Origin of the sequence: Pseudomonas sp. CCNWLW23 (genome assembly GCF_037095675.1) — a bacterium.
Lineage (GTDB): Bacteria > Pseudomonadota > Gammaproteobacteria > Pseudomonadales > Pseudomonadaceae > Aquipseudomonas > Aquipseudomonas atacamensis.
This window is the reverse complement of sequence record NZ_JBAWKM010000014.1, coordinates 1-174,987: the sequence shown is the minus strand read 5'-3', so window position 1 is coordinate 174,987 and position 174,987 is coordinate 1. Positions and strand designations below refer to the sequence as shown.

The window sequence follows — 174,987 nt, the reverse complement described above, 5'->3', positions numbered from 1 at the left end:
GACGCTGGCTGGAAACTGTTGCCGGGGATACAGCCTTTCGGCGGTGACCTGATCGTACCGGGCAGTGGTGTCAGCCTTGCCGAAGGGACGCTCTTTCCGGTTGGCGCCACCTTGAATTACGACCTGCCGATTCAAGCCGCCACACTGGCTGCGGGCACGGTGTTGCCGGTTCAGAGCACTTTGGCCGCACCTTACGTGTTACAGGGTGGAACGGTACTTGCCGGCGATGTGCATGATGCGGCGGGTAACCTGATGTATGCCGCCGGTACGTTGCTCGACAACGCTGTGACCCTGCCGACCGGCAGTCGTTTGGGTGCAGGTATCCGCTTGAACAACGCCACCGCACTGCAGGCCCTGCTCTGGCCCAAAGGCGTGCCGCTGCCGGGTGCGGTTGATGCCGACAATAAAACGGTGGGTGTTGTGTTGAACGGAACGTTGGCGCTGTTGCGGGGTTCGCTGATCCCCTCCATGACCAACGTGAAGCTCGCCGATGGCACGGTATTCCTCGACCTGCGTCCTGCCAATGGAAACCAGCAAGGTCGTAACTGGGCGATCGCCAGCATGCTGCCGGCGGGCAGTGCGTCGTGGTCGATGCGCATGGTGGCAGGGGCCGATCTGACCGCGGCCGACAGCCGTAGCGTGAAACCTCAGGCCAGCGTTGGCAACTTGCAGATGGCCGACACTCACTATGGTGTGAGCATGATCGAGGTGGCCGGCAAACTGGTCTGGGCGGTGGATAACGAGTATGGCTTTACACCGTACGAACCGGTTCCCGAGGAATACCTTGTGCTCTGTGATATCGCTCCCGGTTCTTGCGCGCCCATGGCGCGCAGTGTGTGGGCGCCTGGCAACTGGATGGGCATGCCGGATTACACACCGATGAACGATGACGAATTGTTCTGGTGCTCCATCGACCCGGCACTGTGTATTGAAAACAATCCAAGCAAGAGCGCCCAGGCCCACACGCAGATGTTCAGCGTTTTGCGTACTGGCACCGGCGACCTGGACTTGATGGCGGCCGGTAACCTGAGCATGGCTTCACCTTTCGGCGTCTACACCGCCGGCACCCAATCGGCAGACGTCGATGCGCGTTATAACCAGCCCCGCGGAAGGCTGTCGGCTGATGGCTCGGTATTGGGCAGCGCTGGCAGCGATTACGAAAAATGGGTCGATGGCGGCAGTGCCAGCCTCTATCAGGCCTGGTATCCGCAGATGGGCGGTAACCTGACGCTCAATGCCGGCGGGTCTGTGTCGGGTGACGTGCTTGGCCGTCGCTCGGTCGCCACGGGCGACGGTACGCGGGAGCAGGTGCCGAGTGTGGCGGTGGGCAATTGGCTCTGGCGCCAGGGCACCGGCAACAACGATGTACCGACTGCCTGGTGGATCAATTTCGGCAGCTACGCTGCGCAGCCATTGCCAGCGCTGGGCGAGGAAACCAGACCTTATCTGGTGGGCTTTACCGGGTTCGGTACGCTGGGCGGCGGCAACATCAGTCTGAGCGCCGGCGGGGATGCTGGCATGCTCAAGGCCATGGGCGACGACAGGTATGCGTCGTACCCTCGCAGTCAGGGGTTGATCGTGGCTGTCGGCAGTACGGGCCGCGTGGACAGTGACGGGAACCTGCAACTGACCGGTGGCGGAGACCTGGATATTCGTCTGGGCGGTGTCCTTAATCCGTCTCTGCAGGCACGTGCCGGCCTGGCGGGTACCGGCACGCCGACGCACGACTTGCAGGGCGCGCTCATCAACCTGCGCGGTGCGGCGCAACTGACGGGCGCCGCGTTGGGCGGTGTCAATCTGCAGTACGGCGCCTCGGCGCTGTTTCATGACCCACGGGAAACGCGCGCCTTCGACCCGTTCAACTCGACGGCCAGTAATGCCAGTGGTGGGCTGGTGCTGATTCCCGGTGACTCCGGCATGCGCCTCAACACCCGCGGCGATCTGGTGTTGGGTGGCGCCGCCGATCCGGGCCGCGTGAGGTTGCAGAACTCCACACCGTTTACCACGGCGGATGGCATTTACCATGCCGGTGGCGGTTTGAGTGGTTTCTCGCTGTGGACCGATCACACGGCCATCGATTTGTTCTCGGCCGGCGGCAACCTGACGCCCAGCACCCAGTTGATGGAAACCACCGGGCAGGACCCCGTCGCCGGGCTTAACGGGTCACCGACCGATGACCGCTTCGTCTTTCCTTCGATATTGCGTGCCGTGGCCGGGCAGGGCTCGATTTATGCGGGACCATCAGCGGCCTACGGCATAGGCAACCCGGCGCCGGCTCTGGCCTGGTCATTGCTGTTGGCACCTTCCAGCGCGGGGCAGCTTGAACTGATCGCTGGGGATTCGATCTATGCCGGCGGCTACGCCATCAACCAGTCAGGGGCCAGCCCAGCGGCGCTCTCCACACCGTTTGCACCCGCGTTCAATGGCTACGGCAACAACCAGTCCGCTCGGCCGATCACGACCAACGCCGGCAGCGATGGTGTGCTGGCGCAAACCAATTCGCGCTATCCACTGTTTGCCTTTGGTCCCGATAGCTACTCGGGGTTGAGCAGTGTTCAGGGGCCGGCGCGCTTCTATGCACTGACCGGTGACCTGGTAGGAATTCGCACGGGCGAAACGCTGGCGTTCGCGACCACGAAGCGCACCTGGTATGAATCGGCAGGCCCGGTGTGGATGGTGGCGGGGCGTGACATCGTGGCGTCCGGTACCAATTTGGGGCAACCCACGTTTGCGCCCGTTGGGGGCATGAGTCGCAATAACGAACAGATCGCGTCTACCGGCAATCTGTTCGTGCATAACGATGCGCGCGACATTTCGCGGGTTTCGGCCGGGCGAGACATTCTCTACAGCAGCTTCGACATTGCCGGCCCGGGTGTTCTGGACGTCAATGCCGGGCGCAATATCCTGATGGAAGATCGCGCCAGCATCACCAGCCTCGGCCCTGTCGTGGCAGGTGATCAGCGCCCCGGTGCGAGCATCGTGATGCAAGCGGGTGCGGGCGCGCAGGGGCCGGATTACTCACAGTTCATTGCGCGTTATCTGAACCCGCGAAACGTAGCGGATTCAGCGGTGGCCCTCAGCGCGCAGCCGGGCAAAGTGGTCAAGACCTACGTCGAAGAACTGCGGAGTTGGCTGGGCTTGGGTTATGGCTTCAAGGGTAGCGACGAACAGGCGCAAGCCTTCTTCGCCGCACTGCCGAGTATCGAGCAGGCGATCTTCGCCCGCCAGGTGTACTTCGCCGAACTGCGTGCCGGCGGCCTGGAATACACCGATGCCGACGGCCCGCGCACTGGCAGTTACCTGCGCGGTCGCAACGCCATTGCGGCACTGTTCCCGACCACTGATGTCGCCGGCAATCCGATCCGTTACGACGGCGATATCACGATGTACGGTGGCGCCGGGGTCAAGACGCTGTTTGGCGGCGATATCCAGATGCTCACACCGGGCGGTGGTCAGGTGTTCGGCATCGAAGGCGCGGCGCCGCCGTCGACGGCGGGGATCATCACTCAGGGTTCGGGCGACATCCAGCTGTACTCGCAAGGCAGCATTCTGCTCGGCCAGAGCCGGATCATGACCACCTTCGGCGGCTCGATTCTCGGCTGGTCCGCCGAGGGCGATATCAACGCCGGTCGCGGCTCGAAAACCACCGTGGTCTACACGCCGCCAAAACGTGTCTACGACAACTGGGGCAACGTCACGCTGTCGCCATCGGTGCCGAGTACCGGCGCCGGTATCGCCACGCTCAACCCGATCGCCGAAGTGGCGCCGGGCAACATCGACCTGATTGCGCCACTGGGCACCATCGATGCCGGCGAGGCGGGGATTCGCGTGTCGGGCAACGTCAACATCGCCGCGCTGACGGTGGTCAACGCCGCGAACATTTCGGTGCAGGGCAAAGCAACCGGCGTGCCGGTGGTGTCGGCGGTGAATACCGGCGCAATCACCTCGGCCAGTTCGGCGGCATCCTCCGCGACCCAAGCGGCGGAAGACGTCGCCCGGCAGCAACAGGCAGCGGCGCGGCAGAACCAGGCCTCGGTGTTCACCGTGCAGGTACTCAGCTTCGGCAACGAGCAACTGGCACCGTCGCGCGATGGTGCCAGTCGCACGCCGGCGACCGGTTACAACCCGGACAGCCCGGTGCAGGTGCTCGGCGCCGGGGCATTGGATGAACAGGCGAAGCAACAGCTGACCGAGGAGGAGCGTGGGCAGCTGACGTTGTAAAAGACTCTCGTGCAGTACGTTTGGGCGGCCGGTTGGCCGCCTTTGTTTAGAGTGAAGGGGTTAGGGGATATTTTTGTCGAGCGTGAAGCACCCTGAGTATGTCGATCTCCCCATTCACCCGATAAACCAGCAGATAGTTCGGATGAATCACCATTTCGCGAGTGCCAGACACCCGACCGGATCGATAGCCATGGGGTATGGAAGAAAGTTTCTGCGCTGCGGCAACGGCTTTACGTTGAAAGGAAACCGAAGCAACGGAGTTGTGCTGATCGATGTAATCAATGATGTCAGCCAGTTGACGAATAGCCTTGTAGCTCCATTTAACCCGCAGCGCGGCGCTTCCTGCGGTTTTCTTCATTCATCTGATCGAGCAACACCATTGCTTCGGCATGGGGAATGCCAGGGTGCGGATCATCAAGTGCTTCCTGGACCTGCGCACGAAACCAAAGGTCGTATTCCGCAGCCTCTTCTTCGGTTTCGAAGTCTGAAACGATAAGTGAAAGTTCAGCGCTCATCATGACCTCCATGATCAATGTGAAGCAGTCTAAGGGGGATGTGGCTCGTTGTCGTCACTGGCGGGACGAGGAAGACATCATCCGCAAACAGACGATGCAAATCTGTCAGACGCTTCGCTTGTGATGCACGTGAAGTCGATCAGCTGTGTAGTTCAATTCTGTAGGAAATCAGCTTTTGGTCATCGGGCTGACAGCCGCCGCTCAAAGCCGCGGCCACAGCCACGCTGCACTCAGTTACCGTCTGCAACCTTACGCTCGATCTCATCGACTTTGCGCTGTAGCTCTTCAGCTTCCTGCTCTTTGACCCGAGTGGAAGACGGCGTGATGACTTTGTCTACGCCCTCGGTGGTGTTGTCGCGGTCTTGCAGGTCGCGCTCGACCACGTTCACCGGTTTGCCGCTGGCATCGGTGGGCGGGGCGTTGGGGGTTTTGTCGTCGTTGGGGTTCATGGCGCTGGCCTCCTTTGGGTGTACACATTGGAGACAGCGCGGCGGCAGACGTTCGAATTTTTTCAGCGCCAGCGCCCTCTCCCGCAGGAGAGGGCGCAGCGGTTGTTTCAGTCCTTGAGAATGTCGCGATCCTTGGTTTCCGGCAGGAAGAACGTGCCGAGTATCGCCGTCGCCACTGCAATCACGATCGGGTACCAGAGCCCGTAGTAGATGTCACCGGTGGCGGCGACCATGGCGAACGCCACGGTCGGCAGGAAGCCGCCGAACCAACCGTTACCGATGTGGTAGGGCAGCGACATCGAGGTGTAGCGGATCCGCGTCGGGAACAGTTCGACCAGCCACGCGGCGATCGGGCCATAAACCATGGTCACGTAGATCACCAGCACGGTCAGCAGGAGCAGCATCATTGGGTAATTGATTTTCGCCGGATCGGCTTTTTCTGGGTAACCGGCGTCCTTCAACGCCGCGCCGAGGTTGGCGGTGAAGGCGTCGTTGCGGGCCTTGAAGTCGGCGGCGGTGAGGGCGCTGCCTTCGAAGCTCTCGACAACGCGGTCACCGATGCGCACCTGCGCGACGGTGTTCGGTTCGGCGGCAACGTTCTCATAAGGGATCGCGCGTTTCGCCAGCAACGTTTTCGCCAAGTCACAGGAACTGGTGAATCTGGCCTTGCCCACCGGATCGAACTGGAACGAGCACTGATCAGGATTGGCGATCACCTTGACCGGATTTTTTTCCTGGGCGACGAACACGTCCGGATTGCCGTACTGGGTCAGCGCAGTAAAGATCGGGAAGTAGGTCAGCGCCGCTAGGATGCAGCCGGCCATGATGATCGGCTTGCGCCCGATGCGATCGGACAGGCTGCCGAAAATCACGAAGAACGGTGTGCCGATCAGTAGCGATCCGGCGATCAGCAGGTTGGCGGTCTGCGCGTCGATCTTCAGTGTTTGCAACAGGAAGAACAGCGCATAGAACTGCCCGGTGTACCAGACCACTGCTTGCCCGGCGGTGCCGCCGAGCAGCGACATGATCACCACTTTGAGATTGTCCCAGCGCGCAAAGGATTCAGTCAGCGGCGCTTTCGAGGCCTTGCCTTCGTCCTTCATTTTCTGAAATACCGGCGACTCGCTCAGTTGCAGGCGAATGTACACCGACACGGCCAGCAGAATGATCGACAGCAGAAACGGAATCCGCCAGCCCCACGCTTCGAACGCCTCGTTACCCAGCGCCGTGCGACAGGCGAGAATCACCAGCAACGACATGAACAGACCGAGGGTGGCGGTGGTTTGAATCCACGAAGTGAAAAAGCCACGCCGGTTGCGTGGTGCGTGCTCCGCTACGTAGGTTGCCGCGCCGCCGTATTCACCACCCAGCGCCAGACCTTGGAGCAGACGCAGGGTGATCAGAATCACCGGGGCAGCGACGCCGATAGTGGCGTAGCCCGGCAGCAAACCGACGATTGCCGTCGACACGCCCATGATCACGATGGTGATCAGAAACGTGTGCTTGCGCCCGATCATGTCACCCAGGCGCCCGAAGACGATGGCGCCGAACGGCCGCACCGCAAACCCGGCGGCAAAGGCCAGCAGGGCAAAGATGAACGCGGTGGTTTCGTTGACGCCGGCGAAGAAGTGCTTGGCGATGATCGCCGCCAGTGAGCCGTAGAGGTAAAAGTCGTACCACTCGAAAACCGTGCCCAGCGAGGAGGCGAAGATGACCTTGCGCTCCTCCTTGGTGATGCCGCCGCTGCGCGGTGGCGTGCCGGTGGATGCTGTGTCGATTGTGGCCATGGGTGTTCTCCGTCGTGCTTATTGTTGTAGGCCGGAGTCCCCCGTTACTGCCTGTCGCACTCTGGCCCGTCGGCATCTGTCGCCATCGCTGTCGCGTGAAGCTTGCACAGTCTGACCGCCTCGCAGGGCTGCAAGGTTTCCTGAAGCATAATCAGCTTTTGCCAGATATCCACTTGGCCTACGCTTTGACCCAACGCTGCCGGCTCCAGGCGCTCAACCAATCGACCAGAAACACCAGCAACAGCATCGCCAGAATCACCGTACTGGCCTGGGCTTCCTGGAACAGGCTGAGGCTGACATACAGCATCTGGCCCAGGCCGCCGGCGCCGACGAAACCGAGCACGCTGGCCATGCGGATGTTGTTTTCCCAGCGATACAGGCAGTAGGCGAGCAGTTGCGGGGCGAGGTTAGGCAGGGTGCCGTAGCAAAAAGCGAGGATCGGATTGCCGCCCTGCAAGCGAATCGCTTCGGCGGGTTGCGGCGGGGTGTTTTCCAGCGCTTCGGCGAACAGCCGACCGAGTACGCCGGTGGTGTGCAGAGCGAGGGCGAGGGTGCCGGCGTTCGGTCCGAGACCGGCGGCAAGCACCATCAGCGCCGCCCAGACCAGCTCTGGAATCGCCCGCAAGCCGTTGAGCAGCAGGCGCGCCGCACTTTGCAGCGGCCAGCCGAAACGCCCGGCGGCGGGCAGCGCGAGAACAATGCCGAACAGCGCCGCGAGCAGGGTGCCGAGGCCTGACATAGCGAGAGTTTCCAGCGAACCGTGAGCGATAGCTTTCAGATACCCGGCGCTCAAGTCGGGACTGAGAAAACGCTGCACATAACTGCCCATCTGCTTGAGGCTGTTGGCGCTGCCGAGTTCGGCAAGATCCAGTTCCAGATAGGCAAAAGAGGCGACCACCGCGACCGCAATGGCGGCGAGCAGCAGCAGGTTGATCAAGCGCCTCATGTCAGCCTCCAGCGCAGCAAGCGGCTGAGTTGATCGGCGCACAGCACCAGCAGCAGGAACGTCAGCAACATGCTGGCGACTTCACCGCCGGCGAACATGCGGATCGACAGGTCGATCTGTTGCCCCAGACCACCGGCACCGACAAAGCCCATCACCACCGAGGCACGGATCGCGCACTCCCAGCGGTAGACGGTGTAGGAGAGCAATTCGGCGGCGACATTCGGCAGCGTGCCGTAAGCAAACGCCGCCAGTCGACCGCTGCCGGCCTGCAACAATGCGTGCGCCGGGCGCTGGTCGGTGGATTCGAAAATTTCTGCGTAGACTTTGCCGAGCATGCCGCTGTAGGTGATGGCGATGGCCAGCACGCCCGCCGCCGGCCCGAGGCCGACCGCGCGCACGAACAACAGCGCCCAGACGATTTCCGGCACGCTGCGCAAAAAGATCAGCAATCCGCGTACCGGCCAGCGCAGCAAGCGCCCGGGCAGGCTCGGCACGCCGCCCCGCGAAGCGGCAGAAAGCGACAGCGCGCGACTGGCGATCAGGCTTGCCGGCACCGCCAGCAGCAAGGCCAGGGCCATACCCGCTGTGGCAATCGCCAAGGTTTGCAGGGTGGCTTTGAGCAGCAGTTGCAGGAACGCCTGATCGTGCGCCGGTGGCCAGAATGCCGAAACAAAACGGCCCATTTCGTTCTGGCTATCGGCCTGAAACAGCACGCCCAGGTCCAGTTCGCTGAGCTGAATGCCCGGCCACAGCAGGGCCAGCGCCAGCAATGTCAGCAACAGTCGCGGCCACGCCGCCGGGTCCCGTGAATCGGCCTTCAGCATCGCGGAATCTGCACAATCAAAGGTGCGACCGCTGGCGCTGGCGATTGCAGTTGTTCATTGGCGTACAGCGCATCGAGCTTGTCGCGACTGACTTGATCGGATGGGCAATCGAAAAGAATCTGCCCGTCGCGCAGGCCGATGATCCGTGGAAAGTGCGCCAGCGCCAGATCCACCGCGTGCAGGCTCGCCACCAGCGTGACGTTGTGCTCGCGAGCATGGCGCGACAGGATCGACAGCGTGTGGCCGGCAAGCACCGGGTCCATGGCCGATACAGGTTCGTCGGCAAGCAATATTTCCGGCGCCTGATACAGCACTCGCGCAATGCCGACGCGTTGCAATTGCCCGCCGGACAATTGCTGGCAATGGGCGAACAGTTTGTCGCCCAAGTCCAGCCGCGCCAACGCCGCGCGAGCGCCCGCCACATCCAGTGGATGCAGCAGGTTCAGCAGACTTTTGCCCAGACTCCACTGACCGAGCTTGCCGGCCAGCACCGCCGTAATCACCCGCTGACGCGGCGGAATCGGCGGCGCTTGATGCACCAGGCCGATGCGCGCACGCAGGCGCTGACGCTGGTGAGCCGACAAGTGCCAGGCGCGTTCGCCGAGCACTTCGATGTCGCCACTGCTGAGCTTGAGCGCGGTGGCCAGCAGATTGAGCAGGCTCGACTTGCCCGCGCCGGACGGGCCGATGATCGCGACCTGTTCGCCGGCACCAATCTGCACGTCGATGTTACGAAGGGCATCGACGCCATTGGCATGGCGCAGGCTGCCCTGGGTGAGGCGTAGGGTCATTTCAGCAGTTCGGCGGCGCGGGCGGCTTCCTCGATGCCCTTGTAGTTCTCGGGCTTGGTCTCGATGAAGCGACTGGCGGCCTGCAGATCGAGGATCTTCTTCTGCTCAGGATTGGCCGGGTCGAGGTCGAGGAAGGCTTTCTTGATTTTCGCGGCCAGCTTAGGATCAAGGGTGCCGCGCACGGTCCAGTTGTAATCGAAGTAGGTCGGCGTGGTGGCAAAGACCTTGACCTTGCTGGTGTCGACCTTGCCGGCGTCGACCAGTTTCTGCCAGACGCTGGCGTTCAATACACCAGCGTCGACCTTGCCGGCCTGCACCCAGGCAACGGTGGCGTCATGCGCGCCGGAGTAGGCGACGCGGCTGAAGAAGCCCTCAGGTTTGATGCCGTCGTTTTTCAGCATGAAGTAACGCGGCATCAGGCTGCCCGAGGTGGACGACACCGAACCGAAGGCGAAGGTTTTGCCCTTGAGGTCGGCGAGGCTTTTCACGTTCGGGTCGGCGGTGATGAATTTGCTGGTGAACTGCGCGTCCTGCTCGCGCTGCACCAGCGGGATCACTGGCGTGGTGGCGTCGGTCTTCAAACGTGCCTGCACAAAAGTGAAACCGCCGAGCCAAGCCATGTCGAGGCGATCGGTGGCCAGCGCTTCAACCACGGCCGGGTAGTCAGCGACAGGCACAAACTGCACCTTCATGCCCAACTGCTGCTCAAGATAGGCGCCCAGCGGTTCGAACTTGCGCAGCAGCTCGGTCGGGGCTTCGTCGGGAATCGCGCTGACGCGCAACACATCAGCGGCTTGCGTCATCAGGGCAGAAAAGGACAGCGCCAGACCGGCGGTGAGGGCGAGGGTACGCTTGAACATAGAATTCTCCGTTTCGTAAGCGTCAACATTCGAAGGGCCACCGGTAGTCAACGGCGCGCCACGTCAGGGTAGACGAAACGGCGAGGTTATACGCATTCGCGAGGAGATTGGCCAGCCTCCGTGCCGGCGCGGTGTGTCTGTTTGTGTACGGTTGTAATCAAGCCGCCTCGGGCAGTTTGGCAATCACCTTGATCTCGAAATCGAAACCTGCCAGCCAAGTCACGCCGACAGCGGTGATGGTCGGAAACGGCGCTTCGCCCCAAAACTCCGGTACCACAGTCCAGATCGTTTCGAACGTCGAGTGCGGATCGACCATGAACACGGTGACATCCACCGCATCATCGAAGCTGCAACCGGCCGCAGCGAGGATCGCGTTGAGGTTGTGGAAGGCGGTGCGCACCTGATCGCGCAGATCGGCCTCGGGCGAGCCATCCTCACGGCTGCCGACTTGTCCGGAGACAAACAGGAAACCGTTGGAGCGAATCGCCGGAGAGTAACGGTGACGCTCATACAAGGCATGGCGGGCGGGTGGGAAAACTACATCGCGCTTGGACATGGGGCTGACTCCATCAGTGGGTTGATGGAAACGACTTTAAGTATTTGCAGTGCGCGGATAAACGCGCAAGCTTGGCGTTCACTGTTTGCAAATCCCAAACAATCGAGGGGCGCGGATGGACCGGTTCGATGCGATGCAGGCCTTTGCCCGGGTGGTCGAGGCGGGCAGTTTCACCAAGGCTGCCGAAACCCTGCACATGAGCAAGACCACGGTGACGCAACTGGTGCAGCAATTGGAGGCGCGGTTGCGGGTCAAGTTGCTCAACCGCACCACACGCAAAGTCAACGTTACCGCCGACGGTGCGGCGTATTACGAGCGGGTGATCAAGCTGTTGGCCGACATGGACGACGCCGAAACCAGCCTGCCCGGTGCCGCCGCACGGCCGCGCGGGCGTTTGCGCATCGACGTGCCCAGCCCGTTCGCGCGGCACATTCTGGTGCCAGCCTTGCCGGATTTTCACGCGCGCTACCCGGACATCCAGATCGACATGGGCGTCAGCGATCGCATCGTCGACATCATCGATGAGAACGTCGATTGCGTGGTGCGCGGCGGCGAGCTGCTCGATCAATCGCTGAGGGCGCGCAAGCTCGCCGATCTGCCCTTGGGTGTTTTCGCCGCGCCGGCTTATCTGGCCCGAGAAGGGACGCCCGAGCACCCGTTGGAACTGCAAGACTCCCATCACCGCGTCGTCGCTTTTCTCTGGGCTCGCACTGGTAAACCTCTTCCTTACACCTTGCACAACGGTTCCGAGCGCCTGCAGATCAAGGGCCAGCATGTGCTAGCGGTGGATGACGGCAATGCTTATCTAGCGGCGGGGCTGGCGGGCATGGGGGTGCTGTGGTTGCCGACGTATATGGCCGATGCGCATGTCGCGCGCGGAGAGCTCGTGCCGTTGTTTGAGGGCTGGCGCCTGGAAAGCATGCCGCTTTACGTTGCGTATCCGCCGAACCGGCATGTCAGCTTGAAATTGCGGGTGTTTATCGACTGGATTGTGGCGTTAATGGCGTAGGGCTCTGGTGCGCTTATTGCTTTACGTGAAGGCGGGTCGTCAGAAAAACAACCAACCCGGCGACCCGAACGTGCTCGTGATGAGAGGTGCACGTTCGACCCAAGGAGCTATGCGCGTAATGAATATGTACATCGATATCGTCGGCGCCTGCAATCTGAGCTGCCCGTCATGCCCGATGGGTAATTCGGAAAATGCCAATTTCAAGAAAGCCATGCAGCTCGAGATGTTCACGCAGATTGTCGATAAGGCACGGCGTGAAGGGGTCAAGGCGATCTTTTTGTACAACTGGACCGAGCCGTTGATTCACCCGCGCATCGGTGAGTTCGTCGAAATCATTAACGCTGCAGGTCTGCAAAGCGGCATCAGCTCCAACTTGAACTTGGCCAAGAACATTGAAAGCGCGATGCTCGCCAATCCCTGGTTCTTCCGTGTCTCCCTGTCCGGGTTCCACCAGGACACCTACCGCCAAGGCCATGTCGGCGGCGACATCGAAGTGGTCAAGCAGAACATGATCAAGCTGCATGACCTCAAGCAGCGTCACGGCCTGAATACCCTTATCGAGGTCTATTACCACCGCTATCTGGATAACCTCGAAGAAGAGGGGCTGATGCGCGGGTTCAGCGAGCGCCTGGGTTTCAATTTCTCCACCGGCTACTCAGTGATGATGCCGCTGGAAAAAACCTTCGCCATCGTCGAAGACGATGCCTCGGTCACCGACACGGACCGGGAAACCCTCAAGCGCCTGGCGTTGCCACCGTATGCAGACCTGGTCAATCTGGTCAAGCAATACCCCAAACAGGCGTGCACTCTGAAAGATGATTGGCTGGTACTCGATTGCAATGGCAATACCGTGCTGTGCTGCACGATTTTCAATCAGTCTGAATACAGCGTCGGCAAGTATCTGGACATGCCGGTGCAGGAATTGATGAGTCGCAAATCCACGCAAAAGAACTGCGTGGACTTGTGCAACCGCTGCGCGAAGAACGGTCTGCACATCTACTCCGCATCGCCCAACAAGGGGCCGCTGGAAAGTCACGCGGTCAATCGCATCATCGACTTTCAACGACGCACGATTCTCGAACAGCCGATTGATAGCGAACTTCTGGGCCGTACAGGTGAAGTCAGCGCCGAGCATTTCGATGAGGCTCAATATCTGCGACTCAACGCCGACGTAAAGACGGCAATCGCCACAGGCGCCTTCTCCAGTGGCTATCAACACTACGTCCTGTTTGGGCGCCTCGAAGGGCGGCTCGGGGCGGGGTTGAACACGGTCGTTTGACAGATCCGGGGCGACGGCCATGGGTTGTTTGGTGGTGTGGCCCGATGACGTGATTGACTCTTTACCGGTTCCGGCCAACTATCGGCGCACAACAATGTGACCGATGGATTGAAACTTGACCGAACGACGCCAATTCAGCGGAGGCATGAAGGGGAAAAACCTCCGCTATCTGAATGAGCAAAGCGATAACGCGCAGTTGACGCGCACCGGTTTTCTGCTGCTCGAACACTTTTCGCTACCGGCCTTTACGCAGACGCTGGACGCCGTGGTGACCACTAATCTGTTGCGCCCGGGGCTGTTTACCTCGCGCACCTTCGGTCTGGGTGAGGGCGAGGTCATCAGCGACCTGGGGTTGGTGATCCGCCCCGATGCGCGCCTGGACTCAGCAGCGCTCGAGGAATTGGATCTGCTGGTGGTCTGCGGCGGTTATCGCACCGAGTTGCGAGCGAGCGATGGGTTTGTGCATTTGCTCAAACTGGCGGCGGAGCGGGGCGTCAGTCTGGCCGGGTTGTGGAACGGTTCGTGGTTTCTCGGCCGCGCCGGGTTGCTCGACGGCTACCGTTGCGCGATTCACCCGGAACATCGCCCGGCACTGACCGAAATCGCCAAGAGCACCCACGTCAGTAGCGAACCCTTTGTGATCGACCGCGACCGGCTCACCGCGTCGAGCCCGTCGGGGGCTTTCCACATGGCGCTGGACTGGATCAAAAGCCTGCACGGCAAGGCGCTGGTCGAGGGTGTCGAGGACATTCTGGCGTTCGAGGAATCGCGCTACAGGCGCATCAAACCGGATGAAAACATCTGCGTCAGCGCGCCGTTGCGGGAAGTGATCAAGCTGATGGACGCCAACCTCGAAGAACCGCTGGAGCTGGAACAACTGGCGGTCTACGCCGGCCGCTCACGGCGCCAGCTCGAGCGCTTGTTCAAGGAACAACTGGGCACCACGCCGCAGCGCTATTACCTGGAACTGCGCATCACCGAAGCACGGCGCCTGCTGCAACACACCGAGCTGTCGCAGGTGGAAGTGCTGGTGGCTTGCGGTTTTGTCTCGCCGAGCCATTTCAGCAAGTGCTACAGCTCGTACTTCGGTTATCGGCCTTCGAAGGAAAAACGGCTGGTTAAATAGATCGACCGGTGCAATCCCCAAAAACCCTCACCCCAGCCCTCTCCCAGAGGGAGAGGGAGCCGACCGAGGTATCTTGCGCTGTACATCGACCTGAAAGATGGACGTCGACTTTGGATTCAATACAGCGCTTTCAGGTCGGCGTAAATCTCGAATATCCCCCAATCAGTTCCCTCTCCCTCCGGGAGAGGGCTAGGGTGAGGGGTATTGAGGGCGGGTCTGTCAGAGACGATCAGCATCGATTACAGCTTGCGCAAACGCCGCCGGGCTTTCCTGCGGCAAATTGTGCCCAATCCCACCCTCAATCAATCTGAATTGATATTTGCCGGTAAAACGCTTGGCATAGTCCTCAGGCTTGGGATGTGGCGCTCCATTGGCATCGCCTTCCAGGGTAATCGTCGGCACGCTGATCGACGGGGCAGTCGCAAGCTTCTCTTCCAGCGCGGCATATTTCGCCTCGCCCTGCACCAGGCCCAGCCGCCAGCGGTAGTTGAACACGGTGATCTCGACGTGATCGGGGTTCTGCAACGCTTGGGCGCTGCGCTCGAAAGTGGCTTCGTCGAACTTCCACTGCGGCGAAGCCAGCTGCCAGATCAGTTTGGCGAAGTCGTGGGTGTTCTTTTCATAGCCGGCGCGGCCGCGTTCGGTGGCGAAGTAGAACTGGTACCACCACTGCAATTCGGCTTTCGGCGGCAGTGGATTCTGCCCGGCGGCCTGGTTGCCGATCAGATAGCCGCTGACCGCCACCAGCGCCTTGACGCGCTCTTGCCACAGCGCTGCGACGATGCCCGCTGAACGCGCGCCCCAGTCGTAGCCGCCAAGCACTGCTTGCTTGATCTTTAGCGCATCCATGAAGTCGATGATGTCGCTGGCCAATGCCGCCGGTTGGCCGTTGCGTAGAGTGGCTTTGGACAGGAACTGCGTATCGCCATAACCCCGTGCATAGGGCATCAGCACGCGGTAACCCTTGGCCGCGAGCAGTGGTGCGACTTCGTCATAGCTGTGAATGTCGTAGGGCCAGCCGTGCAGCAGGATCACCACCGGGCCATCGGCAGGACCGGTTTCGGCGTAGGCCACATCGAGCAAGCCTGCCTTGATGTGCTTCAGCGGGCCGAAAGGAGAGGGCGCTGAATAGCTGACGGCGGCCAGTTCAGTGGTTTGCGCCTGAGCGCTGCCGACGGCGCCGAGCAGTGACAGCGCCAAGACCGACAAACCGAGTGCGGCTTTGATTTTAGAGGTATGCAGAGCCTGTTTCATGCTGACGTCTCCTTTGCGAGCCTGTGGCCAAGGGGCTGGATGAACCCTTGAAACCCTGGGTGCATTGAAGCGTGGCGAGGTATCTGCTCTGTGCCGCCAGAGAGCGTTTTTGCATTGGGTTGTGTAGCAGCGGGGCGCGTAAACAGTGTGATACATGGCGATGAAACGGTGAGTTTTCGCGCGAAAATAATAAGTGGCTGTTTTAAAACAAAAAATATTTCATCTCGGGCTTCCCAAACGAAATGAATGTTGTTAAATTGCGCCCCGTTCTCACAGCGATCCTCACGGAGCCGCTGACCAGAGCTACAGGGGCGTCGCCAAGCGGTAAGGCAGCAGGTTTTGATCCTGCCATGCGTTGGTTCGAATCCAGCCGCCCCTGCCATCTACGAAAAAACGCCAACTTCGCAAGAAGTTGGCGTTTTTTTATGCCTGCGATTTACCGCGCTTGAGCCAAGCAGGCGTGCGCGTTGCCGAAGCACCGCGCACGCCGGTCACTCAGTGCGGTGCGCGCGGGATGGTTTTCATCAGGTCTTCAGGGCTGATGTGGCCGACCACGCTGCCCGGCTGCGGCAGGTTGAGGATGTGGCCTTTCATCTTGCCGATGATGTGCATCTCGCACGGCTTGCAATCGAACTTCAGCGTCAGCACTTCATCGCCGTGGATCAACTGCATCGGCGCGACCTTGGTACGCACACCGGTAACGCCTTTGGCCTGTTTCGGGCACAGGTTGAAGGAGAACCGCAGGCAGTGCTTGGTGATCATCACCGGCACTTCGCCCGGCTCTTCGTGAGCTTCGTACGCCGCGTCGATCAGCTTGACGCCGTGACGGTGGTAGAAGTCGCGCGCCTTCTGGTTGTAGACGTTGGCGAGGAAGGTCAGGTGCGAATCCGGGTACACCGGCGGCGGCGTGGTTTCGGCCTTGCGGCTGCCACGCGGATGCGCGGCGACACGTGCCGCAGTCAGCGCTTCGATGACTTCACGACGCAGGGACTTGAGCTGCGAGTTGGGAATGAAGAACGCTTGCGGCGCATCCAGCTTGATGTCGGTGGCGTGATACTGCGTGGTGCCGAGCTGGCCGAGCAGGTCGCGCAATTGCTCCAGCGCTTGCTCAGGCTTGTTGGCAACACCAAACGGCCCGTTGAGGGTAACGCTGGCGCTGATGCCTTCTTCGCTGGTCGCGGTCACTTCCAGCTGTTCTTCGCGCAGACGAGCGAACCAGCTCAGGGCCACACGACGTTCCGAAGAGGTCTTCTGCAACGCCTGCTGCCAGTTGTGATCGAGGTTGCGATTCAACGGGTGGCTCGGACGCAGCTTGAACAGGCCTTCAGGCATTTCGTTCGGCTCGACGCGGTAGCGGTAGCGCTTCTCGCCGTCTTCTTCGAACTCGCCTTTGGCCTCGGCGATGTTGGCGCGGAAACCGACCACTTCGCGTTTGACCAGTACGTTCAGACCGTCACCGTTGGACAGCGGCTCATGGGTGACGACCTGCATGTCACGCTTGCCGACTTTTTCCACCGTACCGACCGGCAGGCCGGTGAAGGTTGGCGAATCGAAGGCGCCGATGTCGATCTTGCGATCAGTGACGAAATAATCGGTGCTGCCACGGTGGAAGGTCTTTTCCGGATCGGGCAGGAAAAAATGCACAGTACGGCCGCTGGAAGCGCGTGCCAGGTCCGGGCGGTCTTCAAGCACGTCGTCGAGGCGCTGGCGGTAATAGGCAGTGATGTTTTTCACATAGCCCATGTCCTTGTAGCGACCTTCGATCTTGAACGAACGCACGCCGGCCTCGACCAGTGCGCGGATGTTGGCGCTCTGGTTGTTGTCTTTCATCGACAGCAGGTGTTTTTCGTAGGCGATCACGCCACCCTTTTCATCCTTGAGGGTGTAGGGCAAGCGGCACGCCTGGGAGCAGTCGCCACGGTTGGCGCTGCGGCCGGTTTGCGCGTGAGAGATGTTGCACTGGCCGGAGAAGGCCACGCACAGCGCGCCGTGGATGAAGAACTCGATGGCGGCATCGGTTTCATCGGCGATGGCGCGGATTTCTTTCAGGTTCAGCTCACGGGCCAACACCAACTGGGAGAAACCGGCCTGATCGAGGAACTTCGCTCGCTCGAGGGTGCGGATGTCGGTCTGGGTCGAGGCGTGCAGCTCGATCGGCGGAATGTCCAGCTCCATCACGCCCAGATCCTGGACGATCAGCGCATCGACGCCAGCGTCATACAACTGATGGATCAGCTTGCGCGCCGGCTCCAGTTCGTTGTCGTGCAGGATGGTATTGATGGTGGTGAAGATACGCGCGTGGTAACGGCGGGCAAATTCGACCAGTCCGGCGATTTCGCTGACTTCGTTGCAGGCGTTGTGGCGTGCGCCGAAGCTCGGGCCGCCGATGTACACGGCGTCAGCGCCATGCAGGATGGCCTCGCGGGCAATGGCGACATCGCGGGCAGGGCTGAGCAATTCCAGGTGATGCTTGGGCAAGGACATAGTTTTTTTAGTCAGGCGGTCACGGGCAAGGGGCGCATTGTACCTGTGAAACACCAAGGCGGCACCAGCGTGCCGATATCAGGTACGAAGGACCTAGCACAATACGAGGCAATGCATAACTGTAAAGTCTGTCAGTTGTCCGCCCGCGTCCAAAGCGTGAACATCAGGTGGGAGCGGGAAAGTCGCTCTGGCCTATATCACGCAAGACATTGGAGATTAATATCATGAAAGGTAATAACGCCTTCGCGACGATTGGTATCTCGGATTTCGCGTCGTTTAAATCTCGTCCTCGGAAGACGGCCGAGGTGTATTACAAAGCGGTCGTTTCACCCAATCATCCGGGCATTGGCAAGCCAATATTCTCCGCTACTCGGCATCTTTATTTCGGCACAAAGGAAACGTTCAGCGTTATTGGTCAATATTTTACGGACGAGGTGGGTGAGATCATTTCATTTGTGATAGATCGCTCCCTTACGGACGGTACGCATGAAGTTGGCGGGTTCGGAAGTCCCGTGGCGGGAGTGATGACTATGTCGCATGAAATTTTATATGCGAAAACAGGAACGATAGAGTTTGCGCGCAAACACGAAGAAGGTACCGATTCGATTACGGCAACATTCAATTTTGAAGTCGAGCACCGCGGGCAAACATACCGGGTATCAGAAGGTAAACTGTTTGTTGTAGCTAGCGGTCCACTTTGAGTTTTGTGAATAGACCGTTGACGCTAATTCGCTCAACGGGCGAGCCAGCGCTTGCCAAACGGCCCCATCCTGGTGGCTGCTGTGTTTGGCGCGCGCCCTTGAGTATTTCACTGCGTATGTCACACCTCTGAATCGTGGAGGCAGCCTACGCAGTATTTCCGTAAATCAGCCTTTCGCCGCCATCGCCGTCACTTCCACACGCATCCCCTCAACCGCCAGCGAGGCCACGCCTACCGCCGCCCGCACCGGCCAAGGCTTGGCGAAATAGCGTTTGTACACTTCATTGAAAGCCCCGCGATCGCCCATGTCGGTGAGGTAAATGGTCAGGTGCAGCACCCGGTCCATCGAACTGCCGGCACGTTCCAGTGCGACTTTCAGTGCTTGCAGGGTGCACTCGCTCTGCTCGGTGATGCCGCCGAGTTCCAGGCTGCCATCGGCGCGGGTTGGAATCTGCGTGGAAATCATGATGCCGCCGAAGGTGGCAACGTCGGAAGAAATCGAATCGGTGTCGGGATCCGGCGTGAAAATGATGTCTTGATTGGCCATGGGCATCTCTTGTGTGAGTGAATGAAGATTGCGGCAGTTTACAGATTCCCTCCGGCCATGGCCCGGTCAGGTACCGCAACACGTTTGTATAAGCATGTATCAACCCCCAGCCGATACACATGGCAACACCAAACTGCGCCTTCGAGACACATCCGCCCTACATGCCGAGCCCAAAGTAGCCCTCACACCAACACTACGCTCAAGAGGGCATCACCATGTACCGTCCACTGTTTCTGGCTTCTGCCGTTGTCTTCGCCTCCCTGACCGGCTTCGCCCATGCGGCGGATGCGCCGGCAACGAGCTGGCAGAAAGGTCTGAGCCGCACCGATCTGGTTCGTCAGGATCTCGGCGCTGACAATCGCGAAGTGATTCAGGCGCGTATCGATTTCGACGCTGGCGTCACTTCACCTCGGCATGCTCATCCCGGCGTGGAAGTCGCCTATGTCATCAGCGGCACGTTCGAGTATCAGCTCGAAGGGCGGGCGCCGGTGATACTCAAGGCCGGCGATTCGTTGTTCATTCCGGCGGGCGTTGCGCATGTGGCCAAAAACGTTGGCAACGAGAAAGGCGTCGAACTGGCCACTTACGTCGTCCCGAAAGGCGAGCCCCTGCTGATCCTCAAGCCATGAGGCGCCAGTCCGCTATTTCGAGCGCGGCTTGCTCATCGCGCGCTTGATGCGCATCCAGTCCTGATAGGCCGCCGTTCGTTTGGCGTCGGCCATAGCCTTGGCTTCGCTGAAACGGGCCCAGGCTTCAGGATTGTCCGTGTCGTTCTCGATGATTCTGTAAGCCGCTTCTTCGAGCAGATCGGCCTCGCGGAACATCGAGGCATTCTCCGCCATCTCGTCATCCCACGAGCGGCCGAAACCGAATTTCAATGTGCGTTCTGTCATTTCACGTGATCCTCCTCCCAGACCAGAGGTACTGATTCTCGCCATTGCACCTCGGTCACGCCAAAGCGTTCCGCCATCGGTTTGGAAAAACGTTTCAACGGAGGTCGGCCGGGGCGGGGGATGGGCGCGATACCCGCGTCACAACTTGCCCACTGCCACGCTTCGGCATTGTTCATGGTTTTTGTGCGAATGACGAATGACCTGGGCTTCCCGTGAAGCAGGTAATCAATCACGTACAAATCCTCTCCGCTCATACATTTCCTCCGGCTGTTAAGAAGAGGGATATCTGGCGAAATGAATAATTCAGAGAAATTGAAACGGGCGTGATGACCGGCTGGTTGGGCGCTTTGCAGGCCTGTACGGCAGATCGATTCTGTACAAGTTCGTCTGGAATTTTTGGCTGAATTGACGCCTGTTAAGACAGGAACGCGCCCGCTACGACGCGTTATCAAGTGGGACGATCAGGAGTAGATGCAGGAGCAGACAAAGTCCGCGTGAACCTCGGTGTTTTCAATCGCCGTGATAAGGCCTGAATGCATGGCTTCTTCAGGATTGATGATGCGCGGCGCTGCTGTCAGATATTTCTCTGTCTCCAGCGCATTTTTTCCGTTGCTCGTACGCTCGGCGACAATCTGGGCGTAGAGGTGCAAGTCGTAATCCAGGCTCATGGCGTATTCCGACATGCGCGAATGATCGACCGAACCTTGCAGGTGCCAATGAAATGGGTGAAACAGAAATTTGCTGTGGGTACAGGCGGTGCGGCGCTGGCCGGCCAGAAAGACAATGTTGCCCATCGATTCGACTGTTCCCAAATTGTGGGTGTGCACCGGAATAGGTAGGGCCAGCAGGAAGTTATACATGGTGAAACCGTAACTGCATTCGCCGCCCATGGTGGCGATGTTGACGATCAGTCGCGGTGCATCTTCCTTTACGGCGAGCGAGGCTTTATCGATCAATTGGCCGCACGTCGAGGCATTGATCGGGCCGGTGAAGTTGATGACATGAACAGGCATGGCGATTCCCTCGGCTGGTCAGGACTCCTAAGCAATAGCTGTAATTTCGCTTGAATGAAAGTGGGCAGGGGAGCCGCGCTCCCCTGCACCCGACGCATCAACTGTTGCGCCCGCCACCATGGCTGTTTTGACCACCTTTGTGTCCAGCTTCAGAGGCTTTTTCCCGATCGTTGGCAAAGTTGCCGCCGCTGCTCTGGCCGCCCTTGCTGCCAGCTTCGGACGCTCTGTCCCGATCATTGGCAAAATTGCCACCGCTGTTCTGGCCACCTTTGCTCCCGGCTTCGGAGGCGCGCTCAGGATCATTCTTGAAGTTGCCGCCACTGTTCTGGCCGCCTTTACTGCCGATTTCCTGATAGAACTCTTTATCGTGCGAAGCCGAAGTGGCATCACCACCTTTCTTGCCTGCTTCGTTAACCGACATGCTGCCTTGTTGTTTATCTTGTGCCATTTCAAACTTCCTCATTTTCTCTATATAGGCACTCGGCGAATCAAGGATGCACAAACTACGTGCCGTCGTTGTTCGCGAAATGCTCATAAAGTTTACTGATGTCGTTTGCTTTAGTTGGTCTGGCTTGTCTTGTGACTACAAGTTAGACCTTTGTGCTAAGAGGAGCGCTCATAAGTCGGCGTTGTATCCGGTGTCCGGGAGTTTTCAGAATTTACTGCAAGTTCCCGGCGTTCATAACATTCCTGCTGAACACTTTCCCGGTGCCTTGGACTGATTTGCTGTCGTTCGACACAAGGTGACACCGACGCACTGTCCGACCTGGTCACGTGCGAACTGCGCGCTGCTTCGGGATACACTTCCGCTCCCTTGTTTCGTTGCACTTCGCCTCGTGCAAAAGCCGATACCGTTCTCATGATTACGCTCCATCAGCTGATTTCAAAGGGCAGCGAGGCTGCCCTTGTACCGCTTGCTCAGGACTTGCGACCGCCGCCGTGGCTGTTCTGCCCGCCTTTGCGGCCAGCCTCGGATGCTTTTTCACGATCATTGGCAAAGTTGCCGCCCGACGACTGACCGCCTTTCTTGCCGGCTTCAGATGCCTTTTCACGATCGTTTGCGAAGTTACCTGGATTTTTATTTCCTGTGGTCATGATAGCTCTCCGATATCAATTAACGTTTCGCTAGTTATGTCCGTTGTCGCACCGGACATCTACTCCGATTACGAGCCGGCGAAAAATGTTTTGAAAATTTTTCCTCAGGCCGATGAACGGTAACTTTGTGATGAAACTTATACAGCCTGCTGTTTTCTGCGCCGCTTCGTATAACTTTTCAAGTTGCTGGTTGATGTGCAAGAGAGGTTGGAGTTTGTTACCGCTTCGCTTCGGATTTCTGACCATTTGTCGGTGCGAAGTTGAACTGTAATCGGCTGAAACTAGAGTCTGTTAAGTGTATGTATATAACTATTCTGAGGACATTGAGATGACCAATCATCACAAGGATCAACCGTTCGCTGAAGACCCACAGAAAATCAAGGAAGCCGGCAAGAAAGGCGAGAGTTCAGTCAACGTGAAAGTTGATCGGGCCGAGAAGGCACGCGTCGGCGGGCAGCACAGCCATGGAGGCGGCCGTACCGGCAAGGGCGACTGAGTCGGTCGGAAAAGTACCAATCGGCGTCCTCTCTGCGCCGATGCAGAGAGGACCTCTACGCTGAGGCCTATCTGAACCGTGGCAACGGCCGGTCGATCGGTTTGAGCGTCGAGAGCGTATCGCGAATCAGCGGCGCATCTTTTTCGATGTCGTGCAGCCGGTCGCGAATGCGCAACGCTGTCGGATGCCCGCCCTGATGATCAACCCAGTCGGCAATTTCTTTACAGGCGGCTGCGAGGCGCGCCTGGCGGGCGTCGAGCAGGGTGAGGAGGGTGGTGATGGACTCTTTTTCGGACATGAAACACCTCCGTTCGCTGAAACGGCTGAGTTGCAACAAAAAGTCCGCGTGGCGCGAACCTTCAGATCAACTATAGAAGACCTGTGTGATCGTGCAAAAAATACCCAGTTCAACTCGTCGGCGAAACGTTTGTAGGAGCGAGCGTTACGCTGGAGATCAAGACGCCTCGCTTACCTCACACATCCGTTCGAGAAACATCGCCAAGGCTACTTCCCCGGCGCGCAGGCCTTTGCGCACTCGCGGGCGGGGCAGTTCGGCAAGGGCGCCGAGCATGAAATGTTCGAGCACGGCAGGGTGGATGTAGCACTTGCGGCATACCGCCGGCGTGTTGCCCAGCTGTTTGGCGACGTTCTTCACCGCTTCGACCACATGGCGCTTGGCTTCGGTTTCCGACTCATGCTGCAACTCGCGCAGCACCGACAACGCCAGGGCGCTGCCCGCCCAGGTGCGATAGTCCTTGGCGGTGAACGCCGCGCCGGTGAGCTTTTGCAGATAGGCATTGACGTCGGAGGAGGTGACGGTGTGCCGTTCGCCATTTTCATCAAGATACTGAAACAGGTTTTGCCCGGGAATTTCCAGGCAGCGCTTGATGATTCGCGCCAGGCGGCGGTCCTTAACGGTGATCTGATGCTCAATGCCGCTCTTGCCACGGAACTGGAACAGGATCGCGCTGCCGTTGACCTCGACATGCCGACTGCGCAACGTGGTCAAACCGTAAGAGCGATTGTCCCGTGCGTATTGGGTATTGCCGACGCGGATCAGCGTGGCGTCGAGCAAGGTAATCACCGTGGCCATGACCTTGTCGCGGCTGAAGCCCGGCTCATCAAGCAGCGCCTCGAGCTTGCGCCGCAGTTTGGGCAGGGCCATGCCGAAGTCGCGCAGGCGCGAGTATTTGTCGGCGTCGCGCACTTCGCGCCAGCGCGCGTGGTAACGGTATTGCTTGCGCCCGCGCGCATCGCGGCCGGTGGCTTGCAGATGGCCGCACGGATCAGCGCAGATCCACACATCGGTGTAGGCCGGTGGTACCGCGAGGGCGTTGATGCGTTTGATTTCGTCCGGGTCGGTGATGCGCTGGCCCGATGGTTCGAAATAGACGAACTTGCCGCGCAGTTTTTTCCGGGTGATACCAGGCTGAGTGTCATCGACATAATGCAGATCGGCGGGCAGAGCATCTGTCAGCACGGTATCGGGCATGGCGGTTTCCTTCGGTCATACGGCAGTCTGTAACTGATTGACCGCAGGCGCCGGCCGTCGTGCCGAATGATTTACGCGAGCACCGCCACCGCCTTGATCTGCGCCCACAGCCGCTGGCCCGGATGCACGCCCAGTTGATCACGCGAGAAGCGGGTGATCCGCGCCAGCAGCGGCGTGCCGCCGGCATCGAGGCGGATCAGCACATGGGCACTGTTGTCAGCGGCCTGTTCGCTGACGACCGTAACGGGCAGACGATTGAGAATGCTGCTGGCTGCATCATTGTTCAGCGCCAGGCTGATGTCGCGCGCGTGCACTTTGCAGCGCAGAGCCTGGCCCACGGCCATCGGCGCATGGGTGACGCGAATGTTCATTGCAGTGGCCGGCAGTTGCAGGCTGAGCAATTGATAGGTGGCGTCGTAGGCGCTGACCTGGCCTTCGATGATTACCCCGGCGTCATCGCCCATTGCCAAGGGCAGATCCAGGCGTGCGAGGGTCTCGCCGATCGGGCCGCTGGCGAGGGCTTTGCCATCACGGAGCAATACCAAATGATCGGCCAGACGCGCGACTTCATCCTGCGCATGGCTGACGTACAGCAGCGGAATATCCAGTTCGTCATGCAGGCGTTGCAGGTACGGCAAGATTTCGCTTTTGCGCCGACTGTCGAGAGCCGCCAGCGGTTCGTCCATCAGCAACAGTTTCGGGCTGGTCAGCAGGGCGCGGGCGATGCCGACGCGCTGTCGTTCGCCGCCGGACAGATGCTGTGGATGACGCTCGAGCAAATGGCTGATACCGAGCAGTTCTGTGGCCTGGTTCATATCGACCCGGCGTTGCGACTTGGCGATGCGTTTGAGACCAAACTCCAGATTGGCCAGCACCGACAGATGCGGGAACAGGCTGGCTTCCTGAAACACATAGCCAAGCGCACGTTTATGCGGCGGGACGAAAATGCCCTTGGCACTGTCCTGCCAGATCTCGTCGTTGATCTGCACAAAACCCTGCTCGGCGCGCTCCAGCCCGGCGATGCAGCGCAGACAGGTGGTTTTGCCCGAGCCGGAATCACCAAACAGCGCCGTGACGCCCCGGCCCGGCACTTGCAGATCGACATCCAGTTCAAACCCCGGATAAGTGCGTTTCAGGCGTACATCAATCATCGATCAGCTCCAGCCTGCGCGGGTCTTGCGGCTGGAGTACAGCGCCAGCAACACCAGAAACGAAAACACCAGCATCGCCGCAGACAGCCAGTGCGCCTGGGCATACTCCAGCGCTTCGACATGGTCGTAAATCTGCACCGAAACCACGCGGGTCTTGTCGGGAATGTTGCCGCCGATCATCAGCACCACGCCGAATTCACCCACGGTGTGGGCGAAGCCGAGGATCGCTGCGGTGATGAAGCCGGGGCGCGCCAGCGGCAGGATCACGCTGAAGAACGTGTCCCAGGGATTGGCGCGCAAGGTCGCCGCGACTTCGAGCGGGCGGGTGCCAATCGCCGAGAAAGCGTTTTGCAGCGGTTGCACCACGAACGGCATGGAGTAGATCACCGAACCGATGACCAGCCCGGTGAAACTGAACGTCAGCGTGCCCAGCCCCAACCATTGAGTGAACTGGCCGAGAAAACCGTGCGGCCCCAGCGCCAGCAACAGATAAAAGCCGATCACCGTCGGCGGCAGCACCAGCGGCAGGGCGACGATGGCGCCGATCGGCCCGCGCAACCACGACGAGGTGCGCGATAGCCACAGCGCGATCGGCGTGCCGATCAGCAGCAGGATCGCAGTGGTCAGTGACGCCAGTTTCAGGGTCAGCCAGATCGCGGCGAAGTCGGCACTGGTCAGTGACATTTACAGTTCATATCCGAAGGATTTGATCACCGCAGCGGCTTTCGGCCCCTTGAGGTAATCGACCAGGGCCTTGGCAGCGGCGCTGTCCTTGCCTTTGTTCAAGATCACCGCGTCTTGTTTGATCGAATCATGCAGGGTGGCCGGAACAATCCATGCTGAGCCGCTGCTCACCTTGCCGTCCTTGTAGATTTGCGACAGGGCGACGAAGCCCAGTTCGGCGTTGCCGGTGGAGACAAACTGGTAGGCCTGCGTGATGTTCTGGCCTTCAACGATTTTGCTTTTCGTGGCTTCGCTCAACTGGAGTTTTTCCAGCACCTGGGTGGCGGCGAGACCGTATGGCGCTGCTTTTGGATTGGCGATCGCAAGGTGTTGGTATTGGTTGGTTTTCAACACTTCGCCCTGCGCATCTACGTAGCCTTCTTTCGCTGACCACAGCGCTAGCGTGCCGATGGCGTAGGTGAAGCGCGAACCTTTGACGGTTTCGCCTTCCTGCTCAAGCTTTGCCGGGGTCGCGTCGTCAGCTGCGAGAAACACTTGGAACGGTGCGCCATTCTTGATCTGGGTGTAGAACTGGCCGGTTGCACCATAGGCGGCGACCAGTTTGTGGCCGGTGTCTTTTTCGAAGTCGGCAGCGATGGCCTGGATTGGCGCGGTGAAGTTGGCGGCGACCGCCACTTGCACTTCGTCAGCCTGCGCGGTGCCCATGCTGAACATTGCAAGGAGTGAAGCGAAGCAGGCAGGGGCGAGGCGTGTGGCAGCAAGTGTCATGTAAAGGCTCCGTGATCCGCGGTAAATGCTTTGCTTTGGATAACGCCGATACACGGGCGCAATCGCTGTATACGGAAATATATAGCGATACGTCGCCAAGTGGCGAGGGAATAAATCCGCTCGCCGCGTAAATTCAATGACGGTTGAGTTTCGCCAAGGCGCCTTCGGCGAGTTGCCGGGTCAGTTCAGCGCTGCCGATATCCTTGCCGAGCGTCAGCGCCTGTCCGGCCCAGAGGTTGGCAAAATCGGCGTCATCCTTGGCCCGCAGCGGCATCAGCGCACCGCCAGCCAAGGGGAAGGCCGGCGCCTGCGCTGACATCGGGCCGAGTTCACGCATCGCCCGATTGACAATGCCCCGCGCCGGACGTCCGGTAAAAATGTTGGTGATGGCGGTCTGGCTTTCCTTGGCGGTGCGCAGGGCCTTGTGGTGTGAGGCGCTGACTTTGGCTTCCGGCGTGAACAGGTACGCCGTGCCGACTTGCACCGCCGATGCGCCGAGCATGAAAGCTGCGGCAACGCCTCGCGCATCGCTGATCGCGCCCGCCGCGATCACCGGCACTTTCACCGCGTCGACCACCTGCGGCACCAGGGCGAAGGTGCCGACCTGGGTGCTCAGATCATCGCTGAGAAACATCCCGCGATGGCCACCGGCCTCATAACCCATGGCGATAATCGCATCGCAGCCGTGTTGCTCCAGCCAGATCGCTTCTTCGACCGTAGTCGCAGACGAAAGGATTTTCGCCCCGGTCGCCTTGACCCGATCGAGCAGATTTTTCTCCGGCAGCCCGAAATGAAAACTCACCACTTCGGGACGGAATTCTTCGAGCACGGCACACGCGGCCTCGTCAAACGGTGCGCGATTGGACACCGGCGTCGGCGCCTCGAAATCGGCACCGAGTTCGCGGTAGTAAGGTTCGAGCAGATTTTTCCAGTCCCGGGCTCTCTGTTCATCTGGCGCCGGTGGCTGGTGGCAGAAGAAATTGACGTTGAACGGCTTGGTGGTGTGCTGGCGAATCGTCTTCAGTTCTTCGCGCAGTTGCTCGCTGCTCAGCATCGCTGCCGGCATTGAACCGAGGCCGCCAGCATTGCACACGGCAATCACCATCGAAGAGTTGGTCGCCCCGGCCATCGGGCCCTGGATGATCGGCAGTTCGATCCCGAGAAGATCAAGGATGCGGGTGTCTGGCCACTGGCTCATATAGCAAATCTCCGAACGATGAAACGGGCAGGGACGGCACGCGTTTTTTAACAGCAAACCCGGATGCGGGGCCAGTCTGAAATTCTGAACATCACGTGCAGTTTTTCAGCGTCGGTGCGGGTGGCTTGGCGAAAGTCGAGTGTGGCAATGTGTTGCGATGTGCTATTTCAACGCATGCTTGTTTCAAATCATTTTCGAGAGGCCGTCATGTTCAATGCCATTCTGATCGACAAAGACGACAGCGGTTATCGCGCCAATCTGCAGCAAATCGATGAGCAGCAACTGCCCGAAGGCAACGTCAGCGTGAACGTGGCTTACAGCACCCTGAATTTCAAGGACGGCCTGGCGATTACCGGCAGCAGTCCGGTGGTACGCAAGTTTCCCATGGTGCCGGGGATCGATCTGGCGGGGACTGTCGAGTCCAGTTCCCATGCGGATTTCAAGGCGGGCGATCGGGTGCTGCTCAACGGTTGGGGCGTCGGTGAAAGCCACTGGGGCGGACTGGCGCAAAAGGCCCGGCTCAACGGTGACTGGCTGATTCCACTGCCCGAAGCTTTCACCCCGGCGCAAGCCATGGCCATCGGCACCGCCGGCTACACGGCGATGCTGTGCATTCTGGCGCTGGAGCGCCATGGCGTGACGCCGGATCACGGTGAAGTGTTGGTCACCGGCGCCAACGGCGGGGTCGGCAGCTTTGCCATTGCCTTGCTCAGCAAGTTGGGATACCGCGTGGTGGCATCCACCGGCCGCGTGTCCGAGCATGAATATCTGGAGCAATTGGGCGCTGCCGAAATCATCGATCGCGCCACCTTGTCCGAACCGGGCAAGCCATTGGCGAAGGAGCGTTGGGCGGCGGTGGTCGATTCGGTCGGCAGCCATACATTGGCCAACGCTTGCGCCAGCACGCGTTCGGAAGGCGTGGTTGCGGCATGCGGGTTGGCGCAAGGCATGGATTTCCCGGCCTCGGTAGCGCCGTTCATTCTGCGCGGCGTGACGCTGGCTGGAGTCAACAGCGTGACCCAGCCCAAAGCACGCCGTATCGAGGCCTGGGAACGACTGGCCAGGGATCTGGATTTCTCTTTATTGCAGCTGATCAGTCAGGAAATCAGCCTGAGCGAAGCCCTTGAGGCTGCGCCCAAACTGCTTGCCGGGCAACTGCGGGGCAGGGTGGTGGTCGACGTCAATCGTTGAGTTCGCGCTCAAGCAGTTGGCGTTTGCGCTCGACGCCCCAGCGGTAGCCGGAAAGGTTGCCATCGCTGCGTACCACGCGGTGGCAGGGAATCGCCACCGCCAGGCGGTTGGCCCCGCAAGCCTGGGCCACCGCACGCATCGAAGTCGGCGCGCCGATACGTTGCGCGATTTCGGCATAACTGGCGGTGCGGCCTGCGGGAATCTCCCGCAGCGCCTGCCAGACGCGCTCCTGAAACGCGGTGCCGCGTATATCCAGCGGCAAGTTCAGGCCTTTCGCCGGTGCTTCGACAAAGCCGACGACGCTGGCAATCAACTGTTCAAATTCGCGGTCGGCGCCGATCAGGTTGGCCTTGCGAAACTGATCCTGCAGGTTGCAGACCAGTTGATGCGGATCGTCGCCGAGCAGAATCGCGCAGATCCCACGTTCGCTTTGCGCCACCAGAATCGCCCCAAGCGAGCATTGGCCAACGGCAAAGCGAATGTCGTTGTTCTGCCCGGCGGCGCGGTAATCGGTGGGCTTCATGCCCAGCAGTTGATCGGCTGATTCGTAAAAACGGCTGTTGGAATTGAATCCGGCGTCATACAGCGCGTCGGTCACCGAGCCGCCGTCCGCCAGGCGCGCACGCAGCTTGCGTGAACGATTCGCCATGGCGTAAGCCTTGGGCGTCAGGCCTGTCGCAGCTTTGAATACTCGATGGAAATGAAAAGGGCTGAGGCCGGCGCTCGCCGCGAGGCTGTCGAGCGCGGGCAATGTCTCGCACGCTTCGATTTGCCGGCAGGCCGCTGCGATGATCGCCGCGTGCTGCGCGTCATTCTGGTCCTTGCTGGCGCGTTTGCTTGCCCGGTATCCCGCTGCTTCGGCCATTTCGGCGGTGTCGAAAAACTCGACATTCTGCGGTTTGGGCAGGCGCGCAAGGCTGCTCGGTCGGCAATAAACGCCGGTGGTTTTTACTGCGTAGACAAACTGCCCGTCCGCACGCGGATCGCGCGCAACCACGGCAGCCCAGCGTGGATCGTCTTCAGTTCTGATCGTCTTCGAAAGCGTGTCCATGAGAGGGAATCCGTTGACCTGTTTGAGTCAGGTTAACCAGCATCGTAACCCGCGACACTCCGCGCCTTGCGGTCAAACTTTTACTGATCGCCAGCAACGCGGAAGGTGATGTTGATGCGCCGTTCGCCCAAGAGCGGGTGATGGCCGGGTTTGATTGGCAGCACGCCGTGATAGCGCAGACGGTCCACGCCGCCCCAGACCACCATGTCGCCATGCAGCAGCGGGATGCGCCGGGTTTTATCGCTGCGTTCAAAACCGCCAAACAGAAACATCGCCGGCAACCCCAGCGACAACGAAACGATGGGCGCGGCATAACCCTTTTCGTCCTTGTCCTGATGCAGCGACATCTTGGCGCCGGGGACGTATTGGTTGATCAGGCAGGAGTCGGCCTGAAAACCCGGGAAGCCGGCGCGTTCCGCCGCCTCGTGGGCCAAATCGGCAAACACCGCCGGCATCGATGGCCACGGAAAGCCGCTGAGTGGATCTACGCTGGAATAGCGGTAACCGCTGCGATCAGTGATCCAGCCCAACTGCCCGCAACTGCTGGTGCCGACCGACATGCTGAAACCGCCGGGCGTGACCATGTGGCGTAGCGGGGCGGCGACAAGAATGGCTTCGAGCTCGGTCAGCAGTTGCTCGACCCGTGACAAGGCAAAACCGCGCAGCACCCACGATTGCTCGCCGATCTGCTCGGCGCGTGGTTGCTGCACGGGTTCGTTGTCGGCGAACAGGTCGAACGTGGTTGGGTGCATGGTGTTGGTTACAGCGCTTTGCTGACTTTGATCTCACTGAGTTCTTCGTCAGCGTGCATTTTCTTCAGCGCCGCTTTCGCTTCCTCGTCAGTGCCGGTTTCCAGTTCGGCGAACTCGAAACGCTGTTCACCGTCCAGTTTGTACTTGATCACGTATTTGGTTTTTTGCGCCACGGTCATGTTTCCCTTTCAGAATAGGCTGTGCGTCTCAGCTCAGTTTGGTGCTGGAGCGACGGATGATCTTGATCGAGTGGGTCAGCGTCGGCTTGCGCGTGACGCTGATTGCGCGGCGGTTGACGGTGTCGATGGTGATGTTCCAGAAGCCGGTGCTCGGTGCGGTGATGCGTGCCGGAAACGTGTCGAACGCGCCGCCGTGGTAGGTGTGACGGCCGCCGTTTTTGAAGCTGCGGAAGTTGGCGTCGTTCATCAAACGGATGTTGCACATCTGCGAGCATTGAATGACGACGATGTCGTCTTCGTTGAGGTGCTCGCGCTGGTGAATGAATTTCATGGCGCCTCCAGAAGGGCTTTTTCTACTAAATCAAAACGATAGCTTGTCGATGGGCGCAGTTTATCAGCCCGCACGGGTTATTATCTGGCCGTCGGGCGTTGCTTTGACAAATTTTGAACAGAACTTCGCCACGGCAGGCGGGTTAAATGCACAAGGCCCCGGAGAAAAGCGGCATTTGTGCTGTCGGACGGTCTTTAACGGAGGATTTATATGAAGTGGGGTGTGGTGTGTGTGCCGTTGATTCTGGCGATGGCCGGTTGTGCAAATGTTTCCGAAATCAATGAAACACTGCCAACCATGAGCGTGATCTCCGGCAAAAAACCCCAGGAGTATGCGCAGTGTCTGACCGACAAGCTCGCTGACAGTCGTGGTGCGTTGCAAGTCCAGCCGCAGAAGGACGGTGTACGAGTCATCGTTCCCGGCAAACTTTCGTCAGGCCCGGCAGCCGTGTTTGATATCGAGGATCGCGCCGGCGGCAGCAGCATCAAGCTGCATGAGCGCATGTCCAACGTGCCGGTTCGCCCTCGCGATGTACAGAAAGCCGCGAACGCCTGTATTTCCGGCTGATAGACTAGCGAACATCAGCACCCGATGCCGTCACAGTCCTGCTGTGGCGGCATTGTCATTTATGGAGTCGCGATGAAGCGAGAGCATGTGCGGGAGCGCCACGCAGAGGGCCTTATCTCTGCCACCCATGTCATCCAGAACCCGGCGAATCCCGGTGAATGGATCGTGTTTTTCAAGAAGAGTGCAGGTCGCAGCTATTTTTTGGTGGATGACAATGACGAAGTCGAGTCCTTCAATCGCCTCGACGATCTGATCGAGGTCGTCCGTGGCCTCGGGATCAAGTTCGCCGAAATCCACATGTAAGGCTTACTTGCAGACGACCACGACGTTGCGGGTCTTGTAATTGCCAACGTCAACGCCCAGGGTTTTGTCATCTTCCTTGGGCGCCGGCGTGCCATCGGTCCCGACGATGCGATAACCGGTGCCAGCGCAGGAGGCATCGGCCTTTTCGTAGCACATGGCCCAGGAGTTGGCTTCGCCGGAACAGTCGATGCTCAGACCCTGTTCGCCATTGTTCAGATAGGTGGGCTGCGAAGTGGCACAGCCGCTCAATACCAATACCGCGAGAAGCGGCTGCAGTTTGTTCAGGTTCATGGTTGCGTGATCTTCAAGTGGGGGACTGGTTGCTCTGACAGCGCCGCGATGAAAAGGTTATAGCGATTGGCCACTTGTTTGCCAACAAGGCACAAAAAAGCCCTGCGTTCTGGCAGGGCTTGGCGCAAGTGCTGGCAGGATCAGTCTTGATCTTTACCACGGCGCTTGGAAGAAGCAGGTGTATCGGTGAACACCGAGGCTACATCCGTCGCCATCTGCTCGCTGTCGAAAGGCCCGGCGATATGTTCGCCGTTGGTGGTGGTCAGCGTCCACTTGCCGTCTTTCTTGTCGATCACATACCCGTTGATGATTTTTACCGCAGCCATCTGGTCATTCTCGTTCGCTGGTTCAAAGACGCCATGATAGCGGCAAATGCTCGCATTGGGGGCTGATAAGCGTATGGTGATCCTGTTTGCCCGAATCTTGAGCTACGCTGATTCCGCCGCTGAAATACCCGGATGGAACTATCCGCGCGAATATTTCTCTATGTTGGCATCGGTTAGCCAGCGCGGGGCATTGTAAGGCGCACGCCGCCTGATTAGACTGCCTCGAAACTCGTACACACAGCCTTTTCAAGGACTTATATGATCAAGAAATGCTTGTTTCCAGCAGCCGGTTACGGCACTCGCTTCCTCCCAGCGACCAAAGCCATGCCTAAAGAAATGCTGCCGGTGGTAAACAAGCCACTGATCCAGTACGGCGTTGAAGAAGCACTGGACGCGGGCCTGACTGAGATTTCCATCGTCACTGGCCGTGGCAAGCGTGCTCTGGAAGACCACTTCGACATCAGTTACGAGCTGGAAAACCAGATCAAGGGCACCGACAAGGAAAAGTACCTGGTTGGCATCCGCAAGCTGTTGGACGAGTGCTCGTTCTCCTACACCCGTCAGACCGAAATGAAAGGTCTGGGCCACGCGATCCTGACTGGCCGCCCGCTGATCGGTGACGAACCGTTCGCCGTGGTCCTGGCGGACGACCTGTGCGTCAACATCGATGGCGACGGCGTGCTGACCCAGATGGTCAAGCTGTACAAGCAGTTCCGCTGCTCGATCGTCGCTATCCAGGAAGTCGATCCGCAGGAAACCAACAAGTACGGCGTAATCGCTGGCGAAATGATCCGCGATGACATCTACCGCGTACACAGCATGGTCGAGAAGCCTAAGCCGGAAGACGCGCCGTCGAACCTGGCGATCATCGGTCGCTACATCCTGACCCCGGACATCTTCGACCTGATCGAACAGACCGAGCCAGGCAAGGGCGGTGAAATCCAGATCACCGACGCCCTGATGAAGCAGGCCCAGAACGGCTGCGTGATGGCCTACAAGTTCAAGGGCAAGCGTTTCGACTGCGGTGGCGCTGAAGGCTACATCGACGCGACCAACTTTTGCTTCGAAAACTTCTACAAGACTGGCAAAGCTTACTGATAGCGTTTGCCTCGTCTGCAAAAGAAAGCCACCTCCGGGTGGCTTTTTCATTTTCCGCCCTTATATGGATGGCAGTGCTTGCCCAATGGATGACTGCGGGTATGCTGATGGCCTGCCGAGGAGATAGAAATGGCCTACGATTTTGACCTTTATGTGATTGGTGCCGGTTCCGGCGGTGTGCGAGCTGCGCGGTTTGCCGCAGGCTTCGGGGCGAAAGTGGCGGTGGCCGAGAGCCGTTACCTGGGTGGCACCTGTGTCAACGTCGGTTGCGTGCCGAAAAAGCTGCTGGTCTACGGCGCGCACTTTGCCGAGGACTTCGAGCAGGCGTCCGGTTTCGGCTGGAACCTGGGCGAGGCCAACTTCGACTGGGCTACGCTGATCGCCAACAAGGATCGCGAGATCAATCGCCTTAACGGCATTTATCGCAATCTGCTGGTCAACAGCGGCGTGACCCTGCACGAGGCGCACGCGAAAATCGTCGGGCCGCACGAGGTCGAAGTCAATGGCGAGCGCTACACGGCAAAGAACATTCTGATCGCCACCGGCGGCTGGCCGCAGATTCCCGAAATTCCGGGGCACGAGCACGCGATCGGTTCGAACGAGGCGTTCTTCCTCAAAGAGCTGCCCAAGCGTGTGCTGGTGGTTGGCGGCGGTTATATCGCGGTCGAGTTCGCCGGGATTTTCCATGGCCTCGGCGCCAACACCACGCTGCTGTATCGCGGCGATTTGTTCCTGCGTGGTTTCGATGGGTCGGTGCGCAAGCACCTGCAAGAAGAATTGACCAAGCGCGGCCTCGACCTGCAATTCAATGCTGACATCGCACGCATCGACAAGCAGGCCGACGGCAGCTTGAAGGCGACGCTCAAGGATGGTCGCGTACTCGAAGCCGATTGCGTGTTCTATGCCACCGGTCGGCGTCCGATGCTGGACAATCTGGGCTTGGAAAATACCGATGTGCAACTGGACGACAAGGGCTTCATCAAAGTCGACGAAGAGTATCAAACCACCGAGCCGTCGATTCTGGCGCTGGGCGACGTCATTGGTCGCGTGCAATTGACACCGGTCGCGCTAGCCGAAGGCATGGCTGTGGCGCGGCGTCTGTTCAAGCCGGAGCAATACCGCCCGGTGGACTACAAGATGATCCCGACCGCCGTGTTCAGCCTGCCGAACATCGGCACAGTCGGTTTGAGCGAAGAAGAGGCGCGCGAATGTGGCCACGAAGTGGTGATCTTCGAAAGCCGCTTCCGCCCGATGAAGCTGACCCTGACTGACTGTCAGGAGAAAACCCTGATGAAGCTGGTAGTCGATGCCAAGACCGACAAGGTGCTTGGCTGCCACATGGTCGGCCCGGACGCTGGCGAGATTGTGCAAGGTCTGGCGATCGCCTTGAAAGCCGGCGCGACCAAGCGCGACTTCGACGACACCATCGGGGTGCACCCGACGGCTGCCGAAGAGTTTGTGACCATGCGCACGCCGGTCGGCGCTTAAGCGTCCTCCGCTTTGGCTGAGTCTGGCGCTGCCGCAACGGTAGCCGCCAGACGCTGGCTCTCTTCCAGGCTCGCCTGAGCCTTGAGCAACTCCTTTTCCAATGACTGATTGAGCTGCGTCTGTTCGTCGACGCTCTGCTTGAGCGCCTGGCTTTCCAGCGTCGCGACGCGCAGACGTTCCTGGAGGAGGGTGCGCTCGCTATCCGTGCGCGTCGCCTGCTCGAGCAATTGATCCTGCCGCTGATTGCTCTGCTTGAGCTGATCCTGCAACAAGTTCAGCTCGCGCTGGGTGCCACGGTTCTCGGTGAGCAGGCGTTCGTTGTCGCGGTGCAACTGTGTGATCTCATCCTGACGCACCAGCGCGCTCTGCTGGGCTTGGCGTAGCTCGGCCTGGATCTGCTGGATTTGCCCTTCGTGGCGGGCCTGTTCCTGCTCGCGCTGTTCCTTGGTGGCGTTACGGTAATGCTCCAGCGCATCGCGAGCGTGCAAGTGTTTTTCTTCCAGTGAGCGGATCTGCTCGTCCTTGTCCTGCAAGCGCAATTCAAAATCGGCCAGTGCCTGGTTGAGACCGGCGTTGCGCGTCTGTTCGGTTTGCAGCATCGAGCGGGTGTTGCTCAGCGCTTCAGATTCGCGTTGCAGTGCGGCGCCTTGAATGTCGTGATCGTGCTCGAGTTTTTCCAGCGCCTGGCGAACCTGTTTCAGCTCGGTTTCCAGTGCTTCGCGTTGCTCTTCGAACTGTTCGCGGGCTTGCTCGATGGGCTCCTGCGCCTGTTCTTTCAGGCGCTGGGCGAGGCGAGAGACGAGGGCGGTCAGCTCATCATCGATCGGTTCGGCTGACGCTTCTGCTGGTTGTGCGCCGTCATCCAGTTCTTTCAGGTAACGATGGATCGTGGTTTTCGAGCCGGTGTTGCCCATTTCAATGCGTACTGCATCGATGCTTGGGTGTTCGCCGCGAGCCAGGATCGCTGTGCGCGCGATTTGCACCAGTGCTTTGGTAATGCCGCCACGGGCCATGTGAACTCCTACGGTTACGTACTGTGGTACATGCCACTAAAGTACGCAGTGTACCATGCTGAAAATATAGGTAAATATTTGAATTAAAACACGCGGGATATACTGGTATTACCCAATGTCAGGCGGCAAAATGCGCACCTGCATGAGTGAACCCGTACACAAGCGAGAAAACTGCCCATGAGTGACATCGATCGATATCTGCAAGCCGCCACCCGGGACAACACTCGCCGCAGCTATCGCATGGCTATTGAGCATTTCGAGGTGACGTGGGGCGGATTTCTCCCGGCTACTGCCGACAGCGTTGCGCGCTATCTGGTGGAGCACGCCGGGGTTCTGTCGATCAACACCCTCAAATTGCGCCTGTCGGCGCTGGCGCAGTGGCACAACAGTCAGGGCTTTGCCGATCCGACGAAGGCGCCAGTGGTGCGCAAGGTGTTCAAGGGCATTCGCGCATTGCATCCGGCGCAGGAAAAACAGGCTGAGCCGTTGCAACTGCAGGATTTGCAACGAGTGATCGATTGCTTGGAGCAGGAGGCGCAAACCGCCCGCCAGGATCAGGATCGCCCGACTTTGCTCAAGGCTTATCGGGATCGCGCGCTGATTTTGCTGGGCTTCTGGCGCGGCTTTCGCAGCGATGAGTTGTGCCGCCTGCAGATCGAGCATGTGCAGGCGAGTGCTGGCAAGGGCATCACTTTGTATCTGCCGCGCAGCAAGGGCGACCGGGAAAACCTCGGGCAGACCTACCAGGCCCCGGCGCTGCTCAAGCTGTGTCCGGTGCAGGCTTACATCGACTGGATTACCGAGGCCGCGCTGGTACGCGGCGCGGTTTTCCGCAGCATTGATCGGTGGGGCAATCTGAGCGAGGAGGGCTTGCACGCCAACAGCATCATTCCCTTGTTGCGCAAGGCCTTGCAGCGCGCCGGGATTGCCGCCGCCAACTACACCAGCCATTCACTGCGGCGTGGCTTTGCCACATGGGCGCATCAAAGCGGCTGGGACCTGAAATCGCTGATGAGCTACGTCGGCTGGAAGGACATGAAATCCGCCATGCGCTATGTTGAGGTCAGCCCATTCCAGGGAATGGCTCGGATTATGGATAAGCCGGATCAAGCGTAGAGATCGTTTTCTTCTATTAATACAGTCAGCTAATAGCGAAAACAAATCAGCAGTATCAGGTTTGCCAATGAGCCTTCCGTCGAGTGAGTGGGTAGGATTCACCCATCAACTTCATAACCCCTGACGGAGAGTCATCGATGCCTATCATCAACAGCCAAGTAAAACCGTTCAAAGCTACCGCGTTCAAAAACGGCGACTTCGTTCAAGTCTCGGATGCTGACTTGAAAGGCAAGTGGTCCGTAGTGTTCTTCTACCCAGCCGACTTCACTTTCGTTTGCCCAACCGAGCTGGAAGACCTGGCCGACAACTACGCTGAGTTCAAGAAGCTGGGCGTGGAAATCTACAGCGTTTCGACCGACACCCACTTTGCTCACGCTGCCTGGCACAACACTTCGCCAGCCATCGGCAAAATCGAATACACCATGATCGGCGACCCGACCCACGTCATCTCGCGCAACTTCGACGTGCTGATCGAAGAAGCTGGTCTGGCTGACCGTGGTACCTTCGTGATCAACCCTGAAGGCCAGATCAAAATCGTTGAACTGAACGATGGCGGCGTTGGCCGTGACGCTTCCGAGCTGCTGCGCAAGATCAAGGCTGCTCAGTACGTCGCTGCACACCCAGGCGAAGTTTGCCCGGCCAAGTGGAAAGAAGGCGAGGCCACTCTGGCTCCGTCGCTGGACCTGGTCGGCAAGATCTAAGTCTGTGACATGCAACGCAGGACGGCACGCCGCACCTTCTTAAGTTAGCTGCACCGCCCAATAAAAATGCCCGGGCGAGATTCGCTCGGGCTTTTTTTCGCCTCAAATAAAGGAAATCGCCCGTATGTTGGACGCCAATCTTAAAGCCCAGTTGAAATCGTACCTGGAACGGGTCACCCAACCGATCGAGATCGTTGCATCCCTCGACGACGGTGCGAAATCCCGTGAAATGCTGGACCTGCTGAAAGACGTTGCCAGTCTTTCGAGTCAAATTACTCTGATCGACAGCGGTGACGATGCCCGCAAGCCATCGTTCTCGATCAATCGCCCTGGAGCCGACATCAGCCTGCGTTTCGCCGGCATTCCAATGGGCCACGAATTCACCTCGCTGGTGCTGGCCCTGCTGCAAGTCGGTGGCCACCCGTCGAAGGCCAGCGTTGAAGTCATCGAGCAGATTCGCTCGCTCAAAGGCGAGTTCAGCTTCGAGACTTACTTCTCGCTGTCTTGCCAGAATTGCCCGGACGTCGTCCAGGCGCTGAACCTGATGGCCGTGCTCAACCCGAACATCCGCCATGTCGCCATCGACGGCGCGCTGTTCCAGGACGAAGTCAACGATCGCAAGATCATGGCCGTGCCGAGCATTTACCTCAACGGCGAGAACTTCGGCCAGGGCCGTATGGGCCTTGAGGAAATCCTCGCCAAGCTCGACACCGGCGCCATCGTCCGTCAGGCTGAGAAGATCAGCGCCAAAGAAGCCTTTGACGTGCTGGTCGTCGGTGGGGGCCCTGCTGGTGCTTCGGCGGCTATTTATGCCGCACGTAAAGGCATCCGCACCGGTGTCGCGGCTGAGCGTTTCGGCGGTCAGGTGCTCGATACCATGGCCATCGAGAACTTCATTTCCGTGCAGGAAACCGAAGGGCCGAAACTGGCCACGGCGCTGGAAGAACACGTCAAGCAGTACGACGTCGACATCATGAACCTGCAACGCGCCGACAAGCTGATCCCGGGCAAGAACGGTGAGCTGCATGAAGTCCACTTCGCCAGCGGTGCAACTTTGAAAGCCAAGAGCGTGATCCTCGCCACCGGCGCACGCTGGCGCGAAATGAACGTTCCGGGCGAGCAGGAATACCGCAACAAGGGCGTGGCGTACTGCCCGCACTGCGACGGCCCGTTGTTCAAAGGCAAGCGCGTGGCGGTGATCGGCGGCGGTAACTCCGGCGTTGAAGCGGCCATCGATCTGGCCGGTATCGTGTCGCACGTAACGTTGCTGGAATTCGACGTGCAACTGCGTGCCGATGCCGTGCTGCAACGCAAGCTGCACAGCCTGCCGAACGTCACCGTGATCACCAGTGCGCAAACCACTGAAGTCACCGGCAATGGCGAGAAGGTCAACGGCCTGCGTTACAAGGATCGCACCACAGATGAGCTGCGTACGGTTGAGCTGGAAGGCATCTTCGTACAGATCGGTCTGCTGCCGAACACCGATTGGCTGAAGGGCACCATCGAGCTGTCGCCGCGTGGCGAGATCATTGTCGATAACCGTGGCGAGACTTCGATCTCGGGGATCTTTGCAGCGGGCGACGTGACGACTGTGCCGTACAAGCAGATCGTGATCGCAGTGGGCGAGGGCGCCAAGGCTTCGTTGAGTGCGTTCGATCACTTGATCCGGACTTCGGCCCCGGCGTAACTGCCAGGTCGAAAATGAAAAAACCCATGAGCGATCATGGGTTTTTTATTGCGCGTGGAAAGCCACCCCTCACCCCAGCCCTCTCCCGAGGGAGAGGGAGCCGACCGAGGTGTCTGAAGTCATCCATCGACCTGAGAGAGCCGGTCGATTATGGATTCACCGCCAATCGTTCAAGTCGGCGTAATTCTCCAACATCCCGCAATCAGTCCCCTCTCCCTCTGGGAGAGGGCTAGGGTGAGGGGCTTTCAGCTTTTACAGCGGCGCAGGCTGAATGATTTCAACCCAGTAACCATCCGGATCCTTGATAAATGCCAGGCTCTTCATCCGGCCATCGGTCAGACGCTTCTGGAAATCGCAACCCAGCTCTTCAAAGCGTGCACACGCTGCGACGATGTCCGGCACCGAAATGCAGATGTGGCCAAAGCCACGCGGATCGGTGTTGCCGTCGTGATAGGCGAAGTCGGCATCGTTTTCGGTGCCGTGGTTGTGGGTCAGTTCGAGAATGCCCGGGATCGATTTCATCCATTCGGTACGCGCAGCGTCGTCGGCCGGGATCTGTGATTTATCGACCAGCGCGAGGAAGTACAGGCTGAACTCGGCTTCCGGGAAATCACGCTTCTCGACCAGCGAGAAACCCAGTACGCGGGTGTAGAAATCCAGCGACTTGGTGATGTCCTTCACGCGCAGCATGGTGTGGTTGAACACGAAGTTGCGGGTTGCGCTGTCTGGCGTGGCAGTCACGCCGGGGAAAGTGTTCAGTTCGTTGAGGCTCATGGGCCCTCCAATAACAATGGGCGAGTGAATGGGCGCAATGATACGCATGCCGGCCGGCATCGCCAAATGCAAGGCGGGCTTGCCCTGCGCGAAGGCGGAGCTCAGACTTTGCTTTCTATCCATGAGTGCGTCCGGCAATGATCCGACTGTTGAAATCCGTGTTTGTTTTTTTTGCTTTGTCGTCGGCTGTGGTTTTACCCGTAATGGCCGAACCAAGTATCACTTGGCCGACGGGCTGGGAGGTTGAAGCATTGCCGGAAACCGCGCCGCCAGTCTCGCGGCAACGGGCGGTGAAGCTCGATGCTGATGGCAATCAGGTGATGGTGATGGAGTTGACCATGACGCAAGTGGAGGCGGGGCATCAGGTCAATTTGCAAGGCGTGCTGCTGGAAATGCGCAAATCGATCCAGAAGGATTTTTTCCGCAGTGGTTATCAGAGCGTCTGCAACAGAATTCATCCGGCTGCGCTCGGCTCATTGTCCGGGCTGGAGACGACCTGCACGGTCACCGAGAACGGTCGACACGTATTATCACAAACGTTGGTGGCAGCTGTGGAAACAGACAAGGCTTACGTACTTTCATATGCCGGTCAGGCCGACGTTTATAAGGCGAGCGCCGACGATATAGAAGCGGCGCGCAACAGCCTGAAATTATAAACGTTCGTACTAACTCGCAGCAGTTCGCTTGCCGGAAAGGATTAAGCACATAGTTTGATCATGCGCTCGAGGTAACATCGCGCAGCAAAATGTTTAGCCTGATGATTCAGAAGCGTTACACAAATTTCCAACTTGTTCGATGAAAATCATTTCATTTGTTAGATATTGTCAATAAAAAAGCCCTGCATCAGGCAGGGCTTTTTGTTGGCGTCAGATTAACCGCGCAACCATGAATCCACAGTGGCTGCACCGTACTGCTCTTTCCAGGCTTTCAGACCGCGATGGTTGCCGCCCTTGGTTTCGATCAGCTCGCCAGTGTGCGGGTTCTGATAAACCTTGACCACGCGGGCGCGGCGGGTCTTGGGCGCTGCGGACTGCTGCAGACCGGACTTTGCCGGGTTTGGATCAAGGATGGCGATGATGTCTTTCAGGCCTTTGCCATAGGTTTTCATCAGTCCCTGGAGCTTTTCTTCGAATTCGATTTCTTTCTTCAGCCCGGCATCGTTCTTCAGCGATTCCAGCTGTTTGAGCTGTTCCTGAAGGGCCTTTTCAGCTGCGCGAAATTCAGCGAGTCTGGACAATATCTTTACTCCAATAGTGTGTTTGGCTGATACCAACCGCAAACAAAGCTATAAGCCAAGAGCCTGGAAGCGACTCGGTGATAATTGGCTCACCTGCCAGTCTGGCTCAGGTTGAAAAAATTGTAGTAGTTAATGCGACAAGAGTAAATCCTGATGTTGTCGCCATGTAACAACAATGACTTTTTGTATCAATTTGGTGCGGTTGTTCGGCGGGCAGTGTCGGCGATTTAATGATGAGTTAATGCTTCGAGGAAATCAGCGCCAGGCATCGGTCTACCGTACAAATAGCCCTGCAAAAAGTTAACGTTATGCTCGGTCAGGTAATCAGCCTGGGCCTGAGTTTCGACACCTTCGGCAACAATGCCCAAGTCCAGTTTGGCCGACAGTTCAATGATGGAGTCGAGAATATGCCTCGATAACGCGTCTACACCGATCATGGCCACGAAGCTCTGATCGATCTTTAGAAAGTCGACGTTGAAGGTGCGCAGATAACCAAGGCTCGAGTGCCCGGTACCAAAGTCGTCGATCGCGATTTTTACTCCCAGTGCATGCAATTGCTCAAACAGCTTAAGCGTGATGTCGCTCGGCTCGATCAGTTCGCGCTCCGTCAATTCCAGCACCAGTTCGACGCTGCCGGGCGCAAACGCCGCCAAGAGGTCACGACAATCCTCGACCAGCTCCAGATCCTGGCAGTGGCTGGCGCTGATGTTGATGCCGATATGGAAAGGCTTGGCGAAGTTCACAGAGTGCGGTCCCAGCAGGGCCGCAGTCTGTTGCATCAGCGCGCGGGTCATCGGCACGATCAGACCTGAGTGCTCGGCAAATGGAATGAACAGATCCGGGCGTACCAGCCCCTCTTTCGGGTGATTCCAGCGCATCAGCACTTCGGCACCCGACCATCGCTTGCTGTCGCCGTGAACCACGGGCTGGAAGTACGGAATGAATTCCCCGGCCTCGAGTGCGCGCATCATTTCGTGGCTGGGCGAGGTCGATCGCTTCTGAACGAAGTGGCCAATGGCACCGGAGATTGCACCGAAGAAAATCAACAGACTGAACAGCGGAGGATATTCAGCCGCCATGTAACGCCGGACTTCGCCCTGGGGGAAACCCGCCGACACTTTGAAACCGTAACGCTTGGATTCCAGCAGGCTGTGCGCGACCGGCGGGGCAGGCAGTGATCCCTGATGAACTTTGCCGTCGGCGGACAGCCAGTTATCGCCCACTTGCAACGTCAGTAATGTCTGGCGGCCGATCAGGCGCAGGATGTTGCTCAAGTGATAGCCATCCAGTGTGGTCAGCGCGCCACCACGACCGTCGCTGAGACGGTAGATCAACAATGCCGTATCGGGCGTCACCGGATTGCCGTTCATCAACCACAGTTTGCCTTGATGATAGTCCCCGGCATTGACGGCTTCCTGGAACGCCCCGAAGAGTGAGCTGCAGTAGAGATTGTTGTCCCAGACCAGATTGGTCGAGCGCACGAAGGGGCGGCGGGTCACTTGTTCGCGCAGGGCCAGTTTCACCTCTTCGCAATTTTTCCCGGCAAGCGGCAGCAGGACCCGAGCGGCTTCTGCCGTGTTATCGAGCATCAAATCGAACTGTCGCAGCGCTTGTTCGGCCGTTTCCCCGGCACTTTGCTGCAGTGTGCGTTCTGCCTGCATATAAAGAATCCCACTGCCCAGTACGATCGGCAGCAGACCGCTGAGCACAGTCACGACGATGCGGGTCCTGCGTTTGCGGCGGGGTCTGCGGGTCAGCGGCATGGACACATCCTGTGGCGTCGAAGTCCGGCCCGATAGACAATTGAGCCAGAGGGGAGAATAGATCGCAGATGGCTCTTGCGCCGTACGAAAAAAAGCGGATTTTATACAGAGGGCAGACATGTCCCGTTACGCTGTGTAGAATCGATTTACGCATACAATAATAATCGTCTTCTGGCAGCAGAAGCCTCGCCCGCAAGAGCCTTGGGTCGACAATGAAGATATTCGGGTTCCAACTGATCTACGGAGACTTCCTCGCGCGCAGCGTGCGTGGCATCTCCTGTGCGCCTCCCTCTACATCACTTTCCTGACAAATAACCCTGGTTAATTGATAAGAAATGATGAGGCGTCACCATGGCAGATTTATACGAAAACCCAATGGGCCTGATGGGCTTTGAGTTCATCGAGTTCGCAGCGCCGACTCCCGGCACGCTGGAGCCGATCTTCGAGATCATGGGCTTCACCAAAGTCGCGACCCACCGTTCCAAGAACGTGCACCTCTATCGTCAGGGCGCGATCAATCTGATTCTCAACAACGAACCCAACAGCGTCGCCTCTTACTTCGCCGCCGAACACGGCCCGTCCGTTTGCGGCATGGCGTTTCGCGTGAAGGATTCGCAGAAGGCCTATTCCCGCGCACTCGAACTCGGCGCTCAGCCGATCCACATCGAAACCGGTCCGATGGAGCTTAACCTGCCGGCGATCAAAGGCATCGGCGGCGCGCCGCTGTATCTGATCGACCGTTTCGGCGAAGGCAGCTCGATCTACGACATCGACTTCGTGTTCATCGAAGGCGTTGATCGCAATCCGGTCGGTGCCGGCCTGAAGATCATCGATCACCTGACCCACAACGTTTATCGCGGTCGCATGGCCTACTGGGCGAACTTCTACGAGAAGCTGTTCAACTTCCGTGAAATCCGTTACTTCGACATCAAAGGCGAGTACACCGGTCTGACTTCGAAAGCCATGACCGCACCGGATGGCATGATCCGCATCCCGCTCAACGAAGAGTCGTCCAAGGGCGCCGGGCAGATCGAAGAGTTCCTGATGCAGTTCAATGGTGAGGGTATCCAGCACGTCGCGTTCCTCACCGACGACCTGATCAAGACTTGGGATCAGCTGAAGAAAATCGGCATGCGCTTCATGACCGCGCCGCCGGACACCTACTACGAAATGCTTGAAGGTCGCCTGCCGAACCACGGCGAGCCGGTCGATCAGCTGCAATCACGCGGCATCCTGCTCGACGGTGCCTCGGAGCAGGGCGACAAGCGTCTGCTGCTGCAGATCTTCTCGGAAACCCTGATGGGGCCGGTGTTCTTCGAATTCATCCAGCGCAAGGGTGACGACGGTTTCGGCGAGGGCAACTTCAAGGCTCTGTTCGAATCGATCGAGCGTGACCAGGTGCGTCGTGGTGTGCTGACCACCGAGTAATCTCAAATGAAAAAATCCCGGCCTGCAGAAATGCAGGGCCGGGATTTTTTTAAGATCAAAAGATCGCAGCCTTCGGCAGCTCCTACATTTGGAATGCATTTTTCCTGTAGGAGCTGCCGAAGGCTGCGATCTTTGCTTTTAAGAGCGGCGTTGGCGCGTCAAGTGTTTGAAGCCCTCGAACACCAGCACCACAACCGCCAGCCAGATCGGGATGTAAGTCAGCCACTCGCCCGACTTGATGCTTTCCCCCAACAATAACGCCACCGCAAGCAACAACACCGGTTCAACATAGCTCAACAAACCAAACAGACTGAACGGCAGCAAGCGGCTGGCGATGATGTACACCACCAGCGCGGAAGCGCTAATCAAGCCGAGCAGCGGAATCAGCCACATCAGTCCCGGATATTGATCGAACACGGCCAGGCCCTGTTCGCCGCCCTGCACAAACCAGTAGGCGACCGGCAGCATCAGGGTCATGTCGACCCACAGGCCACCGAGGTTGTCGGTTTTCAGGTATTTGCGCAGTACGAAGTACAGCGGATAACCGACCACGACCACCAGTGTCGCCCAGGAAAAACCACCCACCTGATACAACTCGTTCAACACGCCGAGGCTGGCGAAAAATACCGCGATTTTCTGCAGGTAAGACAGGCTCTCGCCATAGGCAATCCGCCCGGTCAGCACCATCGCCAGTGGCAAGAGGAAATAACCCAGCGATACATCCAGGCTGTAGTCATTGAGTGGTGCCCACATGAACAGCCACAGCTGAACGCCGAGGAGGGCGGAAGAGACCAGCAGCCCGGCGATCAGCTTCGGCCTGGCTGCCATCAATCGGAACAGCTCCAGCACCCGCCGCCATTCCCCGGAAACCAGCATGAACACGGTCATGCACGGCACGGTCAGGAGCATGCGCCAGCCGAAGATTTCCACACCGCTCAGAGGTGTCAGCAGCGACGTGTAGTAATACATGACGGCAAACAGCACCGAGGCTGAAACCGATAGAGCGATACCTTTAGACAAACTGTTCTCGCGACGTGATGGTTGAACGGGGCGCGCAGGATACGTGGTTTTTGTGTTGAATATTGAGCGGATGCTCATTATTTCCCACATCCAGGAGCCACAAATCCTGTGGGAGCGAGCCTGGGCGCGAAGCGGCCGGCAGAGTCAGCATAGATGTTGCGTCGACTGGCGCTATGCATAATTGCACCGCTTAAACGCAAAAGATCGCAACCTTCGGCAGTTCCTACAGGGAACGCATTCCACAGTAGCTGCCGAAGGCTGCGATCTTTTGATCTGCGCTTCTGATTAAGCCCGCAACGTCCGCGTCATCCGCAACGCCAGCAGACTCCCGCCAACGATCACCGCCGCCAGCACATACAACGCCGCATCCGTCGAGCCAGTGCTGTCCTTGACCCAACCCACCAGATACGGGCTGAGGAACCCGGCCATCTGCCCCATCGAGTTGATCAGCGCCAGACCGCCAGCCGCCGCGCCCGCGCTCAGCAAGGCGGTCGGCACCGGCCAGAACATCGGCAGACCAGTCAGTGCGCCCATGGTCGCGATGGTCAGGCCGAGAATCGCAATCGCCGGATTCGCTGCGAAGTTCACTGCGATCACCAGACCGACAGCGCCCATCAGCATCGGCACCACCAAGTGCCAGCGGCGCTCCTTGCGCAAGTCCGCCGAGCGGCCGACGACCAGCATGAACACCGCCGCGAGCAGGTACGGAATCGCACTCAGCCAGCCGATCACCAGGTTGTCGCTGAAGCCGAGGTTCTTGATGATCGACGGCAGCCAGAAGTTGATCGCGTACACGCCGCTCTGGATGCAGAAATAGATCAGGCCGAAGGCCCAGATCGCAGGATTCTTGAACACCGCAAGCAGCGAGTCGGTGGCGGTTTTCGGTTTGTTGGCGAGGTCTTCGGCGTGGTCGGCTTCGAGCACCGAACGTTCGTGGGCGGTCAGCCATTTGGCGTTGGCAAAGCTGTCGCTCAACAGGAAATACGCCAGTGCGCCGAGGATCACCGTCGGAATGCCTTGCAGCAGGAACATCCACTGCCAACCGGCCAGGCCGCCTTGGCCGGCGGCGAAGTGGTTGAGGATCCAGCCGGAAAACGGGCTGCCAAGCAGACCGGAGACCGGAATTGCCGACATGAACAACGCCATGATCCGGCCACGGCGGAAGGTCGGGAACCACTGCGAGAGATACAGCACGACGCCCGGGAAGAAACCCGCCTCAGCCGCACCGGTGAAAAAGCGCAGGGTGTAGAACTCGGTCGGAGTGGTGACGAACAACAGGCAGGTCGACAGCGTGCCCCAGGTGATCATCATCAAGGCAATCCAGCGCCGAGGACCGAAGCGGGTAAGTGCGAGGTTGCTCGGCACGCCGCACAGCACGTAACCGATGAAGAAGATGCCGGCGCCGAGGCCATATACGGTTTCGCTGAATTTCAGTGCGTCGAGCATCTGCAATTTGGCGAAGCCGACGTTGACCCGGTCGAGGTAGTTGAACAGGTAGCAGATGAAAATGAAGGGAATCAAACGCAGGGTGATGCGTTTGTAGACGGCGTTTTTACCGTCGTCGATGGTCTGGGTAGCTGCGGCGCTCTGCGACATAGCGGCTCTCTCTTTATTATGATTTTTTGCGATGCAAAGGGTAACGTTGATCGCCCTGAGAGTCTCGGCCACCTTTGGCCGGATTGTCTTTGTGCCTGAGCACAGGGTTTGCCGCCAGACCCTGTGCGGCTGAACAACCGTCCGTGCCTGAAATGAAGGATTGCCGCCGCTATGTTCGAACTCGATCACGACCTTGCCCAGGACATCGTCGACCGGGCCATGGCCATTTTGCCGTACAACGTCAATGTCATGGACAGTCAGGGCCTGATCCTCGGCAGCGGTGAACCGGAGCGCATCAACACCCGGCATGAAGGCGCGCAACTGGTGCTGGCCAACGGGCGCGTGGTGGAAATCGATGCGCAGACGGCGGTGCACCTCAAAGGCGTGCAACCGGGCATCAACCTGCCGCTGTTGCTCGATCAGCGCTTGATCGGCGTGCTTGGCATCACTGGCGAGCCGGAGCAATTGCGCACCTACGCCGAGCTGGTGCGCATGACCGCCGAAATGCTGGTCGGCCAGCGCAACCAGCAGGCCGAGCAGCAGTGGCGACGGCAGCGCTGCGATGATCTGCTGGCGTTGCTGTTGAGCGAGTCGGGGGACTCGCCGCGTCTGGTCGATGAGGCGCAACAGTTGGGACTCAAGCCGCAACTGACGCGGGTGCCATATCTGTTTGAACTGGGGCTTGAGCACGGCCCGGGGCAAACCGTCGAGGCCCTGAGTGCGTGGCTGACCTCGCGTTATCCCGACAGTTGGTGTGTGAGTTCGGCGAAGTCTTCGCTGTTGTGGTGTCGCCCGGCGAGCCAGAACGTCGAGCACGATCGCCTGCTGGAAAAACTCGATGGCCTCGGCTGGAAGATTCTGCGCATCGCCGTCGGCGGGCAGGCGGATGGCCTGGCCGGGTTGCGCCGCTGTTATCGACGGGTCGGCGACTTGCTGGCGTATGGTCGTGACGTGCTGCCGAATTCGAGACTGCTGACGCTCAATCGTTATCGCTTGCCGGTCATGCTGTGGCGGCATCGCAACGATGATGCGCTGGACGAGTTGCTCAAACCGCTGCGCAAGGTCATCGCCAAGGACAGCAACGGCCAGTTGCTGGCGACCCTGCGCAGTTGGTGCGAGCACGACGGGCAGAGCCAGGCCTGTGCCGAAGCGCTGGGTATCCATCGCAACAGCCTGCGCTATCGCATGGAACGGATTGCCGAGTTGAGCGGGATTGATCCGTTGAAGCTGGACGGGATGCTGGCGTTGTATCTGGGGGTGCAGCTGTTGCCGCAGACTGATTCGAATTGATCGGTGTATTTCGGGGCCCCTTCGCGAGCAGGCTCGCTCCCACAGTGGCATGGATTTCAAATGTGGGAGCGAGCCTGCTCGCGATGAGGCCGGAACATCCAACGCAAGTCTTTTGTGGAAATGAACAATAAACGTCGACGCCACTTGTGCACCCGACCGGCGTCAAGGCGCATGCCGACTGGCAGCATGAATGCCACTGCAACCGGAGAATTCCCATGAAGATCGTCATCGCCCCCGACTCGTTCAAGGACAGCCTGAGTGTCCAAGGCGTTGCCGAAGCCATTGCCCTCGGACTGGCGCAGGTCTGGCCGCAGGCGACGCTGATCAAATGCCCGATGGCCGATGGCGGCGAAGGCACGGTCGAGTCGATTCTCGCAGCCTGCGAAGGTGAATTGCGCCGCACCCGCGTGCGCGGCCCGTTGGGCGCACCGGTCGATGCTGCTTGGGGTTGGCTGCCGCACAACCACACCGCGATCATCGAAATGGCCGAGGCCAGCGGTCTGCAACTGGTCCCGCCGGGACAGCGCGATGCCTGCATCAGCAGCACGTTTGGCACGGGTGAATTGATTCGTGCAGCGCTGGATGCTGGCGCGCAACGAGTGATCCTGGCGATCGGCGGCAGCGCGACCAATGATGGCGGTGCGGGTGCGATGCAGGCATTGGGTGTGAAGTTGCTGGATGCGCAGAATCAATCGTTGGTGCCCGGCGGCCTGGCCTTGGCGCAACTGGCGCGATTGGACCTGAGTGGACTTGATCCGCGCCTGGCCGAGGTGCGTTTCGACATCGCCGCCGACGTCAATAATCCGCTCTGCGGCCCCCATGGCGCCTCGGCCATTTTCGGCCCGCAGAAGGGCGCTTCGCCCGCGCAGGTTGAGCAACTCGATCAGGCGCTGGGGCACTTTGCCAAACTCTGCGCGCAAGCACTGGGCAAGGACGTGCGCGATGAACCGGGCAGCGGCGCGGCGGGTGGTCTGGGGTTTGCCGCCAAGGCTTTTCTCGGCGCGCAGTTTCAGGCGGGCGTCGAGGTGGTGGCGGAACTGGTCGGGCTCGCTGAGGCGGTCAAAGATGCGGATCTGGTCATCACCGGAGAGGGCCGCTTCGATGCGCAGACCCTGCGTGGCAAAACACCGTTCGGGGTGGCGCGAATTGCCAAACAATACGCCGTGCCGGTGATCGTGATTGCCGGGACCTTGGGCGAGGGCTATCAGGAGCTCTATCAACACGGCATCGACGCCGCGTTTGCTGTTACCAGCGGGCCGATGACTCTGGAACAAGCCTGCGCCGAAGCCCCGCGCCTGCTGCGTGAACGCGCCACCGACATCGCCCGGGTCTGGCAACTCGCCTCAGCCTGAAAAATATTTACCGCCGACCCGAAACCTTCCTCAAGCCTGGCCGATACAACGGTCAGGCGCACACAAAACCACAACTCAGTGCTGCCGGACTGTCGCCCGCTATGGGCCAGTGCTCACGGCATGGACGCTCGCAGTTTCTTTCTTTCGAGAGTCCGACCATGTCCCTGCGTAACCTGAATATCGCGCCCCGTGCTTTCCTCGGTTTTGCCTTTATCGCCTTGCTGGTGATTGTCCTCGGCGTGTTCGCCGTCAGCCGCATGACGGTCATTCGTCAGGCTTCGATCGACATGGACACCAACCAGTTGCCAAGCGTGACCCACCTCAGCGTGGTCACGGAAAACGTCCTGCGTATGCGCATCCTCTCGTTCCGTGTGCTGGTCAATCGCGAACCGGCCAGCCTGCAAGAGGCAGAAACCCGCATCGCGGTGCTGGTCGACAAGGTGCGCAAAGCGCAGGCCAGCTACGCTGCGTTGCCGGCAGGTCCTGAAGAGCGCGCGGTCTTCCAGACGTTTTCGACGACGCTCGATAATTACCTGCAAGCGCAGAATCAGATGATTGAGCTATCGCGCAAGGGCGATCTGGAAGCGATGCGTGCGTTGATCAACACGCGCATCAAGGAAGGCACCGATCAGATGGGCGAGCAGCTCAACAAGCTGATCGGCATGAATACCGCCGGGGCCAGAGCGGCGGCCACCAAGGCCGGTGAAAACTATGACAGCGCCATCACCGGGATCATCATCGTCGCCGTGATTGCGGCGCTGGCCACCGTGTTGCTCGCCTGGTTGCTGACCCGCAGCATCGTCACGCCGCTCAACCGCGCCGTGCTCGCTGCGCAAACCATTGCCGACGGTGACCTCAGCAAAGCCATCGAAGTCGACGGCAAGGACGAACCGGCGCGCCTGCTCGAAGCCCTGGCGGCGATGCAGACCAACCTGCGCAAAACCATCGAGCAGATCGCCGGTTCCGCCACGCAACTGGGCGCCGCTGCCGAAGAACTCAGCGCCGTCACCGAAGAAGCGTCGCGCGGCCTGCAGCAGCAGAACAACGAAATCGAGCAGGCCGCCACCGCCGTCAACGAGATGACCGCTGCGGTGGAAGAAGTGGCGCGCAACGCCGTTTCGACTTCCGAGGCTTCGAATCAGTCGACCCACGCCGCCCGCGAAGGTCGCGATCAAGTGGTGAAAACCGTCGACGCGATCCAGACCATGACTCACGACGTGCAGAACACCGCGCAGATGATTGAAGGCCTCGCCGCGCAAGGTCGTGACATCGGCAAGGTGCTGGACGTGATTCGGGCCATCGCCGAGCAGACCAACCTCTTGGCGCTCAACGCTGCAATTGAAGCGGCGCGTGCCGGCGAGGCTGGCCGTGGTTTTGCCGTGGTGGCTGACGAAGTGCGCGCCTTGGCCCATCGCACCGCACAATCGACTCAGGAAATCGAAAAAATGGTTGCCGGCATCCAGAACGGCACCGGTGAAGCGGTTTCGTCGATGCAGCAAAGCAATCAGCGCACTCAGTCCACGCTGGAAATGGCCCGCGCTGCCGGTGTGGCGCTGGAGCAGATCACCCAATCTATTCACCAGATCAACGAACGCAACCTGGTTATCGCCAGCGCTTCGGAAGAGCAGGCGCAAGTCTCCCGCGAAGTCGATCGCAACCTGGTCAATATTCGCGACCTCGCCACGCAATCGGCCGCCGGTGCCAATCAGACCAGTGCCGCGACCCACGAACTGTCGCGACTGGCAGTGGATTTGAACGCCATGGTGGCGCGTTTCGTGATTTGAGATACGGTGAAGGCTGGAAACCGCGCTAACAGGAGACGTACATGCGCTATTCAGCCTTGACCCAACGAATCGCCGGGGAGGGTGCCGCTGCCTGGCAGATTCACGACCGAGCGCTGGAACTGCGCGCCGAGGGCGTCGACGTTTTGTTGTTGAGCGTCGGCGATCCGGATTTCGATACGCCGTTGCCGATCGTCCATGGTGCGATCGACAGCCTGTTGGCCGGCGACACCCATTACGCCGACGTGCGTGGACGGTTCGAGCTGCGCAGGCTGATTGCCGAGCGTCATCGCCAGCGCAGTGGTCAACGGGTCGATCCTGATCAGGTGATTGTCCTGCCCGGCGCGCAATGCGCGGTGTATTCGGTGGCGCAGTGTCTGCTTGATCCGGGTGATGAGGTGATCGTCGCCGAGCCCATGTACGTTACCTACGAAGGAGTGTTTGGCGCTTGCGGTGCCAAGGTAATTGCGGTGCCGGTGCGCCCGGAAAACGGTTTTCGTGTCGACCCGGCCGATGTCGCCGCGCGCATCACCCCGCGAACTCGCGCCATGCTGCTCAACAGCCCGAACAATCCCAGCGGCGCCAGTTTGTCGCTGCTGATCTGGCAGGAGCTGGCAGCGCTGTGCATTCGCCATGACCTGTGGCTGATCAGCGATGAGGTGTACAGCGAGCTTTTATACGAAGGCGAGCACATCAGCCCGGCGAGCCTGCCGGGCATGGCCGAGCGCACCGCGACGATCAACAGTCTGTCGAAATCCCATGCGATGACCGGTTGGCGCATCGGCTGGATGATCGGCCCGAAACCCTTGGCCGAGCATTTGGTGAATCTGTCGCTGAGCATGCTCTTCGGTCTGCCGGATTTCGTACAGAAGGCCGCGCAAGTGGCGCTGCAAAGCGATCTGCCGGAAGTCTCTCAGATGCGCGAGGAGTATCGCTTGCGCCGCGATCTGGTTTGCGAACGTTTGTACGGTTGCCCTGGGTTGCAGCCGATTCGCCCGGATGGCGGCATGTTCGTGATGGTCGATGTGCGCCAGACTGGCCTTGGCGCTCAGGCGTTTGCCGAGCGCTTGCTGGAAGGTTATGGCGTGTCTGTGCTGGCCGGCGAAGCGTTCGGGCCGAGCGCGGCGGGGCATATTCGCATCGGTCTGGTGGTAGATCGGGTCAAACTGGCGGATGCCTGCGCGCGGATTGCGTTGTGTGCGGTGCAGCTGTTGCAGGCGCGCAGTGCCTGAGGGTCTTGCATTGCCTGCCCCGGCGCCTTGCTGATCGTTCCCACGCTCCGCGTGGGAATGCCTCTAGGGACGCTCCGCGTTCCAGCTTTCGGAAGGGACGCGGAGCGTCCCGGGCTGCATTCCCACGCTGAGCGTGGGAACGATCAGTACGCAGAGCGTGGGAACGATCAGTTTAGAGGATTCACCAGATTCGCCGGCCGCTGTCCGTTCAACGCCGCCAGCAGATTCTCCACCGCACACCGCGCCATTGCTTCCCGCGTCTCATGGGTCGCCGAGCCCATGTGCGGCGTGGCCACAACATTGCTCAACTGCAACAATGGCGAATCATGATTCAACGGCTCGCGCTCGAACACATCCAGCCCCGCCGCGCGAATGCGCTTGCTGCGCAACGCCTCGATCATCGCCACCTCATCGACCACTTTGCCCCGCGAGATATTGATGAAAATGCTTTCCGGCCGCATCAGCGCAAATTGTTCCGCGCCGATCAAACGTTCGGTCTGCGCCGTCAGAGGCAAAGTCAGGCAAATGAAATCGGCCTGCTGGAGCAACTCTTCGAGGCTGCGATATTGCGCAGCGAACCGCTCCTCGACCGCCGGCTTGCGCGACTGACTGTGGTAGATCACCGGCATGCCGAAACCAAAATGCCCACGCTGGGCCAAGGCTTCGCCGATGCGGCCCATGCCGATGATGCCCAGCGTCTTGCCATGCACATCGGTGCCGAAATGCGCCGGGCCGATATTGCGGCTCCACTGCCCGCCACGGACCATATTCGCCAGTTCAACCACACGCCGCGCGGCAGCGAGGATCAGGGCGAAACCGGTGTCGGCGGTGGTTTCGGTGAGCACGTCGGGAGTGTTGGTCAGCAGAATCTTGCGCCGATTCAGATACTCGATGTCGTAGTTGTCGACACCCACCGAGACGCTGGCAATCGCCTCCAGTTGCGGCGCCAGATCCAGCAACGCCGCATCCAGTTTCAGGCTGGCGCCGAGCAAACCGTGGGCGCGGGGCAGGGCATCGCGCAACTGCATGAGGCCATCGGCGTCGAGGCTTTCGATCAGCGTTACGTCAAACTGCTCTTGCAGGCGCGCCATTAGCGCGGGCGAAAGTTTCTTGTACAGCACGACCTGTTTTTTCATGGCAAAAGTCCTTTCAGGAATGCGCCGGCACACGCGGTGTGGCGGCGGCTTTGGCGACGACGCAATCACTGGCGCCGGGCTTGAGGAAAATCGTCAGCACCACCGACAACAGCAACGCGCCGCTCATCAACAGGTAGGAGGCGCCGGGCGAGCCGGTGGAGCTGTTCAGGTAGCCGACCAGATACGAACCGCCGAACGAGCCGAGCGCGCCCATGCTGTTGATCAGCGCCATGGCGCCACCGGCAACGTTGGCCGGCAGGATCTCCGGAACGATGGCGAAAAACGGCCCATACGGCGCGTACATGCAGGCGCCGGCAATCACCAGCAGCGTGTACGACCACCAGAAATGTTCGGCGCCCAAGGCGTAAGAGCCATAAAACGCAATCGAAGCGATCAGCAGCGGCGGCCAGACGAAGCGTTTGCGCTTCTGCAATTTGTCCGAGCCCCACGACACCGCGAGCATGCCCAGCACCGCCGCCAGATAGGGCAGCGACGAGAGCCAGCCAGCCTCGATCATGTCCATTTGCGCGCCTGCCTTGAGGATCGATGGCAGCCACAAAACGAATCCGTAGACGCCGATGCTCCAGCAGAAAAACTGCAGCGCCAGGATGATCACCTTCGGCGAACGGAAAGCCTCGGCGTAGTTCTTCACGGCTTTGATGCCGACCTGCTCTGCGGCGAGGGCGCTTTCCAGATCGTGTTTTTCCTGCTCATTGAGCCACTTGGCCTGGGCCGGACGATCATCGGCCAGACGCCACCAGATAAACGCCCACAACACTGCCGGCAGACCTTCGATGATGAACATCCAGCGCCAGCTGAAATGCTGCACCAGATAGCCCGACACCACCGACATCCACAGCATGGTTACCGGGTTGCCGAGGATCAGAAAGGTGTTGGCCCGCGAACGTTCTGCACGGGTGAACCAATGGCACAGATACACCAGCATCGCCGGCATTACCGCCGCTTCGACCACGCCGAGCATGAAGCGAATGACGATCAGCCAATAGGCGTTGGATACCACGCCAGTCAGCGTGGCGAGCCCGCCCCAGAGAATCAGGCTGACGAAAATCAGCTTCTTCACGCTGTGCTTTTGCGCGTAGATCGCGCCGGGCACCTGGAAGAAAAAGTAGCCGAGAAAGAACAGCGCGCCGAGCAGCGAGGACAGGCCCGGTGTGATCATCAGGTCTTCGGCCATGCCCGACGCGGCGGCAAAACCGTAGTTGGCGCGATCGAGATAGGCCAGGCTATATGTGATGAACACAATCGGCATGATGTACCACCAGCGGCGGGTGGCGAGGGTAGCGGTTTTCATCGGTGTGACTCCTGAGCTTGTTGTTTTTGTCGCAGCAGGTTCATTGATTTGCGGTGATCAGGCGGGCCTCTTCGCGAGCAGGCTCGCTCCCACAGGCGATTGCATGCCAAATGTGGGAGCGAGCCTGCTCGCGAAGGCGGATTCAAATTCAGTCGATAACTCTTGGCGGGTCGGCAACCCCTCCATGTCGCCACGACTCTGCACCGCGCGACTGCCAATCCAGTTCGCTCGCTGCACGGCCTCGGCAAAACTCTGATGCTCGAGCAGGGCGCTGATCATCCCCACCGCAAAACCATCCCCGGCGCCCACGGTATCGACCACGTTGCTTACCGGCACGCCAGCGACAAAACCCTGATCCAGCTGCGTGCGGTAATAAGCGCCTTCAGGCCCGAGCTTGATCGCCACCGCCTCCGCACCTTGATCCAGATAGAACGCAGCAATGTCCGCCGGGTCGTCGAAACCGCTGAGCAAGCGGCCCTCGCTTAACCCCGGCAGCACCCAGTGGGCGAGGGCGGCGAGGCGGTTGATCTCGCGGATCATCTCGCACTCGCTGGCCCACAGGCTTGGGCGCAGATTCGGGTCGAATGAAACGCTGCGTCCGGCGGCGCGCATGCGGGTCATCAGCTCGAGGGACATTTCCCGCGCCGAGGCGGAGAGCGCCGGTGGGATACCGGTGGCGTGCAAATGGCGGGCGCTCAGCAGGTTGTCGTTGATGGCGTGCGGCGACAAATGACTGGCCGCCGAACCGCGCCGGAAATATTCCACCTGCGGGTCGCTGCCGTCGTCGTTGCGCGATTTGAACTGGAATCCGGTCGGATGGTTTTTATCGACTTCGACGTGGCTGCAATCCAGACCTTCCTTGACCAGCGTCTCGACCACAAAGCGTCCGAGTGAATCGTTGCCGACCCGGCTCAACCACGCGACGTTGAAACCCAGACGCGACAAGCCGATCGCGACGTTGCTGTCGGCCCCGGCAATCCGTTTGTGAAACTGCTCGACCTTGGCAAGATCGCCGGTCTGCTCGGCGACCAGCATCGCCATGGTTTCTCCGAAAGAAAGGATATCGATCTCAGACATGAGCAGGCTCCAGGCGCGATTGACCGAGGCGGGCGAGGGCGGCGACGTGTTCACGGGTCAGTTGCACCAGGTCATCGCCTTGCAGCGGGTATTCGGCGGCGCGCATAACGCCTTGGTCCATGTGCCGCAGCAGTTGTTCCCAAAGATGCAGGTCGCTGATGGCCGGCGGTACGGCGACCAGTTTGCCGTCGGCGCGGCGCGCAACGGCTTTGCAATGCACATAACCGACGTGACGGCCGAGCGCGCGTGCGGCGCTGGCGGCGGACTGATCCTGCCAGTGCCAGTTACCGATGTCGAAAGTCATCTTGATCGGCAGGTTGTGCTGCTCGACGGCGGCGAAGAAACGCTGGAACGGCTCGATGCGCCCGCCGTGCAGGGTTTGGTCGTTTTCCACCAGCAACTGAACCGGGCTTTGCTTGAGTCGCTCGGCCAGTGCCTGCAAATCAGAGTTGTCGGTGAAATAACCGAGGGACACTTTCAGCCATTTCGAGCCGAATGCCTGGGCCTGTTGCAGCGCGGTAATCAGTTCGGGATTTGGCTGCGCTTGCCCTGCGAGCCAGAGTTCGGTGGGTGAGGAATAAATACTTTGCAGGCCCTGCGCCTGGGTAGCCTGAGCCAGTTGCGCGGGATCTTCACGGGTCAGTAGCTCTTCGCGCCACTCGATGCGATTGGCGCCGGAGGCCGCGAGGATCTCGATAAAAGAATCCTGCCCACGCTGGCGCACAAGCTCGGCACCGTAGCTGGACAGACTGATGGAAACGGCTGGTTTATTCATTGCTATTGACCTCTGAAACCGGTTTCATTTTTGTTCAAAAAAAATTTCAAGTAGTTCTGCAGTGTTCTTCTGCAGGCCTTCGCGAGCAGGCTCGCTCCCACACCTGGAACGCGGTCACCTGTGGGAGCGAGCCTGCTCGCGAAAGCGCCAGATCAGACGCCGTCAATCCCTCGGGTCGAACCCCGCTCAATCAGCACAGGGGCAAAATCCACCACCCGCGCCATCTCATCATCCCCGCGCAAGCGCTTGAGCAGACACTCAAACGCCCGCGCGCCAATCTCTTGCGTCGGCTGTGCCAGCGCGGTAATTCCGCTGCCCACCAGCGGATACCAGTCCAGATCATCCAGGGCAATCAACCCGACATCTTCAAATAGACGCACGCCCAGCGCGCGCAGCGCATGCGTTGCCGCCAACGCCGCCACGCCATTGGCGCAAAACAGCGCTTTCGGGCCATCACCGGGTGTGTTTAAAAAGCTTTGAAGTTGCGGGTTCAGATCATCACCGGTTTCCAGCACCGCCCCAGTCAGGGTCGAGCGCTGAGCAATCTGCGCCTGAAAACTGCTGACCCGCTCGATCCGCGAGCTGGTGCCGTCATACGGTTCGGTGACCAGCAAAAGATCCCGATATCCGCGTTGCTCGAGATGCGCGAGCGCCATCTCTACTGCTTGCGAGTTGTTCAACCCGACCATGTCGCTGTCGAGCCCGTCGACCTTGCGATCCACCAGCACCAAGGGCATCTCGCGGCGCAACTCGTGCAACTCGTCTCGATGATGGCCCAGTGTGTTCACGATCAGCCCTTCGATGTTGTACGAGCGCAACAGCGCCAGATGCTGGCGCTCCTGCTCGTCATCGCGGTCGGTGTTGCAAACCACCAGGCTGTAGCCGTGCGCCCGGCAGGCGGTTTCCACCCCGTGCATCACGGCAATTGAATAAGGGTTACGGATATCGGCGACAAGCATGCCGATCAGGCGCGTACGCCCGCGTTTCAGGCCGCGGGCCATTTGGTTGGGGCGGTAGCCGAGTTCATCAATCGCCTGCTCGATGCGCCGGGCTATCGCATCGGAGAGCAGGGCGCGGTCATCGCCGATGAAACGCGAGACGCTGGCCTTGGATACGCCGGCATGTTCGGCAACGTCGAGCATGGTCACGCGGCTTCGTTGTGCGGCGGAGAAATCGTTCACGGGCGTATAGACCTTATTTTTATATTGCGGGGATAAGCTCTGAAACCGGTTTCAGTGTTCTCCGAAAAACGAAATATCGTCAAGTGCTCTCTTATTCGCTTGCAGTGATCCATCCTGTTATTCCGACAGACGGTCATTTGACCTGTCAGATATGACAGTAGGCAAAAGGGAGAATCCGGCGCTTAATCGAAACAACACACAGAGTTCATTGACGCGCACACAGCAGATTATCGCAGAGAGTAGATAACATGGAGCAGAGTAATCAGCTCACCGCGGAGCCTTTTACATTAGATGGAATTAGTTCATCAGACCCGGACGGCCACGTGCCGCCGGATGTTTTGATTAACGGGACGAAAGGGAGAATACCGCGCTGGGCAAATTTTCCACAAAAGCCGCTTCCAGGTGAAGATGAAGATTACACGAAGCTTTATGTTTATTGGGAGCAAAACAAAGAAACGAACGTGATTTTCTGCGAGAGATATACCTATCTCGACGATAAACCAGAGTTCGAATTCGATCTCACAGCAGAACATATGAAAGAGGACGGCCTTGCCGACATTTATTATCTGCTTGTGGGGCGTAATGGTAATGATGATGAATCGCCCCGGCGTAGACTAACAATAGTACACGCTCTCAAGCCCACGCTTCGTAAACCAGCATTTCCGGATGCGGATCTTTGGGGCTATATAAATTGCAAAACCGTTCCTTGGGTTGGGGAAAAAATACAGGTCGAGATAGTGCCTGAGGCTGCGGATATATTCCAGCATGAGGATGTGTGTGTACTCGTCTGGCAGGGGTTTGCGACATTAAATGGATCTCCCCCTGTACTCACTCCGCAGCATACGTTCAGGGAAATAATTGATGGTGATAAACCTGTTAAGGGGTTTGTTATAGATATTCCGTTTGATCCTTTTATAAGGCCTATGTTTGACAAGCATTCTGCTATCGCCCGATACACCATTCTCCGTCGGGGGGTACCGATTTATGCCTCACATCCTGGTCTGGTCAAAATAGACCGCGTCGAGTCGGGTTGTCCAGAGCCCTGCGGCGGCGGTCCTTTGAAGTAAATGTTGTAACACAGCCGTAATCAAAGCGGTCTTTGGCCTCTACGTCATGCATGTCGCTCATGTTGGCGACAGAAAGTTGCTTGGGTGCGGCTTGGGTTTTTAATTACTACGAGGAAATGAAGGTGAATACTTCGATTTTTAACGATAAGCCGCAATCTGCTGTTGCTCTTGGTAAAAGTAGTCGCCTTGCGCTGCGTACTTCTAACGTTAACGTAGGGGTGCGCTTGGCTGATCCCGAGTTCGTTGGCTTGCTACCGGGTAGGCTGTTGCCGAAGGCAATCATTGATTCAGGTACCGCCCAGGTAAAATTCCTGACTTCAACAATCCTGACGCCCGAAGATAACGATTTATATGAGTTGTACCAGCGCAAGGGCCCGGGCGGTCCAGAAGACATGATTACAGACGACAATTTGGGGGCAGTCGCCGGCCGCCCGGCGGAAGTGCTTATCGACGTGCCGACCGCGGCGCTGGTGGATGATGATGTGAATAAAGCTTCAACAACGTGGCAGTTTCAGTTACGCGTACAAAACGGAAAAAACGGCAATTGGGACGACTCGAATTGGCTCACTGTAGAAATCGATAAAAATCCACCAGAGGTGGACAAGGTAACGGGTACGAAATTTCCGCCGGAAAGAGCTGTTTACATGAATTTGCCCGATAAAACCGTCGACGACGCATGGCTGGAGAATAATGAGTTCTTACAAATAAGTATCAATCGAAACTACGAGTTTTATAGTGCAACCGACACTATTCATGTGTATTCAGGCTCCACATATGGAACTGGAAAGTTGCTCCATACTCAGCGGTTAACAGCGGACACAGTTGACGTGCCAAGTGCTGAATTGCCAAAAATAGACGCGCGGGAATATCTTTGGTACACGCTGACGGACGCGACGGGCAACATCAGCGAGCAAGCGGTTGCCAATGATTATCAAATTTCTCGAACCCCACCTCCAGTCTTTCACGATTGTGAGTTTCCTCAGGGTATCTTGCCGGACCCAATCGACCTCAACGATCTGCAGGGTACGGTGTATTTGAATGTCAAACGCCCGGACAATGCGCAAGACACCGACCGCATTGCTGCAACTGTCACCAATGGAACGCTTCCAGTCAGTTTGGGGACTCGCCCCTTGGGTGCCGCCACTGTGCTGCAGTTCCCTATCACAACCAGCAGATTGCTGGCGCTCTGGAATAATGCGACCGCGGCAGTGCCGATTACTGGATCTTATAAGTTTTTTCGTGGAACTGAACCTGAAGTTGCTCCGCCAGGTACCGACTCCCAAATCAATTTACTTGCCCCCGGCCCAAGTAATCCGGGCTTTCCGGACATCAAAAACCCGAACATGGTAGAAGTTACCGTGGAGGGTGCGTCGGGAACCAAGAACCACATCACCGCTTCCGACCGTTTGGCGGATATCACATTCAGCACACCGATGATAAAAACCGGCGACACGTGGGTGCCTGTAACTGGCGACATTGCCAGATTCTGGATAAACGGCGAGGAAGTTGCTGACTTTACGCTGACTGCGGGTAATACGGACCCATTGACTCATACCATGACGCCTGATGAGTTTGATGCAGTGATCGGGGCACCAGGTCCAAAGCAGGCATATTGGACGATCGAAAATAGCGCTACCAGTCCAGCCGTCATAGAGTCACTTAACACTGAAGTCCAGGTGGATCTCGCCAAGGTCGACTTAGTGGCGCCAACAGTTAGGCTGTTCAATGGACTAGTATCATGCGCGTATCTGACCCGGCCTGATCGAGAGTTGCCGGTGACCGTGACGATAGATGCAACGCATATGCCGAAAGACACAGTTGTTACCGTTTATTCGGAAGGCTATGAGGACGCGCTTGGAACCAAAAAAATCGGTGGAACAGAGTTTTTGGACACTTATACCATACTTGGCACCGAAAGCTCGGCGGAATTCGTTCTTAATATCAAGCCTTATTTGACCAAGATCAAGCCTATTCAACCACCCTTCAGTTCCGGGTTGCCAAATGGCTATATCAAAATCTGGTATTCGATACTCATCTCGGGTGCTCCAAATCCTTCTGAAGAGTTTTTTAACGAGGTGTCGCTACTAAATTCAAGTAACAATTATTGCGAAGGTACTCCGACAATTTAGGTTTGTCAGCATTGCTGCCGGGACAGGTTGTCCCGGCAGTTGGCAACGATTGGAAAAAAACAATTGTGCAATATCGGACATGTCCTACATACCAATGCGTAACGGATCGGTAGTTTGGCGCCGCCTTGGGTGAAGGATCTACTCGATCTATCACCATCGACGTATATTTGGAGGATTGGATTTGAGTACTTCATCTCTTTGCAAAACCACACATTTTCGCTCTCGTGCCAAGACCGTTATCTGGCTTGGAACCTCTTCGTTCTGCTTCTCATTGCTGAATTGCGAGTCTGCTTTCGCCGCCGGACTGGTGGGAACGGCTCATACAGTCACCAAAGGCGATAACGTGGAGTCCTGGCAGCTTTCACAGCAGGCGACATTGAATATCGATCAGGCTGAGACTCTGGGCATCGTCGCTCGGCAATCTCAAGTCAATGCGGTAGGGGCAACCACTCAGCAGATCTTTGCCTCCGCTGGATCAGTGGTAAACCTGGCGGGAACCACTGTGACAGGTGGCAATGCGCGTTCCGGGGTTGAACTGACTAACAGTACCGCGACGATTTCTGGCAATAGCACTATCTCCAGTGATCGCCTTGGGCTCCAGGCCGGACGCAACATCAACGTCGATTCCGGCTCGAAGGTGACGGTCAGTGACAGTACGATCCGCGGGGCAACAGGCGGAGCACGTGCAACGGCCTTCAGTACATTAGAGTTTTCGGGCTCTACTATCGAAGGGACCGGTGCAGGCAGTTATGGTGTAACGTTGCTGAGCGGTTCGGCTTCCGCTACGGAAGGCAGCCAGATACTTGGTGGTCAGAATGGCGTAAGGCTTGGACTCGAGGGTGCAGGGCTGCCTGGAAGCCATTTGCTGTTGCGAGGTTCAGGTGTTGAGGGCAAAGGCGGGTCGGCAATTGTCGTGGATTACCAGGGGACCAGCGCAGCCGCCTCCCGGATCGACGTCCTCGACGGCTCGGCGCTGACGGGTGGCTCCGGGACCATTATTGAAGTCAAGGGGCTGGGCAATGCGGACGTCAATGTGGAGCGCAGCGACCTGATGGGCAACGTGCAGATTGCGGATACCAGTACGGCAGCGCTTGGTTTCAACCAGGCATCGTTGACCGGAGATGTGACAGCCGATACTGGAGCAACTGCTTCTGTAGCACTGCAGCAGGATTCGCAATTGACCGGTGTCATGACCAATGTCTCCAGCGCCACTATCGATTCGACGTCACGCTGGAACATGACGGGCAACAGTCAGGTGGGCGATTTGGCGCTCAATGGCGGTACGGTAAGGATCGGTGCCGATACCGTTTTCAATCAACTGGACGTGCGCAACCTTTCTGGTAGTGGCTTGTTTGAAATGAATGTCAATTTCACAACAGATCAATCCGACGTGCTGAATATCACAGGAACAGCGACTGGAGATCATCGTTTGTTGGTCGCCTCAACTGGGACAGAGCTGCCGAGCGGTCAACCCGTGGATCTTGTGCATGTCGCCGGCGGTGACGCCAAATTCTCATTGGCCAACGTCAATGGCGAGGTCGATCTAGGTGCGTTTTCTTATGGCTTGAAACAGAGTGAAAGCGGCAACGACTGGTTTCTCGATCCGACTGCTCGGACGGTCAGTCCGTCTACTCGCGCTGTCACAGCGCTTTTCAATACTGCCATCACTGTGCTTGATGGAGAGGCTATGTCTTTACGCAGCCGTATGGGTGAAGTGCGTTTCAATCGCTCTAAATCCGGCGCGTGGGGGAGGGCGTATGGCAGTAAGTACAATGTTTCGGACGCGTTTGGTGATGGTTATCGACAAGATCAGCATGGTTTCACGCTTGGCGCAGATGCTCCGCTGCCTATAGGCGGTGGACAGTGGCTGTTGGGCGTCATGGCCGGGCAAAGTCATTCTGACTTGAATTTGCACCGCGGAACCAGCGGCACGATCAAAAGTTACTATGTGGGCTCCTATCTCACCTGGATCGATAATGCCAAAGGTTATTACGTTGATAATGTGATCAAGTTCAATCGTTTCCAGAATGAAGCTAAAGTCGGGTTGAGTGATGGAAATCGTACGAAGGGTGATTACGATAACACTGGTGTCAGCGGATCTATTGAATTCGGACGCCATTTCGCATTCGATCAAGGCTATTTCATCGAACCGTATATCCAAGGCAGTGCTGCAATAATCCAGGGCAAAGATTATCACCTGGCGAACGGCTTGAGCGTCGAGGGTGATCGTACCCGTTCCATGCGTGCCGAGGGCGGTATGACGTTAGGTCGAAACTTGCAATTGCGCAACGGAGTTGTCTGGCAGCCTTATGTTCGTGCGGCTTTAGCTCACGAGTTCTCAAAGAGTAACGAAGTACAGGTGAATAATAATGTATTCAATAACGACCTTTCCGGCTCGCGTGTAAAAGTTGGCGGCGGTGTTGCGCTTAACATGTCGGATCGATGGCAGGCGCATGCGGAACTGGAATATATGAGGGGCAACAATATCGAAATGCCTATCGGCGCAACGCTTGGCCTTCAATTGAAATGGTGAATAAGTAAGTTAACGAGTTATAAAAAAGCCCCTTCATAAATGATGGGGCTTTGATTATTTTGTCAAGTCAAGGAGGTGTCGAAAGTTGCGGTGCAGGGAAATGTTCCACTTGCGTCCGATTTAGCTACGTCAGCTGTGAAGGTGCCAGTGAATCGATCGGTTTCCATGTCCAGTTTATAGTCCAAGGTGCCCGAGGTCGCTTTTTGTAGAGTTGGGGCCTGCTGGTTTTCGTAGCTGTTGTAAGTGACATTTGCACCGACATCAAACTCAGTAATAGCCGTTGATGCCTCAAGCTTGGATTTTTCAAAAACAATGGTGAAGGTCCGTACGAATGGCTTTTCACGGTCATAGGCAATGACGATGTATACGTCACCCCTGCCGGGGGTCGTGTCCGACCTTAATTCTGTATACCAAGCTCTGAATTTCGTGCCGTCTTCCAGGTCGGCGGTGAAGTCGTCTATGAAGTCGTTTTGGTTATAGCCAGTTTTCAGTGCCGCGCTGCGCATGAGTTAAATCTCCATATTAGCGAGTCGGGAAGATCCAGGCAGCATCGTAAGATAAGAGTGCGTGGACAACCCATATAAGACGACCTTCACTGTCTTGTAAACTGTCAGATATTACAGCTATGCAATAGACTGTTTTTATGCTTGGAGTCGTAGAGTGATTCAACTGAACAAGCCAGCCGCAATGTTCATCGAGAATCCCAATATTGCTGTATTGAATACAAATCCAATCAGCGACTGCGCGAGGACAATCTTTCGAATATCCCGTGTCGCAACACCCACATCCGAAGTCTGCACAGCCACGCCGATGGTGAACGAGAAGTACAGAAAATCCCAGTAATTGGGGGTGGTCAGTCCTTCCGCAAAACGCAGTGCTGGCTCCTTCCCATTCCAGGTGTAAAACAACCTCGCGTAGTGCACGCAAAAGATCACCCCGATCAGCAGCCATGAGCCGATCACCGTCAGCGCTGTGAAGCCGTAGTGCATCAATTTGTGTGTGTTATCCAGATCTTTGCTGCCCGCCAGTTCAAATGTGATGGTGGCCAGGCTTGCCAGCGCGGCGATGCACACGACGAAAAGCACCAGTCCAGCGTTTTCATCCTCGATCTCGGCGATGCGACGCACATCCGGGGCCTTGGCGCGTATGGTCAGCCAGAACATCAGGACCAGGTAAGTCCAGACACCGGCGTTCCAGCCCATGAGGATTTTGCTGACGATGGAGTCGGCCGGGACCAGCAGGCCGGTGGCGAGGCCGAGCAAGGCGGCAGCGGAAAGGCGAGGGTGGGTGCGGGCGAGGAAGGGCATGAAAGCTCGGTAGGTGAGGGAGGTTTCACCACCTTAGCCCAGCGATGATAGATGTGGCCACTGCGCAGGATGTTGGCCAATCCTTGTGGGAGCGAGCCTGCTCGCGAAGACGTCAGCAGATTCAACATTAATGTTGGCAGACCGGACGCATTCGCGAGCAGGCTCGCTCCCACAGTTTGATCAGCGTTGTTTGGTGAATCGTTGTACGAGCTTCATGACCACGACGAAAAACACCGGCACGAAGATTACCGCCAGTGTCGCGGTGATCATCCCGCCGATCACGCCCGTGCCGATCGCCTGCTGACTCGCCGAGCTGGCACCCGTGGCGATGGCCAACGGCACCACGCCGAGAATGAACGCCAGCGAGGTCATCACGATCGGCCGCAAGCGCAAGCGAGCAGCCTGCAACGTTGCATCGATCAGGTCGTGACCTTCGTCATACAGGCTCTTGGCAAACTCGATAATGAGGATCGCGTTCTTCGCCGACAGTCCGATGATGGTGATGAGACCGACCTTGAAGAACACATCGTTGGGCATGCCACGCATTGTCACCGCCAACACCGCGCCGAGCACGCCCAGCGGCACCACCAGCAATACAGAGGTCGGAATCGACCAGCTTTCATACAGCGCCGCCAGACACAGGAACACCACCAGCAGCGACAGGCCAAGCAGAATCGGCGCCTGATTGCCGGACAGACGCTCCTGCAACGACAACCCAGTCCATTCCTGGCCCAAGCCCTTCGGCCCCAGCGCTACCAGTCGCTCGATTTCCGCCATCGCTTCGCCGGTGCTGTGCCCCGCCGACGGTTCGCCAGAGATGGCAATCGCTGGATAGCCGTTGTACCGGGTCAACTGCGCCGGGCCTTGAATCCAGTTGGCCTGGACAAATGCCGACAGCGGCACCATGTTTCCGGCGCTGTTGCGCACGTGCATTTTCAGCAAGTCGTCCACCTGACTGCGCTGATCACCTTCGGCTTGCACGACCACGCGCTGCATGCGGCCCTTATTGGGGAAGTCGTTGATGTAGCTGGAACCCACCGCAGTGGACAGCACATTACCGATGTCGGCGAACGAAACGCCCAAGGCATTCGCCTGCTTGCGGTCTACGATCAGTTGCACTTGCGGTGCTTCGGCCAGCGCGCTTTCACGGACGTTCATCAATACCGGACTTTTCTCGGCGGCGGCGAGCAGTTCCGTACGCGCCTGCATCAACGTCGCATGGCCCAGACCACCGCGATCCTGCAAGCGGAATTCGAAACCGCTGGACGTGCCAAGGCCATCCACCGGCGGCGGCAGCACCGAGAAGGCCATGGCGTCCTTGATCTGACTCAACGCAGCGTTGGCGCGATCGGCAATCGAGCTGGCAGCATCGTCACTGCCACGTTCCGACCAATCCTTGAGCGTCGAAAACGCCAGCGCCGCATTCTGCCCGCTACCGGAGAAGCTGAAACCCAGGATCACTACGCTGTCACTGATTCCCGGCTCATCGGCGTTGTGCGCTTCGAGCTGTTCGGCTACTTGCACGGTGCGGTTCTTGGTCGCGCCCGGCGGCAGCTGGATATCGGTAATGGTGTAGCCCTGATCTTCTGTAGGCAGAAACGAAGAGGGCAGGCGCGCGAAACAGAACCCAAGTCCAATCAACAGGACGACGTAGATCATCAGGTAGCGACCAGTGCGCTTGAGCGCATAGCCGACCCAACCCTGATAGCGATCGGTCAGTTGCTCGAAACGACGATTGAACCAGCCAAAGAATCCGGACTTCTCGTGATGCTCACCCTTGGCGACAGGCTTGAGCAATGTTGCGCACAACGCCGGCGTCAACGTCAGGGCGAGGAACGCCGAGAACAGAATCGACGTCGCCATGGACAGCGAGAACTGCTGGTAAATCACCCCGACCGAGCCTTGCATGAACGCCATCGGAATAAACACCGCCACCAGCACCAGGGTGATGCCGATAATCGCGCCGGTAATCTGCGTCATTGCCTTGCGCGTGGCTTCCTTGGGCGACAAGCCCTCAGTGGCCATGATCCTCTCGACGTTCTCTACCACGACGATGGCGTCATCTACCAGAATGCCGATGGCCAGCACCATGCCGAACATGGTCAGCACGTTGATCGAGAAGCCCAGCGCCAGCATGGTCGCGAACGTGCCCATCAGCGCCACCGGCACCACCAGCGTCGGGATCAGCGTGTAGCGCACGTTCTGCAGGAACAGGAACATCACTGCAAACACCAGCAGCATCGCTTCGCCAAGGGTGTAGATCACTTTGGTGATCGAGACTTTGACGAAGGGCGAGGTGTCATACGGAATCTTGTACTCCACGCCCGCCGGGAAGTAGCGCGCCAGCTCGTCCATCTTCGCCCGCACCAGCGTTGCGGTGTTCAGTGCGTTGGCGCCGGGAGACAGCTGCACGCCGACGGCGGTGGACGGCTTGCCGTTGAGGCGAGTGCCGAACTGATATTCCTGACTGCCGATTTCGACGCGCGCGACATCACCGATGCGCACCGTGGAGCCGTCGCGGTTGGCCTTGAGCACGATGTCGGCAAATTCCTGAGGCGTCGACAATTGGCCTTTGACCAGAATCGTCGCAGTGATTTCCTGTGTGGAAGGCGACGGCAAATCACCGATGCTGCCCGCTGAAACCTGGGCGTTCTGCGCAACGATGGCTTCGTTGACATCGGCCGGCGTCAGGTTGAACGCGATGAGCTTCTGCGGATCGATCCAGATGCGCATCGCCCGCTCGGCACCATACAACTGCGCCTTGCCGACACCGTCCAGGCGCTTGATCTCGTTCATCACATTGCGCGCCAGATAATCGCTGAGCGCCACGTCATCGAGCTTGCCGTCGCTGGAGGTCAGGGTAATCAGCAAGAGGAAACCGGAAGAGACCTTCTCCACCTGCAAGCCTTGCTGATTGACCGCTTGCGGCAGACGCGACTCGACAACCTTCAGACGGTTCTGCACATCGACCTGCGCCAGTTCCGGGTTGGTGCCCGGCTGGAAAGTTGCCTTGATCGTCGCGCTGCCGAGGCTGCTCTGCGATTCGAAGTAGAGCAAGTGATCGGCGCCGTTGAGCTCTTCCTCGATCAGGCTGACCACGCTCTCATCGACGGTCTGCGCCGAGGCGCCTGGGTACACGGCATAGATTTCGATCTGCGGCGGTGCGACGTCCGGGTATTGCGCGACCGGCAACTGCGGAATGGCCAGCGCACCGGCCAACAGGATGAACAGGGCGACCACCCAGGCGAACACTGGGCGATCGATAAAGAACTGCGGCATATAAGAGCGTCCTGCTTACTGACCAGTGGTCTGGGCAAGTGGAAGAGGGGTTTCGTCGACCTGTACTTTTTCCCCGGGACGGGCGTGTTGCAGGCCTTCGATGACAATACGGTCGCCGGGCTTCAGGCCGCCGGTGACGATCCAGCGATTGTTCTGCACCGCACCCAGTTGCACCCGTTGCTGCGCCACGCGCATCTGCTCATCGACGGTCAGCACCTGGGCAATGCCGGCACTGTCACGCTGCACCGCGCGTTGCGGCACGGTAATGCCGTTCTGAATGGTTGCCTGTTCAAGGCGTACGCGGATGAAACTGCCCGGCAGCAGGTCGAGATCCGGATTGGGGAATTCACTGCGGAGGATGATTTGGCCAGTGCCCGGATCAACGGTGATGTCGCTGAACAGCAGCTTGCCAGGCAATGGATACAGGCTGCCGTCATCCTGAATCAGTGTGGCCTTGACCTGGTCCTGACCGACTTCCTGTAACTGCCCGGAACGGAACGCCCGGCGCAGTTCATTGAGCTCGCGAGTCGACTGGGTGAGGTCGGCATGGATCGGGTTGAGCTGCTGAATCAGCGCCAGCGGCGTGGTTTCGTTCTGTCCGACCAGAGCACCTTCGGTGACCAGCGCGCGGCCGATGCGGCCGGAGATCGGCGCGGTCACGGTGGCATAACCGAGGTTCAGTTTCGCCCGTTCCAGCGCTGCCTTGCTGGCGGCGACATCAGCGGCGGTCTGCCGGGCAGCGGCGCGGGCGTTGTCGTAGTCCTGACCGCTGATGGCCTGGTCCTCGATCAACTGCGCATAGCGTTGTTCTTGCAGTTTCGCCTGAAAGGCGTTGGCCTCGGCTTTGCGCAGCGCGGCTTCGGCACTGTCCAGATCGGCCTTGAACGGCGCCGGGTCAATGCGGAACAGCACATCGCCTTTTTTCACGTCGCTGCCTTCGCGATAGGTGCGCTGCAACACCACGCCGGCTACTCGCGCACGCACTTCGGCAATCCGTGGCGCGGCGATGCGGCCGCTCAGTTCGCTGCTGATCGACAGGGGCTCGGCTTTAATGGTCTCTACGCGCACGGTGGCCGGCGGCGTCTGCTCTTCGGCGTTCGAGGATGAATCACAAGCGCTCAGCGTCAGCGCCAATGCGATCAGGCCGAGCCCGGCCAGCAGTTTTCCAGACATGTACAACCCCCAATATTGAAGGCCGCATCCTACGGCCAGACGGGGAGGTTAGCGGTGAAGCTTTGTAGCTGCTGTGTGAAATTGTGTAAGGGTTTTGCTCCGTGGCGGGTGAGGGCGTATATCCTGCAGGCCTTGAAATTTATTGCGACAGTTCGATCGCTTTCGCGAGCAGGCGCGCTCCCACAGGAGATCGCATTTCAATGTGCGAGCGAGTGAGCCCTGACTGTCGCCCCAGCATTTTCTGGAACACCCCATGCCCAACATCCTCCTGGTCGAAGACGACACCGCCCTCGCCGAACTGATTTCCAGCTACCTGGAGCGCAACGGTTATTCCGTCAGCGTCATCGGCCGTGGCGACCATGTGCGCGAACGGGCGCGGATCAGTACGCCGGATCTGGTGATCCTCGACCTCATGCTGCCAGGTCTCGACGGTTTACAAGTGTGCCGCTTGCTGCGCGCCGATTCAGCGACCTTGCCGATCCTCATGCTCACAGCCCGCGATGACAGCCATGATCAAGTGCTGGGCCTGGAAATGGGCGCTGACGATTACGTCACCAAACCCTGCGAGCCACGGGTGCTGCTGGCGCGGGTGCGTACCTTGTTGCGGCGCAGCAGCCTGGGCGAACCGTTGGCGGTCAATGACCGGATCGTCATGGGCAATCTGTGCATTGAACTGTCCGAGCGCACCGTGACCTGGCGTGATCAAGCGGTTGAGCTGTCCAGCGGCGAATACAATTTGCTGGTTGTGCTGGCCCGGCACGCCGGCGAAGTGCTGAGTCGCGATCAGATTCTGCAGCGGCTGCGCGGTATCGAATTCAACGGTACCGATCGCTCGGTGGACGTGGCGATTTCCAAGTTGCGACGCAAGTTCGATGATCACGCCGGCGAGGCGCGCAAGATCAAGACCGTGTGGGGCAAGGGCTATCTGTTCAGCCGCTCCGAGTGGGAATGCTGAGCTGATGTTTCGTATTCTGTTTCGCCTGTATCTGGTGACGATCGTCTCCTATAGCGCGGCGATCTATCTGGTGCCGGATCTGGTGGTCATGGCCTTCCGGGATCGCTTCGTCACCTACAACCTGGACTTTTCCCGAGGTCTGCAATCGCTGATCACCAAGCAGTTTCATGCCGCGCCGCAAGAGCAGTGGCCGGAGATTGCAGCGGCGATGGACAAGGAATTCCAGCCGCTGCACATCGTCCTGACGCCAATCGACGACCCGGTTTTCACCCCCATCGAGCAGGAACGTCTGCACCGGGGTGAAAACGTGGTGCGCATCGGCGACTGGGGCTGGCGAACTTTGGCAGTCACTCCGCTGAATGCGGACATGGCCGTGCGTATGGTCGTACCGCCGGATCCGGTCGACGTCGATCTGTTGTACTGGAGCATCAACGTACTGATCGGCGCCATGCTGCTCGGCTGCCTGCTGCTCTGGTTGCGCCCGCACTGGCGCGATCTAGAGCGCCTGAAAGGCACTGCCGAACGCTTCGGCAAAGGCCACTTGAGCGAGCGAACCAGAATCGCCCCGAGTTCGAACATCGGCAGCCTCGCCAACGTGTTCGACACCATGGCTGGCGATATTGAAAACCTGCTCAACCAGCAACGTGATCTGCTTAACGCCGTTTCCCATGAGCTGCGTACACCATTGACGCGTCTGGATTTCGGCCTGGCATTGGCCTTGTCGGAAGACTTGCCGGCCGCCAGCCGCGAGCGCTTGCAGAGCCTGGTCGCGCACATTCGTGAGCTGGATGAATTGGTGCTGGAGTTGCTTTCCTACAGCCGTTTGCAGAATCCGGCGCAATCGCCCGAGCGCATCGAGGTGTCGCTCGACGAGTTCATCGACAGCATTCTCGGCAGCGTCGATGAGGAGCTGGAATCGCCGGAGATCGTGATTGACGTTCTGTTGCACGGCCAGCTCGAACGCTTTGCGCTGGATCCGCGCCTGACCGCTCGGGCCATCCAGAACCTGTTGCGCAATGCCATGCGCTATTGCGAAAAGCGTATTCAGATTGGCGTGCAGGTGATTGCCGGCGGATGTGAGATATGGGTTGACGACGATGGCATCGGCATTCCCGACGACGAGCGCGAGCGGATCTTTGAACCGTTCTATCGGCTCGACCGCAGCCGTGATCGCGCGACGGGTGGATTCGGCCTCGGTTTGGCGATCAGCCGCCGCGCACTGGAAGCGCAGGGCGGTACCTTGACGGTTGAAAGTTCGCCGCTGGGTGGGGCGCGATTCAGGCTGTGGTTGCCGGCCACGGCCTGAACCGTATGACGAATATCAGGGCTGCGTTGTGCCGCTGGTCTGCAACACGCATTGCTGGGTTTTACTGTCCCACACTTGACCTTTCGGACATTCGGGCTTTTTCACGGCGTCGCTTTCATCGACGGCGAAAACAGCAGGGCTGGACAGGGCAGCGACCAGCAGCGGGACGGCGAACAGCACTTGGCGAATGTTCATGGTCAATCTCCACTTTCATCGGCTTGGAGCGGAAGTTGTTGTTCTCATTTGCAGTGACTGTTCAGTTCTCAGGAAGATTCAAAATTGTGAGGCTGGGCCGACGGCGCAGCGGCAGATTTGCGCCGTTCCTGAATTCCGCGAATCACCAGGTACAACAGCGGCCCCACTGAAACGAACACTGTGGTCAGCAGCAAATAAGGCACTACCGACCAGACGGAGCGTCCCCGAGACCGGGCGTCCTTGACCATCCATACACCGGCCAGTGTCGCCAGCAGGTACAGATCGATGACCACTTGCGCAGTGTCCGGTCGTGACATCAGGCTGAGGCCGAAGTCGATCAGTGACTGTTCAGCCTGGAGCATTACCGAAACGGTGTAACCGCTGAACGCGAGCAAAGCGGTGAGAGGCAGGGCGATGGACATCATGCTTTCCTTCCTTGGTGTGATGAGCAGAAGTGCCAGCCTACCGGCGCGACGCGCAATTGACCATTGACTTGTCATCCGCCGGCAGGCTAATTTCGAGCCCATGACTTTCACTGTATCGCGCTGCCAGCCAAGCATTATCACCGCCATTCCTCATTTGGCGGGCTAGCTCACGACTGCAGCACCCAACCCGCCCTAGAGGCGGGTTTTTACTTTCTGTCTCCGGGGTTCTGAAAACTGTCAGGAGACGACCATGCCGCACAGCCCCGACCAGCAAGCCCTGCTTGAGCATTACGTGAAAAAGATCCTGGCAGCGCCGGTGTACGACATTGCGGTGCCTACCCCGTTGCAGCCTGCGCCGGCATTGTCGCAAGCATTGGGCAATCGGGTCCTGCTCAAGCGCGAAGATCTGCAACCGACGTTCTCTTTCAAGATCCGTGGTGCGTACAACAAACTCGTGCAACTAAGCGGAGAGCAGAAAGCGCGGGGAGTGATCACCGCGTCGGCGGGTAATCACGCGCAGGGTGTAGCGTTGGCCGCACGGGAATTGGGCATTGCCGCGACGATCGTCATGCCGTCTACCACCCCTGAGCTCAAAGTGCTCGGGGTGCGCAGTCGCGGTGCCGAAGCATTGCTGCACGGTGAGAGTTTTCCCTTTGCCTTGGCCCACGCGCTGCAACTGGCCGAGGAGACAGGACGCACGTTCGTTTCACCCTTCGATGATCCTGACGTGATCGCCGGCCAAGGCACCGTGGCAATGGAAATCCTGCGCCAGCATCAAGGCGCGCTGGATGCGATCTTTATCCCGGTCGGCGGCGGAGGTTTGATCGCCGGTATCGCGGCCTACGTCAAATACCTGCGCCCGGAAGTGCGGATCATTGGCGTCGAATCCGAACATTCGGCCTGTCTACAAGCCGCATTGCGCGCGGACGAGCGGGTGGTTCTACCGAGCCTCGGTACCTTTGCCGACGGCGTAGCGGTTGCGCAGATCGGCGCGTATGGCTTTGAGGTTTGCCGTTTTTGTGTAGATGAGGTAATCACGGTCAGCAATGACGAGCTCTGCGCCGCGATCAAGAATATCTACGACGATACCCGTTCGATCACTGAACCTTCAGGTGCGCTGGCCGTGGCGGGGATCAAGCAGTACGTGGCGCGCAGCGGCGTTCGCGATCAGACATTCGTCGCCCTCGACTCCGGGGCCAACATCAACTTCGACAGTCTGCGCCATGTCGCCGAACGCGCCGCTGCTTGCGGCGTGCCGGCGTAACAAGCGCTCGGGTTATTCCTGCAGGGCGGTGCCGACTTTTTCCGACGCCGACCAGATGCGATAGCGCACTTCGACGTCCGATGGCGCGTACACCACGACTGGCAACTTGCTGTTGTAGCGCAACATGAAGCCGTCACCGACAACCGGAACGAAAGCGCGCTTTTTCTGGCTGCCGGGCGGGCAGGCCATCATCGTGCTCATCGGGCCGATGACCTTTTCCAGGCGATAGAACGGATAGCCCCAGCCTTGCAGGTTCTTTTCATCGAGAACACCGCCCAGACGCTGGCGATTGCAATCCACTTCGAGGGTTTTGCCGGCGAGAATTTCAACCTGGAAATTCTCTTCCTGCTCTTGCTTGGGCAGATGGATGACTTGTCGGGTAAACCCGGCTTCGGCTTTGGGATACGGCGCCACGTCTTCGAGCTTGGCGGCGTGGGCGAGGGTGGAAAGGTTGGCGATTAACAGCCCAGTGATCGCGCAAATGCGTAAGGAATTCATGGAAGCCTCCGTGCGAGTTGAATTGCAATGGGAGACATTCTTGCCGTCATGGTCTTCGAAAGCAAATTCGGCCGGAGATTGCAGATTGCAGTGGATGGGCGGTCGGTTCATGCATTTTGCAAATAGCAGGATACTGGCCATCTTTCCAAGTGCTTGATTTTGCAGGGCGCCAAACGAACCGATCAAAGGCACGTTTTATGCGTTCTTCCGGTGAGGCGCACCGGATTTGGACGCCTACACTCCAATGGGCATTTCGCAGTACCACCATTTGCCGCACCAAGGAAACAGCGGGGGCACACCCGTGAAGGCGCAGCAAAGGGTCAGCGTGAATACTTGATTGGCAATCGCACAGAAAGGAGAGGGTTCGCCATGTTTTTATCTGCCTTGGAATTACGCAATATCATTGAAAGCAGCTTCCTGCCGAAACGCTGCCAGTGCACGCTGTCACCCGACTTGTCGATGTCCGTCAAAGTATTTGGCGACCATCGGACCGACCAGGCCGATCTCTACGTCAGTGGAATCGACGCCAGCCGCCTGAACAGCTGCCGTGAAATCAACAACCTGGTCGCAGGCCTGCGTTCCGACCTCGCGCAACAAACCACGACACATCAAACCAGCGCTCGTTCTCGAGCCGTTTAACCCACCGTTTCACCCAGTTCGACCGTCACGCGCCGGGCCTGCACGAAACCCAGGCCCAGCGCGAACTCGACCAGCACCGCGAGCAAAATCCCGGGGCCGGCATGGCCATTGAGCCACTCGCCAAAACCCAACGCAGCCAAACCGAAACAGCCGACGATAAAACCATTGCTCAGCGCACTGCGTGCCGCTGACGGCGGAGCATTGCGCAGCAAATAAAACATCACCCCCAACGCCGCAAACAGCACCGCGCTGCGCCTTGCGACTACGCCAGTGCCTTCCGAATAGCCAATACTCCAGATCGCCAGCAGCACCTCCGGAAAAAATCCCCAGACCAGCGCCAGCAGAAAACACAGGATTGAAGTGAAGCTCGACAACGTGCGGAACGACAACTGCATGGCCAATCCTTGCGGCAGTAGGGAAGGCCCCGAGCATAACCGCCGGAGCCACTCCACGCCTATGGCGAACCGGAAAATCAGAAGCGTCTGTCAGTTCTGCCGACTGCATGCGTCAGATAATTTCCTGTAACTGATTTGTGCGGGCTTGCCGGTGTTGTCGATGTATTTCATGTCGGCGGTGATGACTTTGCATTCCAGGGTCGGCGGCTCGGTTAGCGAAAGCACCTTCGCCACGTGTAGTGGCATGCCGCATTGGTAGGGCAAGGCATCGGAAGTGGCGGAGGTATCAGTGGCTTGGGCCAACCCGGCGAAAGCGGCGCAGGCGAGGGTGGCGGAGAGCAGGAAGGGACGGATGTTCATGAGAAGACTCCAGCGTAACGGATAGGCGCCCGGCACGAAGCCTGACGACCCTGCTGCAGTCGATTTCAGCGAGATGCCTGAGCAGAACAGTACTGTAGAGTCTTTGATTTGAGAATTAAGGGAGGGTTAATTGGACTAATTAGGCTGAATAGATCGGGGATCATACGGCAAGCACATTTAACCAAAGATATTTGCATTGAAGCGATTGCCGATCAGCCATAACCAGGAGCAATGATCCTGATTACGGCCATTAAGTATTTCCCGCCCTACCTCATCATTGATTAAAGTACATTAACGACTCAGTTTTTCGGGAAAAAAGGACAGTGGTGGATGTGTCGCAGTCCATTTCTTTGTTTGCTCGTGTGCTTCGGAAATTTGCGCGGGGGTCAACTTGGCTGCAATGAGAGGGAGTTTGTATTCAACGTTTTCTTGCATTCCACCCCCGCCGTCCAGAATGCTTAAGGATGAAACTAGAGAGTAGCCTTTAACGGGGTCATATGGAAATCCATATGTGTCGGGCTCATGAGCAAGATATGAGCCATATCCATACACTGATTCCGCATAACCTGCTATTGCTGCTTGCTCATTCCAGTGGCGAAATCCCTCTATATCGCCGCGCTCATACAATATCGCAGCGTATTCCATCATTGACTTTGGGTAGCCGCCTTCAGCAGATAGCTTAAACCACTTTTCAACTGCTTCGCTTCGTTTCCAAGGCATGAGAAAACCATCACCTTGTTTGAGGGATACCGCCATCCAGTATTGCGCAAATGCATTTCCCGCAGAGGCGGATTTTTCCAACCACGCATCATCTAGCGTGATTTCATACATTATGCACATTGCCTCCGCATCACCAGCCTCGGCTTTTTCTTGAGCTATTTTTTTTGCCTGATTTAACCATTCTATTGGTTGCTTGTGAGAAGGAGGGCAGTCGTTGGATATTTTACATATATCATGCTCAATGCGGCCCAATTGGATCATGGCATAGAGATCGCTCTGGTCTGCTGACGCTTCATACCATTTCTTGGCCTCCTCGTTCATGTAATGATTTTTCTTACGAAGAACTTCTCCTAAATAATATTGAGCTTCGTGGTCTCCCGCTTCTGCCGCTGTTGTTAAAAACGGGATTGCAGAAGTCGCTTTGTATTGATTGTATAGCTCAATGCCCTTGATTTTTGCCCGAGATTGTTCGTTCGTAAGCGCGAATGACTGGGTCGACGCTAGCGTTAATAAAATAAGCGTAGTGGGGATCACCTTCATCAGTGTAAGTGCTGAGTTGTTTTTCGATTGCAGTTGTTTCGCTGGTTTATCGGTCTTTGCAAAACTTTTGAAAACGATACGGCAGAGCGCGATCGACAAGGCTGTCGATTGTTCTAATTCGGGAAGATTAGCCTCGTACCGGTTATTTCTTGCATTCTGCTTCATTACTAATTAAAAACCTAATTTCCTTGGAAAGAAAGAAAGGGGCGGGTGGGTGGCCTTCCACTCAATTGCATATTTTTCCGCTTCCTCAATCTGGTTCGATGTCATTTTTGCAGCAATTTTAGGAAGCTTCCCTTCCACATAGACTTGAACGTTTCCACCGCCATCCAATTCTTTAAGCAAAGAGACCAGTGCGTAGCCCTTGATCAAATCGACGGGGTAGCCAACTTTGTCGGGCGTGTGGGAAAGATATGCACCATAGGTTGCGACGGCATTTTGATAACCGGTTTTCGCCGCTTCTTCCCACCAATGCCGAACACCTGCCAGATCATTTCGCTGGGAAAGAATCGAAATATATTCGATCATTGCAGGAGGGTAACCTCCTTCCGAAGCAGCCTTTAGCAACTCCTCCTCGGCACTCTTTCTTTTCCAAGGTAGCAAAAATGTGCCTTCCCCCTCGGCGTAACGATTAGCGAGTAACCACTGTGACGGCGCATATCCAGCCGCTGCTGATTTCTGCAACCAATCCAACTCTGCAGTCGCGTTGTAAAGCACAGCCATCGCTTCGCCGTCGCCACCCAAAGCGCGAGGCGTAGCAGTTTTTATCAATAAATCTAGCCAGTCACTTGGTTTTTTACTACTAGCAGGACATTGGTTGACAACCGAGCACAGGTCTTCCGATACGGTGGCGAGTTTAAACATCGCATAATAATCACCCTGTGATGCTGATGCCTCGTACCATTTTTGCGCTTCGACAGTCATTCCTTGTTTTTTTTGACGAGGCTCGTCAGCTAAATAGAATTGTGCTTCCGCATCGCCCGCTTCGGCTGCTATGCGAAGTTCCAGTTCTGCTGGTTTGTATTGATTGAAAAGCATTATCCCACGAGTTTTTGCGGCCTGCTGAGTTGGTGTAAGCTCGGCAAGTACATTGTTTGATAAGAGGGTTGCAATTGCGGTTGCTATATATATAAGTGTGCGCAACATTTTTTATCCCTTGATGTATTTAGCTGGAGGGACATATTTTGCTTTTCCGCCAGGAACAAAAGTTTGTCCGTAGTATCGGGTTCTGTGACAAAAGCCATCTAGGTTCGCGCCTAAAAGGTTCACGTGCGCTTTATACCGGGCACGCATTTCGTCGTTCGCATCGTCGTGCAGTCGCAGAATTGCTTCTGACATGAAATTGTCCATATGCAGTCGATTCTGGCAATATAGCTGTTCTGCTTCGTCTGCGGCTTTGGTTCCGAACCGATTCATGCTCATGCATGCTTCTTCAAATTGTGCTTGGGCAAGGGTTATTGTTCCTTGCTTTTCCGCTTGGCGGACAATCAATCCTAGTATGCGCTCAACAGCCTGCTGCTGAAGCAGACGACACTGGACCCACCTTCACATACTGCGTGACGCCCACAATCAGGTGATCATCCGTGCGTATTTCACTGATGGGTTCCAGATTGGGAATCCGTTGTTCTTCAACCTTGGACTCACTCAATAAATTGGCTTCAACGGTGTCGTGGCGTTCGTTGCCGACGCGGATTTTCTGGTTGTGTTCGATGTTTTCCTCCCCGTCGCGCTGGGCGTGGATCGCATAACTAAGCCGCCAGGCCGTTTACCGCGAGAGCTATTTATTTCCGTCGCGAATTCTGTTTTTTTGGCATTCGTCCTCCGCAATATCCGTCAATAGAATGGAATCCAAATCAAAAGATTCATTCTCAGACCTTGAGTCTCATGCTTTTAGGTCGATGCACCTGAAGAGTCTGCGGGCGTTTTTCGCATCATCTGTTCCATAAAGTCGGGGGCCATCCCTTTTGTTTTATTTAGGTCAGGAATGTCAAATTCTCTGATTAAAAAATACTTGGTCGAGCTTGGTGATTGTGACATTTGGCTTACCATGAATTTGTCATTTACATAGAATTCCAGCAGGTCCTCAATATCGAAGCTGAGACTCTTCGACTCCTTCACAAACCATTCGTCCAGCAATGCTTTTTCTGCTTTAGTTGCGAGTCCGATGCTCAGGCGTTTGGCTTCCCTATCAACGTCCTCTAACCAGCCAAGCTCGCTGCGAAGTACATCTTTACTTTTGCGAGTTTGTTCCAGAGCCGCGTCGCGCTTACTAGCTTGAACTTCTGTTTCACTGCCCATTCCCAGCAAGCGTTTCAATGTTCCGGAGTCACCCAATAATGGGCGTTTCAAGCGATCTTCTTGTTCGCTATAAGCACGGTGTTGTCCACTATACAATTCCCAAAGTCCACGAAGTCTTTGGATGTATAAGCGGCGATGAGCTAGAAAAGCGTCGGCAGACACTTTTTTATTGCCAGCTAGGCTCGTGTATCGTTTGCTCGCCTCAATAGCGCCGGTGCCATTGATGTGATCATGAAATTCGAAGAAGCTAGCCACGTATCTATCTTTTTCTTGAAGTTTCGCCATAGAGGGGAAGGGGACTCCAGCACTATAGGCGGCACGATACATTTCGTGCAAAGCCACTATGTGCAGCTCTCGGCTGTGCGAGGCACTTTTTTTCGCCAATCCGCCCCCTACGTCAGAGCTCGTGCCCGGAACCAACCGTTCTTCCCATCGGGGGGTAAGCGATCCGGTGCCGATTAGACGTGCACGCCTGTCACCTCTACACTCATGAGCAGCAACTAGGTGAAGTGCCGACTTGACTGGACCTGGCAAGCACTCTCCATCATCCACTGAATTGGAAATTGGCAGTAAAAAATCTCGAACCACCGATGCTTCCATGCTTCGATCTACCGCATCGAACAGCCCAGCGAAAACCACTTCCAGCTTTGCACCTTTGTAGACGGTAGTACCAGGGTCGCACGCCTCAAATAATTTATGAGCGAAGGCTCGCGCAAGCGTAGCGCCATAATCGAAACCGAACACCGATACTGAAATTTTTTTGATCGAGATCGAGTTCGATTTTTTGACGTCCTCTACAAGCTTTTCAAAACGATTACTTGCGGCCTCTAGGCGAGTGTCTACACCAGTTTTAAGTAAACTGAAAACTATTTCTTGGTCACGGACGGGAGAAATACCTTCGACCGAAGCCTTGGCTGCTGTAGTAGCAATAGCGGAAATAAGATTCCTGGGTTTTAGGTTGTTTGTAAAGTTGTCCCACCAGTTTTTCCCGGCTAATACGTCTTTGCCTACGTCAACAACAGCTTCCGTGGAATTATCTTTCGGTAGTTTGGAAACGTCGTCTTTGATTTTGCTGATTGCGCCGTTGAGGTTGGCTGCGCTAGTAGTCGAGTTCGTGCCTAAGGTAGCGTCAAACGATGTGGCAAGCCCAGATATATAGAATTTATGATGCTGACTGGCCGGATCGGATGGTGCAGAGTTCTCCTCGTGTGGATACGCGAGAAAAAGGCGGCCAATATTGGTAACTCTTTCTTCCTTTAAGTCGTCTTCTAGGTTTCTACTAACTCCATCGAAAAAAAATCCAACATGTAATGTTGCTTCACATGGTAGCGTTGAACTCTTTTTTAATCCTGTGGACGAACTTAAGCGCGAGCTAATGGCTTGTGCATCGCATAAGTTTTTTGGTTCGCTCATGGATGACTCCCTTGTCCATTGGTTTCTTTAGTCGTATTTTCGCGGAATGAGTTTTTATCAAGCGTAGTTGCAGACCACGTGAGCTCTATTTTATTACCGGGAAGAAAGTAAACATGCAGCGTGTCGTCCCCAGCCTTGCGCTTTGGCATAGGCATTAGTTCTTCATGTCTTTCTATTTTCATTCCTTGATCCTCCTGAGCTTTCGACATGCTCAGGATCCAAACTACCTTCGCAGTGTCGCCGGACATCTTCCAGCAACAGGTCACGCCACCATTTCCTCCCCAGTTGTCATTTACCCAAAAGCTACCTATTGGTCTGTTCATATAATTGTGGGAGGTGAGAGCAGCGCCGGATATTCGGGTTTTGGTGTAAATATAAAATCCCACGAAAAATACCGCGAGAATCAGAATTACGATCGCTGAAGATCGGCGTTTCCATCGTCGTTCATTCGAGCTATTCATGGTCAGCGACATCAATGTTTCCCGTGTCATTTTACAAAGCGATGTTATATAGAAATTGAAGGTTCAGTCAGACAGCTGCTGTATAACGATTCCAAGCGGCAGTTTTTCTCTAAATGTTCGCTCCTTAGCTTGAGTCCACATCGGCCAGTTCTCTGGAAACTTAGGGTTCATCAACCGCAGGGTGGCAAATAGAGTGACGTCTTCCGCGTCCGTTAAACCTTCACTGCGGCCAGCGTCCAGCGCTTCTTTCACTTGTTTCAAACGGGCGCCGTGACAGGTGCTGGCAAACACTTCAGGCGCTTCTTTTTCCAGTTCAGTGGTGAGGCTGTAGGGTAGAGGATCGATCTCCATGTCCGTCCACAGCTTTCCGTCAAGAAAGATAGGCTCGTATCTTCCGGGCTTTTCAAGGTTGAGTCCCTTCAGACAGTGCCATTGATCTTCTTCTGCTGGCACCCACCACTCCTGCAGTGGGCCAAACAGCCACGCATGCCAAGACAGATCATCGCGTGCGTACAGCATCGGCACCACTTCTGGTGCGTAGCTACGAATCATCAGGACTTCGCCAGCTTCATTTTTTGCCAGCAACGCATCACTAAGGTGAGCGGCGAGCTTGTCGGCTGGGCAGTCGGTACGAATCCAACTGGCCATTGCGGTGCAGCCGGTGAAGTGTTCGTGAGCAAGAAAGGCTTCGAAATCCATGTGGCTAACGTCGACCAGCCACGGGCCGTAGTTGCGCAGTTCGGCGAATTCCGGTTGCACCATCAACGGCCGTCGTGACGGGTCAACTCTGACGAACTGCAATCGAGCGGGTTCCGGCAACAGGCCGATCTCAACGATCGCGAATATCGACTGAGCGTTCTTTTTCGCTTCGCTCCAGGCTTTCGCTGCGTCACTCTTCGTCATCAATTTGCCCCCGATTGCAGGGCGAGTTTTTCACGCATGGCTTTTTTCAGGCATTCGACGCAGATGCCGGTAGGTGCTTTGAGTTTCGGCGTCACGGCGAGGGACTCCGCCTGCATCATCTGGTTAGCGCGGGTTTGCATCAGGCGTCCGGCGTTATCAATGGCTGCGAGTCCCGGAATGAATGGGGCGAGGATCTGAATGCCAGTGCCGGCCCCAGGACCACCACCCGAATTCACCTTCACTTCCGCGCCGCTGATGGTCACCCCACCCGCATCAACCTTCACAAAACTCCCACCAGCCTTGGCGGTCAGCTCCATGCCACCCTCAACCACCACCTTGTCACCAGCGTGATAGTGAATCTCCGTCCCAGCCTCAACAAACTGCGCCGTGCCGACCTTCACATGCTGCGTCACACCCACCGTCAGGTGATCATCCGCGCGCATTTCGCTGATGCGGTCCAGATGGGTGATCCGGTGCTCTTCGACCTTGAACTCGCTCAGCACATTGGCTTCAACGGTGTCGTGGCGTTCGTTGCCGACGCGGATTTTCTGGTCGTGTTCGATGTTTTCGTCCCAGTCGCGCTGGGCGTGGATGTAGATCTGTTCGGCGCCTTTTTTGTCTTCGATGCGGAATTCGTTGTAACCCTTGCCGCCCGGGGAGCTGAGGGTTTTGAAGGTGCTGCGGGTCTTGTTGGCCGGCAGGTCGTAAGGGACGACGTTTTCCTTGTGGTACAGGCAGCCGGTGACGAGGGGCTGGTCGGGGTCGCCTTCGAGGAAGGTGACGAGGACTTCCATGCCGATGCGCGGGATGGCGATGCCGCCGTAGGCTGCGCCAGCCCAGCCGCTGGCGACGCGCATCCAGCAGGTGGTTTTGTCGTCGGACTGGCCGTCGCGGTCCCAGTGGAATTGCACTTTGATGCGGCCGTACTGGTCGCAGTGGATTTCTTCACCGGCAGGACCCGTGACGACGGCGGTCTGGCTGCCGAGGACTTTCGGTTTCGGGTGTTCGAGGGCAGGGCGGTAGTGCGCGTCCCACGGGGTGGCGAGGAAGCTGTTGCGGTAGCCCTGGTGGAAATCGCTTTTGTTGTCGGTGACGTCGCTGGTGACGTTTTCACCGAGCACTTGCGGCTGTTTGCCTTCGTGGAAGACTTCCAGCAGCAGCCACAGGTCGTTCCACTCGGCGCGCGGGTGTTCGGCGAGCGTGAGGAAATGGCCGCTGGTGAGGGTCGGTTCATCACCTTTGCCTTCGGCGAGTTTGTAGTCGCTGCGATGGCGCTCCAGGGCGCGGGTTGAGAGGAACTTGCCGCGCTCGCGGGTGGTGAAGCGGCCGGGGTAATCGTAGTCTTCCAGGTCCGGGGCGTATTCGGATTTGACCGCGCCTTCGGGCAGCAGCTTGGGTTTTTCGAAATCGTAGTCGCGACGGCTGACGCGGGTGGTGCGGGTTTCCAGGCGCAGGTTGAAGCGCTTGATCACCGGCTTCTCCGCAGCCATGCCGGAGTCCTGCTGGTAGCTGACCGGCTTCAGTTTGCGGAATACGGTCTGGTCGTCGCCGAACACCAGTTTGTGGCCGCTGCTGCTGTGCTGGAAGTGGAAGTGAATGCCTTCTTCTTCGCACAGGCGCTGGATGAAATGCAGGTCGGACTCGCCGTATTGCACGCAATACTCGCGTTCCGGGTACTCGGCGCCGAGCTGGAAGCTGTAGGCGTCGGAGAGAATGCCGCGATCTTCCAGCAGCTGGGCGATGATTTTCGGCACCGTCAGTTGCTGGAAGATCTGCTGATCATGGTTGTGCTGCAGATAGGCCAGTTGCGGCATCAGGCTGATGCTGTAGCGGGTCAGGGTCTTGCCGGAGTCGCCCTGCTCGATGCGATAGACCTGGCCGTGAATCTTGCCTTCGCCGGTGGCGCCGAACGTCAGGCAGGCGCGCTTGTGCAGCAGCTCTTCGAGCTTCAGGTCGGGGCGGGCGCTGACCAGTTCGAGGTCGAAACGGAACGGTTCGTTGAGGGCTTCGCGACCGGTGAAGCTGAGGACTTGCAGGTCGGCGTTGGCGTCTTCGATCGAGAGGGTGATGTGGGTTGCATTGGCGTCCAGCATGCCTTGAATTCCGTCCGTTGAATAAGCAGGTGATGGATGTTGCAGGATTAGACGGCCTCATTCAAGGCGCAAATGGCGTAGGTGTGGGGCCTTGATGCCATAGGGAAAACCCTTAGGAGGGCGGTTTGGGTCAGTGAAATCGGGCCTTTCATAGACTTTGATGGTGTTTGAGAGATTGCCATCGCGGGCAAGCCCGCTCCCACAGGTTTCTCGGGTGTAGACAAAATCGGCATTCACTAAGGCCCTGTGGGAGCGAGCCTGCTCGCGAACGGCTTCTACAACCAATGCCAGAACCGGCTCCAGAACCCGCGATTGAGGTCTTCCTTGCAGCCGGCATATTGCTGCGCATACAGATCCGAACGGTTCTGCACCTTGCGCGCGGTCGGCGGTAGCCAGGCTTTGCTCGCGTAGGTCTTGTTGCGGAAGCCGCCCCAGCCTTCGTGGTAGTTCAGGTACTGGTTATAGGCGTCGTATTTGTACACGCCGTTGATCGAGGTGGTCTTGTCCATGTACCAGCCGACGAAGTCGATTGCGTCGTCGAAGTCTTCGCGATCGGCCCAGTTGCGGCCGGTGCTTTTCTGGTAGTCGGCCCAGACTTCGTCCTTGGCTTGCGCATAACCGGAAGCGGTGGAGACGCGGCCCCACGGAATCACCCAGAGCAGGTATTTGCGCGGCGTCTTGGCGTCGTAGCGGTAGCCGGATTCCTGATACATGATCGCGAAAGGCACCTGGATCGGCACGCCCCAGCGTTTCTGGGTGACTTGCGCAGCGTCGTACCAGTCGCTTTTCTCGCGGAAGATTGCGCAGATGTCTTCCGGCGAGCGGGGCGGCGAGGTGCCGCAACCGCTCAGCAGGGTGGCCAGGGTCAGAAGGGCGAGGATGTGCCTGTGATTCAAGAGCTGTTTTCCGTCGTGCGCAAAAAGGCCGACAGTCTACGCGCTCAGCTCAATTGATGACGATAGGGCAGATCCGGACCGGTTTTGCTGCAGGTCAGTGCGGCGGCTTGTACGGCGAACCTGAGCATGCCGTCGATTTGCTCTCGACTGAGCTGCTGCACGCCTTCGACCGAGTCCAGCGAATGTTCGGTCAGCCAGGTGATCAGCGCCGCCTGGAAGGTATCGCCAGCGCCTACCGTGTCGGCGATCTGAACCTGATTGGCCGGTACCGACCACGAGCCATGGGCGCGACTGAACACTGTTGCGCCGTCGCCACCGCGCGTCAGGAAGACGATCTGGCAGCGATGTTCGAGCCAGCCTTCAATGACGTTTTGCGGATCCCGCTCGGGATAGAGCAGGCTCAGATCCTCGTCGCTGACTTTGATCAGATCGGCCAGGCGCACCAGCGTGGCGATGCGCTCGCGCCATAGCTCGATGTTCGGCTCGGGGTTGAGGCGCACGTTGGGATCGAGGCTGATCAGGCGTTTGCCGCTTTCGCGCTGAACCAGCTTAAGCAAGGTGTCGCCAATCGGCTGCACCACCAGCGAAAACGAGCCGATGTGCAGGCCGCGCACCTCGTCGCCGAGTGTCGGCAGATGTGCCTCGCTTAGTTGCCGGTCGGCGCAGCCTTCGCCACGGAAACTGTAATGCGGCGAGCCATTGGCGCCTACCGCGACCATTGCCAGGGTGGTCGGCGCGGCGAAATCCACCAGATAGTCCGGGCGCACACCTTCGTCCTGCAGGACTTGCTGCAAACGGCGGCCGAGGTAGTCGGTGGACAGGCCGCCGAAGAGCGCCGAGTCCACGCCCAAGCGGCGCAGACCGACGGCGACGTTGAACGGCGAGCCGCCGGCAATCGCCTTGAAATTGACTTTCGAGGCCAGACCGCTGGCATCGTTTTCGCTAAAGAAATCAAACAGGGCTTCGCCACACACCAGATACATAGTTGTTTGCTCGTTATAGGGTTGCGACATGCTGTTGATAGCGTTCGTAGGCCTGCTGGAACGCCGCGACATTCGCGGCGATCGGCAGGGTTTCACTGCTTGCGTCGAGTTTCACGCAGCGCTCGCACAGCTCGGCCAGGGACACATCATCGCCGTTAGAGCGCGACGCGCACCACGCCGCTTGAATCGCCGCACCCAGTGCGGCGGCTTCGCTTTGTTCGGTGCAGATGACCGGGGCGTTCATGATGTCGGCGACGACCTGCCGCCACACCGCGCTCTTCGAGCCGCCGCCGATCAGGCAAATGCGCAGGCTTTGTAAACCATTCTGGCGGAGCAAATCCAGCCCGTAGCGCAAACCGAAGGTGGTGCCTTCGACAGCGGCGCGGCACAGATTGGCCTGGGTCAGGTTGTCCATGGTCAGGCCATGCAGGCTGCCGGTGGCGTGGGGCAGGGCGGGGACGCGCTCACCGTTGAGAAACGGCAACATGCTCACGCCTTCGGCACCGATCGGCGATTGCGCGACCAGTTGGTTGAAGGTCGGCAGATCGAGCTTGAACAGTTCGCGAATTGCACCGGTGGCGTTGGTCAAATTCATGGTGCAGATCAACGGCAGCCAGCCGCCGCTGGAGGAACAGAACGTGGCAACCGAGGCATCGGCGCTGACGCTCGGGGCGTCGGAGAAGGCGTAGACCGTGCCGGACGAACCGAGGCTCATGGTGATCGCGCCGGGCTGGATATTGCCGGTACCGATCGCGCCCATCATGTTGTCGCCGCCGCCGCTCGAGACCACGGCGTTGGGGTTGATGCCGAGTTGCTCGGCGATTGCCGGGAGGAGGGTGCCGACGGCGGCGTGCGCGTCGATCAGCTCCGGCAATGCGGCTTGTAAACGGCCGCTGGCGTCGATGTCGCGCAGGATCTGCAAATCCCACTGACGCGTGCGCACGTTGAAATAACCGGTGCCGGAGGCATCGCCGTATTCGCTGCAGGCGCGGCCGGTGAGCCAGTAGTTGAGGTAGTCGTGAGGCAACAGAATCCGCGCGATGCGTGAGAACACGTCGGGATGCTGCTCTTTGGTCCAGAGCAGTTTCGACACCGTGTAGCCCGGTGCAATGACCACGCCGAGGCGTTCCAGCGAGCCTTCCTCGCCGCCCAGTTGCGCGAGCAAGCGGTCGTTTTCCGGCGTGGTTTCGGTGTCGCACCAGAGCTTGGCCGGGCGCAGCACTGCGCCTTGCTCATCGAGCAGGACCAGGCCGTGTTGCTGGCCGGAGACGCCGACACCGAGGATCGCCTGGCCGTCGACATTCGCCGCTTGCAAGGCCTGGCGGGTGGCGCTGACGAATGCATCGAGCCACTGTTGAACGTCTTGTTCGCGGCGGCCGTTGGCGCCGCTGATCATAGTGTGCGGCGCTGCGCCCAGACCGAGCACCTGGCCGCTGCCGGCATCGAGGATGATCGCTTTGGTGCCTTGGGTGCCGCAGTCGATACCCAGGAAGAGCTTTGTTGTTGTCATGTATGGGCCTGTCAGATTGCGCTGAAGATCAAGAGCTACCCCCTCACCCCAGCCCTCTCCCCCATGGGGGCGAGGGGGAAAGGGAGCAGATTTTCATGCCTTTCACACTCTGTATTCGACTCGGAATTTCAGGTCGATGAATAACGGAAGAACCACGCGGTCGGTTCCCTCTCCCTCCGGGAGAGGGCTAGGGTGAGGGGCTTTTCAGCCGAGCACCCGTTCCAGAGTCCGCGAAACCCCAACCTCGCGCAAACTCTGGCAGCACCACTCGAACGCTGCAACAAACTCCGCCGACTTCGGTATCGCCGTGCCGAAAATTTCTTCCACGCCCAACAGGCGCTCGGTGATCAACTCATCGTCCGCCACCAATCCCTGACAGAACGCCCCTCGCGGGTCCGGAATCGAATACGTATCGCCATTCTCATCCATGCCCTTCAAATACAGCGCCCACGCCGCGACTACCAGTGCCGCACGTTTGGTCTCGCGGCCATCGGCAATCAGCCGATTGATCGTCGGCACGGTGAACTTGGGAAACTTCGACGAACCATCCGAACACACGCGCTCCAGTTGATCGGCAATCGCCTGATTGGAAAACCGCGCCACCAGCGTGTCCTTGTATTCGCTCAAATCAATGCCCGGTACCGGCGCCAACTGTGGCGTGACATCCAGGTCCATATAAGCGCGCATGTAACGCACGAACAGCGGATCGTTCATGGTCTCGTGGACGAAGCGATAACCCTTGAGGAAACCCAGATAGGTGAGCGCCAAGTGACTGCCGTTGAGCAGTTTGATTTTCATCTCTTCGTACGGCGATACATCGTCGGTGAACTGCACGCCGACCTTTTCCCACGCCGGGCGGCCGTTGACGAATTTATCCTCCAGCACCCACTGCACAAACGGTTCGCAGACCACCGGCCAGGCATCGTCGACGCCGTGTTTGTCGGCCAGTTGCAGGCGATGCGCGGTGCTGGTCATCGGCGTGATGCGATCGACCATGGCGTTGGGGAAACTGACGTTCTGGTCGATCCAGTCGCGCAATTGCGGATCACGCAGCGCGGCGAACGCCAGCAGTGCCTTGCGCGCGACCGCGCCGTTGTGCGGCAGGTTATCGCAGGACATCACGGTGAATGCCGGAACACCCGCCGCACGGCGTCTGGCCAACGCGGCGCAAAGGAAGCCGAACACGGTGCCCGGCGTTTCGGGATGGGCGAGGTCGTGTTGAATCTGCGGCAGGTGCGCCATGAATTCGCCGTTGCTGTCGTCGATGCAGTAGCCGCCCTCGGTGATGGTCAGCGAGACGATACGGATCTGCGGTTCGGCGAGTTTGTCGATCAGCGTTTGCGCGCCATCTTCGGCCAGCAGCATGTCGCGGATTGCACCGATGACGCGCACTTCGGTGTCATCGCTGTCGCCCAGTTCGAAGAGGGTGAACAGGTAATCCTGCTCGCGCAGATCATCGCGGGCACGGCGATCCTCCGGGCGCAGGCCGACGCCGCAGATTGCCCAGTCCAGCGCTTCGCCAGTGTTCATCAAGGCATCGGTGTAATACGCCTGATGCGCGCGGTGGAAACCGCCGACGCCGATGTGGGCGATGCCTTGGCGTGTGTCGCTCAGGTTGTAGCCCGGCAGTTGCACTTCGGCGGCGAGGCGGTTGAGGTTCTGTTGGTTGAGTTTCATCGGATAGTCTCGAAATCAGGCGGCAGCGCGCAGTGGGCGAGTCAGCGCCACACCTTCAGCGTCGAACAGGTGGCAGTGAGTCGGGTCCAGGCGCAGGCTCAATTGCTCGCCATAACGGCTGGCCAAGTCGCCGCGCACGCGCATGGTCAGGGCTTCACCGGCGCTGGTGGTGACGTGGCAGAAGGTGTCGCTGCCAAGGCGTTCGCTGACATCGGCAGTCACCTGCAACGTGCAGTCGCCAGGTTGCGCCAGCTCCAGGTGTTCGGGGCGAATGCCCAACGTGACTGCGCTGCCGACACTGAGGTTGGCGGCGTTGAACGGCAGGGTGATGCGCGTGCCGGCGTCCAGCGAAACTTCGCAGCTGGCGCCGTCGATGCGGGCAATCTTGCCTTTGAGGAAACCCATTTTCGGCGTGCCGAGAAAGCCTGCGACAAACAGGTTGGCCGGGTTGTGATACAGGTCCAGCGGCGAGCCGACCTGCTCGATCCTGCCGCCATTGAGCACCACGACTTTGTCGGCCATGGTCATCGCTTCGACCTGGTCGTGGGTTACATAGATCATCGTCGCTTGCAGATCTTTATGCAGGCGCAGCAGTTCCAGACGCATCTGCACGCGCAACGCCGCGTCGAGGTTCGACAGCGGTTCATCGAAGAGGAAAATCTTCGGGTTGCGCACGATGGCACGGCCGATCGCCACGCGCTGGCGCTGGCCGCCGGAAAGCTGTTTCGGCTTGCGCTCGAGCATCGGGCCGAGCTCGAGAATGCGCGCCGCTTCGCCAACCTTGCGTTCGACTTCGGCTTTCGGCACGCCGGCCAGATCGAGGGCGAACGACATGTTCTTTTTCACAGTCATGTGCGGGTACAGCGCGTAGGTCTGGAACACCATCGCCAGATCGCGCTTGGCCGGGCTGACTTCAGTGATGTCGCGGCCATCGAGTTCGATGGTGCCGCCGCTGACCTCTTCAAGGCCGGCGATCAGGCGCAGCAGGGTGGATTTGCCGCAGCCCGACGGGCCGACGAAGACTACGAATTCCTTGTCGTTCACTTCCAGGTCAATGCCCTTGATGATGGAAAAGCCTTCGAAGCCTTTTTGCAGATTCTTGATTTTCAGGTTGGCCATGAGATGGGCCTCCGCAATTTATTATTCGATTGAACCAGCCGCACATTCTGACTGTGGGAGCGAGCCTGCTCGCGATGGGGCCGTGTCAGCCGCCTTCAACGTTGAATGACGCACCGCATTCGCGAGCAGGCTCGCTCCCACAGGAGTCGTGTTGGTTCAGGGATATTCATTTCACGGCACCAAACGACAGCCCACGCACCAGTTGCTTCTGGCTGATCCAGCCAAAGATCAGAATCGGCGCACAGGCCAGGGTCGAGACCGCCGACAACTTGGCCCAGAACAATCCTTCGGGACTTGAATACGAGGCGATCAACGCGGTCAGTGGTGCGGCATTCGAAGAGGTCAGGTTCAGCGACCAGAACGCCTCGTTCCAGCACAGGATCAGCGACAGCAGCACGGTCGAGGCGAGGCCGCCCTTGGCGATCGGCAGCAGCACGCGGACCATTTCCTGCCACAGCGTCGCACCGTCGAGGCGGGCGGCTTCGAGGATGTCTTTGGGGATGTCCTTGAAGTAGGTGTAAACCATCCAGACCACGATCGGCAGGTTGATCAGCGTGTAGATCACGATCAGCGCAATGCGCGTGTCGAGCAGGCCGAAACTCTTGGCCAGCAGGTAGATCGGCATCAGCACGCCCACCGGCGGCAGCATCTTGGTCGAGAGCATCCACAGCAGCGTGCCTTTGGTGCGCTGGGTTTCATAGAACGCCATCGAGTAGGCCGCAGGCACCGCGATCAACAGGCACAGGGCCGTGGCGCTGAAGGAGATCACCACCGAGTTCCAGGCGAAGCTGAAATAGTCGCTGCGCTCGTTGATGTGCAGGTAGTTCTCCAGCGTTGGCGTGAAGATGAACTGCGGCGGCGTGGCGAAAGCGTCGATTTCGCTCTTGAAACTGGTCATCACCATCCAGAAGATCGGGAAGAAAATCACGATCGCGATGGCCCAGGCCAGGGTGCCGAGCAGCAGGCTTTGCAGGCGGCGGGATTGTTGGAGGGTCATGGCAGGCCTCACGCTTTGTCAGTCAGGTTTTTGCCGATCATCCGCACCAGAATGATCGCGGCGATGTTGGCGATGACCACGGCAATCAAGCCGCCCGCCGAGGCCATGCCGACATCGAACTGCACCAGCGCCTGGTTGTAGATCAGGTAGGCGAGGTTGGTCGAGGCGTAGCCGGGGCCGCCGTTGGTGGTGGTGAAGATTTCGGCGAACACCGAGAGCAGGAAGATCGTTTCGATCATCACCACCACGGCAATCGGCCGCGCCAGATGCGGCAGGGTCAGGTGCCAGAAAATCGCGATCGGGCCGGCACCGTCCAGGCGTGCGGCTTCTTTCTGTTCCTGATCCAGCGACTGCATGGCGGTCATCAGAATCAGGATCGCGAAGGGCAGCCATTGCCACGAAACAATGATGATGATCGACAACAGCGGGTAGTGCGCCAGCCAGTCCACCGGTTGCGCACCGAACAGCTTCCAGATGTAGGCGAGGATCCCCGAGACCGGATGGAAGATCAGGTTCTTCCAGATCAACGCGCCGACGGTGGGCATGATGAAGAACGGCGAGATCAGCATCACCCGCACCAGGCCGCGACCAAGGAATTCGCTGGCCTCCAGCAACGCGCTGATCAACACACCGAAGACCACACTGATCAGCAGCACACTGCCGACCAGCAACAACGTATTGGTCGCGCCGGGCATGAAGCCCGAATCGGTGAGGAAGTAAGTGAAGTTCTCAAGCCCGACGAATTCGTTTTCGCCGGGGTAGAGCAGGTTGTAGCGGATCATCGAAAAGTACAGGGTCATGCCCAGCGGCACGATCATCCACAGCAGCAACAGCGTCACCGAAGGGCTGACCAGAAACCAGCCGGGATTGCGCACCCGCAGCTTGCGCTGGGGTGGCGACAGGTCGATGTGGGCTTTGGCAGTTGAAGTATTCATGGCATTCACAACCGAGTCATACAGACCTATGGAGATCCCCATGTGGGAGCGAGCCTGCTCGCGAAAGCGCCGGATCAGTGTCATGTGTGTTGGCTGACACGACGCCTTCGCGAGCAGGCTCGCTCCCACAAGAGGCAGGAGCAAGTCGCTCAGCGCTTACTTGGGATAACCCGCACGCTTCATCTCGCGTTCCGTAGTCTGCTGCGCCGCCGCCAAAGCCTGATCTACCGTGGTCTGGCCGATCAGTGCTGCCGAGAACAGCTTGCCGACCTGGGTGCCCACTGCCTGGAATTCAGGAATGGTCACCAGCTGAATGCCGATGTACGGCACCGGTTTCAGCGTCGGTTTGCTCGGGTCAGCGGCTTTCAGCGATTCCAGCGTCACCTTGGCAAACGGCGCAGCGCTCATGTACGCATCGCTGTAGGTCGAAGCGCGGGTGCCCGGCGGCACGTTGGCGATGCCATCGGTCTTGGCAACCAGTTCGCCGTACTCTTTGGACGTGGCCCAGGCGCTGAAGGTTTTTGCTGCGTCCTTGGCCTTGGAACTGGTCGGAATCGCCAGCGCCCACGAATACAGCCACGCCGAGCCTTTATCCGTGACCTGATGCGGAGCGAAGGTGAAACCGACGTGATCGGCGACCTTGCTCTGGGTTTTGTCGGTGACGAACGAACCAGCCACGCTGGCGTCGACCCAGATCGCGCATTTGCCGCTGTTGAACAGGGCGAGGTTTTCGTTGAAACCGTTGCTCGATGCGCCTGGCGGGCCGGATTTCTTCATGGTGTTGACGTAGAAATTCAGCGCATTTTTCCATTCCGGGCCGCTGAATTCCGGTTTCCACTGCTCATCGAACCAGCGCGCGCCATAAGCATTGGCGACCGTGGTGACCAGCGCCATGTTCTCACCCCAACCAGCCTTGCCGCGCAGGCAGATGCCGTATTGCTCTTTGTCTTTCTGGGTGAGCTTTTCCGCAAACCCGGCGATCTCTTCCCAGGTCGGCCGCTCCGGCATGGTCAGCCCGGCTGCCTTGAACAGGTCGGTGCGGTAATAGGTGATCGAACTTTCTGCGTAAAACGGCAGCGCATACAGCGAACCCTTCACCGACAGGCCTTCGCGCACCGATGGGAAAACGTCGTCGAGGGCGTAACTGGCCGGCAGTTCCTTCATTGGCTCCAGCCAACCCTTGCCGCCCCAGAGTGCGGCTTCGTACATGCCGATGGTCAATACGTCGAACTGGCCGCCCTGTGTGGCGATGTCGGTGGTCAGGCGCTGACGCAGGACGTTTTCTTCCAGCACCACCCAATTGAGCGTAATGTCCGGATGCTCGCTCTCGAAGGTTTTCGAGAGTTTCTGCATGCGGATCATGTCGCTGTTGTTGACGGTGGCGATGGTCAGGGTCTGGGCGCCAAGGCTGACGCTGCTGAGGGTCATGCAGGTGAGAGCGAGCAGAGCTTTTGCAGTGGGTTGCATCGTGCACTCCTTTTCTGACACCCGTCGGGGCAGAAGGACAGTTATTGTTTTTGTGTCTTCCGAATGCAGGAAGAATCTGCGCTGATTACAGCCTTCAACGGCGGGGCTGACAAATCATCCCTAGCACTTTTGTTGATACTTTTTTGCACTGGGGTTTGGTGGGGGGAACGCAGGGAAGGGGTTTTGCGCGAGGTGCGGTTAACGAATGCGTACAGATTTCGCCAGCCGGGCACAACCTCTTGTGGGAGCGAGCCTGCTCGCGAAGATGGTGTGTCAGCCACAGGATTTTTCACTGACAGAACGCTTTCGCGAGCAGGCTCGCTCCCACAGGTGGCGTGTCGTCAGAGATGATTCTGTTCAGTCAGCCGCTGCACCGCCAGCCGTCGATAGTGCGACGGCGTCATGCCCTTGAGTTGCTGAAAGCGTCGATTGAAGTTGGAAATATTGTTGAAGCCCGACTCGAAGCACACCTCGGTCACCGGTTTGTCGCCGTCGGCCAGCAGCTCACAGGATTTGCTGATGCGCAGGCGATTGACGAATTCAATGAAGTTGCGCCCGGTGGCCTGCTTGAATACCCGGCTGAAATAGGTCGGCGTCATGCCCAGGTGCTCGGCCACTTCTTCCAGTGAAATGTCCCGGGCGTAATGGCTGAAGATGTAATCGACGGCGCGGTTGGTGCGGTCGATGTTGTGTTCGTCGGCCAGTTGCGGCGTGGTGGCACCGGACAGCAACTGGTAATCATCACTGGCCGCAAGCAATTCCATCAGGATGAAAAAATGCCCGAGGCGGGTGATGCCGGTGCTGTCGGCGATCCGCTGCATAAGCGTCATGGCCTGACGGATCGTGCGCTTGCAGCGAAATTCGATGCCGTACTGCGCGCGCTCAAGCAGTGGCGCCAACGATTTCAGCTCAGCGAACACCTGATGCCCGCTCTCGAACAATTCGTCGGTGAAGTTGACCAGCATGTCGCGTTTCTCCACCACTTCATCTTCAGCGACCTGGCTGATCCAGTTGTGCGGCAGGTTGGGACCGGTCAGAAACAGGGTTTCCGGATAGAAGTTGCCAATGTAATCGCCGATGAACACCTTGCCGGAACTGGCAACGATCAGGTGCAGTTCGTATTCCTTGTGGAAATGCCAGCGCACCAGCGGGCAGGGGAAGCCGTGCTGGCGGTAGATGATGGACAAGCCGTTATGGTCGTCCATCAACTCGTAGGAAGGGTCGGTCACGCGAGCGGTTCGGGTCATGACGGGGCACTTTTTTATTATCGCTGCACGATCATGCCTCGTTTTTTGCCATTTGTGCCACTTCCGACCGGCCGTCCGTGATAACCGCTCAGCTGAGCTTGTCGCGTGCCTTTCGCAGGTTAGCCATTTGGCAGAAACGCACGATGTTCGAGTTTTTGATGAAGTCGAAATTGATGATGTTGCACTTGCGCGCCCAATCGGATTTTTCCGGATCGAACCACTCGTCAAGACTGTCGAGGATGCGCTGTGGCCCGCCCAGTGTGTAACTGGTTGCCGACAGCGACCATGGGCGGAGCGTACTGACAGGTGTGCTCAGTACGTTGTCTATATAGCCATAAAGATCCGAGGTGCTGACCTGTGATTTGCCGATCCACTTGTGATTGATTGGCCTGTAGAAACGAAAGTCTTCGCTTTCCCAGGTCATCGGCGCGGCCACCATGATGCGTTGCAATGGATTGATGGCTTTGAGTTCGCCGATTGTCAGGTGCAGATTGTCGGTGGGAATAATCCGTTCCCCGAGGTGCTCCAGCAAAGCTGTTCTGAATTCCTCATGGTTGAATGGATCTGTAGCGTTGGAAAGTTCATGAAAGTCCAGAACGATAAACTCGTTCGGGCTTCTTTCATAAAATCCCTTGAGGTCTCTGATCAGGTCTTCAAGCGTTCGCGAAGAGTTGAATCCATTGTGCTGGAAACGGAATCTCGCCAGTTGTTTCGCCTTGCTGTTGTAAACAAGGCGTACATCAAGTGCGCGAGCGCCGCGATTCAACTGCGAATAAAACGAAACGTCCTGGCAGGCAAGCCAGTTTTTCCCGGGAATCAGGGCATAAGAAGCTTCCCAGTCACAGCCGGCGTTGTGCGCGCCGGGCAGGGTCATTTCGAATAACGAAAGATTATCGATCTGTGGTGAATCAGCCATCCATTGATGGGTTGGTATATCGTCGAAGTTTTCCATGTTGCATATCCTGCGAAGTGGTTGATTAGTTGCGCGCAGGATGTTTATAGGCATGTTAGAGTTATTGCGAAAGTTCGCTTTTAATGCAAGTCATGTAATTGATGTAATCAACGCTCTGTTGGATTCAACTGGTTTTTCGCTTCGATCCATTGAGCCATGTATTGAGTGCTTTTGAGTGTGTGATGTCGCAGCATGGCGCCGGTGAAATTGTCGTTTCTAAGTTGTGCCAAGTGTTGTCGGCAATCATCTATCCGGTTGATCAGACGCGGGCCATGTACGCTGCGCTGATAACGTTGCTGCAAAAGTGCCGAAGCCTGAATCTGCGCTTGCTGCCAGCGCGCTGGATCTTCGTACAGTTGCACGGCCTGTTCGGCGAAGGTATTTGCGTCCAGGGCAATGGCGCCCGGCCAAGGAGCATCGCCGTGCATGGCTTCGGCGCCGATCGGTGTCGTCACGCTTGGCGTGCCACAGAGCATGGCATCGACCAGTTTGCCCTTGATTCCCGCGCCAAAGCGCAATGGCGCAAGGCAGACCCGCGCTGCCGACATCACTTCAAGCGCATCTTCGGCCCAGTCCATGATGTGAAAGCCTTGGGCCGGGTTGTGCAGTGCGGTGGCTTTGGGCGGCGTATAGGCGCCATAGATATGCAGTTGCGCGCGAGGCAGGCGCGCGCGGATCAGCGGCCAGAGCGTGGTCTTCATCCAGAGCACGGCATCCCAGTTTGGCGCGTGACGGAAGTTGCCAATACTGAGGAAATGCGCGCGCTCTTCGAAACCTGGCGCGGCGGTGTCCGGAAGATCAATCATCAACGGACACCAATGCAGGATTTGCCGAGGCAGGCCGAATTCCTCCACCAGCAGGTCGATCTCGACTTCGGAAATCATCAGGTTCAAATCACACCGGTACAGCGCAGCGATTTCCCGTTTGGCCAGATCGGTGCTCGCCATCAGCTGGAATTCTTCGTGCAATGCCGGTGCGAACAGTTCGGTGAAATCAGTCTGCTCGTCGTCGCTTTTCAGCCGGTCTTTCAGACGCTGATGACGCGCATGCCGCAGGCTTTGCAGGTCGGAGGTTTCCAGGATGCGCAGGGCGCCCGGGCAGTGTTTCTCCACCCGCCAGCCAAACTGTTCTTCCATCATGAACTGATCGAACAGCACGATATCCGGCGCCAACTCGCTGATGAACGTGTCGAAACTGCTGTTGTTGAGCTCGATCGATACTTCGCGAACGCCCAGCGCCGTCAGATCAGCCTTGTGTTCACCCGGGCCGGCCGGGCTGCTGAACGTGATGTCCCATCCCTGATCGAGAAATGTCTCGAGGATCTGCATGACATGTCCGCTGGCCGCCGAAGAGCGGGGCTCGGGCCAGACGTAGCCGATGACCAGGACTTTGGTGGGAACTGAGTGGGACATCGCTGGATTCTCGGCGCTTAAAAAAGGCGCAATTAAACCACAGTGATGCGTGCTCATCGCCAGTTCAGGTTGATCACGATTGCTCGGGTTCCAGCCAATGCAGGTAGATGCGCAGGACTATTCCAGTATGGATTTGACCTTGTCGCGTAGCTGGTCAATCGAAAACGGTTTGCCGATGACATGCATGTCGCCGGGTACTTCGATAGTCTCGGCATAACCGCTGGCAAACAGGATGGGCAGAGCAGGGCGCAGCTGACGGGCCTTTTGAGAAAGTTCGCGGCCATCCATGCCAGGCAGGCCGTGGTCGGTCATCATCAAATCGATGTCTTTGCCAGGATTCGCAAGAATCTCGAGTGCCGCGTTGCCATCATCAGCCTCCAATACCGTGTATTCCAGCTCCTCCAGCACATCCACGATGAGCATGCGCACGATGTCGTCATCTTCTACGACAAGGATAGTGGAGGCATTGGCAGACATGGCAGGACTCTCAAAAATTGAAATCGGGGGATACCGGGCAAGCGAATTTTGCCGGACTCTTGCATGAGTAAGTGGCGCATAGCCACAAGTTCCCGAGCTGATACAAAAAAGAACAGGTCAGTGCGGTGCGGCAAGGATAACCGTTGGCGTCGTCCAATGCGCAGGCGTGTGTAGGAAAATGCCATCATTTGTGTGAGAAAAATGGATCCATGGCGGGGTTTTGGGGCAAACTCTCGGGTTTTCAACAGTTCGACAAGGCTGCCCCATGTCCTCTCCGTCCTCGGTTGATGAACAACGGTTCCGCAAACTTCTGAGTCGCAACGTCAGCCTGCCGCTGGGCGTCGGCGTGCTCAGCGCCGTGTTCTTCGTCTCGCTGATCACTTATTTGCTGTCGGTCATCCAATGGGTCGAGCACACCGACCGTGTGATCAATAACGCCAATGAAGCGGTGAAGCTCACCGTTGATCTGGAAACCGGCATGCGCGGCTATCTGCTCAGCGGTGACGAGCACTTTCTCGACCCGTACGAAGTTGCCAAGCCGCGTATCGAGGTCGCTCTCAATACGTTGCTGGAGCTGACCGCCGATAATCCGGTGCAGACCGATCGCTTGCGCCGTTTGCAAGCCTTGCAGGTGGAGTGGGCCAACTACGCGCAGTCGATGATCGATCTGCAGCGCAGCAGTGGCGACTATCGCGGTGCGGTCAAGGCCGGGCGGGGCAAGCGCCTGACCGATGAAATCCGCAAGCAATTCGAGGACGTCATCGAGACCGAGCAGGTGCTGCGCGCCACCCGCAATGAGGATGTGCGCCGCACGACGATCTGGAGCATCACCCTTTATCTGATTTTCATCGTCGGTATCAGTGGGTTGCTGGCCTACATCGGCCGCCGTGATCTGCTCAACCTGTCGACCAACTACAGCGCCAACCTCGCCGCCCAACTGGCCAGCGCCGAACGCCTCGAGAAACAGGCGTGGCTGCGCAACGGCCAGACGCAACTGGCCGAGCAGGTGTTGGGGCAACTGACGCTGAACCTGCTGGGGCGCAACATTCTGCAATTCTGCGCGCAATACCTTGGCACTGCCGTCGCCGCGCTTTATGTGCGCGAAGAACATGGCGGCCTCAAGCGCGTGGCGACTTATGGTTTCTCCCGCGAGCAGGAAGAGCTCAATCAAACGATCTACAGCGGCGAAGGCATCGTCGGCCAAGTGGCAGAACAGGCACGCCTGATCCGTCTCGACGCGGTCCCGGGCGACTATTTCAAAGTCAGCTCCGGTCTCGGCGCAGGTCTGCCGCACAGTGTGCTGGTGGTGCCGACCAGCGATGATGATCGGGTCAACGGTGTGATCGAACTGGGCTTCCTGCGTCCGCTGTCCGAGCGCGACATCGAACTGCTGGAACTGATTGCCGGCAACATCGGCACCTCGATCGAAGCGGCGCGTTACCGTCAGCGCTTGCAAGAAGTGCTCGCCGAAACCCAGCAGCTCAATGAAGAGCTGCAAGTGCAGCAGGAAGAGCTGAAGACTGCCAACGAAGAGCTGGAAGAACAGTCGCGGATTCTCAAGGAATCCCAGGCGCATCTGGAAACCCAGCAGGTGGAGCTGGAGCAGACCAACGAGCAGCTCGCCGAACAGCGCGATGCCATGGACAAGAAAAACACCGAGCTGAATCAGGCGCAGATTCAACTCGAAGAGCGTGCCGAAGAGCTGCAACGCTCGAGCAAGTACAAGTCCGAATTCCTAGCCAACATGTCCCACGAACTGCGCACGCCGCTCAACAGTTCGCTGATTCTGGCCAAACTGTTGGCGGAAAACCCGCAGCAGAATCTGTCGGCGGAACAGGTCAAGTTCGCCGAATCGATCTATTCGGCCGGCAACGATCTGCTCAACCTGATCAACGACATTCTCGACATTTCCAAAGTTGAAGCCGGGAAACTCGAAGTGATCGCCGAAAACACCCGTGTCGATCGACTGGTCGACGGCTTGCGCTCGATGTTCGAACCGTTGGCGGCCGACAAAAAACTGGCCTTCAGCGTCGAGGTTCAGCCGGACGCACCGGGCTTGCTGTTCACCGACCGTCAGCGTCTGGAGCAGGTGATCAAGAACCTGCTGTCCAACGCGATCAAGTTCACCGAACACGGCGCCGTCAGCCTGAGCATCACCGCGCAGCCGAATGATCACATCGCTTTCAGCGTCAAGGATTCCGGGATCGGTATCGCCGCGGATCAGCAGGAAAGTATCTTCGAGGCGTTCCGTCAGGCGGATGGCACCACCAATCGCAAATACGGCGGCACCGGCCTTGGCCTGTCGATCTCGCGGGATCTGGCGACGTTGCTGGGCGGTTCGATCAGCGTCGACAGCGTGCCGGGGCAGGGCAGCACGTTTACGCTGGTGTTGCCGCGTCAGTATCACGAATTCGGTGAAACGCCGGCCGCGCCGCTGACCTTCCACCCGGCACCTGTGACGCCTGCGCCAGTTGCTGTTGCGGCTCCGCTCGCATCGGCGATTCCGGCAGTCATCCCGCGCTTTGCCGACGATCGCGACAAGGCACCGTTCGCCACCCGCTGCATTCTGGTGGTGGAGGACGAACCGAACTTCGCCCGTATCCTCTATGACCTGGCCCATGAGTTGGGCTACATGTGTCTGGTCGCCCACGGCGCTGACGAAGGTTACGACCTGGCGCGCGAATTCGTTCCGGATGCGATCCTCCTCGACATGCGCCTGCCGGATCATTCCGGTCTGACCGTGCTGCAACGCCTGAAAGAACGCGCCGAAACCCGGCACATTCCAGTGCACGTGATTTCCGTGGAAGACCGCGTCGAAGCGGCCATGCACATGGGCGCGATCGGCTACGCAGTGAAGCCGACCACCCGCGAAGAGCTCAAGGATGTGTTCGCCCGTCTCGAGGCCAAGCTGACGCAGAAGGTCAAACGCGTGTTGCTGGTCGAAGATGACGATCTGCAACGCGAAAGCATCGCGCGGCTGATTGGCGACGAAGACATCGAAATCACTGCCGTCGGCCTGGCCCAGGACGCCCTGGAATTGCTGCGCACGACCATCTACGACTGCATGGTCATCGACCTCAAGCTGCCGGACATGCTCGGCAACGATCTGCTCAAGCGCATGTCCACCGAGGACATCTGCTCGTTCCCGCCGGTCATCGTTTACACCGGACGCAACCTGACCCGCGACGAAGAGGCCGAACTGCGCAAGTATTCGCGCTCGATCATCATCAAGGGCGCACGCTCCCCGGAGCGATTGCTCGACGAGGTCACACTCTTTCTGCACAAAGTCGAATCGCAGCTGTCCCATGAACGGCAGAAGATGCTCAAGACCGCGCGCAGCCGCGACAAGGTCTTTGAAGGTCGCAAAGTGCTGCTGGTGGACGACGATGTGCGCAACATCTTCGCCCTGACCAGCGCGCTGGAACACAAAGGCGCAGTCGTGGTGATCGGCCGTAATGGCCGCGAAGCGATTGAGAAACTTCATGAAGTCGAGGACATCGACCTGGTGCTGATGGACGTAATGATGCCGGAAATGGATGGCTTCGAAGCCACCATGGAAATCCGCAAGGATCCGCGCTGGCGCAAGCTGCCGATCATCGCGGTGACGGCCAAGGCCATGAAGGACGATCAGGAGCGCTGCCTGCAAGCGGGCGCCAACGATTACCTGGCCAAGCCCATCGACCTTGATCGTCTGTTCTCGCTGATACGTGTGTGGTTACCGAAAATGGAACGCATCTAGTGGAACGCAGCAGTTCAGCCGAGCGCAACAGCGAAATCGAATTACGCTTGTTGATCGAGGCGATTTACCTGAAATACAGCTATGACTTTCGCGACTACTCCGGCGCTTCGATCAAGCGCCGGGTGCAGCACGCGCTGAGTCAGTTCGAGTGCGCGACCATCTCGGCCCTGCAAGAAAAAGTCCTGCACGACCCGACCGCGTTCATGCAGCTGCTGCAACTGCTGACGATCCCGGTCAGCGAGATGTTCCGCGATCCGTCGCACTTCCTGGCGATCCGCAACGAAGTGGTGCCGCTGCTGCGCACCTATCCGTCGCTGAAGATCTGGATTGCCGGATGCAGCACGGGCGAGGAGGTCTATTCGATGGCGATCCTGCTGCGCGAAGAAGGCCTGCTCGACCGCACGATCATCTACGCCACCGACATCAACCCGCGCTCGCTGGAGAAGGCCAAGCAAGGGATTTTCTCCATGGAAAACGTCCGCGCCTACACTGCCAACTATCAGCAGGCCGGCGGTCAGCGTTCGTTTGCCGATTACTACACCGCAGCCTACGGCTACGCGATTTTCGACAAGAGCCTGTGCGAGAACGTGACGTTCGCCGACCACAGCCTGGCCACCGACAGCGTGTTCTCCGAAACCCAGTTGATTTCCTGCCGCAACGTGCTGATCTATTTCAACAAGAAGTTGCAGGACCGGGCGTTCGGGCTGTTCCATGAATCGTTGTCGCATCGCGGCTTTCTGGTGCTGGGCAGCAAGGAAACCCTGGATTTTTCCAACTATTCGAACCAGTTCGAGGCGTTGGTCAAACAAGAACGGATCTACCGCAAATCATGAACGACACCCCGAGCCTGCCTCGCATCGAGGCCGTCGTGATCGGCGCCTCCGCAGGCGGTGTCGAGGCGTTGCTGACCCTGCTCGGGCCATTGCGCAAAGGCTATGTGCTGCCGATCATCATCGTTCTGCATCTGCCGGAAGAGCGCCGCAGTCATCTGGCCGAAGTGTTCTCCCGCCGTGTGGCGATGCCGGTCAAGGAAGCTGAAGACAAGCAGGACATTGAAGCCGGCACGGTGTATTTCGCCACGCCCGGTTATCACTTGTCGGTCGAAGCGGATCGCAGCCTGTCGCTGAGCCTGGAGGACCGCGTACATCATTCGCGGCCGTCTATTGATTACCTGTTTGAATCGGCCGCTGACGTTTACGGCGAGACACTCGCCGCCGTGCTGCTGACCGGCGCCAATCAGGATGGCGCGCGCGGTCTGGCCTGCGTCAAGCGCTGCGGCGGCCTGACCATTGTTCAAGACCCCGATGATGCACAAGTCGCCACCATGCCCCAGGCTGCACTGAACGTTCTGCAGCCGGATCATGTCCTACCCATTCACGGCATCGGCCGTCTGCTAGTCGAGCTGGAACGAATCGCATGCTGAGTAATATCCAAGCCAAACTGTTGATCGTTGACGATCTGCCAGAAAACCTGCTGGCGCTGGAAGCGCTGATCAAGCGCGAGGATCGCACGGTCTACAAGGCTCTGTCGGCGGACGAAGCACTGTCGCTGTTGCTGCAACACGAATTCGCCATGGCCATTCTCGACGTGCAGATGCCGGGCATGAACGGCTTCGAACTGGCCGAGTTGATGCGCGGCACCGAGAAGACCAAGAACATTCCGATCATTTTCGTCAGCGCCGCTGGCCGTGAACTCAACTACGCGTTCAAGGGCTATGAAAGCGGTGCGGTGGACTTCCTGCACAAGCCGCTGGACATTCATGCGGTGAAGAGCAAGGTCAACGTTTTCGTCGATCTGTATCGCCAGAGCAAGGCCATGAAACAGCAGGTCGAGGCGCTCGAGCAGGCCCGCCGTGAGCAGGAAGCGCTGCTGCAACAGTTGCAAAGCACGCAGCTTGAGCTGGAACAAGCGGTGCGCATGCGCGATGACTTCATGTCCATCGTTGCCCACGAGGTGCGTACACCGCTCAATGGCCTGATCCTTGAAACCCAGCTGCGCAAGATGCACCTGGCGCGGGACAACGCCGCGGCGTTCACCCTCGACAAGATGCAGGCGATGGTCGATCGCGATGAGCGGCAGATCAAAAGTCTGATTCGCCTGATCGAAGACATGCTCGATGTCTCGCGAATCCGCACCGGCAAACTGTCGATCCGCCCGAGTCGTTTCGATCTGGTGCAACTGGTCAGCAATCTGCTGCAAAATTTTGCACCGCAAATGGAAGCGGCGGAAACCAGCGTTTCCTTTGAGGCGTCCGAGCCGGTCGAAGGTTGCTGGGACGAGTTCCGCATCGAGCAAGTGGTGTCCAATCTGCTGACCAACGCCTTGCGTTACGGCGGTCGCAGCCCGATTCAGGTGCGCGTCTATCGCGAAGCTGACGAGGCTCGGGTCGAGGTCCAGGATCACGGCATCGGCATCAGCGCCGAGAACCAGAAGCGAATTTTTCAGCAGTTCGAACGGGTGTCCGCCAAGACGGTGGTGGCCGGGCTCGGGCTGGGTCTGTTCATTTCCGAGCAGATCGTCGCCGCCCATGGCGGCTCCATCGTCGTCGAGAGTGAAATCAACGAAGGCGCCCTGTTTCGCGTTTGTCTGCCGATCCAGGAAAACGGCATATCCGACGCAACCTCTGAGTGACCACACGGTCGTATCAGCAGCTATTGACCGAACAAAGGCTTCCCATGAGCGTAGATGCGCAAGATGTAGTACTCGTCGTCGAAGACGAACCGGTTATCTTGATGGTCCTGACGGATTACCTGTCAGGGCAGGGCTATCGCGTGTTGCAAGCGGAAAATGGCGAGCAGGCTTTCGAGATCCTCGCCAGCAAACCTCACCTGGACATGCTGATTACCGATTTCCGCCTGCCGGGCGGGATCTCCGGCGTGCAGATTGCCGAGCCAGCGGTGAAATTGCGACCGGACCTCAAAGTGATTTTCATCAGCGGCTACCCGCAGGAAATCCGTGAAACCGGCAGCCCGATCACCAGCAAGGCACCGATCCTGGAAAAACCGTTCGATCTGGATGTGTTGCAGGAAAAGATTCAGGAACTGCTGGCCTGATGGTCATGCAGGAGCTGCCGAGCCTTCGGCAGCTCCTGCATGAGAATCAGCTATTGATCATCTCGCGCACCTTGGCGGTGAGCAGATCAAAGGTGAAGGGCTTGGTGATCATCTGCATTCCCGAGTCGAGGAAGCCACCGCGCACCGCCGCGTGCTCGGCATAACCGGTGATGAACAACACTTTCAGACCTGGCCGGTATTGCCGACCAACCTCCGCCAGTTGACGACCGTTCATCCCCGGCAGGCCAACGTCGCTGATGAGCAAATCAATACGCTGCGTCGAATTTAGAATCGGCATGGCGCCGTCGGCATCACCGGCCTCCACGAACGCATAACCCAACTCACTGAGCACGGCGCTGACCAACACGCGCACAGCCGGATCGTCTTCGACGATGAGTACGGTTTCGCCATCCATCGCATACGGAGCCTGCTGCGAATCCGAGACGGGAATTTCCACTTCTTCACCACGGAAACGCGGCAGGTAGAGTTTTACCGTGGTGCCTTGATCGACTTCACTGTCGATCGACACATGCCCGCGCGACTGCTTGCTGAAGCCATAGATCATCGACAGTCCGAGGCCGGTGCCCTGGCCGATCGGCTTGGTCGTAAAGAACGGATCGAACGCGCGGCTGACCACACTCTGCGGCATGCCGCTACCGTTGTCAGTGACGCTGAGCATCACGTAATCGCCCGGCTCCAGATTGCTGTAAGCGGCGGTGAAGTCGCTATGCAGGACCTGATTGCTGGTTTCCACCACCAGTTTGCCACCCTCGGGCATCGCATCACGGGCATTGATGACCAGGTTGAGCAGGGCGCTCTCGAGTTGATTGGGATCGGCCTCGGCAACCCAGAGGTTGTCGTCCAGGCGCATTTCCAGATGAATGCTCTCATTGAGGCTGCGTTGCAGCAGCTCGCCCATCGACAGCACCAGCGTGTTCATCTGCACGGCTTTCGGGTCGAGCGATTGCCGGCGGGAGAACGCCAACAAGCGGTGAGTCAGGCCGGCGGCGCGGTTGGCGGAGGTCACGCCTAGATCGATCAGGCTGTCGAGGTCTTCGGTCCGGCCCCGGGCCAGACGTCGGCGCAGCAGTTCCAGGCTACCGATGATGCCGGTGAGCATATTGTTGAAGTCGTGAGCGATGCCGCCAGTAAGTTGGCCGACCGCTTCCATTTTCTGCGATTGGCGCAGCGCTTCTTCGTTGTGGCGAAGCTGTGCGGTGCGCTCTTCAACCTGTTGCTCGAGGGTTTCCAGAGTTGATTGCAGGCGGCGTTCGCTTTCACTCAGGTCGATCAGCCGATCGCGCGCTTCATATTGTCGTCGCCGCCCGCGCAGGGCGGCGGAGACCAGACTGACCAGCGTCGCGGGATGGAAGGGGCGCTCGAGAAAAGTCACGTTGCCGAGCAGGGTGCTGAGGCGCGACGGCGGCCCTTGTTCATCGCCGCCATGATGAGTCAGCAGTACGATGGGCATGTCCGACCACGCGGGCTGCTGGTCAAGGTAGGCGATAAGCCCTTCGAGTTCCGGTCCGCGCAACGCTTCAGCAGCAATCAGCAGCAACCCGGCACCGACCTCCAGTTCGGTGCACAGAGCGCCGAGATTCGGCGCCACCATGCCGCCGTAACCGGCTTCGTTGAGAATCATCAACGCGATCTGGCTGTCACGACCCATGGGCGCCAGAACCAGCACCCGCTCGGCCAACGGCGTGTTGACCGTCACAAGCTTTCATCCTCAAGCAATGGATTGCTCGCTCCCATGTAGGTCGGCACGCCACGCAGCACGCCCTGGAACGATTCCAGCGGTTGGCCGATGGTCATGCCACGCGAGGAGATCCGGTATTCACGGATGGTCGACTCGTGGTTGCCGGTACGTTTCTTGATAATCGAGATCGCCCGGCGGACTTTGCCGAGGGCTTCGAAGTAGCGCAACAGAATCACCGTGTCGGCCAGGTAAGTGATATCGACCGGCGCCTGCATATCGCCCACCAGACCGTGCTGGGCGACCGTCATGAAGGTGGCCGCGCCTTTGCGGTTAAGGTACAGCAGCAGCTCGTGCATGTGCAGCACCAGCGCGTTTTCTTCCGGCATCGCCGCTTGATAGCCGTTGATGCTGTCGATCACCACGGTTTTGATACCCAGCTCATCGACGCAACGGCGCACGCGATGGGACAACTCACCGGGAGACAATTCGGCGGCGTCTACTTGTTCGATCAGCAGATTACCGGTGGCCTGCAAGGCTTTGAGGTCGATGCCCAGATGACGCATGCGTTCGAACAGCAGGCCCAGCTCTTCATCGAAAATGAACAGCGCGGCTTTTTCGCCTCGGGCCACCGCTGCGGCGGCGAAGATCATCGAAATCATCGATTTGCCGGTACCGGCCGGGCCGAGAATCAGCGTGCTTGAGCCGGTCTCGATGCCGCCGCCGAGCAGGGCGTCCATTTGCGGGATGCCGCTGGACAGCTGCAGACGTGGGTAGTCACCGCGATGTTCCGCCGCTACCAGGCGTGGGAAAACATGGACGCCGTCGCCCATGATGGTGAAGTCATGGAAACCGCCACGGTATTTCTGCCCGCGATATTTGACCACTCGTACGCGACGACGCTCGGCGCCGTAGCTTGGCGTCAGCTCTTCAAGGCGAATCACGCCGTGGGCGACACTGTGCACGGTCTTGTCGAGGGATTCTGTAGTCAGGTCATCGAGCAGCAGGACGGTGGCGTCGTAGCGCACGAAGTAATGCTTGATCGCCAGAATCTGGCGACGATAGCGCAACGAGCTCTGCGCCAGCAGACGGATCTCCGAAAGGCTGTCGAGCACTACACGGGTCGGTTTGAAGCGTTCGACCACTTCGAAAATCTGCCTGGTCGCCTCGCCCAGTTCAAGGTCCGAGGAATACAGCAGGCTTTGCTGATGTTCGGCATTGAGGAGGCTTTCCGGCGGTGTCAGCTCGAAGATCTTGATGTTTTCGTTCAGCTCCCAGCCGTGGGAGAGCGCACCTTGACGCAGTTCTTTCTCGGTTTCCGAGAGAGTGATGTACAAGCAACGTTCCCCGGCCAGCGCACCGGCGCGGAGGAAATGCAAAGCCACGGTGGTTTTGCCGGTTCCGGGTTCCCCCTCGAGCAAAAACACATGGCCGCGGGACAGGCCACCGGCAAGGATGTCATCCAGACCTACGATGCCGACGGCGGCCTTTGCACTGATCAACTCGTTTGATGTAGTCAAAAAACGCCCTCTTATGACTAGGGTAATCCGGCGGCTGGCTTAAGTGAGCCGCTTGAATAACTTGACCTCAGGGCATGTTCACGGTTCCGCTTTTTCTTTCGACAGGTGGTTGATTGCACCCGCTTTACCTTGATTAAAGACCCTGTTGCAGGGCCGGGTCGTCCGGATTGAGCTGCTCCAGTTGCGCCAGCAGAATCTGCACATTCTGCAACTGGCCGCTTTCCTTCCAATAGTTGATCAGCAGCACCCGCGCCTTGCGGTCGGCGGGGTGGCGCTGGACGATTTCCTGCAATTGTTTCTGCGCCGCTTCCAGTTCTTCCGCGCTGTGCAGAGTGGTGGCGAGGTCGTAGCGATAATCCTTGTTGTCCGGTTCCAGCTCGACTGCTTTGGACAGGCCGAGCAGGGCATATTCGCGCTGGCCGTGGTGCAGCAGCCACAGGCCGAGGGCATGTTGCAGATAGGCCGAATCGGGCTGCGCCTTGAGTTGGCGGGCGAGCAACTGGCGAGCGGCATCGCTCTGGCCCTGGCGGTCGAGCACATCGATCTGCATGACCAGCGCCGGCAGGTTGCCCGGTTCCAGGCGCAAGGTATTGTCCAAAGCCTGTTGGGCCTGTTTGTATTCGGCGTTGTGAATATAGAGACGGGCCAGTTGCGCATAGTTGGCGGCGCTTTCCGGCTGGCTTTCCAAGGTCTGTTGCCAGCCGTCGATGGCCTGCTGTAGCGGTGCGAAATACAGGCCGAGCTCGTCCGGGGCCAGGCCGAGCAGGGCATTGATCGCGGCGAAACGGACAGTTTGTTCTTCATCATCAAGCAACGGTCCTAGCAGCAGACTGCGCTGCCCGCCGGGCACCAGACCGACGATGCTTTTGATCGCTGCGACGCGCACTTGCGGCGCTTCGTGATGCAAGTCGATGTCCGCCAGCTTCAACGCCTGCGGACTGGGGTAATTGGGCAGTTCGCCATGCAGCCAGACCCGGCGCTTGACCGAGATGTCCGGGCGGCCCAATTGCTGGTACAACTGGCGCGCCGCTCCGGGTTCACCGGTGCGCGCGGCGTTCAGCGCTTCGCTGTAGCCATGTTTGATAGCATCGGGGATGGTCGGAGTGCTGCTGCGCCAGGACAGCCAGACGACGCCGAGGATCAGTACGAGGCCTAAGCCGATCAGCAGGTTGCGGCGGGACTGAGTCATGCGGGTTTCCGAAAGCTTCGAACTTGAGCAGAGCGGCAAGCTTCGTTCAGCTTGGCGCGTGAGTCAAACCGTTGCCAGCGAATCGTCCTACAACACGTGTCGACTGTGAAATCCGTCAGGCTTTTGCTGCAATGTCTACGCTTGCAGAAGTCGTTTTAAAGAGAGTGCCCATGTCTGCGCTGTACACCTATTTCAAGGCTTTGATCCATCCCGGTCAGGCTGTTCTGCTGTTTGCCCTGCGGACCATCGCCGCCGGGCTGTTGACCCTTTATCTGGCGTTCATCTTCGATCTCGAACAGCCGAAGTGGTCAATCATGGCCGTGGTGATCGTCAGCCAGCCACTGGCAGGGATGGCACTGGCGCGCAGTTTCGGCCAGGTGATCGGCACCACCGTGGGTGCGGCGGTGGCGGTGCTGATCATGGCGATTTTCCCTCAGGCGCCGCTGCCGTTCATCACGACATTGGCGTTGTGGCTGGCGCTGTGCACGGCGGGCGGCACCTTGTTGCGCTACACCAGTTCCCAAGCGTTCGTGCTCAGTGGTTACACCGCAGTCGTGGTGGCCTTGCTGGCGATTCCGGATCAGGACGGCACCTTTCTGCTGGCGGTCACCCGCGTCACCGAAACCCTGTTGGCGGTTGCCTGTGTCTGTGTGGTCAGTTTGCTGACGGCCCGGCCTGAAGCCGTCGCCAAGGGCTATTTCGCCAAAATCGATCAGGTCATCAAACTGGCCGCCAGCCACGCCGCCGAAGTGCTTCGCACGGAAGAAAGCGAAGCCGATTTCCAGCGTCGGCAGATGCAACTGCTCGGCGAGATCAGCGCACTGGAAGGTTTGCGACGTCATTTGTATTTCGATGCCCCACGTTTGCGCAGTGCCGACAACCTGGTATTGCTGCTCGGCAACCAACTGATGCTGCTGACCTCGCGACTGACCGCGCTGCGTCATCAGCGTGAATTGCTCATCGAACGCTGGGAGGGCGATCTGCCGCTGGAGGTCCAGCAGTTGCGTGCCGAGGAACTGGCGTTGCTTGAGCAGCTGGCGCAACAGGGCCGCGCGCTGTCTGGCGCCGATCGGCAGCGTTTCGTCACCTTGCAGCAACAGTTCGAAGCATTGGCGTACAAGGCCGAGCAGCAGACCGAGAACATGAGCGCGACCCTGCGTTCATTGGCTTGGGCGCTGCGTTGGGAGCAGGCGCGCCTGTTGCAGCAACTTGAGCAGATCCTCGAACTGAGCGACGCGATTCAGGAAGGGCGCCCGGCCAGTTGTCTCTATCGCGGCCAGAGCAGTCCGTTGCATCTGGATTTCACCCTGGCCTCGATGAATGCGATCCGCGCCTTTACCGCGCTGTTGGTCAGCGGGTTGATCTGGATCGAAACGGCCTGGGATGGCGCGCGCGGCGGGATGATTCTGGTGGGGATTCTCTGCTCGCTGATGGCGACTTTTCCGCGTCCGCTGATGGCTGCGCAAAGCTATGCGCGAGGCTTGGGTCTGGCGCTGGTGGTGTCGGCGTTCTACCAGTTCATGCTGGTGCCGGCGATCAGTGATTTCGAGCTGCTGGCCTTGCTGCTGGCGCCGCTGCTGTATGCCATTGCTGTGGGCATTTCCAGTCCGGCCACCGCCGGTATCGGCATGGGCCTTGGCCTGTCCAGTTTTCTCATGCTCGGACCGCAAAATACCGGCACTGGGCAGAACACGGCGATTCAATGGTTCGAATTCGCCGGCGCCTACGTCAGCGCAGCGATGCTGGCCCTGATCGTTTATGCGCTGATCTTCCCGTTCCGCCCGGGCTTGCGCATCCGCCGCCTGTACGGCGAAGCGCGGGAGCAGGTGTACCAGCTGAGCAAATTGCCTGCGACCGATGAACAACAATTCGCTTTCGAGAGTCGGATGACCGATCGCCTGACCAGCATGCTTGGTCTGCTGCCAGCGGCGAACGATCGTGCCATGCAGCGCTTGTATGAAATCAGCCTGGCATGCGTGGCCTTGGGCGTGGCCATGCATCAGCTGCGACAGCAGGCGCAGAACAACGCGCTACTTACCGATGCGTTCGGCCAACGCCTGGCGTCGGCGTTGCGCAAGACTGGTCGTTTGGTTGCCGGTCGCGACGATGTCCAGCTTGCGGCGCTGCTGGCCACGTTGCACCAACTCGGAGATGAGCTGGACGAGCTGCACGCCACCAGTCATGAACATCTTTGGTCGGTGTTTCGCATGCGTGTGGCGCTGCTGATTGTGGTGTCGTTCCTCGAGCGGCACGGCGAATATTTGCAACCTCAAGGCCTGGAAGGAGAACCGCAACTTGCCCATTGATTTCGAAATTGGCGGGGTTTATCTGCCGCCGATTGCCCAGGCACTGTTACTGGCGATTCCGATTTTCATGTTGCTGGACTGGTGTCTGCGGCGCCTCGGCGTGCTGCGCCTGGTGTGGCATGAAGCACTGTTCGAAGGCGCACTGTATGCCTGTGTCTGCGCCACGCTGATTCTGTTGATGGGAGCCTGATGTCTTGAAAGCACTAGTTGCACGAATGATGACCGTGGCAGTGGTGATCCTGGCGATCGTCCTCGGCTGGTTCGCCTGGGAGTATTACACCCGCGCGCCGTGGACACGGGATGCTCGGGTGAGGGCGGATGTGGTGACGCTGTCGGCGGATGTTTCGGGGCGAATCGTCAAACTGGCAGTGCAGGACAACCAGCATGTCGACAAGGGCCAATTGTTGCTGGAGATCGATCCGGCGCGCTATCAACTGGCGGTCGAGCACGCCCGGCGTTCGGTGGAAGTGTCCAAGGCCTCGCTGGGGCAATCGCAAGCGGCAATCGTCGCCAGTGAGGCGTTGCTCAAACAACGTCAAAGCGAGGAGCGCCGGCGGCGCACGCTGAAACAGGGCTTCGCCATTTCCGGTGAGGAATGGGAGAAGGCCAGTACCGACGTGGCGGTTGCCCAGGCGGATCTGTTGCGCAATCAGGCCAACCTCGGGCTGGCCGAAGCCAATGTGCAACTGGCAATTGCCGCGCTGACCCAAGCCGAACTGGACTTGCAGCGCACCCGCGTTGAATCGCCAGTGAGCGGTTACGTGACCAACCTGCTGACCCGCCAGGGTGACTATGCACAAGCCGGCGGCGCACTGCTGGCGCTGGTCGACAGCGATTCGTTCTATGTCAGTGGTTACTTCGAGGAAACCAAGTTGCCGCGAATCGAGGAGGGTGATCGGGTACGCATTCAATTGATGAGCGGTGAGCGTTTCGGCGGTACGGTAGAAAGCATCGCCTTCGCCATCGCCGACCGCGAAAACGCGCCGGGCAGTCGTCTGCTGGCGAACATCAACCCGAGTTACACCTGGGTGAAACTGGCGCAACGGGTGCCGGTGCGCATTGGCATTGATGGTGACTTTGCCGGCAAGCATCGCCTGCGCGCCGGTACAACCGCCACCGTCACCGTCCTGGAGGATCACCGCTGATCCCCTGTGGGAGCGAGCCTGCTCGCGAAGGCGGATTATCAGCCACCGCTGATATGTCTGACCTGACGCTTTCGCGAGCAGGCTCGCTCCCACAAGAAACCCAGTACTGCACAAAGGCATAAAAAAACCCCGCGACCGAATGATACGCGGGGCAAAAAATTTGGTTGGTTGCGGCCAACCAAAGGAGCTCTTTAACAATCTTACTTGCTGGCAACTGTCTCCGGTTGCCAGCCGCCGCCGAGGGCCTTGTAGATCGCGACGATGCCGCGATACAGCTCGACTTCGGCCTGGGCCTGAGTGTCTTCGGCGTTCAGGCGCTCACGCTGGGCGTCGAGCAGGACGAGGAAATCGGTGGTGCCTTCGCGATAACGGATTTCTGCCAGATCGGCAGCCTTGCGACTCGATTCGCTCTGACGGATCAGCGAGATCAGGCGTTGCTGACGCTTGCCGTAATCGCTGAAGGCGTTTTCCGATTCTTCCAGAGCCAGCAGTACTTGTTGCTCGTAGTTGGCCAGCGCGCCTTCGGCGTCAGCATCGGCGCCGCGCAAACGGGCACGGACGCTGCCGAGGTCAAACGCAGCCCAGGTGATGCTCGGGCCGAGTGCCCAGGCATTCGCTGCCGAGGAACCGATCTGCGAACCACGTCCGGCGGTCCAGCCAAGGAAGCCGCTGAGGCTGACCCGTGGGAACAGGTCGGCTTTGGCAACGCCGATGCGCGCAGTGGCCGAAGCCAGTTGCCGTTCGGCGCTGAGGATGTCCGGACGACGTTGCAGCAGTTCACCCGGATCACCGATCGGCAGCGCTTTGGCGATGGCCGGCAGGTCTTTCGGGCTCAGGTCGACGGTCAGTTTGTCCGGGCGTTCGCCGAGCAGGGTAGCTATACGGTTTTTCTGCCGAACCTGTTCCGCCTGCAACTGCGGCACGGTGGCTTCGACGTTGGCCAGACGCGCATCGGCGCGCTCGACATCAAGCTGATCACCGACGCCGGCGTCACGCAGGCTGATGGTGATCTTGCGCGACTCCTGCTGGTTGTTCAGGTTGGCCACGGCGATTTTTTCCCGCAGCTGGGCGCCGCGCAGTTGACCGTAGGCGTCGACCAGTTCGGCAATCATGGTGACTTGCAGCTGATACAGATCGGCTTCGGCGGCTTGCTGGTCGGCATCACTGGCTTCCAGATTGCGCTGGATGCGGCCGAACAGGTCGAGCTCCCAGGCCATGTCCAGACCGAGGTCATAGCGCTCGCTATTGACCCGGTCGGTGGTCTGGCCGGGAATCTGGCCCTTGCCCAGGTCACTGCTGGCGCGGCTGGTGATGGTCGGCATCGCGTCGTTGCTGGCGTCGTCGCGGATCGCCCGGGCGGCTTTCCAGCGGGCGAACGCCACGCGCAGTTCACGGTTGCCTTGCAGCGACTGGCTCACCAACTGGTTCAGGGTCGGATCATCGAATTGCTGCCACCAGATGCCTTCGAATTTCGAACGGTCGAAGTTCTTTTGCCCGGCGGCGCCGTCGGTGGCGGTCGTGATGTTGGCCGCCTCCGTGGCTGGGGTCTTGTAGTCGGGGCCGACGGCGCAGGCGCTGAGGGCCAGCACCAGCAGACTCGGCAGGAAGACTTTCAGACTCATTGTTGCGCCTCCAGTGGCTTTTGAAGAGTGTGCGCCTTGGCTGCTTTGCGCTGCTCGCCGCGTTCGACAAAGTTACGGATCAGTACGTAGAACACTGGCGTCAGCAGCAGACCGAAGAAGGTCACCCCGAGCATCCCGGAGAACACCGCCACACCCATGGCGTGACGCATCTCGGCACCGGCACCGCTGGAGAACACCAGTGGCACCACACCCATGATGAACGCGAAGGAGGTCATGAGGATCGGCCGCAGACGCAGGCGGCAGGCTTCCAGTACCGCAGCGAGCGGATCGAGGCCTTCTTCCTGTTTATCCTTGGCGAACTCGACGATGAGAATCGCGTTTTTACAGGCAAGTCCTACCAGTACGATCAAGCCGATCTGGGTGAAGATGTTGTTGTCACCGCCGGAGATGATCACACCGGTAATGGCCGACAGCAGGGTCATCGGTACGATCAGAATCACCGCCAGTGGCAGGCTCCAGCTTTCGTATTGTGCGGCGAGCACCAGGAACGCCAGCAGCACGCAGAGCGGGAACACGAACAGCGCGGTGTTGCCGGACAGAATCTGCTGGTAGGTCAGGTCGGTCCACTCGTAGGTCATGCCGTTCGGAAGTTCTTCCTTGAGCAGTTTCTCGATGGCTTTTTCTGCCTGGCCAGAGCTGTAGCCCGGGGCTGCGGCACCGTTGATTTCAGCGGTGATGAAACCGTTGTAGTGCATCACGCGATCCGGTCCCGAGGTGTCGCTGACCTTGATGAAGGTCGCCAGCGGGATCATCTCGCCTTTGTTGTTGCGTACTTTCAGCTGACCGATCTGATCGGATTCAAGACGGAACTGCTGTTCGGCCTGAACGTTGACCTGATAGGTGCGCCCGAAGCGGTTGAAGTCGTTGGCATACAGCGAACCCAGATAGATCTGCAGGGTGTCGAAGATGTCGCTGACGGCCACGCCATGGGTCTTGGCTTTTTCGCGGTCGATGGCGGCATCGACCTGCGGCACGTTCACCGTGTAGCTGGTGAACAGGCCGGCCAGTTCCGGCACGTTGTGGCTCTTGTTGATGATGTTCATGGTTTCTTTGTACAGCTCGTCGTAGCCGAGGTTGCCCCGGTCTTCGATCTGCAGGCGGAAACCGCCAATGGTGCCCAGGCCTTGTACCGGCGGTGGCGGGAAGATCGCCATGTACGCTTCCTGAATGTTCGCGTACTGGCCGTTCAAGGCACCGGCAATCGCACCGGCGGACATGCTCGGGTCTTTACGCTCGTCGAACGGTTTCAGGGTCACGAAGACGATGCCGGCGTTGGGGCTGTTGGTGAAGCCGTTGATCGACAGGCCCGGGAACGCTACGGCGCTTTCCACGCCCGGCTGTTTCAGCGCGAGGTCGGACATGCGCTTGATCACGTCTTCGGTGCGATCCAGGCTCGCGGCATCCGGCAATTGCGCGAAGGCCACCAGGTATTGCTTGTCCTGGCCGGGTACGAAACCGGTCGGCGTGCTGGAGAAACCGAAGAAGGTCAGCACCATCAGGCCTGCATACACGAGCAGGGCAATGCCGCTGCTGCGGATAACCCGGCGCACGGTGCCGACGTAGCCATGACTGGCACGGTCGAAGAAACGGTTGAACGGACGGAACAGCCAGCCACCGAAGATTCTGTCGAGCACTTTCGAGAAGCGGTCTTTCGGTGCGTCGTGACTCTTCAGCAACACAGCAGCCAGCGCTGGCGACAAGGTCAGCGAGTTGAACGCCGAGATCACTGTCGAGATCGCGATGGTCAGTGCGAACTGTTTGTAGAACTGCCCGGTGAGGCCGGAAATGAATGCCGCCGGAATGAACACGGCACACAGCACCAGTGCCGTGGCCACGATCGGCCCGGTCACTTCACGCATGGCGCGCTTGGTCGCTTCGACCGGCGTCAGTCCGAGTTCGATGTTCCGTTCGACGTTTTCCACCACGACGATGGCGTCATCCACCACGATGCCGATGGCCAGTACCAGGCCGAACAGCGACAGGGCGTTGAGCGAGAAGCCGAACAGGTGCATGACCGCAAACGTACCGATCAACGATACCGGCACCGCCACCAACGGGATGATCGAGGCGCGCCAGGTCTGCAGGAACAGAATCACCACCAGCACCACAAGGATCAGCGCTTCGAACAGGGTGTGAACCACCGCTTCGATCGAGCCACGGACGAAGATCGTCGGGTCATACACGATGCTGTAATCCATGCCCTGCGGGAAGCCTTTCTTCAGCTCTTCCATCTTGCCGCGCACTTCGTTGGAAATGTCGATGGCGTTGGAACCGGGACGCTGGAAGATCGGGATTGCCACCGCCGGCTGATTGTTCAGCAGCGAGCGCAAGGCGTATTGGCTGGAACCCAGTTCAATGCGCGCAATGTCCTTCAGGCGAGTGATCTCACCGTCGTCGCCTGCACGAATGACGATGTTCTCGAACTCTTCCTCGGAAACCAGACGGCCTTGAGTGTTGACCGACAGCTGGAAGCTTTGCGCGGTCGGGGCAGGGGGCGCGCCCAGTTGACCGGCGGCGACCTGACGGTTCTGCTCGCGAATCGCGGTCACCACATCGGTCGCGGTCAGATTGCGCGAAGCGGTCTTGTTCGGATCAAGCCAGACGCGCAGCGAGTAGTCGCCCATACCAAACAACTGCACGTCACCGACACCACCCAGGCGAGCCAGCTCATCCTTGATGTTGAGGATTGCGTAGTTGGACAGGTAGAGCATGTCGTAGCGCTTGTCCGGTGAGGTCAAGTGCACAACCATGGTCAGGTCTGGCGAAGCCTTGTCGACGGTGATACCGATACGCGTCACTTCCTCGGGAAGCTTCGGCTCGGTCCGGGTCACCCGGTTCTGCACCTGCACCTGCGCGTTGTCCAGGTCAGTGCCCAGGGCGAAGGTGATGGTCAGGGTGATTTTGCCGTCAGCGGTCGATTGCGAGGACATGTACAGCATGTTCTCGACGCCGGTGATGGCCTGCTCCAGCGGAGCGGCCACGGTTTCACCGATGACTTTGGGGTTGGCCCCCGGGAAGTTGGCGCGCACGACCACGGTCGGCGGCACGACTTCCGGGTATTCGCTGATCGGCAACTGGAACAGCGAGATCGCACCGGCGATCAGGATCAACAGCGACAGCACCGCTGCGAAGATCGGCCGGGAAATGAAGAATTGGGAAAAATTCATCGGAGTTGTCGTCCCTTAACCGCGTGGGGTCGTAGCGGCCAGCTTCGCAGCCGAACCCGATGCGCCCTTGGCAGGGGCAACTTTGGGCAGGTTGCTGGCTTCCAGCGCTTGACGTTGTTGAGCGAGGGCGGCGAGGGTCTGCTCGCTGGCCATCGGAATCACTTCAGGGGTGACCGGTGAGCCAGGACGAACCCGTTGCAGACCCTTGACAATGATCGTGTCGTCCTTGTTCAGACCGTTGCGGACGATGCGCAGGCCTTCGATCTTCGGACCGAGTTCGACGGCGCGGTAGGCGGTCTTGTTGTCGCCATCCATCACCAGCACGAACTTCTTGCCCAGGTCAGTGCCCACGGCTTCGTCATTGATCAGCATGGCGTTGTAGGTGCCGCTGCCGACCAGCTTCAAGCGAGCGTAGAGGCCAGGGGTGTAGGTGCCGTCAGCGTTGTCGAAGACTGCGCGACCACGGATGGTGCCGGTTTTCGGATTGACCTGGTTGTCGACGAAGTTCATCTGGCCGAGGTGCGGGTTGCCGTCTTCGTTGGACAGGCCCATGTACACCGGTGTGGTGGCGCCGCGCTGACCGTTGCGGGCCAGTTGGGTGTATTTGAGGAACACGCGTTCGTCGGCGTCGAAGTAGGCGTAGACCTTGTCGGTGGAGACGACGCTGGTCAGCGCGGTGGTGTCGGCGGTCACCAGGTTGCCGGCAGTGATTTCGGCGCGGCTGACGCGGCCGCTGATCGGTGCGGTCACGCGGGTGAAGCTCAGATTCAGTTTGGCCAGGTCCAGTTGTGCCTGCAGGGCACCAACGGCGGCGCGGGCTTCTTGGGCGGCGCTGGTGCGCGAGTCGGCCAGTTCAGCGGAAATGGCGTTGCTGGTACGCAGGCGTTCGCCGCGAGCGGCTTCGTTTTCGCTGCGAGTGGCGGTGGCGCGGGCTTGAGCAACCAGAGCTTCGAGGCGGCGTACCTCGGCCTGGAACGGACGCGGGTCGATCTGGAACAGCAGGTCGCCTTTTTTGACCAGCGCGCCTTCGGTGAACGCGACCTGATCGATCTGGCCCGAAACCCGTGGGCGGATTTCAACGGTTTCCGGCGCTTCGAGGCGCCCGGTAAATTCGTCCCACTCGTTGACCGGTTGTTCCAGCACCTTGGCCACGCTGACTTTGGCAGCGGGCGGGGCGCCGGCAGTCTCCGGAGTTTTGCCGCAGGCGCTCATCACCAGTACGGCCAGCATGGCCAACGGGAAGCGCAAATGTTTGAGTGATTGTTCCATGGATGCAATCCGCCGAAGTATTGAAGATGGGCGGATGATGCTCGGCGCAGGTGTGATGGCACGAATCGAATGAAGCAAAGGTAACTATCATTCGGAATGATATAAGCGCCGAGGCAGCCCTCTAGCATGCACCTTTCGTTAGGGGGCTAACAATGTGTTTTCTTGCAAATCTGTCTTGCGTGACGAGCAATGATTGAGCAAGGCCTTTGTGAGAGGGGAGTCATATATATTAAGAAACGGCCATGAAGGCCGTTTCGATCCGCTATTGCGGCTATTGATCAGTTGAAGCCTTTGCGGTTGGCACCGAAGCGATTGGGGCCAGGCTGGCTGTCTTGCGCCAGAAACACGATGTTGACGATGGGCAGCAGAATCCACCAGCCGCTGCGGTCAGTGTCGTGCATGCGCCGTACGCCAACAGCGAGGCTCGGCAACAGCATTGCCAGGTTGTACAGGCTCTGCAAGGCGCCACCGGTCTTGAGCATGGCGTCGAAAACGCTCATGACAATAGCGATGCCCATGTTGATCAGAAAAAACATCCAGTATTCACGGCGCGTGGCGCGTCCGGTGAACACGGCATATTTCTTCAGTGCCTCTACGTATGGGTTGCCGCTCGCCATGATGGGGCCACTGGCAATGGAATGCAGTGGCGCTTGAGGTGCGCCGCATTGGGGGCATGCCAGTGCCAGAGTACTTATTTCCTTGGCGCAACCACGGCAGAAAACCAGGCTCATGTTTTTTTCCCTAAAAAATGGTCAGTCGAAAGACGGGACAGATACATCCCGGTGTTTTCGTTGGTGCAGATGTCGTCGCCAACGAGAGCAGAGACTGAATGCCCGACTCTCCACTGGCGGGGCGGCGGTAATCTAATCGTTACCATAAGGTTTGTCATCGGCTCTCGGCTTTCGATTTGTGGGTCTGCGGCTAAACCCAAACCCGATCGTCACCAAATCCACTTGGGGCCAGAGGCATACGAACGCATTTCGCTCTAACATGAGCTGATATTCATGCCGTCAGCTTCTGCCACCCCCGGAACTTTCATATATGCGAGACCTGCCCCCGACCGCGACCCTGCGGGCTTTCGAAGTGGCCACCCGGCACCCGACGTTCACGGCTGCCGCTCTAGAACTGCACGTAACCCAAAGCGCCGTCAGTCACCAGCTCCGGCACCTCGAAGAACTTTGGGGCTTGCAATTGTTCGAGCGCGGCAAGGCGTTACGCCTTACAACAGCGGGGGCGACGCTGGCGCTGATCGTGCGCGAGTTTTTCATGAGCCTTGAAGCAACGCTGGAGGATCTGCGCGAGCAAAAGGACAGGGTTCGCCTGACCGTCAGCACCACCTATTCGTTCGCGTTGAAGTGGCTGCTGCCACGCTTGCCGAACCTGTCGCGCCTGCACCCGGAGCTGTTGGTGTCGCTGGACACCACGGACAAGATCATCCACTTCGCCAATGGCGAAGCCGATGTCGCAATCCGCTTGGGCAAGGGCAATTACTCCGGCCTGTATTCAGAGTTCCTGTTCGGCGAACAGGTGTTTCCCGTGGCCAGCCCCGAACTGCTGCAGCGCGTCGGCAGGCCGGGCAGTCCCGCGGAGTTGCTGCAGATGCCGTTACTTATCCGCGACGGCGCCGAGTTGGCGCCGAAATGGGAGGTGTGGTTTGAGTCCGTCGGGCTGGAGTTTTTACCGCTGCGCGAAAGCGTCAGGTTTGGCGACACCAACATGACGGTGGAAGCTGCGTTGCTCGGCCAGGGTGTGGCGCTGGTGCGCAGCGGCCATGTCGAAAACGAAATCGCCGATGGCCGTCTGGTGAGGCTGTTCGATGTGCCGTTCCCTTCGCCTTTGGCCTACTATTTCGTCTGCCCCAAAGGCATCGAAGCCCAGGCACACATTCTCAGTTTTCGTGACTGGTTGCTCAGTGAAGCATTGAAGGTGCAGAACCCCCAGCGCTGAAGCATGAGCTTTTGCTCATGCTGCAATGAGGAAACTTCGCTGTAATGCCAATGCCCGAGATGCCTAGAATGCCGCATGCCAATCCATCTCGTACTCCTCGTTCTGTTCGCCGCGCTCCTGCACGCCAGCTGGAACGCGCTACTGCGCGGCGGTGCCGATCGGCTCTGGTCGATGACAATAATGTGCGTGGCCATCGCCATCGTCTGCCTCATTGCCACCTTTTTCATGGCCGCGCCTGCACCTGAGAGCTGGGGGTATGCGCTGCTCTCGGCACTGCTGCATGTCGGCTACAACCTGTTCCTGGTGCGCAGCTATCGGGTCGGCGATCTAGGGCAGATCTATCCGATTTCCCGCGGCTCGTCACCGGCGCTGATCACCCTTGGCGCCGTGCTGTTTGCCGGCGAAACCATTACTCCCGCTGAGCTGCTCGGCATCGGTCTGGTATCCGGCGGAATCATTTCCCTGGCCTTTCGCGGGCGCAGCCTGTCGGTGCCGAGCCTGCCGTATGCGCTGGGCACCGGTTGTTTCATCGCCGCCTACAGCGTCGTCGATGGCATTGGCGCCAGGCTTTCCGGTGCGCCGCTCGCGTACACGGTGTGGATGAGCGCCCTGTGGGGCGTGCTGATGCCGCTGGTGTATATCGGCCTGCGCGATGCTCGCAGTCTGTTTTCCGTACGGCCCGGAATGCTCGCCGCAGTGGGCGGCGGACTGGTCTCGTTGCTGGCCTACGCAATCGTTATCTACGCCATGAACGAAGCGCCACTGGGCGCGGTGTCGGCCTTGCGCGAAACCAGCGTGTTGTTTGCCGCATTGCTCGGCTATTTGTTCCTCGGTGAAAAGCTCACCGTCCGCAGGATGCTGGCGTGCGTGGTCATCGCCAGCGGCGCCATCATCATCGGCTGACACAGCCCAACTGCTCAGGAGAACGTCGCATGGATAATGTCTCGCAAGCACCGCTGATTCTGATCACCGGCGGCAGTCGCGGAGTCGGCGCCGCCACCGCCCGACTCGCTGCCGCGCAAGGCTACGACGTTGCCATCAGCTACGTTGCCAACGAGTCCGCCGCTCTTGAGGTGGTGGCGGATATCGAAGCGTTGGGGCGCAAGGGCCTCGCGCTGCGTGCTGACAGTGCTGACCCCGGGCAGGTTGCTGAACTGTTCTCGGCCCTCGATCGCTCATTTGGACGGATCGATGTTCTGGTCAATAACGCTGGCGTTCTGGCAAAACAGTCACGCATGGAGGACCTGAGCTTTGAACGCATGCAGCGCATCTTCGCGGTCAATGCTCTGGGACCGATCCTGTGCGCGCAGCAAGCGGTGAAGCGCATGGCTTATCGGCACGGCGGCACAGGTGGGGCAGTGATCAACGTTTCTTCTGCCTCGGCGCGCTTGGGCAGCCCGAATGAATACGTTGACTACGCAGCATCGAAAGGCGCGCTGGAAACTTTCACCATCGGCTTTGCCAAAGAAGTCGCGCGCGAGGGTATTCGGGTCAACTGCATTCGCCCGGGGCACATCTATACCGACATGCATGCCAGCGGCGGCGAGCCGGGGCGGGTGGATCGCGTGAAGGACACTATCCCCATGGGGCGGGGCGGTCAGCCGGAAGAGGTGGCGCGGGCCATCTTGTGGCTGGCCAGCGCGGAGGCCTCCTTTGTCACGGGTACTTTTCTGGATGTGACTGGCGGCAAGTAAGTCCGGGCTACAGGCTATCCGGATCGCCAAAAAACATCTGAATCCGCGACCTCAACCACCGCTCTCCCGGGTCGTTATCCTGCGAGCCACGCCATGCCATGTGCAATTCGAAGGTCCGCGTCGGCAGCGGTGGATCTTCAGCCCGCAGACCGCCGGCTGCCGTCAGTGCCTCAGCCGTGTAATCCGGCACGGTCGCGACGATATCGGTGCCCGCCAGCAGCGTGCCGAGTCCGTTGAACTGTGGCACCGCCAGCACCACGTGCCGTTTGCGTCCGAGTTTTTCCAGTTCTTCATCGACGAAACCACTGAGGTCGCCAGCGAACGACACCAGTGCGTGCGGTCGGGCGCAGTAGTCGTCGAGGCTCAACGGCCCCGGCACGGTGTCGGCGCGCAGCAGCTTCGGTGCGCTGCGGCGCAGGACCTTGCGCTTGGCGTTGGCTGGCAGGTCGGTGGTGTAGCTGACGCCGATCGAAATCTCGCCGGAGGCCAGCAGGCCAGGCATCAAGATGTAGTTGACCCGCCGCACCACGAGGACGATGCCTGGTGCTTCGGCGCGCAGGCGCTTGAGCAGCATGGGCAACAGGGCGAATTCGACGTCGTCGGATAATCCAATGCGGAACACCGACGTGCTGGTCGCCGGATCGAAATCGGCGGCACGACTGACGGCGGTCGAGATCGAATCAAGGGCGGGCGAGAGCAGGGCGAAGATTTCCACCGCGCGGGCGGACGGCTCCATGCTGCGGCCGGTGCGGACAAACAAGGGATCGTCAAACAGGCTGCGCAGACGCGACAGCGCCGCACTGATAGCCGGTTGGCCGAGGAACAATTTTTCCGCGGCCCGAGTCACACTGCGTTCGTGCATCAATGTTTCGAACACGATCAGCAGGTTCAGGTCGACACGACGCAGGTCATTACGATTCATCTGGAGTCCTGGCAGAGTCATCAAACTTGACGAGGGCGACCATATGAGAACAATGGCCGGCATGAATCTTACGGGGAAAGGCTGGTACTCTGCACCGGAAAATTCAGCTTTACTGCGACGGTGGCAGGCCTTTTTTCATGGATTTTGCCAATGCCGCCCTTGATGCGGAATCAATGACAGGCATGTCGACTATTAATAGCCACTGATGGTCTTGGGTCCAAAGCCCAGATAGAGTTCATGGCATTAGAGGTTACTTTGACGAGGTTTGCGATGTCCCGCACGATCCGTTTTCACAAGTTTGGTCCGGCCGAGGTGCTCAAATGCGAAGAGCATGCGGCTGCTCAGCCAGGTCCTGGCGAAGTGCAGGTGCGTGTCGAGGCAATCGGCATCAGTTGGTACGACACCCTGTGGCGCCAGAATCTGGCGTCGTCCCAGGCACGTCTGCCTTCGGGCCTCGGTCATGAAATGGCTGGCGTGGTCACTGCGGTGGGCGCTGATGTCGACGACCTGTCCGTCGGCGACAAAGTGGCCAGTTTTCCCGCAGAAAGCCCGAACGACTATCCGGTGTACGGCGAGTCGATCGTCCTGCCGCGCACCGCGCTGACCCGTTATCCCGATGTGCTCAGCCCGATCGAAGCGAGCGTGCATTACACGCCGCTGCTGATCGCCTACTTCGCTTATGCCGATCTGGCACGGGTCAAACCCGGTCAATTTGCGCTGGTGACTGACGCCAGCCACTGCGCCGGCCCGTCGTTTGTGCAATTGGGCAAAGCGCTGGGTGTGCGAGTGATCGCCGCGACCAAATCGGCGGAGGAGCGGGAGTACCTGCTGTCCCTCGGTGCGGAGAAGGTCATCGTCACCGAAGAGGAAGATCTGTTGATGCGCATCAACAAGATCACCGACAACCGCGGCGTCGATGTGGTGTTCGATGGTCTTGGCGGCCCGCAGATGTCATTGCTCGGCGATGTGCTGGCACCACGCGGCAGTCTGGTGCTGTACGGCTTGCAAGGTGGTAACCAGACCCCGTTCCCGGCGTGTGCGGCGTTTCAGAAGAACATCCAGTTCTTTGTGCACTGCATCGGCAACTTCACCGGCAAGCCGGAGCTGGGCATTGTCCAGGACCACGTCGCTCTGCAGCGTGCTTTGCGTGACATCAACCAGTTGACCGCTGACCGCGTGCTCCTGCCGCTCAAGACGCGTGTATTCCCGTTCAACGAGTTCGTCGAAGCGCATCGCTACATGGACGAATGCCCATGCCGCGAGCGAGTGGCCCTGCAAGTGGAAACCGCGTAAATCCGCTCATCAGAGTCCGTGGCCGCCACGGACTCTTTTCTGTTTAGATCCTCCGCTGTCAGTAAACCCTTCCCGATATCGAAGCATCGGCCCTTCAGCAACTGAACTGGTTTTTGCCTTCGATCTGTATCTTCTAATCACACTATAAGCACTGATAATTGAATGATTACTTTCATCTCAAGGAATGAGCTATGGCTGTGCATTCAATTTGTCCAAGGCAATATCAAATGGCTGGCTCGGCTGGCTTCGTCAATTTCTGTTTAATTGCTGTAGGGCGTTTCGGAAGTTGCTTCTCCTTTTCTTGTAATGATTTGTCGTGGGACGTTGTAGGAAGTTTCCTCAGATCATTTGCGAATGGCGAAAGCCCAATGAATACGGGTGGTTGAACGTGGCGCTTGGCATCTGGATGGCTTTATTCAGGTGAAGTGTTTCAAATAACTACAACTTTGTAAGTGTTAGCATTTCAGCGTCTATTACTTATTGATCCAATTGCCGCGCGCCCATTGTCATGTCTGCGCGGCATGAAACTTTTGATACCGGGTAAATACCGATGAGCACGATCCATGATCAGGCAATGAACTATGTCTATCAGCAAGTATTGCAGCGTCTGCTGAGTTTCTTTTCCCGAGCCGAGCGTACGGCATTGCAGTTGTTGATACAGCGCCTGGTGGTGGCCGCAGGCGGCATGGAAAACATTGGGCAATTCAAGGTGCTGGTGCCTCAGTCCGGCCTGCGTGACGGCTGCTACACCCTGGCCTTGCTCCGGGCTGCGCAGTTGACCATTGCCGGACGTGCTCCGGCAACCTTCCAGTTGCGTGTGGCTTCCCTGCGCTGGAGTGGCGACAGCCCGCTCGCCCTGCAAAACCTGCATCGCAGCTACAGCGCGCTGTTTCTTTATGACGATCCGCGGGTCGAGGTGCTGATGGTGGATAACCGCGAAGTGCTGCCGTTCGACCATCGCACGCCTGTGAGCAACGAAGGGCGTGAGGCCAGTCGCGTCAATCTGCTGCTGGTCGGGCACTGTCGCACCTGGCTGGAAACGCCTGAATTATGGGATGACGCCTATCTGGCGACGGCCGAGTACTACAGCCAGATCGCCCGCTGGAACAATGGTGTCGACGCCATGATCAGCACTGAAACCAAAGGCAGTCAGCAGCATTTCCTCGAAGGCCTGAACCGTGCAATGCAGCGAGTGGCAATAACCGGTCCAGAACTGGTCAATGCCGGATTCGAAGCGCTTTTTCCGCTGCTCGACGGGCTCGGTGATGATTTTTACCGCGAGCTGCGCGCAGATGATGACCGGATAGCGTGGCGCCCGGAAGGTGAGTTCGAAGCCTGCCGGCGCACCAGTTTTATCGATATCAACGACATGATGGTCGGCAAAATCGAGGATCGCTGGCCGCTGCTGGGCGAATTTCTCGGTTATGAACCTGACGACCTGGCGCTGTACCAGGGCGAAGCGGTATTCGCTGACCCTCTGATCTCGGCGCACGTGCGAGGTTTGTACGCACGCTTCATCGAGGGGCGCGCCTATGAGGCGGGTATCGACGATTATGTTCGTCACACGCTGGCCGACATGCGGCGAAAACAGGTCGCCGAATCTGTCTGCGAGCACTTGCTGGCCAGCTATGACAATGCCGGCGGGCCAGAGCAGCTGCGGGCGCTTGCCGAGGATTACCTCATCAATGGTTTCGGATTGAGCGAAACGCAGCTGGTGTGCCTGCTGTTTGCACCGTTCATCGACAACGGCAAAGGTCTCGAGCGGTTCCTGCGCAACTGTCATCCCGGCATGCTGGTCGCGATGCCTGACCTGCACCGCGCCATGCAAGGCTTGCACGCGCCGGAGCAGGTTTTGAAGTGGATAACGGAAGTGAGCGGGTTGCCGGTCAGGTTGGTGATCCGCCTCTATGCGACGGGCCCTGTGCAGATTCATGCGCCCACGCAATTAGCCTCGGAGAGCGCGTCTGAGGATCAGGCGGGTTCGGCCTCGTCATTCGAGCGGTCGACGGAACGCTGACGGTGAGCCGGAGCCTGAGTTGTGAACCGATATCTACGGAAATGAGGGTGTGAAAAGCGCGCGGGACAACGACTTTGTTTATCAGGCAGTTTATCGATATCTGACCACGCTGATTGATGACGCCGGAGGTGGTACGGCGGTACGCATGCCTTCCTTGCGACAACTGGCGGATCGACTGAATGTCTCCATTTCAACGGTGCAGTACGCCTATTCGCTTCTGGAGAAGGAAGGTCGAGTCTATTCGATAGCCAAGTCAGGGTATTACGCGCAAGCGCTGTTCAGCATGGATGCGCCCGGCAACGGCAATGATCTGCTGGAGACCGTGTACGTCAACGCCAGACGTCCCGGAATGTGTGTGTTGAGCGCCGACGAACCGGCCTCGCTGCAACCGCTGGACAGTCCGTTGTTGACGTTGGAACGTGAGCTTCTGCGCCAATATCCGCGTCAGCTACAGACATTCGTGCAACCTTGCGGAGAGCTGGAGTTGCGGGTTGCCCTGGCAGCGCGGTACACGAGTTCGACAGAGCATTTCTGGCATGCCGATGACATCTATATCGGTGCTGATCTGCGCGGGGTCCTGGAAATTCTGATTTCGGTGCTCGAATTGCGTCACGCCAGCGTAATTGTCGAATCACCGTGCGACTGGGTGATATTGCGTCTGCTCGAGTCGTGCGGGGTGCGCGTGATCGAATGGCCATTGCTGGCCGAAGGCGTGCTTGATCTGTCGGTACTGCAATCGCTGCTGGAGAACGAGCCAGTACGTCTGGTTCTTTTGTCTTCAGTGCTGAGCATGCCCCACGGCAAGGGTTTCACCCATGAGCGTCAGCAGGCCGCCGCGCAGTTGCTCAATCAACATGGCGTCTGGGTACTGGAAAACGACTGCTACAGCGAGCTTGACGAGCGCAATGATTCACAGCGTTTGCGCAGTTGGCTTGATCCTGAGCGTCTGCTGGTGTTTTCCACTTTCGAGAAATTCATCGGCGCTGAAGCGCCATTCGGCTTTGTCCTGTCGCGTCATTGGCGTGAGGCGCTGCAACGCCATTTTCTGCTGCGCGCATTTCGCTTGTCGCCAATCCGCCAAAAGGCGATTGCCCGGTTGTTGAATGGCGGGCGGCTTGATCAGCATTTATCTGTGCTGCGGCGAATGCTGGGTGAGCGGCGAGCCGTGTTGATCCAGGTTCTGCACGAACGTTTGGGCGATACGCTGCAGATAGTCGAGCCGCAGGGCGGGGCGACGGTGTGGGTGCGTTCGTTACGGCCGGTCGACATGGCGAATGTGTTCCGTCGCCTGCTCAAGCAACAGATCATCGTGGCCCCCGGCGAGCTGTTCAGCCTGCAAGGTCTGCATGCGGATCATCTGCGGATAAGCGCGTTGCACCACGGCGAGCGGGATCTGCCGAGTGTCATCGGCTTGCTCGGTGATGCCTTGCGCCTGTCGCCCGGTCAATAACGTTAAAAAACATCGGGCGAGTTTCGGATACATCCCGTCGCACAGTGGTCAAACTGCCAGTAAACTGCGCTGCATTTCCTGAACCACTCCGATTTCAGAGGTTTTTGCATGACACTCAGTCCTTTTGCGGGCAAACCGGCACCGGCAGAACTGTTGGTCGATATCCCGCGACTGGTTACGGCCTATTACACCGGCCAGCCTGATGCATCGATTTCTACCCAGCGAGTGGCGTTCGGCACCTCCGGCCACCGCGGCAGTTCGTTCGATTTGAGTTTCAACGAATGGCATGTTCTGGCCATCAGCCAGGCGATCTGCCTGTATCGCGAAGCCCAGGGCATCACCGGCCCGCTGTTCGTCGGCATCGACACCCATGCATTGTCGACCCCGGCCGGCGCCAGCGCGCTGGAAGTCCTCGCCGCCAACGGCGTCACCGTGATGATCGCCGAAGGCGATGAGTACACGCCGACCCCGGCAGTTTCTCACGCCATTCTCTGCTACAACCGCGGCCGTACCTCTGGCCTGGCGGACGGTATCGTCATCACGCCGTCGCACAACCCGCCACAGAGCGGTGGCTACAAATACAACCCAACCAACGGTGGCCCGGCCGATACCCACATCACCAAGTGGATCGAAGCCAAGGCCAACGAGCTGCTGGCGAACAAACTGGCCGGGGTCAAACGCATCAGCTACGAGCAAGCGCTCAAGGCCAGCACGACCCATCGTCACGATTACTTGAACACCTATGTCGCCGACCTGATCAACGTCATCGACTTCGATGCCATCCGCGACGCCAAGCTGCGTCTGGGTGTCGATCCGTTGGGCGGAGCAGGGGTGCGCTACTGGTCGGCCATCGCCGAACACTACCGTCTCGACCTGGAAGTGGTGAATAAACAGGTCGATTCAACGTTCCGTTTCATGACCGTCGATTGGGACGGCCAAATCCGTATGGACCCATCGTCCAGCCACGCGATGCAGGGCCTGATTGGCCTGAAAGAGCGTTTCGACGTGGCATTCGCCTGCGATCCGGACCACGACCGCCACGGTATCGTCACGCCGTCCGGTGGTTTGCTCGCGCCGAACAACTATCTGGCGGTATCCATCGACTACCTGTTCCAGAACCGTCCGCAATGGCGCGCTGATGCCGCTGTCGGCAAAACCGTGGTCAGCAGCGGTTTGATCGACCGCGTGGCCAAGCGCCTGGGCCGTCGCCTGTACGAAGTGCCGGTCGGTTTCAAATGGTTCGCCGACGGTCTGTTCGATGGCTCGCTGGGTTTTGGCGGTGAAGAGAGTGCTGGCGCCTCGTTCCTGCGCAAGGACGGCGGTGTATGGAGCACTGACAAGGACGGCTTGATTCCAGCCTTGCTCGCCGCCGAAATGACCGCGCGCACCGGGCGCGATCCAAGCCAGGCCTACCGCGCGCTGACCGACGAACTGGGCGAACCGTTCTCGGTACGCGTCGACGCCAAGGCCAACCCTGAGCAGAAGGCACTGCTGAGCAAGCTGGCGCCGGAACAGGTCACCTCGACCGAGCTGGCGGGCGAAAAGATTCAGAGCATCCTCAGCCATGCACCGGGCAACGATCAGGCCATCGGCGGTCTGAAAGTCATGACCGAGAACGGCTGGTTCGCCGCGCGTCCGTCGGGCACTGAGGACATCTACAAGATCTACGCCGAAAGCTTCCTCGGCGATGACCACCTCAAGCAACTGGTGGCCGAAGCGCAAACGTTGGTGGATGGCGCTATTTCCACTAAGTGATGCGCACATGAAAAAGGGCAACCGTAATGGTTGCCCTTTTTTATTGCCTTCAGATCAAGCCAGGTCGACCAGTACGATCTCGCTGTCCTCGATCGCCGTGACCGTCAGCACTTGCTCATGGGCCACCGCCACACCGTCACGCGCTTGGGCACGCAAGCCATTGACTTCGATCACGCCGGTGGCCGGAACCAGATAGGCGCGACGCCCTTCGTCGAGCCGATATTCGGCGGTTTCACCGGCCTTGATGTTCGCCGCCACCAGACGTGCATTGGCACGAATGTGCAGGCTCTCATCGTCGCCGTCCTTGCCGCTGGCCAGCGTCACAAAACCTTCGCGCTCGCCTTTAGGAAACGGCTTGGCGCCCCACGACGGCGGCGCACCGGTTTCGGTCGGCAGAATCCAGATCTGGAAGATCTTGGTTTCCTTGTCTTCCAGGTTGTATTCGCTGTGAGCGATGCCGGTGCCGGCGCTCATCACTTGCACGTCGCCAGCTTCGGTGCGGCCCTTGTTGCCGAGGTTGTCCTGGTGCGTGATGGCACCTTCTCGCACGTAAGTGATGATTTCCATGTCGCGGTGCGGATGCTGCGGGAAACCGGTACCTGCGGCGATGATGTCGTCGTTCCACACGCGCAGGTTGCCCCAGCTCATCCGCTGCGGATCGTAGTATTCGGCAAAGGAAAAGTGGTGATGCGCGTCCAGCCAGCCATGATGGGCGCCGCCCAGCGAGCTGAAGGGTCTGAGTTCAAGCATGATCGTCTCCTAATAAGGGTCGTCAGGGGGCGGGCCCCGTGGTTGATGACGACGATCATCTATCAAGCAATCATCGATAAAAAGCGCAAAAACTGCCGCATCATGATCAGGTTATTTGATAGGAAGGCGCCTCGAAATCGTCTCATCCGACTTTCAATTCGTCGCCTAAACCGATGACCTGTAAGCATTTCGCTAGAACTGGACGGCAAATCCAGACACCATAGCCGCCACAGCCTCACACCCTGGAGTCCGTCAGCGTGGCGCAACACATTCCCGATCTTCCCCCTGAACTTCGTCCACTGGCCGAGATGCCCTGGTTCAAACGTCTGGCCGCGCGATTCTTTGGTCACGGGTTGACCAAGCTGCGCGCCCAGCACCGGGCGTCGTGGCTGCACGGGCAAGCCGACGGATTTCGCAGTGGCCACACCGCTGGCGTCGAATACGGTTTCAAGGAGGGCAAGCTTGAGGGTTTGGAGGAAGGCCGCCAGGTTCTGCTGATTCGCGACAGCCGCAACACCGAGCATCGGCCGCCCAGCGTCGATAGCAACCTGTTCGATGACTGGCGCCTGCCGCTGACGGCGGAACTGAAGAAGCGCATCAAGGCTGACGTTGCCCGTTTGCTCCCGGCCCACGCCCAGCCCAGCGCCGCACAGTGGAAGATGATCTTCAGCGATACGCCGTCCACCTCGGTGGTGGCCGGTGCCGGCGCTGGCAAATCGACCACGCTGGTGCTGCGCATTCTCTTGCTCAGACATTATCTGGGTTTTGAGCTGGATTCGATGACCGTGGTGACCTTCACCCGCGAATCGCGTAAGGACTTCATCAACAAACTCATCGAAATCTTTACGCTGTGGGGGCAGCCGCTGAACCTCAAACAGGCCCGCGAGCTGGTCAGAACCTTCCACTCACGCATCCTGCCGATGGTGCGCAGCCTGCCGGGTTTCGAGCGTTTGCAGGCCTTCGAGAACCTCAGCGATCGCCCGCAAAGCGGCGCAGAGGAGGTCGACAGCAATCCGTTTGACCTGCGCATCAATGACGCGCAGCGCCAGCAACTTAATGCTTGTTATCACCGGCTGTTCAACGACGATGAGCGTTTCCGCCAGTTGATCCAGCCGCTGTCCCGCGCGGGTTTGCAATTAAAGGAACTGGAACGCGATCACCCCGATGTGCAGAAACGCATGGCGGTCACCGAACTGGCGGCCAAGCGCGATGAAGAGCTCTGCGATGTGATTGAGGATCTGTGGTTTCGCGCAGGGGCGTGGCCGATCAAAGGCATCGAACCGAATCGGCAGGCCTTCGAAATCAATGGTTCGAAGTTCCACGCTCACGGCTATATTCCCAGCCTCGATGCCTGGGTGGTGCTCGGCTTTGATCCCAGGGAAAACGCCCAGCTGACCCGACCCAACGCCAAGCTGAGTGTCCGTGCAGAGTGGGCGGTCAAGCGCACCCTGTTTCAAGCTTTCTGCCGTAAGCCATTGATATGGCTTGATAGTTACGAGTCATCCAGGCGCGTTCTTGCGACGTTGGCCGGAGATGCCAGCGCCGGTCCCGGCTTCGATTACAAGGTCAAAGGCGAGCTGGTATCGGCGCCATTGCTGGATTGTTTTATCGCCGCAGCAGGCTTTATCGAAAACCTCGGCCTGGATGTACCGGACGCGGTCAGTCGGATGAGCTTCGCCAAGGACGATCCCGATCGCTTTTTCTTTGAAGCCCTGAGCCTGTTCTGGCGCGCATTTGAAGATCACTTGCTGGATCAGAAGCCGCCAGTGATGACCTACAACCGCATGTTCGCGCTGTTCAGCGAGCGCTCGCCGGAAAACCTCAAGCTGCTCAGCGATGAGTTGCTGCGGCCTATGGCGCATTTGATGATCGATGAGTTCCAGGACGTATCGCCGCAGATCGTTTCGTGGATTCGCGCCAGCCTCAATGAAATCCGCAGCCGTGGCCAGGCCATGCACGTTGGGCGAGGGGCGCAGCGTTCGTCGCTATTGTGTGTTGGCGATGACTGGCAGTCGATTTACGGTTGGCGCGGCAGCTCGCCGAGTTACTTCATGGAGTTCAATAAGGAATTTCCTTCACCGAGCACCACAAGAGTGATGCTCAGTGACAACTATCGCAGCCATCAGCACATCATCGACGCCGCCGAACACATTGTCCGTGCAGCGCCGGCAATCGCAGGCAAGAAGGCCAAGGCCAGTGGTGAGCCCAAGCCGCTTCACCCGGTCAACGTGCTTGAGCGGGACGATGAAGCATTGGGTCAGCGCCTGGCCGAGCATTACCGGCGCGGCGATTCAATCTTGATGCTTTATCGAAAAAGCGGCGATAAGTTATTGATAGAGCAGCATATTCAGCCTGTACTTAATGTAGATTCGAGCTTGCCCTATGATGCGCGGCGGCTGAAACAGCTGACCTATCACAGCGCCAAAGGCTTGCAGGCTGATGCAGTATTTCTGCTGGGTGATTGCCAGCATCTGACCAGTTCTCCGTACAAGAATCAGGTCTATCGCATGGCGGGATTGGGCAAAAGCGGCGACAGCGAGCCTTATGACACTGCGCAAAAGGACGAAATCCTGCGCCTTGCCTACGTCGGTATCACACGCGCCGTCAGCCATTGCTATTGGTACGTCGAACCGCAGGACAGCCAGGCGGTAAACATGCCGAGGGCGTCGGATCGAGTCGCCAAGGGCAAACCCTTCTTCGTCGACCATCGACGCGAAAAGGAAAAGACCAGCGCCTGACCCATAAAAAGCCCGCATCGCTGCGGGCTTTTTGTTTTAAATCAGGTGTTTATGCGTAGTTCTTGAGAGATTCCGGAGGAGTGAAGGCTTCCAGCTCATCCTCGATGGCTTCGATCATGCGCTCGACGTCCGCCGCGTTCATCACCGTTGCGCAGGGAATGCCAGCGATGGCGATCATGGTTTCGCCGCTGGCCCGATCGAAAAGACGGGCGATCATGCTGCCCGGCGCATCCATCGTCGCCTCGAAACCCATGGGATGAAAATGCCAGCGCATCAGCTGGCAAGCGTTTGGAAAGGTGACTTTGCTGAACCCTTTATTCATGGTGTTGCCCGCCTGCTTCATCGAGCGCTTCCTTTTGCTCATGTTAGGTGGGAAGAGCCTTCATTGGCTCAACCAGTGCTTGAGCTTTAAAAGTAGCATCCGTGTGTGAAAAAACTGTGAGTTTTTTCAGTCCGTTTAGCGATTGATTCGCATTTTTTGATGTAAGTCACTGGCTGATCGATTATCGCCAAAACGCCACCATGGATTTTTCATTGAAGCGGCAGAGGAAGTTGGGCAAGCTCGGTTCTTTTTCGCCGAGCCGCTTATGCACGCCGATGACGACGGCCCAGAACAGACCCAGGCCACGGCCGCCACGGTCATGCGCTATCACCTGAGCTGGAAACACCGGGATCTGGACAGCGTCATGGCGCTGTATCACGCCGATATCCAGTACAACGATTTCTTTCAGAACCGGGTGCTCGGTCTGGATGAGTTACGCGAATACGTGCGCGTGAGCATGCCGCGAGAATCCGACGAACTGCTCGAACATTGCGACCGAATCCGGGTGGATGGCAACACCGCGTTCATTCAGTACGAGGTGACTTTGCGTGGCGGCGACGGCCTGGTGTCGTTTCGCTCCAGCGAAGCGATCACGGTCAAGGACGGCTTGATCTGGCGCGTCAACGAGTACGCCTCGCTGGTGCGTACTCAAGCCGACGGCAGTTCGGCACAGAGTCAGCGTCCGGCGGTCAGTCGGCTGGGTCTGTCACCGCGGCAGCTGAGTTTCATGGCCGAAGACCTGCAGCAGTATTTCGAAAAGCAGCAGCCCTATCTGGACCCTGAGCTTGACCTGCAACGGGTGGCGAAGGAGTGCGGGTACAGCCGTAATCAGATCTCCTATCTGCTCAATCAGGTGCTCGGGCAAAGCTTTTATCGCTACGTCAATCAGGCGCGCCTGCAGCATTTGCTGCGTGCGCTGGACAGCGCCACGCCGCCGTTGCGCGTCGACGAGCTGGCGTTTGCCGCCGGCTTCAATTCGTTGTCAGCGTTCTATAAATGCTTTCGCGAACACACCGGCCAGTCGCCCAAGGCCTACGCCAAACAAATTTCTCTGCGGGCACGCGCGCAAGACATCCACTGAAGGCAGCCACTAGGATCGACGCCATCGAAGGTTTTCAGTGGCGGAGTCTGGCATGTCGGCGTGGCGCACGATCAGTTTGTGGATGGATCAGCTCGATGAACCGCTGCTGGCGCGGCCTGCGCTTGAGCGTGACCTGGATGTCGACGTGGCCATCATCGGCGCCGGTTACACCGGACTGTGGACGGCGTACTACCTGAAAAAACAGGCGCCCGGCCTGGATATCGCCATCGTCGAGGCGCAAACCGCCGGGTTCGGTGCGTCCGGACGCAATGGCGGCTGGCTGATGGGTAATTTGCTGGGCGAGGATCGTTTGCTCGCAGGCTTATCGCCGCAGCAGCGCAGGGCGTCGTTCGATCTGCTGCACAGCATCCCCGATGAAGTGGAGATCGTCCTCGAACGCGAAGGCATCGACTGCGATTACCGTAAGGGCGGGGTGCTTTATTGTGCCGCGCGCTACCCAGAGCAGGAAACCGTTCTGCGCGATTACCTGAGCAAGCTGCACGCCCAAGGCCTTACCGATAACGACTACCGCTGGCTCAGTCCCGAGCAGCTGGCCCAGCAGATCCGCGTGGCCAAGCCCTACGGCGGCATCTTCGCCCCCCATGTCGCGACCATTCACCCAGCGAAACTGGTCCGTGGTCTGGCGCGGACCGTGCAGAACATGGGCGTGAAAATCTACGAAAACAGCCCGGTCACCCACTGGCAACCCGGCAGTCTGCGTACCGCCAAGGCCAGCGTGCGCAGCCGTTGGATCGTCCCGGCGGTGGAAGGTTATTCGGTGACCTTGCCGCCACTTGGCCGTTATCAATTGCCGGTGCAAAGCCTGATTGTCGCCACCGAGCCGCTGTCCGCTGCGACCTGGGACGAAATCGGCCTCAATCGCGGCCAGGCCTTCAGTGAATTCAGCCGCCAGGTCACCTACGGCCAGCGCAGTGCCGACAATCGTCTGATCTTCGGCGCCCGTGGCGGGTATCAGTTCGCCGGCAAGCTGCGCCATGACTTCAACCTCACCCGCGATGAAGTCGAGTTGCGCCGCTATCTGTTCGGCGAACTGTTCCCGCAGCTGAAAAATGTGCAGATCACCCACGCCTGGGGCGGCAACCTTGGCATGTCGCGGCATTTCAAGCCGCACATGCTTTGCGACCGCGCCAACGGCATCACGCTATCGGGCGGTTATGGCGGCGAGGGCGTCGGTGCCAGCAATCTCGGCGGCCGGACGCTGGCCGATCTGATTCTTGAGCGCGACAGCGAGCTGACCCAACAACCGTGGGTCCTGCCCGACGGTGGCATTCATGCGCTGCGTGCCTGGGAGCCAGAGCCATGCCGCTGGCTCGGCTACAACGCGATCATCAAAAGTTTCGTGCACGAAGACCAGACCCTGGCCAATCCCGCGACCGCGCCCTGGCGGCGCAAGCTCGCCAGCCAAGTCGCCGGGTTCATGGAAGGTTTCATGCACTGAACGCCGTTTCCCTCAATAAACAGGTCACGCCATGAGCATCACCCAATTCAAGAACACCGCCACGCTTGAGCTCGAAGAATCCAACCCGGTCGCCGTGCCCCTCGGCGAACCCGTCGCAATTGCCTCGACCACCAGTGTCGAGCGCGACGACGGTGTCGAAACCGGCGTCTGGGAATGCACCCCGGGCCGCTGGCGGCGGCAGATCACCGCGCAGGAGTTCTGCCATTTCATTTCCGGGCGCTGCACCTTCACCCCCGACGGTGGCGGCGAAACCCTGCACATACAAGGCGGCGACGCACTGATGTTGCCAGCCAACACGCTCGGGACCTGGGATATCCAGGAAACCGTGCGCAAGAGCTACGTGCTGATTTTCTGATTGTTTGATCCTTTGATTGCCTGCCAACAAAAAAAGCCCATACAGGAATCGCCCCATGATCCAGAAAACCCTCGCATTGGCGCCGCTGCTGCTGGCCGCTTCCGTCAGTCATGCAGCCGAGACGGTCAAGGTCTACAACTGGTCCGACTACATCGCCCCGGACACCACGAAGAATTTTCAGAAAGACACGGGCATCGGCGTCACCTATGACGTCTACGACAGCAACGAAACCCTCGACGGCAAGTTGATGACCGGCAAATCCGGTTACGACGTGGTTTTTCCGTCGAACCACTTCATGGCGCGGCAGATTCAGGGTGGGGCGCTGAAGAAACTCGACAAGAGTCAGTTGCCGAACTGGAAGAATCTAAACCCGGCGCTGCTCAAAGCCTTGCAGACCAACGACCCGAACAACGAGCACGGTTTCCCTTATCTGTGGGGCAGCACTGGCATCGGCTACAACATCGCCAAGGTCAAAGCGGTGCTGGGCGACAACGCGCCGGTGGATTCCTGGGACCTGATCTTCAAGCCCGAATACATGGAAAAGCTGCAAAAATGCGGCGTGGCGATCCTCGACAACGGCCCGGAACTGCTCCCGGCGGCGCTCAACTATCTGGGCCTGCCGCACCACAGCAAAAATCCCGAAGACTACAAAAAAGCCGAAGCCCTGTTGATGAAAGTGCGGCCCTATGTCAGCTACTTCCATTCTTCGAAGTACACCAGTGACCTGGCCAACGGCGACATCTGCGTAGCGGTGGGCTTTTCCGGCGACATCCTGCAAGCGGAGAACCGCGCCAAGGAAGCCAAGAACGGCGTCGAGATCGGTTATGCGATTCCCAAGGAGGGCGCGGCGATCTGGTTCGACATGGTCGCCATGCCCGCCGACGCACCAGACGAAAAGGCCGGCTACGCCTTCATGAATTACCTGCTGCGCCCCGATGTCATGGCCGGCATCACCAATTACGTGCATTACGCCAATGGCAACGAACAAGCCGACAAACTGATCGACCCGGCGATCAAGAACGACACCAAGGTTTACCCGAGCCCGGAAATGATGGACAAGCTGTTCGCGCTGGAAGCGATGCCGCTGAATATCGACCGGATCCGGACACGGGTTTGGAACAAGATTCGCACCGGTAGCTGAGTTTTTTCAGGCCAACATACAAGACCCCTGTGGGAGCGAGCCAGCTCGCGAAGCGGTTTGTCATTCGACACTTATGTTGACTGGCTTGGCGTCTTCGCGAGCAGGCTCGCTCCCACATTCGTTATTCAATGAATCAGGATAGTTGATATCAAAGCACTGGCACCGCTGACGGAAAGTGTGACTTGCCCAACAAATTCAAACTTAGCGATATTTAATATTTAAATAGAAAATCGTCAGACAATTTCCACCCTCATCGCAACTAAAAACAATCTTTCCTCCCCGCGCGCTTTGTTTACGGCAGTTTCCTGATATAGCCAAATTGGATCGCAAAAAAACTCTTTACGACAGATTTCCAATTGTGTCAGGTTCGTTACGCCTCCATTGGGCGAGTGATAGGACGATCTCGCCAAAGATCGTCCTGTCGGACAAAAACTGTTCCATTGCTAAACAAGGAAGTGTGTTTATGTCGAAAGTTAAAACCAATGCTGTTGATTCCGCCGAACAAGCTTTCCAGCTGGCTGCCTTCAGCTCGGCGTACAACCAGATCAATAGCTTCAGCCATCAGTACGACCGCGGCGGCAACCTCACGGTCAATGGCAAACCCTCGTACACCGTCGACCAGGCGGCTACGCAACTGCTGCGTGACGGCGCTGCCTACCAGGACAAGGACGGCAGCGGCAAGATCGAACTGACCTACACGTTCCTGACCTCGGCCTCGAACAGCACGATGAACAAGCACGGCATCAGCGGGTTCAGTCAGTTCAGCGCACAGCAGCAGGCGCAGGCCAAGCTCGCCATGCAGTCCTGGGCCGACGTGGCCAATGTCACCTTCACCGAGAGAGCCTCGGGCGGCGACGGGCACATGACCTTCGGTAACTACAGCGGTGGCCAGGATGGCGCTGCGGCGTTTGCCTATCTGCCGGGAACCGGCGCTGGTTATGACGGCACCTCGTGGTACTTGATCAACAGCGGTTACACGCAGAACAAGAACCCGGAACTGAACAACTACGGTCGTCAGACCCTGACCCACGAAATCGGCCATACCCTTGGCCTTGCGCACCCCGGCGACTACAACGCCGGCAACGGCAACCCGACCTACACCGATGCGACTTATGGCCAGGACACCCGTGGCTACAGCGTCATGAGTTACTGGAGCGAGAGCAACACCAACCAGAACTTCAGCAAGGCCGGCGTCGAAGCCTATTCGTCCGGCCCGCTGATGGATGACATCGCCGCAATCCAGAAGCTCTACGGCGCCAACACCACGACCCGCACCGGCGACACCACCTACGGCTTCAACTCCAATACCGGTCGCGACTTCCTCAGCGCTTCGTCGTCGAGCGACAAAGTGGTGTTCTCGGTCTGGGATGCCGGCGGCAAGGACACCCTGGATTTCTCCGGTTTCACCCAGAACCAGAAGATCAACCTCAATAGCGCTTCGTTCTCCGACGTTGGCGGCATGGTCGGCAACGTGTCGATCGCCAAGGGCGCAGTCATCGAGAACGCGATTGGTGGTTCGGGCAGCGATCTGTTGATCGGTAACAGCGTGGCCAACGAACTGAAGGGTGGTGCCGGCAACGACATCCTGTACGGCGCTGGCGGTGCCGACAAACTGTGGGGCGGCGCCGGTTCGGACACTTTCGTGTTCGCCGCCAGTTCGGACTCCAAGCCGGGGGCGATCGATCAGATTCTCGATTTCGTCAGCGGTCTGGACAAAATCGACCTGACCGGCATCACCAACGGCGCGGGCCTGCACTTCGTCAACAGCTTCACCGGTTCGGCCGGCGACGCAGTGTTGACCTCGTCGGGTGGCAACAGCCTGTTGTCGGTGGATTTCTCCGGGCATGGCGTGGCTGACTTTATCGTCAGCACCGTGGGCCAGGCAGCGACCAGCGACATCGTCGCGTGATGTGAGAGGAAAGCGGCGCCTCGTGCGTCGCTTTCTTCGCTTGCATCGGCCTGATCGCCGAGCAAGGCTACGAGCGGAAGTGAAGTTTCCTATGACTCGATACGTTTTAACTGACACGACGATGGCATGGCTGATGGCAGTCACGCTGATGATGACCGGAGCGACAAGCATGGCAAGCAGCCTCAGACTCGAAGAACCCTCGGCATTCGCCGGGCGCTGGCAGGCCACTTTGACCGGTCACAGCGACACACCCGAAACGCGGTCGCTGCAAGACAAGCCCTCGAACACTTGCCTGGTCGAGCTTGCGCCGAACCAGACCTTGGGCGAGGGCACTGAATGTCTGGCCGCGTGGTTGGGCGAAGCGCCAATCGGCTGGTTTCCAGAGCCCGATGGCATTTCCATCACCGGCAAGGAAGGTTCGAGGATCGCCTTCTTCAGCCGCCAGCGTGATGGCATTTATACAAAGGCCTTGAGCGCCGGACTGCTTATTACGTTAGAGCGCGCAGCGCAGTAGGCAATGGTTGTCGAGTGAAAGAAAGTTGATATAAGCCAGTGGTCGTGCGTTATAAGCGCGGCATCGGGTCAAGTTGTTATGAAATTGTAAGCGCTACTTGCAAGTCATCTTTGGCAGGCAGGCGGAATATCAATGGAATGCTCGTCCGGTAATGACGAGGCATGAATTCAGGAAGAATCAATGAAGATGGCGAAGTCTCCTGCCACCGCTCCGTTAATCAAGGCATTGGGCGACTATAAAAGCATTCTGATCAGCGTCGGTTGTTTCACCGCGCTGATCAACGTGTTGATGCTGGTGCCGTCCATCTACATGCTGCAAGTTTACGACCGGGTGCTGTCGTCACAGAACGAAACCACCCTGGCAATGCTGTCGTTGATGGTGGTCGGTTTCTTCGCCTTTATCGGGCTGCTGGAAGTGATCCGCAGCTTTATCGTCATCCGCATCGGCAGCCAGCTGGAGCGTCGCTTCAATCTGCGCGTCTATCAGGCCGCGTTCGAGCGCAACCTGTTCAAGGGCGAAGGCAACGCCGGGCAGTCGCTGGGCGACCTGACCCACATTCGCCAGTTCGTCACCGGCCCGGCGCTGTTCGCCTTCTTCGATGCGCCGTGGTTCCCGGTTTATCTGTTTGTCATCTACCTGTTCAACGTCTGGCTCGGCGTGTTGGCGACGGCGGGCGCGTTGCTGCTGATCGCACTGGCCTGCCTCAACGAATACATGACCAAAAAACCGCTGGGCGAAGCCGCCGGTTTTTCCCAGCAGTCCAGCCAGTTGGCCACCAGCCACTTGCACAACGCCGAAACCATTCAGGCGATGGGCATGCTCGGCTCGCTGCGCAAGCGCTGGTTCGGGGTGCATTCGCGCTTTCTCGGCTTGCAGAACCAGGCCAGCGACACCGGGGCGGTGATCAGTTCGCTGAGCAAGACCCTGCGCCTGTGTCTGCAATCCCTGGTGCTGGGCCTGGGCGCGTTGCTGGTGATCAAGGGCGACATGACGGCGGGGATGATGATCGCCGGTTCGATCCTGATGGGCCGCGTGCTGAGCCCGATCGATCAGCTTATCGCCGTTTGGAAACAGTGGAGCGGGGCGAAGCTGGCTTACCGCCGTCTCGATGCGCTGTTGCAGGCGTTTCCACCCAGCGACGAGGCGATGGCACTGCCGGCACCGAAAGGCCAGATCACCTTCGAACAAGTCAGCGCCGGCCCGCCCGGGCAGCGTGCAGCCACTTTGCACATGGTCAATTTCAATCTGAGTGCTGGTGAAGTGCTGGGTGTGCTCGGCGCTTCCGGTTCCGGCAAATCGACGCTGGCTCGAGTGCTGGTCGGCGTGTGGCCGGTGCTGGGCGGCACCGTGCGCCTCGACGGCGCTGATATTCATCGCTGGAACCGCGATCAGCTTGGTCCTTACATCGGTTACCTGCCGCAAGACATCGAGCTGTTCAGCGGCAGCATCGCCGAGAACATTGCGCGCTTCAGCGAAGCCGTTCCGCAAAAAGTCGTAGCTGCCGCGCAACAGGCCGGCGTTCACGAAATGATCCTGCGCTTGCCGCAAGGCTACGACACGCAACTGGGCGAGGACGGCAGCGGCTTGTCCGGTGGCCAGAAACAGCGCGTCGCCCTGGCCCGTGCGCTGTACGGCACGCCGAGTCTGGTGGTGCTCGATGAACCCAATTCCAACCTCGACACCGTCGGCGAAGCGGCATTGGCCAGCGCCATTGCGCAACTCAAGGCGCAAGGCACCACGGTGATTCTGGTCACGCACCGTTCTTCGGTGCTGGCTCAGGCTGACAAATTGCTCGTGCTCAACGATGGTCGTTTGCAGGCGTTCGGCCCGAGTCAGGATGTGCTCAAAGCACTTTCCGGTCAGCAGGAACAGCAACGCGAAAAAGCCGCACAAGCACCGGGCGGGCTCAGCATGAGCCGGCAGTATCAGCCCACGACAAGGAATTCGGGTGTATGAGCAGCGCCAGCATGAACACTGAAAACGAAGCGAACATGGAACACGCCTACCTCACCGAGCGCCCGGAACGCGATGCGAAATTCTTCGCGCGCCTGGGCTGGATCCTGGCCATCGTCGGCGCTGGCAGTTTCTTCACTTGGGCGGCACTGGCGCCGCTGGATCAGGGCATTCCGGTGCAGGGCACGGTGGTGGTCTCGGGCAAGCGCAAGGCTGTGCAGTCGATGAGCAGTGGCGTGGTCAGCCGTATTCTGGTGCGCGAAGGCCAGATCGTGAAGCAGGGCCAGCCACTGTTCCGCCTCGATCAGACGCAAGTGGCTGCCGACGTGCAATCGCTGCAGGCGCAGTACCGCATGGCCTGGGCCAGCCTCGCGCGCTGGCAGGCCGAGCGCGACAACCTCAAACAAGTGACCTTTCCGCCTGAATTGAGCAACGACCCGGACCCGCGCCTAGCGCTGGTGCTGGAAGGCCAGCGGCAACTGTTCAGCAGCCGCCGCGAAGCGTTCTCCCGGGAACAAGCGGCACTGCGCGCCAATATCGAAGGCGCCACTGCGCAACTGGCCGGCATGCGCCGCGCCCGCAGCGACCTCAATGCCCAGGCCAGCTCTTTGCAACAGCAACTGAGCAACCTGCAACCGCTGGCCGACAACGGCTACATCCCGCGCAACCGTTTGATGGACTACCAGCGGCAACTGTCGCAGGTGCAGCAGCAGCTGGCGGAAAACACCGGTGAAAGCGGGCGCGTGGAGCAGGGCATCCTTGAATCGCGCCTGAAGTTGCAGCAGCACGGCGAGGAATACCAGAAGGAAGTGCGTACGCAACTGGCCGACGCGCAGCTGAAAAGCGTGACGCTGTCCGAACAGCTGACCTCCGCCGGTTTCGATCTGCAACACAGCGAGATCCTCGCCACCGCCGATGGCGTGGCAGTCAACCTCGGCGTGCACACCGAAGGCGCTGTGGTGCGTCAGGGCGAAACCCTGCTGGAGATCGTTCCGCAAGGCACCACCCTGGAAGTGGAAGGGCACTTGCCGATCAACCTGATCGACAAGGTCGGCACGCATTTGCCGGTGGACATTCTGTTTACCGCGTTCAACCAGAGCAAAACCCCGCGCGTGCCCGGCGAAGTCAGCCTGATCTCCGCCGACCAGATGGTCGATGAGAAAACCGGCGTGCCGTATTACGTGTTGCGCAGCAGCGTCAGTGATCAGGCGATGGAAAAGCTCAACGGTCTGGTGATCAAGCCCGGCATGCCGGCGGAAATGTTCGTGCGCACCGGTGAGCGTTCACTCCTCAACTACCTGTTCAAACCGCTGCTTGATCGCGCCGGTTCTGCGTTGACCGAGGAATAAGGATGTTCGGCTGTATGAAAAAGCTTTGCATGCTGGGGGCCGCAATGACGCTGCTCGCGAGTCACTCGGCAGTCGCGGCCATGGGGCCATTCGAGATTTACGAACAGGCATTGCGCAATGATCCGGTGTTCCTGGGGGCGATCAAGGAGCGCGATGCCGGCCTGGAAAACCGCGTGATTGGCCGCGCCGGGCTGCTGCCTCGGATCGGTTACACCTACAACAAGGGCCGCAACTCGTCCAAGGCGACGTCTCTGGATGATCGTGCGCGCAATCGAACTGATGAGCGCAACTACAACAGTTACGGCTCGGCGCTCACGGTGCAGCAACCGCTGCTCGATTACGAGGCTTATGCGGCGTATCGCAAAGGTGTGGCGCAGTCGTTGTTCGCCGACGAAGCCTTTCGCGGCAAGAGTCAGGAACTGTTGGTGCGAGTGCTGGATAACTACACCAAAGCCTTGTTCGCCCAGGACCAGATCGACATCGCCCAGGCGAAGAAGAAGGCCTACGAACAGCAGTTCCAGCAGAACGAACACATGTTCAAGCAGGGCGAGGGCACGCGCACCGATATTCTCGAAGCCGAGTCGCGCTATGAACTGGCGACTGCCGAGGAGATCGAAGCGCGCAACGAGCAGGATGCCGCTTTGCGCGAGCTGGGCGCGCTGGTGGGCGTGCCGGCGGTGGATATCGGCGATCTGGCGCCGCTTGGTCAGCAATTCCAGACCTTCACCCTGCAACCGGCCAACTTCGACACCTGGCATGAACTGGCGATAAGCAACAACCCGAACCTCGCTTCGCAGCGTCAGGCCGTGGAAGTGGCGCGCTACGAAGTCGAGCGCAACCGCGCCGGGCATCTGCCGAAAGTAAGCGCCTACGCCTCGATGCGCGACAACGAGTCCGAAAGCGGCAACACCTATAACCAGCGCTACGAAACCAACACCATCGGCCTGGAAGTCAGCGTGCCGCTGTACGCCGGCGGCGGGGTATCGGCCTCCACACGGCAGGCCAGCCGCACCATGGAACAGGCCGAATACGAACTGGATGGCAAAACCCGCGAAACCTTGATCGAACTGCGCCGCCAGTTCAGCGCCTGCCTGTCCGGAGTGAGCAAATTGCGCGCTTATCAGAAGGCCCTGAAGTCGGCCGAGGCGCTGGTGGTCTCGACCCGACAAAGCATTCTGGGCGGCGAACGCACCAATCTCGATGCGTTGAATGCCGAGCAGCAACTGTTCACCACCCGCCGCGACCTGGCCCAGGCGCGCTACGACTACCTGATGGCCTGGACCAAATTGCATTACTACGCCGGGACGCTGAATGAGCAGGATCTGGCGCGGGTGGACGAAGCATTTGTGGTCGCGCAACAGCCCTCACCCTAACCCTCTCCCAGAGGGAGAGGGGACCGATCCGGGGAGATTGGCGAGATGCACCGACTTGAACGAGCTGTGCTGAATCCGTAATCGACTGTTTTTCTCAGGTCGCTGAATGACTGAAGACAACACGGTCGGCGCCCTCTCCCACAGGGAGAGGGCTGATCGAGTGGCCTGCGATAGCTGCATCGACCTGAACCACCGAGCTGGACGCAGGTTTTGACATCAACACAAATCGGCTCCCTCTCCTCGGGGAGAGGGCTGGGGTGAGGGGAACAGGCGACACCGCAATTGAGCCCTGAACAAAACAACAAAAACGAGAGTGATGACCATGGACGTACGCATCAAACCGATTTCGCTCGGCACGCTGTTGCTGGTGACCTCGGCAACGCAGGCGCAATACCTGGAAACCGGCCAGCCCGGCAATCCGGCCAGTTGGCGCAGCGCCGAGTTCCTGCGTGACTGGGGCCTGGAGCGCATGCAGGCCGATCAGGCCTACGCTGCCGGCATCACCGGCAAGGGCGTGAAAATCGGCGCGCTCGATTCCGGTTTCGATGCCGCCCACCCGGAATTCTCCGCCGACCGTTATCACCCGGTAACCGCCAGCGGCAGCTACGTCGATGGCTCAGCGTTCAACGTCGACGGCACGCTCAACCCGAACAACGATTCCCACGGCACCCACGTGGTCGGGACCATGGGCGCTGCCCGTGATGGCAGCGGCATGCACGGGGTGGCGTACAACGCGCAGATCTACGTCGGCAACACCAACAAGAACGACAGTTTCCTCTTCGGCCCCAGCCCTGATCCGCGTTATTTCAAAGCGGTCTACGACAGCCTTGCCGACGCCGGCGTGCGGGCGATCAATAACAGTTGGGGCAGTCAGCCGCCGGATGTCAGTTACCGCACTCTCGCAGATCTGCACGCCGCCTACGCGCAGCACTGGAACAAGGGCACCTGGCTCGACGCCGCTGCCGACGTTTCGCGGCGCGGTGTGATCAATGTGTTCAGCGCCGGCAACAGCGGTTACCCGAACGCCAGCGTACGCTCGGCGCTGCCGTACTTTCAGCCGGATCTGGAAGGTCACTGGCTGGCGGTGTCCGGGCTCGATCAGAGCAATCAGCAGAAGTACAACCAGTGCGGCATCGCCAAATACTGGTGCATCACCACGCCGGGGGCGAAGATCGACAGCACCATTCCCGGCGGCGGTTATGCGATCAAGTCCGGTACCTCGATGGCGGCACCGCATGCGACTGGCGCCTTGGCGCTGGTGATGGAGCGTTATCCGTACATGACCAACCAGCAGGCGCTCGAGGTGCTGCTGACCACCGCTACGCAACTCGATGGCTCGGTCACAGACGCACCGAACGAGCGCGTCGGTTGGGGCGTCGCCAACCTCAACCGGGCAATGCGCGGGCCGGGGCAATTGCTCGGTGCGTTCGACGCGAATCTGGGGGCAGGGCAGCGCGATGTCTGGAGCAATGACATCTCCGACAAGGCGCTGCTCCAGCGTCAAAACGAAGACCTCGCCGAGCACAGCGACTGGCAGCAAACCCTGCAGGACAAAGGCTGGCAGAACGGTGTGCCGGCCAGCGCCAGTCAGCAGGAGCAGACCGATTACGCCGTCGGCATGTTGCGTGATGCGGCAGCGGCGAACCGGGTGTACGAGGGCAGCCTGATCAAGTCCGGCGCCGGGCAATTGCTGCTCAGTGGCGCAAACACCTATCGCGGTCCGACTACCGTCAACGGCGGTCTGCTGACGGTCAACGGTTCGCTGACCTCAGCGGTCACCGTCAACGACAGCGGCACCCTCGGCGGCTCGGGTAGCATCGGTGCGTTGACCGCCAACAGCGGCGGCCGGGTTGCACCGGGCAATTCCATCGGCACCTTGAACGTCGCTGGTGATGTGACACTCGCCCCAGGCTCGACTTACGCCGTCGAGCTATCGCCCACCAGCAGCGACCGCATCGTTGCCGGCGGCACGGCAACCGTCAGCGGCGCCAGCGTCAGCCTGGCGCTGGAAAACAGTCCGACCTTGCTCAGCAGCGCCGAAGCGCAAAGCCTGCTCGGCCGCCAGTACGACATCCTGCAAGCGGCAGGCGGCGTGCAGGGACAGTTCGCTGCGGTGGTGCCGAACTACCTGTTCATCGGCGGCGCCCTCGACTACGCCGCAAGCGGCATTCAGCTGAATATCCAGCGCAATGCCACAAGCTTCGCCAGCGTTGGGCAAACGCCGAACCAGCGTTCGGTGGCGGCGGCAGTCGAAGGTCTGGGCGCCGGCAATTCGGTTTACGAAAGCGTGCTTCGTGCACCGACTCAAGCCTCGGCGCAGCAAGCCTTCCAGCAACTGAGCGGCGAGATTTATCCAGCGCTGGGGACAATGCTGATCACCGACAGCCGCCAGTTGCGTGATGCGCTCGGCGAGCGGCTGCACGATGACTCGGCGACCCGCAGCAACGGCTGGATCAAGGCTCTCGGCGCTTGGGGCAGCACCGATTCGGGCCACGACACGGCCGGCTACAACACCTCGATCGGCGGCCTTCTGGCGGGCGTCGACGGCGCGTTCGATGAGCAGACCCGCATCGGTCTGGTCACCGGTTATAGCGACAGCTCCTTGAGCATGGGCTCGGGCACGCATTCCTCGGCAAAAGTCGACAGCTACCACCTCGGTGCTTACGCCGGGCACGATCTCGGCGCCTGGCGCTTGAGCACTGGCGCGGCGTACAGCTGGCATCGCGGCGATGTGAAGCGCGATCTGCAATACGACGAGGTCAGCGCCAAGCAGAAAGCCAAGCTCGATGCGACCACCACCCAAGTCTTTGCCGAGGCGGCGTATCGCTTGCAGTTGCAAGCGTTGGCGCTGGAACCGTTCGCCAACCTGACCTACCTGCATCTCGACACCGAAGGCTTTACCGAGAAGGGCGATGCCGCTGCGCTGAAAAGCTCGGGCGATCAGCGCGATGCGGTGTTGAGCACCTTGGGCGTGCGGGCGAGCAAAACCTTCCACCTTTCCAGCCAGCAAGCGCTGGACGTCAGCGCGCGTCTCGGCTGGCAGCACAGCCTCAGCGATATCGAATCAGAGCAGCATTTGCGTTTTGCCAGCGGCGGCACGCCGTACTCAGTGGAGAGTTCGGCGCTGGTACGTGATGCCGCACTGGTCGGCGTGCAGGCCAGTCTGGCCTTGAGCAAGGACGTGCGGGTCAACCTCGATTACAACGGCCAACTGGCCAGCCGCGAGAAGCTGCATGGCGTTGGCCTGAGCCTGAACTGGCAGTTCTGATTGCATGTGTTTGAGCCCCTGTGGCGAGGGGATTTATCCCCGACTGCGCAGCAGTCGCAAAACCTGTGTTGATCGTTCCCACGCGCAGCAAAGGAATGCAGCCCGGGACGCTCTGCGTCCCATTGGAACGCGGAGCGTCCCTAGAGGCATTCCCACGCAGAGCGTGGGAACGATCAAGGCAAGCGAATTTTTCGCAACATCACTAAGGAAGGTCGTGGATGGATAACAACAATACCCCCGCGCAAACGGGTGGCCGCTTTGCCCTGAAAACCCTGACAGTCGCCATGCTCTGTGCCAGTGCGATGGCGCAGGCAGCGCCTTACGTTGAGAACGGCCGCAGCGGCGATCCGTCGAGCTGGCGCAGCAATGAATTCAAGGCCGACTGGGGCCTGGGCGCGATCGGTGCGGATTATGCCTACGCCGCCGGCTACACCGGCAAAGGCGTGAAACTGGGCATCTTCGATCAGCCGGTCTACGCCGCGCATCCGGAGTTCTCTGGCAGTAACAAAGTCGTCACCCTGGTCACCAGCGGTATCCGCGAATACACCGACCCGTATATTCCGGTGAAAGCCGGCGACGCGTTCCGCTATGACGGTTCGCCCTCGGTCGGCTCCGACGGCAAGCTCGGCGCCCATGGCACCCACGTCGGCGGTATCGCGGCGGGCAGTCGCGACGGCGGGGTGATGCATGGCGTCGCATTCGGTGCGCAGATCATCAGCGCTGACAACGGCGACCCAGGCCCCGAAGATGGCATCGTGCGTGGCAACGACGGCGCGGTGTACAAGGCCGGTTGGGATGCGCTGATCGCCAGCGGTGCGCGGATCATCAACAACAGCTGGGGCATCGGCATCACCGACCGCTTCGACCTCGGCGGCCGCGATCCGGCGTATCCGCACTTCACCGTCAACGACGCGCAGTTGCAGTTCAACGAAATCCGCACCTTGCTCGGCACCAAACCCGGCGGCGCCTACGACGGCGCGATTGCCGCCGCACGCAGCGGCATCGTCACTATTTTTGCCGCCGGCAACGACTACAACCTGAACAACCCGGATGCCATTGCCGGCCTCGGTTATTTCGTTCCGGACATCGCGCCGAACTGGATCACCGTCGCCGCGTTGCAGCAGAACCCGGACACCGCCAGCGCCAATCCGTACGTGATCAGTACGTTCTCCTCGCGCTGCGGCTATACGGCGAGTTACTGCGTCTCGGCGCCGGGCACCAAGATCTACAGCTCGATCATCGAAGGCACCAACGCCGACAACTTGACCACCGGCTACAAAAACTACAACGGCACCTCGATGGCCGCGCCACATGTGGCCGGTTCCATCGCAGTGTTGATGGAGCGCTTCCCGTATATGTCCGGCGATCAGGTCGCCAGCGTGTTGCGCACCACTGCGACCGACCTCGGCGCACCGGGCATCGACGCCTTGTACGGCTGGGGCATGATCAACCTGCGCAAGGCCATCGATGGCCCGGCGATGTTCGTCACCGAGCAGGACATTCCCGAGGAGTTCCGCGTTCAGGGCGCGTACGGTTCCGGCCAGTTCGTTGCTGACTTGCCGGGCATCGGCGCAATCATCGATCAGGGCAAACCCACCGAACGCGTATGCAGCGATATCACTTGCGGCCTCGACACCTGGCGCAACGACATTGGCGGCCACGGCGGTCTGACCAAGCAAGGCATCGGCACTTTGGTGCTGACCGGCAACAGCACTTACAGCGGCCCGACCCTGGTCAACCAGGGCCGTCTGGCCATCAACGGCTCGCTGCAATCGGCGGTCACCGTCAACAACGGCGGCATCCTCGGCGGCAATGGCCGCATTGGCGCACTGGCTGTGAGCAGCGGCGGTACGGTGGCACCGGGCAATTCCATCGGCACCCTGAATGTGGCAGGTGACGTGACTTTCGCGCCGGGTTCGACCTACGCCGTAGAGCTGTCGCCGACCAGCAGCGACAAGATCGTCGCGGGCGGCAAAGCCGTCATCGACGGCGCCACGGTGAGCCTGTCGCTGGAAAACAGCCCGACCCTGCTCAGCACCGGCGAAGTGCAAAGCCTGCTCGGCACTCGCTACAACATTCTGCAAGCGGCGGGTGGCATTGAAGGGCGTTTCGGTCAGGTCTTGCCGAATTACGCCTTCCTCGGCGGCACTCTGGATTACTCGGCGGGCGGCATTCAGCTGGCGGTGGGGCGCAATGAGGCATCGTTCGCCAGCGTCGGTCTGACGCCGAACCAGCGCGCCGTTGGTGCGGCTGCCGAGCGTTTGGGTTCGGGCAATGCGCTGTTCGAAACCCTGTTGCTGTCGCCCAACGCGGCGTCGGCGCAGCAGGCCTTTCAACAGCTGTCCGGCGAGATTCACCCGGCCATTGGCACGCTGCTGATCAACGACAGCCGCTACCTGCGCGAAGCCGTCGGCGAGCGCCTGCGTGAGCGTGATCTGTTCAACGCCGATGCGCCGACTGATGAACGCAGCAACGTCTGGGTCAAGGTGCTGGGGTCGTGGGGTGAAAGCGATGGCGGACACGACAATGCCGATTCCAACAGTTCCATCGGCGGGCTGCTGGCTGGCGTCGACGGTCTGATTGCTGAAGATACCCGTCTCGGTTTCGTCACTGGTTACAGCGACAGCTCGTTGAGCATGGGCAGCGGCACGCATTCGTCGGCCTCGGTCGACAGCTACCACTTGGGTGCGTATCTGGGCCATGAAATCGACGCGTTGCGCCTGACGGTCGGCGGCGCCTACAGCTGGCATCGCATTGATGTGAAGCGTGATCTGCAGTTCGGCGACGTCAGCGGCAAACAGAAAACCAAACGTGACGCGACCACCGCGCAAGTGTTCACCGAGGCCGCTTACGATCTGGGCCTGCAACCGATGAACCTGGAGCCGTTCGCCAATCTGTCCTACGTGCACCTCAACACTGACAGCTTCACCGAGAAGGGTGACGCTGCGGCGCTGAAGGGTGGTGAAGACAACCGCGACGTGGTGCTGTCGACCCTCGGCGTGCGCGCCAAGCGCAGTTTTGCCGTGTCGGACAAGCATCAGCTGGAACTGGGCGCCAGCCTCGGCTGGCAGCACAACCTGAGCAGCGTCGATGCCGACAGCCATCTGGCCTTTGCCAACGGCAACAGCGCGTTCACCGTGCAGAGCGTATCGATGGATCGTGACGCTGCCGTGGTCGGCGTGCGCGCAGGGCTGGCGCTCAATCGCGACGTGCGGGTCAACCTCGACTACAACGGCCTGATCGGCTCTAACGAGAAAGATCACGGCGTCGGTCTGACGCTCGACTGGCAGTTCTGAGGCGTAACCGGCAGCACTTCATGGGCTGCCGGTTTTTCAAGGAAAAGGAGCGCTGCACATGGGATTGTTCGATTACAAAAATGCCGACGGCAAAGGGCTTTACAGCGATGCCATCGCACTGACGCTGTATGCCTACACGCCCACCGGCAAACCATTGCCTGCCACCGCGTGGGCACCGGTCACGGCGACGGCGTTGGGCTATCAGGGCAAGGTCGGCGCGCAAGGCACGTTCTTCGGTGAACAGGACGGTTTCACCAGCGCCGAGGCCGAAGTGCTCGGCAAGTACGACGCTGCGGGACAACTGATCGGCCTCGGCATTACCTTTCGCGGCACCGGCGGGCTGGGTTACAGCGACACTTTCGGCGATCTGAAAAACAATCTGCTGGCAGCGGTCGGGCCATCGGATTACGCCAACAACTATGCGAAAAACGCCTTCGACAATCTGCTCAAGGCCGTCGCCGCTTTCGCGATCGCCAACGGTGTCGCTGCCAAGGATGTGCTGATCAGCGGCCACAGCCTCGGCGGGCTTGGGGTTAATAGCGTTGCTGAATTGAGCGCGGACAACTGGGGTGGCTTTTACAAGGATGCCAGTTACATCGCCTTCGCCTCGCCGACCCAGAGTTCCGGCAGCCAGGTGCTCAATATCGGTTTCGAAAACGATCCGGTGTTCCGTGTGCTAGATGGCACCACGTTCAGCACGGCGTCGATGGGCAAGCACGACAAGCCCCACGAATCGACCACCGACAACCTCGTCAACTTCACCGATAACTACGCTTCTACGGCGCAAAACCTGGTGCCGTTCAGCATCGCCAACCCGCTGAACTGGTCGGCGCACAGTTCCCTGGGCTACGCCGATGGCTTGAATCGGGTGATCGATTCGGCGTTCTACAACCTGACCGAGCGAGACTCGACGATCATCGTCGCCAATCTCGAAGAGGCATCGCGGAGCAAGACCTGGGTCGAGGACCTGGGCCGCAGCGGCGAGCCGCACAGCGGCAGCACCTTCATCATCGGCACGCAGAGCAGCGACTGGCTCAAGGGCGGGGCGGGTAATGATTTTCTTGAAGGGCTGGGCGGCGGCGACCGTTTTCGTGATGACGGCGGCTACAACGTCATTTTCGGCGGGCAGGGCCATAACACCTTCGAACTGCAGAAACCGTTGCAGAACTTCAGCTTCGCCAACGACGGCGACGGCACGCTGTACGTGCGCGACGCCTACGGCGGCATCAGCCTGACCCGCGACATCGGCGCGCTGGTCAGCAAAGAGGCCGGTTCGTGGTGGGGCAGCAAGGAAATCACCTGGGGCGTCACCGCCAAGGGTTTGAGCAATGGCAGCGAACTGACCCAGTACAACCATTCGCTCAGCGGGGATGGTTACGGCAATGCCTTGCATGCCACGGCCGAAGGCGACTGGCTGTTTGGCCTTGGTGGCGATGATCAACTGATCAGTGACAAGGCGCAGGTGACTTTCGTCGGTGGCGCCGGTAACGATGTGATGACGGCGGTGGGTGGCGGCAACACCTTCCTGTTCAGCGGCGCGTTCGGTTTTGATGCGATCAATGGTTATCAGGGCAGCGACAAACTGCTGTTCATGGGCGTCGAGGGCGCAGGGCAGGGTTATGACTACAAACAGCATGCCGCGCAGTCTGGTTCCGACACCGTGCTGAAGATTGGCGATTTTGCCGTGACGCTGATTGGCGTCGGCGTGGCTAACCTGACGGACTCGAGTTTCGTCTTTGCCTGATTCCGAAGTTGCAGGAGATCTCATCGTGGGAGCGAGCCTGCTCGCGAAAGCGCTGGTTCAGGCGATTGTGGTGTTGAATGTGCTACCGCCTTCGCGAGCAAGCTCGCTCCCACAGGTATGGCGTACACATGATCGTTCCCACGCTCTGCGTGGGAATGCAGCCGGGGACGCTCTGCGTCCCACAAGATCGCAGCCTCCGGCAGTTCCTACAGAGGCTGTGCACGATGTAATGAATGCTCCGGAGCCCCGCGCTCTGGCTGTGAGCTATCTCTGACAATTCCAACAACAAGAGAGGCAATGGCAATGGGTGTATACGACTACAAGAACTTCGGCACAGCCAATTCCGCGGCGCTGTTCAGCGATGCCATGGCGATCACGCTGTATTCCTATCACAACCTCGATAACGGCTTCGCCGCCGGTTACCAGCACAACGGCTTCGGCCTCGGTCTGCCGGCGACGCTGGTTACCGCACTGATTGGCGGCACCGATTCGCAAGGGGTGATACCCGGTATCCCGTGGAATCCCGACTCGGAAAAACTCGCCCTCGATGCCGTGAAAAAGGCCGGATGGACGCCCATCACCGCCGCGCAATTGGGCTACGACGGCAAGACCGATGCACGCGGGACGTTCTTCGGCGAGAAGGCCGGCTACACCAGCGCGCAAGTGGAAATCCTCGGCAAGTACGACGCTCTGGGTCACCTCACCGAACTGGGGATCGCCTTTCGCGGCACCAGCGGCCCGCGCGAAATCCTCATCGGTGATTCGATTGGCGACGTGATCAACGATCTGCTCGCGGCGTTCGGCCCGGCCGATTACGCAAAAAACTACGTCGGCGAAGCCTTCGGCAATCTGCTCAACGATGTCGTCGCATTTGCCCGGGCCAACGGCCTCAGCGGCAAGGACGTGCTGGTCAGCGGTCATAGCCTGGGCGGCCTGGCGGTGAACAGCATGGCTGACTTGAGCGCTGGCAAGTGGGGCGGTTTCTTCGCCGACTCCAACTACATCGCCTACGCCTCGCCGACGCAAAGCAGCGGCGACAATGTGCTGAATATCGGCTACGAAAACGACCCGGTGTTTCGCGCCCTCGACGGCTCGACTTTCAGCAGCGCTTCAGTGGGCGTGCACGACGCGCCGCATGCCTCGACCACCGACAACATCGTCAGCTTCAACGACCACTACGCCTCGAACGCCTGGAACGTGCTGCCGTATTCGATCCTGAACATTCCGACGTGGATTTCGCACCTGCCCACTGGATACGGCGACGGCATGACCCGCGTGCTGGAATCGAAGTTCTACGACCTGACCAGCCGCGACTCGACGATCATCGTCGCCAACCTGTCGGACCCGGCGCGGGCCAATACTTGGGTGCAGGACCTCAACCGCAACGCCGAAACTCACAAGGGCAGCACCTTCATCATCGGCAGTGACGGCAACGACCTGATCCAGGGCGGCAGCGGTAACGACTATCTGGAGGGGCGCGCCGGAAATGACAGCTTCCGCGACGGCGGCGGCTACAACATCATTCTGGGCGGGCAGGGCAGCAACACCCTCGACTTGCAGCAGGCGGTGAAGAACTTTGATTTCGCCAACGACGGCGCCGGCAACCTGTACATCCGCGATGCCAACGGCGGGATCAGCATCACCCGTGACATTGGCAGCATCGTCAGTAAAGAGCCGGGGTTTCTCTGGGGCGTGTTCAAGGACGACGTGCTGCACAGCGTCACGGCCACGGGGCTGAAAGTCGGCAGTAACCTCACCGCTTATGAATCGAGCGTAAAAGGCACGGCCAGTGCTGACATGCTCAAGGCGCATACCGGCGGTGACTGGCTGTTTGGCCTGGAGGGCAATGATCATTTGCTCGGCGGTGCGGGCAATGACGTGTTTGTCGGTGGTGCTGGCAATGACCTGCTGGAATCGGGCGGCGGGGCAGATACGTTTTTGTTCAATGGCGCGTTCGGCGAGGATCGGGTCGTTGGCTATACGGCCGATGACAAACTGGTGTTTCTTGGCGTGGAGGGGGTGTTGCCGGGAGAAGATTTCCGCGCCCATGCGTCGGCGGTCGGGAAGGATACCGTGCTGACGTTTGGTGCGGATTCGGTGACGTTGGTGGGGGTGGCGCTGGGGAGTTTGAGCGCCGACGGGGTGGTTATCGCCTGAGGTTGATGCGGGGCCTGTGCCGGCCCCTTCGCGAGCAGGCTCGCTCCCACAGGGGATTTGTGAACGACGTAGATCCAGTGTGGGAGCGAGCCTGCTCGCGAAAAACGATCATTCAAGCAAAGTCAGTCTTCCTTGCGCACGGTCGCGACTTCATCCGCGCGAACCTTGACCTTGGCGCCGGAAATATCCTCGAACTCATAGAAACCGTCTTCGGTCTCGGTCTTTGGCATGTCCTCGGTCAGGTACTGGGTGCCGTTCTGCAACGTCACCACGGTCTGGGTCGAACAGCCGCCCAGCGCCAACAGGGCTGCGACCGCTACAGGAATGCCCAGCATCTTGATTTTCATACCCACCTCTGACTCCTTGCTTGAATGTGATTGCGGGCATTGTCGGCCCTGTAACGCGGTTGGTGCCAGCAGCGGCGGAAAAGTTCGATGGCGGCGCGAAAAAATACCATTGATCTTTTTCCGTTTGCGCGGGGCAGGGCTGAGCTGTTATCTGTACGCATAACCAGTGTTCGCTTTCCGTGGCTTTGAATTCCCGTGACCTCCAACCCTCTCGACGATCCGTTCTATTACCTCAACAACTTCCGGCAAGTGCTTGAATGGCTTGGACTTCGCTATGCCGATGTGATGAGCACAAGCGAGCACGGCTTCATTCGCGACTTCAACACGCTGCCGCAAGCCTCGCAGGGATTGCTGGTGCGCATGGTCATGCGCAAGGGCATTCACTTTCGCGCGAGCAAACTCAACTATCTGGAAATCGGCGACATTGCCGAGGCGGCGCGGCCGTTGCTCGAACACGGCTGGCTCGACGAACACGCTGCGCTGACCCTGGCAGAGTTGTTTGATGTCCTGCTCAAGGCCGAGCTGCTGCAAGCGTTCGGCACCTTTATAGAACAGCCGAAAGGGCGCAAGGACGAGTGGCTGCCGGTGCTGGCCGAACAGTTCAGCGAGGCGCAGCCCCTGCGTGTCTGGGCGCCGCAACTGGCTGAGCGGCTGTTCAGCCTGACCCTGATGGACCTGTGCGATCGCCTGCGCCTGATGTTCTTCGGCAATCTGTATCAGGACTGGTCGGAGTTCGTGCTGGCCGACCTGGGCATCTTCACTTATGAAAAAGTCGAGTTCTGCGCCGACTCCCGAGGCCTGCGCAGCCGCGAAGACGTCGACGCCTGCCTGTTCCTGCATCAATGCCAGTTGCGCTTTGAAGCCGGTGAAGCGCTGGACGAGATCGTCGAACAGATCGACGCCGTGCAATTCGACAACCCGTGGCTGCGCCGCCGGCAAGCCAAGGCGTTGTTCCAGATCGGCCAGTACGCCGAGCGCATCGGCGACTTTGCCCTGGCCCTGAGTGTTTACCGCGACTGCGCCTACCCGGGCGCACGGCTGCGGATGATCCGTGTGCTCGAACGCTGCGGCGAATATGCATTGGCGCTGGAACTCGGCACGCTGGCCGAACAGGCACCGCAAAGTGCGGCCGAGCAGCAAGGCTTGCAGCGCATCGTCCCGCGTCTGCGGCGCAAACTCGGTGGCCCGCCGCTCAAACGTGCCAAGGCCAGAGAGGTCGAGCGCCTCGACTTGCACTTGCCGCGCATCGATCCGGCGCGGTCGGTGGAATTTCACGTACAAGCGCACTTGCACGCCGATGACGGCCCGGTGCATTACGTCGAGAACAGCCTGATCAATTCACTGTTCGGCCTGTTGTGCTGGCCGGCGATCTTCGCGCCGTTGCCGGGTGCGTTTTTCCACCCGTTCCAGCGCGGCCCGGTGGATCTGCTCAGCGAAGACTTCCTGGAGCGCCGCGCCGAGCTGTTCCAGGCCTGCCTGGGCGAACTCGACGACGGCCGCTACGCCGAGACCATCCGCCAGCGCTTCGTCGACAAGTGGGGCATCCAGTCGCCGTTCGTGTTCTGGGGCGCGCTCAACGAAGACTTGCTGGAACAGGCGCTGGCCTGTCTGCCCGCCGAACACCTGAAACACTGGTTCAACCGATTGCTGCTCGACATCAAGGCCAACCGCGCCGGCATGCCGGACCTGATCCAGTTCTGGCCGCAGCACAAGACCTACCGGATGATCGAAGTCAAAGGCCCCGGCGACCGCTTGCAGGACAATCAGCTGCGCTGGCTGGAGTTCTGCCACGAGCACCAGATGCCGGTGGCCGTGTGTTATGTGCAATGGGCGGAGCAGAGCGCTTGAGCTACAGCGTTGCCGTGCGTGCACTGTGCGAGTTCACCGCCAAGACCGGCGACCTCGACCTGCGCTTCACCCCGTCACCAACGGCGCTGGAAGGCATCGTCGGCCATCGCACCGTGGCCTCGCGACGCAGCGAGCAGTACCAGAGCGAAGTGGCGCTGCAAGGCGAATTCGGCGAGCTGAAGGTCAAGGGCAGGGCGGATGGCTACGATCCGGCGCAAAACTGCCTGGAAGAAGTCAAAACCTATCGCGGCGACCTGAGCAAGCAACCGGCCAATCACCGCCAGTTGCACTGGGCGCAGGCGAAAATCTACGGCTGGTTGATGTGCCAGAAACTGCAATTGCAGCAGATCAATCTGGCGCTGGTGTATTTCGACGTCGTCAGCGAAAAGGAAACCTGCCTGGTTGAATCCTACAGCGCCGAGTCGCTTCAGGGGTTTTTCGCGCAGCAGTGCGCTTTGTTCCTGCAATGGGCCGAGCAGGAAATGGCCCATCGCGAAGCGCGCAATCTGGCCGCGCAGCAACTGGCGTTCCCGCACGCGGATTTTCGTCCCGGCCAACGGCATCTGGCCGAATCAGTGTTCAAAGCCGTCAGCACCGGCCGCTGCCTCATGGCCCAGGCGCCGACCGGCATCGGTAAAACCCTTGGCACGCTGTTTCCGATGCTCAAGGCCTTGGCGCCGCAGCAACTGGACAAGGTGTTCTTTCTCACCGCCAAGACTCCCGGACGCAAGCTGGCGCTGGATGCCAGCCAGGTGTTGTTCAGGCAAACGCCGGACTTGCCGCTGCGGGTGATGGAAATGGTTGCTCGCGACAAGGCCTGCGAACACCCGGACAAGGCCTGCCATGGCGAATCCTGCCCGCTGGCCCAGGGTTTTTACGATCGCTTGCCGGCCGCCCGCGAAGCCGCCAGCCGCATCAACCTGCTCGATCAGGCAGCGATGCGTGAAGTCGCCGCGCAGCACAGCGTGTGCCCGTACTACCTGAGTCAGGAAATGGCCCGTTGGGCGGATGTGGTGGTTGCCGACTACAACTATTACTTCGACTTCAGCGCGCTGCTGTTCGGTCTGGCCCAGCTCAATCAGTGGAGAGTCGCGGTGCTCGCCGACGAGGCGCACAACCTGGTCGAGCGCGGCCGGCAGATGTACAGCGCCAGCCTCGACCAGTTCACCCTCGCCAGCGTGCGCAAAACCGCGCCCGCAGCGTTGAAAAATTCCCTGCAACGGGTCAACCGCGAATGGAACGCGCTGCATGCGCCGCAACTGGCGGCCTATCAGGCCTACGACAAGGCGCCGGACAAGCTCCTGCACGCCATCTCGCTGTGTTGCGCGGCCATTGGCGATTACCTCAACGAACATCCGCAAGGCCTCGACAGCGGTCTGCAGAACTTCTATTTCGACTTGCTGCAATTTGCCCGGGTCGCCGAGCTGTACGACGAGCATTACCTGTTCGATATCAGCAAACGCGATCTCGACCGCAAGCGTCCGCTGTCGCAACTGTGTCTGCGCAACGTGGTGCCGGCGGCGTTCATCGGCCCGCGCCTGACCGCGGCGCGCAGCAGCGTGCTGTTCTCGGCCACGCTGAGCCCGCGCAATTATTACGCCGACCTGCTCGGCACGCCCGCCGATACGGTGTGCATCGACGTCGAATCGCCTTTCAGCGCCGAGCAGTTGCAGGTGCACATCGTCAGCCAGATCTCCACGCGTTTTAACCATCGCCAGGCCTCGCTGGAGCCGATCGTCGAACTGATCGCCCGCCAGTTCAGCGAGCGCCCGGGCAATTATCTGGCGTTCTTCAGCAGTTTCGATTACCTGCAACAGGTCGCGACCTTATTGGCCGAGCGCCATCCGCGCATCACTCAGTGGCTGCAATCGCGGGGGATGGCCGAGGGCGCGCGGCAGGCGTTTCTCGACCAGTTCAGCGCCGACAGCCAGGGCGTCGGGTTTGCGGTGTTGGGCGGCGCGTTTGGCGAGGGCATCGATTTGCCCGGTGCGCGGCTGATCGGTGCGTTCATCGCCACGCTGGGGCTGGCGCAGCTCAACCCGGTCAATGAGCAGATGAAGCGGCGCATGGCCGCCATTTTTGGCGCCGGCTACGACTACACCTATCTGTACCCGGGCATGCAAAAAGTCGTACAAGCCGCCGGGCGGGTGATTCGCACCCGTGAGGATCGCGGCACGGTCATGCTCATCGACGACCGCTTTGCCGAAAGCCGCATCCAGCAACTGCTGCCACGCTGGTGGGCGATCAAAAGCGAACCGGCGCTTTTCAAATCGACGGATTCACGCATACTTCAGCCCATGACAGTGGCTGGTGAGTGTGATGAGTGAGAACAACAGAACCGCAGCGATCGAAGACAGCCGTTTCCGGCTGCTGATCGACGCGGTTGTCGACTATGCGATCTACATGATCGACCCCGACGGTACCATCACCAGTTGGAACTCCGGCGCCAAACGCTTCAAAGGTTATGAAGAAGCGGAAATCATCGGCGAGCACTTCTCGCGCTTCTATACCCCGGAAGACCGCGCCAACGGCATGCCGCAACGGGCGCTGGACACAGCGATCCGTGAAGGTCGCTTCGAAGGCGAGGGCTGGCGCGTGCGCAAGGACGGCACGCACTTCTGGTCGCACGTGGTGATCGATCCGATCATCGACCCCGACGGCAAGCTGCTCGGTTTCGCCAAGATCACCCGTGACCTCACCGACCGCAAAATGGCCGAGGAAACCCTCAAGCAAAGCGAACAGCAGTTCCGCCTGCTGGTGCAGGGCGTCACCGATTACGCGATCTACATGCTCAGCCCCGAAGGCTGCGTCAGCAACTGGAACCAGGGCGCGCAGCGCATCAAGGGCTATTTGCCGGAAGAAATCATCGGCCAGCATTTTTCGATTTTCTACACCCCCGAAGACCGCGAACTTGGTGAACCGCAGCGTTCGCTGGAGATTGCCACCCGCGAAGGCCGCTTCGAGAACCGCAGCTGGCGGATGCGCAAGGACGGCACGCGCTTTCTTGCCCATGTAGTGGTCGATGCGATTCGCGGCGACACCGGCGCGTTGCTCGGCTTCGCCAAGATCACCCGCGATGTCACCGAGGCCCACGAAGCGCAGCAGGCCCTGGAAAAGACCCGCGAGGCGTTGTTCCAGGCGCAGAAGATGCAGGCGATCGGCCAACTCAGCGGCGGTATCGCCCATGACTTCAACAACCTGCTGACGGTGATTCTCGGCAACCTCGAGATCGTGCAGAAACGCATCGGCGATGCGCCGAAAATCGCTCGACTGCTGGAAAACGCCACCCAAGGGGCCTTGCGCGGTGTGTCGCTGACCCAGCGTATGCTGGCCTTCGCCCGGCGTCAGGAACTCAAGACCGAATCGGTGGATATCCCGCAACTGGTGCAAGGCATCACCGGGTTGCTGCGCAGTTCGCTGGGGCCAGGGATTCGCATCGAAACGCGCTTTCCCGACGACCTGCAGCCAGTGCTGGCCGATAGCAATCAGCTGGAACTGGCGATCCTCAATCTCGCCACCAATGCCCGCGATGCCATGCCCGACGGCGGCACGGTGATCATTCAGGCGCAAGCCGAAGTGGTGCTGGAACAAACTCATTCGACCCTCGCGGCGGGGCGTTACGTGTGTTTGAGCCTGATCGACAGCGGCGAAGGCATGGACGAAGCCACGCTGGCCTGCGCCCGCGATCCGTTCTTCACCACCAAAGGCTTGGGCAAAGGCACCGGGCTGGGCTTGTCGATGGTGCACGGCTTCATCGAGCAGTTGGGCGGGCGCTTTATTCTGAAAAGCGAGAAGGGCGAGGGCACGGCGGCCGAGCTGTGGATTCCGGTGGCACTAGAGCAATCGACCAGTCGCCCGGCGTACAGCAACGCCGCGCCCATTGCGGTGCCGAGGCTCAGCGTGCTGGTGGTCGATGATGATTCACTGGTGCTGACCAGCACCAGTCTGTTGCTGGAAGACCTCGGCCACCGCGTTATCGGCGCGACCTCCGGCGCCCAGGCGCTGGCGCTGTTCGATCAGGGCGAAGTCATTGATCTGGTGATCACCGACATGGCCATGCCAAAAATGAGCGGCGCGCAACTGGCCCACGCCTTGCGCATGCTCAAGCCGGATCTGCCGATCATTCTCGCCACTGGATATGCCGAACGCCTGGAAGGTTTTGCCGCTCAACTGCCGCGTCTGCCGAAACCGTTCACCCAAGCGAGTCTGGTGCAGATCATCGCTCAATCGATGAAGTGACGCGCTGGTCGATCCGGCTGAACTAGTGCTGACGCGTACCTTTCCAAAAGTCTTGTTCACTTTTGGAGGGCACGTCTCTTGTCTCGCATATTGACCCAGCCAAGCGCTGTTGAAGAAGCCTTGGCCGAACACGACGCCAAGATGTTTGGCTCACCCAAGGAGCGGCTGGATTTCTATCGCCGGGAAATCCAATACGAAACCAGCATCCTCGCCAACCGCACCGACGCCTACCTCGCGGCGCAGTCGTTCCTGGTGATCGCTTTCGCCTCGTGCATGGCCAACCTCAATCCGGAGTGGGGCAAGATGTTCACCCTCGTCGTGCCGCCGTTTCTCGCGCTGCTCGGGGTGCTCAGCTCACTGAATGCCTGGCCGGGGATTCGCGCTGCTTACGACATCATCGATCACTGGCACTTCAAACAGAGCCAGTTACTGCACAGCGAGCCGGTGATGGGCGCGGCGTATGACGAATCACCACTGTTCAGTGAGATGGAATCCAGCCACAAGGGCTATCGCAAGTCGCTGCTGTTCTCGGTGCGCACGCCTTGGATTTTTGCCACGTTCTGGGTGATGTTGGGGGTGTATGCGGTGTTTATTCAGGTGACCAATCCTTGAGGTGGATTGGTCAGGGGGCAGGGGACAGGCGCTGGATTTTGTGGTGTCTGTGAGATCTTACCCCCTCACCCCAGCCCTCCCGAAACGTCGGACCGCCCCCAAGGGGGCGAGGGGGAAAGGGAGCCGATCTTCATGCTTTTCAAAATCTACATTCGGCGCGGTATGCCAGGTCGGTGTAGCACGTGAGAACACCTCGGTCAGTCCCCTCTCCCTCCGGGAGAGGGCTAGGGTGAGGGGCTTTTGACTTTTATTACGCAGTTTCCAGCTCACGCCGCGCAGTTACAGCATTCTGCACCGCCGCCGGAATCGGCGGAAAATCCTCATTCAGCACACACAGATGATCAATCGCATCTTCAAATTTCGCATCGGCTTTCTTGCGCAGTGCCCGGTATTGCTCAAAGCGTTCGAAGTCGGTCGGCGTCTGTTCCAGCAGCGCGTTGGCCGCTCGGTTCAGTTCGTGGGCTTCTTCGAACAGTTGACGATTGCGTTCCAGAGCCAGTGCTCTGCAAGCCTTGATTTGCGCAGGAGTCGAGCATTCGTTCATGACCGTGACCTTGTTTGTGTCGGGGTTCCGTTTAATAGGCTGTTCACCGCAGGGGAACCGAACCTGCCGGGCCGCGCTGGATGATTGGCGCGGTTAAAGTTGTGACCCTTGGGTCGCGCCCGGCGATCCATTTTTTTGCAGAAAAATCTTCGATGATTTCCAGCCAAGCGCAGCGGTCAACGAATCAGCTTTTTCGTTGCTTCAGGCTTTCATAGCGCGCCAGCATCGGTTGTGTGCTGACGCCATGCAGCAGAATGCTCAGGGCCACCACCGACAAAGTGATGTCGGTACAGACCTTGGCCACGTCGGAATCCAGACCGTGGTTCAGGGCGAAGAACAGATAGAACAGGCTGCCGATGCCGCGAATGCCAAACCATCCGATCAACAAACGCTGCGGCCCGCTGAGCAGGTTGCCCCACGGCATCAGCGCCACGCTCAGCGGACGAATCAGGCAGAACAGCACCGCGCCGATCCACAAGGCCCGCCAGTCCCAGTGGGCAATCAGCACAACACCAAGCAGGGTTACCAGAAATACTTCCATTGCCCGTTCGACCAGACTGCCGAACGCCAGCATGTCGCCCATCATGATCCCCGCTGCAACCTGGCTGTCTTCCAGTTGCTCGGTATCGCCATGCACGGCGTTCTGCGGTTCGACGTTCTGATGACCGACCACCGGCTGCACCAGATGCTCGGCAGGTGCCTGGGTGATGCCCGTAGATTTGACTTCCTCCTGACGCAGGCCCAGGCCAGCAGCGAAGACCGCAAGAAAGCCGTAGCCGCCAATGGCGTCGGCGACCACGTAGGACAGCGCGATCAGCGCGAGTGTCAGGTAATCGTTGGGGCCGAGGGTGCTGTCCTCGTTGTGAATGCGCAGCAATAGGGCGATCCGGCCGATGCCGCGACCCATGCCGTAACCGATTAACAGACCTGCCGGCACTGCCCAGAGCAAATCGTTTAAGAACCACTGTTGCAAGTCGCTGAAACTGCCGTCGGTGTGCAACAGCAGTAAGCCGAGGAATACGAAGGGGAAAGCCACGCCATCATTGAGCCCGGCTTCACCGGAGAGGCCGAAACGCACGCTGTCGATGTCCTGCGCATCATTGACCTGCACCAGCGCGGCGAGCACCGGGTCGGTCGGCGCCAGAATCGCGCCGATCAGCAGGGAAGGCCCCCACGGCAATTGCAGGCCCCAGTGCAACAGCAGACACACGCCGATAATCGTCAGAATCATCACCGGCCCGGCCAGACCAAAAGCGATGCGCCAGGTCTTGTTGCCCAGCGGCAGGCGCAATTTCAAACCGCAGACGAACAAGGAAAACAGCACCGCGACTTCCGTCAGATGCTCCATCCACAACGACGATTCTTCCAGCGGCAATTGCAGCAGGTCGAGGCCGCTGGGGCCGATGGCGATGCCCAGCAGCAGACACACCGCCGAGGTGGTGACCGGCATCCAGCGCAACCATGACGACGTCAGGGCCAGCGTCAGCAGCACGGCGCCGAGCACCGCGACCCATACGCCGAAACTCATGACCGCTCACAGCAGCGAATTTCCAAGGACAGGCGCACCGGCTCAGCTCACGGTCGTGCGCAGGTACTCGGGGATGAGCACGTTGAACCACAGCAGGATCATCGACACCAGCATGGTCACCAGCACCAGCAGGCCGACGCCCCACACGCACGCCGAATACAGCAGGCCTTGCTCCTTGCGCTCATGCATGAAGGTCGGCAAGCCGACGAACAGCAGAAACGTCGAATAGATCGACGCGGCGCCGAGCACCAGAATCGCCAGCCAGCGGCTCGGGTACAGCCCGGCAATCCCGGCGAGGAAAAACGGCGTCACCGTGTAGGCGGCAAAACCGATGCATTGATTGAGCGTCGGCCGCGCATCGAATGATCGCGACATCCATCTGATAAACCCGCCGATAATCGCCACACCCGCGACGATCGTCACGTACAGCAACACGCTCAGTTGCAGGGCGCTGGCCGTGCTCAATCGCACGTTTTCACCCACGGCTAGGCTCCAGCCGACCTGGGTGGTGCCGATGAACAGGCATACGGCCGGAATCAGCGCGAGCAGCAGCAGATGCGCGAGATAGTGGCGGGGATGGGTTTCCTCTTCGCGGCGGATATCGGTCCAGGCGAAGTTGGGTTGGGTGAAGAGTCTGACGAGGGGGGCGGACATGACAACCTCCTGTTCCTGTTGGCCCTTAGGCGCTTACAGGTATGGAGAGATGCCATGCCGCTCGGGTTCAGTTTTTCTGCTGCACGGTTACAGCATCGGTTTGCCGCCGGTCACGCCGTAGCGCTGGCCGGTGATATAGCTGGCTTCGTCGGAGGCCAGCAGCACGTAAATCGGCGCGACTTCCACCGGTTGGCCGGGACGGCCGAGCGGGGTGCTGCCGCCAAAGTTCTGCACTTCTTCATCGGGCATGGTCGAGACGATCAGCGGCGTCCAGATCGGGCCAGGTGCGACGCTGTTGACGCGAATTTCCTTCGGCCCGAGCATCTGCGCCAGGCCACCGGTGAAGTTGGCGATTGCGCCTTTGGTGGTGGCGTAGGCCAGCAGGGTCGGCTTGGGCATATCCGAGTTGACCGAGCTGGTGTTGATGATCGACGAACCGGGGCGCATGTGTTTGATCGCCGCCTGGCAGATCCTGAACATGGCGGTGATGTTAACGTCGAAGGTCATCACCCATTCGTCATCGGGGATTTCTTCAAAGTTTTCGTGCGTCATCTGGAACGCGGCATTGTTGACCAGAATGTCGATGCGGCCAAAGCGCTCGACGGTCTTGTCGACCAGCGCTTGGCACTGCGCTTTCTCGGCGATATCGCCCGGCAGCAGGATGCACTGACGCCCGGCTTGCTCGACCCAGCGTGCTGTTTCCTTGGCGTCTTCGTGTTCATTCAGGTAAGCCACGGCGACATCGGCGCCTTCACGGGCGAAGGCAATCGCCACTGCGCGACCGATGCCGCTGTCAGCGCCGGTGATCAGCGCAATCTTGCCGGCCAGACGGCCGGAACCGACGTAACTTTGCTCGCCGCAGTCTGGATACGGCTCCATCTTGCGTTGCGAGCCGGGCACCGGTTGGGCTTGTTTCGGGAAGGGTGGTTTTGGATAGTCAGTCATCGCAGGGTCTCCTGATTTCAAGGCCAGTGTTCCGGGTTGACCCGGTGGCTTTGCCTTGAGTTCGATCGGATTTGCGTTGGATTTAGTTGGCTATGCAAAACCAATGTGGGAGCGAGCCTGCTCGCGAAAGCGGTCTGTCAGACGATAAATATGTCGACTGACACTGCGCTTTCGCGAGCAGGCTCGCTCCCACAAAGGATCACTTACACAGGGGAATCTCGGGGCAGGATCAGAGATTGCGGTTAGCCAAAGCCCGCTCCATCCGCGCAACCCCTTCTTCCAGCAACGCCCTCGGGCAGCCGAAGTTCAAACGCACAAACTGCTGATGCCGGTCACCAAAATCCAGTCCGGCACTCAGGCCGACCTTGCCCTGTTCGAGGAAGAATCGTTGCGGATCCGGCAGGTCCAGCGCGGTGCAATCGAGCCACGCCAGATACGTGCCCTGCGGCACATTGATGGTAACGCCCGGCAGGCGCGTGCGCACCGCGCCTACCAGCCAGTCGCGGTTGGCCTGCAGGTAGGTTTTCAGTTCGGCGAGCCACGGCGCGGCTTCGCTGTAGGCGACGCGGGTGGCTTCCATGCCCAGCGGGTTGACGCTGTCGACCATGCCGCAGCGAGCGTGGTTGACGCGCTCACGCAGGGCGGCGTCCTGGATGATCATGAACGAGGTCTTGAGGCCGGCGATGTTGTAGGCCTTGCTCGCCGACATCAGGGTGATCGTGCGTTTGGAAATCTCGGGGCTCAGCGATGCGGTGGGAATGTGCACGCGGCCGTCGAAGCACAGTTCGGCGTGAATCTCGTCGGAGATGATCCACGCGTCCTGCGCTGCGCAGATGTCCGCGACTGCCTGCAACTCTTCGCGGTCGAAGACCTTGCCGAGCGGGTTGTGCGGGTTGCTCAACAGCAGGGCGCCGCCGCCTTTCAGCGACTCGCGCAGTGCGTCCAATGGAGTGGCGTAGGTGCCATCGGCCTGGGCGTTGAATTCCAGCTCGACCTTGTTCAGGCCCCAATGCCCCGGCGCATGACGCAGTGGCGGGTAGTTCGGCACTTGCACGACGACATTCTGCTGCGCCTGGACCAAAGCCTTCAGCGCCATGTTGAAGCCGGATTCCACGCCCGGCAGGAAGATCAGCTCCTGCGGTTTGACCTGCCATGAATACTTGTTCCACAGGTCGGCGACGATGGCTTCACGCAGGTTGTCCTGGGCCACGCTGTAACCGAGCAGCGGGTGCAGCAGGCGCTGTTGCAGGGCTTCGACGATGACCGGCGGCGCGGCAAAATCCATGTCAGCGACCCACATCGGCAACACATCGGCCGGGTAACGGCTCCACTTGGTGCTGCCAGTGTGGTGGCGGTCGAACAGCTGATCAAAATCGAAAGTCATGCGCGGTCTCGTCAAGGCGGAGTTGGTTCTGCCGGACATTCTATGCGCAACTCGTTCCCTGTAGGAGTGAGCCTGCTCGCAATAGCGATCTGACTGATCGTTCCCACGCTCCGCGTGGGAATGCAGCCCGGGACGCTCTGCGTCCCAGTGGAACGCGGAGCGTCCCTTGAGGCATTCCCACGCAGAGCGTGGGAACGATCAATACCTCGAGATTGCAGATGAAACACCCGACGGTCGGTTTTCACACAATCGGCAAGGTCTTTGTCTACAGTGAAAAAGTCGGCGCCAAGGCGTCGCAACCGTGATTGTCCAGATAAAGCCCGGCGCAAGTACCGGGTTCCACCTGATCAGGAGTGCACGATGGATCTCAGCCGTCGTCAGTTCTTCAAGGTCGCCGGTATCGGCCTTGCAGGCTCAAGCCTGGGCGCGTTGGGCATGGCCCCGACGGCGGCCTTCGCCGAGCAGGTGCGTCACTTCAAGCTCGCCCACACCCGTGAAACCCGCAACACCTGCCCGTATTGCTCGGTCGGTTGCGGTTTGATCATGTACAGCCAGGGCGATGCCGGCAAGAACGTGGCGCAAAACATCATTCACATCGAAGGCGACGCCGACCACCCGGTCAATCGCGGCACGCTGTGCCCGAAAGGCGCGGGCCTGCTCGACTTCATTCACAGCCCCGGCCGCTTGCAGTACCCGCAGGTGCGCAAGCCCGGCAGCAATGAATGGACGCGCATCGGCTGGGACGAAGCCCTCGATCGCATCGCCGACCTGATGAAGGCCGACCGCGACGCCAACTTCATCGAGAAAAATGCCAACGGGCAAACGGTGAATCGCTGGCTGACCACCGGATTCCTCGCGGCGTCGGCGGCATCCAACGAAGCCGGCTACATCACCCAGAAGGTGATTCGCAGCCTCGGTCTGCTGGGGTTCGATAACCAGGCGCGTGTCTGACACGGCCCGACGGTGGCAAGTCTTGCCCCGACGTACGGCCGTGGTGCCATGACCAACACCTGGACCGATATCGCCAACGCGAATCTGATCCTGGTAATGGGTGGCAACGCAGCAGAAGCGCATCCGTGCGGCTTCAAATGGGTGACCGAGGCCAAGGCGCATAACGCCGCGCGGCTGATCGTGGTCGATCCGCGTTTTACCCGGACCGCTTCGGTGGCCGACTATTACGCGCCGATCCGCACCGGCACCGACATCGCCTTCATGGGCGGGTTGATCAATTACCTGCTGACCGAGGACAAGATCCAGCACGAGTACGTGCGCAATTACACCGACGTGTCGTTCATCGTCAAAGCCGGTTATGGCTTCGAAGACGGCCTGTTCAGCGGCTATGACGCGGAAAAACGCAGCTACACCGATAAGTCCGGCTGGGGTTACGAATTCGCCGAGGATGGTTTCGTCCGCGTCGACCCGACCCTGCAAGACCCGCGCTGCGTTTATCAACTGATGAAGCAGCATTACAGCCGCTACAACATCGACCTGGCCAGCCAGATTTGCGGCATGCCCGTCGACGCCATGCAGAAAATCTGGGAAGAGATCGCCACCTGCTCGACACCGGGCAAGACCATGACGATTCTCTATGCCCTCGGCTGGACGCAGCACTCGATCGGCGCGCAGATCATCCGCAGCGCGGCGATGGTGCAACTGCTGTTGGGCAACGTTGGCATGCCCGGCGGTGGCGTCAATGCGCTGCGCGGACACTCGAACATTCAGGGCCTGACCGACCTCGGCCTGCTGTCCAACGCCTTGCCCGGCTACCTCACGCTGCCCAGCGACAGCGAGCAGGACTATGGCCAGTTCATCTTCAAACGCACGCAGGTTCCGCTCAGACCGGGGCAGCTGTCGTACTGGCAGAACTACAGCAAATTCCACGTCAGCCTGATGAAATCCTGGTACGGCGCCAACGCCACCGCCGAGAACAACTGGCTGTTCGACCATTTGCCGAAGCTCGACATCCCTAATTACGACGTGCTGAAAATGTTCGACCTGATGAGCCAGGGCAAGGTCAACGGCTACTTCTGTCAGGGCTTTAATCCGATCGCCGCGTTGCCGGACAAGAACCGCGTGATGGGCGCGTTGGCCAAGCTCAAGTGGCTGGTGGTGATGGACCCGCTCGCCACGGAAACCTCGGAGTTCTGGCAGAACGTCGGGCCGTACAACGACGTGAAAACCGCTGAAATCCAGACCGAAGTCATTCGCCTGCCGACCACCTGTTTTGCCGAAGAGGACGGCTCGCTGGTCAACAGCAGCCGCTGGCTGCAATGGCACTGGAAGGGCGCCGACGGCCCCGGCGAAGCGCAGACCGACGTTCGCATCATGAGCGAACTGTTCCTGCGCCTGCGCCAGCGTTATCAGACCGAAGGCGGCAAGTTTCCTGATCCGCTGCTGAAACTGTCGTGGCCGTACAAGATCCCCGACGAGCCTTCGCCGGAAGAACTGGCGCGGGAGATCAACGGCACCGCCGTCAGCGATTTCACCGATGCCGGCGGCGTCACGGTCAAGGCCGGTACGCAACTGGCCGGCTTCGGTTTGCTCAAGGATGACGGCAGCACCGCGTCCGGTTGCTGGATTTTCGCCGGCAGCTGGACCGAGGCCGGCAATCAGATGGCGCGGCGCGATAACGCCGACCCATTTGGCATGCACCAGCATCAAGGCTGGGCGTGGGCCTGGCCGGCGAATCGGCGAATCCTCTACAACCGTGCTTCGGCGGACCCGGCGGGCAAACCGTGGGATCCGAAAAAGCGGCTGGTGTGGTGGAACGGCAAGGCCTGGACCGGCACCGACGTGCCGGATTACAAGGCCGATGTGCCGCCGGAAGCCGGGATGAATCCGTTCATCATGAACCCCGAGGGCGTCGCGCGGTTCTTCGCCGTCGACAAGATGAACGAAGGGCCATTCCCTGAGCACTACGAGCCGTTCGAAACGCCGATCGGCATCAACCCGCTGCACCCGCAGAACAAGAAGGCCACCAGCAACCCGGCGGCGCGGATCTTTGATTCGGTCTGGGAAACCCTCGGCGAGGCCAAGGACTTCCCCTACGCCGGCACCAGTTACCGGCTCACCGAGCATTTCCACTTCTGGAGCAAGCACTGCAAGTTGAACGCGATCGCTCAGCCCGAGCAATTCGTCGAAATCGGCGAGGTGCTGGCGAACGAGAAGGGCATTGCTGCCGGTGATCGTGTGCGCGTCAGCTGCAAGCGCGGGTTTATCGAGGCGGTGGCGGTGGTGACGAAAAGGATCCGGCCGCTGCAGGTCAACGGCCAGGTCGTGCATCAGATCGGCATCCCGCTGCACTGGGGTTTCACCGGCCTGACGCGTCACGGTTACCTGACCAACACCCTGGTGCCGTTCCTCGGCGATGGCAACACTCAGACCCCGGAATCCAAGTCATTCCTGGTCAACGTGGAGAAACTGTAAATGGCCAGCCAAGACATCATTGCCCGCTCGGCCACCACCACCGTGCCGCCGTCAGTGAGGACCCAGCAGGGCGTTGCCAAGCTGATCGACACGACCAAATGCATCGGCTGCAAGGCCTGCCAGGTCGCCTGCTCGGAATGGAACGAGCTGCGCGACGAGGTCGGCCACAACCACGGCACCTACGACAATCCGCAGGATCTGACGGCGGATTCGTGGACGCTGATGCGCTTCACTGAGCACGAAACCGACGCCGGCAACCTCGAATGGCTGATCCGCAAGGACGGCTGCATGCACTGCGCCGAACCCGGTTGTCTGGCCGCGTGCCCGAGCCCCGGAGCGATCATTCAGCACGCCAACGGCATCGTCGATTTCGATCAGGACCACTGCATCGGTTGTGGCTATTGCATCACCGGTTGCCCGTTCAACATCCCGCGCATTTCGCAGAAGGATCACAAGGCCTACAAATGCACGCTGTGTTCCGATCGGGTTGCGGTAGGGCTGGAGCCGGCCTGCGTGAAAACCTGCCCGACCGGCGCGATCGTCTTCGGCACCAAGGAAGACATGCAAGAACACGCCGCCGAACGCATCGTCGACCTGAAAAGCCGTGGCTTTGAAAACGCTGGTTTGTACGACCCGGCAGGCGTTGGTGGCACCCACGTGATGTACGTGCTGCACCACGCCGACACGCCGAAAATCTACGCCGGTTTGCCGGACCATCCGGCGATCAGTCCGCTGGTGGGTTTGTGGAAAGGCATCAGCAAACCCCTCGGCCTGCTGGCGATGGGCGCGGCGGTGCTGGCCGGGTTCTTCCACTACGTGCGCATCGGCCCGAATCGTGTCGAGGAGGATGAGCATCCGGCGCCACCCGATACCTCGGTGCACGTGGTCGACCCGGCGGTGCACACCTTCGATCCACGCGGGGAGGAGCGGCCATGAGCAACAAGACGATCCTGCGTTACAGCGCCAACCAGCGCACCAATCACTGGCTGGTGGCGATCCTGTTTTTCATGGCCGGGTTGTCCGGGCTGGCGTTGTTTCATCCGTCGCTGTTCTGGCTGAGTAACCTGTTCGGCGGCGGCACCTGGACGCGGATCCTGCACCCGTACATGGGCATCGCCATGTTCGTGCTGTTCCTCGGCCTGGTGTTCAGCTTCTGGCGCACCAATTTCTTTATCGCCAATGACCGCCAGTGGCTGCGGCGGATCAACCGGGTGATGGTCAACGACGAAGAAAGCGTGCCGCCGGTGGGTAAATACAACGCCGGGCAGAAATTGCTGTTCTGGACTTTACTGCTGTGCATGCTCGCGTTGCTGTTCACCGGGCTGGTGATCTGGCGCGCGTGGTTCAGCGCGTATTTCGGCATCAGCGTGATCCGCTGGGCCATGCTGTTGCATGCGCTGGCCGGGTTCGTGCTGGTGCTGAGCATCATCGTGCACATCTACGCCGGTTTGTGGATCAAGGGTTCGGTCGACGCCATGCTGCATGGCTGGGTCAGCCGGCCGTGGGCGAAGAAACACCATGAACTGTGGTACCGCGAGGTGACCCGCGACGAACAGCCTCGGGACCTGCCCGAGCGACCGCTGACGAAAAAGGGCTGACTTTTGCCAAGCATTCTTGAACCCGGGGAAATCGAGGCGGCGGCCAGTTCGCCGCCGTTTCTGTACCTGCCACCACGTAACCTGTTTGCCCTGCGTGCTGAGCGCCTTGAGCGTCTGGCCGAGGGCAATGGGTTGGCGGATTATCTGCGGCTGATGGCCGGATTGTGCCGGGCGCAGCAGCAGGTCTTCGACGATCCGCCGCTCACCGCGCCGTTTGATGCGCAGCGTTTCGAAGCCTGTCAGCAGCACGGTCTGCCGCCGTTCGCCGCAGACACCTTGGTGCGCGAGGATGCCTGGCAGCCGTGGCTGGATGCTTTGCTGCAGCGCTATGCGCCAGCGGATCAGCCAGCGGTGATCGACGCGCTGGATACTCTGCGCGCCGCAGGTCCCGGCCAGTTGCGCGCGTGGGCGGTGGCGCTGGTCAGTGGGCAATACTCGCTAGTCCCAGCGGCGCTGGTGCCGTTTCTCGGCGCGGCGCTGCAAACCGCCTGGAGCCACTGGCTGCTGAGCGTGCCGCAGCTGCAACTCAAACCCGGTGACAGCCTCAGCCAATGCCCGGCCTGTGGTTCACCGGCCATGGCCGGGGTCATTCGCCATCGCGGCAAGCACAACGGTTTGCGTTATCTGGTGTGTTCGCTGTGTGCCTGCGAATGGCACGTGGTGCGGGTCAAGTGCGTGTATTGCGAGCAGAGCAAGGGCCTTGAATATCTGAGCCAGGAAGACGACCGCCACAGCGCCGAGCAGGCACCGCTGCGCGCCGAAGTCTGTCCGAGCTGCAACAGCTACCTGAAATTGCTCTACCTGGAGAACGACCCCGAAGCCGAAGCGTTGTCGGCGGATCTCGGCAGTTTGCTGCTGGACATGCGCCTGGCCCAGGACGGCTATCAGCGTCTGGCGCCCAATCTGCTGCTGGCGCCGGGAGACGATTGAACAGAGCAAAATTGTGAGAGGGGGTGTGCTCCCACAGGTCTATGTGCCGAATCACAAAGCCCGGTCAGCCACGGATTTCCCTGTGGGAGCGAGCCTGCTCGCGAAGGCGTCTGGTCAGCGACAACCACACTAACTGACACACCGCATTCGCGAGCAGGCTCGCTCCCACAGGTTTTTGTGGTGACCAACAATGTTCATTCCGCCCCGAATCCCTGTGGGAGCTGGCTTGCCAGCTCGCACAGATTTGTGGGCCGAATCACAAAGCCCGGTCAGCCCCGGATTTCTCTGTGGGAGCGAGCCTGCTCGCGAAGGCGTCAGGTCAGCCACCTCCACATTGACTGACACACCGCATTCGCGAGCAGGCTCGCTCCCACAGGTTTTTTGTGGTGACCAACAATGTTCATTCCACCCCGAATCCCTGTGGGAGCTGGCTTGCCAGCTCGCACAGATTTGTGGGCCGAATCACAAAGCCCGGTCAGCCCCGGATTTCTCTGTGGGAGCGAGCCTGCTCGCGAAGGCGTCAGGTCAGCCACCTCCACATTGACTGAAACACCGCATTCGCGAGCAAGCTCGCTCCCACAGGTTTTGTGGTGACCAACAATGTTCATTCCACCCCGAATCACTGTGGGAGCTGGCTTGCCAGCGATTCGGTCGGCACATTCACCGCCTTCTTTGACTGACCCACCGCAATCGCTGGCAAGCCAGCCACAGATTTGTGTGCCGAATCACAAAGCCCGGTCAGCCCCGGATTTCTCTGTGGGAGCGAGCTTGCTCGCGAAGGCGTCAGGTCAGCCACCTCCACATTGACTGACACACCGCATTCGCGAGCAGGCTCGCTCCCACAGGTTTTTTGTGGTGACCAACAATGTTCATTCCACCCCGAATC

The 174,987-nt window shown here is 59.2% G+C and carries 147 protein-coding genes, 1 tRNA gene and 2 pseudogenes; 66 read left to right on the top strand and 84 right to left on the bottom strand.

Going from position 1 to position 174,987, the window contains the following annotated elements; genetic code table 11:
* A partial coding sequence (locus V8J63_RS18630) for a filamentous haemagglutinin family protein (protein WP_336464472.1) occupies positions 1-4,221 on the top strand: 4,221 nt, incomplete at its 5' end.
* 46 nt (positions 4,222-4,267) lie between these two features.
* On the opposite strand, the gene V8J63_RS18625 is transcribed toward V8J63_RS18630, so the two are convergent.
* The 9 genes from V8J63_RS18625 to V8J63_RS18585 form a co-directional block, all read right to left on the bottom strand.
* Positions 4,268-4,579: a type II toxin-antitoxin system RelE/ParE family toxin gene (locus tag V8J63_RS18625; protein WP_130886950.1), complete on the bottom strand. Its 312-nt coding sequence runs from the start codon at positions 4,577-4,579 to the stop codon at positions 4,268-4,270.
* Positions 4,542-4,736 (bottom strand): type II toxin-antitoxin system RelB family antitoxin, encoded by a 195-nt coding sequence (relB, locus tag V8J63_RS18620; protein ID WP_016774959.1) that lies wholly within the window; start codon positions 4,734-4,736, stop codon positions 4,542-4,544. Before relB ends, V8J63_RS18625 begins: the two co-directional genes overlap by 38 nt.
* A 230-nt stretch (positions 4,737-4,966) precedes the next feature.
* Entirely contained in the window at positions 4,967-5,185 is a 219-nt protein-coding gene (locus V8J63_RS18615; protein ID WP_024013150.1) for a hypothetical protein, read from the bottom strand.
* 107 nt (positions 5,186-5,292) lie between these two features.
* On the bottom strand, positions 5,293-6,972 hold the full coding sequence (locus tag V8J63_RS18610; RefSeq protein ID WP_038861763.1) for an MFS transporter: 1,680 nt from the start codon (positions 6,970-6,972) through the stop codon (positions 5,293-5,295).
* Positions 6,973-7,150: 178 nt separating this feature from the next.
* Positions 7,151-7,918 carry a phosphonate ABC transporter, permease protein PhnE gene (gene phnE / locus V8J63_RS18605; RefSeq protein WP_130901569.1) on the bottom strand — a complete coding sequence of 256 codons (768 nt, stop codon included), beginning with the start codon at positions 7,916-7,918 and terminating at the stop codon, positions 7,151-7,153.
* Positions 7,915-8,742: a PhnE/PtxC family ABC transporter permease gene (locus V8J63_RS18600; protein WP_024013147.1), complete on the bottom strand. Its 828-nt coding sequence runs from the start codon at positions 8,740-8,742 to the stop codon at positions 7,915-7,917. Before V8J63_RS18600 ends, phnE begins: the two co-directional genes overlap by 4 nt.
* A complete protein-coding gene (locus V8J63_RS18595) occupies positions 8,736-9,533 on the bottom strand; it encodes a phosphonate ABC transporter ATP-binding protein (RefSeq protein WP_125927553.1) in 798 nt (265 codons plus the stop codon). Before V8J63_RS18595 ends, V8J63_RS18600 begins: the two co-directional genes overlap by 7 nt.
* Complete coding sequence (locus tag V8J63_RS18590; protein ID WP_125927554.1) at positions 9,530-10,393, bottom strand: putative selenate ABC transporter substrate-binding protein; 864 nt, start codon at positions 10,391-10,393, stop codon at positions 9,530-9,532. The genes V8J63_RS18595 and V8J63_RS18590 overlap by 4 nt, the downstream gene beginning before the upstream one ends.
* A 157-nt stretch (positions 10,394-10,550) precedes the next feature.
* On the bottom strand, positions 10,551-10,949 hold the full coding sequence (locus V8J63_RS18585) for a RidA family protein (RefSeq protein ID WP_041480136.1): 399 nt from the start codon (positions 10,947-10,949) through the stop codon (positions 10,551-10,553).
* A 115-nt stretch (positions 10,950-11,064) separates the two neighbouring features.
* Here V8J63_RS18585 and V8J63_RS18580 point away from each other — a divergent pair, with 115 nt between their 5' ends.
* From V8J63_RS18580 to V8J63_RS18570, 3 genes are all read left to right on the top strand, one after another.
* Entirely contained in the window at positions 11,065-11,958 is an 894-nt protein-coding gene (locus V8J63_RS18580; protein ID WP_336464471.1) for a LysR substrate-binding domain-containing protein, read from the top strand.
* Between the two features lie 118 nt (positions 11,959-12,076).
* Complete coding sequence (locus V8J63_RS18575; RefSeq protein ID WP_336464470.1) at positions 12,077-13,237, top strand: radical SAM protein; 1,161 nt, start codon at positions 12,077-12,079, stop codon at positions 13,235-13,237.
* A 115-nt stretch (positions 13,238-13,352) separates the two neighbouring features.
* Positions 13,353-14,363 (top strand): GlxA family transcriptional regulator, encoded by a 1,011-nt coding sequence (locus V8J63_RS18570; RefSeq protein WP_177421646.1) that lies wholly within the window; start codon positions 13,353-13,355, stop codon positions 14,361-14,363.
* 219 nt (positions 14,364-14,582) lie between these two features.
* Here the strand turns inward: V8J63_RS18570 and V8J63_RS18565 are convergent, their stop codons facing one another.
* Positions 14,583-15,617: an alpha/beta fold hydrolase gene (locus tag V8J63_RS18565; RefSeq protein WP_336464469.1), complete on the bottom strand. Its 1,035-nt coding sequence runs from the start codon at positions 15,615-15,617 to the stop codon at positions 14,583-14,585.
* A gap of 307 nt (positions 15,618-15,924) precedes the next feature.
* Here V8J63_RS18565 and V8J63_RS18560 point away from each other — a divergent pair.
* Positions 15,925-15,999, top strand: a tRNA-Gln gene (locus V8J63_RS18560).
* 113 nt (positions 16,000-16,112) lie between these two features.
* On the opposite strand, the gene V8J63_RS18555 is transcribed toward V8J63_RS18560, so the two are convergent.
* A complete protein-coding gene (locus tag V8J63_RS18555) occupies positions 16,113-18,101 on the bottom strand; it encodes a peptidase U32 family protein (RefSeq protein ID WP_130886943.1) in 1,989 nt (662 codons plus the stop codon).
* Between the two features lie 224 nt (positions 18,102-18,325).
* Here V8J63_RS18555 and V8J63_RS18550 point away from each other — a divergent pair, with 224 nt between their 5' ends.
* Positions 18,326-18,802, top strand: coding sequence for a hypothetical protein (locus V8J63_RS18550; protein WP_122698153.1), 477 nt, complete (start codon positions 18,326-18,328; stop codon positions 18,800-18,802).
* A 165-nt stretch (positions 18,803-18,967) separates the two neighbouring features.
* On the opposite strand, the gene V8J63_RS18545 is transcribed toward V8J63_RS18550, so the two are convergent.
* Positions 18,968-19,348 (bottom strand): RidA family protein, encoded by a 381-nt coding sequence (locus tag V8J63_RS18545; protein WP_016774944.1) that lies wholly within the window; start codon positions 19,346-19,348, stop codon positions 18,968-18,970.
* Between the two features lie 215 nt (positions 19,349-19,563).
* Between V8J63_RS18545 and V8J63_RS18540 the strand changes: the two genes are divergently transcribed.
* Positions 19,564-19,977 (top strand): cupin domain-containing protein, encoded by a 414-nt coding sequence (locus tag V8J63_RS18540; RefSeq protein WP_016774943.1) that lies wholly within the window; start codon positions 19,564-19,566, stop codon positions 19,975-19,977.
* A gap of 12 nt (positions 19,978-19,989) precedes the next feature.
* On the opposite strand, the gene V8J63_RS18535 is transcribed toward V8J63_RS18540, so the two are convergent.
* The 5 genes from V8J63_RS18535 to V8J63_RS18515 all read right to left on the bottom strand — a co-directional run bounded on the left by V8J63_RS18535 (position 19,990) and on the right by V8J63_RS18515 (position 22,349).
* A complete protein-coding gene (locus V8J63_RS18535) occupies positions 19,990-20,241 on the bottom strand; it encodes a hypothetical protein (protein ID WP_024013135.1) in 252 nt (83 codons plus the stop codon).
* On the bottom strand, positions 20,238-20,495 hold the full coding sequence (locus V8J63_RS18530) for a DUF6555 family protein (RefSeq protein WP_016774941.1): 258 nt from the start codon (positions 20,493-20,495) through the stop codon (positions 20,238-20,240). The genes V8J63_RS18535 and V8J63_RS18530 overlap by 4 nt, the downstream gene beginning before the upstream one ends.
* A 207-nt stretch (positions 20,496-20,702) precedes the next feature.
* Complete coding sequence (locus V8J63_RS18525; protein WP_016774940.1) at positions 20,703-21,254, bottom strand: ATP-dependent Clp protease proteolytic subunit; 552 nt, start codon at positions 21,252-21,254, stop codon at positions 20,703-20,705.
* A 97-nt stretch (positions 21,255-21,351) separates the two neighbouring features.
* Positions 21,352-21,702 carry a general stress protein gene (locus V8J63_RS18520; RefSeq protein ID WP_016774939.1) on the bottom strand — a complete coding sequence of 117 codons (351 nt, stop codon included), beginning with the start codon at positions 21,700-21,702 and terminating at the stop codon, positions 21,352-21,354.
* A gap of 470 nt (positions 21,703-22,172) precedes the next feature.
* On the bottom strand, positions 22,173-22,349 hold the full coding sequence (locus V8J63_RS18515; RefSeq protein WP_016774938.1) for a general stress protein: 177 nt from the start codon (positions 22,347-22,349) through the stop codon (positions 22,173-22,175).
* A gap of 328 nt (positions 22,350-22,677) precedes the next feature.
* Between V8J63_RS18515 and V8J63_RS18510 the strand changes: the two genes are divergently transcribed.
* Positions 22,678-22,845: a general stress protein gene (locus V8J63_RS18510; RefSeq protein WP_016774937.1), complete on the top strand. Its 168-nt coding sequence runs from the start codon at positions 22,678-22,680 to the stop codon at positions 22,843-22,845.
* 67 nt (positions 22,846-22,912) lie between these two features.
* Here V8J63_RS18510 and V8J63_RS18505 read toward each other — a convergent pair whose 3' ends face one another.
* The 6 genes from V8J63_RS18505 to V8J63_RS18480 all read right to left on the bottom strand — a co-directional run bounded on the left by V8J63_RS18505 (position 22,913) and on the right by V8J63_RS18480 (position 28,138).
* Complete coding sequence (locus V8J63_RS18505; protein ID WP_016774936.1) at positions 22,913-23,143, bottom strand: hypothetical protein; 231 nt, start codon at positions 23,141-23,143, stop codon at positions 22,913-22,915.
* Positions 23,144-23,299: 156 nt separating this feature from the next.
* On the bottom strand, positions 23,300-24,337 hold the full coding sequence (locus V8J63_RS18500; RefSeq protein WP_336464468.1) for a DNA topoisomerase IB: 1,038 nt from the start codon (positions 24,335-24,337) through the stop codon (positions 23,300-23,302).
* Positions 24,338-24,408: 71 nt separating this feature from the next.
* The gene (gene modC, locus V8J63_RS18495) at positions 24,409-25,488 is read right to left on the bottom strand and encodes a molybdenum ABC transporter ATP-binding protein (protein WP_336464467.1); all 1,080 of its coding nucleotides are present in this window, start codon (positions 25,486-25,488) and stop codon (positions 24,409-24,411) included.
* Between the two features lie 3 nt (positions 25,489-25,491).
* The gene (modB, locus tag V8J63_RS18490) at positions 25,492-26,172 is read right to left on the bottom strand and encodes a molybdate ABC transporter permease subunit (RefSeq protein WP_125927562.1); all 681 of its coding nucleotides are present in this window, start codon (positions 26,170-26,172) and stop codon (positions 25,492-25,494) included.
* Positions 26,173-26,886, bottom strand: a complete 714-nt coding sequence (modA, locus tag V8J63_RS18485) for a molybdate ABC transporter substrate-binding protein (protein ID WP_260466561.1) — start codon at positions 26,884-26,886, stop codon at positions 26,173-26,175. It abuts the gene before it with no gap.
* A gap of 187 nt (positions 26,887-27,073) precedes the next feature.
* The gene (locus V8J63_RS18480; RefSeq protein ID WP_125927564.1) at positions 27,074-28,138 is read right to left on the bottom strand and encodes an NAD(P)H-dependent flavin oxidoreductase; all 1,065 of its coding nucleotides are present in this window, start codon (positions 28,136-28,138) and stop codon (positions 27,074-27,076) included.
* 207 nt (positions 28,139-28,345) lie between these two features.
* Here V8J63_RS18480 and acuI point away from each other — a divergent pair, with 207 nt between their 5' ends.
* Positions 28,346-29,329: an acrylyl-CoA reductase (NADPH) gene (acuI, locus tag V8J63_RS18475; RefSeq protein ID WP_336464466.1), complete on the top strand. Its 984-nt coding sequence runs from the start codon at positions 28,346-28,348 to the stop codon at positions 29,327-29,329.
* Here acuI and ada read toward each other — a convergent pair.
* The 4 genes from ada to V8J63_RS18455 all read right to left on the bottom strand — a co-directional run bounded on the left by ada (position 29,319) and on the right by V8J63_RS18455 (position 31,642).
* On the bottom strand, positions 29,319-30,380 hold the full coding sequence (ada, locus tag V8J63_RS18470; protein WP_130886936.1) for a bifunctional DNA-binding transcriptional regulator/O6-methylguanine-DNA methyltransferase Ada: 1,062 nt from the start codon (positions 30,378-30,380) through the stop codon (positions 29,319-29,321). The two genes, acuI and ada, sit on opposite strands and share 11 nt — an antisense overlap.
* An 80-nt stretch (positions 30,381-30,460) precedes the next feature.
* Positions 30,461-31,132, bottom strand: a complete 672-nt coding sequence (gene alkB / locus V8J63_RS18465; RefSeq protein ID WP_336464465.1) for a DNA oxidative demethylase AlkB — start codon at positions 31,130-31,132, stop codon at positions 30,461-30,463.
* Between the two features lie 8 nt (positions 31,133-31,140).
* Positions 31,141-31,311: a hypothetical protein gene (locus V8J63_RS18460; protein ID WP_024013125.1), complete on the bottom strand. Its 171-nt coding sequence runs from the start codon at positions 31,309-31,311 to the stop codon at positions 31,141-31,143.
* A 28-nt stretch (positions 31,312-31,339) separates the two neighbouring features.
* On the bottom strand, positions 31,340-31,642 hold the full coding sequence (locus tag V8J63_RS18455) for a DUF1883 domain-containing protein (RefSeq protein WP_007912251.1): 303 nt from the start codon (positions 31,640-31,642) through the stop codon (positions 31,340-31,342).
* A 210-nt stretch (positions 31,643-31,852) separates the two neighbouring features.
* Here V8J63_RS18455 and V8J63_RS18450 point away from each other — a divergent pair, with 210 nt between their 5' ends.
* Together V8J63_RS18450 and V8J63_RS18445 are read left to right on the top strand one after the other, a co-directional pair.
* The gene (locus tag V8J63_RS18450) at positions 31,853-32,209 is read left to right on the top strand and encodes a hypothetical protein (protein WP_016774925.1); all 357 of its coding nucleotides are present in this window, start codon (positions 31,853-31,855) and stop codon (positions 32,207-32,209) included.
* A gap of 72 nt (positions 32,210-32,281) precedes the next feature.
* Positions 32,282-32,512: a hypothetical protein gene (locus tag V8J63_RS18445; protein WP_016774924.1), complete on the top strand. Its 231-nt coding sequence runs from the start codon at positions 32,282-32,284 to the stop codon at positions 32,510-32,512.
* Positions 32,513-32,515: 3 nt separating this feature from the next.
* Here the strand turns inward: V8J63_RS18445 and V8J63_RS18440 are convergent, their stop codons facing one another.
* Positions 32,516-32,803: a hypothetical protein gene (locus V8J63_RS18440; RefSeq protein WP_071172599.1), complete on the bottom strand. Its 288-nt coding sequence runs from the start codon at positions 32,801-32,803 to the stop codon at positions 32,516-32,518.
* A 140-nt stretch (positions 32,804-32,943) separates the two neighbouring features.
* Positions 32,944-33,129 carry a hypothetical protein gene (locus V8J63_RS18435; RefSeq protein ID WP_016774922.1) on the bottom strand — a complete coding sequence of 62 codons (186 nt, stop codon included), beginning with the start codon at positions 33,127-33,129 and terminating at the stop codon, positions 32,944-32,946.
* Positions 33,130-33,387: 258 nt separating this feature from the next.
* Between V8J63_RS18435 and galU the strand changes: the two genes are divergently transcribed.
* Both galU and gorA read left to right on the top strand, forming a co-directional pair.
* Positions 33,388-34,227: a UTP--glucose-1-phosphate uridylyltransferase GalU gene (galU, locus tag V8J63_RS18430; protein ID WP_024013124.1), complete on the top strand. Its 840-nt coding sequence runs from the start codon at positions 33,388-33,390 to the stop codon at positions 34,225-34,227.
* A 129-nt stretch (positions 34,228-34,356) separates the two neighbouring features.
* On the top strand, positions 34,357-35,715 hold the full coding sequence (gene gorA / locus V8J63_RS18425; protein ID WP_336464464.1) for a glutathione-disulfide reductase: 1,359 nt from the start codon (positions 34,357-34,359) through the stop codon (positions 35,713-35,715).
* Here the strand turns inward: gorA and V8J63_RS18420 are convergent.
* Positions 35,712-36,728 carry a DNA-binding protein gene (locus V8J63_RS18420; RefSeq protein WP_336464463.1) on the bottom strand — a complete coding sequence of 339 codons (1,017 nt, stop codon included), beginning with the start codon at positions 36,726-36,728 and terminating at the stop codon, positions 35,712-35,714. The two genes, gorA and V8J63_RS18420, sit on opposite strands and share 4 nt — an antisense overlap.
* Positions 36,729-36,905: 177 nt before the next feature.
* Between V8J63_RS18420 and V8J63_RS18415 the strand changes: the two genes are divergently transcribed.
* The 3 genes from V8J63_RS18415 to ahpF all read left to right on the top strand — a co-directional run bounded on the left by V8J63_RS18415 (position 36,906) and on the right by ahpF (position 40,232).
* Complete coding sequence (locus V8J63_RS18415; protein WP_336464462.1) at positions 36,906-37,844, top strand: site-specific integrase; 939 nt, start codon at positions 36,906-36,908, stop codon at positions 37,842-37,844.
* A 137-nt stretch (positions 37,845-37,981) separates the two neighbouring features.
* Complete coding sequence (ahpC, locus tag V8J63_RS18410) at positions 37,982-38,545, top strand: alkyl hydroperoxide reductase subunit C (protein WP_016774916.1); 564 nt, start codon at positions 37,982-37,984, stop codon at positions 38,543-38,545.
* 124 nt (positions 38,546-38,669) lie between these two features.
* On the top strand, positions 38,670-40,232 hold the full coding sequence (gene ahpF / locus V8J63_RS18405) for an alkyl hydroperoxide reductase subunit F (RefSeq protein ID WP_223630980.1): 1,563 nt from the start codon (positions 38,670-38,672) through the stop codon (positions 40,230-40,232).
* 252 nt (positions 40,233-40,484) lie between these two features.
* Here ahpF and gloA read toward each other — a convergent pair whose 3' ends face one another.
* Complete coding sequence (gene gloA, locus V8J63_RS18400) at positions 40,485-41,006, bottom strand: lactoylglutathione lyase (RefSeq protein ID WP_125918636.1); 522 nt, start codon at positions 41,004-41,006, stop codon at positions 40,485-40,487.
* Positions 41,007-41,143: 137 nt separating this feature from the next.
* Between gloA and V8J63_RS18395 the strand changes: the two genes are divergently transcribed.
* Positions 41,144-41,662 (top strand): DUF4946 domain-containing protein, encoded by a 519-nt coding sequence (locus tag V8J63_RS18395; protein ID WP_282385248.1) that lies wholly within the window; start codon positions 41,144-41,146, stop codon positions 41,660-41,662.
* A 215-nt stretch (positions 41,663-41,877) separates the two neighbouring features.
* On the opposite strand, the gene V8J63_RS18390 is transcribed toward V8J63_RS18395, so the two are convergent.
* Together V8J63_RS18390 and V8J63_RS18385 are read right to left on the bottom strand one after the other, a co-directional pair.
* Positions 41,878-42,243 carry a histone-like nucleoid-structuring protein, MvaT/MvaU family gene (locus tag V8J63_RS18390; RefSeq protein WP_016774912.1) on the bottom strand — a complete coding sequence of 122 codons (366 nt, stop codon included), beginning with the start codon at positions 42,241-42,243 and terminating at the stop codon, positions 41,878-41,880.
* Positions 42,244-42,470: 227 nt separating this feature from the next.
* Positions 42,471-44,006 (bottom strand): EAL domain-containing protein, encoded by a 1,536-nt coding sequence (locus tag V8J63_RS18385; protein WP_336464461.1) that lies wholly within the window; start codon positions 44,004-44,006, stop codon positions 42,471-42,473.
* A gap of 351 nt (positions 44,007-44,357) precedes the next feature.
* Between V8J63_RS18385 and hppD the strand changes: the two genes are divergently transcribed.
* Entirely contained in the window at positions 44,358-45,434 is a 1,077-nt protein-coding gene (hppD, locus tag V8J63_RS18380; RefSeq protein WP_016774910.1) for a 4-hydroxyphenylpyruvate dioxygenase, read from the top strand.
* A gap of 138 nt (positions 45,435-45,572) precedes the next feature.
* Here the strand turns inward: hppD and rarD are convergent, their stop codons facing one another.
* Entirely contained in the window at positions 45,573-46,454 is an 882-nt protein-coding gene (gene rarD / locus V8J63_RS18375; protein WP_071172591.1) for an EamA family transporter RarD, read from the bottom strand.
* A 285-nt stretch (positions 46,455-46,739) separates the two neighbouring features.
* Positions 46,740-48,050, bottom strand: coding sequence for an MFS transporter (locus V8J63_RS18370; RefSeq protein WP_125927575.1), 1,311 nt, complete (start codon positions 48,048-48,050; stop codon positions 46,740-46,742).
* A 171-nt stretch (positions 48,051-48,221) separates the two neighbouring features.
* Between V8J63_RS18370 and V8J63_RS18365 the strand changes: the two genes are divergently transcribed.
* The 4 genes from V8J63_RS18365 (at position 48,222) to V8J63_RS18350 (ending at position 53,705) form a co-directional block, all read left to right on the top strand.
* Complete coding sequence (locus V8J63_RS18365; protein ID WP_336464460.1) at positions 48,222-49,340, top strand: sugar diacid recognition domain-containing protein; 1,119 nt, start codon at positions 48,222-48,224, stop codon at positions 49,338-49,340.
* Positions 49,341-49,555: 215 nt separating this feature from the next.
* Positions 49,556-50,692 carry a glycerate kinase gene (locus V8J63_RS18360; RefSeq protein ID WP_336464459.1) on the top strand — a complete coding sequence of 379 codons (1,137 nt, stop codon included), beginning with the start codon at positions 49,556-49,558 and terminating at the stop codon, positions 50,690-50,692.
* Positions 50,693-50,850: 158 nt separating this feature from the next.
* Positions 50,851-52,476, top strand: a complete 1,626-nt coding sequence (locus tag V8J63_RS18355) for a methyl-accepting chemotaxis protein (RefSeq protein ID WP_110645411.1) — start codon at positions 50,851-50,853, stop codon at positions 52,474-52,476.
* A gap of 41 nt (positions 52,477-52,517) precedes the next feature.
* A complete protein-coding gene (locus V8J63_RS18350) occupies positions 52,518-53,705 on the top strand; it encodes a pyridoxal phosphate-dependent aminotransferase (RefSeq protein ID WP_336464458.1) in 1,188 nt (395 codons plus the stop codon).
* 167 nt (positions 53,706-53,872) lie between these two features.
* Here the strand turns inward: V8J63_RS18350 and V8J63_RS18345 are convergent, their stop codons facing one another.
* The 5 genes from V8J63_RS18345 to V8J63_RS18325 form a co-directional block, all read right to left on the bottom strand.
* Positions 53,873-54,841, bottom strand: a complete 969-nt coding sequence (locus V8J63_RS18345; RefSeq protein WP_130901595.1) for a 2-hydroxyacid dehydrogenase — start codon at positions 54,839-54,841, stop codon at positions 53,873-53,875.
* A gap of 13 nt (positions 54,842-54,854) precedes the next feature.
* On the bottom strand, positions 54,855-56,153 hold the full coding sequence (locus tag V8J63_RS18340; protein ID WP_130901596.1) for an MFS transporter: 1,299 nt from the start codon (positions 56,151-56,153) through the stop codon (positions 54,855-54,857).
* A gap of 57 nt (positions 56,154-56,210) precedes the next feature.
* Positions 56,211-57,230: a sugar kinase gene (locus V8J63_RS18335; RefSeq protein WP_130901597.1), complete on the bottom strand. Its 1,020-nt coding sequence runs from the start codon at positions 57,228-57,230 to the stop codon at positions 56,211-56,213.
* A complete protein-coding gene (locus tag V8J63_RS18330) occupies positions 57,223-58,005 on the bottom strand; it encodes a sugar phosphate isomerase/epimerase family protein (protein ID WP_122506810.1) in 783 nt (260 codons plus the stop codon). Before V8J63_RS18330 ends, V8J63_RS18335 begins: the two co-directional genes overlap by 8 nt.
* Before the next feature lie 152 nt (positions 58,006-58,157).
* A complete protein-coding gene (locus V8J63_RS18325; protein ID WP_125926516.1) occupies positions 58,158-59,186 on the bottom strand; it encodes a LacI family DNA-binding transcriptional regulator in 1,029 nt (342 codons plus the stop codon).
* 248 nt (positions 59,187-59,434) lie between these two features.
* Here V8J63_RS18325 and V8J63_RS18320 point away from each other — a divergent pair, with 248 nt between their 5' ends.
* The 3 genes from V8J63_RS18320 (at position 59,435) to V8J63_RS18310 (ending at position 64,915) form a co-directional block, all read left to right on the top strand.
* Positions 59,435-60,253, top strand: a complete 819-nt coding sequence (locus V8J63_RS18320; RefSeq protein ID WP_125926517.1) for a hypothetical protein — start codon at positions 59,435-59,437, stop codon at positions 60,251-60,253.
* A 122-nt stretch (positions 60,254-60,375) separates the two neighbouring features.
* The gene (locus tag V8J63_RS18315; RefSeq protein ID WP_130889139.1) at positions 60,376-62,382 is read left to right on the top strand and encodes a hypothetical protein; all 2,007 of its coding nucleotides are present in this window, start codon (positions 60,376-60,378) and stop codon (positions 62,380-62,382) included.
* Between the two features lie 181 nt (positions 62,383-62,563).
* Positions 62,564-64,915 carry an autotransporter outer membrane beta-barrel domain-containing protein gene (locus tag V8J63_RS18310; protein WP_197890543.1) on the top strand — a complete coding sequence of 784 codons (2,352 nt, stop codon included), beginning with the start codon at positions 62,564-62,566 and terminating at the stop codon, positions 64,913-64,915.
* Positions 64,916-64,977: 62 nt separating this feature from the next.
* On the opposite strand, the gene V8J63_RS18305 is transcribed toward V8J63_RS18310, so the two are convergent.
* From V8J63_RS18305 to V8J63_RS18290, 4 genes are all read right to left on the bottom strand, one after another.
* Positions 64,978-65,421 carry a hypothetical protein gene (locus V8J63_RS18305; RefSeq protein WP_125926520.1) on the bottom strand — a complete coding sequence of 148 codons (444 nt, stop codon included), beginning with the start codon at positions 65,419-65,421 and terminating at the stop codon, positions 64,978-64,980.
* Positions 65,422-65,580: 159 nt separating this feature from the next.
* Positions 65,581-66,222 carry a DUF1345 domain-containing protein gene (locus V8J63_RS18300; protein ID WP_336464457.1) on the bottom strand — a complete coding sequence of 214 codons (642 nt, stop codon included), beginning with the start codon at positions 66,220-66,222 and terminating at the stop codon, positions 65,581-65,583.
* A 180-nt stretch (positions 66,223-66,402) separates the two neighbouring features.
* Positions 66,403-69,501: an efflux RND transporter permease subunit gene (locus V8J63_RS18295; protein WP_197890539.1), complete on the bottom strand. Its 3,099-nt coding sequence runs from the start codon at positions 69,499-69,501 to the stop codon at positions 66,403-66,405.
* Between the two features lie 15 nt (positions 69,502-69,516).
* A complete protein-coding gene (locus V8J63_RS18290) occupies positions 69,517-70,674 on the bottom strand; it encodes an efflux RND transporter periplasmic adaptor subunit (RefSeq protein ID WP_130889136.1) in 1,158 nt (385 codons plus the stop codon).
* A 253-nt stretch (positions 70,675-70,927) separates the two neighbouring features.
* On the opposite strand from V8J63_RS18290, the gene V8J63_RS18285 reads away from it, so the two are divergent.
* Positions 70,928-71,629, top strand: a complete 702-nt coding sequence (locus V8J63_RS18285) for a response regulator transcription factor (RefSeq protein WP_336464456.1) — start codon at positions 70,928-70,930, stop codon at positions 71,627-71,629.
* Between the two features lie 4 nt (positions 71,630-71,633).
* Positions 71,634-72,935, top strand: a complete 1,302-nt coding sequence (locus V8J63_RS18280) for an ATP-binding protein (RefSeq protein WP_073476613.1) — start codon at positions 71,634-71,636, stop codon at positions 72,933-72,935.
* 15 nt (positions 72,936-72,950) lie between these two features.
* Here the strand turns inward: V8J63_RS18280 and V8J63_RS18275 are convergent, their stop codons facing one another.
* Positions 72,951-73,130 carry a hypothetical protein gene (locus tag V8J63_RS18275; protein WP_130901604.1) on the bottom strand — a complete coding sequence of 60 codons (180 nt, stop codon included), beginning with the start codon at positions 73,128-73,130 and terminating at the stop codon, positions 72,951-72,953.
* Between the two features lie 68 nt (positions 73,131-73,198).
* Positions 73,199-73,555, bottom strand: a complete 357-nt coding sequence (locus V8J63_RS18270; protein WP_130889135.1) for a DUF2834 domain-containing protein — start codon at positions 73,553-73,555, stop codon at positions 73,199-73,201.
* 250 nt (positions 73,556-73,805) lie between these two features.
* Here V8J63_RS18270 and ilvA point away from each other — a divergent pair.
* Positions 73,806-74,795: pseudogene (gene ilvA / locus V8J63_RS18265) on the top strand (threonine ammonia-lyase, biosynthetic); the annotation flags it as partial.
* Between the two features lie 36 nt (positions 74,796-74,831).
* On the opposite strand, the gene eco reads toward ilvA, so the two are convergent.
* On the bottom strand, positions 74,832-75,317 hold the full coding sequence (eco, locus tag V8J63_RS18260) for a serine protease inhibitor ecotin (RefSeq protein WP_125926527.1): 486 nt from the start codon (positions 75,315-75,317) through the stop codon (positions 74,832-74,834).
* Between the two features lie 369 nt (positions 75,318-75,686).
* Here eco and V8J63_RS18255 point away from each other — a divergent pair, with 369 nt between their 5' ends.
* The gene (locus V8J63_RS18255; protein ID WP_016774885.1) at positions 75,687-75,956 is read left to right on the top strand and encodes a DUF1652 domain-containing protein; all 270 of its coding nucleotides are present in this window, start codon (positions 75,687-75,689) and stop codon (positions 75,954-75,956) included.
* Here V8J63_RS18255 and V8J63_RS18250 read toward each other — a convergent pair.
* The 21 genes and pseudogenes from V8J63_RS18250 to V8J63_RS18150 all read right to left on the bottom strand — a co-directional run bounded on the left by V8J63_RS18250 (position 75,953) and on the right by V8J63_RS18150 (position 98,811).
* Positions 75,953-76,351, bottom strand: a complete 399-nt coding sequence (locus V8J63_RS18250; protein ID WP_122746120.1) for a hypothetical protein — start codon at positions 76,349-76,351, stop codon at positions 75,953-75,955. The two genes, V8J63_RS18255 and V8J63_RS18250, sit on opposite strands and share 4 nt — an antisense overlap.
* A 90-nt stretch (positions 76,352-76,441) precedes the next feature.
* Complete coding sequence (locus tag V8J63_RS18245) at positions 76,442-76,711, bottom strand: DUF2790 domain-containing protein (RefSeq protein ID WP_130889133.1); 270 nt, start codon at positions 76,709-76,711, stop codon at positions 76,442-76,444.
* A 291-nt stretch (positions 76,712-77,002) separates the two neighbouring features.
* Positions 77,003-77,971, bottom strand: coding sequence for a tetratricopeptide repeat protein (locus V8J63_RS18240; protein WP_177434103.1), 969 nt, complete (start codon positions 77,969-77,971; stop codon positions 77,003-77,005).
* Between the two features lie 171 nt (positions 77,972-78,142).
* Positions 78,143-79,117, bottom strand: coding sequence for a tetratricopeptide repeat protein (locus V8J63_RS18235; RefSeq protein ID WP_130901606.1), 975 nt, complete (start codon positions 79,115-79,117; stop codon positions 78,143-78,145).
* Positions 79,118-79,487: 370 nt separating this feature from the next.
* Positions 79,488-79,712: pseudogene (locus V8J63_RS18230) on the bottom strand (bacteriophage T4 gp5 trimerisation domain-containing protein); the annotation flags it as partial.
* 149 nt (positions 79,713-79,861) lie between these two features.
* Complete coding sequence (locus tag V8J63_RS18225) at positions 79,862-81,682, bottom strand: DUF2235 domain-containing protein (protein ID WP_130901607.1); 1,821 nt, start codon at positions 81,680-81,682, stop codon at positions 79,862-79,864.
* Positions 81,679-82,155 carry a DUF3304 domain-containing protein gene (locus V8J63_RS18220; RefSeq protein WP_177434102.1) on the bottom strand — a complete coding sequence of 159 codons (477 nt, stop codon included), beginning with the start codon at positions 82,153-82,155 and terminating at the stop codon, positions 81,679-81,681. The genes V8J63_RS18225 and V8J63_RS18220 overlap by 4 nt, the downstream gene beginning before the upstream one ends.
* 51 nt (positions 82,156-82,206) lie before the next feature.
* Positions 82,207-83,046, bottom strand: a complete 840-nt coding sequence (locus V8J63_RS18215) for a DUF4123 domain-containing protein (protein WP_336464455.1) — start codon at positions 83,044-83,046, stop codon at positions 82,207-82,209.
* The gene (locus V8J63_RS18210) at positions 83,046-85,139 is read right to left on the bottom strand and encodes a type VI secretion system Vgr family protein (protein WP_336464454.1); all 2,094 of its coding nucleotides are present in this window, start codon (positions 85,137-85,139) and stop codon (positions 83,046-83,048) included. The genes V8J63_RS18215 and V8J63_RS18210 overlap by 1 nt, the downstream gene beginning before the upstream one ends.
* Positions 85,140-85,414: 275 nt before the next feature.
* Positions 85,415-86,035, bottom strand: a complete 621-nt coding sequence (locus V8J63_RS18205; protein WP_016774877.1) for a transglycosylase SLT domain-containing protein — start codon at positions 86,033-86,035, stop codon at positions 85,415-85,417.
* 44 nt (positions 86,036-86,079) lie between these two features.
* On the bottom strand, positions 86,080-87,018 hold the full coding sequence (locus tag V8J63_RS18200) for a carbohydrate kinase family protein (protein ID WP_336464453.1): 939 nt from the start codon (positions 87,016-87,018) through the stop codon (positions 86,080-86,082).
* Positions 87,019-87,031: 13 nt separating this feature from the next.
* Positions 87,032-88,528, bottom strand: a complete 1,497-nt coding sequence (xylB, locus tag V8J63_RS18195) for a xylulokinase (RefSeq protein ID WP_336464452.1) — start codon at positions 88,526-88,528, stop codon at positions 87,032-87,034.
* A 204-nt stretch (positions 88,529-88,732) separates the two neighbouring features.
* A complete protein-coding gene (locus V8J63_RS18190; RefSeq protein WP_336464451.1) occupies positions 88,733-90,205 on the bottom strand; it encodes a mannitol dehydrogenase family protein in 1,473 nt (490 codons plus the stop codon).
* A 15-nt stretch (positions 90,206-90,220) separates the two neighbouring features.
* The gene (locus V8J63_RS18185; protein WP_073476158.1) at positions 90,221-91,324 is read right to left on the bottom strand and encodes an ABC transporter ATP-binding protein; all 1,104 of its coding nucleotides are present in this window, start codon (positions 91,322-91,324) and stop codon (positions 90,221-90,223) included.
* 166 nt (positions 91,325-91,490) lie between these two features.
* The gene (locus V8J63_RS18180; protein WP_016774872.1) at positions 91,491-92,321 is read right to left on the bottom strand and encodes a carbohydrate ABC transporter permease; all 831 of its coding nucleotides are present in this window, start codon (positions 92,319-92,321) and stop codon (positions 91,491-91,493) included.
* A gap of 8 nt (positions 92,322-92,329) precedes the next feature.
* Positions 92,330-93,256, bottom strand: coding sequence for a carbohydrate ABC transporter permease (locus V8J63_RS18175; RefSeq protein ID WP_336464450.1), 927 nt, complete (start codon positions 93,254-93,256; stop codon positions 92,330-92,332).
* Positions 93,257-93,412: 156 nt separating this feature from the next.
* Positions 93,413-94,723 (bottom strand): ABC transporter substrate-binding protein, encoded by a 1,311-nt coding sequence (locus V8J63_RS18170; RefSeq protein ID WP_336464449.1) that lies wholly within the window; start codon positions 94,721-94,723, stop codon positions 93,413-93,415.
* A gap of 341 nt (positions 94,724-95,064) precedes the next feature.
* A complete protein-coding gene (locus tag V8J63_RS18165) occupies positions 95,065-95,970 on the bottom strand; it encodes an AraC family transcriptional regulator (protein WP_122698190.1) in 906 nt (301 codons plus the stop codon).
* An 88-nt stretch (positions 95,971-96,058) separates the two neighbouring features.
* Positions 96,059-96,922, bottom strand: coding sequence for a phospholipase (locus V8J63_RS18160; protein WP_336464448.1), 864 nt, complete (start codon positions 96,920-96,922; stop codon positions 96,059-96,061).
* Positions 96,923-97,029: 107 nt separating this feature from the next.
* Positions 97,030-98,334 (bottom strand): glycosyltransferase, encoded by a 1,305-nt coding sequence (locus V8J63_RS18155; RefSeq protein ID WP_130902778.1) that lies wholly within the window; start codon positions 98,332-98,334, stop codon positions 97,030-97,032.
* A gap of 117 nt (positions 98,335-98,451) precedes the next feature.
* Positions 98,452-98,811, bottom strand: a complete 360-nt coding sequence (locus V8J63_RS18150) for a response regulator (protein WP_125926543.1) — start codon at positions 98,809-98,811, stop codon at positions 98,452-98,454.
* 265 nt (positions 98,812-99,076) lie between these two features.
* On the opposite strand from V8J63_RS18150, the gene V8J63_RS18145 reads away from it, so the two are divergent.
* From V8J63_RS18145 to V8J63_RS18125, 5 genes are read left to right on the top strand one after another with little or no spacing between them, the layout of a single operon-like run.
* Entirely contained in the window at positions 99,077-102,550 is a 3,474-nt protein-coding gene (locus V8J63_RS18145; protein WP_122692507.1) for a response regulator, read from the top strand.
* Positions 102,550-103,383 (top strand): CheR family methyltransferase, encoded by an 834-nt coding sequence (locus V8J63_RS18140; protein WP_016774863.1) that lies wholly within the window; start codon positions 102,550-102,552, stop codon positions 103,381-103,383. Before V8J63_RS18145 ends, V8J63_RS18140 begins: the two co-directional genes overlap by 1 nt.
* A complete protein-coding gene (locus tag V8J63_RS18135) occupies positions 103,380-103,973 on the top strand; it encodes a chemotaxis protein CheB (protein WP_206422098.1) in 594 nt (197 codons plus the stop codon). The genes V8J63_RS18140 and V8J63_RS18135 overlap by 4 nt, the downstream gene beginning before the upstream one ends.
* Positions 103,967-105,181, top strand: a complete 1,215-nt coding sequence (locus V8J63_RS18130) for a hybrid sensor histidine kinase/response regulator (protein WP_016774861.1) — start codon at positions 103,967-103,969, stop codon at positions 105,179-105,181. The genes V8J63_RS18135 and V8J63_RS18130 overlap by 7 nt, the downstream gene beginning before the upstream one ends.
* A gap of 44 nt (positions 105,182-105,225) precedes the next feature.
* The gene (locus V8J63_RS18125) at positions 105,226-105,603 is read left to right on the top strand and encodes a response regulator (protein ID WP_016774860.1); all 378 of its coding nucleotides are present in this window, start codon (positions 105,226-105,228) and stop codon (positions 105,601-105,603) included.
* A 46-nt stretch (positions 105,604-105,649) separates the two neighbouring features.
* Here V8J63_RS18125 and V8J63_RS18120 read toward each other — a convergent pair whose 3' ends face one another.
* The 3 genes from V8J63_RS18120 to V8J63_RS18110 all read right to left on the bottom strand — a co-directional run bounded on the left by V8J63_RS18120 (position 105,650) and on the right by V8J63_RS18110 (position 110,008).
* The gene (locus V8J63_RS18120) at positions 105,650-107,320 is read right to left on the bottom strand and encodes an ATP-binding protein (RefSeq protein ID WP_016774859.1); all 1,671 of its coding nucleotides are present in this window, start codon (positions 107,318-107,320) and stop codon (positions 105,650-105,652) included.
* The gene (locus V8J63_RS18115) at positions 107,317-108,819 is read right to left on the bottom strand and encodes an ATPase domain-containing protein (protein ID WP_024013082.1); all 1,503 of its coding nucleotides are present in this window, start codon (positions 108,817-108,819) and stop codon (positions 107,317-107,319) included. The genes V8J63_RS18120 and V8J63_RS18115 overlap by 4 nt, the downstream gene beginning before the upstream one ends.
* Positions 108,820-108,952: 133 nt before the next feature.
* Complete coding sequence (locus tag V8J63_RS18110; RefSeq protein WP_122611339.1) at positions 108,953-110,008, bottom strand: tetratricopeptide repeat protein; 1,056 nt, start codon at positions 110,006-110,008, stop codon at positions 108,953-108,955.
* Positions 110,009-110,178: 170 nt separating this feature from the next.
* Between V8J63_RS18110 and V8J63_RS18105 the strand changes: the two genes are divergently transcribed.
* Genes V8J63_RS18105 through V8J63_RS18095 form a run of 3 tightly spaced genes read left to right on the top strand, consistent with a single transcriptional unit; the run spans position 110,179 to position 113,459 of the window.
* A complete protein-coding gene (locus tag V8J63_RS18105) occupies positions 110,179-112,314 on the top strand; it encodes an FUSC family protein (RefSeq protein WP_197890522.1) in 2,136 nt (711 codons plus the stop codon).
* A complete protein-coding gene (locus V8J63_RS18100) occupies positions 112,304-112,504 on the top strand; it encodes a DUF1656 domain-containing protein (protein ID WP_016774855.1) in 201 nt (66 codons plus the stop codon). Before V8J63_RS18105 ends, V8J63_RS18100 begins: the two co-directional genes overlap by 11 nt.
* Positions 112,505-112,529: 25 nt before the next feature.
* Complete coding sequence (locus V8J63_RS18095) at positions 112,530-113,459, top strand: biotin/lipoyl-binding protein (protein ID WP_374190759.1); 930 nt, start codon at positions 112,530-112,532, stop codon at positions 113,457-113,459.
* Positions 113,460-113,659: 200 nt separating this feature from the next.
* Here V8J63_RS18095 and V8J63_RS18090 read toward each other — a convergent pair whose 3' ends face one another.
* The 4 genes from V8J63_RS18090 to V8J63_RS18075 form a co-directional block, all read right to left on the bottom strand.
* On the bottom strand, positions 113,660-115,081 hold the full coding sequence (locus V8J63_RS18090) for an efflux transporter outer membrane subunit (protein WP_016774854.1): 1,422 nt from the start codon (positions 115,079-115,081) through the stop codon (positions 113,660-113,662).
* The gene (locus V8J63_RS18085) at positions 115,078-118,269 is read right to left on the bottom strand and encodes an efflux RND transporter permease subunit (RefSeq protein WP_024013078.1); all 3,192 of its coding nucleotides are present in this window, start codon (positions 118,267-118,269) and stop codon (positions 115,078-115,080) included. Before V8J63_RS18085 ends, V8J63_RS18090 begins: the two co-directional genes overlap by 4 nt.
* 15 nt (positions 118,270-118,284) lie before the next feature.
* Complete coding sequence (gene mexE, locus V8J63_RS18080; protein ID WP_039761553.1) at positions 118,285-119,538, bottom strand: multidrug efflux RND transporter periplasmic adaptor subunit MexE; 1,254 nt, start codon at positions 119,536-119,538, stop codon at positions 118,285-118,287.
* 278 nt (positions 119,539-119,816) lie between these two features.
* The gene (locus V8J63_RS18075) at positions 119,817-120,269 is read right to left on the bottom strand and encodes a DUF805 domain-containing protein (RefSeq protein ID WP_110600443.1); all 453 of its coding nucleotides are present in this window, start codon (positions 120,267-120,269) and stop codon (positions 119,817-119,819) included.
* A 310-nt stretch (positions 120,270-120,579) separates the two neighbouring features.
* On the opposite strand from V8J63_RS18075, the gene gcvA reads away from it, so the two are divergent.
* The 3 genes from gcvA (at position 120,580) to V8J63_RS18060 (ending at position 123,179) form a co-directional block, all read left to right on the top strand.
* Positions 120,580-121,485: a transcriptional regulator GcvA gene (gene gcvA / locus V8J63_RS18070; RefSeq protein WP_130887936.1), complete on the top strand. Its 906-nt coding sequence runs from the start codon at positions 120,580-120,582 to the stop codon at positions 121,483-121,485.
* 75 nt (positions 121,486-121,560) lie between these two features.
* The gene (locus V8J63_RS18065) at positions 121,561-122,388 is read left to right on the top strand and encodes a DMT family transporter (protein ID WP_336464447.1); all 828 of its coding nucleotides are present in this window, start codon (positions 121,561-121,563) and stop codon (positions 122,386-122,388) included.
* A 29-nt stretch (positions 122,389-122,417) separates the two neighbouring features.
* A complete protein-coding gene (locus tag V8J63_RS18060) occupies positions 122,418-123,179 on the top strand; it encodes an SDR family oxidoreductase (RefSeq protein ID WP_336464446.1) in 762 nt (253 codons plus the stop codon).
* A gap of 7 nt (positions 123,180-123,186) precedes the next feature.
* Here V8J63_RS18060 and V8J63_RS18055 read toward each other — a convergent pair whose 3' ends face one another.
* Positions 123,187-124,101, bottom strand: coding sequence for a LysR family transcriptional regulator (locus V8J63_RS18055; RefSeq protein ID WP_016774850.1), 915 nt, complete (start codon positions 124,099-124,101; stop codon positions 123,187-123,189).
* A 270-nt stretch (positions 124,102-124,371) separates the two neighbouring features.
* Here V8J63_RS18055 and V8J63_RS18050 point away from each other — a divergent pair, with 270 nt between their 5' ends.
* The 4 genes from V8J63_RS18050 to pgm all read left to right on the top strand — a co-directional run bounded on the left by V8J63_RS18050 (position 124,372) and on the right by pgm (position 130,616).
* Positions 124,372-125,394 (top strand): zinc-dependent alcohol dehydrogenase family protein, encoded by a 1,023-nt coding sequence (locus V8J63_RS18050; RefSeq protein WP_041480274.1) that lies wholly within the window; start codon positions 124,372-124,374, stop codon positions 125,392-125,394.
* A 550-nt stretch (positions 125,395-125,944) separates the two neighbouring features.
* Complete coding sequence (locus V8J63_RS18045) at positions 125,945-127,411, top strand: hypothetical protein (RefSeq protein ID WP_130887939.1); 1,467 nt, start codon at positions 125,945-125,947, stop codon at positions 127,409-127,411.
* 49 nt (positions 127,412-127,460) lie between these two features.
* Complete coding sequence (locus V8J63_RS18040; RefSeq protein ID WP_016774847.1) at positions 127,461-128,861, top strand: aminotransferase-like domain-containing protein; 1,401 nt, start codon at positions 127,461-127,463, stop codon at positions 128,859-128,861.
* 108 nt (positions 128,862-128,969) lie between these two features.
* Complete coding sequence (gene pgm / locus V8J63_RS18035; RefSeq protein WP_016774846.1) at positions 128,970-130,616, top strand: phosphoglucomutase (alpha-D-glucose-1,6-bisphosphate-dependent); 1,647 nt, start codon at positions 128,970-128,972, stop codon at positions 130,614-130,616.
* A 54-nt stretch (positions 130,617-130,670) separates the two neighbouring features.
* On the opposite strand, the gene V8J63_RS18030 is transcribed toward pgm, so the two are convergent.
* Positions 130,671-131,366, bottom strand: a complete 696-nt coding sequence (locus V8J63_RS18030) for a pirin family protein (protein WP_016774845.1) — start codon at positions 131,364-131,366, stop codon at positions 130,671-130,673.
* A 257-nt stretch (positions 131,367-131,623) separates the two neighbouring features.
* Between V8J63_RS18030 and V8J63_RS18025 the strand changes: the two genes are divergently transcribed.
* Positions 131,624-134,104, top strand: coding sequence for a UvrD-helicase domain-containing protein (locus V8J63_RS18025; protein WP_336464445.1), 2,481 nt, complete (start codon positions 131,624-131,626; stop codon positions 134,102-134,104).
* Positions 134,105-134,153: 49 nt separating this feature from the next.
* On the opposite strand, the gene V8J63_RS18020 is transcribed toward V8J63_RS18025, so the two are convergent.
* Complete coding sequence (locus V8J63_RS18020; RefSeq protein WP_038862172.1) at positions 134,154-134,426, bottom strand: DUF1652 domain-containing protein; 273 nt, start codon at positions 134,424-134,426, stop codon at positions 134,154-134,156.
* A gap of 265 nt (positions 134,427-134,691) precedes the next feature.
* Here V8J63_RS18020 and V8J63_RS18015 point away from each other — a divergent pair, with 265 nt between their 5' ends.
* The 13 genes from V8J63_RS18015 (at position 134,692) to V8J63_RS17955 (ending at position 156,046) form a co-directional block, all read left to right on the top strand.
* Positions 134,692-135,507: a helix-turn-helix domain-containing protein gene (locus V8J63_RS18015; protein ID WP_122611328.1), complete on the top strand. Its 816-nt coding sequence runs from the start codon at positions 134,692-134,694 to the stop codon at positions 135,505-135,507.
* 52 nt (positions 135,508-135,559) lie between these two features.
* Positions 135,560-136,966, top strand: coding sequence for an NAD(P)/FAD-dependent oxidoreductase (locus tag V8J63_RS18010; RefSeq protein WP_336464444.1), 1,407 nt, complete (start codon positions 135,560-135,562; stop codon positions 136,964-136,966).
* A 31-nt stretch (positions 136,967-136,997) separates the two neighbouring features.
* Positions 136,998-137,342: a cupin domain-containing protein gene (locus V8J63_RS18005; RefSeq protein WP_336464443.1), complete on the top strand. Its 345-nt coding sequence runs from the start codon at positions 136,998-137,000 to the stop codon at positions 137,340-137,342.
* A gap of 55 nt (positions 137,343-137,397) precedes the next feature.
* On the top strand, positions 137,398-138,483 hold the full coding sequence (locus tag V8J63_RS18000) for a polyamine ABC transporter substrate-binding protein (protein ID WP_336464442.1): 1,086 nt from the start codon (positions 137,398-137,400) through the stop codon (positions 138,481-138,483).
* A gap of 463 nt (positions 138,484-138,946) precedes the next feature.
* Positions 138,947-140,392: a serralysin family metalloprotease gene (locus V8J63_RS17995; RefSeq protein ID WP_336464441.1), complete on the top strand. Its 1,446-nt coding sequence runs from the start codon at positions 138,947-138,949 to the stop codon at positions 140,390-140,392.
* Positions 140,393-140,483: 91 nt separating this feature from the next.
* Positions 140,484-140,906 carry an AprI/Inh family metalloprotease inhibitor gene (locus V8J63_RS17990; RefSeq protein ID WP_197890508.1) on the top strand — a complete coding sequence of 141 codons (423 nt, stop codon included), beginning with the start codon at positions 140,484-140,486 and terminating at the stop codon, positions 140,904-140,906.
* A 180-nt stretch (positions 140,907-141,086) separates the two neighbouring features.
* A complete protein-coding gene (locus tag V8J63_RS17985) occupies positions 141,087-142,862 on the top strand; it encodes a type I secretion system permease/ATPase (RefSeq protein ID WP_336464440.1) in 1,776 nt (591 codons plus the stop codon).
* Entirely contained in the window at positions 142,859-144,208 is a 1,350-nt protein-coding gene (locus V8J63_RS17980) for an HlyD family type I secretion periplasmic adaptor subunit (RefSeq protein WP_122698212.1), read from the top strand. The genes V8J63_RS17985 and V8J63_RS17980 overlap by 4 nt, the downstream gene beginning before the upstream one ends.
* Before the next feature lie 2 nt (positions 144,209-144,210).
* Positions 144,211-145,581 (top strand): TolC family outer membrane protein, encoded by a 1,371-nt coding sequence (locus V8J63_RS17975; RefSeq protein ID WP_024013060.1) that lies wholly within the window; start codon positions 144,211-144,213, stop codon positions 145,579-145,581.
* A 322-nt stretch (positions 145,582-145,903) separates the two neighbouring features.
* A complete protein-coding gene (eprS, locus tag V8J63_RS17970; protein ID WP_336464439.1) occupies positions 145,904-148,849 on the top strand; it encodes an autotransporter serine peptidase EprS in 2,946 nt (981 codons plus the stop codon).
* Between the two features lie 218 nt (positions 148,850-149,067).
* On the top strand, positions 149,068-152,145 hold the full coding sequence (locus V8J63_RS17965) for an autotransporter domain-containing protein (protein ID WP_336464438.1): 3,078 nt from the start codon (positions 149,068-149,070) through the stop codon (positions 152,143-152,145).
* Positions 152,146-152,203: 58 nt separating this feature from the next.
* Positions 152,204-153,889 (top strand): polyurethane esterase, encoded by a 1,686-nt coding sequence (locus V8J63_RS17960; protein WP_130887948.1) that lies wholly within the window; start codon positions 152,204-152,206, stop codon positions 153,887-153,889.
* A 303-nt stretch (positions 153,890-154,192) separates the two neighbouring features.
* On the top strand, positions 154,193-156,046 hold the full coding sequence (locus V8J63_RS17955) for a polyurethane esterase (RefSeq protein ID WP_336464473.1): 1,854 nt from the start codon (positions 154,193-154,195) through the stop codon (positions 156,044-156,046).
* A 122-nt stretch (positions 156,047-156,168) separates the two neighbouring features.
* Here the strand turns inward: V8J63_RS17955 and V8J63_RS17950 are convergent, their stop codons facing one another.
* On the bottom strand, positions 156,169-156,393 hold the full coding sequence (locus V8J63_RS17950) for a YgdI/YgdR family lipoprotein (protein WP_016774830.1): 225 nt from the start codon (positions 156,391-156,393) through the stop codon (positions 156,169-156,171).
* A 195-nt stretch (positions 156,394-156,588) separates the two neighbouring features.
* On the opposite strand from V8J63_RS17950, the gene V8J63_RS17945 reads away from it, so the two are divergent.
* From V8J63_RS17945 to V8J63_RS17930, 4 genes are all read left to right on the top strand, one after another.
* The gene (locus V8J63_RS17945) at positions 156,589-158,241 is read left to right on the top strand and encodes a VRR-NUC domain-containing protein (RefSeq protein ID WP_336464437.1); all 1,653 of its coding nucleotides are present in this window, start codon (positions 156,589-156,591) and stop codon (positions 158,239-158,241) included.
* Positions 158,238-160,568, top strand: coding sequence for an ATP-dependent DNA helicase (locus V8J63_RS17940; protein WP_130887951.1), 2,331 nt, complete (start codon positions 158,238-158,240; stop codon positions 160,566-160,568). Before V8J63_RS17945 ends, V8J63_RS17940 begins: the two co-directional genes overlap by 4 nt.
* The gene (locus V8J63_RS17935) at positions 160,561-162,480 is read left to right on the top strand and encodes a hybrid sensor histidine kinase/response regulator (protein WP_125926626.1); all 1,920 of its coding nucleotides are present in this window, start codon (positions 160,561-160,563) and stop codon (positions 162,478-162,480) included. The genes V8J63_RS17940 and V8J63_RS17935 overlap by 8 nt, the downstream gene beginning before the upstream one ends.
* A 78-nt stretch (positions 162,481-162,558) precedes the next feature.
* A complete protein-coding gene (locus V8J63_RS17930) occupies positions 162,559-163,092 on the top strand; it encodes a hypothetical protein (RefSeq protein ID WP_016774826.1) in 534 nt (177 codons plus the stop codon).
* Positions 163,093-163,342: 250 nt separating this feature from the next.
* Here V8J63_RS17930 and V8J63_RS17925 read toward each other — a convergent pair whose 3' ends face one another.
* From V8J63_RS17925 to V8J63_RS17905, 5 genes are all read right to left on the bottom strand, one after another.
* On the bottom strand, positions 163,343-163,636 hold the full coding sequence (locus V8J63_RS17925) for a hypothetical protein (protein ID WP_016774825.1): 294 nt from the start codon (positions 163,634-163,636) through the stop codon (positions 163,343-163,345).
* A 184-nt stretch (positions 163,637-163,820) separates the two neighbouring features.
* Positions 163,821-165,164: a cation:proton antiporter gene (locus tag V8J63_RS17920; protein ID WP_336464436.1), complete on the bottom strand. Its 1,344-nt coding sequence runs from the start codon at positions 165,162-165,164 to the stop codon at positions 163,821-163,823.
* Positions 165,165-165,206: 42 nt separating this feature from the next.
* On the bottom strand, positions 165,207-165,818 hold the full coding sequence (locus tag V8J63_RS17915; protein ID WP_016774823.1) for a Yip1 family protein: 612 nt from the start codon (positions 165,816-165,818) through the stop codon (positions 165,207-165,209).
* An 87-nt stretch (positions 165,819-165,905) separates the two neighbouring features.
* Positions 165,906-166,763 (bottom strand): glucose 1-dehydrogenase, encoded by an 858-nt coding sequence (locus tag V8J63_RS17910; RefSeq protein WP_016774822.1) that lies wholly within the window; start codon positions 166,761-166,763, stop codon positions 165,906-165,908.
* A gap of 229 nt (positions 166,764-166,992) precedes the next feature.
* Positions 166,993-168,147, bottom strand: a complete 1,155-nt coding sequence (locus V8J63_RS17905) for a MalY/PatB family protein (protein ID WP_130887954.1) — start codon at positions 168,145-168,147, stop codon at positions 166,993-166,995.
* Positions 168,148-168,507: 360 nt separating this feature from the next.
* On the opposite strand from V8J63_RS17905, the gene fdnG reads away from it, so the two are divergent.
* Genes fdnG through fdhE form a run of 4 tightly spaced genes read left to right on the top strand, consistent with a single transcriptional unit; the run spans position 168,508 to position 174,101 of the window.
* The gene (gene fdnG / locus V8J63_RS17900; protein ID WP_153188858.1) at positions 168,508-171,573 is read left to right on the top strand and encodes a formate dehydrogenase-N subunit alpha; all 3,066 of its coding nucleotides are present in this window, start codon (positions 168,508-168,510) and stop codon (positions 171,571-171,573) included.
* Positions 171,574-172,509, top strand: a complete 936-nt coding sequence (gene fdxH / locus V8J63_RS17895; protein WP_125926630.1) for a formate dehydrogenase subunit beta — start codon at positions 171,574-171,576, stop codon at positions 172,507-172,509.
* On the top strand, positions 172,506-173,171 hold the full coding sequence (locus V8J63_RS17890; RefSeq protein ID WP_125926631.1) for a formate dehydrogenase subunit gamma: 666 nt from the start codon (positions 172,506-172,508) through the stop codon (positions 173,169-173,171). Before fdxH ends, V8J63_RS17890 begins: the two co-directional genes overlap by 4 nt.
* Positions 173,172-173,174: 3 nt before the next feature.
* A complete protein-coding gene (gene fdhE, locus V8J63_RS17885; RefSeq protein WP_336464435.1) occupies positions 173,175-174,101 on the top strand; it encodes a formate dehydrogenase accessory protein FdhE in 927 nt (308 codons plus the stop codon).
* Positions 174,102-174,987: the final 886 nt, after the last annotated feature.

Coding starts and splice junctions, on each gene's coding strand:
- V8J63_RS18625 (WP_130886950.1), bottom strand. CDS start 4,579: ATGAAGAAAACCGCAGGAAGCGCCGCGCTGCGGGTTAAATGGAGCTAC.
- relB (WP_016774959.1), bottom strand. CDS start 4,736: ATGAGCGCTGAACTTTCACTTATCGTTTCAGACTTCGAAACCGAAGAA.
- V8J63_RS18615 (WP_024013150.1), bottom strand. CDS start 5,185: ATGAACCCCAACGACGACAAAACCCCCAACGCCCCGCCCACCGATGCC.
- V8J63_RS18610 (WP_038861763.1), bottom strand. CDS start 6,972: ATGGCCACAATCGACACAGCATCCACCGGCACGCCACCGCGCAGCGGC.
- phnE (WP_130901569.1), bottom strand. CDS start 7,918: ATGAGGCGCTTGATCAACCTGCTGCTGCTCGCCGCCATTGCGGTCGCG.
- V8J63_RS18600 (WP_024013147.1), bottom strand. CDS start 8,742: ATGCTGAAGGCCGATTCACGGGACCCGGCGGCGTGGCCGCGACTGTTG.
- V8J63_RS18595 (WP_125927553.1), bottom strand. CDS start 9,533: ATGACCCTACGCCTCACCCAGGGCAGCCTGCGCCATGCCAATGGCGTC.
- V8J63_RS18590 (WP_125927554.1), bottom strand. CDS start 10,393: ATGTTCAAGCGTACCCTCGCCCTCACCGCCGGTCTGGCGCTGTCCTTT.
- V8J63_RS18585 (WP_041480136.1), bottom strand. CDS start 10,949: ATGTCCAAGCGCGATGTAGTTTTCCCACCCGCCCGCCATGCCTTGTAT.
- V8J63_RS18580 (WP_336464471.1), top strand. CDS start 11,065: ATGGACCGGTTCGATGCGATGCAGGCCTTTGCCCGGGTGGTCGAGGCG.
- V8J63_RS18575 (WP_336464470.1), top strand. CDS start 12,077: ATGAATATGTACATCGATATCGTCGGCGCCTGCAATCTGAGCTGCCCG.
- V8J63_RS18565 (WP_336464469.1), bottom strand. CDS start 15,617: ATGAAACAGGCTCTGCATACCTCTAAAATCAAAGCCGCACTCGGTTTG.
- V8J63_RS18555 (WP_130886943.1), bottom strand. CDS start 18,101: ATGTCCTTGCCCAAGCATCACCTGGAATTGCTCAGCCCTGCCCGCGAT.
- V8J63_RS18550 (WP_122698153.1), top strand. CDS start 18,326: ATGAAAGGTAATAACGCCTTCGCGACGATTGGTATCTCGGATTTCGCG.
- V8J63_RS18545 (WP_016774944.1), bottom strand. CDS start 19,348: ATGGCCAATCAAGACATCATTTTCACGCCGGATCCCGACACCGATTCG.
- V8J63_RS18540 (WP_016774943.1), top strand. CDS start 19,564: ATGTACCGTCCACTGTTTCTGGCTTCTGCCGTTGTCTTCGCCTCCCTG.
- V8J63_RS18535 (WP_024013135.1), bottom strand. CDS start 20,241: ATGACAGAACGCACATTGAAATTCGGTTTCGGCCGCTCGTGGGATGAC.
- V8J63_RS18530 (WP_016774941.1), bottom strand. CDS start 20,495: ATGAGCGGAGAGGATTTGTACGTGATTGATTACCTGCTTCACGGGAAG.
- V8J63_RS18525 (WP_016774940.1), bottom strand. CDS start 21,254: ATGCCTGTTCATGTCATCAACTTCACCGGCCCGATCAATGCCTCGACG.
- V8J63_RS18520 (WP_016774939.1), bottom strand. CDS start 21,702: ATGGCACAAGATAAACAACAAGGCAGCATGTCGGTTAACGAAGCAGGC.
- V8J63_RS18515 (WP_016774938.1), bottom strand. CDS start 22,349: ATGACCACAGGAAATAAAAATCCAGGTAACTTCGCAAACGATCGTGAA.
- V8J63_RS18510 (WP_016774937.1), top strand. CDS start 22,678: ATGACCAATCATCACAAGGATCAACCGTTCGCTGAAGACCCACAGAAA.
- V8J63_RS18505 (WP_016774936.1), bottom strand. CDS start 23,143: ATGTCCGAAAAAGAGTCCATCACCACCCTCCTCACCCTGCTCGACGCC.
- V8J63_RS18500 (WP_336464468.1), bottom strand. CDS start 24,337: ATGCCCGATACCGTGCTGACAGATGCTCTGCCCGCCGATCTGCATTAT.
- modC (WP_336464467.1), bottom strand. CDS start 25,488: ATGATTGATGTACGCCTGAAACGCACTTATCCGGGGTTTGAACTGGAT.
- modB (WP_125927562.1), bottom strand. CDS start 26,172: ATGTCACTGACCAGTGCCGACTTCGCCGCGATCTGGCTGACCCTGAAA.
- modA (WP_260466561.1), bottom strand. CDS start 26,886: ATGTTCAGCATGGGCACCGCGCAGGCTGACGAAGTGCAAGTGGCGGTC.
- V8J63_RS18480 (WP_125927564.1), bottom strand. CDS start 28,138: ATGAGCCAGTGGCCAGACACCCGCATCCTTGATCTTCTCGGGATCGAA.
- acuI (WP_336464466.1), top strand. CDS start 28,346: ATGTTCAATGCCATTCTGATCGACAAAGACGACAGCGGTTATCGCGCC.
- ada (WP_130886936.1), bottom strand. CDS start 30,380: ATGGACACGCTTTCGAAGACGATCAGAACTGAAGACGATCCACGCTGG.
- alkB (WP_336464465.1), bottom strand. CDS start 31,132: ATGCACCCAACCACGTTCGACCTGTTCGCCGACAACGAACCCGTGCAG.
- V8J63_RS18460 (WP_024013125.1), bottom strand. CDS start 31,311: ATGACCGTGGCGCAAAAAACCAAATACGTGATCAAGTACAAACTGGAC.
- V8J63_RS18455 (WP_007912251.1), bottom strand. CDS start 31,642: ATGAAATTCATTCACCAGCGCGAGCACCTCAACGAAGACGACATCGTC.
- V8J63_RS18450 (WP_016774925.1), top strand. CDS start 31,853: ATGAAGTGGGGTGTGGTGTGTGTGCCGTTGATTCTGGCGATGGCCGGT.
- V8J63_RS18445 (WP_016774924.1), top strand. CDS start 32,282: ATGAAGCGAGAGCATGTGCGGGAGCGCCACGCAGAGGGCCTTATCTCT.
- V8J63_RS18440 (WP_071172599.1), bottom strand. CDS start 32,803: ATGAACCTGAACAAACTGCAGCCGCTTCTCGCGGTATTGGTATTGAGC.
- V8J63_RS18435 (WP_016774922.1), bottom strand. CDS start 33,129: ATGGCTGCGGTAAAAATCATCAACGGGTATGTGATCGACAAGAAAGAC.
- galU (WP_024013124.1), top strand. CDS start 33,388: ATGATCAAGAAATGCTTGTTTCCAGCAGCCGGTTACGGCACTCGCTTC.
- gorA (WP_336464464.1), top strand. CDS start 34,357: ATGGCCTACGATTTTGACCTTTATGTGATTGGTGCCGGTTCCGGCGGT.
- V8J63_RS18420 (WP_336464463.1), bottom strand. CDS start 36,728: ATGGCCCGTGGCGGCATTACCAAAGCACTGGTGCAAATCGCGCGCACA.
- V8J63_RS18415 (WP_336464462.1), top strand. CDS start 36,906: ATGAGTGACATCGATCGATATCTGCAAGCCGCCACCCGGGACAACACT.
- ahpC (WP_016774916.1), top strand. CDS start 37,982: ATGCCTATCATCAACAGCCAAGTAAAACCGTTCAAAGCTACCGCGTTC.
- ahpF (WP_223630980.1), top strand. CDS start 38,670: ATGTTGGACGCCAATCTTAAAGCCCAGTTGAAATCGTACCTGGAACGG.
- gloA (WP_125918636.1), bottom strand. CDS start 41,006: ATGAGCCTCAACGAACTGAACACTTTCCCCGGCGTGACTGCCACGCCA.
- V8J63_RS18395 (WP_282385248.1), top strand. CDS start 41,144: ATGATCCGACTGTTGAAATCCGTGTTTGTTTTTTTTGCTTTGTCGTCG.
- V8J63_RS18385 (WP_336464461.1), bottom strand. CDS start 44,006: ATGCCGCTGACCCGCAGACCCCGCCGCAAACGCAGGACCCGCATCGTC.
- hppD (WP_016774910.1), top strand. CDS start 44,358: ATGGCAGATTTATACGAAAACCCAATGGGCCTGATGGGCTTTGAGTTC.
- V8J63_RS18370 (WP_125927575.1), bottom strand. CDS start 48,050: ATGTCGCAGAGCGCCGCAGCTACCCAGACCATCGACGACGGTAAAAAC.
- V8J63_RS18365 (WP_336464460.1), top strand. CDS start 48,222: ATGTTCGAACTCGATCACGACCTTGCCCAGGACATCGTCGACCGGGCC.
- V8J63_RS18360 (WP_336464459.1), top strand. CDS start 49,556: ATGAAGATCGTCATCGCCCCCGACTCGTTCAAGGACAGCCTGAGTGTC.
- V8J63_RS18355 (WP_110645411.1), top strand. CDS start 50,851: ATGTCCCTGCGTAACCTGAATATCGCGCCCCGTGCTTTCCTCGGTTTT.
- V8J63_RS18350 (WP_336464458.1), top strand. CDS start 52,518: ATGCGCTATTCAGCCTTGACCCAACGAATCGCCGGGGAGGGTGCCGCT.
- V8J63_RS18345 (WP_130901595.1), bottom strand. CDS start 54,841: ATGAAAAAACAGGTCGTGCTGTACAAGAAACTTTCGCCCGCGCTAATG.
- V8J63_RS18340 (WP_130901596.1), bottom strand. CDS start 56,153: ATGAAAACCGCTACCCTCGCCACCCGCCGCTGGTGGTACATCATGCCG.
- V8J63_RS18335 (WP_130901597.1), bottom strand. CDS start 57,230: ATGTCTGAGATCGATATCCTTTCTTTCGGAGAAACCATGGCGATGCTG.
- V8J63_RS18330 (WP_122506810.1), bottom strand. CDS start 58,005: ATGAATAAACCAGCCGTTTCCATCAGTCTGTCCAGCTACGGTGCCGAG.
- V8J63_RS18320 (WP_125926517.1), top strand. CDS start 59,435: ATGGAGCAGAGTAATCAGCTCACCGCGGAGCCTTTTACATTAGATGGA.
- V8J63_RS18305 (WP_125926520.1), bottom strand. CDS start 65,421: ATGCGCAGCGCGGCACTGAAAACTGGCTATAACCAAAACGACTTCATA.
- V8J63_RS18300 (WP_336464457.1), bottom strand. CDS start 66,222: ATGCCCTTCCTCGCCCGCACCCACCCTCGCCTTTCCGCTGCCGCCTTG.
- V8J63_RS18295 (WP_197890539.1), bottom strand. CDS start 69,501: ATGCCGCAGTTCTTTATCGATCGCCCAGTGTTCGCCTGGGTGGTCGCC.
- V8J63_RS18290 (WP_130889136.1), bottom strand. CDS start 70,674: ATGTCTGGAAAACTGCTGGCCGGGCTCGGCCTGATCGCATTGGCGCTG.
- V8J63_RS18285 (WP_336464456.1), top strand. CDS start 70,928: ATGCCCAACATCCTCCTGGTCGAAGACGACACCGCCCTCGCCGAACTG.
- V8J63_RS18280 (WP_073476613.1), top strand. CDS start 71,634: ATGTTTCGTATTCTGTTTCGCCTGTATCTGGTGACGATCGTCTCCTAT.
- V8J63_RS18275 (WP_130901604.1), bottom strand. CDS start 73,130: ATGAACATTCGCCAAGTGCTGTTCGCCGTCCCGCTGCTGGTCGCTGCC.
- V8J63_RS18270 (WP_130889135.1), bottom strand. CDS start 73,555: ATGATGTCCATCGCCCTGCCTCTCACCGCTTTGCTCGCGTTCAGCGGT.
- eco (WP_125926527.1), bottom strand. CDS start 75,317: ATGAATTCCTTACGCATTTGCGCGATCACTGGGCTGTTAATCGCCAAC.
- V8J63_RS18255 (WP_016774885.1), top strand. CDS start 75,687: ATGTTTTTATCTGCCTTGGAATTACGCAATATCATTGAAAGCAGCTTC.
- V8J63_RS18250 (WP_122746120.1), bottom strand. CDS start 76,351: ATGCAGTTGTCGTTCCGCACGTTGTCGAGCTTCACTTCAATCCTGTGT.
- V8J63_RS18245 (WP_130889133.1), bottom strand. CDS start 76,711: ATGAACATCCGTCCCTTCCTGCTCTCCGCCACCCTCGCCTGCGCCGCT.
- V8J63_RS18240 (WP_177434103.1), bottom strand. CDS start 77,971: ATGAAGGTGATCCCCACTACGCTTATTTTATTAACGCTAGCGTCGACC.
- V8J63_RS18235 (WP_130901606.1), bottom strand. CDS start 79,117: ATGTTGCGCACACTTATATATATAGCAACCGCAATTGCAACCCTCTTA.
- V8J63_RS18225 (WP_130901607.1), bottom strand. CDS start 81,682: ATGAGCGAACCAAAAAACTTATGCGATGCACAAGCCATTAGCTCGCGC.
- V8J63_RS18220 (WP_177434102.1), bottom strand. CDS start 82,155: ATGTCGCTGACCATGAATAGCTCGAATGAACGACGATGGAAACGCCGA.
- V8J63_RS18215 (WP_336464455.1), bottom strand. CDS start 83,046: ATGACGAAGAGTGACGCAGCGAAAGCCTGGAGCGAAGCGAAAAAGAAC.
- V8J63_RS18210 (WP_336464454.1), bottom strand. CDS start 85,139: ATGCTGGACGCCAATGCAACCCACATCACCCTCTCGATCGAAGACGCC.
- V8J63_RS18200 (WP_336464453.1), bottom strand. CDS start 87,018: ATGTATCTGGTGTGTGGCGAAGCCCTGTTTGATTTCTTTAGCGAAAAC.
- xylB (WP_336464452.1), bottom strand. CDS start 88,528: ATGACAACAACAAAGCTCTTCCTGGGTATCGACTGCGGCACCCAAGGC.
- V8J63_RS18190 (WP_336464451.1), bottom strand. CDS start 90,205: ATGAAACTCAACCAACAGAACCTCAACCGCCTCGCCGCCGAAGTGCAA.
- V8J63_RS18185 (WP_073476158.1), bottom strand. CDS start 91,324: ATGGCCAACCTGAAAATCAAGAATCTGCAAAAAGGCTTCGAAGGCTTT.
- V8J63_RS18180 (WP_016774872.1), bottom strand. CDS start 92,321: ATGACCCTCCAACAATCCCGCCGCCTGCAAAGCCTGCTGCTCGGCACC.
- V8J63_RS18175 (WP_336464450.1), bottom strand. CDS start 93,256: ATGAATACTTCAACTGCCAAAGCCCACATCGACCTGTCGCCACCCCAG.
- V8J63_RS18170 (WP_336464449.1), bottom strand. CDS start 94,723: ATGCAACCCACTGCAAAAGCTCTGCTCGCTCTCACCTGCATGACCCTC.
- V8J63_RS18165 (WP_122698190.1), bottom strand. CDS start 95,970: ATGACCCGAACCGCTCGCGTGACCGACCCTTCCTACGAGTTGATGGAC.
- V8J63_RS18160 (WP_336464448.1), bottom strand. CDS start 96,922: ATGGAAAACTTCGACGATATACCAACCCATCAATGGATGGCTGATTCA.
- V8J63_RS18155 (WP_130902778.1), bottom strand. CDS start 98,334: ATGTCCCACTCAGTTCCCACCAAAGTCCTGGTCATCGGCTACGTCTGG.
- V8J63_RS18150 (WP_125926543.1), bottom strand. CDS start 98,811: ATGTCTGCCAATGCCTCCACTATCCTTGTCGTAGAAGATGACGACATC.
- V8J63_RS18145 (WP_122692507.1), top strand. CDS start 99,077: ATGTCCTCTCCGTCCTCGGTTGATGAACAACGGTTCCGCAAACTTCTG.
- V8J63_RS18135 (WP_206422098.1), top strand. CDS start 103,380: ATGAACGACACCCCGAGCCTGCCTCGCATCGAGGCCGTCGTGATCGGC.
- V8J63_RS18130 (WP_016774861.1), top strand. CDS start 103,967: ATGCTGAGTAATATCCAAGCCAAACTGTTGATCGTTGACGATCTGCCA.
- V8J63_RS18125 (WP_016774860.1), top strand. CDS start 105,226: ATGAGCGTAGATGCGCAAGATGTAGTACTCGTCGTCGAAGACGAACCG.
- V8J63_RS18110 (WP_122611339.1), bottom strand. CDS start 110,008: ATGACTCAGTCCCGCCGCAACCTGCTGATCGGCTTAGGCCTCGTACTG.
- V8J63_RS18105 (WP_197890522.1), top strand. CDS start 110,179: ATGTCTGCGCTGTACACCTATTTCAAGGCTTTGATCCATCCCGGTCAG.
- V8J63_RS18095 (WP_374190759.1), top strand. CDS start 112,530: ATGATGACCGTGGCAGTGGTGATCCTGGCGATCGTCCTCGGCTGGTTC.
- V8J63_RS18090 (WP_016774854.1), bottom strand. CDS start 115,081: ATGAGTCTGAAAGTCTTCCTGCCGAGTCTGCTGGTGCTGGCCCTCAGC.
- V8J63_RS18085 (WP_024013078.1), bottom strand. CDS start 118,269: ATGAATTTTTCCCAATTCTTCATTTCCCGGCCGATCTTCGCAGCGGTG.
- mexE (WP_039761553.1), bottom strand. CDS start 119,538: ATGGAACAATCACTCAAACATTTGCGCTTCCCGTTGGCCATGCTGGCC.
- V8J63_RS18075 (WP_110600443.1), bottom strand. CDS start 120,269: ATGAGCCTGGTTTTCTGCCGTGGTTGCGCCAAGGAAATAAGTACTCTG.
- gcvA (WP_130887936.1), top strand. CDS start 120,580: ATGCGAGACCTGCCCCCGACCGCGACCCTGCGGGCTTTCGAAGTGGCC.
- V8J63_RS18065 (WP_336464447.1), top strand. CDS start 121,561: ATGCCAATCCATCTCGTACTCCTCGTTCTGTTCGCCGCGCTCCTGCAC.
- V8J63_RS18060 (WP_336464446.1), top strand. CDS start 122,418: ATGGATAATGTCTCGCAAGCACCGCTGATTCTGATCACCGGCGGCAGT.
- V8J63_RS18055 (WP_016774850.1), bottom strand. CDS start 124,101: ATGAATCGTAATGACCTGCGTCGTGTCGACCTGAACCTGCTGATCGTG.
- V8J63_RS18050 (WP_041480274.1), top strand. CDS start 124,372: ATGTCCCGCACGATCCGTTTTCACAAGTTTGGTCCGGCCGAGGTGCTC.
- V8J63_RS18045 (WP_130887939.1), top strand. CDS start 125,945: ATGAGCACGATCCATGATCAGGCAATGAACTATGTCTATCAGCAAGTA.
- pgm (WP_016774846.1), top strand. CDS start 128,970: ATGACACTCAGTCCTTTTGCGGGCAAACCGGCACCGGCAGAACTGTTG.
- V8J63_RS18030 (WP_016774845.1), bottom strand. CDS start 131,366: ATGCTTGAACTCAGACCCTTCAGCTCGCTGGGCGGCGCCCATCATGGC.
- V8J63_RS18020 (WP_038862172.1), bottom strand. CDS start 134,426: ATGAATAAAGGGTTCAGCAAAGTCACCTTTCCAAACGCTTGCCAGCTG.
- V8J63_RS18015 (WP_122611328.1), top strand. CDS start 134,692: ATGCACGCCGATGACGACGGCCCAGAACAGACCCAGGCCACGGCCGCC.
- V8J63_RS18010 (WP_336464444.1), top strand. CDS start 135,560: ATGTCGGCGTGGCGCACGATCAGTTTGTGGATGGATCAGCTCGATGAA.
- V8J63_RS18005 (WP_336464443.1), top strand. CDS start 136,998: ATGAGCATCACCCAATTCAAGAACACCGCCACGCTTGAGCTCGAAGAA.
- V8J63_RS18000 (WP_336464442.1), top strand. CDS start 137,398: ATGATCCAGAAAACCCTCGCATTGGCGCCGCTGCTGCTGGCCGCTTCC.
- V8J63_RS17995 (WP_336464441.1), top strand. CDS start 138,947: ATGTCGAAAGTTAAAACCAATGCTGTTGATTCCGCCGAACAAGCTTTC.
- V8J63_RS17990 (WP_197890508.1), top strand. CDS start 140,484: ATGACTCGATACGTTTTAACTGACACGACGATGGCATGGCTGATGGCA.
- V8J63_RS17985 (WP_336464440.1), top strand. CDS start 141,087: ATGAAGATGGCGAAGTCTCCTGCCACCGCTCCGTTAATCAAGGCATTG.
- V8J63_RS17980 (WP_122698212.1), top strand. CDS start 142,859: ATGAGCAGCGCCAGCATGAACACTGAAAACGAAGCGAACATGGAACAC.
- V8J63_RS17975 (WP_024013060.1), top strand. CDS start 144,211: ATGTTCGGCTGTATGAAAAAGCTTTGCATGCTGGGGGCCGCAATGACG.
- eprS (WP_336464439.1), top strand. CDS start 145,904: ATGGACGTACGCATCAAACCGATTTCGCTCGGCACGCTGTTGCTGGTG.
- V8J63_RS17965 (WP_336464438.1), top strand. CDS start 149,068: ATGGATAACAACAATACCCCCGCGCAAACGGGTGGCCGCTTTGCCCTG.
- V8J63_RS17960 (WP_130887948.1), top strand. CDS start 152,204: ATGGGATTGTTCGATTACAAAAATGCCGACGGCAAAGGGCTTTACAGC.
- V8J63_RS17955 (WP_336464473.1), top strand. CDS start 154,193: ATGGGTGTATACGACTACAAGAACTTCGGCACAGCCAATTCCGCGGCG.
- V8J63_RS17950 (WP_016774830.1), bottom strand. CDS start 156,393: ATGAAAATCAAGATGCTGGGCATTCCTGTAGCGGTCGCAGCCCTGTTG.
- V8J63_RS17935 (WP_125926626.1), top strand. CDS start 160,561: ATGAGTGAGAACAACAGAACCGCAGCGATCGAAGACAGCCGTTTCCGG.
- V8J63_RS17925 (WP_016774825.1), bottom strand. CDS start 163,636: ATGAACGAATGCTCGACTCCTGCGCAAATCAAGGCTTGCAGAGCACTG.
- V8J63_RS17920 (WP_336464436.1), bottom strand. CDS start 165,164: ATGAGTTTCGGCGTATGGGTCGCGGTGCTCGGCGCCGTGCTGCTGACG.
- V8J63_RS17915 (WP_016774823.1), bottom strand. CDS start 165,818: ATGTCCGCCCCCCTCGTCAGACTCTTCACCCAACCCAACTTCGCCTGG.
- V8J63_RS17910 (WP_016774822.1), bottom strand. CDS start 166,763: ATGACTGACTATCCAAAACCACCCTTCCCGAAACAAGCCCAACCGGTG.
- V8J63_RS17905 (WP_130887954.1), bottom strand. CDS start 168,147: ATGACTTTCGATTTTGATCAGCTGTTCGACCGCCACCACACTGGCAGC.
- fdxH (WP_125926630.1), top strand. CDS start 171,574: ATGGCCAGCCAAGACATCATTGCCCGCTCGGCCACCACCACCGTGCCG.
- V8J63_RS17890 (WP_125926631.1), top strand. CDS start 172,506: ATGAGCAACAAGACGATCCTGCGTTACAGCGCCAACCAGCGCACCAAT.